Source organism: Aeromonas dhakensis (assembly GCF_002285935.1).
GTDB classification, from domain to species: Bacteria; Pseudomonadota; Gammaproteobacteria; order Enterobacterales; family Aeromonadaceae; genus Aeromonas; species Aeromonas dhakensis.
This window is the reverse complement of sequence record NZ_CP023141.1, coordinates 3111139-3341824: the sequence shown is the minus strand read 5'-3', so window position 1 is coordinate 3341824 and position 230686 is coordinate 3111139. Positions and strand designations below refer to the sequence as shown.

At 61.1% G+C, this 230686-nt stretch carries 193 protein-coding genes, 1 pseudogene and 1 other annotated feature (2 of these 195 running past the window's edge); of the genes and pseudogenes, 84 read left to right on the top strand and 110 right to left on the bottom strand.

All coding sequences use genetic code 11. The annotated features are described in order from the left end of the window. From nrdA to ubiG, 3 genes are all read right to left on the bottom strand, one after another. Nucleotides 1-318: the beginning of a class 1a ribonucleoside-diphosphate reductase subunit alpha gene (gene nrdA / locus CK627_RS15540; protein ID WP_026139081.1), read on the bottom strand. 1950 nt of this gene lie to the left of the window's left edge; the window shows 318 of its 2268 coding nt (coding positions 1-318); it begins with the start codon at nucleotides 316-318; the stop codon falls past the left edge of the window. 644 nt (nucleotides 319-962) lie between these two features. Beyond that, complete coding sequence (locus tag CK627_RS15535; RefSeq protein ID WP_017782904.1) at nucleotides 963-1649, bottom strand: HAD family hydrolase; 687 nt, start codon at nucleotides 1647-1649, stop codon at nucleotides 963-965. Then, nucleotides 1649-2365, bottom strand: coding sequence for a bifunctional 2-polyprenyl-6-hydroxyphenol methylase/3-demethylubiquinol 3-O-methyltransferase UbiG (ubiG, locus tag CK627_RS15530; protein WP_005300640.1), 717 nt, complete (start codon nucleotides 2363-2365; stop codon nucleotides 1649-1651). Before ubiG ends, CK627_RS15535 begins: the two co-directional genes overlap by 1 nt. 201 nt (nucleotides 2366-2566) lie before the next feature. On the opposite strand from ubiG, the gene gyrA reads away from it, so the two are divergent. Both gyrA and CK627_RS22870 read left to right on the top strand, forming a co-directional pair. After that, nucleotides 2567-5320: a DNA topoisomerase (ATP-hydrolyzing) subunit A gene (gene gyrA / locus CK627_RS15525; protein WP_095592804.1), complete on the top strand. Its 2754-nt coding sequence runs from the start codon at nucleotides 2567-2569 to the stop codon at nucleotides 5318-5320. A 198-nt stretch (nucleotides 5321-5518) separates the two neighbouring features. Further along, a complete protein-coding gene (locus tag CK627_RS22870) occupies nucleotides 5519-5686 on the top strand; it encodes a hypothetical protein (RefSeq protein WP_162852089.1) in 168 nt (55 codons plus the stop codon). Nucleotides 5687-5721: 35 nt separating this feature from the next. Here the strand turns inward: CK627_RS22870 and CK627_RS15520 are convergent, their stop codons facing one another. Continuing rightward, nucleotides 5722-6777, bottom strand: coding sequence for a PA0069 family radical SAM protein (locus CK627_RS15520; protein ID WP_095592803.1), 1056 nt, complete (start codon nucleotides 6775-6777; stop codon nucleotides 5722-5724). 174 nt (nucleotides 6778-6951) lie between these two features. Between CK627_RS15520 and CK627_RS15515 the strand changes: the two genes are divergently transcribed. The 14 genes and pseudogenes from CK627_RS15515 (at nucleotide 6952) to CK627_RS15450 (ending at nucleotide 23833) form a co-directional block, all read left to right on the top strand. Further along, nucleotides 6952-7539: a tetratricopeptide repeat protein gene (locus CK627_RS15515; protein WP_042049426.1), complete on the top strand. Its 588-nt coding sequence runs from the start codon at nucleotides 6952-6954 to the stop codon at nucleotides 7537-7539. A gap of 236 nt (nucleotides 7540-7775) precedes the next feature. Next, complete coding sequence (thrS, locus tag CK627_RS15510; RefSeq protein WP_005300655.1) at nucleotides 7776-9704, top strand: threonine--tRNA ligase; 1929 nt, start codon at nucleotides 7776-7778, stop codon at nucleotides 9702-9704. 3 nt (nucleotides 9705-9707) lie between these two features. Then, nucleotides 9708-10256 carry a translation initiation factor IF-3 gene (gene infC, locus CK627_RS15505; protein WP_026139078.1) on the top strand — a complete coding sequence of 183 codons (549 nt, stop codon included), beginning with the start codon at nucleotides 9708-9710 and terminating at the stop codon, nucleotides 10254-10256. An 86-nt stretch (nucleotides 10257-10342) separates the two neighbouring features. After that, a complete protein-coding gene (gene rpmI / locus CK627_RS15500) occupies nucleotides 10343-10540 on the top strand; it encodes a 50S ribosomal protein L35 (protein WP_005300673.1) in 198 nt (65 codons plus the stop codon). 15 nt (nucleotides 10541-10555) lie between these two features. After that, a complete protein-coding gene (gene rplT / locus CK627_RS15495; protein ID WP_005300683.1) occupies nucleotides 10556-10912 on the top strand; it encodes a 50S ribosomal protein L20 in 357 nt (118 codons plus the stop codon). Nucleotides 10913-11228: 316 nt separating this feature from the next. Then, entirely contained in the window at nucleotides 11229-12212 is a 984-nt protein-coding gene (gene pheS / locus CK627_RS15490) for a phenylalanine--tRNA ligase subunit alpha (RefSeq protein ID WP_005300689.1), read from the top strand. Nucleotides 12213-12224: 12 nt separating this feature from the next. Further along, nucleotides 12225-14612 carry a phenylalanine--tRNA ligase subunit beta gene (gene pheT / locus CK627_RS15485; RefSeq protein WP_095592802.1) on the top strand — a complete coding sequence of 796 codons (2388 nt, stop codon included), beginning with the start codon at nucleotides 12225-12227 and terminating at the stop codon, nucleotides 14610-14612. 3 nt (nucleotides 14613-14615) lie between these two features. Next, complete coding sequence (gene ihfA / locus CK627_RS15480; protein WP_005300715.1) at nucleotides 14616-14912, top strand: integration host factor subunit alpha; 297 nt, start codon at nucleotides 14616-14618, stop codon at nucleotides 14910-14912. A 54-nt stretch (nucleotides 14913-14966) separates the two neighbouring features. Next, nucleotides 14967-18911, top strand: coding sequence for an ATP-binding protein (locus CK627_RS15475; protein WP_167385429.1), 3945 nt, complete (start codon nucleotides 14967-14969; stop codon nucleotides 18909-18911). 1 nt (nucleotide 18912) lies between these two features. Further along, nucleotides 18913-20160 carry a response regulator gene (locus CK627_RS15470; protein ID WP_017764541.1) on the top strand — a complete coding sequence of 416 codons (1248 nt, stop codon included), beginning with the start codon at nucleotides 18913-18915 and terminating at the stop codon, nucleotides 20158-20160. 3 nt (nucleotides 20161-20163) lie between these two features. Beyond that, entirely contained in the window at nucleotides 20164-20763 is a 600-nt protein-coding gene (locus CK627_RS15465; RefSeq protein WP_095592801.1) for a GNAT family N-acetyltransferase, read from the top strand. A 66-nt stretch (nucleotides 20764-20829) separates the two neighbouring features. Beyond that, nucleotides 20830-21621: pseudogene (gene cobB / locus CK627_RS15460) on the top strand (Sir2 family NAD+-dependent deacetylase); the annotation flags it as partial. Between the two features lie 86 nt (nucleotides 21622-21707). Further along, nucleotides 21708-22184: a putative pterin-binding protein gene (locus CK627_RS15455; RefSeq protein WP_043820367.1), complete on the top strand. Its 477-nt coding sequence runs from the start codon at nucleotides 21708-21710 to the stop codon at nucleotides 22182-22184. Further along, nucleotides 22184-23833 (top strand): GGDEF domain-containing protein, encoded by a 1650-nt coding sequence (locus CK627_RS15450; protein WP_167385365.1) that lies wholly within the window; start codon nucleotides 22184-22186, stop codon nucleotides 23831-23833. Before CK627_RS15455 ends, CK627_RS15450 begins: the two co-directional genes overlap by 1 nt. An 87-nt stretch (nucleotides 23834-23920) precedes the next feature. On the opposite strand, the gene CK627_RS15445 is transcribed toward CK627_RS15450, so the two are convergent. The 7 genes from CK627_RS15445 to CK627_RS15415 form a co-directional block, all read right to left on the bottom strand. Next, complete coding sequence (locus tag CK627_RS15445) at nucleotides 23921-24925, bottom strand: substrate-binding domain-containing protein (protein WP_095592799.1); 1005 nt, start codon at nucleotides 24923-24925, stop codon at nucleotides 23921-23923. Further along, entirely contained in the window at nucleotides 24925-25857 is a 933-nt protein-coding gene (gene rbsK, locus CK627_RS15440) for a ribokinase (protein ID WP_095592798.1), read from the bottom strand. Before rbsK ends, CK627_RS15445 begins: the two co-directional genes overlap by 1 nt. Before the next feature lie 108 nt (nucleotides 25858-25965). Further along, complete coding sequence (gene rbsB, locus CK627_RS15435) at nucleotides 25966-26841, bottom strand: ribose ABC transporter substrate-binding protein RbsB (RefSeq protein ID WP_095592797.1); 876 nt, start codon at nucleotides 26839-26841, stop codon at nucleotides 25966-25968. 30 nt (nucleotides 26842-26871) lie between these two features. Further along, complete coding sequence (gene rbsC / locus CK627_RS15430; RefSeq protein WP_005336670.1) at nucleotides 26872-27840, bottom strand: ribose ABC transporter permease; 969 nt, start codon at nucleotides 27838-27840, stop codon at nucleotides 26872-26874. Further along, complete coding sequence (gene rbsA, locus CK627_RS15425; RefSeq protein ID WP_167385364.1) at nucleotides 27837-29369, bottom strand: ribose ABC transporter ATP-binding protein RbsA; 1533 nt, start codon at nucleotides 29367-29369, stop codon at nucleotides 27837-27839. Before rbsA ends, rbsC begins: the two co-directional genes overlap by 4 nt. Nucleotides 29370-29387: 18 nt before the next feature. Then, nucleotides 29388-29807 carry a D-ribose pyranase gene (gene rbsD, locus CK627_RS15420; RefSeq protein WP_065477537.1) on the bottom strand — a complete coding sequence of 140 codons (420 nt, stop codon included), beginning with the start codon at nucleotides 29805-29807 and terminating at the stop codon, nucleotides 29388-29390. Between the two features lie 206 nt (nucleotides 29808-30013). Further along, complete coding sequence (locus CK627_RS15415; RefSeq protein ID WP_095592796.1) at nucleotides 30014-30631, bottom strand: glutathione S-transferase family protein; 618 nt, start codon at nucleotides 30629-30631, stop codon at nucleotides 30014-30016. 268 nt (nucleotides 30632-30899) lie between these two features. On the opposite strand from CK627_RS15415, the gene CK627_RS15410 reads away from it, so the two are divergent. Continuing rightward, nucleotides 30900-31637 carry a DUF2189 domain-containing protein gene (locus CK627_RS15410; RefSeq protein WP_026141063.1) on the top strand — a complete coding sequence of 246 codons (738 nt, stop codon included), beginning with the start codon at nucleotides 30900-30902 and terminating at the stop codon, nucleotides 31635-31637. Between the two features lie 72 nt (nucleotides 31638-31709). Then, nucleotides 31710-32387, top strand: a complete 678-nt coding sequence (locus tag CK627_RS15405) for a DUF2987 domain-containing protein (protein ID WP_095592795.1) — start codon at nucleotides 31710-31712, stop codon at nucleotides 32385-32387. Nucleotides 32388-32470: 83 nt separating this feature from the next. On the opposite strand, the gene ttcA is transcribed toward CK627_RS15405, so the two are convergent. From ttcA to ccoN, 11 genes are all read right to left on the bottom strand, one after another. Continuing rightward, nucleotides 32471-33379 carry a tRNA 2-thiocytidine(32) synthetase TtcA gene (gene ttcA / locus CK627_RS15400; protein WP_005300763.1) on the bottom strand — a complete coding sequence of 303 codons (909 nt, stop codon included), beginning with the start codon at nucleotides 33377-33379 and terminating at the stop codon, nucleotides 32471-32473. A 67-nt stretch (nucleotides 33380-33446) separates the two neighbouring features. Beyond that, on the bottom strand, nucleotides 33447-34391 hold the full coding sequence (gene uspE, locus CK627_RS15395; protein ID WP_095592794.1) for a universal stress protein UspE: 945 nt from the start codon (nucleotides 34389-34391) through the stop codon (nucleotides 33447-33449). Nucleotides 34392-34525: 134 nt separating this feature from the next. Beyond that, complete coding sequence (gene fnr, locus CK627_RS15390; protein WP_005300768.1) at nucleotides 34526-35281, bottom strand: fumarate/nitrate reduction transcriptional regulator Fnr; 756 nt, start codon at nucleotides 35279-35281, stop codon at nucleotides 34526-34528. A 68-nt stretch (nucleotides 35282-35349) separates the two neighbouring features. Next, the gene (locus tag CK627_RS15385; RefSeq protein WP_095592793.1) at nucleotides 35350-36036 is read right to left on the bottom strand and encodes a sulfite exporter TauE/SafE family protein; all 687 of its coding nucleotides are present in this window, start codon (nucleotides 36034-36036) and stop codon (nucleotides 35350-35352) included. Beyond that, a complete protein-coding gene (gene ccoS / locus CK627_RS15380) occupies nucleotides 36020-36211 on the bottom strand; it encodes a cbb3-type cytochrome oxidase assembly protein CcoS (protein WP_095592792.1) in 192 nt (63 codons plus the stop codon). Before ccoS ends, CK627_RS15385 begins: the two co-directional genes overlap by 17 nt. A gap of 121 nt (nucleotides 36212-36332) precedes the next feature. Then, entirely contained in the window at nucleotides 36333-38732 is a 2400-nt protein-coding gene (locus CK627_RS15375; RefSeq protein WP_095592791.1) for a heavy metal translocating P-type ATPase, read from the bottom strand. A 92-nt stretch (nucleotides 38733-38824) separates the two neighbouring features. Beyond that, entirely contained in the window at nucleotides 38825-39313 is a 489-nt protein-coding gene (locus CK627_RS15370; RefSeq protein WP_011706148.1) for a FixH family protein, read from the bottom strand. Between the two features lie 118 nt (nucleotides 39314-39431). After that, nucleotides 39432-40421 carry a cytochrome-c oxidase, cbb3-type subunit III gene (gene ccoP / locus CK627_RS15365; RefSeq protein WP_005300777.1) on the bottom strand — a complete coding sequence of 330 codons (990 nt, stop codon included), beginning with the start codon at nucleotides 40419-40421 and terminating at the stop codon, nucleotides 39432-39434. Further along, nucleotides 40421-40600 carry a CcoQ/FixQ family Cbb3-type cytochrome c oxidase assembly chaperone gene (locus tag CK627_RS15360; protein ID WP_005300779.1) on the bottom strand — a complete coding sequence of 60 codons (180 nt, stop codon included), beginning with the start codon at nucleotides 40598-40600 and terminating at the stop codon, nucleotides 40421-40423. The genes ccoP and CK627_RS15360 overlap by 1 nt, the downstream gene beginning before the upstream one ends. Before the next feature lie 12 nt (nucleotides 40601-40612). Next, on the bottom strand, nucleotides 40613-41227 hold the full coding sequence (ccoO, locus tag CK627_RS15355; RefSeq protein WP_005300783.1) for a cytochrome-c oxidase, cbb3-type subunit II: 615 nt from the start codon (nucleotides 41225-41227) through the stop codon (nucleotides 40613-40615). 16 nt (nucleotides 41228-41243) lie between these two features. Beyond that, the gene (gene ccoN, locus CK627_RS15350) at nucleotides 41244-42668 is read right to left on the bottom strand and encodes a cytochrome-c oxidase, cbb3-type subunit I (RefSeq protein WP_005300785.1); all 1425 of its coding nucleotides are present in this window, start codon (nucleotides 42666-42668) and stop codon (nucleotides 41244-41246) included. Between the two features lie 283 nt (nucleotides 42669-42951). On the opposite strand from ccoN, the gene CK627_RS15345 reads away from it, so the two are divergent. The 14 genes from CK627_RS15345 (at nucleotide 42952) to rmf (ending at nucleotide 63651) form a co-directional block, all read left to right on the top strand. Beyond that, nucleotides 42952-43410 (top strand): hypothetical protein, encoded by a 459-nt coding sequence (locus CK627_RS15345; RefSeq protein WP_010634019.1) that lies wholly within the window; start codon nucleotides 42952-42954, stop codon nucleotides 43408-43410. A 109-nt stretch (nucleotides 43411-43519) separates the two neighbouring features. Continuing rightward, complete coding sequence (locus CK627_RS15340; RefSeq protein ID WP_005300791.1) at nucleotides 43520-43978, top strand: GAF domain-containing protein; 459 nt, start codon at nucleotides 43520-43522, stop codon at nucleotides 43976-43978. A gap of 101 nt (nucleotides 43979-44079) precedes the next feature. Continuing rightward, nucleotides 44080-44718 (top strand): RNA chaperone ProQ, encoded by a 639-nt coding sequence (gene proQ, locus CK627_RS15335; RefSeq protein WP_005300795.1) that lies wholly within the window; start codon nucleotides 44080-44082, stop codon nucleotides 44716-44718. 8 nt (nucleotides 44719-44726) lie between these two features. Continuing rightward, nucleotides 44727-46742, top strand: coding sequence for a carboxy terminal-processing peptidase (prc, locus tag CK627_RS15330; RefSeq protein ID WP_017780109.1), 2016 nt, complete (start codon nucleotides 44727-44729; stop codon nucleotides 46740-46742). Nucleotides 46743-46875: 133 nt separating this feature from the next. Further along, a complete protein-coding gene (gene pepN, locus CK627_RS15325; RefSeq protein WP_095592790.1) occupies nucleotides 46876-49500 on the top strand; it encodes an aminopeptidase N in 2625 nt (874 codons plus the stop codon). 70 nt (nucleotides 49501-49570) lie between these two features. Beyond that, nucleotides 49571-49792, top strand: coding sequence for a DUF2835 domain-containing protein (locus CK627_RS15320; protein WP_005300804.1), 222 nt, complete (start codon nucleotides 49571-49573; stop codon nucleotides 49790-49792). A gap of 278 nt (nucleotides 49793-50070) precedes the next feature. Continuing rightward, on the top strand, nucleotides 50071-54912 hold the full coding sequence (locus CK627_RS15315) for an NAD-glutamate dehydrogenase (protein ID WP_095592789.1): 4842 nt from the start codon (nucleotides 50071-50073) through the stop codon (nucleotides 54910-54912). A 47-nt stretch (nucleotides 54913-54959) separates the two neighbouring features. Further along, nucleotides 54960-55970 (top strand): quinone-dependent dihydroorotate dehydrogenase, encoded by a 1011-nt coding sequence (pyrD, locus tag CK627_RS15310; protein ID WP_017764522.1) that lies wholly within the window; start codon nucleotides 54960-54962, stop codon nucleotides 55968-55970. Between the two features lie 87 nt (nucleotides 55971-56057). Then, nucleotides 56058-56594, top strand: a complete 537-nt coding sequence (locus CK627_RS15305) for a cell division protein ZapC (protein WP_010634013.1) — start codon at nucleotides 56058-56060, stop codon at nucleotides 56592-56594. 676 nt (nucleotides 56595-57270) lie between these two features. Beyond that, the gene (rlmKL, locus tag CK627_RS15300; protein ID WP_005300816.1) at nucleotides 57271-59439 is read left to right on the top strand and encodes a bifunctional 23S rRNA (guanine(2069)-N(7))-methyltransferase RlmK/23S rRNA (guanine(2445)-N(2))-methyltransferase RlmL; all 2169 of its coding nucleotides are present in this window, start codon (nucleotides 57271-57273) and stop codon (nucleotides 59437-59439) included. Continuing rightward, nucleotides 59439-59669, top strand: coding sequence for a glutaredoxin family protein (locus CK627_RS15295; protein ID WP_017780103.1), 231 nt, complete (start codon nucleotides 59439-59441; stop codon nucleotides 59667-59669). The genes rlmKL and CK627_RS15295 overlap by 1 nt, the downstream gene beginning before the upstream one ends. A gap of 73 nt (nucleotides 59670-59742) precedes the next feature. Then, nucleotides 59743-61665 carry an ATP-binding cassette ATPase Uup gene (gene uup / locus CK627_RS15290; RefSeq protein ID WP_010634010.1) on the top strand — a complete coding sequence of 641 codons (1923 nt, stop codon included), beginning with the start codon at nucleotides 59743-59745 and terminating at the stop codon, nucleotides 61663-61665. A gap of 8 nt (nucleotides 61666-61673) precedes the next feature. Next, the gene (locus CK627_RS15285) at nucleotides 61674-63311 is read left to right on the top strand and encodes a DUF3466 family protein (RefSeq protein ID WP_017788056.1); all 1638 of its coding nucleotides are present in this window, start codon (nucleotides 61674-61676) and stop codon (nucleotides 63309-63311) included. A 160-nt stretch (nucleotides 63312-63471) separates the two neighbouring features. Then, a complete protein-coding gene (rmf, locus tag CK627_RS15280) occupies nucleotides 63472-63651 on the top strand; it encodes a ribosome modulation factor (RefSeq protein WP_005315693.1) in 180 nt (59 codons plus the stop codon). Between the two features lie 88 nt (nucleotides 63652-63739). On the opposite strand, the gene fabA is transcribed toward rmf, so the two are convergent. The 3 genes from fabA to CK627_RS15265 all read right to left on the bottom strand — a co-directional run bounded on the left by fabA (nucleotide 63740) and on the right by CK627_RS15265 (nucleotide 66800). Beyond that, nucleotides 63740-64300 (bottom strand): 3-hydroxyacyl-[acyl-carrier-protein] dehydratase FabA, encoded by a 561-nt coding sequence (fabA, locus tag CK627_RS15275; protein ID WP_005300828.1) that lies wholly within the window; start codon nucleotides 64298-64300, stop codon nucleotides 63740-63742. A 78-nt stretch (nucleotides 64301-64378) separates the two neighbouring features. Beyond that, a complete protein-coding gene (locus CK627_RS15270; protein ID WP_005300832.1) occupies nucleotides 64379-66358 on the bottom strand; it encodes a Lon protease family protein in 1980 nt (659 codons plus the stop codon). 49 nt (nucleotides 66359-66407) lie between these two features. Continuing rightward, on the bottom strand, nucleotides 66408-66800 hold the full coding sequence (locus tag CK627_RS15265) for a helix-turn-helix domain-containing protein (protein WP_095592788.1): 393 nt from the start codon (nucleotides 66798-66800) through the stop codon (nucleotides 66408-66410). 124 nt (nucleotides 66801-66924) lie between these two features. Between CK627_RS15265 and CK627_RS15260 the strand changes: the two genes are divergently transcribed. The 7 genes from CK627_RS15260 to CK627_RS15230 all read left to right on the top strand — a co-directional run bounded on the left by CK627_RS15260 (nucleotide 66925) and on the right by CK627_RS15230 (nucleotide 72519). Then, complete coding sequence (locus CK627_RS15260) at nucleotides 66925-67176, top strand: hypothetical protein (RefSeq protein WP_042889029.1); 252 nt, start codon at nucleotides 66925-66927, stop codon at nucleotides 67174-67176. Next, nucleotides 67163-68695: a replication initiation factor domain-containing protein gene (locus CK627_RS15255; protein ID WP_095592787.1), complete on the top strand. Its 1533-nt coding sequence runs from the start codon at nucleotides 67163-67165 to the stop codon at nucleotides 68693-68695. The genes CK627_RS15260 and CK627_RS15255 overlap by 14 nt, the downstream gene beginning before the upstream one ends. Before the next feature lie 26 nt (nucleotides 68696-68721). Next, complete coding sequence (locus CK627_RS15250; protein ID WP_010634003.1) at nucleotides 68722-69045, top strand: CTX-RstB family phage integration protein; 324 nt, start codon at nucleotides 68722-68724, stop codon at nucleotides 69043-69045. A gap of 300 nt (nucleotides 69046-69345) precedes the next feature. Next, entirely contained in the window at nucleotides 69346-69558 is a 213-nt protein-coding gene (locus tag CK627_RS15245) for a major coat protein (RefSeq protein ID WP_010634002.1), read from the top strand. Between the two features lie 39 nt (nucleotides 69559-69597). Next, on the top strand, nucleotides 69598-70995 hold the full coding sequence (locus CK627_RS15240) for a hypothetical protein (RefSeq protein WP_240183845.1): 1398 nt from the start codon (nucleotides 69598-69600) through the stop codon (nucleotides 70993-70995). A 3-nt stretch (nucleotides 70996-70998) separates the two neighbouring features. Beyond that, a complete protein-coding gene (locus CK627_RS15235; RefSeq protein WP_095592786.1) occupies nucleotides 70999-71313 on the top strand; it encodes a DUF2523 family protein in 315 nt (104 codons plus the stop codon). 3 nt (nucleotides 71314-71316) lie between these two features. After that, nucleotides 71317-72519: a zonular occludens toxin family protein gene (locus tag CK627_RS15230; protein ID WP_095592785.1), complete on the top strand. Its 1203-nt coding sequence runs from the start codon at nucleotides 71317-71319 to the stop codon at nucleotides 72517-72519. Between the two features lie 313 nt (nucleotides 72520-72832). Here the strand turns inward: CK627_RS15230 and CK627_RS15225 are convergent, their stop codons facing one another. Further along, a complete protein-coding gene (locus CK627_RS15225) occupies nucleotides 72833-73234 on the bottom strand; it encodes a hypothetical protein (protein WP_095592784.1) in 402 nt (133 codons plus the stop codon). 771 nt (nucleotides 73235-74005) lie between these two features. On the opposite strand from CK627_RS15225, the gene CK627_RS22665 reads away from it, so the two are divergent. Next, nucleotides 74006-74317: a hypothetical protein gene (locus CK627_RS22665; protein WP_157737192.1), complete on the top strand. Its 312-nt coding sequence runs from the start codon at nucleotides 74006-74008 to the stop codon at nucleotides 74315-74317. A 30-nt stretch (nucleotides 74318-74347) separates the two neighbouring features. Here the strand turns inward: CK627_RS22665 and CK627_RS23075 are convergent, their stop codons facing one another. Next, entirely contained in the window at nucleotides 74348-74542 is a 195-nt protein-coding gene (locus tag CK627_RS23075) for a DUF3653 domain-containing protein (protein ID WP_302476483.1), read from the bottom strand. 282 nt (nucleotides 74543-74824) lie between these two features. Between CK627_RS23075 and CK627_RS15210 the strand changes: the two genes are divergently transcribed. Then, a complete protein-coding gene (locus CK627_RS15210) occupies nucleotides 74825-75256 on the top strand; it encodes a hypothetical protein (protein WP_095592781.1) in 432 nt (143 codons plus the stop codon). Nucleotides 75257-75284: 28 nt separating this feature from the next. On the opposite strand, the gene CK627_RS15205 is transcribed toward CK627_RS15210, so the two are convergent. From CK627_RS15205 to CK627_RS22655, 9 genes are all read right to left on the bottom strand, one after another. Continuing rightward, the gene (locus CK627_RS15205) at nucleotides 75285-75647 is read right to left on the bottom strand and encodes a hypothetical protein (protein ID WP_095592780.1); all 363 of its coding nucleotides are present in this window, start codon (nucleotides 75645-75647) and stop codon (nucleotides 75285-75287) included. Between the two features lie 253 nt (nucleotides 75648-75900). Beyond that, nucleotides 75901-76905, bottom strand: a complete 1005-nt coding sequence (locus CK627_RS15200) for a zonular occludens toxin domain-containing protein (RefSeq protein ID WP_095592779.1) — start codon at nucleotides 76903-76905, stop codon at nucleotides 75901-75903. Between the two features lie 93 nt (nucleotides 76906-76998). Further along, the gene (locus tag CK627_RS15195; protein WP_095592778.1) at nucleotides 76999-77205 is read right to left on the bottom strand and encodes a DUF2523 family protein; all 207 of its coding nucleotides are present in this window, start codon (nucleotides 77203-77205) and stop codon (nucleotides 76999-77001) included. Nucleotide 77206: 1 nt separating this feature from the next. Beyond that, nucleotides 77207-78325, bottom strand: a complete 1119-nt coding sequence (locus CK627_RS15190; RefSeq protein WP_095592777.1) for a hypothetical protein — start codon at nucleotides 78323-78325, stop codon at nucleotides 77207-77209. A gap of 108 nt (nucleotides 78326-78433) precedes the next feature. Next, nucleotides 78434-78592: a hypothetical protein gene (locus CK627_RS22660; RefSeq protein WP_157737191.1), complete on the bottom strand. Its 159-nt coding sequence runs from the start codon at nucleotides 78590-78592 to the stop codon at nucleotides 78434-78436. A 132-nt stretch (nucleotides 78593-78724) separates the two neighbouring features. Further along, complete coding sequence (locus CK627_RS15185) at nucleotides 78725-79063, bottom strand: DNA-binding protein (protein ID WP_095592776.1); 339 nt, start codon at nucleotides 79061-79063, stop codon at nucleotides 78725-78727. Between the two features lie 15 nt (nucleotides 79064-79078). Next, nucleotides 79079-80722, bottom strand: a complete 1644-nt coding sequence (locus CK627_RS15180; protein ID WP_095592775.1) for a phage/plasmid replication protein, II/X family — start codon at nucleotides 80720-80722, stop codon at nucleotides 79079-79081. 507 nt (nucleotides 80723-81229) lie between these two features. Continuing rightward, on the bottom strand, nucleotides 81230-82021 hold the full coding sequence (locus CK627_RS15175) for a hypothetical protein (RefSeq protein WP_095592774.1): 792 nt from the start codon (nucleotides 82019-82021) through the stop codon (nucleotides 81230-81232). Between the two features lie 15 nt (nucleotides 82022-82036). After that, complete coding sequence (locus CK627_RS22655; RefSeq protein WP_157737190.1) at nucleotides 82037-82321, bottom strand: hypothetical protein; 285 nt, start codon at nucleotides 82319-82321, stop codon at nucleotides 82037-82039. Nucleotides 82322-82652: 331 nt separating this feature from the next. Here CK627_RS22655 and CK627_RS15170 point away from each other — a divergent pair, with 331 nt between their 5' ends. Beyond that, nucleotides 82653-82883 carry a helix-turn-helix domain-containing transcriptional regulator gene (locus CK627_RS15170; RefSeq protein WP_242441271.1) on the top strand — a complete coding sequence of 77 codons (231 nt, stop codon included), beginning with the start codon at nucleotides 82653-82655 and terminating at the stop codon, nucleotides 82881-82883. Nucleotides 82884-83846: 963 nt separating this feature from the next. Further along, a complete protein-coding gene (locus tag CK627_RS15160) occupies nucleotides 83847-84293 on the top strand; it encodes a hypothetical protein (protein WP_095592772.1) in 447 nt (148 codons plus the stop codon). 301 nt (nucleotides 84294-84594) lie between these two features. On the opposite strand, the gene CK627_RS15155 is transcribed toward CK627_RS15160, so the two are convergent. Further along, nucleotides 84595-85872 carry a tyrosine-type recombinase/integrase gene (locus CK627_RS15155; RefSeq protein ID WP_095592771.1) on the bottom strand — a complete coding sequence of 426 codons (1278 nt, stop codon included), beginning with the start codon at nucleotides 85870-85872 and terminating at the stop codon, nucleotides 84595-84597. A gap of 298 nt (nucleotides 85873-86170) precedes the next feature. After that, complete coding sequence (locus tag CK627_RS15150; RefSeq protein ID WP_005300837.1) at nucleotides 86171-86485, bottom strand: YebG family protein; 315 nt, start codon at nucleotides 86483-86485, stop codon at nucleotides 86171-86173. A gap of 169 nt (nucleotides 86486-86654) precedes the next feature. On the opposite strand from CK627_RS15150, the gene CK627_RS15145 reads away from it, so the two are divergent. Further along, nucleotides 86655-87551 carry an esterase/lipase family protein gene (locus tag CK627_RS15145; protein ID WP_095592770.1) on the top strand — a complete coding sequence of 299 codons (897 nt, stop codon included), beginning with the start codon at nucleotides 86655-86657 and terminating at the stop codon, nucleotides 87549-87551. Between the two features lie 49 nt (nucleotides 87552-87600). Here CK627_RS15145 and CK627_RS15140 read toward each other — a convergent pair whose 3' ends face one another. Further along, entirely contained in the window at nucleotides 87601-89571 is a 1971-nt protein-coding gene (locus tag CK627_RS15140) for an SDR family oxidoreductase (protein ID WP_017788059.1), read from the bottom strand. Nucleotides 89572-89819: 248 nt separating this feature from the next. On the opposite strand from CK627_RS15140, the gene CK627_RS15135 reads away from it, so the two are divergent. The 4 genes from CK627_RS15135 to CK627_RS15120 all read left to right on the top strand — a co-directional run bounded on the left by CK627_RS15135 (nucleotide 89820) and on the right by CK627_RS15120 (nucleotide 93164). Continuing rightward, the gene (locus CK627_RS15135; protein ID WP_017782867.1) at nucleotides 89820-90404 is read left to right on the top strand and encodes a phasin family protein; all 585 of its coding nucleotides are present in this window, start codon (nucleotides 89820-89822) and stop codon (nucleotides 90402-90404) included. A gap of 82 nt (nucleotides 90405-90486) precedes the next feature. Continuing rightward, nucleotides 90487-91671, top strand: coding sequence for a patatin-like phospholipase family protein (locus CK627_RS15130; protein WP_095592769.1), 1185 nt, complete (start codon nucleotides 90487-90489; stop codon nucleotides 91669-91671). A gap of 1 nt (nucleotide 91672) precedes the next feature. Continuing rightward, the gene (locus CK627_RS15125; protein WP_095592768.1) at nucleotides 91673-92323 is read left to right on the top strand and encodes a TetR/AcrR family transcriptional regulator; all 651 of its coding nucleotides are present in this window, start codon (nucleotides 91673-91675) and stop codon (nucleotides 92321-92323) included. A gap of 43 nt (nucleotides 92324-92366) precedes the next feature. Further along, nucleotides 92367-93164, top strand: coding sequence for a tetratricopeptide repeat protein (locus tag CK627_RS15120; protein WP_095592767.1), 798 nt, complete (start codon nucleotides 92367-92369; stop codon nucleotides 93162-93164). A gap of 66 nt (nucleotides 93165-93230) precedes the next feature. Here the strand turns inward: CK627_RS15120 and CK627_RS15115 are convergent, their stop codons facing one another. After that, entirely contained in the window at nucleotides 93231-94655 is a 1425-nt protein-coding gene (locus tag CK627_RS15115; protein WP_095592766.1) for a wax ester/triacylglycerol synthase family O-acyltransferase, read from the bottom strand. Between the two features lie 292 nt (nucleotides 94656-94947). Next, nucleotides 94948-95325 carry a polyhydroxyalkanoic acid system family protein gene (locus CK627_RS15110; RefSeq protein WP_017764503.1) on the bottom strand — a complete coding sequence of 126 codons (378 nt, stop codon included), beginning with the start codon at nucleotides 95323-95325 and terminating at the stop codon, nucleotides 94948-94950. Nucleotides 95326-95536: 211 nt separating this feature from the next. Between CK627_RS15110 and CK627_RS15105 the strand changes: the two genes are divergently transcribed. Then, nucleotides 95537-96280, top strand: coding sequence for a DUF8198 family protein (locus CK627_RS15105; protein WP_095592765.1), 744 nt, complete (start codon nucleotides 95537-95539; stop codon nucleotides 96278-96280). Between the two features lie 94 nt (nucleotides 96281-96374). On the opposite strand, the gene CK627_RS15100 is transcribed toward CK627_RS15105, so the two are convergent. From CK627_RS15100 to prpB, 3 genes are all read right to left on the bottom strand, one after another. Beyond that, nucleotides 96375-97820 carry a bifunctional 2-methylcitrate dehydratase/aconitate hydratase gene (locus CK627_RS15100; RefSeq protein WP_095592764.1) on the bottom strand — a complete coding sequence of 482 codons (1446 nt, stop codon included), beginning with the start codon at nucleotides 97818-97820 and terminating at the stop codon, nucleotides 96375-96377. Nucleotides 97821-97949: 129 nt separating this feature from the next. Then, complete coding sequence (gene prpC / locus CK627_RS15095; protein WP_095592763.1) at nucleotides 97950-99077, bottom strand: bifunctional 2-methylcitrate synthase/citrate synthase; 1128 nt, start codon at nucleotides 99075-99077, stop codon at nucleotides 97950-97952. 8 nt (nucleotides 99078-99085) lie between these two features. After that, a complete protein-coding gene (gene prpB, locus CK627_RS15090) occupies nucleotides 99086-99973 on the bottom strand; it encodes a methylisocitrate lyase (protein WP_095592762.1) in 888 nt (295 codons plus the stop codon). Between the two features lie 148 nt (nucleotides 99974-100121). On the opposite strand from prpB, the gene CK627_RS15085 reads away from it, so the two are divergent. From CK627_RS15085 to rsmF, 4 genes are all read left to right on the top strand, one after another. Then, entirely contained in the window at nucleotides 100122-100754 is a 633-nt protein-coding gene (locus CK627_RS15085; protein ID WP_095592761.1) for a paraquat-inducible protein A, read from the top strand. After that, the gene (locus CK627_RS15080; protein WP_010633988.1) at nucleotides 100732-101340 is read left to right on the top strand and encodes a paraquat-inducible protein A; all 609 of its coding nucleotides are present in this window, start codon (nucleotides 100732-100734) and stop codon (nucleotides 101338-101340) included. Before CK627_RS15085 ends, CK627_RS15080 begins: the two co-directional genes overlap by 23 nt. A 68-nt stretch (nucleotides 101341-101408) precedes the next feature. After that, nucleotides 101409-103961, top strand: a complete 2553-nt coding sequence (locus CK627_RS15075; RefSeq protein WP_095592760.1) for an MlaD family protein — start codon at nucleotides 101409-101411, stop codon at nucleotides 103959-103961. A 130-nt stretch (nucleotides 103962-104091) separates the two neighbouring features. After that, nucleotides 104092-105519, top strand: coding sequence for a 16S rRNA (cytosine(1407)-C(5))-methyltransferase RsmF (rsmF, locus tag CK627_RS15070; RefSeq protein ID WP_167385428.1), 1428 nt, complete (start codon nucleotides 104092-104094; stop codon nucleotides 105517-105519). Nucleotides 105520-105733: 214 nt separating this feature from the next. Here rsmF and CK627_RS15065 read toward each other — a convergent pair whose 3' ends face one another. The 18 genes from CK627_RS15065 to CK627_RS14980 all read right to left on the bottom strand — a co-directional run bounded on the left by CK627_RS15065 (nucleotide 105734) and on the right by CK627_RS14980 (nucleotide 121092). Beyond that, a complete protein-coding gene (locus CK627_RS15065) occupies nucleotides 105734-106015 on the bottom strand; it encodes a RepB family protein (protein WP_095592758.1) in 282 nt (93 codons plus the stop codon). Between the two features lie 181 nt (nucleotides 106016-106196). After that, nucleotides 106197-107225, bottom strand: a complete 1029-nt coding sequence (locus tag CK627_RS15060) for a site-specific integrase (protein WP_024941785.1) — start codon at nucleotides 107223-107225, stop codon at nucleotides 106197-106199. Between the two features lie 300 nt (nucleotides 107226-107525). After that, a complete protein-coding gene (locus CK627_RS15055) occupies nucleotides 107526-108305 on the bottom strand; it encodes a TatD family hydrolase (protein ID WP_095592757.1) in 780 nt (259 codons plus the stop codon). 17 nt (nucleotides 108306-108322) lie between these two features. Beyond that, nucleotides 108323-109270 (bottom strand): DNA polymerase III subunit delta', encoded by a 948-nt coding sequence (gene holB / locus CK627_RS15050; RefSeq protein WP_095592756.1) that lies wholly within the window; start codon nucleotides 109268-109270, stop codon nucleotides 108323-108325. Then, complete coding sequence (gene tmk, locus CK627_RS15045) at nucleotides 109255-109896, bottom strand: dTMP kinase (RefSeq protein WP_010633981.1); 642 nt, start codon at nucleotides 109894-109896, stop codon at nucleotides 109255-109257. The genes holB and tmk overlap by 16 nt, the downstream gene beginning before the upstream one ends. Then, the gene (mltG, locus tag CK627_RS15040) at nucleotides 109896-110897 is read right to left on the bottom strand and encodes an endolytic transglycosylase MltG (RefSeq protein WP_017764491.1); all 1002 of its coding nucleotides are present in this window, start codon (nucleotides 110895-110897) and stop codon (nucleotides 109896-109898) included. The genes tmk and mltG overlap by 1 nt, the downstream gene beginning before the upstream one ends. After that, the gene (pabC, locus tag CK627_RS15035) at nucleotides 110887-111741 is read right to left on the bottom strand and encodes an aminodeoxychorismate lyase (protein ID WP_017785362.1); all 855 of its coding nucleotides are present in this window, start codon (nucleotides 111739-111741) and stop codon (nucleotides 110887-110889) included. The genes mltG and pabC overlap by 11 nt, the downstream gene beginning before the upstream one ends. Nucleotides 111742-111760: 19 nt before the next feature. Continuing rightward, entirely contained in the window at nucleotides 111761-113002 is a 1242-nt protein-coding gene (gene fabF, locus CK627_RS15030; protein ID WP_010633978.1) for a beta-ketoacyl-ACP synthase II, read from the bottom strand. Nucleotides 113003-113084: 82 nt separating this feature from the next. Beyond that, the gene (gene acpP, locus CK627_RS15025; RefSeq protein WP_005300909.1) at nucleotides 113085-113321 is read right to left on the bottom strand and encodes an acyl carrier protein; all 237 of its coding nucleotides are present in this window, start codon (nucleotides 113319-113321) and stop codon (nucleotides 113085-113087) included. Nucleotides 113322-113478: 157 nt separating this feature from the next. Beyond that, nucleotides 113479-114213 (bottom strand): 3-oxoacyl-ACP reductase FabG, encoded by a 735-nt coding sequence (fabG, locus tag CK627_RS15020; protein ID WP_005300916.1) that lies wholly within the window; start codon nucleotides 114211-114213, stop codon nucleotides 113479-113481. Between the two features lie 13 nt (nucleotides 114214-114226). Then, entirely contained in the window at nucleotides 114227-115162 is a 936-nt protein-coding gene (gene fabD, locus CK627_RS15015) for an ACP S-malonyltransferase (protein ID WP_095592755.1), read from the bottom strand. Nucleotides 115163-115231: 69 nt separating this feature from the next. Next, the gene (locus CK627_RS15010; RefSeq protein WP_017782848.1) at nucleotides 115232-116191 is read right to left on the bottom strand and encodes a beta-ketoacyl-ACP synthase III; all 960 of its coding nucleotides are present in this window, start codon (nucleotides 116189-116191) and stop codon (nucleotides 115232-115234) included. A gap of 7 nt (nucleotides 116192-116198) precedes the next feature. Continuing rightward, nucleotides 116199-117218, bottom strand: coding sequence for a phosphate acyltransferase PlsX (gene plsX, locus CK627_RS15005; RefSeq protein ID WP_095592754.1), 1020 nt, complete (start codon nucleotides 117216-117218; stop codon nucleotides 116199-116201). Between the two features lie 9 nt (nucleotides 117219-117227). After that, on the bottom strand, nucleotides 117228-117395 hold the full coding sequence (rpmF, locus tag CK627_RS15000) for a 50S ribosomal protein L32 (RefSeq protein WP_005300935.1): 168 nt from the start codon (nucleotides 117393-117395) through the stop codon (nucleotides 117228-117230). 19 nt (nucleotides 117396-117414) lie between these two features. After that, complete coding sequence (gene yceD, locus CK627_RS14995; RefSeq protein ID WP_017785364.1) at nucleotides 117415-117936, bottom strand: 23S rRNA accumulation protein YceD; 522 nt, start codon at nucleotides 117934-117936, stop codon at nucleotides 117415-117417. 250 nt (nucleotides 117937-118186) lie between these two features. Continuing rightward, a complete protein-coding gene (locus CK627_RS14990) occupies nucleotides 118187-118849 on the bottom strand; it encodes an START domain-containing protein (protein WP_437339679.1) in 663 nt (220 codons plus the stop codon). A 72-nt stretch (nucleotides 118850-118921) separates the two neighbouring features. After that, on the bottom strand, nucleotides 118922-119896 hold the full coding sequence (gene yidZ / locus CK627_RS14985) for an HTH-type transcriptional regulator YidZ (RefSeq protein WP_095592753.1): 975 nt from the start codon (nucleotides 119894-119896) through the stop codon (nucleotides 118922-118924). A 2-nt stretch (nucleotides 119897-119898) separates the two neighbouring features. Next, nucleotides 119899-121092 (bottom strand): MdtL family multidrug efflux MFS transporter, encoded by a 1194-nt coding sequence (locus CK627_RS14980; protein ID WP_017764483.1) that lies wholly within the window; start codon nucleotides 121090-121092, stop codon nucleotides 119899-119901. A gap of 187 nt (nucleotides 121093-121279) precedes the next feature. On the opposite strand from CK627_RS14980, the gene CK627_RS14975 reads away from it, so the two are divergent. Beyond that, nucleotides 121280-121861, top strand: a complete 582-nt coding sequence (locus CK627_RS14975) for a Maf family protein (protein WP_095592752.1) — start codon at nucleotides 121280-121282, stop codon at nucleotides 121859-121861. Between the two features lie 72 nt (nucleotides 121862-121933). On the opposite strand, the gene CK627_RS14970 is transcribed toward CK627_RS14975, so the two are convergent. Both CK627_RS14970 and rluC read right to left on the bottom strand, forming a co-directional pair. Next, a complete protein-coding gene (locus CK627_RS14970) occupies nucleotides 121934-122581 on the bottom strand; it encodes an HAD family hydrolase (RefSeq protein WP_017788078.1) in 648 nt (215 codons plus the stop codon). Continuing rightward, nucleotides 122581-123525, bottom strand: a complete 945-nt coding sequence (gene rluC, locus CK627_RS14965) for a 23S rRNA pseudouridine(955/2504/2580) synthase RluC (protein WP_010633970.1) — start codon at nucleotides 123523-123525, stop codon at nucleotides 122581-122583. The genes CK627_RS14970 and rluC overlap by 1 nt, the downstream gene beginning before the upstream one ends. 411 nt (nucleotides 123526-123936) lie before the next feature. On the opposite strand from rluC, the gene rne reads away from it, so the two are divergent. Beyond that, on the top strand, nucleotides 123937-127062 hold the full coding sequence (rne, locus tag CK627_RS14960; RefSeq protein WP_095592751.1) for a ribonuclease E: 3126 nt from the start codon (nucleotides 123937-123939) through the stop codon (nucleotides 127060-127062). A gap of 696 nt (nucleotides 127063-127758) precedes the next feature. Here rne and CK627_RS14955 read toward each other — a convergent pair. The 4 genes from CK627_RS14955 to apbC form a co-directional block, all read right to left on the bottom strand. Then, on the bottom strand, nucleotides 127759-129228 hold the full coding sequence (locus tag CK627_RS14955) for an inorganic phosphate transporter (RefSeq protein ID WP_005300957.1): 1470 nt from the start codon (nucleotides 129226-129228) through the stop codon (nucleotides 127759-127761). 400 nt (nucleotides 129229-129628) lie between these two features. Next, the gene (dcd, locus tag CK627_RS14950) at nucleotides 129629-130210 is read right to left on the bottom strand and encodes a dCTP deaminase (protein WP_005300960.1); all 582 of its coding nucleotides are present in this window, start codon (nucleotides 130208-130210) and stop codon (nucleotides 129629-129631) included. A 63-nt stretch (nucleotides 130211-130273) separates the two neighbouring features. Continuing rightward, nucleotides 130274-130918: a uridine kinase gene (udk, locus tag CK627_RS14945; protein ID WP_095592750.1), complete on the bottom strand. Its 645-nt coding sequence runs from the start codon at nucleotides 130916-130918 to the stop codon at nucleotides 130274-130276. 110 nt (nucleotides 130919-131028) lie between these two features. Then, entirely contained in the window at nucleotides 131029-132111 is a 1083-nt protein-coding gene (gene apbC, locus CK627_RS14940) for an iron-sulfur cluster carrier protein ApbC (protein ID WP_095592749.1), read from the bottom strand. Nucleotides 132112-132297: 186 nt separating this feature from the next. Here apbC and metG point away from each other — a divergent pair, with 186 nt between their 5' ends. Then, nucleotides 132298-134331, top strand: a complete 2034-nt coding sequence (metG, locus tag CK627_RS14935) for a methionine--tRNA ligase (protein ID WP_095592748.1) — start codon at nucleotides 132298-132300, stop codon at nucleotides 134329-134331. Nucleotides 134332-134529: 198 nt separating this feature from the next. Next, nucleotides 134530-135165 (top strand): glutathione S-transferase family protein, encoded by a 636-nt coding sequence (locus tag CK627_RS14930; protein WP_010633965.1) that lies wholly within the window; start codon nucleotides 134530-134532, stop codon nucleotides 135163-135165. Between the two features lie 89 nt (nucleotides 135166-135254). Here CK627_RS14930 and CK627_RS14925 read toward each other — a convergent pair whose 3' ends face one another. Beyond that, nucleotides 135255-135527 carry an acylphosphatase gene (locus tag CK627_RS14925; protein WP_005300975.1) on the bottom strand — a complete coding sequence of 91 codons (273 nt, stop codon included), beginning with the start codon at nucleotides 135525-135527 and terminating at the stop codon, nucleotides 135255-135257. Between the two features lie 85 nt (nucleotides 135528-135612). Here CK627_RS14925 and CK627_RS14920 point away from each other — a divergent pair, with 85 nt between their 5' ends. Continuing rightward, the gene (locus tag CK627_RS14920) at nucleotides 135613-137043 is read left to right on the top strand and encodes a methyl-accepting chemotaxis protein (protein WP_065017134.1); all 1431 of its coding nucleotides are present in this window, start codon (nucleotides 135613-135615) and stop codon (nucleotides 137041-137043) included. A 114-nt stretch (nucleotides 137044-137157) separates the two neighbouring features. Then, nucleotides 137158-138351, top strand: coding sequence for a class I SAM-dependent methyltransferase (locus tag CK627_RS14915; protein ID WP_095592747.1), 1194 nt, complete (start codon nucleotides 137158-137160; stop codon nucleotides 138349-138351). 464 nt (nucleotides 138352-138815) lie between these two features. Here the strand turns inward: CK627_RS14915 and CK627_RS14910 are convergent, their stop codons facing one another. Next, nucleotides 138816-139460, bottom strand: a complete 645-nt coding sequence (locus CK627_RS14910) for a glutathione S-transferase family protein (RefSeq protein ID WP_095592746.1) — start codon at nucleotides 139458-139460, stop codon at nucleotides 138816-138818. Between the two features lie 254 nt (nucleotides 139461-139714). Between CK627_RS14910 and CK627_RS14905 the strand changes: the two genes are divergently transcribed. The 4 genes from CK627_RS14905 (at nucleotide 139715) to CK627_RS14890 (ending at nucleotide 144101) form a co-directional block, all read left to right on the top strand. After that, nucleotides 139715-140899, top strand: a complete 1185-nt coding sequence (locus CK627_RS14905) for an acyltransferase family protein (protein ID WP_095592745.1) — start codon at nucleotides 139715-139717, stop codon at nucleotides 140897-140899. A gap of 397 nt (nucleotides 140900-141296) precedes the next feature. After that, nucleotides 141297-142334, top strand: coding sequence for a selenide, water dikinase SelD (gene selD, locus CK627_RS14900; protein WP_005300989.1), 1038 nt, complete (start codon nucleotides 141297-141299; stop codon nucleotides 142332-142334). After that, on the top strand, nucleotides 142331-143431 hold the full coding sequence (gene mnmH, locus CK627_RS14895; RefSeq protein WP_017784306.1) for a tRNA 2-selenouridine(34) synthase MnmH: 1101 nt from the start codon (nucleotides 142331-142333) through the stop codon (nucleotides 143429-143431). The genes selD and mnmH overlap by 4 nt, the downstream gene beginning before the upstream one ends. 25 nt (nucleotides 143432-143456) lie before the next feature. Beyond that, nucleotides 143457-144101 (top strand): MBL fold metallo-hydrolase, encoded by a 645-nt coding sequence (locus CK627_RS14890; RefSeq protein ID WP_005300995.1) that lies wholly within the window; start codon nucleotides 143457-143459, stop codon nucleotides 144099-144101. Here the strand turns inward: CK627_RS14890 and CK627_RS14885 are convergent. The 7 genes from CK627_RS14885 to CK627_RS14855 all read right to left on the bottom strand — a co-directional run bounded on the left by CK627_RS14885 (nucleotide 144091) and on the right by CK627_RS14855 (nucleotide 155482). Further along, nucleotides 144091-145092, bottom strand: a complete 1002-nt coding sequence (locus CK627_RS14885) for a response regulator (RefSeq protein ID WP_010633956.1) — start codon at nucleotides 145090-145092, stop codon at nucleotides 144091-144093. The genes CK627_RS14890 and CK627_RS14885 overlap by 11 nt on opposite strands. After that, complete coding sequence (locus tag CK627_RS14880; protein ID WP_167385363.1) at nucleotides 145089-148259, bottom strand: hybrid sensor histidine kinase/response regulator; 3171 nt, start codon at nucleotides 148257-148259, stop codon at nucleotides 145089-145091. The genes CK627_RS14885 and CK627_RS14880 overlap by 4 nt, the downstream gene beginning before the upstream one ends. A gap of 205 nt (nucleotides 148260-148464) precedes the next feature. Further along, a complete protein-coding gene (rplY, locus tag CK627_RS14875; protein WP_005301003.1) occupies nucleotides 148465-148752 on the bottom strand; it encodes a 50S ribosomal protein L25 in 288 nt (95 codons plus the stop codon). Between the two features lie 106 nt (nucleotides 148753-148858). Beyond that, on the bottom strand, nucleotides 148859-149710 hold the full coding sequence (locus CK627_RS14870; protein WP_095592744.1) for a hypothetical protein: 852 nt from the start codon (nucleotides 149708-149710) through the stop codon (nucleotides 148859-148861). Between the two features lie 63 nt (nucleotides 149711-149773). Then, entirely contained in the window at nucleotides 149774-153688 is a 3915-nt protein-coding gene (gene hrpA, locus CK627_RS14865; RefSeq protein WP_095592743.1) for an ATP-dependent RNA helicase HrpA, read from the bottom strand. Nucleotides 153689-153904: 216 nt separating this feature from the next. Then, on the bottom strand, nucleotides 153905-154327 hold the full coding sequence (locus CK627_RS14860) for a CBS domain-containing protein (protein ID WP_005301012.1): 423 nt from the start codon (nucleotides 154325-154327) through the stop codon (nucleotides 153905-153907). Nucleotides 154328-154411: 84 nt separating this feature from the next. Then, nucleotides 154412-155482, bottom strand: coding sequence for a helix-turn-helix transcriptional regulator (locus CK627_RS14855; RefSeq protein WP_005301015.1), 1071 nt, complete (start codon nucleotides 155480-155482; stop codon nucleotides 154412-154414). A gap of 591 nt (nucleotides 155483-156073) precedes the next feature. Here CK627_RS14855 and CK627_RS14850 point away from each other — a divergent pair. The 3 genes from CK627_RS14850 (at nucleotide 156074) to katG (ending at nucleotide 162658) form a co-directional block, all read left to right on the top strand. Beyond that, nucleotides 156074-157396 (top strand): YjiH family protein, encoded by a 1323-nt coding sequence (locus CK627_RS14850; protein WP_095592742.1) that lies wholly within the window; start codon nucleotides 156074-156076, stop codon nucleotides 157394-157396. A 585-nt stretch (nucleotides 157397-157981) separates the two neighbouring features. Continuing rightward, the gene (locus tag CK627_RS14845) at nucleotides 157982-159670 is read left to right on the top strand and encodes an ArnT family glycosyltransferase (protein WP_095592741.1); all 1689 of its coding nucleotides are present in this window, start codon (nucleotides 157982-157984) and stop codon (nucleotides 159668-159670) included. An 801-nt stretch (nucleotides 159671-160471) separates the two neighbouring features. Further along, nucleotides 160472-162658 carry a catalase/peroxidase HPI gene (gene katG, locus CK627_RS14840; RefSeq protein ID WP_095592740.1) on the top strand — a complete coding sequence of 729 codons (2187 nt, stop codon included), beginning with the start codon at nucleotides 160472-160474 and terminating at the stop codon, nucleotides 162656-162658. A 481-nt stretch (nucleotides 162659-163139) separates the two neighbouring features. Here the strand turns inward: katG and CK627_RS14835 are convergent, their stop codons facing one another. The 4 genes from CK627_RS14835 to CK627_RS14820 form a co-directional block, all read right to left on the bottom strand. Continuing rightward, nucleotides 163140-163469 (bottom strand): YbaB/EbfC family nucleoid-associated protein, encoded by a 330-nt coding sequence (locus CK627_RS14835; RefSeq protein WP_005301028.1) that lies wholly within the window; start codon nucleotides 163467-163469, stop codon nucleotides 163140-163142. A gap of 113 nt (nucleotides 163470-163582) precedes the next feature. Continuing rightward, nucleotides 163583-166129 carry a DNA polymerase III subunit gamma/tau gene (dnaX, locus tag CK627_RS14830; protein ID WP_095592739.1) on the bottom strand — a complete coding sequence of 849 codons (2547 nt, stop codon included), beginning with the start codon at nucleotides 166127-166129 and terminating at the stop codon, nucleotides 163583-163585. A gap of 184 nt (nucleotides 166130-166313) precedes the next feature. Then, complete coding sequence (apt, locus tag CK627_RS14825) at nucleotides 166314-166859, bottom strand: adenine phosphoribosyltransferase (RefSeq protein WP_164464965.1); 546 nt, start codon at nucleotides 166857-166859, stop codon at nucleotides 166314-166316. Nucleotides 166860-166990: 131 nt separating this feature from the next. Next, complete coding sequence (locus tag CK627_RS14820; RefSeq protein WP_010633947.1) at nucleotides 166991-167368, bottom strand: YbaN family protein; 378 nt, start codon at nucleotides 167366-167368, stop codon at nucleotides 166991-166993. A 178-nt stretch (nucleotides 167369-167546) separates the two neighbouring features. Here CK627_RS14820 and dusC point away from each other — a divergent pair, with 178 nt between their 5' ends. The 3 genes from dusC (at nucleotide 167547) to CK627_RS14805 (ending at nucleotide 169819) form a co-directional block, all read left to right on the top strand. Beyond that, complete coding sequence (dusC, locus tag CK627_RS14815; protein ID WP_095592737.1) at nucleotides 167547-168491, top strand: tRNA dihydrouridine(16) synthase DusC; 945 nt, start codon at nucleotides 167547-167549, stop codon at nucleotides 168489-168491. Nucleotides 168492-168588: 97 nt separating this feature from the next. After that, on the top strand, nucleotides 168589-168957 hold the full coding sequence (locus CK627_RS14810; protein ID WP_005301043.1) for a TraR/DksA family transcriptional regulator: 369 nt from the start codon (nucleotides 168589-168591) through the stop codon (nucleotides 168955-168957). A gap of 94 nt (nucleotides 168958-169051) precedes the next feature. After that, the gene (locus CK627_RS14805) at nucleotides 169052-169819 is read left to right on the top strand and encodes a substrate-binding periplasmic protein (RefSeq protein ID WP_017778993.1); all 768 of its coding nucleotides are present in this window, start codon (nucleotides 169052-169054) and stop codon (nucleotides 169817-169819) included. Between the two features lie 39 nt (nucleotides 169820-169858). On the opposite strand, the gene rnd is transcribed toward CK627_RS14805, so the two are convergent. The 7 genes from rnd to CK627_RS14770 form a co-directional block, all read right to left on the bottom strand. Then, nucleotides 169859-170971, bottom strand: coding sequence for a ribonuclease D (rnd, locus tag CK627_RS14800; protein ID WP_174704184.1), 1113 nt, complete (start codon nucleotides 170969-170971; stop codon nucleotides 169859-169861). 96 nt (nucleotides 170972-171067) lie between these two features. Further along, a complete protein-coding gene (fadD, locus tag CK627_RS14795; protein WP_010633942.1) occupies nucleotides 171068-172744 on the bottom strand; it encodes a long-chain-fatty-acid--CoA ligase FadD in 1677 nt (558 codons plus the stop codon). 198 nt (nucleotides 172745-172942) lie between these two features. Next, on the bottom strand, nucleotides 172943-173800 hold the full coding sequence (locus CK627_RS14790) for an alpha/beta fold hydrolase (RefSeq protein ID WP_167385362.1): 858 nt from the start codon (nucleotides 173798-173800) through the stop codon (nucleotides 172943-172945). 9 nt (nucleotides 173801-173809) lie between these two features. Next, nucleotides 173810-174325 carry a Slp family lipoprotein gene (locus CK627_RS14785; RefSeq protein ID WP_010633940.1) on the bottom strand — a complete coding sequence of 172 codons (516 nt, stop codon included), beginning with the start codon at nucleotides 174323-174325 and terminating at the stop codon, nucleotides 173810-173812. 95 nt (nucleotides 174326-174420) lie between these two features. After that, complete coding sequence (gene tsaB / locus CK627_RS14780) at nucleotides 174421-175122, bottom strand: tRNA (adenosine(37)-N6)-threonylcarbamoyltransferase complex dimerization subunit type 1 TsaB (protein ID WP_017784293.1); 702 nt, start codon at nucleotides 175120-175122, stop codon at nucleotides 174421-174423. Between the two features lie 157 nt (nucleotides 175123-175279). Next, nucleotides 175280-177190 (bottom strand): DNA repair helicase YoaA, encoded by a 1911-nt coding sequence (gene yoaA / locus CK627_RS14775; protein WP_095592736.1) that lies wholly within the window; start codon nucleotides 177188-177190, stop codon nucleotides 175280-175282. A 71-nt stretch (nucleotides 177191-177261) separates the two neighbouring features. Then, the gene (locus CK627_RS14770; protein WP_005301068.1) at nucleotides 177262-177504 is read right to left on the bottom strand and encodes a hypothetical protein; all 243 of its coding nucleotides are present in this window, start codon (nucleotides 177502-177504) and stop codon (nucleotides 177262-177264) included. 183 nt (nucleotides 177505-177687) lie between these two features. Further along, nucleotides 177688-177816 (top strand) — a sequence feature (His leader region). A 24-nt stretch (nucleotides 177817-177840) separates the two neighbouring features. Here CK627_RS14770 and hisG point away from each other — a divergent pair. The 11 genes from hisG to hisIE all read left to right on the top strand — a co-directional run bounded on the left by hisG (nucleotide 177841) and on the right by hisIE (nucleotide 192764). Beyond that, nucleotides 177841-178737, top strand: a complete 897-nt coding sequence (gene hisG / locus CK627_RS14765; RefSeq protein WP_095592735.1) for an ATP phosphoribosyltransferase — start codon at nucleotides 177841-177843, stop codon at nucleotides 178735-178737. A 10-nt stretch (nucleotides 178738-178747) separates the two neighbouring features. Continuing rightward, nucleotides 178748-180073, top strand: coding sequence for a histidinol dehydrogenase (gene hisD / locus CK627_RS14760; protein ID WP_095592734.1), 1326 nt, complete (start codon nucleotides 178748-178750; stop codon nucleotides 180071-180073). Beyond that, the gene (gene hisC / locus CK627_RS14755; RefSeq protein ID WP_095592733.1) at nucleotides 180070-181140 is read left to right on the top strand and encodes a histidinol-phosphate transaminase; all 1071 of its coding nucleotides are present in this window, start codon (nucleotides 180070-180072) and stop codon (nucleotides 181138-181140) included. Before hisD ends, hisC begins: the two co-directional genes overlap by 4 nt. A gap of 15 nt (nucleotides 181141-181155) precedes the next feature. Continuing rightward, complete coding sequence (gene hisB / locus CK627_RS14750; protein ID WP_095592732.1) at nucleotides 181156-182286, top strand: bifunctional histidinol-phosphatase/imidazoleglycerol-phosphate dehydratase HisB; 1131 nt, start codon at nucleotides 181156-181158, stop codon at nucleotides 182284-182286. Next, a complete protein-coding gene (gene hisH / locus CK627_RS14745; RefSeq protein ID WP_095592731.1) occupies nucleotides 182286-182915 on the top strand; it encodes an imidazole glycerol phosphate synthase subunit HisH in 630 nt (209 codons plus the stop codon). Before hisB ends, hisH begins: the two co-directional genes overlap by 1 nt. Before the next feature lie 5 nt (nucleotides 182916-182920). Continuing rightward, nucleotides 182921-183670 (top strand): 1-(5-phosphoribosyl)-5-[(5-phosphoribosylamino)methylideneamino]imidazole-4-carboxamide isomerase, encoded by a 750-nt coding sequence (hisA, locus tag CK627_RS14740; protein ID WP_017778983.1) that lies wholly within the window; start codon nucleotides 182921-182923, stop codon nucleotides 183668-183670. A gap of 150 nt (nucleotides 183671-183820) precedes the next feature. Then, on the top strand, nucleotides 183821-184930 hold the full coding sequence (locus tag CK627_RS14735; RefSeq protein ID WP_019839794.1) for a response regulator: 1110 nt from the start codon (nucleotides 183821-183823) through the stop codon (nucleotides 184928-184930). Then, entirely contained in the window at nucleotides 184923-187076 is a 2154-nt protein-coding gene (locus tag CK627_RS14730; RefSeq protein WP_095592730.1) for a PAS domain-containing protein, read from the top strand. Before CK627_RS14735 ends, CK627_RS14730 begins: the two co-directional genes overlap by 8 nt. After that, the gene (locus tag CK627_RS14725) at nucleotides 187073-191182 is read left to right on the top strand and encodes a PAS domain S-box protein (RefSeq protein WP_095592729.1); all 4110 of its coding nucleotides are present in this window, start codon (nucleotides 187073-187075) and stop codon (nucleotides 191180-191182) included. The genes CK627_RS14730 and CK627_RS14725 overlap by 4 nt, the downstream gene beginning before the upstream one ends. Before the next feature lie 180 nt (nucleotides 191183-191362). Continuing rightward, nucleotides 191363-192136: an imidazole glycerol phosphate synthase subunit HisF gene (gene hisF / locus CK627_RS14720; protein WP_011706044.1), complete on the top strand. Its 774-nt coding sequence runs from the start codon at nucleotides 191363-191365 to the stop codon at nucleotides 192134-192136. Further along, complete coding sequence (gene hisIE, locus CK627_RS14715; RefSeq protein ID WP_095592728.1) at nucleotides 192129-192764, top strand: bifunctional phosphoribosyl-AMP cyclohydrolase/phosphoribosyl-ATP diphosphatase HisIE; 636 nt, start codon at nucleotides 192129-192131, stop codon at nucleotides 192762-192764. Before hisF ends, hisIE begins: the two co-directional genes overlap by 8 nt. 91 nt (nucleotides 192765-192855) lie before the next feature. On the opposite strand, the gene CK627_RS14710 is transcribed toward hisIE, so the two are convergent. The 3 genes from CK627_RS14710 to CK627_RS14700 form a co-directional block, all read right to left on the bottom strand. Further along, entirely contained in the window at nucleotides 192856-193176 is a 321-nt protein-coding gene (locus CK627_RS14710) for a hypothetical protein (RefSeq protein ID WP_024941744.1), read from the bottom strand. Nucleotides 193177-193242: 66 nt separating this feature from the next. Further along, on the bottom strand, nucleotides 193243-193941 hold the full coding sequence (locus tag CK627_RS14705; RefSeq protein ID WP_095592727.1) for a helix-turn-helix transcriptional regulator: 699 nt from the start codon (nucleotides 193939-193941) through the stop codon (nucleotides 193243-193245). Nucleotides 193942-194134: 193 nt separating this feature from the next. Beyond that, nucleotides 194135-195757 carry an acyl-CoA synthetase gene (locus tag CK627_RS14700; protein ID WP_095592726.1) on the bottom strand — a complete coding sequence of 541 codons (1623 nt, stop codon included), beginning with the start codon at nucleotides 195755-195757 and terminating at the stop codon, nucleotides 194135-194137. A 635-nt stretch (nucleotides 195758-196392) separates the two neighbouring features. Between CK627_RS14700 and CK627_RS14695 the strand changes: the two genes are divergently transcribed. Beyond that, a complete protein-coding gene (locus CK627_RS14695; RefSeq protein ID WP_095592725.1) occupies nucleotides 196393-197919 on the top strand; it encodes a YfcC family protein in 1527 nt (508 codons plus the stop codon). A gap of 60 nt (nucleotides 197920-197979) precedes the next feature. Here CK627_RS14695 and CK627_RS14690 read toward each other — a convergent pair whose 3' ends face one another. Beyond that, entirely contained in the window at nucleotides 197980-198168 is a 189-nt protein-coding gene (locus tag CK627_RS14690; protein WP_017764436.1) for a hypothetical protein, read from the bottom strand. A gap of 507 nt (nucleotides 198169-198675) precedes the next feature. On the opposite strand from CK627_RS14690, the gene CK627_RS14685 reads away from it, so the two are divergent. After that, nucleotides 198676-199221, top strand: a complete 546-nt coding sequence (locus CK627_RS14685) for a glycine zipper 2TM domain-containing protein (protein WP_016350791.1) — start codon at nucleotides 198676-198678, stop codon at nucleotides 199219-199221. A 127-nt stretch (nucleotides 199222-199348) separates the two neighbouring features. On the opposite strand, the gene CK627_RS14680 is transcribed toward CK627_RS14685, so the two are convergent. From CK627_RS14680 to mocA, 12 genes are all read right to left on the bottom strand, one after another. Beyond that, a complete protein-coding gene (locus CK627_RS14680) occupies nucleotides 199349-202567 on the bottom strand; it encodes an ExeM/NucH family extracellular endonuclease (RefSeq protein ID WP_095592724.1) in 3219 nt (1072 codons plus the stop codon). Nucleotides 202568-203096: 529 nt separating this feature from the next. Then, nucleotides 203097-203582 carry a xanthine dehydrogenase iron sulfur-binding subunit XdhC gene (xdhC, locus tag CK627_RS14675; RefSeq protein WP_095592723.1) on the bottom strand — a complete coding sequence of 162 codons (486 nt, stop codon included), beginning with the start codon at nucleotides 203580-203582 and terminating at the stop codon, nucleotides 203097-203099. After that, nucleotides 203579-204457: a xanthine dehydrogenase FAD-binding subunit XdhB gene (gene xdhB, locus CK627_RS14670; RefSeq protein WP_095592722.1), complete on the bottom strand. Its 879-nt coding sequence runs from the start codon at nucleotides 204455-204457 to the stop codon at nucleotides 203579-203581. The genes xdhC and xdhB overlap by 4 nt, the downstream gene beginning before the upstream one ends. Then, complete coding sequence (gene xdhA, locus CK627_RS14665; RefSeq protein WP_095592721.1) at nucleotides 204450-206768, bottom strand: xanthine dehydrogenase molybdenum-binding subunit XdhA; 2319 nt, start codon at nucleotides 206766-206768, stop codon at nucleotides 204450-204452. Before xdhA ends, xdhB begins: the two co-directional genes overlap by 8 nt. 329 nt (nucleotides 206769-207097) lie before the next feature. Then, a complete protein-coding gene (locus tag CK627_RS14660) occupies nucleotides 207098-208474 on the bottom strand; it encodes an NCS2 family permease (RefSeq protein WP_095592720.1) in 1377 nt (458 codons plus the stop codon). 286 nt (nucleotides 208475-208760) lie between these two features. Next, nucleotides 208761-210077, bottom strand: coding sequence for a guanine deaminase (gene guaD / locus CK627_RS14655; RefSeq protein ID WP_024941735.1), 1317 nt, complete (start codon nucleotides 210075-210077; stop codon nucleotides 208761-208763). 24 nt (nucleotides 210078-210101) lie between these two features. Beyond that, entirely contained in the window at nucleotides 210102-211619 is a 1518-nt protein-coding gene (locus CK627_RS14650) for a nucleobase:cation symporter-2 family protein (protein ID WP_095592719.1), read from the bottom strand. A gap of 95 nt (nucleotides 211620-211714) precedes the next feature. After that, nucleotides 211715-214612, bottom strand: a complete 2898-nt coding sequence (locus CK627_RS14645; protein ID WP_217349749.1) for a molybdopterin-dependent oxidoreductase Mo/Fe-S-binding subunit — start codon at nucleotides 214610-214612, stop codon at nucleotides 211715-211717. Continuing rightward, nucleotides 214609-215385, bottom strand: a complete 777-nt coding sequence (gene ygfM, locus CK627_RS14640) for a molybdopterin-dependent oxidoreductase FAD-binding subunit (RefSeq protein ID WP_095592718.1) — start codon at nucleotides 215383-215385, stop codon at nucleotides 214609-214611. The genes CK627_RS14645 and ygfM overlap by 4 nt, the downstream gene beginning before the upstream one ends. Nucleotides 215386-215465: 80 nt before the next feature. Next, complete coding sequence (ssnA, locus tag CK627_RS14635) at nucleotides 215466-216794, bottom strand: putative aminohydrolase SsnA (protein WP_095592717.1); 1329 nt, start codon at nucleotides 216792-216794, stop codon at nucleotides 215466-215468. A 30-nt stretch (nucleotides 216795-216824) separates the two neighbouring features. After that, nucleotides 216825-219935 (bottom strand): putative selenate reductase subunit YgfK, encoded by a 3111-nt coding sequence (ygfK, locus tag CK627_RS14630; protein ID WP_095592716.1) that lies wholly within the window; start codon nucleotides 219933-219935, stop codon nucleotides 216825-216827. A gap of 420 nt (nucleotides 219936-220355) precedes the next feature. Next, nucleotides 220356-220991, bottom strand: a complete 636-nt coding sequence (gene mocA, locus CK627_RS14625) for a molybdenum cofactor cytidylyltransferase (protein ID WP_302476471.1) — start codon at nucleotides 220989-220991, stop codon at nucleotides 220356-220358. Here mocA and yqeC point away from each other — a divergent pair. Together yqeC and yqeB are read left to right on the top strand one after the other, a co-directional pair. Further along, entirely contained in the window at nucleotides 220990-221838 is an 849-nt protein-coding gene (yqeC, locus tag CK627_RS14620; RefSeq protein WP_095592714.1) for a selenium cofactor biosynthesis protein YqeC, read from the top strand. The two genes, mocA and yqeC, sit on opposite strands and share 2 nt — an antisense overlap. Before the next feature lie 19 nt (nucleotides 221839-221857). Then, nucleotides 221858-223450, top strand: a complete 1593-nt coding sequence (gene yqeB / locus CK627_RS14615; RefSeq protein WP_095592713.1) for a selenium-dependent molybdenum cofactor biosynthesis protein YqeB — start codon at nucleotides 221858-221860, stop codon at nucleotides 223448-223450. A gap of 68 nt (nucleotides 223451-223518) precedes the next feature. On the opposite strand, the gene CK627_RS14610 is transcribed toward yqeB, so the two are convergent. The 6 genes from CK627_RS14610 to ygeW all read right to left on the bottom strand — a co-directional run. Beyond that, nucleotides 223519-224442: a DMT family transporter gene (locus tag CK627_RS14610; protein ID WP_094697297.1), complete on the bottom strand. Its 924-nt coding sequence runs from the start codon at nucleotides 224440-224442 to the stop codon at nucleotides 223519-223521. A gap of 181 nt (nucleotides 224443-224623) precedes the next feature. Continuing rightward, entirely contained in the window at nucleotides 224624-225556 is a 933-nt protein-coding gene (gene arcC / locus CK627_RS14605; RefSeq protein WP_095592712.1) for a carbamate kinase, read from the bottom strand. A 95-nt stretch (nucleotides 225557-225651) separates the two neighbouring features. Continuing rightward, entirely contained in the window at nucleotides 225652-227076 is a 1425-nt protein-coding gene (gene hydA / locus CK627_RS14600) for a dihydropyrimidinase (protein WP_095592711.1), read from the bottom strand. Between the two features lie 117 nt (nucleotides 227077-227193). After that, on the bottom strand, nucleotides 227194-228411 hold the full coding sequence (locus CK627_RS14595; protein ID WP_005301172.1) for a YgeY family selenium metabolism-linked hydrolase: 1218 nt from the start codon (nucleotides 228409-228411) through the stop codon (nucleotides 227194-227196). 117 nt (nucleotides 228412-228528) lie between these two features. After that, nucleotides 228529-229728, bottom strand: a complete 1200-nt coding sequence (gene dpaL, locus CK627_RS14590) for a diaminopropionate ammonia-lyase (protein WP_095592710.1) — start codon at nucleotides 229726-229728, stop codon at nucleotides 228529-228531. Nucleotides 229729-229855: 127 nt separating this feature from the next. Then, on the bottom strand, nucleotides 229856-230686 hold the 3' portion of the coding sequence (gene ygeW, locus CK627_RS14585; protein WP_010633902.1) for a knotted carbamoyltransferase YgeW. The gene runs 357 nt beyond the window's last position; only the last 831 of its 1188 coding nucleotides appear in the window; the start codon falls outside the window, past its right edge — the gene reads right to left on this strand; the stop codon is at nucleotides 229856-229858.

Genomic DNA, 230686 nt, shown 5'->3' with positions numbered 1-230686 from the left:
CTTGGCGACGTGCTGGTAGAGGTGGGGCGGCTCGAACTGGCCGTAGGCCTTCTTGCGCAGGTGGAAGATGGCCAGACGGGCTGCCATGTACTGGTAGTCCGGGCTTTGCTCGGAGATCAGGTCAGCAGCGGCCTTGATGACGGTTTCGTGGATATCGGCGGTACGGATGCCGTCATAGAACTGGATGTGGGACTTGAGTTCCACCTGGGAGACCGACACGTTGTCGAGACCCTCGGCAGCCCAGTCGAGCACGCGGTGAATTTTATCCAGATCGATGGGTTCTTTGTGGCCGTTACGCTTCGTCACAAACAAGTTCATTGGCTGATGACCTTTAGTTGATTCCCGAAAAACCATCGCACGGCGTTGGCCTCCGGCCCGGGAAGGGCGATGGAGGTGGGTACCTATTGTGCGATGAATCACAAGATATAGTGTTATTTTGAATTCGAGCTACAAGATAGTGAGGTCTGCCCGGCTTTGCAATCTGTGGATAAGGCAATTGCTGTGGATAAATTGTGGGTGTTGTCGATGGAGTTAGTGGACGCTCACAGCGAACGGGTTTTCATCCGTCCGATCCGGTAAATGCAAGTCTGATGATCGAACATGGAAAATTTAAATAACTTTTTTTGCTTGCGAAAACGGGGTGTTTTTACTAGCAAATTCAGCCTGATTATCCCTTGTGCAGCAAGGGTCAAAAGGTGTCCGATCCCGCTGCCGCACTGCTTGTCAAACCGGCAAAACGGAGGATCAATTGCCGATCCTCCGTTTTGCCGATCGAGTGACCAGATGGGCGTCATTTTCACCGCTCAGCTCAAGGGATGGTCGCAAAGCTGCGTTTGATATCCATCTCTTGTGTTATCCACCTGCTGCGTTATCCAAGAGAACCCAGGCGTGGAGCTCCCCCTGATCATCCACTTCTATATGTATCCACCGCAGCCTTGCCTGACTGCTCAGGCGGGCAAGGCTTAATCCAGCTCGTAGCGCAGCCAGTGATGCAGGGCCTGTACGGTATCAAAGTGAAGATCTGCGCCCCACTGGGCGGGATCCTCGTCGTCATTGAGGTAACCCCAGCCGGCGACGGCGGTACGCATGCCGGCGTTGCGGCCGGCCTCGATATCGCGCACATGATCCCCCACATAGAGGCAGTGGCTGGCCGCGACGCCAAGTTGCTCGCAGGCAAAGAACATGGGGGCGGGGTCGGGCTTGCGCACCGGCAGAGTGTCGGCGCTGACGGTGACGCCGCAACTGGCAAGCGCCGGCAGGGCCGCCAACAGCGGCTCGGTGAGAAAGCCCGGCTTGTTGGTGACGATGCCCCAGGGCAGCTTTTTCTCGTCGAGCCACTCGATAAGATCCACCATGCCTTCATAGGGGCGGGTGCCGACACAGAGGTTGGCCGCGTAGTAGTCGAGCAGGGCGGTGCGAAGGCGGGTGGCGCCCAGCTCCTCCAGCAGCTCGTCACCAAGACCGGCCCTGAGCAGCCCCAGGGCCCCGTGAGAGGTGGTCTGACGAATGATGTCGTCAGAGAGCGGCGCAAAGCCTTCGCTTATCAGCACATGGTTGACGGCAGCGCCGAGATCCGGCGCGGTATCGAGCAGGGTGCCGTCCAGATCGAACAGCACGCAGCCAAGGGGCGCAGCAGGGTGAGTCGTCATCAGCCTTGCTCCGGGCGCTCGAACGCCACCATGTAGTTGACGTCGACGTTGCGACCAAGCTTGAAGCTGTTGGAGAGCGGCGCGTAGTGGACGCCGCTCATGTCCCGTACCAGCAGGCCTGCCGCCTCACCCATGCGACACAGTTCGGCCGGGGTGATGAACTTCTTGTGATCGTGGGTGCCCTTGGGGACCATCTTCATCAGGTACTCGGCGCCGAGGATCATCATCAGATAGGCTTTCGGGTTGCGGTTGATGGTGGAGACGAACACCTTGCCGCCCGGGCGTACCAGGGTGGCGATGGCGCGCAGCACGGAGGCAGGATCCGGCACGTGCTCCAGCATCTCCATGCAGGTGACCACGTCGTACTGACCTGGGGCTTCGTCGGCGTGGGCCTCGGCGGTGATCTGGCGATACTCGAGCTCCACCCCCGCTTCCAGGGCATGCAGGCGGGCGACGCCCAGGGGCTCCTTGCCCATGTCGATGCCGGTGACCTGGGCGCCCCGACGAGCCATGCTCTCGGCGAGGATGCCGCCGCCGCAGCCGATGTCGAGAATGCGCTTGCCAAACAGGCCGCCACTCTTGTCGGTGATCCAGTCAAGGCGCACCGGGTTGATTTGATGCAGCGGCTTGAACTCTCCCTCCATGTCCCACCAGCGGGAGGCGATGGCTTCGAATTTGGCGATTTCTGTCAGATCGACATTGGCATCACTGTGCATTTTTTGATGATCCTGTGGCAAGGGCGCGCAGGCAGGGGAGTGCGCGCGCAATCTATTGTCCTGGCGGGCATTATAACGGACGGACTTTGTCACACCAGCCCGACTTGTTACCGGATTTGTGGCTTAAGATATTTGGCTCAGTGTGTTACCATGTCGCGCTGTTTAAGCCAAAGAACAACTAATTAGGGATTAAGGCTTTCTATGAGCGATCTGGCCAGAGAGATCACGCCGGTCAACATCGAAGAAGAGCTCAAGAGTTCCTATCTTGATTACGCCATGAGCGTGATCGTAGGACGAGCTCTGCCGGATGTGCGTGATGGCTTGAAACCGGTTCACCGCCGCGTTCTGTATGCAATGAACGAGCTGGGGAACGACTGGAACAAGCCCTATAAAAAATCGGCCCGTGTGGTCGGTGACGTAATCGGTAAATATCACCCGCACGGCGACAGTGCCGTGTATGACACCATCGTCCGCATGGCGCAGGATTTCTCCATGCGTTACATGCTGGTCGACGGTCAGGGCAACTTCGGTTCGGTCGATGGCGACAGCGCCGCGGCCATGCGTTATACCGAAGTGCGGATGGCCCGCATCTCCCACGAGCTGCTGGCCGATCTGGACAAAGAGACCGTGGACTGGGTGCCGAACTATGACGGCACCGAGATGATCCCGGCTGTCATGCCCACCAAGGTTCCCAACCTGCTGGTCAACGGCTCCTCCGGTATTGCGGTGGGCATGGCGACCAACATTCCGCCTCACAACCTCACCGAGATAGTCAACGGCTGTCTGGCGTTGATCGAGAACGGCGACCTCACCATCGACGAGCTGATGACCTACATCACCGGCCCGGATTTCCCCACCGGTGGCATCATCAACGGTCGTTCCGGCATCGTGCAGGCGTACCGTACCGGTCGTGGCTCCATCTACGTGCGCGCCAAGGCCGAGGTGGAAGTAGACGAGAAGACCAGTCGCGAGACCATCATCGTCCACGAGATCCCCTATCAGGTGAACAAGGCTCGCCTGATCGAGAAGATTGCCGAGCTGGTCAAAGAGAAGAAGATCGAGGGCATCAGTGCCCTGCGCGATGAGTCCGACAAGGACGGCATGCGCATCGTCATCGAGATCAAGCGCGGCGAGTCCGGCGAGATTGTGCTGAACAATCTCTACAAGCACACCCAGATGCAGACCACCTTCGGCATCAACATGGTGGCGCTGGACAACAACCAGCCCAAGGTGATGAACCTCAAAGAGATCCTGGATGCGTTCCTGCTGCACCGCCGCGAAGTGGTGACCCGCCGGACCGTGTTCGAACTGCGCAAGGCGCGGGATCGGGCCCACATCCTGGAAGGTCTGGCGGTAGCCCTGGCCAACATCGATCCGGTGATCGAGCTCATTCGCCACAGTGCGACCCCGGCCGATGCGAAAGCGGGCCTGGTTGCCAAAGGCTGGGAGCTCGGCAACGTGGCTGCCATGCTGGAGAAAGCCGGTGACGACGCGGCCCGCCCCGAGTGGCTGGAGCCCGAGTTCGGCATTCGCGAGGGTCACTACTACCTGACCGAGCAGCAGGCCCAGGCCATCCTTGACCTGCGTCTGCACAAGCTGACCGGCCTCGAGCACGAGAAGATCCTGGAAGAGTACCAATCTCTGCTGGATCTCATCGCCGAGCTGCTGTTCATCCTGGCAAGCCCGGTACGGTTGATGGAAGTGATCCGTGACGAACTGCTGGCCGTGCGCGAGCAGTATGGCGACGAGCGTCGTACCGAGATCAGCATGTCCAGCGCCGAGATCAACATCGAAGATCTGATCACCCCGGAAGACGTGGTCGTTACCCTGTCTCACCAGGGTTACGTGAAGTATCAGCCGCTCTCCGACTACGAGGCCCAGCGCCGCGGCGGTCGTGGCAAGTCGGCCACCCGGATCAAGGAAGAGGACTTTGTGGAGCGTCTGCTGGTGGCCAACACCCACGACACCATTCTGTGCTTCTCCACCCGTGGCAAGGTCTACTGGCTCAAGGTGTATCAACTGCCGGAGGCGTCCCGTGGCGCCCGCGGTCGTCCGATCATCAACCTGCTGCCGCTGGATGAGGGTGAGCGCATCACCGCCATTCTGCCGGTCAAGGAGTATGATGCCGAGAAGTACGTCTTCTTCGCCACTGCCAACGGTACCGTGAAGAAGACCAGCCTGTCCGACTTCAGCCGTCCGCTCTCCTCCGGTATCCGCGCCATCAACCTCAAAGAGGGTGATGAGCTGATCGGGGTGGACATCACCGATGGCAGCAACGAGATCATGCTGTTCTCCGATGCGGGCAAGGTTGTTCGCTTCGCGGAAGGCAGCGGTCGCGCCGATGCCGATGCCGATGCCACTGACGAAGTTGAAACCGACGACGATGCCGGCAACGACGATGATGGCAGCGACAACGGCGAAGGCTCCGAAAGCAAGGGCACCTTCAAGGGCGTACGCCCCATGGGTCGTACTGCTGCCGGTGTGCGCGGCATCAAGCTCGGCGCCGGTGACAAGGTGGTCTCCCTCATCGTGCCCCGTGGCGACGGTGCCATCCTCACCGCCACCGAGAATGGTTACGGCAAGCGTACCGCGCTGGACGAATACCCGACCAAGAGCCGTGGTACCCAGGGCGTTATCTCCATCAAGGTGGACGAGCGCAACGGCAAGGTGATCGATGCGATCCAGGTCGAGGATACCGACCAGATCATGCTGATCACCAACGGCGGCACCCTGGTACGTACTCGCGTTGCCGAGGTGAGCGTCATCGGCCGCAACACCGGCGGTGTGCGTCTGATCCGTACCGGTGAAGACGAAACCGTGGTCGGCCTGCAGCGTGTTGCTGAGAGCGACGAAGAGGAAACCGAGGCACTGGCCGTCGAGGGTGAGGTGTCTGAAGGCACCGATACCGCCGCAGACACCGGTGCTGTCGATGCAGGGGAGGCGGGCGACGAATAATCGTTCCCCCTTTTCCCGATACGAAAGAGCGACCTTCAGGTCGCTCTTTTTTTATGCCCGCCGTTAGCTGCCCCAGCCAGGCTGCTGCCAGAGCGGCAACCGAGATGTCATCGGGGCGTCATGCCTCTGTCATGGGGGCAGGGCATCTTGCCTGCGTCGGCGATCACAACGGCGGCCTCTGCCGCACAGGAGTATCTTATGACCAGCTGGGTAATGTGGGAGATCTGGTGGAGCCGGGTATGGGGCGAAGCCGGGAGGGACGAGGCGCAGCACGAACAGGAGCTGGAAGTGGCCCATGAACCGGCGAGGCTGCCGGTCGAGCTGATTGCCCGCGAGCGCGCTGCAGGAGTGCGCCACAGAAGCTGACTTGGTCATGCCCACTGGTGGCGTCATGACGGGAATTAAAACAGCCGCAGCTGCTCGCCCGGGCGGATGAAGGCATCCTGGCGCAGTTGAAAGTGGCGCTTGCCGAGCCCGAGCCGCTTGGCGATCAAGCGAAAGCGCTGGGCCAGCAGATCGGCAAACTGGCCTTCTCCCCGCATCCGGGTCCCGAAGGCGGGACTGTTGAGGGCGCCGTCCCGGCTGGCTCGCAGCTGGTTGAGGATCGCCTCCTTCTGGCCTGGGTAGTATTGTTCCAGCCAGTCACTGAACAGCGGTGCCAGCTCGTGGGGCAGTCGCAGCAGGATATAGTCGGCGCAGTGGGCGCCGGCCTCGGCGGCGCTCTTGATGATCTGCTCGAGCTCGGGTTCGTTGAGCCGCGGGATCATGGGGGCCGCCAGCACGCCGACCGGCACGCCGGCGCGGGCCAGTCTCTCCACCACCTTGAGCCGGCCGGCCCCCGTGCTTGCTCTTGGCTCCAGTTGTCGCCGCAGGGTTTCATTCAAGGTGGTGACCGACACCATCACCTGGCAGAGGCCCTCTTGGGCCAGCTCCGTCAGCAGATCGAGGTCGCGCAATATCATGGCGCTCTTGGTGATGATCCCCACCGGATGGCGATGGGCCAGCATCACTTCCAGCAACTGGCGGGTGAGGCGATAGTGGTGCTCGATGGGCTGATAAGGGTCGGTATTGGCCCCCAGCACTATGGTCTGCGGCTGATAGGCGGGTCTGGCAAACTCCCGGCGCAGCAGCTCGGCGGCGTTGAGCTTGGCGAACAGCCGGGTTTCGAAATCGAGGCCGGGGGAGAGCTCGAGATAGGCGTGGCTCGGTCTGGCATAACAGTAAATGCAACCGTGTTCGCACCCCTGATAGGGATTGATGGAGCGGCCGAAGGGAACGTCGGGGGAACTGTTGTAACTGATGATGCTGCGGGCGCTGATCTCCGTCACCTCGGTGCGGGGAGCGCTGGCGGCGAATGCCGCTTCCCACTCGGGTTGGGCCCAGCCGTCGTCGACCGCATCGACCCGCTGGCCGCTGAAACGGTGATCAACATTGTGGGAACTGCCTCGTCCTGCCATCGCATTGCACTAGCACTGTTTATATATACAGCTATCATGCTGCCCCCCATTGCCGAATGCAAGTTCTGCCGACCTATCCCGCCATAAAAAGCATGTCAAAAGGATCTCTTGCTTGATCGCGGCGCTACATTTCGTTTACATAGACGAAATGCGAACTGGATCACGGAAATCATCATGGCACCCATCACCTACCGCTGGCTCTTCATCGCTGTCATTGCGCTGGTTATCTGGCGCCTGATCCCGCTCTCTACCGAGCAGGAGCTGGCCTCGGCCAACCGCGCCTGGCGCACCGGTCACTTCGATGAGGCAACCCGGATCTGGTCGCCGCTGGCGGATCAGGGCCAGCCACGGGCGCAGGCGCTGATGGGCTGGAGCCATGAAATGGGGCAGGGGAGCGAGCAGGATATGGATCGCGCCATCAGCCTCTATCGTCAGGCGGCGCAGGCGGGGGACGCCTTCGGCCAATACCGGCTGGGGGAGCTCTATTTGCGGGGTGCCGGGGTGAAGCGGGATCTGCGCGAGGCATTTCACTGGATGGAGCTGGCGGCCAGGAACGGCGATGTGCCCGCCATGTTGAAGGTGGGGGTGCTGCATCTGATGGGGGTCAGCGGGCGGGTCGATTTGCCCCGTGCCAAGGAGTGGCTCTATCAGGCCGCCAGGCAGGGCAACCAGCTGGCGCTCAAGGTGCTGCAGGAGCTGGAACTGGCCCAGGAGGGGAGCTCCACGTTCGACTTCAACTGGCAGCCTCTGCTAGGAGAATAACCTCCAAGCGGTTCATCTGGTTGTAGAAAATCTCAGCAAACCCGATACAGCCCCGCCTACTTCTGGTAGCATGGTTCGGTTTTTGGTTTGTCTTGCGACGTTGAACGGGTTGTTTGCGTCACGGGGCGTCTTCGCAAAGTGCTGTGGAGAGCCAGAACATCACCCATTTTTGAATGAATCTTTCCATCCCGCATGTGCCCTTTGGTAGGGGGCACCACTGTATAAGGAAACACACAATGCCAATCATTACTCTGCCTGATGGCAGCCAACGTCAATTTGCCCACGCCGTTTCCGTCATGGATGTGGCCGCGGACATCGGTCCCGGTCTCGCCAAGGCGTGCATTGCCGGTCGGGTAAACGGTGAACTGGTGGATGCCTGCGAGCTGATCGAAGCCGATGCCTCCCTGGCCATCATCACCGCCAAAGACGAAGAAGGTCTGGACATTCTGCGCCACTCCTGTGCTCACCTGCTGGGTCATGCCATCAAGCAACTCTGGCCCCAGACCAAGATGGCCATCGGTCCCGTCATAGACAATGGTTTCTACTACGACATCGATCTCGACCGCACCCTGACCGATGAAGATCTGGCTGCCCTGGAAGAACGCATGCTTGCGCTGGCCGCCAAGGATTACGACGTCGTCAAGAAGAAGGTCTCCTGGCAGGAAGCACGCGATGTGTTCGAAGCCCGTGGCGAGACTTACAAGGTCGAGATCCTGGATCAGAACATTGCCCGTGATGACCAGCCAGGTCTTTATCATCACGAAGAGTACATCGACATGTGTCGCGGCCCGCACGTGCCCAACATGCGTCACTGCCACCACTTCAAGTTGCAGAAGATGTCCGGCGCCTACTGGCGCGGTGACTCCAACAACAAAATGCTGCAGCGCATCTACGGCACCGCCTGGGCCGACAAGAAGCAGCTCAAAGCCTATCTGCAGCGTCTGGAAGAGGCCGCCAAGCGCGACCACCGCAAGATCGGCAAGCAGCTCGACCTGTACCACATGCAGGAAGAAGCGCCTGGCATGGTGTTCTGGCACAACGATGGCTGGACCATCTTCCGCGAGCTGGAAACCTTCATCCGCGGCAAGCTCAAAGAGTACGACTATCAGGAAGTGAAGGGTCCCTTCATGATGGATCGCGTGCTGTGGGAGCGTTCAGGTCACTGGGAGAAGTACGCCCAGGCCATGTTCACCACCCAGTCCGAGAACCGCGAGTACGCCATCAAGCCGATGAACTGCCCGGGTCACGTGCAGATCTTCAACCAGGGTCTGAAATCCTACCGCGACCTGCCGCTGCGCATGGCCGAGTTCGGCTCCTGCCACCGCAACGAGCCGTCAGGCTCCCTGCACGGCCTGATGCGGGTACGGGGTTTCACTCAGGATGATGCCCACATCTTCTGTACCGAAGAGCAGATCATGGAAGAGGTGTCTGCGTGCATCCGCATGGTCTACGACGTCTACGGCACCTTCGGTTTCGAGAACATCGTGGTCAAGCTCTCCACTCGTCCGGAACAGCGTATCGGCTCCGACGAAGCCTGGGATCGCGCCGAGGCCGCACTGGCCGAAGCGCTGGTGCTGAACGGTCTGAAGTACGACCTGCAGCCGGGCGAGGGGGCCTTCTACGGTCCCAAGATCGAATTCACCCTGCATGACTGCCTTGACCGTGCCTGGCAATGTGGTACCGTGCAGCTCGATTTTGCCCTGCCGGGCCGTCTGGGTGCCACCTATGTGGGCGAAGACAACGAACGTCACGTCCCCGTGATGATCCACCGCGCCATTCTGGGCTCGCTGGAGCGTTTCATCGGGATCCTGACCGAAGAGTACGCCGGACTGTTCCCGACCTGGTTGGCACCTACCCAGGCCGTGGTCATGAATATTACCGACAATCAGGCCGATTATGCGGTGAAAGTAGCCAAAGCATTGAATGATGCGGGCCTTCGCGCAAAAGCGGACTTGAGAAATGAGAAGATTGGCTTTAAAATCCGCGAGCATACTTTGAAGCGGGTACCTTTTATGCTGGTCTGCGGCGATAAAGAAGTAGAAGCTGGCAAGATTGCAGTACGTACCCGTAAAGGGGCTGACCTGGGCTCTTATCCTGTTGAAGAGCTGATTGCTCTGTTGACCCAGGAAGTTCAGACCCGCGGACAAAAGAAAGTGGAGGAATAAGCTATAAAAGGCGGAAAAAAACTGGGCAAGCAACCGCAAGCCCGCGCTCACCGGATCAACGAAGAGATCCGTCTGAAAGAAGTTCGTCTGACTGGCCTGGATGGTGAAGCCATTGGCATCACCTCCATCCAGGATGCTCTGAACTTGGCCCTTGAGGCCGGAGTGGATCTGGTCGAGATCAGTCCGAACGCTGAGCCGCCCGTTTGCCGGATCATGGATTACGGCAAATTCCTCTACGAAAAGAGCAAAACCACCAAAGAACAGAAGAAAAAGCAGAAAGTCGTCCAGGTCAAGGAAATCAAATTCCGTCCTGGCACCGACGAAGGCGACTATCAGGTAAAACTACGCAACCTGGTTCGCTTTCTGGAAGACGGGGACAAGGCAAAGGTCACCCTGCGCTTCCGTGGTCGTGAAATGGCCCACCAGGATCTTGGTATCAAGGTTCTGGAGCGTGTCAAGAACGACCTGGAAGAGCTGGCCGTAGTCGAATCGTTCCCGAAAGTCGAAGGCCGTCAAGCTGTGATGGTCCTCGCACCCAAGAAGAAATCTTAAGGCCCACAAGAAATTGACTCATGGGGCCAGCCCCATGAGTCGGTTCGCCTTGCGATTTTGTTGTCACTCACAATGCGGAGTATGAAATGCCGAAGATGAAAACCAACCGGGGCGCCGCAAAGCGCTTCAAGAAGACTGGCTCAGGTCGCTTCAAGTGCAAGCACAACCACCTGCGTCACATCCTGACCAAGAAGAGCAGTAAGCGTAAGCGTCAGCTGGGACCGAAGTTCTTTGTTTCCGCTGCCGACCACAAACGTGTTGTCGCTTGTCTGCCGTACGCATAAGGGGGGATGTGAAAAATGCCAAGAGTTAAACGTGGTGTGACCGCTCGCGCTCGTCACAAGAAAGTAATGAAAGCCGCCAAGGGTTACTACGGCGCCCGTTCCCGTGTCTACCGCGTAGCGGTACAAGCGGTAACCAAAGCTGGTCAGTATGCCTACCGTGACCGTCGCCAGAAAAAGCGTCAGTTCCGTCAACTGTGGATTGCTCGTATCAACGCAGCAGCCCGTCAGAACGGTCTGTCCTACAGCCGTCTGATCAACGGTCTGAAGAAGGCTTCCATCGAGATCGATCGCAAGATCCTGTCCGATATCGCCGTTCACGACAAGCTGGCTTTCACCGCCCTGGTTGAAAAGGCCAAAGCAGCTCTGGTTTAATCCGGTTCTGTTATAAATGCTAAAAGGAGGCTCAGGCCTCCTTTTTTGTTGTCTGTCATTTGTCGCTTGCAGGCGGCGATGACTCTACCATCATGATAGCTATACATATGGCTTCATATGCCATCAAACTGAAATTGTATATCCAATCGCAAAGAAGAAGCAGGTCCGGCTCGAAGCCCTACTTGATAACAAAATGATTTCTAGGGAGAAAAGGGCACCTTAACTATGGTCAGTGAAGGGGCTTTTTTTGTATTATTCCCCTCTTGACCTTATTTAGCCTAAAGGCTCCTGTACCGGGAGTGGTGACGAGGAAGACATGCAACAGCTTGAAGAAGTAGTCGGCCAAGCCAGGGCCGAAATTGAGGGCGTAAGCGACATCGCCGCCCTTGACGAAATCCGGGTCAAATATCTGGGTAAAAAGGGCTTTTTTACCGAGCAGATGAAGGGCCTGGGCGCCCTGTCCGCTGAAGAGCGTCCCGCCGCGGGCGCCGTGATCAACCAGGCCAAACAGCAGGTTCAGGATGCCTTAAATGGGCGTCGTGAAGCCCTCGAAGTTGCCGTGCTGAACCAGAAGCTGGCCGCCGAGACCATCGACGTCAGCCTGCCTGGCCGTCGCATCGAGAATGGCGGTCTGCACCCGGTGACCCGCACCATCGAGCGCATCGAGCGCCTGTTTGGCGAGATGGGCTTCAAGGTTGCCCGTGGTCCCGAGATTGAAGATGGCTTCCACAACTTCGATGCGCTGAATATCCCGGCGCACCATCCGGCTCGTACCGATCACGATACCTTCTACTTCAATCCTGATCTGATGCTGCGCACCCACACCTCGGGCGTGCAGATCCGCACCATGGAGCATCAGCAGCCGCCGATCCGCATCATAGCGCCGGGCCGCGTCTATCGTAACGACTACGACATGACCCACACCCCGATGTTCCACCAGGTCGAAGGCCTGCTGGTTGACGAGCATGCCAGCTTCACCGAGCTCAAGGGCATCCTGCATGACTTCCTGCGCAACTACTTCGAGGAAGACTTGACCATTCGCTTCCGTCCTTCCTACTTCCCGTTCACCGAGCCGAGCGCCGAAGTGGACGTGATGGGCAAGAACGGCAAGTGGCTGGAAGTGCTGGGCTGCGGCATGGTGCACCCGAACGTGCTGCGTTCGGTCGGCATCGATCCGGAAAAATACTCCGGTTTTGCCTTCGGCATGGGCGTTGAGCGCCTGACCATGCTGCGTTACGGGGTCAACGACCTGCGTGCCTTCTTCGAAAACGACCTGCGCTTCCTCAAGCAGTTCAAGTAAGGGCGAGAGAACATGAAATTCAGTAAATCCTGGGTGATGGAGTGGGTCCGCACCGAGTTGAGTGACAACGCACTGGCCGAGCAGATCACCATGGCTGGTCTGGAAGTGGACGCCGTGGAAGCGGTGGCCGGCCAGTTCAACAACGTGGTGGTGGGTGAAGTGGTCGAGTGCGCCCAGCACCCGGACGCCGACAAGCTGCGGGTGACCAAGGTCAACGTGGGCGAAGAAGAGCTGCTGGACATCGTCTGCGGTGCACCGAACTGCCGTGCCGGCCTCAAAGTCTGCGTGGCCAAGGTCGGGGCGACCCTGCCGGGTGATTTCACCATCAAGAAAGCCAAGCTGCGCGGCCAGCCGTCCCACGGCATGCTCTGCTCCTTCAGCGAGCTGGGTATCGACGTCGAGGCCGATGGCATCATCGAGCTGCCGCTTGACGCCCCCATCGGCACCGATATCCGCGACTACCTGGCGCTCAACGACGTCAGCATCGACGTGGATCTGACCCCGAACCGCGCCGACTGCCTCGGCATCGCCGGTCTGGCCCGTGAAATCGGCGTGCTCAACAGCGTTGACGTGGTCGAGCCGACCTGGACCCCTGCTGCTGCCACCATCGACGCTACCTTCCCGATCCGGGTTGAAGCGCCGGCCGATTGCCCCCGTTATCTCGGTCGTGTCATCAAGGGGCTGAACCTGCACGCCCAGAGCCCGCTCTGGATGCAGGAGAAGCTGCGCCGTGGCGGTATCCGCTCCATCGACGCCATCGTCGACATCACCAACTACCTGCTGCTGGAATATGGCCAGCCGATGCACGCCTTCGACTTGGCGACGCTTGAAGGGGAACTGGTGGTGCGCCGCGCCAAGGCCGACGAGCCGATGACTCTGCTCGATGGCAACGAAGTGAAGCTCAAAGAGACCACTCTGGTGATTGCCGATGCCAAGGGCCCTGCCTGCATGGCCGGCATCTTCGGCGGCAATCGCACCGGTGTCTCCGAGACCACCACCGACATCCTGCTGGAGTGCGCCTTCTTCGCGCCGCTCTCCATCACCGGCCGTGCCCGTGCCTACGGTCTGCACACCGACTCCTCCCACCGCTTCGAGCGCGGCGTCGACCCTGAGCTGCAGGCCAAGGTGATGGATCGTGCCACCCGTCTGCTGCTGGATATCTGCGGCGGTGAAGCAGGTCCGGTCATCGAGGTCAAATCCGATGAGCATCTGCCCAAAGCGGCCCCCATCAAGCTGCGTCGTGCCAAGCTCGACAAGGTGATCGGCATCAGCGTGGCGGACGCGCAGGTGGTCGAGATCCTGACTCGCCTCGGCATGCAGGTGACCGTGGACGCCGACGGCTGGACCGCGCTGGCTCCCTCCTGGCGTTTCGATATCGCCATCGAGGAAGATCTCATCGAGGAAGTGGCCCGCATCTACGGCTACAACAACATCCCGAACCTCAAACCCGCCGCATCGCTCGCGATGGTAGAGCAGGCGGAAGGGCAGGTGACCCTGAAGCGGGTGCGCGACCTGCTGGTCGATCGCGGCTTCCAGGAAGCGATCACCTACAGCTTCGTCGATCCCAAGGCTCAGCAGACCCTGTTCCCGCAGAGCGATGCCATCGTGCTGCCGAACCCGATCTCGGTCGAGATGTCCGCCATGCGCGTCTCTCTGTTCCCGGGTCTGGTACAGGCGGTGGTCTACAACCAGAACCGTCAGCAGCCGCGCGTGCGCCTGTTCGAGCAGGGCCTGCGTTTCATCAAGGACGAGAATGCCGAGAACGGCATCCGTCAGGAGCCCATGCTGGCCGGCATCATCACCGGCAACCAGAGCGACGAGCACTGGGACATCAAGAGCCGCGCTGCCGACTTCTTTGATCTGAAAGGGGATCTGGAAGCTGTGCTGGACTTGACCGCCGAAGGCGCCACCTTCACCTTCGAGCGTGCCGAACACAGTGCGCTGCACCCGGGCCAGAGCGCGGCGATCCTGCGCAATGGTGCCGTGATCGGTCACATCGGCGTGATCCACCCGAGCCTCGAGAAGAAGCTGGGCCTCAAGAGCCGCGCCGTGATGTTCGAGCTGGAGCTGGACAAGCTGACCCCGGCCAAGGTGCCGGTTGCAGCCGAAGTTTCCCGCTTCCCGGCCAACCGTCGTGACATCGCCGTGGTGGTTGATGTTGCGGTTCTGGCCGGCGATGTGCTGGCAGTAATTAAAAAAGTTGGCGGAAATCAGGTAGTTGGAATAAACTTGTTTGACGTATACCAGGGTGCTGGTATGGCCGAGGACAAGAAGAGCCTGGCCATCAGTCTTGTTCTGCAAGACACCCAGCGCACTCTGGAGGAGAAAGAGATTGCCGAGACCGTAGACAATGTCGTGCGGGCCCTTGGTGAAGAGTTGAATGCATCCTTGAGGGATTGATCTATGGCGCTTACCAAAGCCGACATTGCAGAGCACCTGTTCACCCAGCTCGGGATGAGCAAGCGTGAAGCCAAAGATATGGTGGAAGCCTTCTTTGAAGAGATCAGACAAGCGCTTGAGCGTGGTGAACAAGTCAAGATTTCAGGCTTCGGTAACTTTGATCTTCGTGAGAAGAACCAGCGTCCAGGACGTAACCCGAAAACCGGCGAAGATATTCCCATCAGCGCCCGGCGGGTGGTCACCTTCCGCCCTGGTCAGAAACTCAAGGCCAGGGTCGAAAATGTTGAACCCAACGAGTGACAAAAAGCCAGGCAACCGCCTGGCTTTTACTTTTTCATGATAAAAACCAGTCTTTTGCTAGGTCTGCTGCTGGCCGCGCCACTGCAGGCGATGGATCTGCCTCTCTCCACGACCGCCAAGGCATTTGCCGATGCCACCAAGTCGCTGACCATCTGTTATCCGGCGCTCATCAGGCCGCCTTATCTCGATGAGTCGGGAGGGCTGCTGGTCGATCAGATGGAGCGGCTGGCCGAACAGCTCCCCTTTCCGCTCATCTACCAGAAGCTGCCCAACTGGTCTGCCGTGCGCAGCGGATTGTTGGAGGGGCGCTGCGATCTCATTCCCAACGTGGGCCCCTCCCTGGAGGCCCTGCCCGGGATGGCGCTCAGTCGTGCCATGCTGGAGGCCGAGTCCGCCATCCTCTATCGCGGCGAGCTGGGGCAGGCCAGGTTTCTGGTCTCGCCCATCTGGCAGGCGAACGAGGTGCTGCGGGCCCTCTATCCCCATGCAACCCAGCAGCCCCTGACCGAGGCGGACAACTGGTACGCGGCGCTGGCGGCGGGCAAGGGGACGGCCTACCTCGGCGACTACCTGCAGCTGCGTTACCTGATGCGCGAATACCCAGACACCGGGCTGCGGCTGAGGCGCCTGCGCAGCGACGAGCTGGTGGTGAGCTACCGGCTGATGATGCGGGACAAACCGGCGCTGCGCGAGCTGATCGACACCGCCATCCGCTACCTGCCGCCGGGCTCCCTCTATCAGGATCTCGACCGCTACCTGGCGCAGGGGGAGCAGGACATCAACCCGCTTCACTTCACCGACAAGGAGCAGGCCTGGCTGGTCGGCACCTCCAGCGCCATCAAGCTGGTGGTCAACCCGGATCTGATGCCCTACAGCGGCCTCGACGAGCAGGGCGATCTCAAGGGGTGGAGTGCGGACGTGCTGAAGCTGGTGAGCCAGCAGACCGGGCTCAACTTCCACGTGATCCCCACTACCAGCCGGGAAGAGGCGCTGGCCAAGCTGCAAAGCGGCGAGGCGGACATGATGGTCGGCCTGCTGGAGACGCCGGCGCTGACCGATGCCTTCGACTTCACCCGGATCATGGCGGTCAGCCGTTATGCCCTGGTGAGCCGCAAGACCCAGCCGTTCGAGACGCTGGCGGCGGTGAAGGGCAGGATAGTGGTGCCCGCCACCCTCTATGACGAAGAGATGCTGACCCGCCTGGAGGGTACTCATCACTGGCGCAAGAGCGACACCCTGGCAGCGGGGATCGCGGCGGTACAGAGCGGCGCGGCCGACGCCATGCTGGCCGAGCTCTATCAGCTGCAATACCCGCTTCGCAACAACCAGCTGGACGGGCTGGAGGTGCGGGAGCTGCCGCAGCGTTTCGGGTTGGGGTTTGCCATCAGTCGGCACAGCCCCAGGCTTGCCGGGGTGATGGAGCAGAGTCTGATGACCCTCACCGGCAAGCAGAATGACGATCTCAAACTGCGCTGGCACCGGCTGGTACTGACCCAGCAGGCCGGAGTCAGCTACGGGATCTGGCTGGGTTCGGTGTTGCTGGCGCTGCTGATCAGTGCCGGTGTCATCTGGCTGATCTGGCGCTCGCGCCAGCAGCTGGCCCGGGAGGTGAGTCAGCGCCAGGCGATGGAGCGGACCCTGGCTCTGGAGAGCCAGTTCCGGGAGTCCCTGTTCCAGGCGCTGCCGGTGCCCGTGTTCCTGCGGGACAATCAGGGCGAGATCATCAAGCGCAACAAGCAGGCCAAGCGGCTGGAGGCCCGCTACCTGGCGGAGCTGCACTTGCCGCAGGCCCAGCTGCAGGAGAGCGAGGGGGAGATGGCGCTGGGCGATCAGGTCTACTCCTACGCCCAGATCCCGCTCCAGCTCGGCAAGCAGTCGCCGGCGGGGGATCTCATCGCGCTCTCCAACATCAGTGCCCTGCGCGAGCGCACCCGCTTGTTGCGCCAGGCCGAGCGGCGCCTGCGGGCGTTGACCAACACGGTGCCCGGCGTGGTGATCCAGTTCCTGCTGCACGAGGAGGGGATCCGCCAGGTGGAGTTCATCAGCCGCGGCAGCTATGAGCTGCTGGGGCTGGCCAGCCAGCAGATCCGCCGCAACCCGGGCGAGGCGCTGGGACGGCTGGCGCCGCAGGACAAGGTCGAGATGCAGCAGCCCATGCGCGAGATGCTGCAGGCCGGCCAGCCCTTCTCCTATGCCCTGCGCTACCAGCATCCGCTCAAGGGTACCCGCTGGCTGCAGTTCTACGGCCGGGGACGCAGCCTGCCCGAGCAGGGGTGGCGGGTATACGGGGTGGTGCAGGATGTGACGGTGCGGGTCGAGCAGGAGCAGGCGCTGCAGGCCTCCCATGAACGGGCCGAGCAGGCCGTGCTGGCCAAGGGCCGCTTCCTCGCGGCGGTGAGCCACGAAATTCGCACCCCCATGAACGCCATCCTGGGGCTGCTGGAGTGGATCAGCCACACCCCCCTCAATGCCGAGCAGCACTCTGCGCTCTCCCATGTCAGGCAGGCAGGGGATGAGCTGCTGGGCCTGCTCAACGACGTGCTCGATTTCAGCCGCAACGAGAACCGGCAGCTGGCGCTCTCGCCCCAGCCCACCGATCTGGTGGACTTGTGCGAGCATGTGGCTGCCGTGCACTGGTCCAAGGCCCGCTCCAAGCGGCTGCAACTGCGGCTGGATCTGGATCACCGGCTGCCCGCCCAGGTGGAGCTGGATCCCCATCGGGTGCAGCAGGTACTGCACAACCTGCTGGCCAATGCCATCAAGTTCAGCAGCCGTGGCGAGGTGGTGCTGTGGGCCCGCCGGGACGGCACCCAGCTGCTCTGCGGGGTGGATGACGAGGGGCCCGGCATCAGTGCCGAGCTGCTGCCGCGCCTGTTCCTGCCCTTTGAACAGGGTGGGGAGGAGGGGCAGCCGCGGGCGCAGGGGACCGGGCTCGGGCTTGCCATCTGTCGCCAGCTGATGGAGCAGATGGGGGGCGAGATCCGAGTCGAGCCGCGCACGACCGGCGGCAGCCGCTTCACCTGTGCATTGCCGCTGGTGTTGCTGCAGGAGATGCCGCGCTGGCGCCCGCGGGTGAGCAGCGTCCATGTGGCGCTCGACGGGGCGGAGCGGGACTATCTGCTACCCTGGCTCGGCGAGCTCGATCTGCCGGACGATCCGGCCGGCCCGGTACTGAGCGCCCGCCAGGATGAACAGGGGCTGCGCTACTGGGACTGGCAGGGCGAACCCTGGGTGCCGGGCTCTGTAGTCAGCCTGCTGCAGCCGCGGCTGGTGCCCTCCGCCCAGGGCATGATCACGTTGCCGGGGCAGGGGATGCGAGTGCTGCTGGTTGAAGATCACGAGGTGAACCGGGTATTGATCAGCATGCAGTTGACCCAGCTGGGGGCTCAGGTGATCAGCGCGGCCAACGGCCAGTTGGCGCTCGACATGCTGCAGCACGAGACGGTCGATCTGGTGCTGACTGATCTGCAGATGCCGGTGATGGACGGGGCCGAGCTCTGCCGCCGACTGCGAGATACCCCGCGCTGGCAACATCTGCCCACCTACGTGATCACCGCCGATCTCAGCGAGCCGGCGGCGGCGCAGCTGGCCAGCTGCGGTTGTCGCGGTCATCTGGACAAGCCGCTGCTGCTCAAGGATCTCGCCAATCTGCTGCGCACTCTGGGGGACCCCGCACCCGAGCCGAACCCGGAGCAGAAGGCGGCAGCGCCTGCTTCTTGGTCAGAAGCCCAGATGCCGCTGCTCACCCCCGAGCTCATCTCCCTCTATCTGGAGGCGACCGGCCAGGATCTGGCCGACATTGAGCGCTGTGTCACACAAGCAGACGAGATGGCACTGGAAGCCGCTTTACACAAGATGAAGGGGGCCGCCAAAATGGTGGGCGCGACCCCGCTCGTCCAGGTGATTGAACAGTGGAAACGGGATCCACGGCAACCCCTGCTACCCCCGCTGCGGCAAGCTCTGGACGAGGTGTGCCGGCGACTACGTGAGAGGCTCTGACATGATCATCACAGATGAAGAGTTACTGGCCTTGCTGAACTCGGAAGAGACGGATGAGCGCCTGTTCCACCCCGTGACCATCTATGCCCTGGACGGGGTTGCCTATCGGGCGGCAAAAGCCGTCGAACTGCCGGAATTTGCCACCCTGCGCCGCACCCGGCCCGATGCCTGCTGGCAGTGGGAAGGTCTGTTTGCCGCCGGCGCCATCGCCCTGTTCGATCCCGACTCCCACGCTGGTGCCGACTACCTGCCGCAATTGACAGCGCAGGCGGAGGGGATCTATCGCCTCACCGATGACTGGCTGGCGGGGGTCAATGGCCGCTATCTGGCGTGGCAGGAGTGGCTGGCCCAGACCCAGGTGTTGCTGCTGGAGGATCACCCGTTTCAGGGGGCCCACATCCAGCAGGAGATCAGGGGACTGGGATTGCCCTGTCAGTGGGTGCAGGATGGCAATGCCTGCATCAAGGCGCTGGCCGGTGGCGAGATCAAGCTGCTGGTGAGCGATCTCAGCCTGGTGGATCAGGATGCCATCAGCCTGCTGATGAGCCAGCCCCAATACCAGCACAGCGGCCTGCCCATCGTGCTGCTCTCCGCCCACGACCAGACCCTGATCGACGGCGCCCGCCGCCTGCTGCACGATGCAGGGTTCAACGTGTTGGCGGCCCTGGCCAAGCCGCTGCTGGCCGACGATCTGCTGAGCCTGCTCAAGGGGCTTTATCTGGGGCCGCAGCGTCAGCGTCGCCTGAGCGGACTGCGCCGTACCATCCGCACCTGGCAGGGGGAGGAGAAGGGGCTGCTCGGGCTCTTGTCCGATCCTCCGTCACCCTTGCCCATCTGGCTGGCGGTGACCGGCTTGCCGCCGCGCTGGGAGCTGGTGCGCGAGTGGCTCGTCCAGCGGGGCAGGGAGCCAGGCGAGCTCACCCTGCTGATCCACCGGCGCGACCACCTGTTGAGCCAGGCGGAGCGTTTTGCCCTGGTGCTGCAGGCCAGTCTGGCGGGGGCACGGCTCGCCCTGCTGCTGGACAACGATCAGCACATTCCGTTCGACTTGCTGGAGCGGATGCCGCTGCAGCACCTGCTGTTGGGGCAGAGCCTGCTGCCGAGCCTGGAGGCCATGACCCCGGACTCCCTGCTGGGGCGCTTCATCAACCGAGCCAGAGAGCTTGGCATCGCCCTCTATCTGGACGATCCCTTCAACCTGCTCGACCACAACCTGTGGCGCGATCGCGGCATGGCGGGGCGCTGGTAGAGGGTGGCCCGCTACCTCTGCTGGCCGCCGGACGAAGCCCGGCTGCGGCGTTTCCTGGCCGGCTGGCTTCATCCCCGTACCCGCGCCGACCTGCCGTTGATGATGGAGGTCGGGGGCGTTCCCTGCCGTTTGCAGGAGCTGGCGGGGGCCGATCCCGCCCGCATCCGGGCGGCTTATGACGAACTCGGCGAGCAGAGCGTCTACCTGCGCTTCATGCGCGCCAAACAGAGGTTGAGCGACGAGCAGCTCGCCTTCTTCCTCGATTACCCCAGGGAACACCAGATCGGCCTGCTGCTGACCGACGGTCAGGGGCGGCCGCTGGCCCAGGCCCAGTCCATCCGGCGGCGGTTGCACCCGGATCGGGCCGAGTTCTCCTGCATCGTCGCCGATCACTTCCAGCACCGAGGGGCGGGGCGGCGCATCCTGCTGGCGCTGGCCTTGCTGGCGCGAGGCGAGGGGATCCGCGAATGGACGGCGGAGGTGCTGCCCCAGAATCGCCCCATGCTGGCGCTGCTGCGCGGGCTGGGCCTGCCGCTCACCCTGGTGACGGGGCGGGAGCTGGTGTTCGTGCGACTCGATCTGAGCGTGCTCGACACCCTGTAGCCGCATCATAAGACCAAGGGCGAATAGGCCGGTTTTTCACCCTGTGCTAAGGTCAGCCAGAGAGCTAGCCAGAGGGAGTCAGTCATGGTGCAGTCAGCGAAACACATCGTCATTCTTACCGGTGCCGGGATCTCGGCCGAGTCGGGCATCAAGACCTTTCGTGCCTGTGACGGTCTGTGGGAGGAGCACAGGGTGGAGGACGTGGCGACGCCGGAGGGCTATGCCCGCGATCCGGAGCTGGTGCAGGGCTTTTACAACTCTCGCCGTCATCAGCTGCAGCAACCCCACATTCACCCCAATCCGGCCCACTATGCGCTGGCCCGGCTCGAGCGCCTGCTGCCGGGCTGCGTCACCCTGGTGACCCAGAACATCGACAACCTGCACGAGAGCGCCGGCAGCAAGAACCTCATTCACATGCACGGTGAGCTGCTCAAGGCGCGCTGCCCAGGCTCGGGCCAGGTGATCGAGTGGCGCGGCGATCTCCATCAGGAGGAGCTGTGCACCTGCTGCCAGTTTCCCCAGCCGCTGCGCCCGCACGTGGTCTGGTTCGGCGAGATGCCGCTCGGGCTGGATCGCATCTACGGCGCGCTGGCCCAGTGCGATCTCTTCATCTCCATCGGCACCTCTGGCGCCGTCTATCCGGCGGCCGGTTTCGTGCACGAAGCGGGATTGAACGGAGCCCATACCATAGAGCTCAACCTGGAGCCGAGCGAAGTGGGCAGCCAGTTTGACGAGAAGCGCTACGGTCCGGCTTCCCTGCTGGTGCCGGCCTATGTGGATGAGCTGCTGCAACGCTGCGGAGTACATCAGCCGGCGCAGATCGAGGGGCACAACTGGATGGAGATGCGCGGCCCCTAGCTATTGTGCATCAGCGCAGTTGCAATGAACCGGTGAAATCGCCACACTGGCAGCCAAAAAATGGGACGCAGTTGGCGCAAATTACCATGACCGCAGTCAAGCAATGGATCGCTTTTTTTCTCCTGGTGCTGGCCAGTGCCAGTGCATCGGCCTCCATCCCCCTGATGACCCTGATACTGCCAGATGGCCAGCAGGTGAACCTCGATGAGGCGGCTCTCTCCGCCTTGCCACAGACCGAATTCACCACCACTACCCCCTGGACTCAGGGCGCCCACCACTATCGCGGGCCGACCCTGTCAGCCGTGCTGGCGGCGCAAGGGATCCCGGATGCTCGCAAGATCGCCGTCTCGGCCCTCAACGGCTATCAGCAGGTGGTGGATCTGGCCCTGTTCGACGGCGTGCCGCTGACCCTGGTGCGTCAGGAGGACGGCAAACCGCTGACCCGGCGCAACAAAGGGCCGCTCTGGCTGCTCATCCCGTTCACCACCTATCCCAAGCTGGACGTGCCTGCCATTCATAACTGCATGGTGTGGCAGGTGACCCGCATCGAGATCGTCGATTGATGGGGCTGTCCCGCCACAAACTGCTGTTGGTTGCGGTGTCGCTGCTGTTTCTGCTCTCGTCGGGCAGCAGCCTCTATCTGCAGCATCGGCAGGAGCAGCTGGTCGATACTTTCTACCGCAATGTTCACTGGAACATCAGCCAGGTGATGCTCGAATCCCAGCGTTTCCTCTACGAGCTGCAGCTCTATCGGGCTGGCAGAGTGACGATGGAGACCCTGAGCCTCGATTACGATCTGCTGTGGAACCGGCTCGACATCTTCCTCATCAGCAGTGAAACCGCCGAGATGCGCCAGCGGCACGGGCTCGGCAAGGTGCTGGCCACCCTGTTCGAGCAGATCAAGCAGCTCGAACCCCAGATGGAGGCCGGTGCGCTGCGCGAGGGGGCTGAGCTTGCCCGCTTGCAGGAGGCGATCGCCAGCCAGACCCGTCTCATCGAACAGATAGGGGATCAGATCCTCTCGGGCCAGGAGCGGGAGCATTCGGTCAGCCAAATCCGCAACAGCCTGTTCTGGCTGCAGATCTGGCAACTGATCCTGCTACTGACCGGTGGCGCTCTGGTCGCTGCCCTCATTCGCGCCAATCTGGCGAACCGCCGGCTTGCCTTGCTCGATCCCCTGACCCAGCTTGGCAACCGCCGTGCCCTGCAGGAGCAGCTCTCTCGCGATCTGCATGCTGGCGAGGTGAGCGCTTTGGTGGTGCTCGATCTCAAGCGCTTCAAGCAGGTCAATGATCTGCTGGGTTATCAGGTCGGTGATCGGTTGTTGCAGATGGTGGCCAACAAGCTGCAGCAGGCCCATGGCAGCCACGCTTACCGGCTCGGCGGAGATGAATTTGCCGTGGTGCTGACCAAGGCGAATGATGCGCTGGAAACCGCCATTCATGAGCTGGTGGATCTGCTCCATTTCGAGTTCGTGACCCGGGAGTGCAGCTTCGATCTGGCCTGTCGGCTCGGGGTCGCCAAGGCGCAGCAACAGGATTCCGCCCGGTTGCTGGATCAGGCCATCCTGGCCCTCAACCAGGCCAAGCGTAGCCAGGAGGGGGCGATCCGCTGGTTTGAGCCCGCCATGCTGCAGCAGTTGCAGTTGAGTCAGCAGCAGCTTCATCAGCTGCGAGAGTGGTTGGCGGGGCGCGAGCCAGCGCCGCTGCGAGTGGCATTGCAGGCGCTGACGGACGGACAGGGCAACGAGATGTGGCAATTGGCGCTTGAGTGGCGTGAGCAGGGAGTGCCTTGCCACATGCGCTGGCTGCAGGAGTGCGGTGTGCTTGGGCCCGTGTTGGCCCGTGTGCTGCAAGCGCACGAGGCGCAGTATGCCGATGGCCGGGCACTGCTGGTCCCGCTCGACAATCAGGCCCAGCTGACCCATCTACAGGCCTATTTGCCGGAGGCTTCCCGTACGCCGCTGGTGTTGCTGGTACCGACGCTGCAGCCGGATGGTGCCTTGCTGGCGGGATTGCGCCAGCAGGGTTGCACTCTGGCGCTCAGAGAGATTGGCAGCACCACCTCGGCGCAGCTGGCAGCCGGCTGGCCTGTCCGCTACTGGCTGCCGCAGGGTGATGAAGATGGTGGGTTATTGCAACCTCTGGCTAGACGATTGGGGCTGGTGCCACTGCAAGTGCTGGCAGCCAGGGAGACCCGGTCGCTGGCCTGAGGGCAAAAAGCGGTATTGCACTGGCAAGAGACAAAATGACACAAGGCGACCTCGGGGTCGCCTTGTTTCGTTTATTGCCCCTGAACGTCAGGTGCGAGGGGCGCAGGATTGCCTGATCACCAGGTCCGGGTCGACGGTGATCAGGTGATTCTCCACCGCTTCGCCGTTGATCCGCGCCAGCAGGCGGGTGACGGCGAGGCGTCCCAGCTCCTCTTTGGGCTGGTTGACGGTGGTGAGCGGCGGCGACATAAATTCAGCCAGCGCCACATTGTCATAGCCGACGATGGAGAGATCCCGCGGGATCACCAGACCCGCCTGATAAGCGGCACTGATGGCCCCCATCGCCATCATGTCGTTGCAGACAAAGAGGGCGGTGGGGCGCTCGGGCAATGCCAGCAGACGGGTCATCGCCTGATGGCCGCTGGCGCAGTCAAAATCCCCCTCCTGGATCCAGTCAGGATTGACAGTGAGCCCTGCCTCCTGCAGCGCCTGTTCAAAACCAGCTTGGCGCTGGTTGGCGGGGGCGCGGCTGTGAGGGCCTGTGATGCAGCCGATGGCGGTGTGGCCCAGCTCAATCAGATGGCGGGTCGCCAGGTAGCCGCCGCGATGGGAGTTGTCGGCGATGAGATCCACGTCGGCACTCTCCATCCCCCAGTCCATCACCACCACCGGCAGGCTCTTGAGCCAGTCGAGCTGGTTGAACACCTCCTGCTGCCCCTCGCTGCACATGATGAGCAGACCGTCGACCCGCTTGCGCAGCATCATCTTGAGGTAGGAGAGGGCCGTCTCGGCTTGCCCCTCGGTGTTGCCCAGCATCAGGTTGTAGCCCTGCTCGAAGCAGTAACGCTCCACCCCGCGCACCACCTCGGCAAAGAAGGGGTTGCTGGAGGTGGTGACCAGCATGCCGATACTGTTGGTCTCCTTCACCTTGAGGCTGCGGGCCACCAGACTCGGGGCATAGTTGAGCTCGCGCATGGCCGCAAAAACCCGCTCGCGGGTCTCCTCGGCGACGAAGCGGGTCTCGTTGATGACGTGGGAGACGGTGGTGGTCGACACCCCCGCCAGCGCCGCCACCTCCTTGATATTGGCCATCAGTGCCCCTGCGCAGTCTGCTCAAGCAGGAAGGTGTCGACCTCCTGCTTGCTCGGGATGGAACTCTGGGCACCGAATCGGGTGACGGAGAGCGCCGCAGCCCCGTGGGCAAAGCGAACCGCGCTGTGGAAATCGGCACCGGCCAGTTCTGCTGCCAGCAGGGCGCCGTTGAAGGTATCGCCCGCGGCTGTGGTATCCACCGCCTTGACTCGAAAGCCCGGGATCAGCTGTTGTTGCTGTGCGTTGCTGCAATAGACCCCCTGCGACCCCAGGGTGATCATCACGTCCGCAATCCCCATCTGATGGAAACGGGCTGCCGCCTCGCGGGCGCTCGCTTCGTCGATGACTTTGACGCCGGTCAACAGCTCGGCTTCGGTCTGGTTGGGGGTGATAAGGTCGACCAGCGCCAGCAGCTCGCTTGAGAGCGGACGGGCAGGGGCGGGGTTGAGCACCACCCGGGTGCTATGGGCGCGGGCCAGGCGGGCAGCTTCGTGGACGCTCTCCAGCGGCACTTCCAGCTGCAACAGCAGGGTGTGGGCATCGGCGATCATCGCTTCATGGTTTTTCACCACGGCAGGGGTGATGGCACCGTTCGCTTCGGCGGAGATACCTATGCTGTTCTCCCCCTCATCGCTCACATAGATGATGGCGATACCGGTCGGGAGCTTGGGATCGAGCTCGACGGCACTGACGTCGATGCCATCTTTGGCAAAACCGCTCTTCATCTGGTGGCCGATGGCGTCATCACCGATGCGGGCGATAAAGGAGACGGGGGCGCCAAGGCGGGCGGCAGCAACCGCCTGATTGGCCCCCTTGCCACCGGGCACCACCTGATAGCTGTGGCCGGTCAGGGTTTCACCCGGGCGAGGAAAGTGGGGAACGCGCAGCACATGGTCTGCATTGACACTGCCCAGAACGACGAGACGATTCATGTTGACTACTCCTGATGCATCTTGGCTTGACCACTTTGGCGGAGTGAGCTCAAGCCGGGAGGCACTGCAATTGAGGGAAAAAGGGGAGGCGAGCCTCCCCCTTGTGATTTATTTGCTGACCACTTGCAGCGGTACCGGAATGGATTTCTCTACCGGCTGACCTTTCAGCACCTTGTCGGCAGTCTCGACGCCGATGGCACCAATCAGAGCCGGTTGCTGGGCCACGGTGGCGGCCAGTTTACCCTTGGCAACGGCGGCTTTGCCATCGTCAGTGCCATCGAAGCCGACGATCATTACCTCTTTACCGGCAGCTTGTACTGCGCGGATGGCACCCAGCGCCATCTCGTCGTTCTGGGCGAACACAGCTTGAACGGTCGGGTGGGCCGCCAGCAGGTTTTCCATGACGTTCAGGCCCTTGGTGCGGTCAAAGTCGGCAGGCTGGGAAGCCAGTACCTGCAGCTTGTTGGCCGCCACGGCCAAGGCAAAACCTTCACCACGGTCGCGGGCGGCGGAGGTACCGGCAATCCCTTCTAGCTGGATCACCTTGGCACCTGTGCCCAGTTTTTCGGTGATGAAGTCACCGGCCAGCTTACCGCCCGCCACGTTGTCGGAGGCAATGTGGGCCTTGACCTCACCCTGCGCAGCGCCGCGGTCCAGGGTCAGTACCGGAATGCTGGCGCGGTTGGCCAGACGGATAGCGTTGCCGACTGCTTCGGAGTCGGTGGGGTTGATCAGGATGGCGCCGACCTTGCGCACGGTGAGATCTTCCATGTTGGAGAGCTCTTTGGCCGGGTCATTCTGGGAGTCCAGTACCACCAGCTGGTAGCCAAGCTCCTTGGCTTTGGCTTCGGCCCCCTCTTTCATGGTGACGAAGAAGGGGTTATTGAGGGTGGAAACCACCATGGCCAGGGTTTGATCGGCGGCCTGGGCGGTGCCCAGCACGGACATGATGGCGGCAGCGAGCAGGGTATTGAGCTTTTTCATCATTTCATTCCTTGTGTGTGGCTTGTCTTATCAACGATTGCTTTTGTTATCGATCATCACGGCAAGCAAGATCACGCTGGCCTTGGCGATCATCTGGTAATAGGAGGATACGTCGAGCAGGTTGAGGGCGTTGTTCAGGAAGCCGATGATCAGCGCACCGATCAGGGTACCCATGATGCGACCCTTGCCGCCCATCAGGCTGGTGCCACCCAGCACCACTGCGGCGATGGCATCCAGCTCGTAACCCATGCCCGCCGTCGGCTGGGCAGAGGAGAGACGAGAGGTAACGATAAGCCCTGCCAGCGCCGAGAGCGCGCCGCACAGACCATACACCGCCAGCTTCACCCGATCCACATTGATACCGGAGAGGCGGGTAGCAGATTCGTTGCCACCCAGCGCGTAGATGTAGCGACCGAGACGGGTGTGGTTGAGCATGAACCATGCGAGCAGGAAGACGATAGCCATCAGCCAGATGGGCACCGGCAGACCGAACAGGTAACCGGTACCAAGCCAGGCGAAGTGATCGGCGCCGTCACTGAAACCGGTGGAGATGGGACGACCCTCGGTATAGACCATGGTGATGCCGCGCAGAGCGGTCATGGTGACCAGGGTGGCGATAAATGCCTGCACCTTGCCCTTGGCAATGATGAGACCGCTGACGCCGCCCAGCAGGGCTCCGGCCCCCAGAGTGAGGGGCACCACCAGCCAGATCGGCAGCTCCATGGCGACCATGGTGGCGGCCAGCGCGCCGCACAGGGCCAGTACCGAGCCGACCGACAGATCGATACCGGCGGTGAGGATAACCAGCGTCATGCCGACCGCCATGATGGCGTTGACCGAGGTCTGGCGCAGGATGTTGAGCAGGTTGTCGGCGGTGAAGAAGTTGGGGCTGAGGAAGGAGACCACACCAATCAGGACCAGCAGCGCGACCAGGGATTTGTTCTCGATCCACCACGCCTTGCTCATGACGCCACGGCGGGAAAGGGTTTGGGTTGTCATTGGGATGCCTCTTGCTCTGCTTGCCACTGTTTACCGACTGCCGCCGCCATCAGCTTCTCCTGATTGGCGTCGCGGGTGTTGAACTCTGCGCTGATACGCCCTTCGTGCATCACCATGATGCGATCACTCATGCCGAGCACTTCCGGCATTTCGGAGGAGACCAGGATGATGCTCATCCCCTCCTTCTTGAACTGGTTGATGAGCTGATAGATCTCCTTCTTGGCGCCGACGTCGACGCCGCGGGTCGGCTCGTCCAGGATCAGCACCTTGGGCCTGGTCAGCAGCCCCTTGGCGATGGCCACCTTCTGCTGGTTGCCGCCGGAGAGCAGTTTTATCAGCTGATCCTGACTGGGGGTCTTGATGTTGAACAGACGCACATAGTCGCCCACCGCCTGGCGCTCGGCCTGACCGTCAATCTTGCCGTGGCTGATGAACTCGCCGAGGGCGCACAAGCTCATGTTTTCGCGCACCGACAGCTCCAGCACCAGGCCGTCGCCCTTGCGATCCTCGGAGATGTAGGCGATGCCGGCGGCCAGACCATCGGCCGGGCTCTTGGGGACCAGTGCGTGGCCATCCACGGTAATGTCACCGGTGCTGATGGGGCTGGCACCGTAGATGAGCTTCATCAGCTCGGTACGCCCGGACCCCATCAGGCCGCTGAAGCCGAGAATTTCACCCTGACGCAGGGAGAAGCTCACCCCGCGCACGCCGGGGCCGGCCAGATCCTTGACCTGCAGGCTGACCGGACCGAGCTCGCGCACCAGACGCGGGTACTGCTCTTCCAGCCGGCGACCCACCATCATCTCGATGATCCTGTCTTCGTCGAGCTCGCTCACCGCCTGCTCGCCGATCCACTTGCCGTCGCGCAGCACGGTGACCCGATCACAGATTTCGAAGATCTCCTTCAAGCGATGGGAGATGTAGACGATGCCGCAGCCCTGCTCACGCAGCTCGCGGATGACCACGAACAGCTGCTCGGTTTCGGTGTCGGTCAGCGCATCGGTAGGTTCGTCCATGATGATGACGCTGGCATCAAACGACAGCGCCTTGGCGATCTCCACCATCTGTTGTTCACCGATGGAGAGACTCCCGAGCCGGGTATCCGGGCCGTGTTTGACGCCAAGTCGTGCCAGCAGGGTGCTTGCCCGTTCGCGCAGCTGCTTGTGATCGATGCTGCCAAAGCGGGTGCGCGGTTCGCGGCCGAGGAAGATGTTGGCGGCAATGGAGAGCTCCGGCAGCAGGTTCAGCTCCTGGTGAATGATGCTGATCCCCTGATCCTGGGAGTCGCGGGGCCCCTTGAAGTGAACCGGCTGGCCGCGATAACTGATGGTGCCCGCATCGGCCTGATAGATGCCGGTCAGTACCTTCATCAGGGTGGATTTGCCGGCGCCGTTTTCGCCGAGCAGGGCCATCACCTGGCCTGGATAGACCTTGAGGCCCGCCTCATCGAGGGCGCGCACCCCGGGGAAGGTCTTGACGATCCCGGAAAGCGCCAGAATGGGCGAGGGGAGCATATTGGCGTTGCTCATAGCTGCTTCCTTGGGAATTTAAAACGCCACGCCGGCGCAGAGAATGAGGTTGGCGTAGGGGGTCACCTCGCCGCTGCGCACGATGGCCTTGCTCTGGTGGGAGCGAGCTTTGAACGCTTCGTGCAGGCAGTACTCGATGGTGATGGGCTTGCCCTGGGCGGCGGCGTGCGCCGCCAGCTGATCCACCAGCGCCTGATGGGCGGCGGGGCTGATCTGCTTGATCTCGCTTGCCATGATCACCTTCTCCACCACCAGGTCGGTGAGCAGGGCGGTCAGCACGGTTTCAAGGCTCGGCGTCCCCGCCATCAGCGCCAGATCGATACGCTCCGGGCCGGCCGGGATAGGCAGGCCCGCATCGCAGACGGTGATCTCGTCGGTGTGACCCATCCGTGCCACCAGGGCACTCAGGGGAGCATTGAGCAGTACGCCTCGTTTCATACAGCACCTCGGCAGGCTATGCCCGCGTATCTGATGTTAGCTAGGCAACCGGTTACGCAACCGGTTGCGTCATGGGGGTGAAAGATAGGCGCTCAGGCGGTTTTGATCCACCAAGAGATGGCAGAAATGTGAAAACGATCTCAATGGCGAGGGGAAAGCGGGGAAAAACAGGTGCCAGAAGAGCACTGGCACCCGCAACGAGCGGACTAGAGGGCGAGCCCATGCTGCACGCCGGGGCGTGTCAGCATGCGCCGATAGTGGTCCGCTACCTTGGGAAATTCGCTGATGGCCACTCCGTCGCCCTCGAGCCAGCTCGCCACCACGAACAGGTAAATGTCGGCCAGGCTGAAGCGCTCCCCCAGTACCCAGGGGCCGGCCAGATAGTGGCGCTCTATCTCGGCAAAGCCCTCGCGCATGTTGTGCGGCACCTTGGCCTGCATGGCGGCGATGGCCTGCGGGTCATCGGCCCAGCGGCTACCACGCCGGCCGTGGGCGTGGGCGACGTGCACGGTGGCGGCGAGAAAACCGTGCACCTCCTGCATCCTGGCCAGCAGGAAGGGGTCGTCCAGCGGCGCCAGCCCGGCATTGGGAAAACGCTGCGCCACATAGAGCAGCAAGGCCGGCGTCTCGGTGAGCACGCCGTGCTCGGTGACGAGAGCCGGCACTCGGCCCTTGGGGTTGATGGCCAGATAGGCGGGGGAGCGCTGCTCACCGGCCGCCAGATCCAGCCGTTTGACAACGTGAGGGGCTCCGGCTTCGGTGAGGGCGATACGCACGGCCATGGCGCAGGTGCCGGGCGCGAGATAGAGGGTCAAATCAGACATGAACATCTCCTTGTGAAGCGCGTGTCCCCTGTTGTCCCGGGTGGGTCGGGGCGCGCAAAAAAATCCGCACTGTCGTCTGGCATCCTACGCTCCCGGTTGCCGTCGGCCAAGGAGGGGATCCTGGCCTGGACTATGGGGGCTGATGAAATCAAAGGCTTTTTGAGCACAGCCGCGCGGGAAAAACGGCTACGCATACCGGGTCAAATCGCTATAATGTGCTCCCTGAATAGCAGTTTTTCGGATGTTGGATAGTCAATTGAGTAACAAAATGCGGATAGGTGGTTCCCTCGAACAGTCCCTGAGCCAGGGATATCGTCTCGACCTCAAAGGGGTATTGCAGGAGAGCTGGCAACAGACGCGGCGCACCGGGTTCGGCCTGCTGCTGGCCATCGTCGGGGTAACGGCCATCTGGATACTGTTGAGCAACACCCTGCTCGCCCCCTATGTCAATCAGGAAGGGGGGATGGACGTGGCCCTGGTGCTGAGCCTGCTCATCACCGTCATCATGTCGCCCATGACCTCTTCCCTCGACATGCTGGGGTTGCAGCAGTCGGTGGGGGTGCGTGCCCGGCCGAGCCAGGTGTTCGACTTCTTTCGCCACTTCCTGCGCCTTGGCAGCCTGAGCCTGCTCGGCAGCCTCATCACCAGCCTGTTCGGCCCGCTGTTCGAGCTGGTGGGCCTGCCGGTGATGCTGGCCTTCATTCCGTCGGCCCTGATCGGCATGGGGCTGGTGTTTACCGTGCCGCTGGTGCTGGAGCGCGGCCTGTCGCCGGCGCAGGCCATCCTGGTCTCCCTCAAGCTGTTTGCCCGTGGCTGGCCCAGCATAGTGCTGCTGCACGGGGTCATGATGGCGCTCTTCTTCCTGGCGTTGATCCCCATGGGGCTGGGGCTTATCTGGGTGGCGCCGCTCTATTTCAACTGCAAGGGGATCCTCTACCGGGATCTGTGCGGGGTGGCGGTCGAAGTGACCGAGGTGAGCCAGGGCCCCGATCATTTCAACGCCTGACGGGCATGCAGGGCGTCAGACAACAGCAACAGATAGCGGCGCGTGCAGATGCGTGATGCAAAAGGATGGCATATGAACAATCGATACGGGATGGCGGCCGCGCTGCTGATGGCGCCCATGTTGGCAGTGGCGCAGCCCTCCCTCGAGCTGCAGTACGGCACCTTCTACAGCCAGATGAAGACCTTCGCCAAAGGGGAGTTCGGCCACGCCAGGCTGGGTTTTTATCTGACCGATCAGCAAAATGGCCGGCGCTGCCAACTCACCTCGGCCCGGGTCTCGACTCTGGATCGGGACGTGGCGGCCGAGGTGACCATCGATAGCGAATTGCGGCTGCCCTATGACGACGATCTGAATCTCGACAAGGCAAGCGTGGTGGTGGGGCTCACCGAGCCTCATGCAGCCTGCGATCTGTCGGTGCAGGTGATGGCCGATGTGCCGCCGCCGGCAGACAGTCGGTGGGAGCTCAAGGTGAGCGAGCTGACGGGGCGCCAGCATGACATGCAGAGCCTGCTGGAGAAGCTGGCCGGCATGGTCGGCAAGTATTTCCTGCCCGAGATGACGGGGGTGAGGGTCAGTCTGGTGCAGCCAAGCGGCACCGCCTACCTCATCGATGGGGCTCGCCAGCTGCCGCTGCCCTGGCAGGAGGGACAACTGCTGCTGAGCAACGCCCAGTTGGCGGAGTTTGCCGAGGGCAAGCTGCAGCTGCAGGGAGAGATCCTGCGACTGACCCCCTGGCTGCACAAGGGCTGATGGGTCCCGGGCCGCTTGCTTGCCGGTATAAAAATAAAAAAGGAGCACCTGGCGCTCCTTTTTTCATTGGTGATGGTGAGGGCTTAGCGCACCTCAATCACGTCCAGCATGTCCATCTCATCGATGTCCAGCAGCGGTGCCTTGGGCAGTTCGGGCGGATCAAACGCCTTGTCGCCGCCGTCGATGATGCCGGAGTCGCGGTTGATGCTCTTGAAGTCAAACAGCTTGTGATCGAGCAGGTGGCTCGGGATCACGTCCTGAATGGCGGTGAACATGGTCTCGAGACGACCCGGGAAGCGGCGATCCCACTCCTGCATCATCTGCTTGATGGCCTGGCGCTGCAGGTTCTCCTGGGAGCCGCACAGGTTGCACGGGATGATGGGGAAGGCCTTGACCTCGGCATAGCGCACCAGGTCCTTCTCCTTGCAGTAGGCGAGCGGGCGGATCACCACGTTCTTGCCATCGTCGCTCACCAGCTTGGGCGGCATGGACTTGAGCTTGCCGCCGTAGAACATGTTGAGGAACAGGGTCTCGAGGATGTCGTCGCGGTGGTGACCCAGGGCAATCTTGGTGCAACCCAGCTCCTGGGCGGTGCGGTAGAGAATGCCGCGGCGCAGGCGGGAGCAGAGGGCGCAGGTGGTCTTGCCCTCCGGCACCTTCTCCTTGACGATGGCGTAGGTATCTTCTTCGACGATCTTGAAGTCGATGCCGAGGGTGCTCAGGTATTCGGGCAGCACGTGCTCGGGGAAGCCGGGCTGCTTCTGATCCAGGTTGACCGCCACCAGATCGAAGTGGATGGGGGCGCTGGCCTTCAGGCTCATCAGGATGTCGAGCATGGCGAAGCTGTCCTTGCCGCCGGACAGGCACACCATGACCTTGTCACCCTCTTCAATCATGTTGAAGTCGGCGATGGCCTGACCTACGTTGCGCCGCAGGCGCTTCTGCAGTTTGTTGAAACTGTATTTTTCTTTGGCGTTAAGCTCTTCTAGCATGACCTGAAACCCGGGACAAAAATAAGCGGCTTATTATAGCCATGTCCCGGGGGAGGGCAAGAAAGGCTTATGCTGGACGGCGGCTATCGACCGGGCAGCTGTAGTCGGCGGGCTTGAGGATCAGCATGTCGCAGGCGAGGCGATCCACCACGTGTTCGGCGGTGTTGCCGAGCAGGGCGGCGGAGAGCCCGGTGCGACCGACGCACCCCATGATCATCAGGGTGGCCTGCAGCTCGCCGGCGAGATCGGGCAGCACCTCTTCGGGCAGGCCTTCTGCCACCCGTGTCCAGAGATGGCCGATGCCGTATTTGTCGGCGTGGCTCAGCAGCAGACTCTCGTGGTGTTTGCGAATGGCGTCGTTGTAGGCGTTGGGGTCAAACTCCGGCAGCTCGATGGCCACGTTGACCGGGGTACCCGGGTAGGTGTTGACCAGATAGAGGTTGGAGCCGAGCAGCTCGGCGATGGCGATCCCCTCTTCGGTGATCCGCTCGTTGAGCAGTTTCTGATCCTGATCGTCGCTGGAGCAATTGATGGCGGCGATGATGTTGCCGCCCCGCTGCCAATGCCCCTCTTTCACCAGCAGCACGGGGCAGGGGCATTTGCGTAGCAGGTGCCAGTCGGTGGGGGTGAAGATGAAGGTTTGCAGGAAGGAGTGGTGGTGAGTCGCCTTGACCACCAGATCGTGGCGCTGCTCCAGCACTTCCTGAATGATGCATTCGAAGGGACGGTTGTGCCAGACCACCTTGATCTCGCAGTCCAGCCCACGGGCACGGTAGGGTTTGAGTATGTCGTCGAGCCATTCACGGCGCTGGGCAATCACCCCGTGGCGCATCTCTTCTCGCTCGTCCACCGACAGCATGGCGGTCATTTCATACGAGAAGTCGTAAATGGTGAGTAACAGGGTCAGCTGCCCCCCTTCATCCAGCTCGGCGACCTTGACCGCACGTTCGAGGGCGATTTGCCGCTCTTCTTCCGGGTTGATGACCACCAGGATTTTTCGGTACTTGACCATGTTCTCCTCCTCCTTGGCAAAAATACCAATGATGGCAGACCTTTAGCCATTACAGCTTAGCTCAGGAGGAGAAGGGGGGACGTGTGCCGGATCAAATTTCGGGGTAAACCGATCCGGCACCGGAGAGAGGAGGCTTAGCCGCAGGGGGGGCGGGTCGCACCGGCCATGACGCCGAGGGCGACGTGATCCAGCACGGTAATGTACTTGCCCTTGACGCTGATGAGGCCTGACTTCTGGAAACGGCCCAGCAGACGGCTGATGGTTTCGACGGTGAGGCCGAGGTAGTTGCCGATGTCGCCGCGGGTCATGGAGAGACGGAACTCCTTGGCGGAGAAACCGCGCTCGGAGAAGCGCACCGACAGGTTGTGCAGGAAGGCGGCAAGGCGCTCTTCGGCATTCTTCTTGGAGAGCAGCAGGATCATCTCCTGGTCGCCCATGATCTCGTTGCTCATCAGCCGCATGATCTGCTGGCGCAGCTTCGGCATCTTGCCGGAGAGATCGTCGAGCACGTCGAACGGGATCTCGCACACCATGGCGGTTTCCAGCGCCTGGGCGAAGGAGGGGTGCGCCTGCTTGTGGATGGCGTCAAAGCCTACCAGATCGCCAGCCAGGTGGAAGGCGGTGATCTGCTCGTCACCCTGCTCGGTGATGGTGTATGACTTGATGGTCCCGGAACGGATGGCGTAGAGCGATTTGAGCTCGTCGCCGGCCTTGAACAACTCTTCACCCTTCTGGATCGGCTTCTTGCGCTCGATAATGCTGTCCAGCTGATCGAGCTCGTTGTCGTTCAGAGTGAAGGGAATGCAGAGCTGGCTGATGCTGCAATCCTGGCAATGAATTGCACAGCCACCGCTCTGAATACGTCTGCCAGGTTTCTTTTCCGGGATCATAGGCTCATACGAATAATTGATTTATATCAAACAAGTTTACCATCAACTCATCCGTTTTGGATAGGGTTTCAAAAGGATGCAATCCCGATCCAGAGGGTATGCAGCCCGTATGCGATGAGCAGCAGGGCCCCGCCAAGGCGCAAACTGCGCAGGGTCAGCCAGTAGCGCAGCCGATCCGCCAGCCCCCCCAGCGCAAACAGGGTCGGCAGGGTGCCGAGGCCGAAAAAGAGCATGACCAGCGCGCCGCCAGCGGCCGATCCCGCCGCCGCGCTCCAGGTCAGCATGGAGTAGACCAGCCCGCAGGGGAGCCAGCCCCACACCATGCCAAACGGCAGTGCCTGCCAGGCCGAGGTGAAGGGGATGAACCTGCCCGCCAGCGGCTTGAGGCGGGGCCACAACCTGGCGCCAATGCGCTCGAGCAGCAACACCCCCTGCCACCAGCCGGCGAGATAGAGCCCGAGGGCAATCATCAGGAAGGCCGCCACCAGCCGCAGGCCGGCGATGGCGTGCTTGCCCGCGCCGAGCTCGCTGGTGGTGGCGAGCAAGCCCCCGACCAGGGCGCCGGCAATCACATAGCTCAGGATCCGGCCGAGGTTGTAGTTGAGCAGGTAACCGAGCCGGCCCCAGAAGTGCTGCTTCTCGGCAGGAATGGCCATGGAGAGGGCGGCGGAGACGCCGCCGCACATGCCGATGCAGTGGCCGGCGCCGGCCAGTCCCACCAGCAGGGCGCCCAGCAGATCAAGGGTGGCCGTCATCTTTGTGCTCGTGCTCGGTGTGTTTGGGGGCGGGTTGCTCTTCGTCGAACAGGATGTTGGAGCCCTGGCGGTCGAGATCTTCAAACTGCTCGGAGCGAATGGCCCAGAAGAAGACGGCGCCGGCGATGATGACGAAGAGGATGGCGATGGGGATGAGGACGAAGATGATGTTCATGCAGCAAACCTTGCAATAAGAGGGGTCATGGTACACCCGTTGGTGGCCGCAGACCCGTCGATTTGATGGTGAAGGGAGCAAGGCTCGCTCCCTTCACCCTGTCTGTCCCTGTGGTCACGGCTCAGCGGTTGAGCCGCATGGAGTTGGTGACCACGATGAGGGAGCTGAGCGACATGCCCGCCGCCGCCACATAGGGGGGCAGCCAGCCGCTCGCCGCCAGCGGCAGCACCAGCAGGTTGTAGCCGATGGACCAGGCGAAGTTCTCCTTGATGATCTTGCGGGTGCGCAGCGCCAGGGCGCGGGCATCCAGCAGGCGGGAGAGATCGTCGGCCAGCAAGATGGCGTCGGCGCTGTTCTTGGCCAGATCGGTGCCGCCGGCCATGGCGAAGGAGGCGTGGGCACCGGCCAGCACAGGGGCGTCGTTGATGCCATCTCCCACCATGATGCTGATGTCGCCGCGGGCTTCGTGCTCCTTGAGATAGGCCAGCTTGCCATCCGGGGTGACGCCTTTGACCAGCTCGTCGACCCCCAGTTCGCGGGCTACCTCGTCGGCCTGGGCCGAGCTGTCGCCGGTGAGAATGGTGGTCTTGAGGCCGGCCGCCTTGAAGGCCTGGATCAGCGCTTTCGCATCCGGGCGCAGGGTGTCGGTCAGCAGGAAACGGGCGAGCGCCCGATCCTCGTCGGCCAGATAGATGACCAGCCCGTCCGCTTGTGTTTCTTGGGCATCGCTGATGCCGAGCCAGCGGGCACTGCCGAGGCGATAGTGACGTCCCTCGATCACCCCCTCGATACCGTGTCCGATGACGGGGGTCACCTTGCTGGCCGCCAGCAGCACGGCGTCGTCTGCGGCGTTGCTGCGAAAGGCGCGGGCGATGGGGTGTTCGGAATAGGCCTCCAGGGCGCGGGCGATGGCAAGGCAGCGCGCCTCGTCGAGATTGCCCAGGGCCTCCGTGCTGGTCAGGCTGATGTTGCCCGTGGTCAGGGTGCCGGTCTTGTCCATCACGATGCGGTTGGCCCGGGTCAGCACGTCCAGCACGTGGCCGCGGCGCAGCAGGATGCCGGCACGGGTCAGGCGGGCGGTGGCCGAGGTGAGCGCGGTGGGAGTGGCCAGCGACAGGGCGCAGGGGCAGGTGGCGACCAGCACCGCCAGGGTGACCCAGAAGGCCTGCTCCGGCTGATGGAAGTGCCAGAAGGTCCATACGCCAGCGGCGATGAACAGCAGCACCAGAATGAAATGGCGGGAGAGCACGTCCGCCATCTGGGCGATGGCCGGTTTGTCGTCCAGCGCATGATCCTGCAGCCGCATGATCTGGGCCAGGCGCGACTCTTCGATACGATGACTGACCCGGATCTCCAATGGGGCGTCGGTGTTGATGGTGCCGGCGTAGACGGCATCTCCCGCCTGCTTGAGCAGCGGCAGCTGTTCGCCGGTCAGCATGGATTCGTTGAGACTGGCCTGCCCAAGCAGTATGATGCCGTCCGCCGGTAGGGTGGCCCCCGCCAGCACTCGCACCCGGTCGCCGACCTGCAGCGTCTTGGCCGCCACCTCGTGTTCGCCATCCTCATCGAGCCGGGTGGCCATGATGGGCACCAGCCGCGCCAGGTTGGAGCTCGACTCGGATGCCTTGCGTCTGGCCCGCAGCTCGAGGAAGCGCCCCAGCAGCAGGAAGAAGACGAACATGGTGATGGAGTCGTAATAGACCTCGCCGGTATTGAACACGGTGGCCCACATGGAGGCGACGAAGGCACCGATCAGCGCCAGCGACACCGACACGTCCATGGAGAGGTGCCCCTGCCTGAGGCTGCGCCAGGCGCCCACGTAGAAGGGCTGGGCCGAGTAGATCATGATGGGGGTGGAGAGCAGCAGACTTATCCACTTGAAGTAGACCATGAACTCCTCTTCGACACTGATGAAGAGGTCCATGTAGAGCGCCACCGCGCACATCATCACCTGCATGGAGCCGAGCCCCGCCAGTGCCAGCCGGAACATGTAGCTGCGCACCTCTTTGGCGTAGAGCGCTTCCTGCTGGTGAGTCTGGAAGGGGTAGGCGCGATAGCCAATTTTGGCAAAGCCCTTGAGTATGTCGCTCAACGAGAGCCGGTCAGGGTCCCACTTGATGCGGGCTCTGTGGGTGGTGGTGTTGACGTTGATGTAGTGCAGCCCGGCAAGGTTGCCCAGATGGCGTTCGATGAGCCAGGCACAGGCGGCGCAGGTCAGCCCTTCCACCGTCAGCTGGATCTCGCGCACCTTGTGGCTGCCGGTGGCGCTGTCGGTGACAAAGTCCTGCTGCACTTCGGCCAGATCGTAGTGGGTGAGGGCGGCGAGCTCCTCGGGCACCAGCTCGCCCTTGGTGCCGGGGGCGGTGCGGTGCTCGTAGTAGCTGGCCAGGCCGCATTCGAGAATGGTTTCCGCCACCGCCTGACAACCGGGGCAGCACATGGGTTGGACTATGCCTTTTATCTCGAGGGCATAGCGGCTGCCGGCGGGGACCGGCTCACCACAGTGAAAGCAGCCAGTCATGGCAGATTGTCGCAGACCACCGGATCTGCGGATGAAAAGCGGTGACCACCGATCAGGGCCGGCAGGTCAGGATGAAGCGGGCCAGTCATGACTCAGCGCCCTTTGGGATCGAGTTCGACGGGGGCCTTGGTGGGGAGCTGGACAGTCTCTTGCAGCCGCCATTCGTGGTTGAAGGCATCCACCCGCACGTGCCACTTGCCGGTGAGCGGCTTGTCGAGCAGCAGGCGATAGACGCCGTTGCCGTCGGCGGTCACCATGTGCTCGCTGTCCATGCCGGCGAGGGTGGGGTGAAACAGGGAGAGGTAGAGCGCCTGGCCGGCCGGGATATCCCCCGACAGCGGCTTGAGGGTCAGCTCGTTGCCGTTGACCTCCAGCGCGATGTGGATGTTGAGGGCTTCGGAGCGATCAAACTTGCTGAGATCCTGATTAATCTCTTTGCCTTGCTTGTAATAGTCTTCGGCCACCAGGTTGACGCCATCCTTGCTGGCGATGATCGCCGTGCTGATGCTGCCGATCACGGCGGCGGTCGGGAGGGCGATGATGAACCAGGGCCAGAATTGGCGATACCAGGGTTGGGACATAGTGCTACTACCGTGAAACCAGTGGTTAACGAAACAGAGGGATTTCAGTCAACACAAGATAACAAAAAGCCTCGAAGAGTCGAGGCTTTTTGCTGAGTAATCACGTGTTTATCACATGTTACTGCTTATTTTGCTGGTCGTTGTGGGACAAGCTGTAAACGTAGGAGGCGAGCAGGTGCACCTTGTCTTCACCCAGAATATCCTTCCAGGCCGGCATCACGCCGTGACGGCCGTGGGTGATGGTCTGCTCGACCACCTGACGGGAACCGCCGTAGAGCCAGGTGTTGTTGGTGAGATCCGGTGCCCCGAAGGCGATGCCGCCCTTGGCGTCCGGACCGTGACAGGCGGCGCAGATGGTGAAGCGCGCTTCACCCTTCTTGGCTTCCACCATGTCCACCTTGCGACCGGAGAGGCTCAGCACGTAGGAGGCCACTTCGCGGACCCCGTCCTTGCCGAGGATCTCGCCCCAGGCTGCCATCACGCCCTGACGACCGCCCATGATGGTGGTCTTGATCTGGTCGGGCGCGCCGCCCCATTGCCATTCGCTGTCGGTCAGGTTCGGGAAACCGCGACCGCCGCGGGCATCGGAGCCGTGGCACTGGGAGCAGTTCTGCAGGAACAGACGCTGACCCACCTTGCGGGCTTCCGGATCGGCGGCGATCTCCTCGATGGCACGATAGGTCTTGCCATCGGCCTGATAGGCCAGCTCACGGAACTTGGCGCCGTAGATCTCGTCGGCCTTGACGAGCTCGCGATCGTACTCCACCGCACGGCCTTCCGCCTTGGCGGAAGCCGCCGCAGCCTTGGATTCGGCCAGCGAGCGTACGTCCTGGTTGGAGCTCTGCCAGCCCAGCACGCCCTTGAAGTTGCCAAGGCCCGGGAAGGCAATCAGATAGACCAGACCGGTGACGATGAAGAAGAGGAACATGTAGGTCCACCACTTCGGCAGCGGGTTGTTGATCTCTTCGATACCGTCGAAAGCGTGTCCCATGGACTTGCCTTCTTCCACGCCCATCTTGTCGCGCAGGCACCATACCAGCAGCAAGAAGCAGCCGAGGATGGTCCCCAGACTGATGACGGTCACAAAAATGCTAAACAAAGTGCTCATTATTGTTTCGCTCCTGCGTTCTTGTTATCAGCACTGGGTTGCTCGTCGTCGGCAAATACCAGATTGGCAGCCTCGTCGAAGGAGGTCTTGCGGCGCTTGCTGTAGGCCCAGACGATGATGCCGATCATGATGGCCATCAACAGCAGGGTATACAGGCCGCGAAAAGTGCCGTAATCCATATCCTGACTCCTTTATTTCAGGGCATGACCCAGTGATTGCAGATAGGCTACCAGCGCATCCAGCTCGGTCTTGCCCTTCACGGCCTCACCGGCCCCCTGAATGTCGGCATCCGTGTAGGGTACGCCGAAGTGATCGCGGAACAGGGCCAGCTTCTTGCCGGTCAGCTCACCGGTCAACACGTTGGTGTCGAGCCAGGGGAAGGCGGGCATGTTGGACTCGGGCACCACGTCGCGCGGGTTGATCAGGTGGGCACGGTGCCAGTCGTCGGAATAACGACCGCCAACCCGGGCCAGATCCGGACCGGTACGTTTGGAGCCCCACAGGAAGGGGTGCTCCCAGACGCTCTCACCGGCGACCGAGTAGTGGCCGTAACGCTCGGTTTCGGCGCGGAACGGACGGATCATCTGGCTGTGGCAAACGGTGCAGCCTTCGCGGATGAAGATGTCGCGCCCTTCCATCTGCAGGGCGGTGTAGGGCTTGAGGCCCTCGACCGGCTCAGTGGTCTGCTTCTGGAAGAACAGCGGGGTGATTTCCACCAGGCCCCCCAGGCTGATGGCAAATATGATGCCGACCACCAGCATGGGAACGCTCTTTTCAAAGATCTCGTGACGGTTATTGTTGCTCATGCTTTGACCTCTTCAATCATGCTGGCTGTGCGACAGGTTCCAGGGAACCTTTGGGCGCAGTGATGGTGCGATAGGCGTTGTAGGCCATCAGCAACATGCCGGTGACAAAGAAGCAGCCACCCAGGAAGCGCACGAAGTAGAAGGGATAAGAGGCCTGCAGCGCTTCTACGAAGCTGTAGGTCAGGGTGCCGTCGTCGTTGACCGCACGCCACATCAGACCCTGCATCACACCGGAAATCCACATGGCGACGATGTAGAGCACGGTACCCACGGTCGCCAGCCAGAAGTGGACGTTGATGAGCTTGATGCTGTACATGCGGCCCTGGCCGAACAGGTTCGGGATCAGGTGATACACGGCACCGATGGATACCATGGCAACCCAGCCCAGCGCGCCGGAGTGGACGTGACCGATTGTCCAGTCGGTGTAGTGGGAGAGGGCGTTGACGGTCTTGATCGCCATCATGGGGCCTTCGAAGGTGGACATGCCGTAGAACGACAGGGACACGATCAGGAAGCGCAGGATGGGATCGTAACGCAGTTTGTGCCAGGCACCGGAAAGGGTCATGATGCCGTTGATCATGCCGCCCCAGGAGGGGACGAACAGGATCAGGGACATCACCATGCCGAGGGACTGTGCCCAGTCAGGCAGGGCGGTATAGTGCAGGTGGTGCGGACCGGCCCAGATGTAGAGGGAGATCAGCGCCCAGAAGTGAACGATGGAGAGACGGTAGGAGTAGACCGGACGACCCGCCTGTTTCGGTACGAAGTAGTACATCATGCCGAGGAAGCCGGCAGTCAGCAGGAAGCCTACCGCGTTGTGGCCATACCACCACTGCACCATGGCATCCATGGCGCCGGAGTACATGGAGTAGGACTTCATGCCCGAAAGCGGCACTTCCATGTTGTTGACGATGTGCAGCACGGCCACCGTGATGATGAAGGCACCGAAGAACCAGTTCGCCACATAGATGTGGGAGGTGGTGCGCTTGACCAGGGTGCCGAAGAAGACCACGGCATAGGCGACCCAGACGATGGTGATGGCGATATCAATCGGCCATTCCAGCTCTGCGTACTCCTTGGAGGTGGTGTATCCCAGCGGCAGCGAAATGGCGGCAGAAAGGATGATGGCCTGCCAGCCCCAGAACACGAAGGTCGCCAGCGGGCCACCAAACAGTCGGGTTTGACAGGTGCGTTGCACCACATAGAAGGAGGTCGCCATCAGGGCGCTACAGCCAAATGCGAAGATGACCGCGTTGGTGTGCAGAGGGCGAAGGCGACTGTAAGTCAGCCAGGGAGTATCAAAGTTGAGGGCAGGCCAGATCAACTGGGCTGCAATCAGTACGCCAACCGACATGCCGACAATTCCCCAGACAATCGTCATGACGGTGAACTGGCGAACAACGGTGTAGTTGTACTCAGGATGGTTAGTTGTATGGCTCATCGTTGTATTCCGCTTCCGATGCTGCTGTTGTTTGATTTTGTGTCCAGTGAGGTGGACCGACTTCATTGGCTACTGCCTTTTCTCTTGTTAACAACTGTTAATAAAAGGAAAAGCAAAAAGTAGCTAAATGAAAATTCAATGGGAATGATACTGAACTGACAGGTAAAATAACAGTATAAACAGTGATATATTTGGCTCCGTTGGGTCTCGCCTGTTCAATTATTTACCTTGCGCGAGATCACGAAAATGTCATTTTTCAGACATCTTACAAGGTTGTTTTTTCATGAAAGAGAGACTCACTTCACGCAAAATTATCCATTTGGCGATCGTGTTGACTATTTTGCTCGGTTTGGTTGCCTATCGAACCTGGTTCGATGGCGCGCAGACGGCGATGGCTAGCTCGGAAAAAGATCAGATTTGTGATCTGTCCCACAGCTCATGCCCCCTGCAGGCGGGGAATAAGCCGCTGACCGCCCGCATCGCCTCGCTGCCGGTCCAGGCCGAACGTGACTTCGTGATACAGCTTCAGGGCGGCGATCCGGCCGTCACGCCGGTGAAGGCGTGGCTGGAGGGGCGGGACATGTTCATGGGGACCATTCCGGTCACTTTTGAGGCCACAGCCCAGGGCTGGCAAGGGACGACCCTGGTGGGATCCTGCACCTCGCCGATGATGGTCTGGCTGCTCAATATCGAGTGGAGCAATGGCCAGCGCCAGCAACTGGCGCTCTCCGTCGCTCGCTGAGGGTCTCTTCCTGAGGTGCAAAAGGAGGGGGCAAGGTGAAAATTGATTTGAATTTTTCAGGCAGGGCGTTACCTTGCACTGATTGTCAGGGAGTGAAGTTCATTTAATCATGATTGAAAAACAAGCGTTTTATCGCACGCTCAACCAGCAGGCCCAGGCATTGCTGGAGGGAGAGCCGGATCTCATCGCCAACCTGGCCAACCTGTCCGCCCTGCTCAATCAGGAGCTGACCGACATCAACTGGGTCGGCTTTTACCTGTTGCAGGGGGAGACCCTGGTGCTCGGCCCGTTTCAGGGCAAGCCGGCCTGCGTACGCATTCCGGTCGGGCGCGGGGTATGCGGCACGGCGGTGGCCGAGGGCAAGACCCAGCTCATCGACGACGTGCACCAGTTTGAGGGGCATATCGCCTGCGACGGTGCCAGCAATGCCGAAATCGTGATCCCGCTGCGCCGGCGTGGCGAGATCATTGGCGTACTGGATATCGATAGTCCAATCTTTAACCGCTTTGACGAGCAGGACCGGATTGGCCTCGAAGAAACGGTGCAAATTTTGGAAAGCATGCTCTAAGTCATTGCTTGATGGTTCGCAAAAGGCCCCAAGCTCTCTATAATGGGGCCTTTGTTGTGCTCGGGCGTGCCCGCGCGTTTATATGAAAGCCAAGGTTATACATGGAAAACACTGAGAAGCTGAAGAACAGTAAAGAGATCGTTGCCTACCTGGTCGAGAAATTCCCGGCCTGCTTCATCGCTGAAGGAGAGGCCAAGCCGCTCAAGATTGGCATCTTCCAGGATTTGGCCGAGCGTCTTGCTGACGACGCCAGAGTCTCCAAGACCATGCTGCGCTCCGCTCTGCGTCAATACACCTCCAGCTGGCGTTACCTGCATGGCCTCAAGGCCGGCCAGGCCCGTGTCGATCTGGACGGTAACCCGGGCGAGCTGCTCACCGAAGAGCACATCGAGCACGCCAAGCAAGCCCTGAAGGAGAGCAAAGAGCGCGTCTTTGCCAGCCGTCGTACCAACAATAAAGAAGAGAAGGCCAAGCAGCCGCGTCGCCCAGCCCCGCGCAAGGCCGATGCCGCCGCCAAGTCCAGCAAGCCGAAAGCCGCTCCCAAGGCTGCTCCGGTTGCTGACGAGGCCCCGCTGGTCAAGGTGGATGCCGCTACCCTGAAAGTAGAGCAGGGCGTGCGCGTGGTGCTGGGCAAGTCGCCGGTACCGGCCACCATCAAGGAAGTGACCAAGGATGACGTTCAGGTTCAATTGCAGACCGGCATGATGCTGCGGGTCAAATTCGAGCACCTGGTTCTCTAAGGAGACAAATGTTGAAGCATGGCGTAATTCGTTTTTCCCTCGTTGCCTGTAGCCTGGCGCTTGCCGGGCTTGCACAGGCCATCGAGCCGGTGCTCAAGGAAAGTGATTTGCCTGTGTTGGCTCAGGAGAGCCAACATGCTACGGCTAGCAAGCGAATTGCCAATCTGTTTACCCGCTCGCATTACAAGCAGTTCAAGCTGGACGATGCCTTTTCCTCCGTGATCTTTGACAAGTATCTGGAGAATCTGGATTACAGCCGCAACCTGTTTCTGGCCTCTGACATCAGCCGTTTTGAAAAGTACCGTACCGGCTTTGACACCGACCTCGAAAGAGGGCGGCTGGCGCCGGCTTACGAGATGTTCAACCTGAGTCAGCAGCGGCGTTATGAGCGGTTCGAATACGCCCTCAAACTGCTCGATACTCCTTTCGATTTTACCCAGCCCGACAACTACGTGTTTGATCGGGAAGGGGCGGCCTGGCCGAAAGACGAGGCCGAACTCAACGAGTTGTGGCGCCAGCGGGTCAAGTTCGATGCCCTGAGCCTCAAGCTCAGCGGCAAGGAGTGGCCCGAGATCAAGGAGCTGCTCGGCAAGCGTTACAACAACGCCATCAAGCGGATGTCCCAGACCGAGAGCGAGGATGTATTCCAGCTCTTCATGAACTCCTTCGCTCGCGCCATCGAGCCGCACACCAGCTATCTGTCTCCGCGCAGCGCCGATCGTTTCAACACCGAGATGAACCTCTCGCTGGAGGGGATTGGTGCCGTGCTGCAGGCCGAAGATGACTTCACCGTCATTCGCTCCCTGGTGCCCGGCGGCCCGGCCGCCAAGTCCAACCACCTGAAACCGGACGACAAGATCGTCGGGGTAGGGCAGGACGACGGCAAGATTGTCGACGTGATCGGCTGGCGTCTCGATGACGTGGTCGAGCTCATCAAGGGGCCCAAGGGCAGCAAGGTGAAGCTGGAGATCCAGCGCGGCAAGGGCGCCAGCGCCAAGACCGAGCAGATCGAGCTGGTACGTGACAAGGTGCGTCTGGAAGACAGGGCCGCCAAGTCCAAGGTGATCACCGCCGAGGGCAAGAAGATCGGCGTGCTCGAGATCCCGAGCTTCTACGTCAACCTGCACGACGACGTGATCAAGGAGCTCTCCAGCCTCAACAAGCAGAAGATCGAGGGTCTGATCGTCGATCTGCGCGGCAACGGCGGCGGTGCGCTGACCGAGGCCTCTGCCCTGAGCGGCTTGTTCTTCGCGAGCGGCCCTGTGGTGCAGATCCGGGATCACATGGGCCGCATCACCGTCAACGGTGATGACGACGGCAACGTCTACTACGGCGGCCCCATGTCGGTGATGATCGACCGCTACAGCGCCTCGGCTTCCGAAATCTTCGCTGCCGCCATGCAGGATTACGGCCGCGCCCTGATCCTCGGCGAGAACTCGTTCGGCAAGGGCACGGTGCAGCAGCATCGCAGCCTCGCCAAGGTCTATGACTTCTACGAGCAGCCGCTGGGTCACGTGCAGTACACCATCGCCAAGTTCTACCGGATCAACGGTGGCAGCACCCAGAACAAGGGTGTCGCCCCGGACATCAGCTTCCCCACCGCGGTGGCACCGGAAGAGACGGGCGAGAGCCGCGAGTTCAACGCCTTGCCGTGGGACAAGATAGCGTCGGCCAAGTACGACAAGCTCGGCAACTTTGCCAGCTTGCTGCCCAAGCTGCAGGCGGCCCACGAGGCGCGGATCAACAAGGATCCGGAGTTTGCCTACGTGATGCAGGACATCGCCGAGTACAAGGAGGAGAAAGACAAGAAGTCGGTCTCCTTGAACGAGGCGGAGCGGCTGGCGGATCAGGCCAAGCAGGACGAGAAGGCGCTCAAGCGCGCCAACGAACGCCTGACTCGCCTGGGCAAGCCGACGGTGAAGAGCCTGGACGATCTGCCTGCCGATTTTGAGGCACCCGACGAGTATCTGGTCGAGGCTGCCAACATCACGGCGGATCTGGCCAAGCTCAGCAAACGCGGCTGAACAGGGACAGCCAATTAATCAACAAGGGCGACTTAGGTCGCCCTTTCCTTTGCCTGAATGCAAACTATTTGACCCTGCCAACCGGTTATGACAGCCTCTGACACGTCAATAACAAGCGTGGAAGCAAACAATAATGACCGATCACTCCCAGGCCATGACGGCCAAATATCGCCAGGATTACCAGGCGCCGCTCTACTGGTGCGACAGCATCGACCTCGATTTCCAGCTGCAGGAGCCGCAGACCCGGGTCACCGCCATCTCCCGCCTGCGCCGCAACGGCGACCACAAGGAGCCGCTGGTGCTGGATGGCGAAGGGCTGGTCCTGCACGCCATCAGCGTGGACGGGGTTGCCTTTACCCAGTACGAGCAGGGGGAGAGCAGCCTGACCCTGTTCAACCTGCCGGCCGAGTGCGTGCTGACCATAGTCACCGACATCAACCCGGCCGCCAACACCGCGCTGGAAGGGCTCTACAAGTCCGGCGATGCCTACTGTACCCAGTGCGAGGCGGAAGGGTTCCGACGCATCACCTATTACATGGACAGGCCCGACATCTTGGCCCGCTACAGCACCCGCATCACCGCCGACAAGGCCAAGTATCCTTTCCTGCTCTCCAACGGCAACAAGGTCGACAGCGGCGATCTGGGTGACGGTCGCCACTTCGTGCAGTGGCAGGATCCCTTCCCGAAACCGAGCTACCTGTTTGCGCTGGTGGCCGGGGACTTCGACGTGGAGCGCAGCCACTACACCACCAAGAGCGGCCGCAAGGTGGCCCTCGAGATCTTCGTCGACAAGGGCAACCTGGACAGAGCCGGTTTCGCCATGGAGAGCCTCATCAACTCCATGCGCTGGGACGAGCAGCGCTTCGGCCTCGAGTACGACCTCGACATCTACATGATCGTGGCGGTGGACTTCTTCAACATGGGCGCCATGGAGAACAAGGGGCTCAACATCTTCAACTCCAAGTTCGTGCTGGCCAACCCGGCCACCGCCACCGACAGCGACTACCACGGCATTGAGCGGGTGATCGGCCACGAATACTTCCACAACTGGACCGGCAACCGCGTCACCTGTCGTGACTGGTTCCAGCTCAGCCTGAAAGAGGGGTTGACGGTGTTCCGGGATCAGGAGTTCTCCTCCGATCTGGGTTCGCGCGGGGTCAATCGCATCAACAACGTGCGCACCGTGCGCGGCCCGCAGTTTGCCGAGGATGCCGGCCCCATGGCTCACCCGATCCGCCCGGATGTGGTGATCGAGATGAACAACTTCTACACCCTGACCGTTTACGAGAAGGGCTCGGAAGTGATCCGCATGCTGCACACCCTGCTGGGCGAGGAGGCCTTCCAGGCGGGCATGCGCCTCTATTTCGAGCGCTTTGACGGTCAGGCGGTCACCTGCGATGACTTCGTGCAGGCGATGGAAGATGCCTCCGGGGTGGATCTCGGTCGCTTCCGACGCTGGTACAGCCAGTCCGGTACCCCCGAGCTCACCGTGACCGACGAGTACGATGCCGACAGCGGCGTCTATCGCCTGCACGTGAGCCAACACACCCCGCCGACCCAGGATCAGCCGCAGAAACTGCCGCTGCATATCCCCCTCGACATCGAACTCTATGACGAGCAGGGGGCCATCATCCCGCTGCAGTACCAGGGCAAGGCCATCGGCAACGTGCTGGACGTGCTGGAAGCGGAGCAGACCTTCGTGTTCGACAAGGTATCGGTCAAGCCGGTGCCCTCCCTGCTGCGGGACTTCTCGGCGCCGGTCAAACTGCATTTTGACTACAGCGACGAGGCATTGGCTTTCCTGATGCCCCATGCCCGCAACGAGTTTGCCCGTTGGGATGCGGCGCAGATGCTGATCAACAAGGCGGTGATCGACGGTGTGGCCCGGACTCAGCGAGGGCAGGGGGTTGATGTCTCCCGGACCCTGCTGGCGGCCTTTGTCGCCATCCTTGACGACGAAGGGCTCGACCCCGCCCTCAAGGCGGAGATCCTGGCGCTGCCGGGCGAGGCGACCCTGGCCGAGCTGTTCGAGGTGGCCGACATCGATGCCATCCATCAGGTGCGCAACGAGATCCAGACCTCGCTGGCCCAGGCCTTCGGGGCCCGTCTGGTGGCCTGCTACGAGAGTTTGCGCCTGCCGGCTTATCAGGTGGTGCACGCCGACATGGCCAAGCGGGCGCTCAAGGGGGTCGTGCTGGGCTATCTGGCGGCCCTCGACGCCGGCAGCGCCGATCTGCTGGTACGCCAGCAATATGCCGCCGCCGACAACATGACCGACACCCTGGCGGCGCTGCAGGTGGCCAACAGTCATCTGCTGCCGTGCCGCGCCGAGCTCTTGGCCGACTTCGAGGGCAAGTGGGCCAAGGACGGACTGGTGCTGGACAACTGGCTGCGGCTGGTGGGTGCCAAGCCGGCGGAAGACGTGCTGGAAGAGGTGAAGCAGGCGATGGCGCACCCCACCTTCAGCATTCGCAACCCGAACCGGCTGCGGGCGCTGGTGGGCAGCTTTGCCATGAACAACCAGGTGCAGTTCCATGCGCGCGATGGTCGCGGTTACCGCTTCCTGACCGATCTGCTGATCGAGCTCAACGAGGTCAATCCGCAGGTGGCATCCCGCCTCATCACTCCGCTCATCCAGTTCAAGCGGCTCGATGAGGGGCGCAAGGCGCTGATCCGCACCGAGCTGACCCGTCTGGCCAACCTCGAGGGGCTGGCGCGGGATTTGTTCGAGAAGGTGAGCAAGGCGCTGCAGCAGTAAGCACGAGCGGGCGGGGGAGTCATCTCCCGCCCTTTACCGTGAGTCTTCAACCACGACCAGAGGAGTCATCGTGAAGCAGTTTACCTTTCGCCTCTCATTGAGCCATGACGAGGTCATGCTGATGTACCAGGGCCATGCCAAACGGCTGGTGGTGCGCAGCGAGCAGGGGCTGACCCTGGAACTGGGCATTGAGAAAATCCGGCCCTTCGTCGCCATCAGCGGGGTACATGGCTACTTTCGCCTCAAAACCCAGGACGATTATCGCTTTATCAGCCTCGAACGCATAAATTAACAAAACTTGAACATATTTCCGCGTAATTCACTGCTTTCAGTCACTATCTATCCGGTAAATCCGTAACCATCCAGTGGGATTTTCTGTTTTTTGCCAGAACGGCAAAATTTTTCACAGCTTAAGGCGTGATCTGTCCCTTGTTTTTAACAACTCATTATCACCTTTGCTCGCCTTCCTTGATCCAAGACATTACACTTCGCAGCAACTCTGTACCGGTGGGCATCCAGGGTGGATGTCTCTGTGTCGGTGGTTAATGTCGTCCGATAAGGAATATAGAAATGGCATTGAAAGACGCCCCTACCTCAGTTCTGCTCGAAAACGTTCTCAGCCTGATCCATCAGAAGTTGCCCAAGAAGAGTGCCTCCCTGGTCGAGTGCTTCGTCGCCAAGTTCTACGGCAACATGGCGAGCACCGATCTGCACGATCGCAATGACAGCGATCTCTATGGCGCCGCGCTCAGCCTGTGGAATGCGCTCAACCAGCGCACCAGCACAGAGCCCTATATCCGGGTCTACAATCCCGAGCTGACCCGCCACGGCTGGCAGTCTCCCCATACCATCGTCGAAATCATCCTGCAGGACTCTCCCTTCCTGGTGGATTCCATCCGCATGGCGCTCAAGCGCCGGGGCATCACGGCGCACATGATGCTGCACCAGCCGCTGCACCTCATTCGCGGCAGTGAAGGCAAGATCAGCGCCATTCTGGATCTGGACAACACGGCCGAACAGACCTCCGTCGAGACCGCCTTCCTCATCGAAATCGATCACCTCACCAGCGAGGAGCAGATGGAAGGGCTGACCGCCGAGCTCAACTCAGTGGCCGGTGAAGTGGCCCTGGCGGTCGGTGACTGGCAGCCCATGCTGGCACGCCTGAACGAGATCATCGACGAGCTGCCCAAACGCAAACACCCGGTCAGCAAGGCCGAGGTGGACTCCTGCGTCGCCTTCCTCAAATGGGTGGCCGCTCACAACTTCACCCTGATGGGCTATCGCCGCTACGACGTCAAGGCGGTGGAGGGGGATCACGAGATCCTGCCGCAACCGGATTCGAGCCTGGGTCTGATGAAGAACTCCATCAAGGATGAGGGGCAGCGCCTGGGCATCATGCCTGCCAGTGCCCGTCACGCCGCCCTGAGCTCCTCCCTACTGATCCTCACCAAGTCCAACAGCAAATCACGGGTGCATCGCCCGGCCTATGTGGACTACATCGGCATCAAGCGCTTCGACGAGCACGGCAAGGTGATCGGCGAAGATCGCTTCATCGGTCTGTATGCCTCCTCCATCTACAACACCAGCGCGACCCAGATCCCGCTCATCAGCCACCGCCTCGAGCGCATCATGGCCGCCTCCGGTCACGAGAAGGGTTCCCATGCCTACAAGGCGCTGCTGAACGTACTGGAAACCTACCCGCGCGATGAGCTGATCCAGGCTCGCGAAGAGGAGCTGCTGGCCACCGGTCTCGGGGTGCTGGAGATGCAGGAGCGCGACATGCTGCGCCTGTTCGTGCGCCGCGACGTCTACGGCCGCTTCTTCTCCTGCATGGTCTATGTCACCAAGGAGCGCTACAACACGGCGCTGCGGGTCAAGACCCAGCAGATCCTGCAGAAGTATTTCGGCAGCAGCGAAGAGGTGGAGTTCAACGTCTACTTCACCGAGGGCGTGCTGGCACGGACCCACTACATAGTGCGGGTCAACAACAACAACGTGGATGTGGATGTGAACGAAGTACAGAACAACCTGATTGAAGCGGCCCGCAGCTGGGATGACCGTCTGGACTCCGTGCTGCTCTCTCACTACGGTGAAGCCCGTGGCAACGAACTGCGCCGTCGTTTCAGCACCGCCTTCCCCCGTGCCTACAAGGAAGACGTGCTGCCGGGTTCCGCCGTGGCCGACATCATGGAGCTGGACAACCTGAACGAGGCCAATCCGCTCGGCATGCTGTTCTACCGCGCCCAGGAGGAGGAGAACGATCGCCGGGTCCGCCTCAAGCTGTTCCACCGCACCGAACCCATCCACCTCTCCGACGTCTTGCCCATGCTGGAAAACATGGGGCTGCGGGTCATCGGTGAGACCCCGTATCAGGTGCGCACCCCGGCGGGCGACATCTTCTGGATCCTCGACTTCTCCATGCTGCTGCATGGGGAGCAGCCGTTCGATCTGGAGCAGAGCCAACAGCGCTTCCAGCAGGCCTTCGCGGCCATCTGGAACAAGCAACTGGAAGATGACGGCTTCAACCGGCTGGTGCTGGGCGCCGGCCTCACCGGTCGTCAGGTATCCGTGCTGCGCGCCTATGCCAAATACATGCGTCAGACCGGCGTCTCCTTCAGCCAGTCCTATATCGAAGAGACCCTGACCCGCTACCCGGATATCGCCCAACTGCTGTTTACCCTGTTCGAACAGCGCCTGGATCCGGCCGGCAAGCAGGACGCCAAGGTACAGGCCAAGCTGCACGAGCAGCTCGCCGCCAAGCTCGATCAGGTTGCCAACCTGGACGACGATCGCATCATCCGCCGCTATGTGGAGATGATCGACGCTACCCTGCGCACCAACTACTACCAGCTGGACAAGGCGGGCAACATCAAGCCCTACGTCTCCTTCAAGCTGGCCCCCTCCAGCATCACCGACATGCCGTTGCCGCTGCCGAAGTTCGAGATCTTCGTCTACTCGCCGCGGGTGGAAGGGGTGCACCTGCGCTGGGGCAAGGTGGCCCGTGGCGGTCTGCGCTGGTCCGATCGCAAGGAGGACTTCCGTACCGAAGTGCTGGGTCTGGTAAAAGCCCAGCAGGTGAAGAACACCGTCATCGTGCCGGTGGGAGCCAAGGGCGGCTTCTACTGCAAACAGATGCCGGCGGGGGCGCCCCGTGCCGTCATCCAGGAGGAGGGCAAGGCCTGCTATCGCCTGTTCATCCGCGGCCTGCTGGACGTGACCGACAACATCATCGGTGGCGAGGTGATCCCGCCCAAATCCGTGGTGCGTCACGACGAGGATGATTACTACCTGGTAGTGGCCGCCGACAAGGGCACCGCCACCTTCTCCGACATCGCCAACGAGATAAGCCTGGAGTACGGCCACTGGCTGGGGGATGCGTTCGCCTCCGGCGGCTCGGTCGGCTATGACCACAAGAAGATGGGCATCACCGCCCGCGGTGCCTGGGAGTCGGTCAAGCGGCATTTTCGCGAAATCGGCGTCAACTGCCAGATCACCGACTTCACCTGCGTCGGGATCGGCGACATGGCGGGGGACGTGTTCGGCAACGGCATGCTGCTCTCCGAACACACCCAGCTGGTGGGCGCCTTCAACCACATGCACATCTTCGTCGATCCGACCCCCAATGCGGCCAAGAGCTTCGTCGAGCGCAAGCGCCTGTTCGAGCTGCCTGGTTCGAGCTGGGATGACTACAACCGCGAACTTATCTCGGCAGGGGGCGGCATCTTCCTGCGCTCGGCCAAGTCCATCAAGCTGAGCCCCGAGATCCAGACTCTGCTCGGCACCGACAAGGCCAGCATGGCCCCGAACGAGCTGATCAAGGCCCTGCTCTGCCTGAATGTGGACTTGCTCTGGAATGGCGGCATCGGCACCTATGTGAAGAGCGCCCGCGAGAGCGACGCCGAAGTCGGTGATCGCAGTAACGACGTGCTGCGGGTCAATGGTCGCTCCTTACGTGCCCGCATCGTGGGCGAGGGCGGCAACCTCGGCTTTACCCAGCTGGGCCGGGTGGAGTACGCCAGCCAGGGCGGACGCATCAACACCGACTTCACCGACAACGTGGGCGGGGTGGATTGCTCCGACAACGAGGTGAACATCAAGATCCTGCTGAACCAGCTGGTGGCGGCCGGTGACCTGACCCTCAAACAGCGCAACCAGATGCTCTATGAGATGACCGACGACGTGGCGCAAATCGTTATCACCAACGCCTATCGCCAGTCCCAGTCCATCTCGGTGACCAGTTTCCGCGGTGCCGAGCAGCTCAAAGAGCAGCAACGTTTCATCCAGGGGCTGGAGCGTGAAGGCAAGCTGGATCGGGCGCTGGAATTCCTGCCCTCCGACGAGGAGCTCTCCGAGCGGATGGCTGCCGGGCAGGGGCTGACCCGACCCGAGCTGGCGGTGCTGGTGGCCTACGGCAAGATGGTGCTCAAAGAGCAGCTCAATTGCCCCGAGGTAACCGACGAGCCCTTCCTCGCCAACATGCTGGTGACCAGCTTCCCGGCCCAGTTGCAGCAGCAGTTCGGCGCGGCCCTTGCCCAGCACCCGCTGCGCGGCGAGATCATCGCGACCCGGGTGGCCAACATGCTGGTCAACGACATGGGCCTCAACTTCGCCAGCCGGATGAAGGACGAGACCGGCGCCTCCCTGGCCGAGGTGGCTTGCTGCTTTGCCATGGCTCGTGAGGTATTCGGCCTCAACGCCCTGTGGCGCGACATCGAAGCCTGTGACAACCAGGTGGGGGCCGAGACCCAGCTCGAGCTGATGTTCTACAGCCGCCGCATCGTGCGCCGCGCCACCCGCTGGTTCCTGCGCGCCCGCAACCGCAGTTGGAGCATCAGCGAGAACATCGCCTTCTTCCGTCCGGCCTTCGAGACCCTGGCCGAGCACCTCTACGAGGTGATGGACGAGAGCGAAGTGGCCGAGCACCAGCAGGCGGTCGCCGCCCTGGTGGCCAAGCAGGTGCCACAAGCCATCGCCCGTCAGGTGGCCCACATGAGCAGTCTCTTCTCCAGCCTGGATCTGGCGCAGATTGCCGCGGAGCACAAGACCGACATCCTGCGCGTCGCCAACGTCTACTACCGTCTCGGTGCCAAGCTGGATCTGCACTGGTTCCTCGAACAGATCAACCATCAACCGGTGGGCAACCACTGGCAGGCGATGGCGCGGGCCTCGTTCCGCGAAGATCTGGACTGGCAACAGCGCAGCCTCACTTCCGTGGTACTGGAAGGGTGCAAAGATCAGGGAGAATGCGCTACCATACTGGCCGACTGGATTTCGGAGCATGAGCAACTCTTGTCCCGTTGGACCCACATGTTGGCCGACTTCAAGACCACCAGCACTCACGAGTTCGCCAAGTTCTCGGTGGCCTTGCGAGAGTTGAACCTGCTCCAGTTGAATTGCCGAACCTCGGCATAACCCCAAAAGCCCCGGCCAGTTGCCGGGGCTTTTTTTAAGGAGCAAACATGCTGTACCCTCTCGCCAGGCATTTCCTGTTCAAGCTCAATCCGGAACAGGCGCACGATCTCTCCATCAAATATTTGCCCCGCCTTCTCGGTACACCGCTCGATTGTTTCTTCCGCCACTCCCTGCCCAAACGCCCCGTCACCGTCATGGGGCTTTCTTTTGCCAATCCGGTGGGGCTGGCGGCCGGGCTCGACAAGGACGGTGAGTGTATCGATGCCTTCGGGGCCATGGGGTTCGGTTTTATCGAGGTCGGTACCGTCACCCCCAGACCCCAGAGCGGCAATGACAAACCCCGTCTGTTCCGGGTCATTCCGGCCGAGGGGATCATCAACCGGATGGGTTTCAACAACAAAGGGGTCGACCACCTGGTCTCTCAGGTCAAGCAGGCCAAATATCAGGGGGTGATCGGCATCAATATCGGCAAGAACAAGGACACCCCCATCGAGCAGGGCAAGGATGATTATCTGATCTGCATGGACAAGGTGTATGACCACGCCGGTTATATCGCCGTCAATATCTCTTCCCCCAATACCCCTGGGCTGCGTTCGCTGCAATATGGCGAGGCACTGGATGAACTGTTGGCCGCCCTCAAGGTTCGTCAGCAGGAGCTGGCCGCACAATATAAGAAATACGTGCCGCTGGCCGTTAAAATAGCCCCGGACTTGACCCCGGATGAAATTAATCAAGTCGCCGCATCCTTGATAAAAAATGGCATCGATGGCGTGATTGCCACCAATACTACCCTCGAGCGCGACATGATTTATGACATGCCTCATGCCGGTGAAGCGGGGGGACTCAGCGGTCGTCCTCTGCAGCACAAGAGTACCGAGGTGATCCGCCAGCTGGCCAAGGCGCTGGATGGTGCGCTGCCCATTATCGGGGTCGGCGGCATCGACAGCGCCATGGCGGCCCGCGAGAAGCTGGCAGCGGGTGCCAGTCTGGTCCAGATTTATAGCGGTTTTATTTATAAAGGCCCGGATCTGGTCAAAGAGATTGTGACCCATATATAAGAAATAAATCGGTGCCCTTTATTTAAAGTTGCTGAAATTCTCGACATGGAATAAAGTCGAGTAACGACTTCCAGTAAGGGCACCTCCATGTGTATCCAACCCAATGACAATTGGCAGTGGCATTATGATGCTCATGACGATCGTCTGATGCTGGATTTATCCGATCGCATGATATTTGCCACCGAATATAAAGGGCGGCAATTGGTGCCTAGCTCCTTCACCACCCAGCCGTTTTGTGTGGATGATGCCGCGCTCTATTATCAGCTGATGGACAGGGTGGCAGAACTGGAGTGGAGCGTGCCCCATCAGGTGCAGCTGGTCCTCAATGCCATCGCCGTCAGCCGCTTTTACAAACCCTTGATGCCACAAAGCTGGTTCTTTGGCGAAACCCATCCGGTTATCACTCCGGAAACCGGTGCACTGGTGTGCATGGGGACGCCTCATGGCAAGGGGGAGTTTCTGGTGATTGAAGCCGGCGATCAGGCCAGTGTCTGTTTGAACCTGACCGACGATCTGATATTGACCACCAGCAAGACACTGCCCCGGTTTGGCGTCATCAAGGTGATGAACAATCGCATGAGCCCAAGACCCGCTGCTCAGGCGCAATATCGCCAAGTCGGTTGATCGTTAACTTGGCGAGGTGCACTGGTTTTTTACCCTGTAATGGCTCGCTATCACGTATCTCCCTTGTTAATCCTGCCTCATCCTGACCAGCCCCATTATTCTCTTCGCGTTATCTGCTCATATGAAAAAATGCCCTCACGTCAATTCGAGGCGAGGGCGACAAACACACACTACAGGAGGAATAAGCTGTTGTATCAACAACACGGGACTATTCTAAAACCTGTAGTTTCTCTTGAAACCTGATAGATATGACAGGCGGGGCAATGTCGGCATAAACGGGGAGGGGATGTAAAAAAATAGCCCTCCCGTTTACGGACGATAACGGGAGGGCAAAGCACGGGGTTTACAGAAAGGACTTGCTCTGTCGTGAAGAATAATAACGATTTGAGTTTTGTTTGACTCCTGTCAAATGTGGCAATTTAGAAGAGGGCAAGGGGGAATATATATCCGGATAACGGATCAAGACTTGCTCGCAAAATAGCCGATACTGCTTTTTGTGCCATCACTCGCATTGGCGTTGCGTGTGCTGTCGTTACGGAGTCACTCGCTTGTCATCAATGTCACCATTACCGGCCTTCATCCCGTGCAGGCGCAACCACAGCCTCAGGGTCAACTGCGCGTTCTTTATGCAGACATGCCCAAGCTTTTGCTGCTCCGGATCGCCGCTTAAGGTATAATGCGGCACTATTTTTATGGCTTCCCCGTGAGCGTGATGAAAGAATTTTTTGCAACCTGCCCCAAGGGGCTGGAAAACCTGTTGGCCGTCGAGCTGACCAATCTGGGTGCAGAGCAGGTCCGCGAGACCGTGGCCGGCGTCCATTTCTGCGGCGAGCTGGCCATCGGTTACAAGGCCTGTCTGTGGAGCCGTTTTGCCTCCCGCATCGTGCTGGTGCTCTCCGAGTTCCAGATGAACGACGATCTGGACCTCTATCTGGGCGCCCATACCATTCCCTGGGAAGAGCACTTCTCCGGCACCGCCACCATAGCGGTGGATTTCACCGGTACCAATGCCTCCATTCGCAACACCCAGTACGGCGCGCTCAAGATCAAGGACGCCATCGTCGATCGCTTCACCAAGCGTGGTCATGTGCGCCCGGACGTGGACAAGAAATCCCCGGACATTCGCATCATGGCCCATCTGGGCAAGGGCAAGGCCAATATCACGCTGGACTTGTCAGGCCCCGCGCTGCACCAGCGCTTCTATCGTCAGGGCACCGGTGAGGCACCGCTCAAAGAGAACCTGGCCGCGGCCATGATCGCCCGTAGCGGCTGGGCCGGTGAGCCCATGATGGACCCCATGTGCGGTTCCGGTACCCTGCTGATTGAAGCGGCCTTTATCGCCGCCGACATGGCGCCGGCCCTGCGCCGCGAGCGCTTCGGTTTCGATCGCTGGCTGCAGCATGACAGCGAACTGTGGCAAAGCCTGATGATGGAGGCGCAAGTGCGCGCCAAACGCGGCATGCAGCGCTGCGAGGTGAAGCTGTTCGGTTGTGATGCCGACTCCCGCGTGCTGCTCAAAGCCCGTGACAACGCCAAAGCCGCCGGCGTGGCTCATCTCATCACCTTCAAACAGGCCGATGCGACCGCCCTGGAAAACCCGCTGCCCATGGCGGCGGAAGGGGAGACCCGTCAGGTCGGCATGCTCATTTCCAACCCGCCCTATGGCGAGCGTCTCGGTGAGTTCCCGGCGCTGCTGGAGGTGCACCAGGCCCTTGGCGATGCCCTGCGTCGCAGCTTCCAGGGCTGGAAGGTCTCGATCCTTTCTGCCTCCCCCGAGCTTTTGAGCTGTCTGCGCCTGCGCGCCGACAAGCAATATCGCCTGTTCAACGGGGCGCTCGAGTGTCAGCTGCGCAACTACCAGATCGCGCTGGACTCCGTGGCCTCCCAAAAAGAGGTGGCGCAGGACTTTGCCAACCGTCTGCGCAAGAATCTGAAGGCCCTCGAGAAGTGGGCGAAGAAAGAGAACCTAGACTGCTACCGTCTCTACGACGCCGATCTGCCGGAGTACAACGCCGCCATCGACCGCTATCAGGACTATCTGGTGGTGCAGGAGTACGCGGCGCCCAAGGACATTCCCGCCCAGAAGACCCGTCAGCGCCTGCTCGACATGGTACAGGCCGCCATCAAGGTGACCGGCATGGACGGCGAGAAGGTGATCCTGAAGGTGCGCGAGCGTCAGGAAGGCAAACAGCAGTACCAGAAGCTCTCCGAAGAGCAGCACCGGATGGAGGTGCAGGAGTACGGTGCCCGTCTGTGGGTCAACCTCTACGACTATCTCGACACCGGCCTGTTCCTCGACCACCGTCAGACCCGCCGCATGCTGGGCGAGATGGCCCGTGGCAAGCGCTTCCTGAATCTCTTTGCCTACACCGGCAGTGCCACCGTGCACGCGGGTCTGGGCGGTGCCAGCGAAACCACCACGGTGGACATGTCGCGCACCTACCTGAACTGGGCACAGGACAACATGCGCCTCAACTCGCTGGTGGGCCGCGAACACAAGTTCGTGCAGGCGGACTGCCTGAAGTGGCTCTCCGAGGCGGACGAACAGTACGACCTCATCTTCATCGATCCGCCCACCTTCTCCAACTCCAAGCGGATGGACGAGAGCTTCGACGTGCAGCGCGATCACCTGTTGCTGATGCAGCACCTCAAGCGTCTGCTGGCTGCGGGTGGCACCCTGGTCTTCTCCAACAACAAGCGCCACTTCAAGATGGATCTGGCCGGTCTCGAGGCCATCGGTCTCAAGGCCCAGAACATCACCGGCAAGACCCGGCCGAAGGATTTCGAGCGCAACCAGCATATCCACAACTGCTGGATCATCACCCATGCCGAGGCCCAGGGCTGATGCTGACCCTGTTTCACACCGACGGTTGCCACCTGTGCGAACAGGCCTGGGGGCTGGTGGAGCAGGCCGGCCTTGCCGGCAGGACCCGCCGCTGCGACATCCTGGATGACGCCGACTGGCTCGAGGCCTACCGGGTGCGCATTCCGGTCGTGCGCGACGAGGCCGGGCGTGAACTGGGTTGGCCCTTTACCCTGGCGGAGCTGCAAGCGTGGCTTGCCGCCCGGGAGTAGTGGGCGATTTGACGATGAAACGGGGGGAGACTCAGTCTGCCGCCCGTTTTTTCATTAGCAAGAAGGAACAAGAATGGCTCTTTTGACATTGCACGGCGCTTCCCTGTCGTTCAGTGATTTTCCGCTGCTCGACCAGGCCGAGCTCACCATCGAGCGGGGCGAGCGCCTCTGTCTGGTGGGGCGCAACGGGGCGGGCAAGTCCACCCTGATGAAGGTGATCGCCGGCGAACTGCCGCTGGACGACGGTCGTCTGGTGCTGCAGCAAGACTTGAAAGTGACCCGCCTCGAGCAGGATCCCCCCGCCTCGAGCGAGCTTACCGTGTTTGACTACGCCGCCGAAGGGCTGGCCGGGGTAGGGGAGCTGCTCAAGCAGTATCACCATATCTCCATGGAGCTGGCACACGATGCCTCCGATGCCAACATTCGCAAGATGAGCCAGTTGCAGGAGCAGCTCGACTACCAGAACGGCTGGCAGTTCGAGACTCGCATCAACCAGGTGCTGACCCTGCTCGGTCTGGATCCCGACGTGACCCTCGACAGCCTCTCCGGCGGTTGGCTGCGCAAGGTGGCACTGGCCCGCGCGCTGGCCTGCGATCCGGATCTGCTGTTGCTGGACGAGCCGACCAACCACCTGGACATCGATGCCATCAACTGGCTGGAAGAGTTTCTCAAGGATTTTCGCGGCGCCATCGTCTTCATCTCCCACGACCGGGAGTTCATCCACAAGCTGGCGACCCGGATCATCGATCTGGATCGCGGCGTGATCACCTCCTGGCCCGGCAACTACGACGAGTACCTGCAGGGCAAGGAGGAGTGGCTGCGGGTCGAGGAGCTGAAAAATGCCGAGTTCGATCGCAAGCTGGCCCAGGAAGAGGTGTGGGTGCGCCAGGGGATCAAGGCCCGCCGTACCCGCAACGAGGGACGAGTGCGAGCCCTCAAGGCGATGCGCATGGAGCGAACCCAGCGCCGTGAGCTGCAGGGCAAGGCCAAGCTGCAGCTGGACGAGGCGGGCCGCTCCGGCAAGCTGGTATTTGAAAGTGAAGGCTTGGGTCTCGACTTTGGCGATCGCACCCTGTTTCAGGGGCTGGATCTGCAGGTGTTGCGTGGCGACAAGATTGCGCTGGTCGGCCCCAACGGCTGTGGCAAGTCGACCCTGATCAAGCTGCTGCTTGGCCAGCTCGAGGCAACCCGCGGCTCGGTGCGTCAGGGCACCAACCTGGAAGTGGCCTATTTCGATCAGTACCGCGAACAGCTCGACCCCGAGAAGACGGTGGTGGACAACGTGGGCGAGGGCAAGCAGGAGGTGATGGTGCGCGGCCGCTCCCGCCACATCCTCGGCTACCTGCAGGACTTCCTGTTTGAGCCAAAACGGGCACGCACCCCGGTGAAAGCCTTGTCAGGGGGCGAAAAAAACCGTTTACTGTTGGCCAAATTGTTCTTGAAGCCCAGTAATTTACTGATCCTCGATGAACCAACCAACGACCTGGATGTCGAAACGCTGGAACTGCTGGAAGAGCTGTTGGCGGACTATCCCGGTACCCTGCTGCTGGTGAGCCACGATCGTCGTTTCATCGACAATACCGTGACCGGTTGCTGGTTGTTTGAAGGGGATGGGCGGATCAGTGATTATGTGGGGGGCTATGCCGACATGATGGCCACCCGTGCCCAGCAGCAGTCTCAGCTGGCCGCACAGCAGGCGGTGAAGCAGCCCCAGAGCAAGGCGCCAGAGCCTGTCGTGACGCAGGCGCCGGTCGCGGCAAAACAGAAGAAACTCTCTTACAAGTTGCAGCTGGAGCTGGATAATCTGCCAGCCCGGTTGGAACAGCTGGAGGCGGAGCTGGATGCCCTGCAGACGGAGATCAACCACCCCGGTTTCTTCTCCCTGCCTGCGGAACAAACCCAGACCAAACTGGATGCCCTGAATGCCGCAGAGGCGGCATTGGAACAAGCCTTCTCCCGCTGGGAGGAGTTGGAAGCGTTGAAACATCAGGACTAAGGAAGTAGATGAAAAAGCAATTATCCATGCTGGCCATTCTGGTCAGCGCCAGCCTGAATGCCCAGGCGGCACAAAGTCCCTTTTTCACCATTGTCGATGCGTCCGACAAGGGTTACGCCAGCGGTATCAGCGGCGACGGCAACGGGCTCATCGGGATCAACACCAAGAACAACATGGCCGAGCACTTCTCGACCGTGCGCTTCGCCGACTTCCTGGTCGATCGCTTCCGCTTCGAGCAGGGCTGCATGCTCTCCAACTCGGTCTGCAACTCCTTCTGGAACGACAACAGCAACTTCGCCTACCAGTGGCGTCGTGACTTCCTCGATGGTGTCGACCAGCGCAACAACGTAGGTTACGTGCAGCTGGGCGAGACCGACGGTCTGGTGACCGCGCTGGGTGACGTACCCGGCACCCGGGCGGGCTACAAGATGAGTGGCAAGGTGCGTACCGCCTTTGCCGTGGTCGAGGAGGGCAACCCCGTCGAGCTGAAGGATGGCGCCGGCACTCACAGCCTGAGCGTGCCGACCAGCATCAAGAAGCTGGACAACGGCCAGTATCTGGTGACCGGTACCGCCGCCACCGGCAAGAACATCGCCGTCAACTCCGAAACCTACAACTGGTGCTTTGCCGGCAACGACGGCCAGTACGGTGACTACCGCTACTGCCCGGGCCTCAACACCCAGGCGAGCTTCTGGCTGGTCAACAGTACCGGTACCTTCAACAAGCTGCTGCAGGCCAACGAGTATGCCCGGGGCCGCAACGAAGTGGTACAGACCGCTTCCGCGCTCGGCGTGGGCAAATTCAACGGCACGCTGTATGGGGTAGGGTACTCCTCCACCGGCGAGATCGGCACCAACTACCTGGATGGCCGCAACCTGGCCGCCTACTGGACACTGGATCTGGATGGCAGCAAGGTGGGCACCACCCAGATCATCCCGCTGGCAGAAGGCGAGCCCGGTAAAGATGACGCCAAGCTGCAACACAGCTGGGCCGTGGGGGTCAACGACAACGGTTATGTGGTCGGCAACCAGCTCTATCGCATCAACAAGGGCCAGAACCGCCCGGTCGAGATGTTCGTGTTCAACCTGAACACGCCGACCACCAACGCCGTGGTCTCCCTGCAGGACAAGCCGCTCAGCGGCTCCGGCTCGGAAGCGGCCGCCATCAACAACCACAACATGGTGGTTGGCTGGCGTGACTCCCGTCATCAGACCCAACCCGTGGTCAACGGCACCAACCGCATGCAGGAAGGCTTCCTGCTCAACGCGGCGACCGGCAACAACTGGTACCTGAACGATCTCATCTGCGGTCTGGATGATGCGGGTGCCAAACAGTGTGCCCAAAACGGTTACTACTACCACATCGCCTATGCCAGCGGCATCAGCGAGAATGGGACTGTGGCCGCGACCGCCTATCGCTACAACAGCGAAAGCGATCTGAACAACCGCACCAACGCTACCGTGGTCAGCGTCAAGCTGGCACCGGTCGTGACCGACTACAAGAACAACGATCCGGCCGGTTATGTGGTCGCCAACGCACCGGTCAACAACCAGACCGGTCAGGATGGCGGCAGCGGTGGTGGCAGCCTGTTCTGGTTGACTCTGCTGGCCCTGCCATTCGCCTGGCTGCGCCGTTTCCAGCGCTAAAAAGTTGTGTCACTAAAAATTAATGCGGTTCAGTGTCTTGTGTCACAATGAGCGGATAGCATGAAATTTTTTGTTTGACCCTGCCAACCCCCTGGGGTAAAGATGAAAGCGACCGATGAAAAATTGGTCGCTTTTTTTGTTCCACGGAAGAGGGTCGTAGATGATGAAGAGACAAAAACGGGACCGTCTGGAAAGAGCTCGTGCTCGTGGTTATCAGGCTGGCGTGGTCGGCAAACAGAAAGAAGCGTGTCCGTATCAATGCCTGGATGCACGTGGGCACTGGCTTGGTGGTTGGCGTGATGCCATGGAAGGGCGGGGCTCAGGCCTCTTCATGAAGTAGTCGGTACTTCATCACACATTGCAAAAAGGAAAGGGGCCATGGCGGCCCCTTTACGTTGTGCGGTCTGACCAGGTGGCCAGTCAGCTCATCAGAATGCGGTGGTGTCCTTGAACAGGCCCACTTTCAGGTCGGTGGCGCTGTAGATGGGGCGACCATCCACTTCCACCACGCCATCGGCAATTCCCATCACCAACTTGCGATTGATGACGCGCTTGAAGGTAATCTTGTAGGTTACTTTCTTGGCAGTCGGCAGGATCTGACCGGTGAATTTCACCTCGCCAACCCCCAGCGCACGACCCTTGCCTGGGCCACCTTTCCAGCCGAGGAAAAAACCAACCAGCTGCCACATGGCATCCAGACCGAGACAGCCAGGCATGACGGGATCACCCGGGAAGTGGCAATCGAAGAACCAGAGATCCGGCGTGATGTCGAGTTCTGCCAGGATCTCACCTTTACCGTGCTCACCACCATGGTCATTGATCTTGACGATGCGATCCATCATCAACATGTTGGGGGCGGGCAGCTGGCTGTTGCCCTCACCAAACAGCTCGCCACGGCTGCAGGCGAGCAGCTCTTCACGGGTAAACGAGTCTTTGCCTTGTTCACACAGGGAAAGGCGGGCATCAATGGTGGAATTGTCTACGGTCACGCTGGTTATCCTTAAAATGGGTCAAAGCCGGGCCAATTTAGCGTACAGATGTTCGCTAAACAACTCCGATCACTTCGTTTATACCCCGAACAGCCTGCCAAACAGGCGGCGCAGCACGCCCCCCTTGACGGCCTCGGTGCCGTTGAGCTCATCCAGGCGCTGCTGGATGCGGCCAAACAGGGTATCCGGCATGTCCGGCTCACCTGCAACACAACCAGTCAGCAGCTCGATGGCCTCTTCCACATGATCCACCGGGTGGATATGGAACTGGCCGGCCTCTACTGCCGCGATCACTTCATCAGAGAGGTTGAGCTGCTGGGCGTTGGTACCGGGCAGCAGGATCCCCTGTTTGCCGGTGAGGCCGTGGATCTTGCACACCCGGAAGAAGCCCTCGATCTTCTCGTTGACGCCGCCGACGGCCTGCACGTTGCCAAACTGGTCGACCGCGCCGGTAACCGCAAAGTGCTGGTAGATAGGCTGGCGGGCGAGGGCGGAGAGCAGGGCACACAGACCGGTCAGAGACGCGCTGTCACCATCGATCTCATGGTAGGACTGCTCGAACACCAGGTTGGCCGACAGCGGGGAGGGGTTTTCGGCACCAAATTTGTTGGAGAGATAACCGTGAATGATCATCATCGCCTTGGCGTGGATATGACCTGCCAGCTCCGCCTTGCGTTCGATGTCCGCCACGTCACCATCCCCCAGATGCACGGTGGCGGTGAGGCGCACTGGCTCGCCGAAATCATAGGGGTGCCCTGAGACCTGAATGACGGAGAGACCGTTGATCTGACCCACTTCCTCACCATCGGTCTGCAGCAGGATCTGACCGTCGATGACCCCCTGATCGGACTGCTCGACCAGGTAGTTGAGCCGATAATCTTGCTCTTCCAGTGCTCCGCGGATGTGCTCGTCGGTGACGACGTCCGCTTCCAGCTCACGTGCCAGGCTGTCGGCCATGCGCATGATGGCTGAGAGCTGCACCTCGGAGAGGGAGAGCCACTCCTGATGATCACAGAGCCGGCTGGCATGGCGGCAGAGGGCGGCGAGGGCGGCCGGCGTGAAGTCCAGCAGGTTCCAGCGCTCGCGCAGCCAGGCCAGATATTGCAGATAGTCAGGCAGCTCCTCTTCGATGTTCACCTCTGAGACCAAGTCCGCGCGCAGGAAGATGCGCTCCGACATGTCTCTGTCCAGCATCTGGAACTCGGCCACATCGAGCCGGTCACCGACCAGGATCAGCTTGAGCTTGATGGGGGTGGCTTCCGGCGTGAAGAAGGGGGTGAGGGTCTTGCCTTCCTGATAGGCGTTCCAGTCCAGCTCGCCTTTTTGCATCGCGTTTTTGAGCTTGAACCAGAGGTGGGGCTGATCCAGCAGCTCATCCAGCTGCAGGATCAGGTAGCCACCGTTGGCCTGACGCAGCAGGCCCGGTTCCAGCAGGTGCTGGTTGGCATAGACGGAGCCTTGCTCGGTCTGGTAGTTGATGGAGCCGAACAGGGTATCCCAGTTGAGATCGCGGCCATACACCACGGGGGCTTCCTGCTCCTCATGATGGATCAGCAGGTTGATGAGGACCGGGTGCTGAAATTCGAGCCCCTGTGCCACATGGGCGGCCAGATCGGAGAGGAAGTCATCGATCTTTGGATCATTGTTCTGCTTGCGCATGATGCGGGTGACCAGACGCTCGGCATCCAGATGGTGGCTCATCAGCTTGAGCAGTTCACCGACCATTTCACAAAACTCGATGCCGGTACCGGGTTGCAGGCGCAGCCAGATGGGTTTGAACGGATTGTTCAGGTTTTCGGTGTAGCAGAGATCGAACAGGTCGCCATCCTTGCCATTAGAGGCGGCGATCAGCGTCTGGCAGACATCTTCATAGTCGACCCCGGGGAAACCGTTGAGCAGCATGACCGGGCAGTCGCCATCAAAACTGGCGAGACGCTTGATGCCGGAGATGGCCCTGGGTTGCAGCGCGGCAAACGGAATGGGTTCGAGCTCGCTGAGGGCAGGAAACTGTTCAATCGCAAAAGCAGGTTTTAATTGTTCTGATGTTAATTCAGCCACTTAAGACATCCGGTCGGAGATAGGATCAATTGTTGCCATTATACACAGTTCAATAAGTGGTAACAGGAAACAAGATATTGCATTTAACATAATATGCATTATGCGCGGTTAGGTCATGCCCGTGGCTAGGGGCCAGAAACACCGCTGCCGCAAGGGCTACAGCCGTGCCGGCTCCTTTGGTGTACTTCGCCAGGATGTCGTACCAGGCCTTTTTCAGCTCGGGATCCGTCTCTCTGACAGCAGCCAGGCTTAACAGGACTTCCTGCACGTCCAGGCCGATTTCTTGGGCCAGTCTTTTTGCAGTGGCATCAGTAAGTTGCACCTTGCCAGTGGTCAAGCTGGAGATGTGCGACTTGGTAAAACCTAGCTCTGCGGCGACTTGCTGGTACTGGCTAAAGTTTTTGGCTCTCATGTAGGCCTGAATCAGTGCTTTAGAGTCCATTTGACTGTCTCCTGACTTTTTCGAGTGGGCATATAACACACCTATTGGGGCTAAAAGTCACCCGTTGTTAGTTAGATTTAGTTCTGATTCAATCCAGTCAGTTCATAATAAATCTGACCGACCTATGACCCACTGTAGCCCACAAAACCAGGATTTGCCGGCGCTCACCGAGCGCAAGGTCTACTGGCAAGCAGAGCCTACCGGCGATGTCTCCGCCTGTGTGGCCGGTCAGGTCGAGATGTTCCGCGACCTGCACGAGATGCGGATCTATCTGTCCATGACGTACCCCGACACCGCCTTTGAGCTGGTCGAGGTGACCGAGGATACATGGCAAGGCTTCTATGACCAGGGAGTGTTTTTCGATGACTGGTCATAGCGCCGTGATGCCGATAAATAGCGTTATCGGCAACAAAACCCTGATCGACTATCTGTCGTTTACCTGGGCGCCGACCGAACTGCGCCAGATGACCGAGCTGGCCAAGCAAGGCGCTTTGCTCAAGGCCATCCCGCGCTTCGAGACCCAGAGCAAGGCCATTCAGGCCGCCTTTGCCGCCCAGCCGGTCGAGGGCCTGCGCTACCTGTGGAAACGCCCTGTCGGGTTCGCTCCCCTCACCCGCTTCGACAAGGTGACTGAGCGCCTCTATGACAAAGCCGAGCGCCAGCAGTCTGCCGCCTCCCCTGCCCCTGCACGGGTCTTTGACAAGGCCACTGAGCGGTTGAGTCTCAAGGGGGTGGCCAAGGCCCCTGCCCCGGTGCTGACGCCTTCCATGACCGACATGATGGAACGTGCCCTGCACTCCGGCTACCAGTCCCGCGCCGACATGCGCCAGGAGCTAAAAGCCGTCTGCGCTGACCTGCTCAAGTTCTCCCAGTTCGAGGTGGTCGAGGGTGCCAAGTATTGGGAAGCCTATAACGACCTTATCGACTGCTACGGCGTCCAGTTCCTGGATGCCCTCTGCTGCAACGAGATCGAGCTGTGGCTGGAAGAACTCAATACCCGCATCGGTGTCCCTATCCCCGAGCCGCGCTTTACCATGCGCCCTCGCCGCTCCGGTCTGCACGGTTACGCCAACTCGGCTGACCTGCTGTGTGACGGGATGCCCTGCGGGCTGATTGGTTGGGGTGCGGCTAACCATGGCTGTATGGTGAGTTTTTCCGGCGTGGGTTGTGCGGCCCTCGATTTCCAGGCTTTGTACTCCGTTATCTCTCACGTGCCAGGTCTGCGCATCACTCGAGTGGATCTTGCCCTGGATGACTACAGCGGCAAACACATCACTTACCAGGGCGCGATAGCCGGCGCCGAAGCCGGCGAGTTTCACCCGCAGCGTGGCCGTGCGCCTTCCTGGATGAAAATTGAATCGGGCGAGTTCGTGATCACCGAGGTGGCCAAGGGCATCGCCAAGCGTTTCGGCATGGTGCCGAGCAAGGGTTGCTCTTTCTACGTGGGCAGCCGTATCAACGGCAAGTGTGCGCGGATATATGAGAAAGGCAAACAGATGCAATCGGCCGAGTTCCCAAACTGGGTACGCGCCGAAGGCGAATTACACAATAAGGATAGAGTCATCCCGCTGGATGTCCTGGTAAACCCTGACCCTTATTTTGCGGGGATGTATCCGCAATTTGCCAAATGGCTGGATGCGGTTTGCCAGGAAGAAATAACACCGGTACGAGTGACCACCTTTAAGAATAAATTCAAAACGTCCAGGGACAACGCCGTATTTAATATGTCCAGAATGGCCGGTCGCCTTGTCAATTGGTTAGCAAACATCGAGGGGCTATCCCCTGAGAAGATTGTTAACCAATTAACAGCGCACCTGGAAGAAACCGATATTCCAGCGCGGTTAAGAATGCCAGTTCCTCCTGACCTGGACGAGCTGCCATTATTTTCGACCTAACAATGGTTCTTCAAAGGATAAATAATATGTCTCTGCTGACTGGTATTTTGGTTACCCGCGTTACTCATGGCTATGGCGTCTCCCGTAAATCTGGCTCGCCGGTTCCCTATGACTTTGCCCAGGTGGAATACCTAGCAGTGGCTAATAACGTGAACAAGCCCGAGTGCAATATCACCTCCTGGGGCTATGAAGTGCGCCAATTAGCCCTGCGCAACGATGCCGCCACCATTAAAGAGCTGGCCGACTGCCCGAAATTGGTGGCAGTGGATCTTGTCCTGGAAGCGGATCCCCAGAATCCGACCCGCAACGTGGTTGTTGGCTTCCAACCCACCAAAAAGCAGCCGGTATAACCACCGCGCCGCGAGGAGGAGGAGCGAGAGCGCGCAGCGAGCGACGACGAGGGCGCGATAATGCTTTGTCTAGATATTACCTCTGAAGGATATGCCCGCTTAGCTGAGGGGGATTCGTGTAATTACGTGCTCTTGACTGTCCAGGAGCACGCCAAATTAACGGATATATCGAGCTGGTTTGAATTTGATGTATCCACTGTGTCGATGGCCTTTGGCTTCGGATTATTAATCTGGATCACTGGCCTCAAACTGGGCGCAATTGCCCGTGTCATCGTAAGTGCAAAAAGAGGATAAACGAGTATGAAAAACTATTTCCGTAATGGCTGTATCGCTGCTGTGTGCTCCCTGTCTACCGGTGCGGCCTTTGCCGAAGGTACAGCCGCTGCTGATGCCGCTGCCAAGGCCCTGGACGCCACCCAGTCGGACGTGACCGCAACCTCTCCCAAGGTCATGCTGGTTGTGGCCACCTGTGTGGGCGTGGGCATCCTGATCAGCCTGATGCGCAAAGCCTAAGCATGTCTTTGCTCATCGGAACGCTGTGGTTCCTGTTCTTTGTTGAAGGCTACAGGTCATCGTTTTCGATATGACACAAAGGCGGCTCCGGTCGCCTTTTTTATTGGGGGTACTGTGCGCATCGCTTGGCTTTTATTGCTGTTTCCGCTGGGGGCTTCGGCGGGTTGTCCTGTCGGGCTCCGCCTGTCTAACGTGCCGATTTCTACTGCGCTGCCGTTCTGCGTGAAATGGGAAAGCTCCTCCCTGGGAGGCTGCTTTGTCGGGTGTCCTGGTGTCTGTGTGCAATTCCCAGATGCCGGCACCATGGGGCCGATTCAGAGTACCGGCCAGGAGTGCTCGGTGGGTGGTGGATCCGATGGGGATGGCGGCTCGGATGGCGATGGTAACGGTAGCAATGGCAATAACGGCAATAATGGTGATGTAATTCCCAATCTGCCGCCCAACGGGATTCGTGTCGGTGGTGATAAGCAGGAAATGACCACGGACGCCTTGCGTCAGGTGAATAATACCTTGATAACGGGTTTTACTAGCTTGATGTCGAGCTCTGCGGGTGCGAGTCGATCAGCTCAAAATATTGATGGCAAAATGGTAGATGTTCTTCGTTATATGAAGGCCACTAATAATGGTCAGGTTGGCATGGAGAACAGTATCCGGGAGCAGACGGCGTTAGGTCATAAGTTCTATGACGAGTTCCTTGGATTAAAGAATGCCATGATTAATCCGCAAGACGGCTTTGGTCAAAGCACGGGTGAGTATCGTGTTTTGAAAGAGTTGCGGGATAATTTCTTTGGGCCTGATTTTGCTCAGAATTATGGTGGTAACACCATGTATGGGCTTATGCGGACAATGCAGTATGACATCGAGTCGATGAAAGGCCGAGTGCATGAATCCGCCAGCGACATGCACAACCTTTATTCCTACACCATGCAAGATATGCGAAATAATAGCATTGAAATGAACCGCAATATTAAGGCCATTGCTGAGGCCCTGCAAAATGGCGGTACAAATGGTGGTGATGGCACCGGCGGCACAGGTAATGGCAGCAATGGTAATGGCAATAATGGCCCAGGCATTGATTACTCACAAATGCCTGGCTCTGCAGAAAATCCGCTGCATGTAACAGGGTCTGAATATACATCCCAGCTCTGTAAAGGTGGTGCGCACTGTTTCTTTGACCTGGAAACCATTAATAAGCAGTTCCAGGAACATAAGGAACAACTCAAGAATACCCATAACGGTATTAAAGAAGATATGGTCGATATGTTCCGGTATAGCCTGAGCGGGTCGGCGGCGGTGCCCAAGTGTTTTGATATGTTCTCGATGTTTGGCCGCTCTTATTCCGTCTGTCCCGAGGTGGAGGGATATTGGGAAATGATAGCGGCCATCATGATGTTCATCTTCTATTTTCTGGCGCTGATGATTGTGGCTAAGAGGTGATATATGGAATGGATGAGTGATTTTTTCAATGGATTTTTCAACGATATATATCAACTGGCGGTGCAGTTTGCAGCCTGGATAACTGTTAAATTGGCTATTCAGTGGGTCGAGTTCAAAATATTCCTGCTCACCTTTTCCTGGGACGTTGCCAAGCAGATACTGATTAACCTGCAATTCAGCGACCTGATCTCTTCCTCCTTTAATAACCTGCCCTCTCAAATGAGGGGGATCTTGCTCTATTTGCACGTTGATAAAGGGTTGTCGATATTGACGCAAGCCTTTGTGACCCGTTTCTTGCTGAATATGTTGGGGTGGTAAGGCATGTCTATCAAGATCCACCACGGCGCCCCAGGCTCCTATAAATCGTCAGGAGCGATTCATACCGATGTGATACCGGCCATCAAGGCGGGCCGTCATATCGTTACCAACGTGCGCGGCTTTACCGCGGAGCGGTGCAAAGAGGTATTAGGAAAGGAAGTGCCTGACGAGTTCCAGGTCACCTATATCGAGACAGAATCCCAAGAAGGACGGGATCACCTCGCCCGCTTTTATCATTGGGCGCCCAAAGGGGTTTTCTTCCTGGTCGATGAAGTGCAAAGAATATTCCCGCCTTCCTGGCGCCAAAGCGATTTGGACCGGCTCGATTATCCTGGCGGGCCGGATGTGGCCAAAGCCGATGGCCGGCCAGAGACAATTGATGTGGCCTTTGATATGCACCGTCATCATAACTGGGACTTTGTATTTACGACCCCGAACATCAAAAAGGTGCACCAGGTAATCCGGGCAGCTGCCGAAACGGCCATTCGTCATACCAATATGGCGATATTGGGGATTGGTGGTCGATATAAGACGGTGCTTCACCTCTCTGATAACTCCGGTACGTCCATGAATGACGTACTGCAAGCCAAGCCATTTAATAAGGTGCCCAAGTATGTTTTCAAGCTTTATGACTCGACTACAACCGGTAAGGTCTCGGATACAATCGCGGGCAGCTCGATATTTCGAGACCCTAAAATTCTGTTTATTCTGGCGATTTGGGGACTCTGCGTATTCTTTGGCTTCATCAAGCCTGAATATATTGATGCTCCTGCTAAGGCCGATGAAACCGCTTCTGCCGCTGTTCCGGCTGCTGGGGCGGTGGGTGCTTCGCCCGTTGCTGATGTACGTTCTGGTGGCGCTCCTGCTGCGTCTGCTGCTGGCGTCCTTGCTGTAGGGCCGTTTGCCGGCCATCAGCTCATTATCAGCTGTCACGTCCTGATAAAGGATCACCTGGGCGAGTATCGGGTCGAGTATTGCTTCTCGCTGCGCAAGGGCGATGACGTGCAGCCGCTCGACAGGGACGATTGGCCGGATGAGCTCGCCAGGGTGGATCCCATGAGTGCATGCCATGCGGTAGTAAAGTACCAGGGGCAGCCTGTGGACGTGTACTGTGACCCCGAGGGGGACGCTCTGCGCCGGAAATACAATGCCACCCTCTTTGCGGGTGGCAGTAACAAGCCAGCAAATACTGATGACCGGTCATAACTCCCCTCTCCTGCCGGTGGCCGCCTTTCTCCAGGTCGGCCACTGAACCCCAGGGGCGTGAGCCCCTATAAGGCGACACACTGAGGCCCATTGTCGGGAAGGTGGTAGGCTCGCCGAAACTTCTTTGGAATGCTCCTGTGAGGCTGTGCCTCCCCCTTCCCTGCTAAACCGTCTTTACTGCCCCGCTAGAGTGCCCAGCCGAAGGCTATGGGGCACGTCCAGCGCCTTTCTATGCCTCCTGTCGAAGACAAGCTGCACTCACAGCACCAGTCGGTTTGCCCCCCGTGTAGTAATACGGGGGGAATTCACGTTGCTACTGCTTGGCCTGCTCTAACTGTTCAGTTAGCCAAGTCAAGGCATCCTGGGTGTTTTTGAAAGTCTGTACATGTTGGTGCTTTATATTGGGTACACGCTTGATCGCGATGTCGTGGAGTACTTGGGAGGTGATGACGTGGGCTTTTGCGACAAGCCTCTGATCGTTGAGCCAGCCGTTAAAGTCATTGGCGATGCTGAGGGCTTCGTCAGTCCCTCCCTTGTAGTCTCTGGTGTCGATGAGCAAGCAAAAGGGCTGTCCTTCAAGCCTTTCAATGAGGGCTTTGACGCTGTTCACCCAATGACCGCATCCTTCAGCATTGAAGGCGCCAATCAGTTTGCTTTTGATAACTTGTCCGGAAATGCTGGCGGTGTGCTGGCCATGAACCTGATTAGGCTCCATTTAAGCTCCACTGTCTTACGATGCAGGTGTGGTTGGATCTTGCATTTACTATTAGGCCGTTACAAGTATATCCAGACGACCAAAAAGGCCAAGAGTTCATACACCAGCGAGAGTCTTCTGAACCACTATGCTGTAGTCAATACTATTCTTAGGAACACAGGCTGATAGGAGGTAGCATGCCGTCATATATCTTGAACAAAAGGGCTCAACCTAACGGTGATCACGAAGTCCATATGACTACTTGTAGAAGTCTTCCTTGGCCAGAAAATCGACACTTCCTTGGTGAGTTTCCGTCTTGCTCTGGAGCAGTCGCTGCCGCAAAGAGAATTTATCTAAAAGCCAATGGTTGTGCTCACTGTTGCAGCGCATGCCACACAAGATAACTTTTCATAAGTGGGGGCCAATGGGCCCCTGTCATGCTTTCACTACCGAATCAATATGTAGCACGATGGTTCTTACCACGCCGGTGTCAGAACCGTCACGTTCCAGGTAACTACACGTAAGCTTGTCACCGTCAATAAATTCAATGTACATCAATGGGTTATGATGCTGACTCAGGCTAGCATGCTTGTAATGAACCCGATCACCATTATTTAAAGACATAAACGCTCCACCTGTGAGGGCCATATGAAATCTGACTGTTGATATTGTGGGAGTTTTGTCCATAAACCAAGCGTGATGGCTAAAAAATAATCGTCTTGGGTTGTTTTAGGCCTCGTCCGCCCCAACCTTACTAGTGGGCAAACGCTCGATAACCTAGTGGTGATTAAAATGGCTGATACAGTGGATGTAGTGCAGGACAATGGACCGTCTTTTGCCTCGTATTTCGGCCTTTATCATGGTCTCTTTAAATTGGACTATGACAGCGCACCTGCAGATCGTAAGCGTTTGATCGCTGTTGCTTGTGCTCTTGAGCTTATAAAGACTCAGGTTGCCAATTCAGCTTATACCCACCTTGGGTATCATATGGATCATCTGTCGTCTTATGCCGATGCAATTGGTGAAGCACTTGCGGGCAGTCTCGCTGAACCTACCTATACGGATAGACTGGAGGCGGCACTGGTGGTGGTCATGAAAGAGTGAATAAAATGGGGGGCTTATGCCCCCCTAGTGTTATCCAATCCCCAATTTTTTCCTCCAGTAGAACGCCTCTTTCTGCCTCTCTGACCGCTCCACCTGGATGATGGCCAAGGCTTCAATCCTTCGTCTATCGAACCTCACGCCGGTCGGTGAGATTAGGCAATCGTTCGCCATTCTCCAACCTTCCCAGGCTTTGAAAATCGTGGGCAGCTCCCGCCCTGATGCCATCCGCATAAGCCGTTTATAAACAGGAGGGATCTCTGTACCCTTATCCCAATATGTGACCTGTCTCACAGAAACGAAACATAGATTTGCCGTCTCCTCTTTCGATAAACCGCACTCAAACCAACGAAAAATGAAGTTTTTGGTCAACTCTCGTTCCATCCAAGTAAATACCTGATAAACCAGCAAAATTGCGTGGGTTGGCTTATCGGCAGGTTTCAGATGGGCATTTAACTAAACACGGCATTATGCGCGGTTGTGAATTTGAACGTTTTGGAGGTTTTCTCGATGAAACACAGCCGTCGCCCACAGGATCGACTCTCGCTGGATGCGTTAACCGCCGGTGTCGACCTGTTGGCACAACTGCGGCGCCATCGGTTTCGGCAGCTGGATATCACTGTGCCCGATGACCACCAGTTGTTGTGGTTCGACGTGTTCCCGTTGGCCGGTGCGTTGGTGCTGGTTCATCGGGACACCCCGTTGTGGGTCTGCCGCTGGCAGTTGGTCGACCGGGTGGCGGTCATCCACGACTGGCGGGCATTTTGGTACACCCATCAACAGGAGCTGGCCCATTTGCCGCTGGAGGCGATTTGCTGGCTGTCCGGTCGTTACCTGGTGAAATGGAGCACACACAGTGGCGCGCACTTCTGGCGACGCTGTTTACGTGAGGCCCGCGCCCGGGGTTTATCGGTGAGCGCAGGCGCCATCGGCCAGCCCTAAAAATTGCTCACCGGGTTGGATGGCTCTGTTAGGCATGATCGATTGGCGAGACCTCGCGGCGTGCCGCATGCAGGACGTCGGACATTTCCCCTGGGCTGATCCGCCGCACCACATCGGCCGGTCTGGCACTGCCCAGCCAGCCATTGGCCGACTGGAACCACACGGCCAGCGCCACAGGACCGCGCTGGGTTTGCAGGACGCTGACGATCTCGTCCAGTTCTGGTGATACCGGCAAGCCCAACTCGGCCAGGCTGAGGACGTAGCCTCTGGCCAGCAGCTCCTCACGGGTTGCGACCCTAAAAACATGCTCGGCTATGACTGGTTCACGTTCGGCCAGAAATTCCGGATCAACGGGATCCGTTGAATCGCTAAAATCGTCCCAATTTCCCATAGTCTGCTCCGTTAGAGATGTTGAAGGTCAAAATGGAGATGTTGAAGGTCAAACTTCACAGAGTCCTTACAAATTATGCCGATAAATAGGGTTATCGGCATCAGTGCAGAGCGGGAAATGGGCTGCCAGCTATTTATGGTCACAGTTACCATATTTTGGGCGTTTATGGGCCCGCCGCCTGCCCGCCGTGCGCGAGCGCCCGTCGGCCATCCGTCTGGCCCTAGGGGCGCCTTCGGCGCCCGGGGTGTTGGCATCAGCGCTTGGCGAGCTGAACCCCCTGCTCCAGCGCATCGACCCATAACGACCGGTCGGTGATTCGCCATAAATCTGGGCCAGAGGGCCCGCCCATTACGATGATATCGCCCCCCTCCTCTCTCCAGTGCTGCACATCGGCCCAGGTCAGCGAGACCTCACAGCGCCCGTCAGATCCCTCCTGACACAGCAGCAGATCAGTTTTTCCAGCGTATCGTTGCCAGCCGTGGTAGGCCAGCACCGGCAACGCGGGTGCAGCTGGTGCCGCTGGGGTCAGCGTTGGCACCGCGCCGGAGGCCTCTTGGTAGAGCGGCAGTTCGGTCCCCTGCCCCGTCTCCACCTGGGTGACGTCCGATGCGGGGCCCTTTTTGGCTGCCATCCCAGAGAACGAGACGACCATCATGGCCACGCCGCCGACTACCGCACCCAGAGGTAACAGGGTTTTTTTGATGATCGGCCACCATGGCTGGGGCTTGTGGGTGTTCTCTACTGTTGATTTATACAGTGAGAAAATCTGTTTATTGAATTTTCGCTTTTCTGGGATCGGCTTGAGCTTCGGTTGGCATGCCGCCTCGCAGTAGGACCATTCATACCAGACCGAATGCTCCTGTGCCCGAGGTCGGTAGGCATGTAGATGTCTGCCGACCAGCGCCCGGATATCTTGGTCTATCAGGCCAGGAGGCTGAGTCAACAGCAGAAAATCTATCCCCTTGTGACGGTGGGTATTGAGAGCCGCGACGCTCTCTGGCCGCTTGGAGCCACTGGGACGCGATGGCCAAAAATCCTGGCATTCGTCGACGACGATGAACGACCCCTCGGGCAGGTCCATCCATTTCAGCGGGTCGAACTCGGCCACGGCGCCTATTTCGGGGGCCAGGTCTGCGACATTGGAAAAAATCAGTCTGCTGCGGGTTTTAGCGTCATCACTGTTGCGCAGCTCGGCGAGGAGTTCGACGCACCTGAGTGTTTTACCCGAGCCAGGAGTGCCAGTAATGAGAGTGATCATCTCGTTATCTCCGACATTTTGGTCACTGTTACTTTATTTAGGCAGGAACCTAGTTGCGGCGGAGAGCGCGAGCGCCGCCGCCTGACCGGCAAATCAGGCGGAAATCGGAACATCGACGTGCATGAACCCCATCAACGCCAGCAGGTCGACGGGAATGCCGCCGAACAGGCCCTGGATCCGGGTCATGGCCAACGTGAGCAGTTCGGAGAATCCGATCATGCTGACGATCCCCACACCCAGCGCCAGCAGGGCGCGGGCGAGGATGCTGCCGATCACCGTACTGGTTAATGCAGCCCACATATCAGGCCCCTCCTGTACGCACGCGCAGCACGATGGACAAAAAAATCAGGATCGCCGTGAGGTCGGATGCTGGCACCACATAGGCGCCGATGAGCGGACAAAAATCACGCTCGTACTGGGAGAAATCGACCTTCCACTCCGGCCAGCGATCTATCGGGGTGATGGGGCCCGGCAGCGAGCAGCTGCGCGGCAGCCACCCCCATCTGTCGGGGGTGAACCACGCCCGGACATCAATGACCGATCTGTCGACATCGGTCATGTCCACATCCGGTGGCAGTTCGTTCTCACCATCCGGCTTGGTGGTGTCGGGATCCTGTTCGAGATCCTCTACACGCAGCGGTTCCCAGAGTTCGGCGGGGAGGACATCGTTGAGCGCGAGCGGCCCGATCACCTCGGGGGTCATCAGTCCTTGGGTCAGCTCGGCGGGGGTCAGCGGGGTGCTAACGGCAGGCATCTCGAGCTGTTTTTCAGGCTGAGGGCGGATGATCTCGCGCAGCCCACGTACAGAAACAGCGGGGTTGCTGGCCTCAACGTACCAAACGTCGCGCTGAGCGTCGCTGCCGACACCGTACTGGTTGAGCCAGGTCGGGTCAGGGTTCCACGGGTACGCGGGAGGCAGACGGAGAACGAGTCGAGTCGGGGCACTGCCCCACCAGTAGCAGGGGAGATACGCATAGCTATTGTGTTTTGCCCCGCCCGCATCGGCGATAGAAACGAGATTGGTCTCGCACTGCTGCCAGGCCGGCATCGCGCTGGGGCGGATGGCGACGCCATCCTGCACCTGCACCTCGGGCCAGATCTGGGTCAGGGACCCTCTCATCGCCTCAGCCAACAGCAGCGCGATCGATGCGGACGCGACCAGCCGCCCGCCGAGAATTCGCGTGGCCAGTGCACCGCCCTGGGCAGCGACAGGTCGGAGAGCGACGGCACTGCGGCGCACGTTCCCGAGGGAGTCGGTCCAGCGCACCAGGGCTGAGGCCCTGCCGTCGACGACGCGGTTGAGCGTCTCGATCGTCCCGGTGCGGCCATCGACAAACGGCACGGTCAGCGCAGCGCTGGCCGGAGCCGTCAGCGTCAGGCCGACCAGAACGGTGGCCAGCCTCAGGCGAAAATGATCCATAACGCCCCCATAAATGCAGCCAACACGATCAACCCCATGGAAAGTCCCTCTATTTATGGTCACTGTTACTTAAATAGAAAGGCCCCCGCAGGGGCCTTGTTTTGTGGCTCAGCGGCCGAGGGCCGATTTCACGACGTGCAACAATTTTACTGCGGCGGTGAGGCCAAGAATCACTGCCCCGACCCCCACGACGGCGCCGGTGCCGCCCTGCATTGCGGAGGTGGCGGCGGTGACCAGTTGCTGACCGATATCTGCTGTAGCTTCCATAAAAATTCCTCTATTTCAGTACCTTAGTGACGACCCGGACCACCCAGGCCGTTCCTCAGAGAGCGGCCGCGGAGGCCGCCAGTTCCATCCCCTGCTCAGGTGTGAGACTGAGCAAGACATTCAGCGGGCTCATCAGAGCCCCAGAATTTGCTGTTTGCTGTCCAGCATCAACGCGTATCCCGCGCCCCTTTTGCCGGTGTACGCCTGCACCCAGACCGGCAGGGACAAAATCTGGCCACGCAGCCCATCCAGCTGGCGCGGAAGGCCCGCATCAACCGAGGCCTGCGGCAGGCGGACCTCGACCAGCTCGCTGGTCTCCCCACCGTAGGCGTCAACGCTGGTGATCCGGATCCCGACAGTGTGGCGGATGAGCTGGCTGTCACCGTTGCGGAATGAGTCCTGCTTTACGCCTGCGATTTCACCGACCAGGTAGAGGCCGCTGGCCCCGATAGAATCTGCTGTTTGAGTCATCGTTTTGTCCTGTTTTTAGACCAGCCGCAGCTGGTGTTGCGTGCCCGCCCCGGTCAGGGACGGTAGATGGAATTTTTCGCGCTGCTCTGCCGTTGGCGAGGGTGCAAACGGCAGGCGCAGGCGCTCCTGGGCGGCCAGACCGGCGGCACTGTCCCAGTCGAGGTCGTCCGGGAACGACCCACCGCGCTGGAGGAATGTCGAGATCTCCTCGTCAGCGGGCATCTGGAACACCGGCGCCGGTACCGGAACGCGGGTGCGCACCGGCTGGATGCCATCGCCCACGGCCCGCAGGGTGGTCGGGTCGAATGGCTGCCAGTCCGCCGGAGTCGGTGTGAACCAGCTGGGTAGTTCGTCCAGGCGGGAGAGTTTCAGTACGCGAACCATCGGGATAACGGCCCCGGCATCGATACGGCTCTCGGCGGTGCCGTTCAGCTGCTGGAGCTGAGCGCGGGACACACCTAGCGCAACCAGGTCGCGGACGCGTTTGCAGAACGTCGATTTGGAAAAATCGGGGCTCGCTTTCAGGTCAGCCCAGCCGTACTGGAGCAGCAATTTATAAAACTGGAGGACTCCCCGGGCCTGCCGACTGGGGTAAACAGCGAAAAGTTTTGCCTCGATAGCGGTCGTGTCGTTAAGGTCCATGTCTTCCTCTCCCCCGGTCAGGGCGTCGAGCTCTGGGTGCCAGGTGTAGTCCCAGAAGGCGCCGATAAATGAGTGTTTTTTCAGAGATTTTTCGGTGTTGTGTTCGGCGTTGTAGGCCCGTTCCTGCGCAATCAGCGTTTGGAGGCGGCCATCCCAGGGGGCATCCTCGGGGGTGCAACCTAGGCGGGTAAGGTGGTCGATAACGCCCCGTTTCAGCCAGCGGGCCTCGAGACGGACCTGCCGGTCGGCCAGCGCGATAAGATCGGGGTTTTTCAGGCAGTCTAGGCGGCGTTTGGACATCACCGACGTAGGAGAGCGGCGCAGCTCGGCTTCGGCAGCTGCGACCTTTTTCATGTGCTCCGGCCCTTTGTGGTAGGCAATACCGCGATGCAGCTCGGAAGTTTCTCCGTAATAGACGGATGTTTTGTAGCCCACGGTGTCGGACGATTTGCGCTGGCCATAGGCCACACGACGGCAGCGGTCGATGATCTGCTGGGCCTGTGCGGGAGTCTCGGCATAGAGGCCGTCAGTACAGTCGACCCGTAGCACCAGTGCGCCCTCGAGGTGCAAATGCGGCCAGATGTCGGGCAGCGCCTGCTCGGCGGCGGAGAGGATGATCCAGGCAGCCTGCTCGACAGAACGGATATCGGAGATGGTATTTTGAATATGCGCGATAGTGCCCGGTGAGCACTGGATCTCAACGCCTGAGGACAGACCAATGGCGTGACGGGCCTGCACAGTGCGTACAGCCAGATAGGCCTCGCTGGAGGCGTAGGAATCCCAGTGGGAGGTGAGGTCGGTGTAACTCGCTTTTCCGGATTCGAAACGAACCTGACGAGCTTGCAGCGGGGTGCCGGTGAGTTCTGAGAACGCCGCGAAATCCAGCTGCCAGAGCCCATCATCGTGGTCGAGGATGCAATCGCGCACCCCGTCATAGGACGACGTGGCGCCGATCGCATAACGCTGGTCATACGCCAGCGGAATGAAAATTTTGAGGAAATCGACGAATACGGACACCTACAGCAGCTCCCAGCCTCACACGATAAAAAATCCCGGCTCACACCGGCTGGGTCAGGAGCCGGGCTGAACGGTGGCGCAGAAACGCGCGATTTTTTACCCCGAGGGGTGCTATAGGCCCAGGTGGGCAACATGTCCCGAGGAGGGAGCTACAACCTCGTAGTCGGCCAAGGCGAACTCGAGGAGGGCGGGATTAGACCAATCCCTGCACACATCCTACCAAACAGGATGCAAATGGAAAAGAGGGTTCAATCAAAAGTACAAAACACTGGATGAGGCCATCCAAAAACCTAAAAAGCAGAACAAATTACGGGTGTGGGTGCGGATTCTGCACAAGATTGGGACATTATAGGCGTCCCAATCAGAACATCCCCCGCAGAACCTACCGCCGACCCTACCGCCGACCCCCTACCCCACCCCTCGCCCCCTACGGGGTCGCGCTCTCTGCCGCTGGGCAGGCCGACCGGCGTGGGTGGTCGCACAGATGACCACCCGTGCGGACTGCATTTATTCAACAAACTTATATGTTCCGTTAGTCTCACGATAAACTGGTCTTTTCGTAACCTTTCCTGGGGAATTTATGAAGTCTTTAGTCTTCACAATATTGGTGATGTCACTTATATCTCCAATATTTAACTCTAACGCACCATTTTTATTTAACGCCTCATCTTTTGCGCCAAGAACAAAACGATATTCCTTCTGCCAAGAATAAGCTTTGTCCTTAATAAAAAGGCCTATTTTCCCGCTGTGTTTAGACATTCTTATATAATCAATAAGACCACACCCCCCATCCATATGTTTGTGTAAATATATGTGAGGGTTGTCATTGATGGCTTTTGTATACCTAGCGAAAAACTCTGCTGAATTATTTATTACAAGAGTATGAGACCCGAACTTCGTCATTCGTCTATCCATGTAATAAGTATCATCAACAATGTTCGAGTCTGCTATGCATGTCATACAGTACAGAAAAACATTTTTTGATGATGGAACACCTACAGATATCTTTGTGCCACGAGGGATATCAAAATCTCCAAAATCAGGAATATTCAGGCTCATTTCAATTCTATGGCCATTTTTTAAGGTGCCAGCATGAAATTGAGCATATATCGATTCAATCTCGTCACTTCTGACCTTCAAACCATCTTCACCTTTCAGGCTACTGAAGTAATCAAGGCTGTTCATGTAGAGAAGCCCTTTTTGCATCTGTAGCAGGCGTTCCAATGGTGCAACCTTCATCAAAGCCCAATATTGCTTTAACTGTGGACGGTCATTCTTGAATATATCCAAAAATTGCATGTGGCTACCTTAATATCAAATTAACTGCCTAAGGGTTGAATAGCGAAGCGAATCTAGTATCGAATCCAATTGCTCTTTTTTAATTGGAGCGTCATATCCACAAACGAGAGCTCTAACATGACATTCAAGTGCCTCAATGGCTACTCGGTCAAATGTTACAGTTACACAGTTTTGACGCAATCTAGCTCTATAGGCAGCTTGTTTTTGCGCTGGTGTTAATGCATTCCCTGTAGCGGGTCTACCACGACGGCGCGGCGTGGAGAGAGTATTTACCTCTTTGCTATCATTGCTGTCGTTCATGTATATCCCTATTTGGTAAATAGCACCCATATATTATCATGATTTATGGTAACAGTTACCAAAATTCGCGCGATCTAGGCCTCTTCTCTATTTTTTCTCACTGACGTGAGGGTTATAGAACAGTGACGCCTAGTGGTGGGTGGTGAACGCACAGAGAATACCGCGCATAACGACCATTATGTTACGGGCGCTCTGCACCCATCACGATGCCGCTGCGCGTCCCACGTGCTGTGTGCGACGCGGCCTTGCGATGCTGCGCATTATTTCGCAAGGCAGACCCTAAACATAATGCCCTGTACATTATGCGCAATGACGAATGCAGGAGGACGGAATGAAGAGAACTGAACAATGGAGCCGTTTTGATGCGGCTGACGGCTTGGCTACTGAGGCCGATATGGTTGCCTATCTGCAGGCCGCTCTTGAAGATGGTGATCCGGCGCTGCTGACTGCGGCGTTTGATGATATGGAGCGTGCTCGCGCCAACTGGAAGAACTGTTGGCTCAGTGTGACCCCAATGCCGCGTCACCAGGTGAAATGGATTGGGGTCCACTTTAAAGGCTAAGCACTCCATCTTATGGAGATGAATGGATTGGTTTTGATCCACAAGATCATCTCCTGAAGGCGATCTTGTCTCTCATCAGGCAGTTGCGCCATAAGCGCGTCTGGAGTTTGCTCAAGGTTTCCCGAACAGAGCCCTTGGCATTCATTTTCGAATCTTATGAGCAGTTTGCGGTCTGACTCTGCTCGCTGCTTAATACGTGGATTAACACTGCAACGATTTGAGTCGATTGCTGCGTAGGCATCCAGAATGGATTGTTTTAGGGTTTTCATATAAAGCCTCCAGTTTAAGATATATGAGAAGGCTTTCCATGCCACCGACCGACGCCGAATGACTTTGGCTTATGTCCTGCCATCCAGTACATACTTATACTAAAACCTTTGTCAATAGCGTTTACCTGTGACGCCGATAACCCCATTTATCGGCATCATCGTAAGAGATAACAAGGCGGTGTTTAGCCGGTTCTGCGGCACAACTCCTTCATCAATCCAGCACATGACGATGAGCCGTCACGAATGCCAGTCTCGGCCAGCTTAAGAAGATCCTCACCCAAGTCAGCAAGACCGGCCATCCGGTTCCCCTGCTGTTTGGCAATGTAGAGGTCGGCCAACTTGGCCAACTGATCCGCCAAAGCCCCCTCGCCCACAACATCTTCTCGCTCAACCAGAAAGTCAGGCGATGCCTTTTCCTGGTTGAAGTAGTCATCCCATACCCCCTCCCCTTAGTCGATATTCTGAAACCACAGATGTCCCATTTTGAGACAAGAGTCCACTATAAAGATAGTGAAGGCGATGAGTAGTCATCACCACCAGGGGGGCTTTTATAGCCCCCTTTTCTTTTTTAAAAGGCGGGAAATTTATTATTAATTGGCTGCCGATTTTTTAATAAAAAATCTAATTAAAACAAATATTTTGGGTGTTTACATCGTGTCATCCGTGTGTATTATGAGACCTGTGAGGAACCTGTATGCATGTACAGCTCACTTGTTTTAACTACTATAAGAGGCAATTAGTTATGAGTTCAAAATCAGATGACTCGATTGGAATGGCATTGGTGATATGCGGCGGGCTGGTGATCTTGGCGACATGGTGGGTTATGTCCACATTTGAAGTGCCATGGTCGGTAGCCTTGGAAGCGTTGTATAGAATGGTCATATGGGCGCTATTGGTGATCGGTGCGTTCTACCTTCAGGCACAAGATTACCCAGGGAGGATACAAGACAGCTGGCCCATTTTCCTGGGTACCTCAGTGATCGTCTTCTCCCCGATCTTAAAACACTGGGCAGGGGGACGATTTGGCGACCCGCTGTTTATTGAGCCAGCTTGGTACGGAAAGGATGGCTGGCAAATTCTGATGACCGTGGGGGTAATTGCGCTGGGGTATGCGTTGAAGTGGTGGTGGGACAATAAATGATGGGAAGGGCCGCAGCGGCCCTTTTTGCTATATGTTGATGGTCACTGCGCATAAATGCGGATTATGTTGCGGGCGCTCCGGCGTTGGGACGATGCCAGCAAGCTGTCCCACGTCCCTGCCTAGTCGCGTCCCCCTGCCCCTTCGGGATTATCGCAGGGGGAAAACCCTCAACATAATACCGCGGCCACATTATGCGCGGTTGTGAACATGGAGCAATTGAGTGTCCTGGATTGGTTCAACAACACAGGATTGGTTTGCCATGAACGAATCTTTTCCTTTCTGTTATCTCTCACTGTTGAACTTACTCATGTAGCCGATCCAGTGGTTTGTGATTGGCACTCTCGTGACGTTCGCTGTTGCCGGTGTGCAGGTATTTGGAGGTGGTGTCGATGCTGTCGTGGCCGGCATCGGCCTGCACATGGGACAAGGGTCGGCCATTGAGGTTGATGTCGTGAGTGATGCCGGTATGGCGAATGGAGTGCGGCGTCAGGTTGCGCATCTCTGCGGCATCCTGGGCAAAGCCATCCTGTTCCGCCAGCGTAGCGGCCGCCTGAATGACGGCCATCACCAGCTCGCGCAGCTGACGGATGCCGAGGTTGGCATTGAGCTCACCTTGTTCACGGCCGTGGGCTGCGGCCTTGTGGCGTACAAACAGTGGCGTCTGTTCATCGGGTACCGGCAGTGGCGAGAGACCGAGAAACGTCCGGTAGCGTTTGAGGGCCTCCAGCAAGGCATGGGAGACCGCCACGGTGCGGCGCTTGCCACCCTTGCTGCGGGGAATGTAATAACCCCAGACGCCGGTTTTCCCGTCGCGGCGAAACTGCCCCATGACGGGGGTAAAACCGGGTCTTGCCGCCACCTCGGAGATGCGCAGGTAGCAGGCATACATCAGGCTGATCAGAAAGCGGCTGCGCTCGTGCTGCTCCGGTGACTCGGTGGCCAGCCGATCGGCCGCCTGCATCACATAGGACCACTGCAGCTCGCTGAAGGCCTGGCCCTGATCATCCGGCTCCTGCTGTACGGTGCGCTTCACCCGTTGCAGCAGAAGTGCCGGGTTGCGGTCCATGTACTCTTCCTGGATCAAAAACTGGAAAAAGGCCGACAGAATGGCGAGCTTGGTCTTCATGGCTTGCTCACTGAGTCGGTACGGCAGTTCGCGGCCCAGCTCCCGTTTGCCAAGAAAGGGTCGCCACTGGGGATTGGGCAGGCGCTCTCCCCACTCCTTGTCGAGCACGAACTGCGCCACATTGCGATAGGCAATCAGGGCCGCTGGTGGTGACTGGCAATAATCGAGGTAGCGCATCATGATGCGCCGGGTCAGATCCTTTGGGCTGATGCGCATCTCGCCAAAGCACCAGTGCAAGAACGTGGTCAGCTCGCTGCGATAGGTCTTGTAGTTGTTCTCGTTGTTGCGTTGCTCCAGCAGCCAGTCGACGGCGAGCTCGTAGACGATCCCGGCATCGGGTACGTCGGTGAGGCTGAGGTTGGCCAGGTACTGATTGACCTGGGGGTTGCCCGCCTCCAGGTATGCCAAGCCATCGAACAGCGGCATGGCGGGTGGAAGTATGGTTGTGGTCATGGTCTTGCTTGAAATGGTTCTGGCTTGCGGCCTGCTCAAGGGTAATGCCGATAAATGGGGTTATCGGCATCATCGGTGGTGGGAACATGGTCAGGAAACATGGATGCAGTCACCACGTGGAATCACTGCGAACACATTCTTATCCCATTCAATGAATATGCACTTTTGTCAGAAAATTCTCGGGGTAAATAGCCTGAAAATTGACTTTTAATTCTATCTTTTTGAATAAGGAAGTGTTTGGTCGTGACGGCTCGCCCCTTTTCCCTGTCCTTCCTCACCCTGTTATCCAGACGCCTTGCTACGCAACCCGCTTGAGTGACTTGCCTTTGGGTTCGGTTGCTTCACTCTGGGTTTCCTGGCTCTCTGCCTTGTTGCTCCCCTGCCCCTTTCCACCACGCAATACGCTCTGCAGTGCATCCCGCTGTTCGGCCAGATAGAAGGCCAGGCTCTCCTGCTGTTCCGGCTCGAGTGCAATGGGAGCCGCGGCCAGCAGCGTCATCAACTCATCGGCAGTGTCCAGCAGCTTGTCATAGGCGTCAGCCTCTTTCTTGCTGGTAAAGGTCATCTTTTCCACTCCCCCACGAACCACAACATATTTGATCTCAACGGCCATAGTGGCGTCCTCCTTCTGATGGTGAACACAAGTATATGTATGGATATACAGTATTGTAAATAGCCACAGGCAGGTAGGTTTGAGCCGAGACTGACCGAGAGCGGGTTGGCCGTCACATTGATGAAAGGGTCATTTGACTTCCACGCCAAACTGGTCGGATGATTGGGTCATGACGATAACAAAGCAACTACTGATACTGCTGCTGGTTGAGGCGACGCTCCTTGGGAGCATCGCCCACCTTGCCATCGGCCTCTCTTGGGCGCCCTCCATCATGTTTGTGGTGGTAGCCCTGTTGGGGTTGCGCACCCTGGTGGTATTGCTGACCTGGGGCTTTTCCCGTTTCTATCCTGTGCCTGCCATCGGCTGGCGAGCATGGCTGCCCATGGTGGGGCGGGAGATAGTGGCCTACCTGCTGACCTTCACCTGGCTGCTGCCGTTCGAGCGCTGGTTAATGCCGCCCGACAAGTTGACCCCCTCTCCCCTGCCCCTGCTGCTGATCCACGGTTATGGCTGCAGTCGCGGTATCTGGCGGGTGCAGCGGGCACGGCTGGAGGCCGCCGGTCACACGGTGGCAACCGTCACCCTGACTCCTCCCTTTGGCCATCTCGACGACATGGTGCCGCTGTTGGCCAGGCGTATCGACGAGGTGTTGGTCGCCACCGGCGCATCGCAACTGGTACTGATCGGTCACAGCATGGGCGGACTGGTGTGCCGCGACTATCTGGCGGTGGCGGGTGGTGACAAGGTGGCGCAGCTTATCACCCTGGCCACCCCTCATCAGGGTAGCCAGCTCGCCACCCTGGGGCTGGGCGACAATGCCCGCGAGATGGAACCAGGCTCCGGCTGGTTGCAGCGCTTTGCCGCCGTGCCGCTCTGCGTACCCGGCGTCTCGGTGCGCACCAGTCACGACAACTTCGTGCTGCCCCAGTCCCGCCAGCGTCTCGATGGCATGGAGGACGTGGAGCTCGCCGCCCTCGGCCACCTCTCCTTGCTCTACTCCCGTCGCACCACGGCCCTGCTGCTGACCCTGCTCTCCCGCCCGCAGCCGCAAATGAAAAGGGCCTGATTGCTCAGGCCCTTTCCGTTTTTGCTACATCAGTTCGTTGTCATCACCACTAGAAGTGGATCCCCTTGATCAGGGTGGAGACTGCCATCTGATCCGCCGAGGCCTTGGACTCGTTGCCCTCCTTGGGGTCGGAGAAGGTGCGGAAGCTGGTGTTCATGATCACCTGGGCCACCCGCGGTGCCAGGGCATGGATCACCTGGCCGAACACCCCGAGCCGGGTGGCGAGGCGCACGTGCTTGTTGATGATGGTGTCGCACACCAGATCGGCGGCCTCTTCCGGCGTCATCATGGGCACCTGTTCATATACCTTGGTGGGCGCCACCATGGGAGTTTTCACCAGCGGCATGTTGATGATGGAGAAGTTGACCCCCTTGTCGGCAAACTCGGAGGCCGCGGTACGGACCCAGGCATCCAGCGCCGACTTGGAGGCGACGTAGGCGGAGAAGCGCGGCGCATTGGTCAGCACCCCGATGGAAGAGATGTTGATGATGTGCCCCTTCTTCTTCTCGATCATGGTGGGCAGCACCCCCATGATCACCTTGAGGGTGCCGAAGTAGTTGAGCTGCATGGTGCGCTCCAGATCGTGGAAACGGTCGAAGGAGTCCTCGATGGCGCGGCGGATGGAGCGACCGGCATTGTTGACCAGAATGTCCACGCCGCCATGCTCGGCCACGATCTGCCGGGTGATCGCCTCCCCCTGCGCCAGATCGGCAAGATCACCTTGATAGACCTGCAGGGTCAAGCCCAGTTCGGCAAACTCGGCCTGGGTTTCGGCAATCTTGTGCTCGTCCCGGGCGATGGTCAGCACCCTGGCCCCCGCCTCTGCCAGCTTCTTCGCGGTGGCCTTGCCGATGCCGGAGGTGGCACCAGTGATCAGCACCACCTTGCCCTCGACCCGGCCGCGCAGGGTGCGGTCGATGAACAGATCCGGGTCGAGATGACGCTCCCAGTAGTCCCACAGGCGCCAGGCATAGCTGTGCAGCGGCGGCACTTCGATGCCGGTCCCCTTCAGCACCCGCTGGGCCTCGCGGTTGTCAAAACGGGTCGGATAGTTGATGAGCCGGAAGATGTCCTTGGGCAGCCCCAGATCGGCAATCGCCGCATCGCGAATGCGCCGCACCGGGGTCAGCGCCATCAGCATGGTCATCAGATGGCGGGGAATGAAGCTGAAGAGGGCGGCATTGATGCGAATGGCCGGCTCGGGGGCATGGGCCGCCCGGGAGAAGGTGCTCAGCATGTCGCCGACCCGCATGGGGTGCGAATCGGTCAGGTGGAACGCCTTGTTGTCCTCCCCTTCCAGGTGGGCGATGTGATCGATGGCATCCACCACGAAGTTGACCGGCACCAGGTTGATGCGCCCCCCTTCGACCCCGATGGCGGGCATCCAGGGTGGCAGCATGCGGCGCAGCTTCTGGATGGTCTTGAAGAAGTAATAGGGGCCGTCCACCTTGTCCATCTCGCCGGTATTGGCGTCGCCGACCACGATGCCGGGTCGGTAGATGCGCCAAGGGATGGTGCTCTCCTTGCGCACTATCCCTTCGGCCTCGTGCTTGGTCTGGAAATAGGGCATGTCGAGGTGTTCGGCCTCATCGAACATGTCTTCCCGGAACAGGCCGTCAAACAGGCCGGCCACCGCGATGGAGCTGCAGTGATGGAAGCAGCGCACCTTGAGCCGCTCTGCCAGTTGCAGGGCCTGACGGGTGCCCTCGGCATTGACCTGCTGCTGAATGCCCGCCTTGGCGTTGAGATCATAGATGGCAGCGAGATGCAGAAAGTGATCGACCTTGCCGATGAGGGGTTCCAGTTCGCCGTTGCCGACGCCGAGCAAGGGGTGGGTCATGTCGCCCACCACGGCAATGGCGCGATCCTCACCAACGCCCCAGTAGGCCAGCAGGTCGGGTACCCGCTCGAGATGGGCTGCCCGCATCAGGAAATGCACCCGGCTATTTGGACGCTGCAGCAATTTTTTAATCAGCCGGCGGCCGATGAAGCCGCTGCCACCTGTGATGAAATAATCCATGGTATTTATATCCCTTACTGATTGGGCTGTTAGTTGCTGTTAGATATATCACGCTTTTACTGAAAATATTCATTCGAATATCATTCTTCGTGACCCAGTCCAAAATTACCAGGGTTGCCTGTTCCGTTATTAGGTAGAACCCTCTATTTTTTCTCCCTAGACTGAGGATGAAAGTTAAGTAATGCCACAACGAATATACCAAGGTTGTTGTCATTACCATCATCTATATCACGAGTAAGGAGACTGTCATGGCCAAAAAATTGAAAGCACTGGCAAGTTCGGTGACCGACAACCACCTCACTTCCACCATCAAAGAGTCCACCCAGCAGATCTGGCTGGCTGGCCTGGGTGCCTATGCCAAGGCGCAAGAGGAAGGCGGCAAGATCTTTGAAGCCCTGGTTCAGGAAGGGGAAGCCCTGCAAACCCGTACCCGTCAGAGCGCCGATGAGAAGATCGCGGCCATGACCGACAAGACCGCCGGTACTTGGGGCCGTCTGGAGCAGGTATTCGAGGATCGCGTGGCCCGTGCCGTCGCCAGCCTCGGCATCCCGACCCGCAAGGACATCGACAAGCTCTCCAAACGGATGGCCGAGCTGACCGAAGTGGTGCAGCAGCTGATCGATGCCCAGGACGACACTACCCCGGTTGACGAGGCCAAACCTGCTGCCGCAGCGGCCAAGAAGCCGGTTGTCGCCAAGAAGCCGCCGGTCAAGAAAGCCGCCGCCGCACCCGCTCCCGTCGCCAAGGTGAAGGAAGAGGTCAAGGAGCTGGCAACGGAAGTAGAGAACGTGGCCAAGGAGATCAAGGAGAAGGGTGAAACCGCACTCTTCTGATCCCGACCGGCTTGTTCTGACTGATGATCCACCGGCCCATGCCCTCTGCTGGGCCGGTTTTGCGTGATAAGGGAGGCAAATCATGAGCACGATTGCGGTTGCCCTCGCCGGGGGGGGACCTCTGGGGGGGATCTACGAGATCGGTGCCTGCGCCGCCCTGGCCGACAGCATCAAGGGAGTGCGTTTCGAGCAGGCTGACATCTATGTGGGGGTGAGTTCGGGGGCGGTGATCGCCTCGGCGCTGGCCAACGGCATCTCCCCCGACAAGCTGGTGCGGATCCTGCTGAGCGACGACAGTGGCGAGTTCTTCGACCCCTCTACCCTGCTGCGCCCCGCCTTCGGGGAGTATTTTGAACGGCTCACCTCGCTGCCGCCGCTGGCGCTGGCGTGTCTGGCCGACTACCTCTCCTCCCCCTGGAACAAGAGCCTGCTCGGCTCGCTGCAGGGGCTGTCCAAGGCGATCCCCACCGGCATGTTCGACAGCCGCGGGGTGGATCGGATCCTGACCCAGTTCTTCTCGCGCCCAGGTCGCAGCAACGATTTTCGCGAGCTGACCAGCCGGCTGTTCGTCATCGCCACCGAACTCGACACCGGTCGGGCGGTGGCCTTCGGCAGCCCAGGGCTCGACCAGGTGCCCATCTCCGCCGCGGTGCAGGCCTCCGCCGCCTTGCCCGGTCTGTTCCCGCCCTCCCTCATCGATGGTCGCTACTACGTGGACGGCGCGCTCATCAAGACGCTGCACGCCTCGGTGGCGCTGCAGGAGGGGGCCGATCTGGTGTTCTGCATCAACCCGCTGGTGCCCTTTGATGCGGGTCTGGCCAGCGAGCGTCCCGCCAAGCTGGTGGATAGCGGTCTGCCGGTGGTACTGGCCCAGACGTTTCGCGCCATCATCCACTCGCGCATGCACGTGGGGATGGATCGCTACAAGCACCAGTACCCAGAGGCGGATGCCCTGCTGTTCGAACCCTCCCCGGCCGATGGCGAGATGTTCTTCACCAATGTGTTCAGTTATCGGGACCGGCGCCATCTGTGCGAGCACGCCTTCCAGCATACCCGCCGGGATCTGTGGCAGCGGCGGGCCGAGCTTGGTCCCATCCTCGCCAGACACGGGCTGGAGCTGGATCTTGACGCGCTGGCCGATGAGCAGCGCTCCCTGCTGACCCCGGGCATCGGTGCGGTGGCGGCGCTGGATGCCTCACTGACCCAGTTGCAGCACTGGCTGACCCGTCGCTATGGCGACAAGGGCCGGCGTCAACCGAAGGAGTAGCATGGATCGCAAACCCAAGCGGCGTACCAGGGATCGCATCCTGGCCACCGCCCTAGCCCAGTTCAACCTGCTGGGCGAGCCGACCGTCACCACCACCGCCATCGCGGCCGAGCTGGAGATGAGCCCGGGCAACCTCTATTACCACTTTCACAACAAGGAGGAGATAGTCAACGCCCTGTTCGGCGAGTTCGAACAGGAGATGGCCCACCTGCTCGACACCATTACCCCGCCGTTGAACGAGGCGGAGGACATCTGGTTCTTCTTGCACCTGATGTTCGAACTCATCTGGAAGTACCGCTTTTTCTATTACGACATCAGCACCCTGATGAACGGCAACCACAAGGTGGAGCAGCGCTTTTCGGCCCTGCTGCGGCGCAAGGAACTCACCGCCGCCGCCATCTGTCACCACCTCTGGCGCAGCGGTCTGCTAGAAGGCGACGAAGCGCAGGTGACGGCGCTGGCCGCCAACATTGCACTGGTGGGGACCTTCTGGATCTCTTATCAGCGAGCGCTGCATCCGCGGGCCGATGCCGACATCGCCCTCGGCGTTTTTCAGGTGATGGAACTGGTGGCCCCCAGGCTGCGAGCCGATGCCCGCGCCGCGCTCGATGCCATCGCCAGCCATTATCGTCCCGCCACCGTGGCGGGTTGACCGAACCGTGTTTTTTGATTGTGTTTTTAACAGGGAGAATCATATGACCACTTCACAGCCCAACTTCGATTTCACCCCCTTCCCCTGGCCGGAGGCCACCTATGACTATGCCGGGGAGCGCCTTGAGCAGCACTGGGAGCGGCTGCACCAGGGGGATGCCGAGCCCTGGCCCGAAGATGAACAGGTACAGGAGGCCTGGCGCGCCTATCACGCCGGTGATTTCGCCCGGGCCGTCAGCCTGGGGCTGGCCGCCGGCGAGGATGGCCTCAACGTGGCGAACAAGGCGCTGGTGATCCACGCCAGCTACCTGCTGGATGACAAATATGCCAAGCGCGAAGCGTTCGAGCTGGCCGCCAGCAACGCCGAGAAGCTGCAAAAACGTCAGCCAGACAACGTCAACGCCTGGTACTTCCACGCCCTGGCGCTGGGTCGCTACAGCCAGGTGATCTCGGTCTCCAAGGCACTCTCCATCGGCATAGGTGACAAGATCAAGAGCAGCCTGGAGCAGGCGCTGGCGCTGGAGCCTGACCACGGGGAGGCCCATATCGCCTTCGGTGCCTGGCATGCGGAGATCATCGACAAGCTGGGCGCCATGATCGGCGGTATCACCTACGGCGCCAAGAAGGATGAGTCCGAGCGTCACTTCAAGGCGGCGCTGGCCATCATCCCCCACTCAGCCATCGCCCGCATGGAGTACGCCAACGCCATGGTGATGATGCACGGCAAGAGCAAGATGGCGGCGGCCGAGGCACTCTACGGCGAGGCTGCCGAGTGCGAGCCGCTGGATGCCATGGAGCGGCTCGATGTGGAAGCCGCCCGTGAGGAGCTGGAGGAGGAGTAATTCGCCAGACTCATAAAACAAGAGGCCAACCCCCGGGTTGGCCTCTTGCGTTTGAAGCGCGGCGGATCAGCCGTGCAGCAGCTGATCCAGCATGGCGGGGTCGCAGAGCAGATCCGGCTCCATCAGCACCAGCAGCAGCAACTGCTCAAACTCCACCGCGAAGCGCTCGACGATGAGATCCGGGTCCGGCACCCGCTTCTTGTCGGTGATCAGGCCCACCTGCACCTTGTTGTCATAGGAGAGGATGGAGACGCCGACCGCGATATCGCCGGCCTGGGGCACCCAGAACAGCGGCTGGCGCAACCTGGCGCCGGCCAGATAGAGGGTCTGCTGCGGGCCAGGCACGTTGGTGATGACGGCGCTGGCCTTGGCGGAGAGGATGTCGATGGCCTGTTGCTGCACCGCCTTGGGGGCCATGCCCATCACTTCCAGCAGGTTGAGCACCACCGCCGGCTGCAGGGAAGATTTGAGCGCCTGCATCCGATCCCGCACCGCATAGAGGCGTTGCAGCGGATGTTCGATGTTGAGGGGCAGATCCAGGGCCACCAGCCCGAAGCGGTTGCCAAGGGCCCCCTTGTCGTCCGGAGCGCGCATGTTGACCGGCACCAGTGCCCGGATGTCGACGTCGGCCTCGTCGCCCTTCTCCAGCAGATAGTGGCGAAAGGCCCCGGCGGTGGCGGCGATCAGCAGGTCGTTGACCGAGCAGCCGAGCACCCGCCCCACCGCCTTCACGTCCGGCAGCGGGATCTGTTCTGACCAGGCTACCCGCTTGGTGCAGCCGGTCTCTCCCCTGAGCCGGGTATCGGCATCATCGGAGAGGGTGGCGATGGTGTAGAGCTCGGCGGTCACGTCCCGGCTGGTCTTGAGGTAGTCCATCGCCTTGGTGGGGTGGGTCAGCACCTCGACGTATTTGGACCAGAGGGTGCCGGTCAGCTTGAGGCCGGCCCGCAGCAGGCGACTGCCCTGCTGATCGTGCTCTTCGTCGCCGTCGTCGTTGGCCACCGGCTCGGGCTGCGGTCTGGGAGCGGCAACCGGGCTCTCGTCCATCATGGTGAGCATGGCCCGCACCAGGGAGAAGCCGTCCCCCATGGCGTGATGAAAGCGCACCACCAGCGCCTGGCCGCCGAGGGAGGTGTCTACCAGGTGCATCTCCCAGAGCGGACGCTGATGGTTGAGGGGGGTGGAGGCAAAGTCGGCCACCAGCCGCTCCAGCTCGGCCTTGCCGGCCTTGCCCGGCAGGATCACCCGCTTGAGATGCAGGTCGAGATCGAAATCGGGGTCGGTACGCCAGTAGTACTCTCCCCCTTCCAGGCAGGCTTTCTGCGCGAAGCGCGGCTGTACCCGTACGGTGTGCAGCAGGCTCTCGCGCAATCTGGTTTCATCCAGCTGACCGTCGAACATCAGCACGCCGACGATCTGCATCAAGTTATTGGGCCTGTCCATCCGCAGCCAGGCGGTATCGACACAGGAGATGAGTTCACACACAGACATGTATTATCCCTATCGTTTCGCATTATTTGTGCCACATTCCGTTCTGGACGTCGGCGACCAGATAGGAAGCAACAAACAATGTTTTCTTATGTTGGTGAAACTGCACGGCGATTAATTCACGCCAGCCATCCATGACAAAAGCAGAGGCTCTTGTTGCCCCGTAAAATTTAAAAATAAGACTTGTGATATGCCGCCTGAATAATAATCTCCAGGTCGACTGTTTCGCCAAAAGAATATAAGGCGCGCTATTTCACCATTATTTATTGCGCTGGATCAGTCTTTATTGGATTGGTTATCGCCGCGCGGGACAAGGCAGGCGCTGATCGACATATTCGAGGATCTCCTGCTCCAGGACGCTGCGTACCGGTAACAGCATCAAGCCGAGGCGCACTTCCAGCGACAGGGTATCCTCGGTGAGGCAGAGGGAGCCATTGACCCCTGCGCCGCGAAACAGCAAGCGGGTCTCCTCCTCGTCTTCCCACTCGCAGTCGAGTTCGTACTCTTCGCTCATGTCCTGGGCGATGGCTTCGGCGGCGAGCCGAGCGCCGGCGAGGCCGAGCGGGTGTTGACGGCTGACCTGGATGGTCGATAGGTTGCTGCCGGCAAGGGGATCGTATAGAAACATGCTAACTCTCTGAGCGGTGACGACATTTACTGATATTAAACACATGAATCAAACAAGTGAAAGTGATTTGCAACATATTTGGGACTCACTTAACAAAGGCTGTCGAGTAAAAGCTCCATCGATTCCGCCTGGGTTGCCGCCGCGTTACACTGGGCTGGCGGCTCGTGACGAGTAACTCCCGCCCCTCGCCGGCCGCCCGTTTTATCCGTCACAGGCCATGGGATACACCAGAGAACACAGGTCAAGAGAGCAGCAGATGACCCAAGAGAAACAACCATCCGATGACCACCACATGGATGAAGAAAGCACCCTGGGGCGACTCTACCGTCAGCTCAACCAGGTGGCCGCCTTGCGCGAGCAGATGCGCACCCACCCGCAGGATCAGCAAGACAGGGACGCACTGCGCCAATGGCAGGCCGATCGGCTGGGGCGCACTCACCGCGATCTGCTGGAGAGCAAGCGCTACGGCCCGGCTGCGCAGTTTTTCCTGACCGACCTCTACGGGCCGGGGGATTGTGCCCGCCGCGATGCGGACGTGATGCGGGTGATGCCGACTGCCGAGCGACTGTTGCCGGAGTCCGGCCTCAAGGTGCTGGCGCAGGCCATTGAACTCGACGCCCTCTCCGAGGAGCTCGATTACCTGATGGTGGTGGCGCTGCGTCGTAGCGGCAGCATGGCGCGACTGAACGCCAGGGGTTATGCCCTCGCCTATCAGGAGGTGGGTGAAGAAGCGCGCCGCCGTCATCAGTTGCAACTGGTCAACGAGCTGGGGATGACCCTGGACCGGCTGGCCAGAAAACCGCTGCTCGGGGCAACCTTGAAGCTGATATCGGGGCCGGCCCATCTGGCGGGGTTGGGCGAGCTCTTCTCCTTTGTCGAGCGGGGTTACCGGGTCTGTCACCACATGGGGCGGGCCAGCGAGTTTCTCGAGGCCATCGCCAGCCGCGAGACGGCGATCATGCAGGCGTTGCTGACGGGTGATGACACAGTGCTGGATTGACCCTGGGAGTCATGCAGGCACACATGCAGTCAAACATGACAAAGCGGGCCGAGTGGCCCGCTTTCGTTTGTTGATGTGTGCCGATGGATAGCGGTCAGATCACCAGCAGATCCATGAAGGCGTGCACCGGAGTGGCGGCCAGTTGCTTGCCATCCTGGCAGAGGGCCAGGATCGCCTCGGCCCGTCTGGCCGGGAAGCGGGTGGCCAGGTTGTGGCGGAACTTCTCTACCAGCAGCGGGATCCCCTCCTCGCGGCGGCGACGATGGCCGACCGGGTACTCCACCTCCACCTTGGCGGTGTGGGTGCCGTCCTTGAAGAAGACCTGGATGGCGTTGGCAATGGATCGCTTGTCCGCTTCCAGATACTCGCGGCTGTAACGCTTGTCCTCCTGCACCACCATCTTGGCGCGCAGCCCATCGATGCGGGGATCGGCGGCCACGGCGTCCTCGTAATCCTCGGCGATGAGGCGCCCGAAGATGAGCGGCACCGCCACCATGTACTGCAGGCAGTGATCCCGGTCGGCCGGGTTGTTGAGGGCGCCCACCTTGCTGATGATGCGAATGGCCGACTCATGGGTGGTGAGCTCGATGCGGTCGATCTCGTCCAGCCGCCCCTTCACCTGCTCGTGCAGCTTCATGGCACACTCCACCGCCGTCTGGGCGTGGAACTCGGCAGGGTAAGAGATCTTGAACAGCACGTTCTCCATCACATAGCTGCCGTAGCTCTGATGCAGGGCGAACTGGTTGCCCTTGAACAGCACGTCGTAGAAGCCCCACTTGGGGGCCGTCAGAGCGCCGGGATAGCCCATCTCGCCGCTCATGGTGATAAGGGCGAGGCGCACTGCGCGGGAGGTGGCATCCCCCGCCGCCCAGCTCTTGCGCGAACCGGCATTGGGGGCATGACGGTAGGTACGCAGGCTCTGGCCATCGACCCAGGCCTGGGAGACCGCATCGATCACCTGATCGCGGGTCCCCCCCAGCATGTGGGTCACCACGGCGGTACTGGCAACCTTCACCAGCACCACGTGATCGAGACCGACCCGGTTGAAGGAGTTCTCCAGCGCCAGTACCCCCTGGATCTCGTGGGCCTTCACCATGGCCGTCAACACATCGCTCATGGTGAGCGGCGCCTTGCCTTCTGCCACCCGGGTACGGGAGAGCCAGTCGGCGGTGGCGAGGATCCCCCCCAGGTTGTCGGAGGGGTGACCCCACTCGGCGGCCAGCCAGGTGTCGTTGTAATCGAGCCAGCGGATGATGGCGCCGATATCCCAGGCGGCCTTGACCGGGTCGAGGCAAAGCTGGGTACCTGGTACCCGGGCACCATGGGGTACCAGGGTACCGGGCACGATGGGACCAAGGTGTTTGGTGCACTCGGGAAAACGCAGGGCCAAGAGGCCACAGCCCAGGGTATCCATCAGGCAGTAACGGGCGGTATCGAGGGCGGCCTGGCTGGTAATGGGGTGATTGCAGACGTAATCGGCAATATCGACCAGCACCTGATCGGGGTCTGGTCTGTGGTTGACGTCGACGTTGGCGGACATCGTGATTTCCTTATCGTTGTAGTGAATGAAACGGGGTGATGAAACGGCGCCCTGCCCGCCCGCCTGCGCACATCGACCCCGCTGTTGCCGGGGTCGGGTGACGCAATGGGGTGACAGGGCCGCCCATGGTTATCGCTGCTGCAGCGAGACGAAATGCCGGGGCGCCGGGCCGACGTAATCGGCGCTCGGGCGGATGATCCGGTTGTGTTCGCGCTGCTCCATCACGTGGGCGCACCAGCCGGTGACCCGCGAGCAGACGAAGATGGGAGTGAACAGCTTGGTCGGGATCCCCATGTAGTGATAGGCGCTGGCGTGGAAGAAGTCGGCGTTGGGGAAGAGCTCTTTCTCCTCCCACATCACTTTCTCCGCCTCGCAGGAGACGCGATAGAGCCGGTCATCGCCCACCGCCTTGGCCAGCTTGGCCGACCAGTTCTTGATGATGACGTTGCGCGGATCCGAGGTGCGATAGACGGCGTGGCCAAAGCCCATGATCTTCTCCTTGGCTGCCAGCTTGGCCTGCAGCTCGCGCCGCGCCTGGGCCTCATCCTGCCAGGGTTCGATCATCGCCATGGCCGCTTCGTTGGCGCCGCCGTGCAGCGGGCCGCGCAGGGTGCCGATGGCCGCGGTGACGCAGGAGAACATGTCGGAGAGCGTCGAGGCGCAGACCCGCGCCGCAAAGGTGGAGGCGTTGAACTCATGCTCGGCGTAGAGAATGAGGGAGACGTGCATCACCCGGCGCTCCAGCTCGCTCGGCGCCTTCTGGTGCAGCAGCGCCAGGAAGTGGCCGCCGATGCACTCCTCGTCGGTGTCGAGGGCGATGCGCACCCCGTCGTGGCTGAACTTGTACCAGTAAAGGAGAATGCCCGGGAAGGCGGCCAGCAGCCGATCCGCCACCTCATGCTCATGCTCGAAGCCGCCCTCCGGCTCCAGATCGCCGAGCATGGAGCAGCCGGTGCGCAGCACATCCATGGGATGGGCGTCGGCAGGAATGCGCTCGAGCACTTCCAGCAAGGCGGCAGGCAGGGTGCGCAGGCTGCGCAGGGTTCGCTTGTAATCCTCGAGCTGCTGCTCGTCCGGCAGCTCGCCCTTGAGCAGCAGGTAGGCGACCTCTTCGAACTGGGCGCCATCGGCCAGCTCCTGGATGTCATAGCCGCGATAGGTGAGCCCGGTGCCGCTCTTGCCCACGGTGCAGATGCTGGTCTCCCCCGCGCTTTGGCCACGCAGGCCGGCGCCACCCAACGGTTTTTGCTGTCCCATTTTTCCTCCTAGTCCCTGGATGTAAACAGACGGTCCAGCGTCTGCTCGTAGTGGTGATAACCGAGGAAGTCGTAGAGCGACTCCCGGGTCTGCATGGTGTCGACGACGGCCCGCTGATGGCCATCCTGGCGAATGTGTTGATAGACGTTGAGGGCCGCCTGGTTGGCTGCCCGGCTGGCACTCAAGGGATAGAGCACCATGTCGACGCCGTGGGCGGCGAGCGCCTCCTTGTCGAACAGCTCGGTTTTGCCGAACTCGGTCATGTTGGCAAGAATTGGCACCCCAGCCGCCTGCTTGAACAGGTCATACTGGCCGAGCTCGGTCACCGCCTCGGCAAAGATCATGTCTGCCCCGGCGGCCACATAGGCGGCGGCGCGCTCCAGCGCCGGGCCAATCCCCTCCACCGCCAGTGCGTCGGTACGGGCCATGATGACGAACTCGTCGTTCTCGCGGGCATCCACCGCCGCCTTGATGCGATCACACATCTCCTCCTGCGAGACCACCGCCTTGTTGGGTCGGTGGCCACAGCGCTTCTGGGCGACCTGATCTTCCATGTGCACGGCCGCTACCCCGGCTCGCTCGAAGGCGCGTACGGTGCGGGCGATGTTGAAGGCCCCACCCCAGCCGGTGTCGATGTCGACCAAAAGCGGCACACGGGTCGCCGCCGTGATGCGTTCGGCGTCGGTCAAGACGTCGTTCAGGCTGGTCATGCCAAGATCCGGCAGGCCATAGGAGGCGTTGGCCACGCCGGCGCCTGAGAGGTAAATGGCCTGAAAGCCGCTGCGCTCCGCCATCAGCGCCATGTAGGCATTGATGGTGCCGACGATCTGCAGGGGGCGTTCATTGGCGAGGGCAGTGCGAAAGCGCAGACCTGCCGAGGGGGTAAGGCTGGACATCATGACTCCTTTCACTTGTCTGGTTTGACTATCTAATATCACGTTTACGTTAACGTCAATCATACTTTCGTGGCAGACCCCTGCCAGGCAAGACAGGACGCGGCTTTTAGGGTAAATTTCACCAATTCCTTCAACAGGTTGAATCGTAATGTCGGATCCCAATCCCGTGATCGTCTGCCCGGCTTGCGACTTGCTGATCGAACGCAAGTTATTGCCGCTGAGGCGCCACGCCCACTGCCCCCGCTGTCATCAGCATCTGTACGGGCGCTACGCATTTCGCCCCTCCCAGCTGATGGCGCTGACCATCACCGGTTTCCTGTTGCTCCCGTCCGCCTTCTTCGAGCCGCTGATCTACCTGCGCCTGGCCGGTGTCAATTCGGACGCCAACCTGCTCAAGGGGATCCTGGTGCTGCTGCTCGAACACGAGATCTGGGTGGCGGGGCTGGTGTTCTGGTGTGCCGTACTGGCGCCGGTGGGCTTGCTGCTCGGGATCTTTGCGTTGGCCTCGGGCCTTGCCAAACGCTGGCACATACTGGCGCCGACCCTGAAGTCGGTGGAGGTGTTTCGCCACTGGGCCATGCTGGAGGTCTACATCGTCAGCCTGCTGGTCGCCCTGTTCAAGCTGGTCGACATCGCCGATGTGCGTCTCGGCGGCGGCCTGCTCAGCCTGGGGATCCTGATGCTGCTCAACCTGACGTTGCTGATCCTGTTTGACCCCGCCCCCTATTGGGAGCGGGTACCGCTGGAGGAGCCGGACCATGTCCCAGACCAGCGCCCGTGAACTGGGGCTCTGCCGCTGCCACACCTGCGGCCTGCTGGTGCGCTATCAGGCGGGTAGCGTCTGCCCCCGCTGCCACAGCCGGCTGCAAGTGCGCATTCCCCACTCCCTGGCCTGGTCCTGGGGCTTGCTGGCGCTGGCCAGCTTCATGCTGCTGCCCGCCAACCTGCTGCCCATCACCCACTTCTACAACAAGGGATTGTTGCAGTCCGACACCATCTTCAGCGGTATCATGATGCTCTATCGCAGCAAGATGTCGGGGATTGCCACCATAGTCCTCACCGCCAGCATCATAGTGCCGGTGGGCAAGATCCTGGGGCTGGGCTGGATTTGCTGGCAACTGCAGCGCAGCAAGCCGGTGCGGCGCAAACGCCAGCTCATCATGTATCGCATCATCGACTTCATCGGCCGCTGGTCCATGCTGGACTTGTTCGTCATCTCGCTGATGGTGGCCCTGGTGGATCGCGGGGTGCTGCTCAACGTGCGGGCCGGCCCCGGCGCCACCGCCTTTGCCGGTGTGGTGGTGCTGACCATGATGTCGGCCCGCATGCTGGACACGCGCCTGCTGTGGGACAAGGCGGCCCGTTAGGGCGCGGCAGTGTTAACCTGTTTTCTTCTATCTGAATGCTGTTTATCTCAGCCAATTAAGGAGTCGGTATGATCGGGGCTGAACCCGTCATTGAGAAGCGTCGCTGGTTGTCACCCGTCTGGTTGCTGCCCTTTATCGCCCTGTTGCTGGCGGGGGGCTTCATCTACCAGCAGTTTGTCAGCAGCGGCCAGCTTATTCGCATCAATTTCGCCCAGGGCAACGGCATCTTGCCGGGCAAGACCCAGGTGCGCTACCAGGGGGTCGCCATCGGGGTGGTGCAGGAGCTGGCGCTGGCCGAGGATGGCCGCAAGATAGCTGTGCTGGCCAAGATTGACAGCCGGGCCCGCCCGCTCATCCGCAAAGGCTCGGACTTCTGGCTGGTGAGCCCCAAGGCGTCGCTCACCGAGATCTCCGGTCTCGATACCTTGGTCTCCGGCAACTACATCAACCTGCAGCCCGGGCGGGACAACAACCCGCTGCAGGAGGAGTTCGACGCGCTGGACGGCCCTCCCCCCGGTTATCAGGCCCAGGGGCGGATGCTGCACCTGACCGCCGATTCACTCGGCTCGGTCGGCATCGGCGCCAAGCTCTATTTTCGCGGCATCGAGGTGGGCAGCGTCATCAACACCCGCCTTGGCGAAGAGAACCAGAACGTGATCCTGGATCTGGTGATCGAGCCGCGTTTTGAACACCTCATCAAGGCCGACACCCGCTTCTGGAACATCAGCGGTATCAAGGGCTCCTTCAGCCTGGCCGGGGTCAATGTGGAGGCCGGCAGCCTCACCTCCATCCTGAGCGGCGGCATCGCCTTCGACTCTCCCAAGGACTCCCCGGAGCCGGAGAAAGGCCAGGTCTTCACCCTCTACAAAGGGCTGGCCGAGGCGGCCCGCGGCGAGCGAATTGACATCCAGGCGGGGGATCTGCCCATCAAGGAGGGGATGCCCATCCTGTTTGAAGGCATCGAGATCGGCCGCATCGACCCCATTCGCCTCACCGACAAGGGCCGGGTGGTGAGCGCACTGATCAACCCGGAGCAGGCATTTCGGATCACCGGCAACAGTCGTCTGGTGTGGGAGAGCGTCTCCCTCGGCGCCGGCGGCATCAAGCATGCAGATCGCCTGCTGGCGGGCCCGGCCATTCGCCTCGACTATGTGGCGGGCGAGCGGGTCAAGGCCATGACCCTGAGCAGCAAGGAGCAACCGGGCGGCATCAAGCTGGTGCTGCAGGCCGATGATCTGGCCGGCCTCAACGAAGGGGCGCCGCTCTGGTACAAGGGCTTGCAGGTGGGCCAGATCAGCCAGCTCACCCTGGATGGCGGTGGCAACGCCAGCGTGGCTCTGGTCGTGCAGAGCCAGTATCAGCATCTGCTCAACCGGGCCCGTTTCTATCGGGCGGCGCCGCTGCAGATCGATGCCGACTTGAGCGGCATCAAGGTGGAAACCAGCCCGGCCAGCGCCTGGATTGGCGGTGGCATCAAGCTGGTGCAGGCCCTTTCTGGCGAGCGGGTCAACCGGCTCTATCCCAGCCAGGAGCTGGCCCTGCTCGGCACCCGCGATGCCAAACCCCGTCGCTGGATGTTGAAGGCTGAACAAGCCGATGGCATCGGTATCGGCTCCCCGGTGCTCTATCTGGGGCTCGAGGCCGGCAAGGTCAATGCGCTGCGCGCCGCCAAGGAGGGGGTGGAGATCGAACTCGAGATCGCCGGTGTCTATGCCCCCTTGCTCGAGCAGCAGCCGCAATTCTGGAAAAAACCGGCGCTGGATACCCGGGTGCGGGTGGATGGCGTGCAGGTCAAGGTAGGGAATCTCGCCACCCTGCTGCGCGGCGCCATCGAATTCGATCGGCTCGGTACAGGCCGCAGCAGTCATCAGCTGTTTGACAGCAAGGAGCAGGCCAAGGCCAAGGTACGGACCCTCTCCCTGGTGGCCGACAACAACCCGGGGCTCGGGGTCGGCAGCCCGATCCGCTACCGCGGGGTCGACATCGGCAAGATTGAACAGATTGAGCTGGAGCCGACCCTGGGCCAGGTGATCTTCAAGGCCGAGCTGGATGGCCAGTATGCCGCGCGCTTCCTGCAGTCTGGTGCCCGCTTTACCCTGGTGCAGGCCAAGCTGGGGCTGGGCGGCGTGGCCCACCTCGATACCCTGATCAAGGGCGCCTTTGTGGAGGCGCAGCCAGGCCAAGGGGCGGGCAAGGAGCGCTTCCCCCTCAGCCAGAGCGGCCCGGCCGGCCTGACGCTCACCCTCAAGAGCGCGTCGGTCAACGGTTTGAGCGTCGGCAGTCCATTGCTGTTTCGCAAGATGGTGGTGGGCAGCGTGACCAAGGTGGCGCTGGCCCGCGATGGCAGCGAGGTGCTGATCGACGTCAACGTGGAGCAGGAGTACGCCCATCTGGTGCGGGCCAACACCCGCTTCTGGAACGTCTCCGGGGTCAAGGCGGATATCGGCCTGACCGGTGGCACCATAGAGGTGGAGACGGTGCAGAGCCTGCTCGCCGGCGGCATCGCCTTCAACACTCCGGAGAAAGAGATGGGGCCGACCGTCAAGGCCGGCCACCGCTACCCGCTGCATGCCAAGGCCGAGAAAGAGTGGCAGGAGTGGAGCCCCCGCATCCAGCCCTGATCGCTCCCCTCACTCACGCTCACTCAAGCCCGGCACTGTGCCGGGCTTGTTTTTAGCCGCTGCGCTTTCAGAATATTCCTGCCCTTGTGATAAGATGTCGCCCCTCATTTTCGGTCAACGAGACGGCTCCGTGCACGACAACACCTATCTTCCCGATCACTTCTTGCGCCATATCGCAGCCATCATGCCGGCGCACCTCTCCATGGATGAGTTCGTGGCCAGTTGTCGACGACCGCTGCGGCGCAGCATCCGGGTCAATACCTTGAAGATATCGGTGGCGGCGTTTGTGGCGCGGATGCAACCGCTCGGTTGGCAGCTTGATCCCGTGCCCTGGTGCGACACCGGCTTCTGGCTCAGTCGCGAAGACGAGAGCGTGCCCCTTGGCAACACCGCCGAGCATTTAAGCGGCCTCTTCTACATTCAGGAGGCGAGTTCCATGCTGCCGGTCACCGCCCTGTTTGCCTGCGAGCAGACCCGGCGCGACGGCATGTTGCTGGACGCGGCGGCGGCCCCCGGCTCCAAGACCACCCAGATCGCAGCCTTGATGAACAACCAGGGCATGCTGGTTGCCAACGAATACTCCAGCAGCCGGCTCAAGGTGCTCAGTGCCAATCTGCAGCGCTGCGGCGTGACCAATGTAGGGATGACCCATTTCGATGCGAAAGTATTCGGCCAGTGGTTGCCGGAGACCTTCGATGCCATCCTGCTCGATGCCCCCTGTTCTGGCGAGGGCACGGTGCGCAAGGACGAAGACGCCTTGCGCAACTGGAGTCTCGAGAGCATCGACGAGATTGCCGCGGTGCAGCAAGGGTTGCTGGAGAGCGCCTTTCATGCGCTCAAACCGGGCGGCGTACTGGTCTACTCCACCTGCACCTTGAGCCTGCAGGAGAACCAGACCGTCTGTCAGTCACTGCAAGACAAGTTCGGCGATGCGTTCAGCTTTGACTCACTGGCCGATCTCTTCCCCGCTGCAGAGCAGGCCTGCACGCCGGAAGGATACCTGCACGTTTGGCCCCAAATCTTCGACAGTGAAGGCTTTTTCGTTGCCAGATTGCGCAAGCACCACTCAGTGCCCAACACCATGTTCAAACCGGGCAAACTCGGCAAATTCCCCTTCTTGCCGCTGCCGGCCAAGGAGTCCGGGCCCATGCTGCGCGAGATTGAAGCCACCTTCGGGGTCGTGCCACAGGGAAATCTGTTTGGCCGCAGCGAGGAGATCTGGCTCTTCCCCCAGCTGTTCGAACAGGTGCAGGGCAAGCTGCGCTTCGATCGTATCGGGCTGAAACTGGCGGAGACCTTCAAGAAAGGGTATCGGCTGACCCATGAGTGGGCGCTGGCCTATGGCGACGGCGCGAGCAAAGGATTCGTCGAGCTCGATATAGCGAATGCGCGGGAGTTCATGATGGGGCGGGACGTGTGGCCGGAGCAAGCCGCCGGCACTGGCGAGGTGATCGTCCGCTATCAGGGGCATACCCTGGGCATGGGGAAATGGGTGGGCAGCCGGGTCAAGAATGCCCTGCCCCGCGAGCTGGTGCGCGACAACAATCTGTTCGTCTAGCAAGTTGTGCCGGAGCAGGAAAACCCACACTCCGGTTGAACCTTTGCGCGGATCTTGAAAAGCCTTGAGCCTTGTCTAAGCTTAAAGGCAATCCGAACACCAGTTAGCGCACGGCTCTGCAAGGAGCCAATTCCCCTATGCCAGGTACAAGGAATTCGTACCTGGCTTTTTTTATGTCCCGGTTTCTCGATCTTTGCCTCAATTGCCGGCGCGTTTACTCGAGCATCTCCGCCGGTGCTTGTGCATCGATCTGCGCCCTGTCCTGTTTCTGTTTCTGCTCATGCTGCAGCTCTTGCTGATAGAGCAGATCGATGGCCTGTTCGATGAGGGATGCCTGGCTATCTTCGAGCAACTGCCCCAACATGGCCAACCGCTCGGCATGGCGATTGCTGATCCAGCATTGCAACCGGCTGTGAGTTTCCTGTTTGCGTTTCACGTGCTGGCGCTGCCGCTCGGCGTTGTCTTGCGCCCCGCTCACTTCTATTTCCTGGCTCATATCACCTTGCAACTTTGATTTTTACAGCCCGTTATCTCTCACCAAATCTTCAATATTCGCTGACCAACACCGAAGAGCCTGACTCTCCCCTTCTTGATGGGGTGAGGTCCAGTACGCTGCAAATATATCATTGGATCAACAAGATATCATTTAACATAAAAAAGAGAGTGACGCGGTTATATTACAGCAGACCATCCAGGGCGTGATCCGAGAACTTGTGAGCGTCGTCGAAATACTCCTGCAAGGTACGGATGTCCTTGTGGCGGGTGACCTCGATGATCTTGTTCATCGGTTTGCCGGCGGTCACCGCCGAGGTGATAAAGCCGCGGCGCAGACTGTGGCCGCTGACCTGGAGATCGTCGATGGCCTGACCGGTGCGCCGCTTGATCATCAGGTTGATGCCTTGCGGGCCGAGCGGCTCCTGCATGAGCTGGCCCCAGCGATTCATGCGGCGAAACAGGGCCCCCTCATGGATCCGGCTCTGTTTGAGCCAGCGCGCCAGTGCCGACACCGGGCAATATTGTTTGCCGGGCACCAGGGCGATCTCCGTTTCATGTAGCTGATGCTTGCTGGGCTTGAGCCGAAGGCGGATCCCCTGCCCCACAAAGTCGAGGTCATCCACCTCAATCCTTGCGGCCTCCGAGCGGCGCAAGGCACCGCTGAACATCAGCAACAACAGGGTGTAATCCCGCAGTCCCGCCAGATTGCTGGTGTCGATTTCGTCGAGCACGCATGCCAGCGGTTTCAGGGTCAGCGCCCCCGTTTTACGTTTGCGGTTGTCACCGAGCCGCACTATGCCCCGCATCATCTCCTTTATTTCCGCATGCTCGGTCGGCATGGGGTGGATCCCCTTCTGCTTGAAGGCATAACGGATGCCGGCGAGCCGTCTTACCAGGGTGGCTGGCTTGCGGGGATCGCCGTTGCGCAGCTCCCCCTTCCCCTCTTCCTTGTCCAGCCAGACCCAATCGGCCAGGATGCCGTCGGCCTGATCCGCCAGAAAGTTCATGATGTCATGATGGGTAGTCTGCAGCGGATCGAGCCCATGCAGCTGACACCAGAACACGAAGATACGGGTGTCGGCCTGGTAGGCATTGAGGGTGGAGTCGGCTTTGGCGCTGCGCAGGAAGCGTCTGGCCCGGCTGTTCAGCTGAGGATCGAAGACGCTCTGCAAGGGCTGCTGAACTGGGTTTGAAATGCGTGGGTAGTTCACTTAACTCTATGATTTAATGCGGAGTTTCGTTGGATCTTACAGGATCTTGCAGATCTATCAAGTATCGATAATGAATATTATCGATACTTGTGAGGAGTGCTTTTAACCTATTTCAGCCCCCTCATTTATTCCTCAAGCACACTGTTCTTCTTGCTTCGTTTTATCAGGGTTGAGCGCTTTGCCTCATCAGCATCCATCACACGAAGTGAGAGATAACGAACCACAATGATCGTTTTTGGATGGGCCATGGATAGTGCAGACTGTTATAGTAAAACGCCCCGCTATGCGGGGCGTTGTTTGTTATCGCTTTGCCAACTTGAACAATTCAAAGAAGTTTTGACTGGTCGCCTGCGCCAATTCGGCCAGCGGCATTTGCCGCAGATCCGCGATGAACTGGGCCACGTCGCGTACGAAGGCCGGCTCGTTCTCCCTGCCCCGGTGCGGAACCGGCGCCAGATAGGGAGAGTCGGTTTCAACCAGCAGTCGTTCCAGTGGCAACGCCTTGACTACAGATTGCAGCGCAGCCGCGTTCTTGAAAGTAGCGATGCCGGAGATGGAGATATAAAAGCCCATCGCCATGGCCGCCTCTGCCATTTCGAGTGACTCGGTGAAACAGTGCAGCACCCCGCCTACCTGATCTGCCCCCTCCTCATGCATGATCTGCAGGGTATCCTGCTGGGCATCGCGAGTGTGAATGATGAGGGGCTTGTTCAGGGCGCGGGCCACTCGGATATGCTCCCGGAAGGAAGCCTGCTGTACTTCCTTGTTCTCCGGCGAATAGAAGTAGTCGAGCCCGGTCTCGCCGATGGCTACCACCCTTTCATCCGCCGCCTGGGCCAACAACAAATCGGCATCGACGCCAGGCTCCTGGTTGAGGGGATGCACGCCGCAGGAGGCAAACACCTGAGGGTAAGGGGCTATCGCCTCCAGCATGGTCGGGAACTGTGCCTGGGTCACGCTCACACAGAGAAAATATCCCACGTCCTGCCTGGCCGCCTTGGCCAGCACATCGGCCATGTCGGTCTGCTTGCTGCCATAACTCAGACGATCGAGGTGGCAATGGGAATCAACGAGTAACATACAAAACCTTTTGGGATCTATAACCAGCGAGTGAGCCAGTTCATCAAATGAATGGTGGGGTTGGAGAGCTGCCCGGGCTGGCAGGCCGCCTTGAGCCCAACGAGCTGCTGCTCCGCCTCCAGCAGCTTTTCACTGGAGTGACGTTCCGCCAGTTGTTGACTGAGCGCGGCCAGATCCGGCATGGCCAGCTGGTGAGGGCCACAACCGGCCTGCGTCTTGAGCGCATCGCACAAGAACAGCTGCACCCAGTGCAGTCTGACCTGGGTATCGCTTGCCAGCAGGCTGCACACATGGTTGGTCCGGGTGGGTGTTTGCGAGAGTGCGAGAAAACTCTCAAGCAGATCACGGCGATCCGTGTCCTGCTGCTGCGTCAAGTAATCCAGCACTCGCAGCGGAGCCCCCTGGCAGATCCGCACCTGAGCCTGGGTGGCCTGATGACCCTGCTCGGCGAGCCAGGCCAGAGTCTCCCCTTCCGCCGGCAACTGGCAGACATGCTTGTGGCAACGGCTGAGAATGGTGGGCAGCAGGCGGGAAACCTGGGAGGCGATCAGCAGCAGCAAGCTGTCGCCAGCCGGCTCCTCCAGGGTTTTGAGCAGGGCGTTGGCGGCCGATTCGGTCATGCGCTCTGCATCCGGGATGATAACTACCTTGCCTCGGCCAAGCTGGGCCGAATTCTGCAGACGTGCACAGATCTCGCGGATGGCCTCGACCCCTATGGTCTTGCCCTCAGTGGTGAGGGTGCCCAGATCCGGGTGATGACCCTTTTCAAACAGCTGACAGGAGTGGCAATGACCGCAAGGCTCGCCCCGATCAGGCTGATGGCACAGGTGCAGGCGGGCCAGCTGCTGTGCAAGTTGCTCCTTGCCAAGACCGGGATCACCCAGCAGCAGCCAGGCGTGCCCCAGCCGGCCGGCGGCGGCAGTCTGACTCAAGGCATGCCAGTCCGGGATCAACCAGGGATACATGAGGGCTCGTCTTTCAGGTAGTGGGACAATGCAGCCTCGATGGCCGCCTTGACCTGCTCCGGCGCTTGGCCGGCGTCGATCACCTTGACTGACGCATCGGCGGCAGCCAGTTCCAGATAGCGCTGGCGGGTACGCTCGAAGAAGCTGAGCTGTTCAAGCTCGATCCGGTCCAGCTCACCGCGATGACGGGCCCGCTGCAGGCCGATGGCGGGATCGATGTCGAGATAGAGGGTCAGATCCGGCTTGAAGTCGCCGAGCACGGCCCGCTTGATGGCGCCGATGAGGTTGGCATCGATGCCACGACCACCGCCTTGGTAGGCCTGGGAGGAGAGATCGTGGCGATCGCCCACTACCCAGACGCCGTCAGCCAGCGCTGGCTTGATGCGTGTCTCGACCAGTTGCACCCGGGAGGCGTACATCAGCAGCAGTTCGGCTTCGATGGTGAGCCGCTCGTCGTGTACCTCTTTGACGATGGCCCGCATACGCTCCGCCAGCGGCGTGCCGCCCGGTTCGCGGGTACACTCGATCCGCGCCACGCCGTGGGCATGCAGATAGTCGGTCACGTAGCGCACCGCGGAGCTCTTCCCTGCGCCTTCCAGTCCTTCAATCACGATAAATTTAGACATTAGGGTTTCTTCAAAATGTATTCACGCACCGCCCGATTGTGTTCATCGAGGGTCTTGGAAAAATAGTGGGCCCCGCCCCCCTTGGCGACGAAATAGAGATAGTCGGTCGACAGGGGATTGAGCGCCGCCTCGATGGAGGCCTTGCCCGGCATGGCGATGGGGGTGGGTGGCAAGCCGTCGATCACATAGGTGTTGTAGGGGTTCACGTCGGTCAGGTCGCTGCGGCGGATATTGCCGTCATACCTGTCCTTCACCCCGTAGATGACGGTGGGATCAGTCTGCAGCTTCATGCCAAGGCGCAGACGATTGACAAACACCGAGGCGATCCGCGCCCGCTCTTCCGGCATCCCCGTCTCTTTTTCGATGATCGAGGCCATGATCAGCGCCTCGTAGGGAGTCTTGTAGGGTAGATTGGCCTGACGCTTCTCCCAGCTCTGCTGCAGGAAGGTTTCCATGTCCTGATGGGCACGGCGCAAAATGGAGAGATCGCTGGCATGAGTGGTATAGGCGTAGGTCTCCGGCAGGAACCACCCCTCCAGCTTGCCGTTTTCGATGCCAAGCTCCTGAGCCAGATCGGTCTCGGGCAACTCGACGGTCAGCCGTTCCAGATAAGGGGCGCTGGCCAGCTGCTTCAACCAATCCTCGAAACGGGAACCTTCGACGAAGGTCAGGCTGAAGTGAAACTCCTTGCCGGAAGCAAACAGGGAGAGGGTATCCTTGAGCGGTGCCCCTTCCTTGATCTCATAGGTTCCGGACTTGATGGCAACCAGCTCGGGATGACCGCGCAACCAGAGTCGCACCGCCCAGGGGCTGGTGTCCCCCTCCCCCAGTTCGGCGATCAGACGCGCCGCATGGGCTCCCTTCTCGACGGTAAAGAGACGGGTCGGTCCCTTGTTGGTGAGCGTCTCCACCTGTTGCCACTTGTAATGTACATAGCCCCCGGCAGCGGCGACAGTCAGCGCCGCGCCCGCGAGCAGGGTGTAAAGCCGATTAAACTTCAATGACCAAACGCTCCTGTAAACGGCGGATCAATTCCTGACTGGCATATTGGGTCTCCCCGATGCCGGTGACCGGCACTATGCCCATCAGGGTATTGGTCAGCCATACCTCTTCGGCCTGCCACAGTGACTCCAGCGGAGCCTCCACGACACGCAGTTCAATGCTCATCTGTTTTAGCATTGCCATCACATGGCGCCGCATGATGCCGTCTATGCCGCAGTGGGAGAGATCCGGCGTAAACACCGTTCTGCCACGGCGCCAAAACAGATTGGCACTGACCCCTTCTACCAGAAATCCCCGACTGTTCAAGACTATACCTTCGACCCCGGAACGGGCCGCAAGTTCGCTTTTCAGCAGCACCTGCTCCAGCCGGTTGAGGGTCTTGAGGCCTGCCAGCATGGGGGCATCCCCCAACCGCTGCCGGCATACCAAGAGTGGAATGCCATCTTGCTGCCATGTCGGGTAGTGAGCCGGGTAAGCGGCCAGCGACAGGATCCGGGTCGGTGCATGGCAGGCTGTGCCATCATAGCCCCGGCCACCGCTGCCGCGGGTCAGCATCACCTTGATCACCGCCAGCGCTTGATCGCGGGCCAATTGGGCCACTTCATCGCCAAGTTGTTGCCAGTCCAGCTCGGCAAGACCGAGTCTGGCGCTCGCTTGCTGCAACCTTGTCAGGTGTGCCGGCCACCAGACGGGTCGGCCATCCTTGACCAACAGGGTGGTGAAATGACCATCCCCATAGGCCAGACCACGATCCATGGCGGACACGCTGTCTGTCGGTATTCCATTGATCAGCAAAAGGATCCCTCCGATAAAAAAGGCCCGATACTGACGTATCGGGCCCATACTATCCGCCCAGGGCGAATTATACGCGTTTGAAGATCAGTGAGCCATTGGTGCCGCCAAAACCGAAGGAATTGGAGAGGGCATATTCGAAGTTGCCGGCCTTGGCAACATGAGGCACCAGATCCAGATCGCACTCATCATCCGGGTTGTCCAGGTTGATGGTGGGCGGCGCCATCTGATCGCGCAGCGCCAGTACCGTGATGATCGCCTCGATGGCGCCGGCGGCACCCAGCAGGTGACCGGTCATCGATTTGGTGGAACTGACCATCAGGGATTTGGCATGTTCGCCAAATACGGCCTTCATGCCGCGCAGCTCGGCGACGTCACCCAGCGGGGTGGAGGTGCCGTGGGCGTTGATGTATCCCACCTGCTCGGGGGCGATGCCGGCATCCTTGATGGCATTTTGCATGGCGCGTGCGCCACCGTTGCCATCGGCGGGAGGCGCCGTCATGTGGTAGGCATCACCACTCATGCCAAAACCGACCAGCTCGGCATAGATCTTGGCACCACGGGCCTTGGCGTGTTCGTACTCTTCCAGCACCAGCACCCCGGCGCCATCACCCAGCACGAAACCGTCGCGATCTTTATCCCACGGACGGCTGGCCTTGGTGGGCTCGTCGTTGCGGTTGGAGAGCGCCTTGGCGGCGGCAAAACCGCCCATCCCCATCGGGGTGGATGCTTTCTCGGCGCCGCCGGCGACCATCACGTCCGCATCGCCGTAGGCAATCATGCGACCGGCCATGCCGATGGCATGGGTGCCTGTGGTACAGGCGGTGGTGACGGCGATGTTGGGACCCTGCAGGCCTCTCATGATGGAGAGATGACCGGACACCATATTGATGATGGTGGACGGTACGAAGAAGGGGCTCAGCTTGCGGGGACCGCCGTTGACCAGGCTGCTGTGGTTCTGCTCAATCAGACCCAGACCACCGATGCCGGAACCGATCGCCACACCGACGCGCTCGGCATTCTCCTCGTTGATGACGAGACCGGCATCATCCAGCGCCTGCACGCCTGCGGCGATGCCGTACTGGATGAAGAGATCCATCTTGCGAGCTTCTTTGCGGTTGATACCGTACTGCTCGGGATCGAAATCCTTGACCTGGCCTGCGAAGCGGGTCGCAAACTCGCTGGCGTCAAAGTGTTCGATGGGAGAAATGCCGCTCTGCCCGTTGAGCAGGGCTTGCCAGCTGGATTCGGCAGTGTTGCCTACCGGGGAAAGCATCCCCAAGCCGGTCACCACGACTCTGCGTTTTGACACTGAGGTAGTCTCCGAGAGGTGTTTTGAAAAGGAGTAAACATAAAAGAAGCGGCCCTTGGGCCGCTTCTTTCAGAACAGGAACTTATTCCTGATTAGCGGTGATGTAGTCGATAGCCGCTTGAACAGTGGTGATCTTCTCGGCTTCTTCATCAGGAATTTCGGTATCGAATTCTTCTTCCAGCGCCATTACCAGTTCAACGGTATCCAAAGAGTCAGCGCCCAGGTCGTCGACGAAGGAGGCAGCGTTCTTAACGTCTTCTTCTTTAACACCCAGTTGTTCGATGATGATTTTCTTTACGCGTTCTTCGATGTTGCTCATGACCTGAATTTTCCTTTAAAAATACGCTATTGCGTCTGGTTGGGGTAGTTTATTCAATTGACGTGAGTTTGCAAGTAGCTTGCCGCTGGTCAAACCACGAAATTCGCCAAACTTCGGCGTACTATCGCAAATTTGAACAGATCTCACGACAAATTGATTACACCATGTACATCCCGCCATTAACATGCAGGGTTTCGCCAGTGATGTAGGCGGCATCATCCGATGCCAAGAATACCACAGCAGCGGCAATTTCTTTTGGATCGCCCAGACGAGCGGCAGGTACCTGGCTCATGATGCCGGCACGCTGCTCTTCATTGAGCGCCTTGGTCATATCGGTCTCGATGAAACCGGGGGCAACCGCGTTCACGGTAATGCCGCGGGAGGCCACTTCACGGGCCAGCGACTTGGTGAACCCCACCAGGCCCGCCTTGGCGGCCGCGTAGTTGACCTGACCGGCATTGCCCATGGTGCCGACCACAGAACCGATGCTGATGATGCGGCCATTGCGCTTCTTCATCATGGCGCGCAGCACCGGCTTGCTCAGACGGTACAGGGAGGTGAGGTTGGTGTCGATGATCTCGTTCCACTCATCATCCTTCATCCGCATCAGCAGGTTGTCACGGGTGATCCCGGCGTTGTTGATCAGGATGTCGATGTCGCCAAAACGCGCCTTGATGGCGGCGAAGACGGCTTCGATGGATTCCTGGCTGGTCACGTTCAGCGCCATGCCGCAACCCTGTTCACCCAGATAGGCGCTGATTGCCTCGGCGCCGCTCTCGCTGGTCGCCGTGCCGACTACCTTGGCGCCACGGGCCGCAAAAGTTTCAGCAATCGCACGGCCGATGCCACGACTGGCACCGGTCACCAACACAACCTTATCGGTAAAGCTCATTCATTGCTCCTGTTTACTTGATCTGGGCCAGCGCCTGCTCGAAAGAGGCGGCATCGTTGGCATGAATACCTTCCACGCGCTTGTCGATGCGCTTGGCGAGCCCGGTCAGTACCTTGCCCGGTCCCATTTCGACCTCGAGGGTGACCCCCTCGTTGGCCATCCGCTCGACAGTCTCGGTCCAACGAACCGGGCTGAACAACTGACGCACCAATGCCTGCTTGATGGCGGCCGGATCCTGCTCACAGGATACGTCGACATTATTGATGACGGCGATGGCAGGAACCTTGATCTCGATCCCGTCCAGCGCAGCTGCCAGCTTTTCTGCGGCAGGTTTCATCAGCGCGCAGTGGGAGGGCACGGAGACCGGCAGCGGCAGCGCACGCTTGGCACCGGACTCTTTCATCAGCACGTTGGCGCGCTCGACGGCCTCTTTGTGACCGGCGATGACCACCTGGCCCGGGGAGTTGAAGTTGACCGGGGAAACCACCTGCCCTTCAGCCGCTTTCTCGCAGTTGGCGGCGATGGCGTCGTTGTCCAGGCCGATGATGGCGGCCATGGCACCGGTGCCTTCCGGCACGGCTTCCTGCATGGCCAGACCACGCAGCTCAACCAGTTTGACCGCATCGGTAAAGGCCAGTGCGCCGCTGCAGACCAGGGCGGAATACTCACCCAGACTGTGGCCTGCCATCACGGCGGGGGTTGCCCCACCCTGCTGTTGCCACAGGCGCCACAGCGCGACAGAAGCGGTCAGCAGTGCAGGCTGGGTACGCCAGGTTTTGTTCAGCTCTTCGGCCGGACCTTCCATTACCAGGGCAAACAGGTCATAACCCAGCACCTGGCTCGCCTCGGCGAAGGTCTCCTTGATCACGGCATGTTGTTCGGCCAGCTCGGCCAGCATGCCGACGGTTTGGGAGCCCTGTCCCGGGAAGGCAATGGCAAATTGGGTCATCATTGATTCCTTTAAATAAGAGAAAAATGAGAACGGCAGGATGAAACGCTCGTCCCATCCCGCTGACGATCAGAGGCGAACCAGCGCCGAGCCCCAGGCAAAACCGCCGCCGAAGGCTTCCAGCAAGACCAGCTGGCCCGGTTTGATCCGGCCGTCGCGCACCCCTTCATCGAAGGCGATGGGCACGGAGGCGGCAGAGGTGTTGCCGTGTTTGTCGAGGGTCAGCACCACCTTGTCCAGCCCCATGCCAAGCTTCTTGGCGGTGGCGCTGATGATGCGGAAGTTGGCCTGATGGGGCACCAGCCAGTCCAGCTCGCTCGGCTCGATGCCGGCGGCGGCCAGGGTCTCGGTGACGATTTCGCTCAGACGGGTGACCGCGACTTTGAAGACATCATTGCCCTTCATGTACATGTAGGCTTCGAGCTCGGCCCCCGGCATGCCGCGACGGGGCTGCGGCAGCTTGAGCAGCTCGCCATAACGACCATCCGCATGCAGATGGGTGGAGAGGATGCCGGGGGTGTCGCTCGCACCGATCACCACGGCCCCTGCCCCATCCCCAAACAGGATGATGGTGCCACGATCCTCGGGATCGCACATGCGCGACAGCACATCGGCGCCGACGACCAGCACGTGGCGGGCGGCACCGGATTTGACGAACTGATCGGCAATGGAGAGCGCATACGTAAAGCCGGCGCAGGCGGCCGCCACGTCGAAGGCCGGGATCCCTTGCACCCCGAGCAGCCCCTGCAGTTCACAGGCGGCGGCCGGAAAGGCGTTTTCGGCGCTGGTGGTGGCCAGCACTATCATGTCGAGATCGGCGGCCGTCAGGCCCGCGGCCTCCAGTGCGCGCAGGGCTGCCTGGTGAGACAGGGTTGCAACGGTTTCATCGGCACCGGCAATGCGGCGTTCACGGATCCCGGTACGCTCCACAATCCACTCGTCACTGGTCTCTACCATCTGTTCGAGGTCGGCGTTGGTGCGTACCGAGTTCGGCAGATAGCTGCCAGTACCCAAAATTTTGCTATGCATAGAGTTCTTATAGATCCCTGTCGGAAAAGACAGATTCAAGGCGATCTGCGATTTGCAATGGAAGTTGATGCTTGGCCTCTTGCGCGGCCAGCAGGATCGCGTTACACAGGGCACGCCGTTCGGCCCGCCCATGGCTTTTTACCACAATGCCGCGCAATCCTAACAGACTTGCACCGTTATACTGGTCGGGGTTCAGGTAAGAAAAACGTCGTTTGAACATAAATCCGGCGATACGGCCAAGAAAACTGCGTTTCTTGCGGGGATATCCGGCCAGTTGGGCCATCATCCGCACCACCCCCTCCGCCGTCTTGAGGGCGACGTTGCCGACAAAACCGTCGCAGACGATCACGTCGCAATCGCCGCTAAAAATTCGATCCCCTTCAACAAAGCCAACGAAGTTGAGCGCCTGGCACTGGCGCAGCAGTTCGGCACTGTGGCGCACCAGATCGTTCCCCTTGATCTCCTCCTCCCCCACGTTGAGCAGGGCCACCCTGGGAGTGGCAACCCCCTCCACCTTTTCAGCCACCACTGACCCCATCACGGCAAACTGCAGCAGGGTGTCGGCATCGCAGCTGACGTTGGCGCCGAGATCCAGCATCACGGTGCGTTTGCCGGACAGGGTGGGCAGCGCCTTGATGAGTGCGGGTCGGTCGACGCCGGGCAGGGATTTGAGCACGCATTTGGCCATGGCCATCAGTGCACCTGTGTTGCCGGCGCTGACGCAGGCATCGGCCTCGCCGCTCTTGACCAGATTGAGTACGACTCGCATGGAGGAGTCTTTCAGGGTGCGCAGTGCCACGATCGGTTTGTCGCCCATCCCAACGACCTGGGAGGCATGTACAAAACGGACACGAGGGTGATTGAGCAAGCCATGTTGCTGCAGGAGGGGGATGGTCTGGTGCTGGTCACCGACCAAGATCAATTTCAGCTGGGGTAAAAGAGACAGTGCCTGCACGGCGGCAGGCACTGTTTCCGAGGGGCCAATATCTCCCCCCATGATGTCTAGCGCGACAGTTTGCGTAGACAAAGGCAATCCTTAAGCGATTACCTTTTTACCGCGGTAGAAACCATCGGCAGTCACGTGGTGACGACGATGGATTTCGCCACTGGTCTGATCAACAGTCAGGGCAGCGGTGGTCAGCGCATCGTGGGAACGACGCATGCCACGCTTGGCACGGGTTTTACGGTTCTGTTGTACGGCCATTGTAGGCTAACTCCTAAATTCACTTACGTTTAAGCTCTTCAAGAACTGCAAAGGGATTCGGCCGCTCATCAGCAGGTTCGATTTCACCCCAGGTCATCTCCATGTTACCGCGCGGGCAAGCATCCATAGAATGCATGGCCACCTGCGGCAACGAGAGGATGAGTTCATCCTCCAGGATTTGATGAAGATCCATCTCGCCGTTTTCGTCCAACTCAATGGGCTCATAAGCTTCCGGCAGTTCTTCCTCGTTTGTTCTTTCGAACAGCGGAGTGTAGATAAATTCAGCTTCACAGAGATGCTCGAATGTCTCTCCACAACGCTGGCAAACCAGGTCAACCTTGGCATGGGCAGTGCCTTTCATAACGGTCAACTTCTGGACATCTTTGCCAAAGTGCAGCGATACATCGATATCACTCCGCAAGCCTGCGGTTGATTCCTCCAGCCTGGGCATCTGCGACTTTTCCACTATCCCGACATAATCGAGCAGCTTCGAGGCACTACGGACTGGATCAACCTTTACGGGCAACTTCACCTTTTGCATAGGGCGCGAATATTATAGGTCCAACAACTGATAGTCAAAGGAAAAAGTCCTTACCGCCGATGATTTTAACCTCACAACCCCCGCACATGGCGGAACTTGCGCTCACCGGTGCCTGATTATGCCACAAACCTGCGGATCCAACACCGGATCCTGGCCGGATTTGCTGGTGCGTCAGGCCCCAGACAGTTGTCAGACCGTCCCGCCGTCACTTGCTTGTCCAATTCGCCCTGCCTTCCCCACCTTGCTGCAGTCAAGGGGTAGCGCCACAAACACCATGCTTTCCACCATGTCGCTGATGAAGACAGGCACAGATCTCCACCGGGGCGGCCTCCATCAGGCGGCGAATGGCGCGAAAACTCTGCAGCGCAGCGTCGGCAGCCATGGGATTGACGAGCCAGGCGGGCAGCGTGTCGCCCGGGTTGGTATAGGTTTCGAGGCGCACCAGCGTCGTGCCGTTTAGCTGAGGCAGCGCTTCCCAGCGTCCTTCACTGGTGCGGATCCGCACCCGGCCGGGATAAGGCGGCAGAGCATCGGGGGCCGCCCAGACGCTCAGCACCAGGCCGCAATCTGGCAGCCGTTGCAGGCGGGAGTGGGTAATAAGCTCCCTATCCTGTACGGGCCAGGGGGCAGCGAGGCGGGTATAGACAATATCCTCATCGGGGGCGGGCTTGGCCAACACCCTCACCTCCAGGCTTTGGGGCAGCCACTCCTGATGTCGACCGGTATCACGCAGCACCGCGAGCAACGCCGCAGGGTGCGCTGCCACATACATCTCCAGTCGCAAGGCCAGAAAGGCGCCGGGTGGATGAGGGCGGGTCCAGAGCTGTATGCCCTCCTCCCCTGCCTGCAGGTGCCAGCCTTGTCCCCAGACGGGCAGACAGAGCAGCCACAACAGCCATATCCCGACTCTCATTATCCATGACCCCGCCTTGCCCATTCCTATGCTTATAGCCGTTTTTTTGGTCCCGCGAGGTAGAGGTCAGGGTTAACCCGCGCCCGTTGCCGCGATATGCTGGTGGTAGAGCCGTTTGATCTCGTCGCGCAGCCACAGCACCTTGGTGTTGTGGTTGTTGCGCTTGTGCCAGAGCAGGATGAAGGCGATGTCGAGTTGCCGGTAGAGGGCTTCATCCAGCGGCAGCGGCAAGGAGATCAGATTGTCGTGGTGCTGGCGGGCATAGCTGGCGCAATAGGAGGGCACCACCGCGATCAGTTCGTGGTCTGACTGGGCTGCGATGTGCAGCGCCTGCTCGAAGCTGGAGACCCGGATCGGCACCTGCCGATTGAGCCCCTCATCATCCAGCAGGCTGTCGAGCGCCCAGGCATCGCTCGCCTCCCACACCACGCTGACATGGGGATAGGCGAGGAAGTTGTCGAGGTTCCAGGTGCGGGCCAGCAGCGGGTGATCCTTGCGCAAAAACACCATGGGCCTGTCTTCGAACAACACCTCGTGATCGATGTAATAGGGCAATCGGTTGACCCTGGCCAGCGAGCTGGGGTGGGTTTCCCTCGCACAGAAGCCGAGATCGGCATCGCCATTGATGATGTCGTTGAGGGAGTGATGGTCCCAGTTCATGATCCGGATGGTTGATTTGCGATAGGTTTCATAAATCACCATGGGCAGATCATTGAGAAAGCTGATGTAAAAGGGCGACTCCAGCACTAGCCTGAACGCGGCCCCCGCCGGAATGGCATTGCCGCAGAGAGAGGCGATGTTGCCCGATAGCTGGAACCACTCCTTGAGCTCTTCTTCCAAGGTGAGCGACAAATTGGTGGGCTCCAGCCCCCGCTGAGTGCGAAGGAACAGCGGGTCGTCGAACCAGTCGCGCAGCCGCGCCAGCGCCTTGCTGACGGTAGGCGCCGTGACATTGAGTTTCTTGGCAGCCTTGGTGACACTGCGCTCTTGCAGCAACAGCCGAAATACCACCAACAAATTGAGATCGAGGTCGATCAAAGGACGCATGCTCAGGGATTCTCCATGACCGGGGTACCATGGGTGGCGCTGTCGAAGGCCGGCCCCAGGGCGCGAAAGAGCAGATAGAGTAACACGGCGCCGAGCAGGGCACAGGCAAGCAGCGTGCTGGATGTAAAGCCAAGCCACCCCATCAGCCAGATATAACCGGCGCTCACGGTTATCTGGGCAAGACAGAGGGTGGCGCTGGCGAGCGCGATCTGGTGACGGCAACTGGCCAGTGCCTCGCCCATGGCGAGGCCGAAGCTCGCAGAAAAACCGATGCAGGTGAAGGCAAAGCCCGCCAGTAGCAGCCACAGGCCCCAGAAGCTTTCAAGATGAGAGGCCAGGATCAGCAGCAGCGCCAACCCCAACCCGCCGTGGGCCAGTGCAAGCAAGTTGTGCTTGTGGAGCCGACGCAGCAACAAGGGGGCGAAGAAAGAGGTGATCATGCTGATCATCGCCATGATCATCATGATGCGGGCATACTCTGCGGTTGCCAGCCCCCTCTGGGTCATCAGGATCATGGGCGAAGTGCTGACATAGGTCAGAATGCAGGTCATGCCGGCACTGCTCAGCACGCACATCCAGAGGAACTGCGGCACTCGCAAGAAGGCAAAGCGGGCTGCTGACGTGCTCGAGGGTGGCTCAGGGTGCGCCGGCAGGCTCTCTTTCAGCCCCAGCAGGTTGATCAGCAGCACCACGCCGCCGAGCAGCGCCATGGCCTGAAAGATGGCGGGCCATGGGAAGCCGGTCAGGATGAGATAGCCGAGCAGCGGCGCCAGCACGGGGATCACGCAGATGACCCCATTGATTGCCGACAGCACGGCCGCCAGCCGTGCCGGTGGCAACACGTCTCGCAGCACGGTAAAGGTCATGATGTAGAGCGCGCCAGCCCCTGCCCCCTGACCCACCCGCGCCAGCAGAAACTGCGCAGTGTCGTCGGCGCTGCCGGCCAGTAGCGACGCCAGCATAAACAAGCCGGCCCCACTCAGGATCACTGGCCTGCGGCCGTGGCGATCCGCCAGCAAGCCGGCCAGCGGGACGGTCGCGGCCATGCCAAACAGATAGAGGGAAAACGCGGTGTGCAGCTGAGCCTCGCTGGCCTGAAGGCTGGCACCTATGTTGGGCAACGCCACCAGATAGAGATCGATCCCTACCGGGTAGAGCGTGATCATCAAAAAACAGCAAAGCATGTAACGGCCCATGGTGACTCCTCAGTGAATGGGTAGCATCGACAGGGGCACTATAACGTCAGGCCGAATGAATAAGCCGATAGCGGTGTTTTCCAATCTCGACATATTGGAAAAGAGAGTGGCGGCGACATTTGCCCGCGCCGCACGATGGCGATACCATCGGCGCCTGCCCGTTTCTGAACCTGGATAACTGATTGCCATGTCGCGCCCCCTGATCCTCGCTTCCACCTCCCGTTACCGCAAAGCCTTGCTGGAAAAGCTGGGCCTCCCCTTTGAGTGCGCCGCGCCCGAAGTCGATGAATCTGTGCTGCCAGGTGAAGAGGCACAAGCGCTGGTGGCCCGCCTTGCCCATGCCAAGGCCAGCGCCATTGCCGGCCTTCATGATCAAGGGCTGCTCATCGGTTCTGATCAGGTGTGCGTCTGCGATGGCCGGATCCTAGGGAAACCGGGAACGGTCGAACAAGCGGTAGCCCAGCTGATGGCGGCCCAGGGGCGCAGCGTCACCTTTTATACCGGCCTGTGCGTACTGGATGCGGCCTCCGGCCGGGTCGAGCAGCTGGTTGAGCCTTTCACCGTCCATTTTCGCCAGCTGGATGAGGCTGCCATCCGCCGCTATGTGGAGGCCGAACGTCCCCTCGACTGCGCCGGCAGCTTCAAGTGTGAAGGCATGGGTATCGTGCTGTTCAAGGCTCTGGAAGGGCGCGATCCCAATGCGCTGATCGGCTTGCCGCTGATCGGACTGATCGAACTGCTGGAGCGCCACGGCCTCTCTCTGCCCTGATGAAGGCAGAATGTTGGCAATAAAAAACGGAAGCCTTGGCTTCCGTTTTTTATTGCATCCCGGTACTTGTCATCAACCCAGCAGCGCCCTCAGCTCCGCCATGGTATCGACCACCGCCAGCGGATGGTGGGCCTGCAGGCGCCCCCGGTCGTGCACGCCCCAGCTTACGCCGATGCGCGGCATGGCCAGCGCTTCGGCCATCGCCATGTCGTGGATGGAGTCACCTATCATCACCGCCTGTGACGGGATCAGCGCCAGCTCGGTCAGGATCTGGGTCAACATCAGGGGATCAGGCTTGGAATTGGCCTCATCCGCTCCGCGCGTGGCGGCAAAGAGTGGCCGCAATCCGGTTTCATCCAGTACCCTGTCCAATCCCCGCCGTGACTTGCCGGTCGCCACCGCCAGCGCAATGCCCTGCTCGTGCCAGCCGTGCAGCAGCTCCCTCGCCCCGGCAAACAGGGGGCTGGGAGTGGCATCGTGCAGGTAGTGGTGGCGATAGCGGGCGATCAGGGCATTGGCTCGCTCACCGCCCTGCTCCAGGGAAAACAGCCGGGGGATGCCGACCTCCAGACTGAGGCCGATGATCTGGTGAGTGTCGGTGGCAGTGGGCACCAGCTCGGCACAGTCACGGGCGGCGGCAGCCACGCAGGCCACTATCCGGCCCACCGAGTCCATCAGGGTACCGTCCCAGTCGAAAATGGCGAGCCGGATCTGTGGCATCAGCGCGCCAATCCGTTGAGGAAGGTCTCGAGCTCGGGCGACAGGGGCGCTTCGACCTGCATCTCGCGACCATCGGCGGGGTGGGTGAAGGTCAGCCGCCAGGCATGCAAGAAGAGCCGTTTCAGGCCTTGGCTGCGCATTTTCTCGTCAAATGCCGCTTCTCCATACTTGTCGTCACACGCGATGGGGTGGCCGGCATGCAGCGTATGCACCCGGATCTGGTGGGTACGACCGGTGATCGGGCTGCACTCGACCAGGGTTGCTTCGGCGAATTGACGGGCAATGCGAAACCGGGTTTCAGACGGCTTACCATCTGCACTGACCCGCACGACCCGCTCGCCGGATTGCAGATCATTCTTGCGCAGCGGCGCATTGACCACCTTGACGTGGGGTTGCCACTGGCCACGTACCAGCGCCAGGTACTGTTTGCGCATGGTCTTGACCCGCAGCTGCTCGTGCAGACTGCGCAGGGCACTGCGCTTCTTGGCGACCAGCAGTACTCCGGAGGTGTCGCGATCGAGACGATGCACCAGTTCGAGAAAACGGGCTTCCGGGCGCAGGGCGCGCAGCCCTTCGATGACCCCGAAGCTCAGCCCGCTGCCGCCGTGAACGGCCATGCCAGACGGCTTGTTGAGCACGATCATGGCGTCGTCTTCAAACAGGATCTGACTCTCCAGACGCTGGATGCTGCCGAGGTTGGCCGAGGGCAATTCGTTCTTTTCGGCGACCCGCACGGGGGGTACCCGTACCTCGTCACCGGCGCAGAGTTTGTACTCCGGTTTGATGCGCTTTTTGTTGACGCGCACTTCCCCCTTGCGAAGGATGCGATAGATCAGGCTCTTGGGGACGCCCTTTAGCTGAGTCTTGAGAAAATTGTCGATGCGCTGCCCGTCATGCTCAGCTTCGATGGTGAGCAGCTGCACTTGTTGTTGTATCTGTGTCATGGCGCGGATTTTAACACTGCCGACGGTCCTTGGCTGCATGCTTTGTTGAAAAATGGCGCCTTGCTATAAAAGTGATTTAAATGGGATAATAAACAAGGTTTTGTCATTGTGTTCAAGCCTTGTACTAAGTGGCCAAAAATTATGCCACCCAATCCCGAAACACCGTGTATACAAGAACATGACGGTTCCCGGGTGCGAGGTACAGCGCATGGAGAACGCAAACAGAACCGCCTATTTGTCTCCACACTGGTATCCTTTTCATGCCTTCTCGAGAAGGCTGAACCAGAGTGCCCTTAGTTTGCGCCTCATGCATACCCCAACCGGGAGGTTGCCCCAGTATGCTGAAGACCCGAGGCCGGCGCCGGCAGGATCCTGTGGAGGAAATCAAAATGACAAAATAACGAGAACTCAATGAAAAGAATGCTAATCAACGCGACTCAGGAAGAAGAGTTGCGCGTAGCGCTGGTTGACGGACAACAGCTCTACGATCTGGATATTGAAAGTCCGGGACACGAGCAGAAGAAAGCGAACATTTACAAGGGCAAAATCACCCGCGTAGAACCCAGTCTCGAAGCTGCTTTTGTCGACTATGGCGCCGAGCGCCACGGTTTCCTGCCGTTAAAGGAAATCGCCCGCAATTACTTCCCCTCCGGTTACTCCTATCAGGGTCGTCCCAACATCAAAGAAGTGGTCCGCGAAGGCCAGGAAGTCATCGTCCAGATCGACAAGGAAGAGCGTGGCACCAAGGGTGCAGCCCTCACCACCTTCATCAGTCTGGCCGGCAGCTACCTGGTGCTGATGCCGAACAACCCCCGTGCCGGCGGTATCTCCCGTCGCATCGAGGGCGATGAACGGACTGAACTGAAAGAAGCCCTGAGCGGCCTGACCGTGCCGGACGGCATGGGCCTCATCGTGCGTACCGCCGGTGTGGGCAAGTCCCCGGAAGAGCTGGAATGGGATCTGAACGTTTTGCTCAACCACTGGGACTCCATCCACAAGGCGTCACAGAGCCGCTCCGCGCCGGTGCTGATCCATCAGGAAAGCAACGTCATCGTGCGTGCCATCCGTGATTACCTGCGCCGCGATGTGGGCGAGATCCTGATCGACAACCCGGTCATTTTCGAACGCGCCAAGTCGCACATCGAGCTGGTACGTCCCGATTTCCTCAACCGCGTGAAGCTGTACAAGGGTGAAGTTGCCCTGTTCAACCACTTCCAGATTGAGAGCCAGATCGAGTCTGCCTTCCAGCGTGAAGTGCGCCTGCCCTCCGGCGGCAGCATCGTGATCGATCCGACCGAAGCGCTGACCTCCATCGATATCAACTCCTCCCGCGCCACCAAGGGCGGCGATATCGAAGAGACTGCGCTGCAGACCAACCTGGAAGCGGCCGACGAGATTGCTCGTCAATTGCGTCTGCGTGACCTGGGTGGTCTGATTGTCATCGACTTCATCGACATGACGCCGGTTCGCCATCAGCGCGAAGTGGAAAACCGTCTGCGTGAAGCCGTGCATCAGGACCGTGCCCGCATCCAGCTTGGCCGGATCTCCCGTTTCGGTCTGCTGGAGATGTCTCGTCAGCGTCTGCGTCCCTCCCTCAACGAGTCCAGCAGCCATATCTGCCCCCGTTGCCAGGGTCAGGGTGTGATCCGTGACAACGAGTCACTGGCCCTGTCCATCCTGCGTCTCATCGAAGAAGAGGCGATGAAGGACAACACTGAGCAGGTGCATGCTCAGGTGCCGGTCGATGTCGCCGCCTATCTGCTCAACGAGAAGCGCAGCTCCATCGCCAGCCTGGAACAACGCAATGATGTGCGTGTCTACATCATTCCGAACCAGCACCTGGAAACCCCGCACTACGAAGTGACCCGCATCCGTCAGAACGAGATCCCGGAAGCGGCCAGCTACGAGCTGAAAACCGAAATTGCCAAGCCGGTCTACCAGCCCAAACAGGCCCAGACCATCGAGCGCGAGCAGCCCCTGCTGCAAGGCTTCGTCCAGGCACCGCAACCGGCTGCGCCGGCGGCCCCCGCCCCTGTTGCAGCCCCGGTTGCCGAAGAGCCGGGCCTGTTCGGCAAGCTGTTCAAGAGCCTCTCCAACCTGTTCGGCGGCAATGCTGACAGCGCCGAGGTCACCGCGCCTGCCGAGAAACCGGCAACCCGCGAGGCTCGCAAAGAGGACGGTCACCGTCATCAGCGCGATGAATCCCGCAGCCGTGGTCAACGTGGTCGTCGTGACGACAACCGCAGCAGCCGCAACGGCGATGCCGGCGAGAAGCGCGAAGGCGTGGCCAGCCGCGAGAACGGCGAAGGCCGCAACCGTCGCCCGCGCAAAGAGCGTGAGCCACGTCAGGAACGTGAAGCCCGTGGTGACGTGCGCGAACAGCGCATGGAACGTGAACCTCGCGAGGCTCGTGAGCCGCGTCAGGAGCGCGAACCCCGTGCCCCGCGTCAGGCTCGTGAGCCCCGCGCTCCGCGTGAACCCCGTGCCGAGGTAGTGGTTGACACGCTGGACAGCGTAGAAGCCGTTGCCACCAACGTGGAACAGCGTCAGGAAAAAGAGCAGAAAGTGGCCGAGCGCCGCGAACGCCGCCAACTGCGCAAGCAGATCCGCGTCGATGCGCCTGCCGATGACGCCGCTGTTGCCCACGCTGCCGATGTAGCGCCGGTTGCCGCCGTCGATGCCGTTGACGCGACTGAACAACAGGATGAGCAGGCAGAAGGCCAGCGTCGTTCCCGCCGTACTCCGCGCAATCAGCGTATCGAAGGCCAACGCCGCAAGCGCATCAACGAAGAAGCTCGCAGCCAGCGTGACGATGAAGAGCAGACTGCCGACGCTGCACCGACTCTGACTGCTGCCGCGCAAGCCGATGCAGCCCAGGTCAAAGTGGAAGAACCGGCTGTGCCCGTGATCACCATCCCGAGCGCTGAAGCCGTTGCTGCTGCCCTGCAGGCCTCCTCTGCCCTGACCGAGCACGTGGTTGCCGAGGCCGTCGCCGAAGAAGCCCGCGAGCAGGCCGAAGCCGTTGTCGCCGCTGAACCGGTAGCAACCGTCGTCGAAACCGCCCCCGTGGTGGCCGAACCGGTCATTGCTGCTGTTGAAGCCGCGCCTGTTGCAGTGGAAACCGTGGCAGAGGCTGTCGTTGAGCCCGTACAGGCTGTTGAGACTCCGGTTGTCGAGACCAAACCGGTGGTGGAAGCGACCGTAGAAACCGCCCCGGCAGTTGCAGACGTCGTTGCCGCACCGACCGTTGAACCGGTTGCCGCTGTGGCCGAACCTGTTGTCGTTGCAGAGACTGCCAAGGTTGAACCCGCAACCACAGCCCCGGCTGCCAAGCAGGTCAAGCGCGGTGGCAGCCTGCTGGCTGGTGCCCGCAAGGCCTCTGCCCCGATGGCAACTCCGGCCGCCGCCCCTGCCCTGCCGGCACGCGAGCCGGTCGAGTATGCACCCTTGGTGCGCAGCGAAGTGGCCACTTCCGGCCGTCATGGTGGCAGTACTGCCGCCGTCAACGTTGCAACCAGCCCGGCCGGTCGTCCCTGATTGACCCGCTAGCCTGATAAAAGAGCCACACACTGTGTGGCTCTTTTTTTATCTCTCTATGTAGCTCGTATTGACCCAGGAGCAGCGCCTGCAACCCGGTCCATTACCGTCTGCTCATCTTCTTTATGCCACTCTGTGCAAACCTAACCCTGGCTTCTCGCACTGCTGATGGTTACCCGTCATGCTTCCCTACCCCACTATCCAGGCTTCACGCTTCTGATACATCCATATGATCTGAAACCCCGGTCGTTTTACGACAGCAGACATGGTCAGTTGAAACCGCGATTAACACGCCTTGCTCCCCCACTCCATCCGGCTTTCCAAGCAGTGACGCTGTGATAGCGGAGCAGAACATTGCTCATGGCGTTGCACACTGTCCATTTCTTCTATCGGATATTCACCAACGCACATCTGACTGCCTCGTTACATCATCTGAACTCTGCTGCTCGCGCCGATTGGCCTCCCCATGACTTGAGTGACTGGTCTAACGGGCCACATTTTTGTTGATGTCAAATCCCCTCGCTTTGTAGACGGGTTTCTTTGAAGGTCGTTTACATTGTTTTCAAATATTTAGTTTGATGGCATATAACGAGAGCATTGGCATCCTCGTCAACTACGAAGGTATGGCTGAGTGTTTGTTTTGAAGACATGAAAAAAGGGCCCTTGGGGCCCTTTTGACAATCAGATGGAACTGGTTCAACTGAACAGATGGTTGCTGATCAGGAACAGACCACCGGAGAGCAGCATGGTGAGCGGCAGGGTCAGCACCCAGGCCATCAGGATGGTCTTGATGGTCTGGCTCTGCAGGCCCGACTTGTTGGCCACCATGGTCCCCGCTACCGCAGAGGAGAGAATATGGGTGGTGGACACCGGCATGCCGGTCAGACTGGCGATACCGATGGAGGCAGCTGCCGTGATCTGGGCTGCAATCCCCTGGCTATAGGTCATGCCGGAGGATCCGATCTTCTCGCCTACTGTGTAGACGATACGACGCCAGCCCACCATGGTGCCGCAGCCAAGTGCCAGGGCGATGGAGACGATAACCCAGGTCGGCGCGTATTCGGCGGTCGCGGTCAGATCCTTGCGCCATTTGGCGAGATCGGTCAGCTCCTTGGCCGGCAGCGGCAGCTTGGAAACCTTGCGGGCGGTATCGTCGATGCACAGCAGCAGGCGACGTACTTCACGGCGATCGGTCAGGTCCATCTCTTCATAGGTACGCACCTGGGCAAGACGATTGTCCAGGGTGGCCATGGCCTGCAGTGCACCGGAGGCGGCGCAATGGGTCATCAGCTCTTCCTGGGCCTGGGCCGGCACCTTGAAGTCCACCACCTTGGAAACCAGCTCATGGTTGCGCTGATAGATCTCCATGATGCGCTGGTTGGCATCCTGGGTGCGATCCAGATCGTAGGAGCGGCTGTTCATGTCCAGCGCGAAGTAGGCCGGAGCCATGCAGATCAGCACCAGCATCACCAGACCGATACCCTTCTGGCCATCGTTGGAGCCGTGCACGAAGCTGACCCCCATGGCAGAAGCTACCAGCGTGAGGCGAGCCCAGAACGGCGGATGCTTCTTGCCATCCACCAGCAGGCGCTCTTCCGGTGTTTTGTGGATCTTGCTGCCCTGCCAGACACGTTTCATGGCAAACAGCAGTATGGCCGCAATGATGAAACCGACGGTGGGCGAGATGATGAGGGAGAGCATGATGTCGATGGCTTTGCCGACGTTGATGCCTTCCTGCAGCGGTTGATGGTTGATCCAGGCATAGGCGCCGCCTACCCCCAGGATGGAGCCGATCAACGTGTGCGAGCTGGATGCGGGGATCCCGAAGAACCAGGTGCCCAGGTTCCACACGATGGCGGAAAACAGCAGGGAGAACACCATGATAAGACCCTGGGTAGAGTCCATTCCGAGCAGCAGATCGATGGGCAGCAGGTGAACAATGGCATAGGCCACCCCCAACCCGCCCATCATGACCCCGGCAAAGTTGAACAGACCGGAGGCCACCACGGCCGTATGAGCCGGCATCGCCTTGGTATAGATGACCGTTGCTACCGCGTTGGCGGTATCGTGAAAGCCATTGATGAATTCATAGGCCAACACAAAAAAAACGGCCAATACCAAACCGATTGACCACCACAAACCCAAACCACTAAACATTTCAAACATAAAAAAACGAACCTGTTTATGAGTTGCGGCGGATTATGCCAGAAGGCTGATAACGCCATACCCGTTGTTGAAATATTTCAGTAAGAAAAAAAAAGAGCATTCAGCCAAAAAATAGCTTAGCGCCAGTCACCATGCGGCTTGTCTTGGATTAATTAAACAGACCTTGCCTGACAAAAACAGTCCCCAAACGGGAATAATTCATCATTTCTGGCCACTCCAATCCCCCTCCACAGGTGCGCGTTGCGTCAATCTTGGACCGATCCAAAAGGGAAAATTGCACAAGGAACCGACAACTTCCCTGCCGACGCTGGTTGCCACCACCATGGATAAGGGCGCCGTTGCGGGCGCCCTTCTTCAGCATATTGTCTCTTGTCGACGGCCAAGGATCACGCAGGCCAGATCAGTCCTGGTTGATGCGGCTGGCCACTGCGCCCTGCTGGCTCTTGTACTTGGCGTTTTCCCGCTTGTTGTAGGGACGCGCCGCCACACCGGAGAGCATCTCGAAGTTCAGCGCACCTATCTTCATCTTGGGGCGCAGCGCCAGCGGCAGCTTGCCGCCGTTATAGAACTCCAGCACGATGCGGCCGGACCAGCCCGGATCAATGCGGTGTGCGGTCACATGTACCATGAGGCCCAGGCGAGCCAGGGAGGAACGGCCATCGAGCCAGCCGACGATATCCGCCGGCAGGGTGACCGATTCATAAGTGACCGCCAGCGCCAGCTGACCCGGGTGCAGATAGAAGGCTTCCCCATCGGGAATGTGGATTTCGTCGCTCATCACCCGATCGATGGCATCGGCCATCTCGCTGCTCGGCCCGCTCAGATCAATATAGGGAGCGGTGTGATCGCGAAACACCCGAAACTCGTTGCCCAGCAGCACGTCGACGCTGACGCCACTGATCCGTTCAATACCGGGTCTTGGCTCAATGACGATCTTGCCTTCATCCAGATGACGTTCGATATCGGTATCACAAAGACGCATTGGGCGACTCTCCTGACAAATTGTTCATTTAAAAAAGCCGGGCATCACCCGGCTTGATATCTCTCAACCAATCAACATATGGCGGATCCGCGCCTTGAGCATGTCGATGGCGATGCGGTTCTTGCCGCCACGGGGTACGATCACGTCCGCGTACTGCTTGGAAGGCTCGATAAACTGCAGGAACATGGGACGCACCGTCTTCTGGTACTGCTTGAGCACGGAATCCATGGTCCGGCCGCGTTCCTGCACGTCGCGCACCAGGCGGCGCAGCAGGCAGACGTCGAGCGGGGTATCCATGAAGATGGAGGCATCCATCAGATCGCGCAAGCGGCTGTCGGTCAGCAGCAGGATCCCTTCCAGAATGATCACCCGGCGCGGGGCAAAGGGGGTCACATCGCTCATGCGGGTGTGTTCGGTATAGGAGTACTGGGGAATGTTGACGGCATCCCCCTGCACCAGCTGGCTCAAGTGTTGTACCAGCAGGTCGTGATCCAGTGCGTTGGGGTGGTCATAGTTGGTCTTGACCCGCTCTTCCATGGTCAGGTGGGTCTGATCGCGATAGTAGCAATCCTCGGTGATCACGCCAATTTGACCGGCTCCCAGCTCGGCCACCAGCTCTTCATAGATGGTTTGGGCTATAAGACTTTTGCCGGACGCGGATGCACCAGCAATACCGATGATCACACACGAATGTTGAGTATCAGACATTGAAAAATACCTAAAGAGAAGAGCAGTGGGAATTGTTTAAACCGATCCATTATATAAAAAAGGGTGAGCCCTGCCCACCCTCAAATCCACCCCAAACGGCCGACCGCCGATTATTCATCCAGCGCCATGGTATAGAGGGGGGTCGCAATCGGTTTTCCGCTGAAATAGAGTTCAGCCCCCACCCGACGGGCCAGTTTCAGATAGGCCTCTGCCAGCTCCCCCTTCGGTGCGCCGAACACGGTCGGGCAGCCATCGTCCATGTGTTTGCGGATGTCGATGTGCAGTGGCAGCTGACCCAGCAGCGCCACCTGATACTGCTCGGCCATCTTCTGGCCGCCGCCGGTACCGAACAGCGCCTCATGATGACCACAGGCGCTGCAGACGTGATAACTCATGTTCTCGACTATGCCGAGCACGGGCACATTGACCTTGTTGAACATGGCTACCCCCTTGCGGGCATCCGCCAGCGCCACATCCTGAGGGGTGGTGACGATCACCGCTGCCGTGGTCGGTACCTGCTGGGCCAGGGTGAGCTGGATGTCACCGGTGCCCGGCGGCATGTCCACCACCAGGTAGTCCACCTCGCCCCAGCGGGTCTCGTGGAGGATCTGGGCCAGCGCCTTGCTCGCCATGGGGCCGCGCCAGATGGTGGCATCCTGCTCGGAGACCAGATAGCCGATGCTGTTGCTCTTGAGGCCACAGGCCATCACCGGCTCCATCAGCTTGCCGTCATGGCTGACGGGACGCTCCTTGAGGGTTCCGGTCATGGTCGGAATGGAGGGACCGTAGATGTCCGCATCCAGAATGGCGACCCGCGCCCCCTCCTTTTGCAGTGCCAGCGCCAGGTTGACGGCGGTGGTGGACTTGCCCACCCCGCCCTTGCCGGAGGCAACCACAATGATGTTGCGAATGCCCTGCACCGCCGCCAGCCCCTGCGCCCGCGGCATGCTGGCCACCTCGATCTCGCCGACCCAGTCGATACGGGTCGCGCCGGTGACGCTGCGCAGCCGGGCATCGAAGTCCTGCTGGATCTGCTCGAACAGGGAGTGGCCAGCGAAGGGCAGCACCAGCTTGATGGTGAGCGCCGACCCCTGTTTGTCAATGCTGCGTACAAAGCCGGCAGCCACCAGATCCTTGCTCCACCCTGTCGGCTTAAATTCGGCCAGGATCTGTTTTACTGAATCAATCACCATTAACTCCTCATTATCTTGTCATTATCTTGAGGTGAACGGTTACCGCACACAAATCAGTGGCTTGCCTGCTTGCCGACCGGCGTGCGCCGGCGGGTAGGACGAGCCACAACCCTAGGCAGGCTACCCCCAATTCGGGTAACATGCACGGCACTCTATCATCCCAACAAGCACATCAAGAACGACTATATGGCAACTGATCCTCGTACAATGCTGGTAACCTGCGCCCTTCCCTATGCCAATGGCTCCATCCATCTTGGCCACATGCTGGAACACATCCAGGCCGATATCTGGGTTCGTTATCAGCGAATGCGCGGTCACCAGGTGCACTTTGTCTGTGCCGACGATGCCCATGGCACCCCGATCATGCTCAAGGCCCAACAGCTGGGGATCACCCCGGAAGAGATGATCGCGGCCGTCTCCCAGGAGCACCAGGCCGACTTCGCCGGGTTCAACATCAGTTTTGACAACTATCACTCCACCCACAGCGACGAGAACCGCGAGCTGGCCGGGCTTATCTACGGCCGTCTGCAGGCCGGCGGCAAGATCAAGAGCCGCACCATCTCCCAGCTGTTCGATCCGGAAAAATCCATGTTCCTGCCGGATCGTTTCGTCAAGGGGACCTGCCCCAAGTGCAAGTCCCCGGAGCAGTATGGCGACAACTGCGACAGCTGCGGCGCCACCTACAGCCCGACTGAGCTCATCGATCCGAAATCTGCCGTCTCCGGCGCCACTCCGGTGATGAAGGACTCCGAGCACTTCTTCTTCGACCTGCCGCAGTTTGAAACCTGGCTGGCCGACTGGGTGCGCGGCTCCGGTGCCATTCAGGAAGAGATGGCCAACAAGATGCAGGAGTGGTTTGAAAGCGGCCTGCAGCAGTGGGACATCACCCGTGACGCCCCCTATTTCGGATTCGAAATTCCCGGCGCCCCGGGCAAGTACTTCTACGTCTGGCTGGATGCCCCCATCGGTTACATGGCCTCCTTCAAGAACCTGTGCAACAAGCGCGGTGACATCGATTTCGACAGCTACTGGAAAGCGGACTCCGAGGCCGAGCTCTACCACTTCATCGGCAAGGACATCGCCTACTTCCACTGCCTGTTCTGGCCATCCATGCTGGAAGGCGCGGGCTTCCGCAAGCCGACCAAGGTCAATGTGCACGGCTACGTGACCGTCAACGGCGCCAAGATGTCCAAGTCCAAGGGCACCTTCATCAAGGCCTCCACCTATCTGAACCACCTGGATCCGGAGTGCCTGCGTTACTACTATGCCGCCAAGCTCAACAGCCGCATCGACGATCTGGACTTGAACCTCGAAGACTTCGTGCAGCGCGTCAACGCCGATGTGGTCAACAAGCTGGTCAACCTCGCTTCTCGCAACGCCGGCTTCATCGCCAAGCGCTTCGACGGCAAGCTGGCCGCCACCTGCGCCGAGCCTGAGCTCTACGCCGAGTTTGCCAATGCCCGCACAGTGATCGCCGAGGCCTACGAGAGCCGCGAGTTCAGCCGCGCCATCCGCGAGATCATGGCACTGGCCGACAAGGCCAACCGCTACGTGGACGACAAGGCCCCCTGGGTCATCGCCAAGCAGGAAGGGGCGGATGCCGAGCTGCAAGCAGTCTGCTCCGTCGGCATCAACCTGTTCCGTGTGCTGATGGCCTACCTCAAGCCCGTCATGCCGCTGCTGGCCGAGCGCGCCGAGGCCTTCCTGGCCGAGACCCTCAGCTGGGATGGTATCGCCGCCCCGCTGGTCGACCACACTGTCGCCCCGTTCAAGGCGCTCTTCTCCCGCATCGAGCCGGCCAAGATTGAAGCCATGATCGAGGCTTCCAAAGAGGATCTGGCCAAAGAGCAGGCACCGAAAGCCACCGGTCCGCTGGTTGATGACCCCATCAGCGAAACCATCGCCTACGACGATTTTGCCAAGATTGACCTGCGCGTGGCGCTGATCACGAAGGCCGAAGCGGTGCCGGAAGCGGACAAGCTGCTCAAGCTGCAACTGGACATCGGCGGCGAGACCCGTCAGGTGTTTGCCGGCATCAAGTCCGCCTACAACCCCGAAGATCTGGAAGGCAAGCTGACCGTGATGGTGGCCAACCTGGCCCCGCGCAAGATGCGCTTTGGCATGTCTGAAGGCATGGTGCTGGCCGCAGGCCCGGGTGGCAAGGATCTCTGGATCCTGGAGCCGCAAGAAGGTGCCCAGCCTGGCATGCGCGTCAAATAAGCGCTGCCACAGCCGTTAGTAACAAGGGAGGCCTGGGGCCTCCCTTTTATTTTCTCTCTTTCCTCCTCCCCCTCTCCCGCTGATTGCGCCGTTTTGTGCCTTGCCTCCCCCCTTGGGTGCTTGTTGCTCCCGATCAATTTGCCTAGACTGGCGATTCACTTCGGGCCCATGGCCCCATTCATCAGGCAAGGAGCAAGCATGATCACCTTATATGGCACCCCCGTCAGCCGAGCCCTGCGCGTATCCTGGTTACTGGAAGAGCTGGACGTGGCATGGCAGTTCCAGTTTCTCGACTTCGCCAAGGGCGAGAATCGCAGTGATTGGTTTTTGACCCTCAACCCGAGCGGCAAGATGCCGGTGCTCAAGGACGGGGAGTTCGTGTTGACCGAGTCCGCCGCCATCATGCAGTACCTGGCCGAGGTGTATGGCCCGAACTGGCTGCCGGCCAGAGGGACCCAGGCCTCGGCGCTGCACGCCCAGTGGGTCAGCTTCATCACCTGTGAACTGGAGCAACCACTGTGGACCATCGGCAAACACCGCTTCGCCCTGCCCGAGGCCCAGCGCCTGCCGGCCATCTTCCCCACCGCCAAATGGGAGTTTGACAAGGCGGCGGCCATCGCCGAATCCTGGGTGCCCGAGCAGGGTTACCTGCTGGGTGAGCAGGTAACCATCGCGGATCTGCTGCTGGCCCATACCCTGATGTGGGCCACCCGCTTCGAGCAGACCATTCCGCCCAAACTCGCGGCCTATCGGGATCGTCTGGCCAAGCGCCCCGCCCTGCAGGCGGTGCTCGCCAAGACCCAGGCCATCGCCGACGCTGCCCAGGCAGGCTGACCTGCGGACAAAAGAGCGTCAATGCAAACGGGAGCCCGCAAGGCTCCCGTTCTTTATGGCTGTTCGGCATCATTGGCGTGGCAAGGCGCTCAATTGGTATGAAAGCCGCTCCCCTTGGGCGGTGGTGCCACCTCATATTCCATCCGGGTCACCTCGGCGGTACGCGGGCCGCGCTCCAGCCAGCCCAGCATCATTTGCACGCTCTGCTCCGGCCCGCAGATGAGGATCTCCACCGAGCCATCTTCCAGGTTGTAGGCATGGCCTCGCAGCCCCAGTTGCAGCGCCCGCTCCCGGGTGAAGTAACGAAACCCCACCCCCTGCACCAGGCCCCACACTCGCACGACAAACGATTGCTCTCCCATTTCTCACACCTTCCCCTTAAGAAATTTCCCTCCAAGGCGATAATGAGCGCGACACTCTCATCCCCTTGCAGGACGCAATACCATTATGAAAGAAGTAAAGTTTCGGTGGGTTGACCGTTATCTCATTCACCTCACGATCAGCGAAAAATTTCTCATCACCTTCTGGTGCCCGCTGCTGTTCATCGCCTTTATCAGCTGGTACCTGCTGGCAGACGGCCATCAGCAGGAGATGCAACTGCGCCTGGATCAGCTCAAGCAGCGGGTCGAACTGAGCGCCCAGCTGGCCAGCCAGCACGCCGACCTGACCCTGCCCGCCGAGCTCACGCTGAGCCCGACCGGCAGCACAGGGTTGACCCAGCAAGGCGACATCTATCGATACGGCGCCAGCGCCGGTCAGGCCGGGGTCGTCACCGGGACCCTGGATGCCTCCCGCTACTCCCTGTGGGATGGCCAAGGAACCACCCTCACCATCATAGCCGTGCTGGCCGCCCTGCTGGCCCTGGTGACCCACTACCTGATGACCTTCGTGTCGGGGGCGCTCTACTCCACCAACAAGGCGCTGCAGACAGTGGCGGATGGCGATCTCACCTTCCGCCTCAACTTCTTCCCGGTGCGCGACGAGTTCTCCATCCTGGCCGGCAGCATCGACCGCTTCACCGACCGCCAGCACAAGATAGTACAGCTGGTGGAAGAGTCCGCCGAGGCGCTGACCATGGCCGCCGACGAGTTTCGCGATCATGCCAGCGAAGGCGAAACCATGGCCCGCTCCCAGCGCCAGCACATGGACTCCCTGGCCGCCGCCATGGAGCAGATGTCCGCCGCCATTCGCGAGGTTGCCCGCAATGCCAACGACACCCTGCAGCAGACCCGCCAATCTAGCGAAGAGGCGGCCAACGGCGCCTCCCGGGTATCGCGCACCATCACCGCCATTCGCACCCTGGCCGACGAGATTGGCAACGCCTCCGGCGCGGTGGAGCGGCTGACCCACAATGCCAATCGCATCAACGAAGTGGTCAACGTCATCAACGCCATCTCCCAGCAGACCAACCTGCTGGCCCTCAACGCTGCCATCGAGGCGGCCCGCGCCGGCGAGCAGGGTCGCGGCTTCGCGGTGGTGGCCGATGAGGTTCGCACCCTGGCCAGCCGCACCCAGCAGGCCACGGTGGAGATCCAGCAGATGATTGAAGAGCTGCAGGCCGGCACCGGGGCGCTGAACGACATCATGGAGAAGACGGTGGAGCGGGCGGCCAGCAGCCAGCAGCTCATCAGCGAGGTGGGGCTCGACATCGACAAGCTCAGCAACCACAGCGATGCGGTGCTGGAGATGAGCACCCAGATCGCCACCTCGAGCGAACAGCAGAGCTCGGTGGCCGAGGAGATCACCCGCAATCTGGATCAGGTGCGCCACGAAGCGGGCCAGGTGGAAGCGTCCGCCAGCGCCTCGGTGGCCGGCACCGCCGGCCTCAAGGCCACCGCCACCGAGCTGACCCAGGCATTGAAAGGGCTAAAGATCTGATTTTTTTTAACAACAAACTCCCAGAGCCTGGCGCTATCTGCCAAGGTTGTTTGAGTTTTGCCAGCGGGCCACATAGAATGTGGCCCCTTTTCTTTTGACCATCTGGCAACTCCCATGAGCGCTTCCATCTATCTCGTCAAAGGCCGCGAAAAATCCCTGCTGCGTCGCCACCCCTGGATCTTCTCCAAGGGGATCGAGCGGGTTCAGGGCAACCCCATTGACGGCGATACCGTCGAGATCTTCACCCATGACGGCAAATGGCTCGCCCGTGGCGCCTGGTCCGGCAGCTCCCAGATCCGCGCCCGGGTCTGGACCTTCGACAAGGATGAGACCGTCGATCTCGACTTCTTCATCCGTCGCCTGAAATACGCCCAGGAGTCCCGTGACGGGCTCATCAAGCGTCAGGGCCTCACCGGCTATCGCCTGTGCGCTGCCGAGTCCGACGGCCTGCCGGGCTTGACCATCGACCGCTACGCCGATTTTTTGGTGTGCCAGATCCTCTCCGCCGGCGCCGAGTTCCAGCGTGAGCTGATCACCCAGGCGCTGCGCACCCTCTACCCCGAGTGCAGCATCTATGAGCGCTCCGATGTGGCGGTGCGCAAGAAGGAAGGTCTGAAAGAGCGCACCGGCGTCATCCATGGTGAGACCCCGAACGAGCCGGTGGTGATCGAGGAAAACGGCGGCGTCAAGATCCTGGTGGACATTCGCAACGGCCACAAGACCGGCTTCTATCTGGATCAGCGTGACAACCGCCAGGCCGCCGCCAAGTACACCGAAGGCAAGCGGGTACTCAACTGCTTCTGCTACACCGGTGGTTTTGGCGTTTATGCCCTCAAGGGCGGCGCCAAGGAGGTGGTCAACGTGGATCTCTCCCAGAATGCGCTGGAGATCGCCCGCCAGAACGCCGAGCTGAACGGGCTGGATACCAGCAACACCCAGTTTGTCCGTCACGACGTGTTCAAGCTGCTGCGTGAATACCGCGAGAAGGGCGAGAAGTTTGACGTCATCGTGCTGGATCCGCCCAAGTTTGCCGAGAGCAAGGCCCAGCTGCTGGGTGCCTGCCGCGGCTACAAGGACATCAACATGCTGGCGTTCCAGCTGCTGGCGCCGGGTGGCGTGCTGCTGACCTACTCCTGCTCCGGCCTGATGGAGCAGAGCCTGTTCCAGAAGATCGTCGCCGACGCAGCGCTCGATGCCGGCCGCGACGCCCAGATCCTGGAGCTCTTGTCCCAGGCCTCCGATCACCCCATAGGTACCGCCTATCCGGAAGGCTTCTACCTCAAGGGACTGGTGGTGCGCGCCCGCTAAGCCGAGCAGACCAGCGCTGCCCCCCTTGTCCCCGGTTCCAGATCGGGGCAGTGGTTCGGCAAGCCATCAAAAAGCCCGCTATTGTAGCGGGCTTTTTATATGCGCCGCCGAAGAGATAACCTCCCCTCGACGTTGCCGCCAGCAGCGATGGGTACCCCTGTCTCTCCTCTTCAACTGACTACAGCCATCCTCACTCCGGGGCTGCCGCATCGCTAACCTAGTTCGCCCCAGTCGTAGCATCCATAGCCCGCCAACAGAGACATGCCCGGCATTTGTTTTATGCAAAAACATGAAATTTTACGCACCAACATTAAAAATCACTAGGGAAAACATCGACCATAAACGCATACTCACTCACCTAAATGAATATCACTGTTTTTCCCTGCGGTTGATCCCACCATGCCCTTACCCACCTAGCACATTGCCTGGAGCGGCAATACCCCGCCCGGCACACATCATCCCATTTAATCACGCGCCGGCGCGCCCAGCGGGAAGTAGTGTCGAAATGGCCTGGCCTCCTCCACTACCCGCACGATGGAAGGATGATTGAGCAGACGGGCGCGATAGGCACGCAGGCGGCCATATCCAGCGGGGATCTCGTGGGCCCAGTCGGCGTAGAAGAGCGAGGGGGCGGCGGCGCAATCGGCCAGCGTGAAGCCAGCGCCGGCAATCCAGTGGCGCCCTTCCAGCCGCTGATCGAGCCAGAGGTAGATCTGATCGAGCAGCTCGCGGGCCTCCACTACGCCATAGCGGTCACGATCAGCGGCCGGGCGCAGCATATCCAACACCACTTTTTGCATCGGCGTCATCACATAGTTGTCGAACACGCGATCCAGCATATGCACCTCCAGGCCCGCATCGCCAGGCGGGATCAGGCAGACGGGGCCTGGGTGGTGCGCCTGCAGATGGGCCACTATGGTGCTGCTCTCGAGGATACAGCGACCGTCATCGAGCAGCACCGGGAAGCGCTTGAGCGGCCAGAGGGTGGCAAGCTCGGCGTTGGCCGTCGGCTCTTCCAGATTCCGGTACTCGAACGGGGTGACATTCTCGTAGAGGGCGATCAGCACCTTCTGGCTGTAGGATGAGAAAGGATGGGCATAGAGTTTCATCGGGATGCTCCTGGCACGCGGATGGATGATTCACCTAGTCTAGATCCCTTCTCCACTTCCGATGCCGCGCTCATACCTTGCTGGTTTTTGGATGATAAATGCGCATTCATGACGAAAATCACACCCGTATGGCTCTCTTTTAGGTAGGGTGATCCCGCCTGTGGCCGCCAAGCCGGGGCAGCCGACTCATTGATGAGCGGCACCACAACAAAAATCGATGTCAGGCCAAGCTGAACATCATCAAGGATCCCGTCATGAATCAATCATTGCCGCTGTTGACGCCGCTGCGGGGCATCGCTGCCCTGATGGTGGTGCTGTTTCACGCCCGCTTGCTGCTCTTTCCCCAGTGGATGGAGTCGATCGCCGGCCACACCCAACTCATCGAGAACGGCTACCTCTGGGTCGATCTCTTCTTTATTTTGAGCGGGCTGGTGCTGGCCCACGTCTACGGGGAGGCCTTCGCCCGCACGCCCCGCACCATCGGTTATGGCCGCTTCCTCTGGCTGCGACTGACCCGGGTTTATCCCCTCTACCTGGTGACCCTGCTGCTGCTGGTGGGCTGGGAGCTCTACAAGGCCCGCCATGGGATTGCCTTCTACGCCGGCCCCCTGTTCAAGATGTGGGAGTGGGAAGGAATGCCTCCTTTCGGCTCACCCTTTACCCCGGCCGAGGCGCTGCCAAGCAGCCTGTTGCTGCTGCAGGTGGTGACCGATCACGGATTGACCTGGAACTTCGCCGCCTGGTCGCTGAGCGTGGAGTGGATTAGCTATCTGCTGTTTCCGCTGCTCATCCCGCTCGCCGTCACCCGCAGCCGCTGGAGCAACCTCGCCCCCTTGCTGGCCCTGACGGTGCTGGCCTTTATCGTGCACAGCCGGGGCACCCTGGATGTCACCAGCGGGGCACTGGCCATCGGGCGCGGGGTGAGTGAATTCGTGCTCGGCCTCTGGCTGCTGCCGAAGGTCAAGGCTGCCCGCCAGTGGCCCATGATGCAGCAAGATCTGCCGCTGCTGATCGCCTTTCTGCTCCCCTTCGCGCTGATGCAGTTCACCATGACGCCGCAGCTGACCCTGCTGCTGATCAGTGCCTACGTGTTGCTGATCTGGATTGCCGCCTGCCAGGGCGATCGCCAGAGCCCGCTGCTGCGCCTGCTGGATAACCGCGTCACCAACTGGCTGGGGGATCTCTCCTACTCCATCTACCTGCTGCACGCCCTGGTGCTGCTCACCGGCTGCGAGCTTGTCCACTATCTGGCGCCGGGGTTCACTGCGTGGTGGTATGCCCAGACCAACCCCCTGCTGGGGGTGCTGGCTACCCTGTTGATGCTGGCGGTGCTGATCGGTCTCTCGGCGCTGAGCTACACCCTGCTGGAGCGGCCGCTGCAACGGCGCCTGCGCCGGCTCGGCAAGGCTCGCCAGCCAGTGATGGAGCAAGCCGGCTAAGTCCCTCACCAAGATGGCCCCGAAAGCAGCACGGCTCACCTTCGGGGCTACCTTGGGGAGAGCCTTGCCAGCGTCATGGCAAGGGCGGCTCTCCTTCTCTAAACCCGCCAATTCCCTGCGCTTTGTGTGAATTCCAGTTCGAACCAGAGCGGCCATTTGTGGCATAATGACCCGTCCTGTGGCCCTTGGCGGGGCTGCGCCGGCGCGATGTCGCCCCTCCTCCCCCGTCCTGCCAGGCTGTCTTGCACGGCAAGCCTTGTATCGCTGCGCACACAGCCAGCCTGGGCCACCCAAGTTTCGCGCGCATGCGCACCCATTTGACGGCTCCGCAGAGCCGCTGCACTTATTTTGTTTGTACACATTTGTACACGCACGTTTGCACACACAAGGGGAAAGTATGTCTTCCATTCGTCTGACCCAATACAGCCACGGCGCTGGCTGCGGCTGCAAAATCTCTCCCAAGGTGCTCGACACCATTCTCAAGAGCCAGATCCCGGGCTTTGACGACCCGACCCTGGTGGTCGGCAACAGCAGCAAGGATGACGCGGCCGTAGTCGATATCGGCAACGGTCAGGGCATCGTCTCCACCACCGACTTCTTCATGCCCATCGTCGATGATCCCTTCACCTTCGGCCGCATCGCCGCCACCAACGCCATCAGCGACATCTACGCCATGGGCGGCAAACCCATCGTCGCCATCGCCATCCTCGGCTGGCCCATCAACACCCTGCCGGCCGAAGTGGCCCAACAGGTGATCGACGGCGGCCGCCAGGTGTGCCACGAAGCAGGAATTTCTCTGGCCGGCGGCCACAGCATCGATGCCCCCGAGCCCATCTTCGGCCTCGCGGTGACCGGTATCGTGCCGCTCAACGCCATCAAGCAGAACGACACTGCCAAGGTGGGTGACACCCTCTATCTGACCAAGCCCCTTGGCATCGGCATCCTCACCACCGCCCAGAAGAAGGGCAAGCTCAAACCCGAGCACGAGCAACTGGCCCCCAACGCCATGTGCACCCTCAACAAGATTGGCCAGCGCTTTGCCGAACTGCCCGGCGTACACGCCATGACCGACGTGACCGGCTTTGGTCTGGCCGGCCATCTGCTGGAGATGTGTGAAGGCTCTGGCGTCAGTGCCCGTCTGGACTTCAAGGCGCTGCCGCTGCTGGACGAGGTGGATTACTACCTGAGCGAGGGCTGCGTACCGGGCGGTACCCTGCGCAACTTCGACTCCTATGGCGCCAAGCTGGACGCCATGGACGATCGCACCCGCAACATCCTGTGCGATCCGCAGACCAGCGGCGGCCTGCTGGTAGCCGTCGGTAAAGAAAGCGAAGCCGAGCTCCACGCCATTGCCGCACAGGCAGGGCTGACCCTTTCCCCCATCGGCCAACTGCAGGCCCAAACCGGCAACCAGTTCATCGAGGTTGTCCAATGAGTGCTCTGCCACTGGCCACGGATTACGCCCGGATTTTTCTGGATGACGTTCCGCTCATCGACCTGCGCGCCCCCATCGAGTTCAAGGAGGGGGCCTTCCCCTGCTCGACCAATCTGCCGTTGATGACGGATGATGAGCGGGCCCAGGTCGGTACCTGCTTCAAGCAGCAGGGTCAGGCGGCCGCCATCGCGCTGGGTCATCAACTGGTCGGTGGCGCGGTGCGGGCCGAACGCCTCGAGGGCTGGCTGGCCCAGTTGCGCCGGCAGCCGGATGCCGTGCTCTACTGCTTTCGCGGCGGTCTGCGCTCGCAAACGGTACAGCAGTGGCTGCATGAGGCGGGAGTCACCCGCCCGCGGGTGGCCGGTGGCTACAAGGATCTGCGTCGCTTCCTCATCGACACGCTCGACGGGGCGGCAGCCGAGTGCCACTGGAGCGTGCTGACCGGCATGACCGGCTCCGGCAAGACCCACATGCTGGCCAAGGTGGCCCAGGCGCTGGATCTGGAGGGGCACGCCCACCACAGGGGGTCGTCCTTTGGCCAGCTGCCCGGCGGCCAGCCCAGCAACATCAACTTTGAAAACAACATGGCCATCGAGCTGCTCAAACGTAGGCAGCAGGGGGAGCAGCGTTTCGTGGTGGAAGACGAAAGCCGCCTCATCGGCCGCTGCTGCCTGCCCAATTCGCTGTTTGACACCATGAGCCAGGCCCCGCTGGTGGTGGTCGAGGTCCCGCAAGAGGAGCGCGCCGAGCAGATCCGCCAGGACTATGTACACGATCTCTGGCTGCGTTATGAGGAGCGTTTTGGCGCCGAAGAGGGCTGGCCGCTGTTTGCCGCCTACCTCACCGACGCCCTGGCCAGACTCAAGCGCCGGCTCGGCGATCAGGCCCATCGCGAGCTGGATCAGTTGATGCAAGTGGCCCTCGAAGAGCAAGGCCGCAGTGGCCACACCGAGCTGCACCTGGCCTGGATCACCCTGCTGTTGACCCGCTACTACGACCCCATGTATCTCTACCAGCTTGGCAACAAGCGCGAGCGCGTCATCTTCCAGGGTGACAAGCAGGCCTGCCTCGATTTCTTTGCCCAGCAGCGCGCCTGATCTTCACCGTACAAGAGGACCCCATATGTTGAAATTCGAGGTGATCCCGGTCACCCAGTTTGCCCAGAACTGCTCCCTCATCTGGTGCGACGAGACCCATCAGGCCGCCCTCATCGATCCGGGCGGAGAAGCGGACAAGCTGCTGGCCGCCATCGCCAAACGGGGGCTGACCCTCACCCACATTCTGCTGACCCACGGTCATCTGGATCACGTGGGCGCCGCCGCCGAGCTGCGCGACAGAACTGGCGTCACCATCACAGGCCCCCACAGGGAAGATGCCTTCTGGCTCGACATGCTGCCCCAGCAGAGCCAGATGTTCGGCTTTGCCCATACTCCGGCCTTTACACCGGATAGCTGGCTCGAACAGGGTGACAAGGTGCAGGTTGGCAAGTGCGAGTTGGAGGTTTATTTCTGCCCGGGTCACACCCCGGGCCATGTGGTGCTGCTCAGCCAGGCCGAGCAACTTGCCTGGGTGGGCGATGTGCTGTTTGCCGGCAGCATAGGTCGGACCGACTTCCCGCGCGGGGATCACGGGACGCTGATCAAGTCGATCACCGAGACCCTGCTGCCGCTGGGGGACGACATCGTCTTCATTCCGGGGCACGGCCCCAGCTCGACGTTCGGTCGCGAGAAGGCAAGCAATCCCTACCTGACGCAACCTATCTGGTGATCTCCCGCTCCTCGCGGGTGTCCCACTGGCTCTTGAGACGCAAGATCTCCGGCATGATCTCGAGAAAACGTGCGAGCAGCCGGGGATCGAAATGCTGGCCGGCACCGTCACGCAGCGTGGCCAGCACCTGCTCCAGCGGCCAGGGCTCCTTGTAAGGGCGACGCACGCTCAGGGCATCAAACACATCGGCGATGGCCACGATCCGCGACGCCTCGGGGATCCCTTCGCCAGTCTCCCCTGCGGGGTAACCCGAGCCATCCCACTTCTCATGGTGATGCAGGGCTATCTCCGCCGCCATCCGAAAGATGGGGGCGTCTGAGCGGCTCAAGATCTCGTAGCCGATGCGCGGGTGGGTGCGCATGATGACCCACTCCTCTTCGGTGAGAGGACCGGGCTTCTTGAGGATGTGATCGGGGATCCCAATCTTGCCCATGTCGTGCATGGGGGCCGCCAGCTCCAGCAGCTCCGACTGCTCCGGACTCCAGCCCGCCGCACTGGCCAGCGCGCGGGCGTAGGCGGCCATGCGCCAGATATGTACCCCGGTGTCGGTGTCGTTGTAGTGACCCGCCTCGCTCAGCATCACGATGGCGGTACGGTAGCTGTGCTCGAGCTGATCGAGGCGCACCAGAGAGAGGTGGTTGCGCACCCGGGCGCGCACCGTGCTCGGACAGACCGGCTTGTAGATGTAATCCACCCCACCCGCCTCGAACCCCTGGCTCTCGCTGTCTGCGTTGTCGCTCGCCGTGATAAACAGCACCGGGATCCCGGCGTGGGCCGGATCGGCCTTGAGTCGGCGGCACACCTCGTAGCCATCCATGTCTGGCATGCGCACGTCAAGCAGGATCAGGGCAGGTTCGTGGCGCGCCACGGCGGCCAGCCCCTCCTCGCCTCCCTTGGCGAAGAAGAGGCTGTACTCCTCCTTGAGGATTTGTCGCAGCAGCCCGAGGTTGCTCGGCTCGTCGTCGATGATCAGCACACGCGGTCGATTCATGATCCAGGTGCCTCCCGATTCTCCAGATAATCCTCCAGCTTGCAGGTGGCAAGCTGGATGTCGAACAGCTCCAGGGCCGCACTGATCTCGCTCACCAGCTCAGCGGGCAAGTAGCTCTTGGCCTGACCCAGCGCAGGCTCGATCAGCTCCAGATCCTCGCTCATGAGGGCCTGACGCAGAGCGTGCAGGCACACCTCCTGCGCCTCCCCCTGCGCCAGCGGGGAGCTGACAGCACCTGGCTCACGCCCGGCATAGATGTCGATAGCCTGCTGCGCCCGCTCCAGCGCCTCGAGCAAGGGGGCGATGAGCTGACTGGTGTCTCCCCCCTGTTCGATGGCCTCGTTCAATTCCGCACTGATGCGCGCCACATCGGTGAGCGACAGGCTGCCCGCCACCCCCTTGAGCTTGTGGGTCAGGCTCGCGGCCGCGTCCGTCTCGTGCTGGGCGATGTAACCCGGCAGCACGGTACCGACCGTCATGTAGTCATCGCGAAAACGCCGCAGGTATTTGAGATAAACCGACGCCTCGCCCCAGTTGCGCAGGCCGGTATCGATGTCGATGCCGGCCACCGGCTCCTGGGCTGGCGGCGCGTCGCTGACCGTGAGCGGCGCCACACTGTCGGGCAGGTAGCGCAGCAGGGTTGCGATTAGCTGCTCCACGTCGAGCGGCTTGGCGATAAAGTCGTTCATGCCAGAGGCCAGCGCTGCTTCGCGTTGATCCTTGAACACCCCGGCGGTGAGTGCCAGCACGGGGATATCCTCCCGTCCCGGCAGCTGGCGCAGACGACGGGTCGCCTCGTAGCCATCCATCACCGGCATCTGCACGTCCATGAGCACCAGATCGATGCGCTGCGCCGAGTCGGCAAGGCAGGCCAAAGCCCGCTCCCCGTCGATGGCGGTGATCACCACGGCCCCCTCCCGCTGCAGCAAGCGGGTTGCCACCTCCAGGTTGATGTCGCTGTCATCGACCAGCAGTATGTGCACGTCCGGCAGGCGCTGATGGCGCTGACCGCTTTCCAGCGGCTCCACATGTTCGCGCTTCTCGTGAATGAGGCGCGCCACCGCGTTGTAGAGACTGGAGCCGGTGACCGGCTTGTGCAGCACCAGATCCACCTGCTCCGAACCGGGGCGGCGCATCAACTCTTCCTGGGAATAAGCGGTCGCCATGATGATGATCGGCGAGCGATCCTGCTGTTCGAAGGCACGGCGAATGGCCACGCAGGTCTCGAGCCCGTCCATGCCCGGCATCATCCAGTCGAGCAGGATCACGTCGAAACGCTCCCCCTGGCGCAGCAGATGGTGCAAGGCCTGCTCGCCCGACTCCACCACCCGTGACTGCCAGCCGAGGGAGCCCACCGTCATCGACAGGGTATCGCGGGTCACCTGGTTGTCGTCGGCGATAAGCAGCGAAACGTGCTGCAGCCGCTCGTGGAAGACTTCGGGTCGCTCTACCTGAGCCAGCCGGACACGGAACCAGAATTCGCTCCCCTTGCCCAGTTCGCTGGTGACACCGATGTCGCCCCCCATCAGGCTCACCAAACGGCGGCTGATGGTCAGGCCAAGCCCGGTTCCGCCAAAACGGCGGCTGGTGGAGGAGTCGGCCTGGGAGAAGGCATTGAAGATGTTGGCCTGCTGCTCGGGCGGAATGCCGATCCCGGTGTCGCGCACCCGAAACAGCAAGGTAGCCGTGCCGTCTTGCTCGGCTTCCAGCTCGACCTTGACCTCCACCTCCCCGCGCTCGGTGAACTTGATGGCGTTGCCGGTCAGGTTGAGCAACACCTGTTCGAGGCGCAGGGCATCCCCAACCAGGTGAGTGGCCCGCTCGGGGGCACTGCTCACCACCAGCTCGAGGTGTTTTTCGCCCACGCAGGTGGACATGATGGCCGCCACGTGATCGAGTACCTCTTCCAGACTGAATGGCACCTGCTCGAGCTCTAGCCGGCCCGACTCAATCTTGGAGAAATCGAGGATGTCGTTGATGATCCCGAGCAGTGCCTGCCCGGCCTGGTGGATCTTGCGCACCAGGGCCCGCTGACCATCGTCGAGCCCTCCCTGCTCGAGCAGGTAGGTCAGCCCCATGATGGCGTTCATGGGGGTACGGATCTCGTGGCTCATGTTGGCGATGAAATCCCCTTTGACCCGCGCGAGCCTGGCCGCCTCCTGCTGCGCCAACTGCTCTCGATGCCGACTGTGCACCAGCGAGGCCACCCCGGCACCGAACAGCAACAGCAAGGTGGCGCAGCTGGCCGAGATAAGCCCCCAGATATGAGTGCGAATGGCCAGCAGCTCGCTGCGTGGCACCATGGAGGCGGCTTTCCAGATCAGCTGATCGTGATTGAGTGCCGGGTACAGGGTGGTCCAGCTCCACAGCCCGTCGGCCAGCTCAACCTGGCCGCTCGAGGCGCCCCAGAATGCCTGCCAGGCCCGGGGAGAAGATTGCTTCAAGGTGAGGTCAGGGCGCTCGAGCATGAACCCCCACTCTTGTGCCGGATCCGGGCTGCGCAGCCAATAACCGTCCTGGTTGAGCAGCATGGTGTGATCGGCGGCCTTGCCACTGCTGTTGGTGAACTCCTTGAGCATGCGAGCGGCCTGCACGTTGATAAGCAGCAAGCCCAGATCGCGGCCCCCCAGACGCATGCGCTTGGCGATGCGGATCATGGGATTGAAGGGGCGATCGATCACCCCGTGTTCGACGTTGAGATCGAGCGGCGAGACGTAAACCCGCTCCCAGGGCAGCGCCATGGCATCGCGAAAGTAGTAACGCTCCCCTTTGTTTTGCAGCTGGTCGTCGGCCACACGCTGCAGATGCTGACCCTGACGATCGATACGCACCCGCTCCATGCCGTCCGGCGCCAACCAGCGCACCTGGGCATAGTCAGGATTGCGGTTCATCAGAATGGTAAACTGGGCAGCCATGGTGTCACGCTCGCCGCGGCTCGCCGCCTCGAGCAGAATGGGCTCTTCAGACATGCTGCGCACATGGCGCAACGGCACCGCCAGCTCGTCATCGAGACGACTGCTGGCGAGCGCCAGAAAGGTGCTCTCATCACTGCGAACACGATAGAGCTCGCGCTCCACCAGTGCGTCCCCCAGCAGGTATCCCCCCACCAGGACCAGCACCAGAATGGGTGAGAACAGCAGGAAATATCCCCGTATGATTCCCTTCATGACGGTCAACACCACCCCGTGATTGGACTTGTTCGAATACTTTATATATGTCAGAGCACCACAATTGGTGTCCTGCTGTCAATCATGCCTACAAGTAAAGACTAACAGCACTAGTTGAGTATTTTATTTTTATAGGGAAAAAATGCCGTAAAAACAAAGAGGCCACCCGATTGGGTGGCCTCTTCACAGGAACGTTCGTGGTCGATTAGACGCGAACGAAGTCCAGGTGCAGCAGCTTGTAACGTACCGGGTGACGCTGGATAGCTTTCACTTTTACGTTAACTTCTTCGCCGTTGATAACCAGAGTCAGTACGGACTCATAGAATTCCGGCTTTTCTTGGGCCAGGATGAATTTCTTGTGGTCAACGGTGATGGACACGGCTTCTTTGCCTGCACCGTAAACGATGGCAGGAACTTGGTCAGCGTGACGCAGGCGGCGGCTCGCACCTTTCCCCAGGTCAGAACGGACTTCAGCTTGGAATACGAAAGACATAGTGTGTATCTCTTTTAGATGAATTTATGGTGCAGACTGCGACCGGTCGGCACCTCGCAAAACGAGCGCGAATACTATCACGGCCCCCGGGCAGTGACAAGAGACCTCAGCGTCCCTGTTCCAATCTGGCAAAACGCTGCAATCGCTGGGCCGGGCTCAGGGCATCGAAACGGGCCAGCGTCTGTGGCGCCGGGCAGTAGAGGGTATCTCCCGCCTTCACCTTGATGCCCTGACCCATCAGCGCCTGGTTGTCGTCGACGATGGCCAGCAAATAGCTGTAGGTATCCCCCGCCACCCCGGTCACGGTCCCGTTCTGGGCCAGCATGGCAGCGATGCGCCAGAGGGTCTCCCCTGCGGCGACCTGATGACAGACCCGCTTGCCGCCAGCCGCTGGTGCCGCCAGCGTCAGCGTGCTGCTGACAGGCACCATCATCCCCTGACCATCCCCCTGCGATGACACAAATTGCGCCAACCGGGTAGCAGGCGCCTGCCAGCTGGCCTGCTGCGACAAGGCAGCCAGCAGGGGTTCCCCTTGCTCACTTGCCTTGGGTTGGCCCGGTGATGGTGGCACGGCAAATTCCGCTATGAAGGGCACGGCCAGGGTCGCTACCCCTTGTGTCGGATGAGGTTGATAGGCCGCCGGGGTAATGGGTGCCAGCCCGTAGGCCGCTTCGTCGATGCGCCGCAATCTTGCCAGATAAGCTTTGGAGAGCTCGGCCTCCCCCTCGAACAGATCGAAGGGGGGCACCAGTCGTGCCGGAAACAGCACCTGCCAGCGTCCCTTCTTCTTCTTGAGCTCGAGGGTGGGAAATTGATTGCCCCGCCAGGCCACGAACATGGCGGGCGGGGTGCGATGCAGCGGGTAGTACTCCGGGTTCAACTGTACCCAGGTTTGCTCGGCAATGGGCTGATAGCCACTGATGTTGACCATCGCCATCCCTAACCAGAATCCAAGCATCCTTGCTCCTCCGTTAGCGTCCAGGCAGCCGGTAGCGCACCCGCGGCCTTTCTCCTCAGCAGATTAGCACTGGGCGATGGCGTTTAGCACCCGTTTATCGGAGACCGGATAGGGGGTACCCAGATTCTGGGCAAAGAACGACACCCGCAGCTCCTCGATCATCCAGCGGATGTTGGCCACCTCGGTGGGCACCAGCTGGGATTTGGGGATCTTGGCCAGCAGCGCCTTGTATTCCGACTCCACGCTGTGCACCTTGAGCATGTAGACCCTATCCCGGTTGGGATCGATGGCCAGCTTCTCCAGCCGCCGCTCGATGGCACGCAGGTAGCGCAAGAGATCCGGCAGCCGCTGCCAGCCGGTCTCGGTCACGAACCCCTTGTGAATGAGGTTGCCGAGCTGCTGCTGGATGTCGGACATGGCAAAGGCGGTGTCGAGCTGCATCTTGCCCTTGAGTCGCTTCTTGATCTCATGGGAGAGGGTCAGCACGGCTTCCACCTGCTTGGCCACTTCCACCACGGCGTCGTTGAGCTCGGCACGGACATACTCCTTGAGCGCCTCGAAACCGGCCTCGTCCCAGGCCATGCCGCCGTGCTGCTCGATGAGCTTGTCGCAGCCGCAGGCGATGCAGTCATCGATAAGCTCCGCCACCTTGCCAAAGGGGTTGAAATAGAGCCCCAGCTTGGCCTTGTTGGGCAGCTTCTCCTGCAGGTACTTGATGGGAGATGGCACGTTGAGCAGCACCAGCCGGCGCTGGCCCGCCCACATCAGCTGCTGTTGCACCACCGGGCTCTCCACCAGCTGGATGGCGACCGAATCCTTCTGATCCACTAGGGCCGGATAGGCCTTCACCTCAAACCCGCTGCGCTTTTGGCTGTACTCCTTCGGCAGCTCGCCAAAGCTCCAGAGGGTGAGGCCTGACTGCTCGATGTCGTCGTCCGCCACTTGTGACAAGGTCTCCTGCACCTTGCCGCGCAGGGACTCTTTCAATGCCTCCAGGTCTTTGCCTTCCGCCACCTTCTTGTGCTTGTCGTCCACTACCCGGAAGGTGAGTTTCAGGTGATCGGGTACCGCAGCCCAGTCCCAGGATTCGCGAGGCACGGTCACGCCGGTCATGCGGCGCAGCTGGCGCTCCATCTCATCCAGCAGCGGCCCCTGCTCGGGGTTGATGCTGGCGAGCAGCGCATCGGCATAGTTGGGGGCTGGTACGAAGTTCTTGCGCATCGGCTTTGGCATCGACTTGATGAGGGCCACCAAGAGCTCGTGACGAAGCCCCGGGATCAACCACTCGAACCCTTTCACCTCCACCTGATTCAGGAGCGGCAGCGGGATGTGCAGGGTCACGCCATCGGCGGCCTCCCCCGGTTCGAACTGGTAAGTCAATTTGAGCTTGAGGCGCCCCTGCTGCCAGAAGTTGGGGTAGTCGAGATCGCTGATGTGGGCCGCGTCCCCCTTCATCAGCATCTCTTTTTCGAAGTTGAGCAGCTCGGCGTCCTGCTTTTGCGCCTCTTTCCACCACTTGTCGAAGTGGCGGCTTGATATCACCTCCTCCGGCAAGCGAGCATCGTAGAAGCGGAACAAGTCCTCGTCATCCACCAGAATGTCGCGCCGACGGGATTTGTGCTCCAGCGCCTCCACCTCGGCCAGGAGCTTGCGGTTGTCACTGAAGAAGCGGTGGCGGGTCTCGAAATCCCCCTCCACCAGGGCGCGGCGGATAAACAGCTCGCGACACAGGGCCGGATCGATGCGGCTGAAGTTGATGGTGCGCTCGGCAACCAGGGTCAGGCCATAGAGAGTCACCTTCTCCTTGGCCATGACGGCGCCGTTTTTCTTCGACCAATGGGGGTCGCTGTGGTGCAGCTTGATGAGGTGGCCCGCCAGCGGCTCCACCCACTCGGGTTCAATCTTGGCGTTGATGCGGGCGTAGAGACGCGAGGTCTCCACCAATTCTGCGGCCATCACCCACTTGGGCGGCTTCTTGAACAGGCCCGAGGCCGGGAACAGATGGAAACGGCCGTTGCGGGCACCCAAAAACTCCGGCTTCTCCAGATCCTTGTTGCCGATATGGCTCAAGAGGCCGGTCAGCAGGGCGCAGTGCACCGTCTTGAAATCCGCCGGCTCCTGGTTGGCTTTAAAGCCCAGCTCTTTGACCGTCTGACGCAGCTGGAAGTGAATGTCCTGCCACTCGCGCACCCGCAGGTAGGAGAGAAACTCCTTCTGGCACATGCGGCGGAACGGGTTGCTGCCAAGGGCATCCTGCTGCTCTTTCAGGTAGTTCCACAGGTTCACAAAGGCGAGGAAGTCGGAATCCTTGTCTTCAAAGCGTCTGTGCTGCTCGTCGGCGGCCTGCTTCTTCTCCATGGGCCGCTCGCGGGGATCCTGAATGCTGAGGGCGGCGGTGATCACCATCACCTCGCTCAAACAGCCGGTTTGCGCGGCGCTGATCACCATCTTCGCCAGGCGGGGATCAAGGGGGATGCGCGAGAGCTGGCGACCGGTCTCGGTCAGCTGCAGCTTGGCTTCGCGATCGCCGGTGGCGGGCAGCTCGCGCACCGCCTCCAGCTCTTTCAAGAGGGTCAGGCCGTCCTTGATATGGCGCGATTCCGGCGGCTCCACGAAGGGGAACGCCTCCATGTTGCCAAGGCCGAGCGCCAGCATCTGCAGGATGACGGAAGCCAGGTTGGTGCGCAGGATCTCGGGGTCGGTAAAGGCCGGACGGCCGTTGAAATCTTCCTCGGAGTAGAGGCGGATACAGATACCGTCCGCCACCCGGCCGCAGCGCCCTTTACGCTGGTTGGCGCTGGCCTGGGAGACTGGCTCGATGGGCAGGCGCTGCACCTTGGTACGCCAGGAGTAGCGGCTGATACGGGCCGTGCCCGGATCGATGACGTAACGAATGCCCGGCACCGTCAGCGAGGTCTCCGCCACGTTGGTGGCCAGCACGATGCGCCGCCCGGCGTGGGGCTGGAACACCTTGTTCTGCTCGGCGTTGGAGAGGCGAGCGTAGAGCGGCAGTACCTCGGTGTCGCGCAAGTTGAGCTTGCGCAGGGCATCGGCGGTATCGCGGATCTCCCGCTCGCCGTTCATGAAGATGAGGATGTCCCCGAGCCCCTCGCGGGCCAGCTCTTCGACGGCATCGAAGATCCCCTGCAGCTCGTCGCGCTCCTCCAGCCCTTCGCTCTTGTCACTGCTTTTTTTATCAACAAACAGCGGGCGGTAGCGCACCTCCACCGGGTAGGTGCGGCCAGACACCTCGATCACCGGCGCCTTGTTGAAGTGGCGGGAGAAACGCTGCGGGTCTATGGTGGCCGAGGTGATGATGACCTTCAGATCGGGGCGCCTCGGCAGCAGCTGCTTTAAGTAACCCAGGATGAAGTCGATGTTGAGACTGCGCTCGTGGGCCTCATCGATGATGATGGTGTCGTACTGGGTGAGCATCCGGTCGTTCTGGATCTCCGCCAGCAGGATACCGTCGGTCATCAGCTTGATGTGGGTCTGCTCGCTCACCTGATCGGTAAAACGCACCTTGTAGCCTACGTAGTGACCGAGCTCGGACTCCATCTCTTCGGCAATACGGGCCGCCACGGTACGGGCCGCCAGACGGCGCGGCTGGGTGTGGCCTATAAAGCCTTTCACCCCGCGCCCCAGCGCCAGGCAGATCTTGGGGATCTGGGTGGTTTTGCCCGAGCCGGTTTCCCCGGCGATGATCACCACCTGATGTTCGTTGATCGCCTTGGCGATCTCCGCCTGCTTCTGGCTGACCGGCAGATTGTCCGGATAGGTGACCCTGGGCACACCGGCCAGACGGGATTGATAGCGCGCCTCGGCCACATCCAGATCGGCAGCGATGGTCTCGAGTACGGCGGCCTGCTTGGCTTCCGGCAGCTTCTTGGCCCCGTGCAGACGGCTGGAGAGACGGCGGGCGTCGAGGTTCATGCAGGCAGATAGACGGCGGCGCAGCGCCTCGATAGAGAGAGACAAGGTACGAATTCCTTAAAAGAGTGCCCATCAAGGGCCATATCGATAGCTGGGGGAGATCCTAAAGAGCGAGGCTGGACGGTGCAAGCCTTAAAGCGGCGCCGAGGAGGATGAAGCCTGTATCACAGCGGGCATCGGCATTCCCCATGCGGCAATAAAAGAGCAGGCATGGTGCCTGCTCTGTGCTGCCAACGTGCTGACGAGGTGAAAACAGCGTCCTCAGGCACGAGCCTTGTGTACGAAACAGGTCCCCAGCTGGGCGTGGATGGCCTGCATCACATCGTGGCGGCTGATGACCCCGAGCAGATGCCCCTCCTCCACGACCGGATAGATCTTGGGCTTTTGTCCCATCATCATCTCGGCCAGCTCGAGGATGCTGGTGTCGGGGCCGACGGCCAGCACCTCCTTGCGCATCACATCCCTGACCTGGGCTACCTGTTCACAGTGATAGGCCTCTTTCAACATGACGGCGATACAGTCCTGCTCGGAGACCCAACCCACCAGGTGGCCCCGTTCGTCCACCACGGGGCCGCCAAGCTGGCGACTGTTGAGAAACTTTTCCACTGCCGCCTGCACCATCATCTCCGCGCTGAAGGTGATGGGACGAGTCTGCATGTAATCCTTTGCCTTGAGTGATTCCATCGTGCGTTCCCCCAACCTGCCTCCCGGGCGGGAGGCGCGAGCCGGGCACTATGTCCGGCTCACTCCAAGCATAGCTCGCATGGATCAGGAGATGGATTGCAGCAACAGCAGCAGCTCGTTCTGGCTGTGGCAGTCGGTCTTCTTGAACACCCCTTTCAGGGTCGAGCGCACGGTTTCCACCTTGACGCCACGCAGCTCGGCGATGTCGTTGCTGCTGTAGCCCTTGCTCATCAGCACCAGCAGCTCTTTCTCGCCGATGGTGAGCGGATAGAGGCTGGCCAGCGCTTCGATGTCGGGGTTGAAGGAGTGTTCGGGATCCCGCAGCACCACCTCCACATAGCGCTCGAAGCGATTGAGACCGCTCATCAGGGTGCACTGGATCAGCAACGGCCGCAGATTGGGCTGACGAGGAATGGACATATAGGCGCTGGCACCGGGCAGCAGATAGGCGAAGCCATTCAATATCTCTTTGAACTGGCGCTGCTGCTCCTTATTTTGCAGCGAGAAAATACCATTGCCCGCTCGCAGTTCCACGTTCTCGTCGGCAATACGATTGAAGGCGACGTTGGAATAATGGATATGCCCTTTGTCATCGACGATGGCGCTGGGTTTATTATGGTTTTTTACCAGCTGTTGCAGCTGATAGTTCTGGGTTTCCAGGGCCAGCAGGTTCCAATAATGTTGGCTCCAGGCCGCCAGGCCAGAATAAACTTCGCCAAGGGAAGAAATTTCCTGCGCGCTGAAATCATCCTGCGTCGCCGCACGATAGGTAGACAGGCTGCTCAGCCCCCGCCCCTTCACCCGGCAGACACCGCCGGCCGCAAACTGGGCGCCGAAACTGGCCAGCAAACCCGCCGAATTGGAGAGGCTGTTGGCACTGACGATCCCCTGGCAGCCCTTGTCCAGATAGTGATTGAACCACACATCCTGGCGATGGTGCTGGACATAGAACTGCTGCTGGGCTTCGGTCAAACCACTGGAAAAGAGCTTGATGCCGTCGCTCTTGTCATCATCCCGCAACAAGAACAGCGACGAGCTGCCTGACACGTCGGAGCGGAACTGATCCACCACCAACTTAATGTCAGAATCATTAATACCGCACTCATATAACTGGCTTATATAGGGCGATACCCTTTCTTTTACTAATGCCTTCACACCCGAACTCCTAATTTCTTATTTTTATTGAAGTGGCATCTTACTCTGCAATGAGAAACGCGAAAAGTAGTCAAATGAACAAAGGTTTTATAACTGATCCATAAATAGTAATGATGAAACGACATAAGAGCGCTCGAAAGCGAAAATCTTAAATCCAAGTTAATGTTTTTTATGATTTTTGTCGCTGATGTTGTGCTTGTCTGTGGCAAGCCACAGGCACTGTCGATGCGACAATGGTGCAACAAAGTAGCCCTCTCGTGCCATTTGCTGCGACAAGTTGCCCAGGGGAGCCAATCAACGCGACTATGTCACTCCACAGACCTGGTTATTCTGGGCCTCTCCACGCCTAAGCGCCCGCCACCTCTCGCCCTCGGCCATGCAGGCCCCCTGCCCGACCGATCTCTGCGCCCCTGATCATTTATCAAATCCAACCGACTCCCTTTGCCGCCGACCTCATCGCTTACTCGCTGTCGTCGCCGCTCAAGGTGTTTCATTTTGGTTAATTTTGTGTTTAATTCACTCCTGAAACACTTAATGTATATACAAATAACAACCCAACACACGGACTGACACCCACCGCAAGGAGCAGGTATGGAATCGGACAACCTACTGTTAACCCCCATGAAGCCAGGCGCAGGCATCAAGCTGCTGCTGACCAGCCTGCTGGGCATCGCCATCTTCTTCATTCCGGTCGAGCTGGGGGGGCGCAGCACCATAGTGGTGGATCATCTGGCCGGCCTGGTGATGACCCAACGCCCCCTGGCGACCGGCCTCATCCTGCTGCTGATCGGGTATGGTGCCGTGATGCCTTTGCTCGATGGCCGCTGGCGTGCGCGCCCCATCGATAGGGTATTGAGCCTGTTCAAGCTGCTGGGCTTGGGAGTGGCCTTGATCTATGTCACCGGGATCGGGCCGGCCTGGTTGATGACCCCGGATCGACTGCCTTTTCTGTTCGACAAGCTGGCCATGTCGGTGGGCCTCATCGTGCCCATCGGCGCCATGGCCCTCACCTTTTTGCTTGGCTTCGGTCTGCTGGAGCTTATCGGCGTATTGATGCAGCCCGTGATGCGCCCCCTCTGGCGCACGCCAGGCCACTCCGCCATCGATGCCGTGGCCTCGTTCGTCGGCAGCTACTCGGTGGGTCTGCTCATTACCAACCGGGTTTTCCTGGCAGGCAAGTACACGGTGCGCGAAGCCGTCATCATCGCCACCGGCTTCTCCACCGTGTCGGCCGCCTTCATGATCATCGTGGCCAAGACCCTTGGCCTGATGGCGCAGTGGAATTTCTACTTCTGGTCCACCCTGGTCATCACCTTCATCATCACCGCCATCCTGGCGCGCGTGCCTCCCATCGCCACCATGGCTCATGAGGGCGACACCGACGAACCCTTGCCTGCCGGCCAACGCCGCTGGCAAGCGGCCATGGCCGCCGGGCTCGCCCAATCCAGCCAGGCCGAGCCCTTGCTGAGCCAACTGCGGGACAACCTCAGGGACGGTCTTCACATGGCTGCCGCCGTGGTGCCGACCATACTGTCGGTCGGTTTGCTGGGCCTGCTGCTGGCCCAGCACACCCCCCTGTTCGATCTGATTGGCTGGCTGCTCTGGCCGCTCACCTGGCTGCTCGATCTGGGAGAGCCGCTGGCTACCGCCAAGGCACTCTCGGCCGGTCTGGCGGAGATGTTCCTGCCGGCCATCCTGCTCAAGGATGCAGATTTGCTGGTGCGCTATGTCGCGGCCGTGGTCTCGGTCAGCTCGGTGCTCTTTTTCTCGGCCTCCATCCCCTGCATCCTGGCCACCCGGATCCCGGTGAGTGTGGGACAACTGGTGGTGATCTGGCTGCTGCGTACCCTGCTTGGCATTGTGCTGGCTGCGCTTTGCGGTCGCCTTGCCATTGCACTCGGCTGGCTGGCTTGAAGGATCAAAGAGGCTCATGCATCAGCACGTTGGCTGAAACCCTAAACAGGGAGGCTTGCCTCCCTGTTTATTTAATTTATCGACCCCCTCTCCAACACTGAAAATAATGCATGCCCTGCCCATTAACGATGGGCAAATTGATACCGTCTGAGCATCACCAATAATGAACAACAATGGGTAAGGCACATGATGGCCGCTTGAAAAATTTATAAACAATATAAATCCATTTAAAAAGCCGTATGGCAAACGTGACCAAGGCAAGCCTTGAATCAAGACTGTCATGTCGCCTGCGGGCTCACGGTGACAGCTACGTCAGCCCCGCCACAGGCCTCAATGCAGCCGTTTTTTAGGTTGATGAACCAACCCGACAGCAGAACAGCTGTACCCCATTTTTATTTTTACAGGCAATATTTGGTAACAACTTCCTCATTATCATTCCCCCATGGCTGTGATACTACAGTTGACTGCCGATCTCTTATTTTTGGTGACACAGATTAAATATGGATATTGTCATGACACATCATCGCCATGCATTTTTCGACAGGGTCGACAGGCAACCGCAATTCATGCGGTCAGGAGGGTCCCATGCTGCCCACTAGACCCGCAGTCGAGACTCATCTCGGAGCCTTGCTCCTCATGGTCTTCGTCATCGTGCTGATGGGTCAGTTTGGCCACCAGCTATGGACGCCAGACGAACCTCGCGAAGCCGCCATCGCCTGGGAGATGTTCAACAGCCGTGAGCTGGCCATCCCGACCCTGGCCGGCAGCAGCTTTATCGAAAAACCCCCGCTCTATTACATTCTTGCCATCCCCTTGCTGGCCCTGCTGCACGATACCCTGGGCATTACGGTGACGTTGCGCCTGGTGGGGGCCCTCTGGGCCCTGGGCACACTGCTGTTCACCGGCCTGCTGGCCAAGCGGGTATTGGGTTCCGGCACTGCGGCGCTCTGGTCGGTCATTGCACAGGGAACCATGGAGGGCTTCATCATGAACAGCCACTGGATCCGGGTAGACACCAGCCTCGCCTTTTTCGTCGCCTTCACCATGTGGGCTTTCGCCGAATGGTACCTGGGTGGTCGATCTCGGATGCTCTGGTTCGCAGGGCTCGGTCTCTCCCTCTGTTTTCTGGTCAAGGGGCCCATCGGCCCCATCACCCTCTTCTTTGGCTGGCTGGCACTGTTCATCCCGGCATTCAGGCGTCATCTTGCCGCTAACGAGGGAGGCCGTTTCGTGATGCAGCACCTCGGCATGAGCCTGCTGTTCGTCATGCCCATCGCAGGCTGGCTGCTGACCCTGTGGCAGCATCCCGAGGGAGACGCACTCTGGCAACAGTGGTTCTGGCAAAATCAGGTGGGCAGGTTGACAGGCAGCTCTGCCGAACTGGGCCACATCAAGTCCGGCGAATACTTCTTCTACCTTGTAGGAATCGCAGAATACACCCTGCCCTGGCTGCCCCTCGTGCTCTATTGGGGCTGGCAAACCATCAGGCAGAAACAGTGGAGCGTCTCCCGCCTGTTCCTGCTCATCTGGACAGTGGGCACCCTGCTGCTGCTCAGCGTGGCCTCCACCAAGCGGACCCTCTACCTCTTTCCGCTGATGCCGGTCTTTGCCCTGATGATCGGGCAACTGAGCCTCAGCTGGCCTCGCTGGCTGAATGGCTATGGCCGTGGCTGGACCCTGTTCATGTTCCTGTTCGCTCTGGCCCTGCTCATGGCCCCTTTCTACCTGCCGCTGTTGCCGGTGGAGATCCCCGACCAGACCCTTTCCGTCATCAGCACCCTCGGCTGGCGTCATGTGCTGGCGGCGGTATTGCTTATTTTCGCGGCCGAACAGTTGTGGCGCTGGCGTGAAATTGAGGGAGCCACCCTGCTGGCCAGTGCATCCGGCATCATGTTCTTGCTGGCATTTACCCTGGCCTACCCCGCCATTGATGCCGCCAAAGCGATGAAAGGCGATACAGAGCGTTTCTTGCTGAAGATCCCCATCGAGCAGCGTGCCCGGATTGCCGGCTGGAACTTTGGTGAAACCGAGCGGGGACTCTTTTCGGTGTACGGCGACTGGCAGATCAAAAACGTCGACACGGCGCGGCTTCATGACATCTTGACTTGCCGTGACCCCATCTTCACCAGCCTGCTCATCAATCAGGACGACAAGAACTTCCAGTTGGCCAGCTTGCTGGCCGGGCATACCTACCGGTTGCTGGCCACGGGGCACCCCAGAGTGGACAGAGATGCCCGCGCCATCTACTGGGTCAAGGGGCGCTGCGACCATTGATGAATTGCACGGCCATCGGGGAAAGGCCATTGAAATTGAAACTGGCTCATGTTGACGCTTTCCTGTTCCTCACCAAATGGCGGACGAGGAATCATGGCCAAGACCGGCTCAAGGTGGCCAGTCAATTTGCCAACGCCAGCTGAACAGCCTGCTCCTGCATCACCAGATCAGGCAGCATAAAGCAAAGAAGCCAGGACTGTCGCACTCCTGGCTTCTTTGCTTTTTACGCGCTTACCTGTGCTCAACGCCTGTCAACATGACGCGCCTGCACGATATTCCCTTGCCAATGTCCTTCAAATAAGAGTCACAGCCGAAAACCAGGCCATGATTGTTTACCCGAGCTATCAACATGACCGGCTTTTTAATGAAGAGCTCCCACCGCCATCAATTCGATTCAACCAAGTGCCCTCGGTTCACGCTACAGACATTGAGCATTCAATAGAGAGTCATGGTCCGATGGCCTGCGATAAGGCGCAGACTCTTCACGCCCCCGCTCATCCATGACCAGGCTGAGGCAAGGCGCCGGTTCGACGCTCAACTATCATCTATGTCTCCACGATTTAGTCATACTGACAGGCAGCCCGAGATGACGCACATGTCTGCACGCCGGCGCTCTTGTGTGCAAGGAGAGCCGGGGGGTTCAAGCAGAAACTGTCGCATGAAAGTTGATCTTCAATCGTCATTGCCGATGAATGTCAGAGTTTTAACCTTATGTTCAGTAACGCTATTTCAGAGTTAGATTGATCTTAGGAACGAAGAGCACTGTTTCACCGTCATAACGTTAATAAGAGGACATAGTGAATGGACAAACACACTCATGGGGCCGGTCAGTGCCCTTTTGCACACGGAGCCAATACTTCCGCCGGCCAGGAGCCTCAAGTTTGGTGGCCCAATGCCCTCAACCTCGACATCCTGCACCAACATGACCGCAAGACCAATCCGATGGATGAGTCTTTCAATTATGCTGATGCCTTCAGCAGCCTCGATTACGATGCCCTCAAGGCCGACCTCCATGCCCTGATGACCGACAGCCAGCCCTGGTGGCCGGCCGACTGGGGGCACTACGGCGGCCTGATGATCCGCATGGCCTGGCACTCCGCAGGCAGCTATCGCGCCACCGACGGCCGTGGCGGTGCCAACACCGGCAACCAGCGCTTCGCCCCCCTCAACAGCTGGCCAGACAACGGCAACCTCGACAAGGCGCGCCGCCTGCTGTGGCCCATCAAACAGAAATACGGCAACAAGATCTCCTGGGCCGACCTGATGATCCTGGCGGGCAACGTCGCTTATGAATCCATGGGGCTCAAGACCTTTGGTTTTGCCGGTGGCCGCGAGGACATCTGGCATCCGGAAAAAGATGTCTACTGGGGCTCCGAGAAGGAGTGGCTGGCGCCGAGCGGCAGCGAAGGGAGCCGTTACAGTGGTGAACGGGATCTGGAGAACCCGCTGGCCGCGGTGATGATGGGGCTTATTTACGTCAACCCGGAAGGGGTGGATGGCAACCCTGATCCCCTGAAAACCGCCCACGACATGCGCGTCACCTTTGCCCGCATGGGGATGAATGACGAAGAGACCGTCGCCCTCACCGCAGGTGGCCACACCGTCGGCAAGGCCCACGGCAACGGCAGCGCTGCCAAATTGGGGCCGGCCCCGGAGGGCGCCGAGCTGCACGAGCAGGGGCTTGGCTGGATCAACCACGAGAGCCGCGGTATCGGCCGCGACACGGTCACCAGCGGGATCGAGGGCGCCTGGACCAGCAACCCGACTCGCTGGGACAACGGCTACTTCAAGATGTTGCTGGGCCACGACTGGTGGCTCAAGAAGAGCCCGGCCGGTGCCTGGCAGTGGGAGCCCATTGCCATCAAGGAGGAAGATCGCCCGGTGGACGTGGAAGACCCCTCCCTGCGCTGCAGCCCCATCATGACGGACGCAGACATGGCACTGCGCTTTGACCCCGTCTACCGGGAGATCTCCGAGCGCTTCGCAGCGGATCAAGACCTCTTCTCCGACGCCTTTGCCCGCGCCTGGTTCAAGCTGACCCACCGCGACATGGGGCCGCGCAGCCGCTACCTGGGGCCGGAGGTACCGAGCGAAGTCATGGTGTGGCAGGATCCGGTGCCGGTGGTGAATTACCAGCTCTCCGAGCAGGAGGTGAGCGAGCTCAAGGGCAAACTGCTGGCCTGTGGCGTGGCGCCAGCCGATTTGATCGCCACCGCCTGGGACAGTGCCCGCACCTTCCGCGGCTCCGATTATCGCGGTGGGGCCAACGGTGCTCGTATCCGCCTTGCGCCGATGAAGGAGTGGGAAGGCAACGAGCCCGCTCGCCTCGAGAAGGTGCTCAACGCCCTGATCGCCCTGCAGGCCACCCTGAACAAGCCGGTCAGCATCGCCGACCTGATTGTGCTGGGCGGCAGCGCAGCGGTAGAGCAGGCGGCCAAGCTGGCCGGCGTTGATATCGTCGTTCCCTTTGCGCCGGGTCGCGGCGATGCCGGCGCCGAGCAGACCGATGCCGAGTCGTTCGCCTTCCTGGAGTCGGTGCACGACGGTTTTCGCAACTGGCAGAAGGGGCACTACCAGGTGCAGCCGGAAGAGATGCTGCTCGACCGTGCCCAGTTGCTGGGGCTCACCGCCCGCGAGATGACAGTGCTGGTCGGCGGTATGCGGGTGCTTGGCACCAACCACGGCGGCTCGGCCCACGGCGTCTTTACCGACCGGGTCGGGGTGCTCAGCAACGACTTCTTCGTCAACCTGACCGACATGGCTTATAGCTGGCAGCCGACTGGCCGCAACAGCTACCAGATCGTGGATCGTCAGAGCGGCGCAGTGAAGTGGACCGCCACCCGGGTTGACCTGGTGTTTGGCTCCAACTCGGTGCTGCGTGCCTACGCCGAGGTCTATGCCCAGCAAGATGGCAAGGAGAAGTTCGTACGCGACTTCGTCAAGGCCTGGGTCAAGGTGATGAACAACGACCGTTTCGACCTGAAATAACCCGCCAGGTCCGTATAAAGAACGCCAGCCGCGAGGCTGGCGTTCTTTTTTGTCGGCACGCGCCGCCAGTGGCGGTGCATCGGCCTCCCCTCACTAACGGGGGACTGGAGAGCGGAAAAAGAGTGAAGCAAGAGGGGGCGGAAGGAATGCAAGCAGAGAGCACAAAACCTGCACCGGTTCGATGTGGTGGGAGGCGTGACAGGGGTGGACCCCTACTCATAAAAACGCAGCTGACACGGGGAAAGTGTCAGCTGCGTCATGACTACTCGCGATGCATCCGGATGGTGAAGGCCCTTGAATCGCTGCACAAGCCACTGGCTGACAACGGGAGGGAATCACCTGTCCCATCCTGGCCCATGGGTCGGCAACGACGCTCCGGCGTTACCGGAGCGAGTTGACCGGGAAATCGGGGCAAGTGCCCCATCACGACCGACGGGCAGACCATCACGCGCAGCCTATTGCTGCGACTGGAAATGAGTCCTTAAAAGGGCATCTTGAAACCGGGGGGCAGTTGCATGCCGCCGGTCAGCTCGCCCATCTTGGCCTTGTTCTGCTCTTCGACGCGACGCACGGCATCGTTGACGGCCGCAGCCACCAGATCTTCCAGCATCTCTTTGTCATCTTCCATCAGGCTCGGGTCGATTTCGATGCGACGCACGCTGTGGCTACCGGCCATGGTGACCTTGACCATGCCAGCGCCGGCTTCACCGACTACTTCCATCTGGGCAAGCTGCTCTTGCATCTTCTGCATGCGCTCTTGCATCTGTTGGGCCTGTTTCATCAGGTTCCCCATTCCACCTTTACCAAACATATGTCGTCTCTCGTCTTGAAATCCGGCATCCAGCGCCGGGCCGTGGGTTTACCCGTCCTAAGTGGGGACGGCCAAACCGTTTTTCAACCGGGCACCAGGCCCGGATGGTGTGATCAGTTGCTCAGCGGCTCTATGCTGTCGTGGTGCAGCATGGCGCCAAACCGCTGTTGCAAGAATTGCACGTTGGGATCCTGCTCCAGATCCCGGGTGACCTGCTCCCGCACCCCGAGATAGAGGCGGTGCTCAATCTCGAGCGGGGTTTCCCGCTCTGGCACCACGCCCAGGGTGACGTCCACCTGTACCGCCAGCCCCAGTTCGGGGCCGATGATCTCGGCCAGATCGGCGCGCGCCCTGTCGCTCACCAGATGGCGCTGCTCGGGTTTGAGGGTCAGCAGCACCTTGTCACCCTGCTGCTCCATCACTGAATTGATGGCCAGCTGGCGCAGGCGGCCACCCACACCGGTGCGGGCAATCAGTTCGGCCCAATGGTCGCCGCAATTGGCCAGCAGCGAAGAGGGGATCAATCTGGCCGCCTCCTCACTCCCTTGCGGCTGGTTGTCGCTCTCCAGCTCGTTCCAGTCGATGGTTTCCATGACCGAGGCGGCAGGCTCGCTGATGGTCGCCTCAGGGGGCGTTGCAACGGCGACCGGCGCACTCGGCGCAGCGACCGTCTGCCGGCCGGCACTGCCATCCAGATCCCAGGGCGGCAGATCATCCGCCTGGGGACGAGCGGCGGGCGCTGGCTGCATCACCTGGGTGGTTCGCTCCGGCAAGGGGGCGCTGGCGAACGCATCGTTGAAACCCTGACTCAAATACTCTTCGTAGTCGCTGCCGCTCTCTTCATAGGCATCGAGCGGCGGCAATTCATCGTAACCTGACTGGGCCGCCTGGGCAGCTGCCTGCACCCGGGGGGCACTCGGGGAGTGGGGCGTCGAGGGCGGCATGGCCGCAGCCGGTGCCATCGGTGCCGGTTTGGCGGCCGCCATCGGCTTGACCGGCGTCGCCCGGGCTGGCGCCGCATTGCCGCTCGGCTCGCCGCGCAGGCGGCTTCGCAGCAGATTGCGCTTGCCCAGCAGACTTTGCATGCTGGCCACCGTTGAAGAGACACTCCCCTCCCCGCTGTCAGCCACTTCGTCAGCCACATTCGTTGGTACGGCGCCTTGTACGGAGGACGCGGGCTGGGCAGCGGCAGGCTGAGCCGTGGGCGCAATAGGTTCGGACGCGGCTTCATAACCCATCTGCTCGGCCTCACGCAGCAGCTCCGCCTGCTCGGCAAAGAGCGGATCCAGCGCGGCGCCGCCTTCCGGCTCCGCCATGTCAGCCAACTGTGAGTGAGGCTGGGCGGCCTGTCCGGCCTCCTGCGCCCCTTGGTGCTCGACCGATGCAGAAGAAGTAACCGGCGCAGGCGAAATCGCGGCGTCGGCTGACGGAGCCTGCGGCATCATGTCGGTGGCCGGGGGTGGCTCAACCCCCTCGGGCTTTCCCAAGGCGGGGGCTGGGCTCCTCGCACCTGCGGCGGGTAGGCCACCGAGTGCCGGAGGCAGCGCCGTCAAGCTGGCGGGGTGCAGCACCTCGCGCCGGGGCGAGAAGGCCAGCATCCGCAGGCAGGTCATCTCCAGTGCGGTGCGGCCATCGGGGGCCCAGGGCAGATCCTTGCGGCCCCCCAGCACGATCTGATAGCAGAGCTGCACCTCTTCCGGGCTCATGGCCTGGGCCAGCTGCAGCAGGGCATCGGCATCCGCCCCCTGCTCCTGCACGGTGGCCGGCAACAGCTGCGCCATGGCGATGCGATGGAGCAGCCCTTCCAGCTCGGCATGGAGCTGATCAAAGTCGGGGCCCAGGGTCGCTATCTCGGTGATCTTGGCCATGGTGGCGGGTGCATCCTGGCGCAGCACAGCTTCCAGCAGTTGATGCAGATGGCGGTGATCCAGGGTCCCCAGCATGGCCAGCACGCTGTCGGTGCGCACGCTGCCATTGCCGTGGGCCAGCGCCTGATCGGTCAGGCTCAGGGCATCGCGCATGCTGCCGTCCGCCGCCTTGGCCAGGGCCAGCAGGGCGCGCGGCTCGAAGGGTTGTCCCTCCTGATCCAGCACCCATTCGAGCTGCTTGGCGATCTGGGTCTGATCCAGACTCTTCAGATGAAACTGCAGGCAGCGCGAGAGGATGGTGATGGGCAGCTTTTGCGGATCCGTGGTGGCCAGCAGGAACTTCACATAGGGGGGCGGCTCTTCCAGGGTTTTCAGCAGCGCGTTGAAGCTGTGGCGCGACAACATGTGCACTTCGTCGATGAGATAGACCTTGAAACGGCCACGGGCCGGTCGGTACTGCACGTTGTCGAGCAGCTCGCGGGTATCTTCCACCTTGGTGCGTGACGCCGCGTCTATCTCCAGCAGATCGACGAAGTTGCCCTGATCGATCTCGCGGCAGGTGTCGCACACGCCGCACGGATGACTGCTGATCCCCTGCTCGCAGTTGAGGCTCTTGGCCAGGATGCGCGCAATGGTGGTCTTGCCGACCCCGCGAGTACCGCTCAGCAGATAGGCGTGATGCAGCCGTCCCTGATCCAGGGCGTTGGTCAAGGCGGTCAGCACATGATGCTGGCCTACCACTTGTTCAAACGTATGGGGGCGCCATTTACGCGCCAGAACCTGATAGCTCATAGATCTCGATGCAGGGATGACAAGGCATTGAGGCTGGATGCTAACACAAATGCGGGGCGGGCTGTATCGGCTATCGGCCGAGGCGGGAGGGATCGCTTGAATTTCAAACCGATGCCCGCTCGGGCACCGGTTTGGACGCAGGCAACGGGCTGACGAGGCCCGTCTGCGTGATCGGACTGGCGGCTTATTCGCCCGGCAGTTCGACCAGGGAAACCACCTTGACGCCGGCGGCGGTCAGGCGGGCATCACCACCCAGCGACGGCAGGGAGATGATGAAGGCGGCATCGGCCACTTCACCGCCGGCACGGCGGATCAGCTTGACGGTGGCATCGACGGTGCCGCCGGTGGCCAGCAGATCGTCCACCACCAGCACCTTGTCACCGGGCACGATGGCGTCGGTGTGCAGTTGCAGGGTGTCGGTGCCATATTCGAGGGCGTAGGACTCCTCGATGACGGCGCGGGGCAACTTGCCCGGCTTGCGAACCGGCACGAAGCCCAGACCCATGGCGAAGGCTACCGGCGCGCCGAAGATGAAGCCGCGCGCTTCGGTACCGACAATCTTGGTGATCCCTTGATCACGATAGTGATTGGCCAGCAGCTCGATGGTGGCCTTGAAGGCCTCGGCATTCTCGATCAGGCTGGTGATGTCGCGAAACAGGATGCCCGGCTTCGGATAGTCGGGAATGGTCTTGATGCTCGCTTCGATAAATTTCAGGGTTTCCGGATTCATGGTTTGACCGTTTGTTTTTCGACGCAGATGGTCGTTTCTCTCAGCTTCCCGCCAGCGGGAAATAAAAAGGCCCGTCACGCAAAAATGACGGGCCGACTCCATAGCATTATTGCCGCAATAGCTTAGGGACTTCACTTCTCCATTGCAACTGGCTCCAGCACCGGCAGCCGCATTAACCAGGTGAGCAGGATCACCATTATGGCAATGAGCAGCAGCCTGACCCACAGCAGGGGCACCACCGCCAGCGACACCGAGAAGGAGAGCAGAATAAAGAAAATAGCGCGCCGCCTGGCATGGCGGCGAATGCCGCGATACTGCTGCCAGTCAGCAATGGGAGGCCCGAACCAAGGATGGCTTAGCAGCCAGCGATGAAAGCGGGGGGACGAGCGGGCAAACAGCGCCGCCGCCAGCAGCATGAAGGGGGTGGTCGGCAGCAGGGGCAGGACTATCCCGACTATCCCGGTGGCGAAGGCAAGCCAGCCCAGGGCCATCAAACACCAGCGTTTCATGGGTACTCCTCTGAATGTATCTCTGCCTTTAGCCTAACAGAGTTGGCCTGGAAGCTGACAGCCTGGCCCAGGCGGTGGCCGTCGATTGGGTTCATCGAGTGGCCAAACGGCTGACAATCCCGGCCATTGCCACTACAATCTGCGCTCTTTTTTCTCTGTTTGCCCTGCGGAACCGGTTATGCGCGTTATTTTGGCCCCCATGCAGGGGGTGCTGGATCACTTGATGCGGGAGGTGCTCACCTCCGTCAACGACTACGACCTCTGCGTCAGCGAATTCATCCGGGTGGTCGATCAGCTGCTGCCGGCCAAGGTGTTCCATCGCCTCTGCCCCGAGCTCAAGCAGGACGGCAAGACCCGGGCCGGCACGCCGGTGCGGGTACAGCTGCTGGGCCAACACCCCGAATGGCTGGCCGAAAACGCGCTGCGCGCCATCGAGCTTGGCTCCCCCGGCGTCGATCTCAACTTTGGCTGCCCCGCCCCCACGGTCAACAAGAGCAAGGGAGGGGCCGTGCTGCTCAAGGAGCCCGAGACCGTCTATCGCATCGTCAAGGCAGTGCGCGAAGCGGTGCCGGCCCATCTGCCGGTGAGCGCCAAGATCCGCCTCGGCTACGATGACAAGGATCTCTATCTGGAGAACGCCCAGGCGGTTCATCAGGCCGGGGCCAACGAGCTGGCCGTGCACGCCCGCACCAAGCGCGAAGGCTACAAGGCGCCGGCTCACTGGGAGTATGTGGACGCCATTCGCCGCGCACTGCCCATCCCGGTCACCGCCAACGGCGAGATCTGGAACCATGCCGATGCCCTCACCTGTGCCCGGGTGTCCGGCTGCGATGCCCTGATGGTGGGCCGCGGCGCCATCTCGTTGCCCAACCTGGCCAACGTGATGAAGACCGGCTGTGCCCACATGAGCTGGGCCGAGGTGCTGCAGCTGATGGTGAGCTACACCGAGCAGGATTTGGCCAGCGAGAAGGCCGACTACTACCCGAGTCGCATCAAGCAGTGGTTCAGCTACCTCAAGCGGGAGTATCCCGAGGCAGATCTGTTGTTTCAGGAGATCCGGGTACTCAAGGAGACCCATCCCATTCGGGACGCCCTGCTGCAGGCCGCGAAAACTGTGATCTAACCGTTCTTTACTTGACGCATATCATCTTGATAATCCTGTCGCTTCCCTATACTGCCCACAATTTGTTATTCGTCCGTTGGGGGCTAGTGTGTGTGAAATGACGCAAGCTCAGTTGGCCGTGTGGCGTGATCGCCTGCTGACTGACTGGGCGCAAGTAAGAGAAGAGCTGATCGGTCAGCTCAAAGCCTGTCGGCGTGACGAGTGGGCGGAGCAGGTGGATCACTGCGAGCGGGATCAGCTGGTCGATCTCACCAGCCGCCTCGACTTGCCCAAGGTGGAGCAGAGCGTGGCCCGGCTCAAGCGGATCGATGCCGCCCTCTGCCAGATGGATCTGGGCCTCTATGGTCTCTGCTCCGACTGCGAGGAACCGCTGGCCATCGAACGGCTGGAGCAGGACCCGACCCTGCAACGCTGCCCGCGCTGCGAAGCCCGCTATCGCAAGGGATTCCACGCCCACGAGCTCTGAGGGATGCACCTTCGTGCATCCTTTCCCCCGGGCTGGTCAGCCCGACATTTCTATTCAATAATCAACAACAACCACGCTGAACAGGGATAGCTCCGTGTACAGAGTCTTGTTGTTATGGTGTTTGTGCACCGCCGCCTGGGCGCAGGAGTCACTGCAGGTGGGCTGGGCCAGCTGGCACCCGTTCAGCTTTCGTGACGAACAGCAGCAGCTGCAGGGGCTGGACATCGACCTGCTGCAAGCCATCTTCAGCCGGGCCGGCTTTAGCGCCAGCTACAGCGAGATGCCCTGGGCCCGCGTACTGCGCGAGCTGGAGTTCGGCACCATCCAGCTCACCATGTCCGCCAACCAGACCGCCGAGCGCGAGCGGTACGCCCGCTTCAGCCTGCCCTATCGCAACGAAGAGACAGTGTTGCTGGTGCGCCGTCAGGACAGGGCTCGCTGGCAAGGGATCACCCAGCTCTCGGACCTGCTGCCACGGCAGGATTTCACCATAGGGATGATGCGTGATTTTGATTACGGCACAGATTTTCGCACCTTCATGCAATCGCCCCAGATGCAGGATCGGCTGCTGGCCCGCCTGCGGATGGAGCCCTTGCTCAAGCTGCTGCTGGCCGGTCGCATTCAGGGAGTGGTCATCGATCCCATGGGGCTGCAGGAGATGAACCTGGCCGGTATCCCGCTCGATGACCTCACCCCCCTGCTCAATATCCAGCGCACACCGGTACATCTGATGCTGAGCCGGCGCACCACCACGCCAGCCCAGCTGCACCGGCTGGACGAGGCCATCCAGGCGCTGCTCACCAGCCCGGAATACACCCAGATCCTGGCCCGCTATCGTTATCAGTTGCCGCCCATCAGATGAAAAAACGGGCCCAGTGGGCCCGTTCTCTTGTGCACTATCTCATTGAGCCAACAGATGGCCAACCAGTTCATGGCGCCAGCCCTGCAGCAGCATGGGCTTGTCGGCCCGGGCCCGCTCTTCGTCGCTCATGCGCCAGCTCCAGGTGAAGTACTGGTGAATGATCTTCTTGCTCGCCACCAGTTCGGGCGGAATATTGCTGGCCTTGGCCTTCTCTTCCACCATCCCCTTGATGCGCTTGAGCTCGGCCTTGTACTGGGGGTAATCCACCAGCCGGCGGATGGGCTCGGGCCAGCCGGCGGGATCGCTCTGCTGGGCTGCGGCCACGATATCCAGCATCCGCTTGCCGTGGATCTTGATCTCGATGGGGGCCAGCCCCAGCTCGTTCAGATCGCGCAGGGAGGTGGGTTTGCGCTCCGCCACCTTGAACAGATGCAGCTCCTTGACCACGAAATTGAGGGCCAGATCCCGGCGCACCGCCTCCTGCTGACGCCAGGCGGCCAGCTCGCGCAGGATCGCCAGCTCGCGGCGCCCCAGCTGCCAGGCGTTGACGATGTCGAGATAGGCCTGGCGGGGATCGCTGCTCTGGGTCTTGCGGGCTGAGTGGTTTTGGCACTCCTGCTCGAACCAGGCGAACTTGCCGCTTTCACGCAGCGCCGCCATCACCTTGTCGTAGAGGGGCAGCAGATAGAAGACGTCGGCCGCCGCATACTCGAGCTGACGGGGGGTGAGCGGACGAGCCAGCCAGTCGGTACGGGCCTGATCCTTTTCCAGGGTCACGCCAAGAAACTCGTTGACCAGGGCGCCGAAGCCCACCGAGACCCCGTGGCCCAGAAAGGCTGCCGCCAGCTGGGTGTCGTGCATCTGGTTGGGCAGATGACCCGCCTGATGCTGGATAAGCTCCAGATCTTCGCCGGAGGCGTGCAAAATGGCGATCTGCCCTGCCCGACCGAGTCGCTGCCAGAGGGAGGAGAGATCCAGCGTCAAGGGATCCAGCAGCGCCAGCTGGTGGCCGTCATAGATCTGGAACAGGCCCAGCTGGGGGTAATAGGTACGGGTGCGGACGAATTCAGTATCGATGGCCAGGGGAACGTCGGCCAGGGAGGCGAGATACTGATCCAGTTCGGCTTGCTGTGAAATGAGTTGATAATGCATCTGTGCCTGCGCGTTGATCAGGGCCAAAAGAAAAAACCGTGGGCTGACCCACGGTTTTGCATAACGACGGCATGCTGCTTGGCAGCGCCACGCCGGTTACTGCTTGGCAATCTCCTCGTCGCGCAGCACGCGGCGCAGGATCTTGCCCACATTGGTCTTGGGAAGTTCGTCACGAAATTCTACCAGTTTCGGGACCTTATAGGCAGTCAGATGTTTGCGGCAGTGCGCAATAATCTCGTCTTCCAGCAGCTTTGGATCTTTCTTGACCACGAAGATCTTCACCAGCTCGCCGGAGACCTTGTGCGGCACGCCGACGGCGGCCACTTCCAGCACTTTCGGGTGGAGCGCCACCACGTCTTCGATCTCGTTCGGATAGACGTTGAAACCGGAGACCAGGATCATGTCTTTCTTGCGATCGACGATCTTGAAGAAGCCCTGCTCGTCGCACACCGCGATATCGCCGGTACAGAGCCAGCCATCCTGCATCACCTCGGCGGTGGCCTCGGGACGCTGCCAGTAACCGCTCATCACCTGCGGGCCGCGTACCTGCATCTCCCCCGGTTTGCCGAGTTCGTGGATCACCTGACCGTTGTCATCCACCAGCCGGATGTCGGTGGAGCAGACCGGCAGGCCGATAGAACCGTTGTAGTCCACCAGATCGTAGGGGCAGACGCTCACCAGGGGTGAACACTCGGTCAGGCCGTAACCTTCCAGCAGCGGAGTGTCGGTCAACGCCTTCCACTGCTCGGCCACCGCCCGCTGCACCGCCATGCCGCCGCCGATGGTGAGCTTGAGCTTGTCAAAGGGCATGCTCTGGAACTCGCCATTGTTGACCAGCGCGTTGAACAGGGTGTTGACCCCGGTGATGCAGGTGAAGGGGTACTTCTTGATCTCTTTGACAAAGCCCGGGATGTCGCGCGGGTTGCTGATCAGCAGGTTGTAGCCACCCAGACGCATGAACAGCAGGCAGTTAACTGTCAGCGCGAAGACGTGGTAGAGCGGCAGTGCGGTGACCACGAACTCCTTGCCCCGCTCCAGCACAGGGCCATAGACGCCGAGGCACTGCTCCACGTTGGCGATCATGTTGCGGTGGGTCAGCATGGCCCCCTTGGAGAGGCCGGTGGTGCCGCCGGTGTACTGCAGGAAGGCGAGATCGTCGTTGTTGATCTCGGGCTTGATGTACTGCAGATAACGACCCTTGGCCAGCGCCTGACGCATGGTGCTGGCGTGGGGCAGATTGTACTTGGGCACCAGCTTCTTGACGTATTTCACCACGAAATTGACCAGGGTCCCCTTGGCCAGCCCCAGGTTGTCCCCCATCCTGGTCAAGATCACGTGCTTGACCGGAGTGTCGTAGACCACTTTTTCCAGGGTGTGGGCAAAGTTGGAGACGATGACGATGGCCTTGGCGCCGGAGTCCTTGAGCTGGTGCTCCAGCTCGCGCGGGGTATAGAGCGGGTTGACGTTGACCACTATCATGCCGGCACGCAGGATGCCGAACACGGCGATGGGGTACTGCAGCAGGTTCGGCATCATCACGGCGACCCGGTCACCCTGGCTCAGCTTGAGCTCGTTTTGCAGGTAGGCGGCAAAGGCGCGGGACTGCTCCTCAAGACGACGATAGGTAATGGTCTGCCCCATGTTGACGAAGGCAGGCTGGTCGGCGAACTCGTTCACCGACTCTTCAAACATCTCGACCAGGGAGCTGTATTGGTCTGGATTGATCTCGGCGGGCACCCCTTCTGGATAACGCTTCAGCCAGACTTTTTCCACGAACTTCTCCTGCATAACTAGCACCTGTGCGCTCACTGTGTTGCCTCCGTCCCTGTTCACATCCATTTCAAGCAGTTGTTTTAAGCTCATACTCTAATGCCGCCCATATTTACATAGGGCAACATCAATTAACAGCGAATTAACAACAGAAAAATGTGAGGGGGAAGACAAACCTGGAATTATTGAAAGCCGTCGATTCTACCGAATTTGACAAAATTTTTCGATACAAACCGCGGTCTCTGCCGAATTTTCCATATGAAAATGGTGGTTTCCCGCCAAAACGACCCGTTCAATGCGTGTAAAGGCGGCATGACGCTCTCCCCACTGTACCTGCAGGCTGGCAAATCCCTCGCGGCCGGCGATAAACAGCACGGGACAGGCAATGGCACGGATCAGCGCCTGGGCCTGCCCCTCGCTCATGCGCATGGGGGAGAGATCCCTAAGACGAGGATCGCTGCGCCAGTGCCAGCGCCCTGCCCGGGCTTCCAGCTGCCGCTCGCAGATAAGGCGTGCCGCACTCGGGGTGATGTCCGCCACCTTGCAACGCGCCGCAACCGCCTCGTCGATGGAGGCAAAGCCCTGGGAGGCTCGCTCGCGGGTTCGGCTGCGGTTGAGGATGGCTCGGCGCAGCTGCTCCGGCACGGCGTCGTCCGGCTGACTGAGGGGTCCGAGCCCCTCCAGCAGAATGAGCCGCTCCACCTGCTCAGGGAAGACCCCGGCATAGGCGGAGGCAATCAGCGCCCCGAGGGAGTGACCCAGCAGCGCAAAGCGCGACCAGCCGGCCGCCTGGGTGATCTGATAGAGATCGTCCAGCCAGTCGACAAAGACATAGGGTGTGTTCTTGTGATCCGAGCGACCGTGCCCCGGCAGATCGACACAGACGAGGTGAAAATGAGTCAGATAGGGGGCCAGGGGCACAAAGCTTGCGCTGTTGTCGAGCCAGCCATGCAGGGCAAGCAGCAGCGGTTTGTCCCCCTGCGCCGGCAGGCTCTCGAGCAAGGCAACCCGGCGGCCGTCGGCCAGGGTCAGGAAGCGCTCTTGCAGCAAGGTGTTCATGCCTAGCTCCTAGCGGCGCAGCGGCCGTCTCGGCCAGTAGGGATCATAGAAGGGGTCGTAGAAGTAGGGATCCATGTAGCGAACCTCCACCTCCTTGACCGGCGGCCACAGCTTGCTGCCCGTCACCTTGAGCACCGAGAAGCGGTATTTGTGCTCGCCAATCTGGCTGTCCACCGGCTGGGCTATGGTGCCGAGCACCGTCAGGCTGCGCCCCTTGGCATAGAGGGTCGGGTCGACAAAACCCTGCATGATGGCCAGAAAACGGCCCGGGCTCTGTTCGGTCTGCTCCGGCACCCCGTTGGACTTGAGCGGCAGATAAACCACCTCGATGACGCTCTGATCCGCCTTGTTGTGTACCGACGAGATGACGCCGCTCCAGCGGGCCGGCTTGCCTTCCAGGCCGGCAAGCGCCGGCTGGTAGGCCACCAGCTGGTTGGCGGGCTCATAGGCCAGCTCTTGCGGGACCGAGCTGCAGGCACCGAGCAAGAGCCCTGCGGCCCCCATCACCATTGCACGCTTCAACATGTCACTCTCCTTGAGTCGGGCTGGGCCCGACCTCTCAACCGCCCGCATGGGGCCTGTGTCGACCGGCATGAGCGACAAGTCTGCCACTCCTGCCCTTATTCGCGACCCGGCAGCTTCTTCCAGGTCACCTTGTCACGCAAATATACCGGGGTCGCCTGCTCGACCGCCACCGCCTCGCCGGCCAGCCAGGCGCTGCGGGCCAGCGGCAGCATGTCCTCTGCCGCAGGGAAGCGTACCTGGCTCGCCACCAGCTCGTCGGCCAGCGCAGCGAGGGTCTCACCATAGGTCTCAAAACCGGTACCGACGCGGGTAAAGCTGCCCGGCAGCGTGCCGCGGGACGCCACCAGTGCGGCGGGGCCGCTCACCATCTCTTCGCCCACCAGCTGGATGCGGCCATCGATGAGCTCATATTGGCCGAAGTAGACCTCGTCCATGCGCGCGTCAATGGCGGTCAACACCCGCTCGGCGCCGTCCAGCCGATGAGCCCCCTGCGCCATGGCGGCCAGGGTGGAGATACCGATCAGCGGTACACCTGCGCCCAGCGCCAGCCCCTGTGCCACGCCGATGCCGATCCGTACCCCGGTAAAGGAGCCGGGACCGCGGCCGAAGGCGATGGCATCGAGCTCGTCCAAGGTTACCCCGGCCTCGTCCAACACAGCCTGAACCATGGGCAGGATTTTACGGGTGTGATCCCGCGGCGCCTCTTCCCAGCGGGAGAATACCTTCTCCCCCACCAGCAAGGCGGCGGAGCAGGCTTCGGTGGCGGTATCTACGGCCAGGATCTTCAACTCGTTCATGCTTTCCAATCTCTATAAAATCAGTCAATTACATAATCTGCAAGCAGGCTCTGCCAGCAGTTTTCATATTCTGGTGCGCGCATTGAGGGCCGCCTCGACCCCTATCGGTAGCGTGACCACCTCGCCAGTGCACGGGTGCGCAGCATCTTCGGTAGATTCAGCTCTTGCGATCGAAAAAACCGCCCAAGGTGGCCAGCTCCCGGGTCCGAGGAATCGCGGGTAGGCTCTTGATAAAGGTCGCGCCGTAGGGTTTGTTGACCATGCGGGGATCACAGATGACCAGTACGCCGTGATCACTGCGATCACGAATGAGCCGCCCCACCCCCTGCTTCAAGGCAATCACCGCCTTGGGCAGCTGGATATCGGCGAAGGGATCACCGCCCCTGAGCTTGCAATCATCCACCCGCGCCTTCAGCAGCGGATCGTCGGGGCTGGCAAACGGCAGCTTGTCGATGATAACACAGGAGAGCGCAGCGCCACGCACGTCGATCCCCTCCCAGAAGCTGCTGGTCGCCACCAGCACGGCGCGGCCATTCTCGACGAACTCCTTGAGCAGCCGCTGCTTGTTGTCCTCCCCCTGCAGCAACACGGTGCGACCGATCTCCCGGCGCAGCACCTCGGCCACCTGGCGCATCACCTGATGACTGGTACAGAGGAAGAAACAGCCCCCCGGCGTCTTGTTGATGAGCGGGATCATCAGGTTGGCCAGCTGCTCGCCCCGACCAAAGGCATTGGGCTCGGGCAGGAAGCGCGGCACACACAGGCGCGCCTGCTCGCCATAGTCGAACGGGCTGTCGAGAATAAGCTCGGCGCTGCCGGCCAGCCCCAACTCCGCCTTGAAGTGATCAAAGCGCATGTCCACCGTCAGCGTGGCCGAGGTAAACACCCAGGCCACCTCGGGGCGCAGCACCTCGGCGCCGAAGCGCTCGGCCACCGACAGCGGGGTCAGATTGAGGGTGAAATGGAGCCGCGAGCAATCATACCAGTAGGAGAAACCGGTCTGGTTGACCGCCAACACCTCGCCAAGGCGAGTACGCAGCTCGCTGATGCGCTCGAAACAGTGGTCAAGCTGCTCCCCTCGTCCCAGCGCCAGCTTCAGCACCTCGTAACACAGGCCGAGTGCATCGTTGAGGCGGGCCAGCGCCTGGCCCCAGAGCGGTTGGCGCAACATGTCGCGGGTGTTGCCACGACCGCCGTCCACCCCGAAGGCGAGCCGCAAGTCCTGGCTCGCGATGGCGAGCCTGTCCGCCGCCTTGCCAAGCTGACCCATGTCGTGGGCCTCGGCCCGATAGGCAAGCTGGATATCCTGCGCCAGATCCTGGATGGTGCGGCTGCCCACCGACTTGCCGAAGTAGTTGGTGGCGATCTCGGGCAGCTGGTGCGCTTCGTCAAACACATAGACCTGCGCTTCTGGCACCAGCTCGCCAAATCCGGTGTCTTTCACCGCCATGTCGGCGAAGAAGAGGTGATGGTTGATCACCACCACCTGGGCATCCATGGCGCGGCGGCGGGCCACCACCAGATGGCAGTCGTCGTAATAGGGGCAATCGCGGCCGAGGCAGTTTTCATTGGTGCTGGTGACGTGCGCTAAGATCTCGGCGTTCTCCTGCAGCCCTGGAATATCCCCCACGTCGCCGTTGTCGGTGGCGGTGGACCAGGACTTCACCTTGACCAGATCGTTGAGCACTTCGGGCTTTTGCAGGTGGGATTCGCTGAGCAGCCGATTCATCCGCTCGATGCAAAGATAGTTGCTGCGCCCCTTGAGCAGGGCCACCGGCGGGGTATAGGAGAGTGCGCCGGTGATGGTCGGCAGGTCTCGATAGAAGAGCTGCTCCTGCAGGTTCTTGGAGCCGGTGCTGATCACCACCCGCTTGCCGGACTCCAGCGCCGGCACCAGATAGGCGTAAGTTTTGCCGGTACCTGTGCCCGCCTCCACAAGCAAGCGACCATGTGACTTGATGGCGCTTGCCACCGCTTCGGCCATCTCCAGTTGCGGGGCGCGGGCGACAAAACCGTCGATATGGCTGGCCAGAGGGCCGTCTGGCTTGAACAGGGTCTGGATGGTCAAAGGGGCGTCCCGCTGCAACAAAAGGGGGCATTATGCCAAAAAGGTGGCAAAAGCGGGACTGACTTCTGCCCCTAGACGAAGAGATCGATCTGGTGATCGGGATCCGGCTTGTGATCGTCCTCTTCAGGCTTTTCCTGATCACGCTTGGCCGAGGGGTAAGGCTGCTGGCGCTGTTGGGAGTCACCGTTGTCGGTACTGGTCTTGCGCAGCTGATGCTTCTGGCTGATCTGGGTTACTTCCCGCTTGATGTCGTCACTGCTCGGCGCGGCCGGCGCCCTGGGCAGAATGGGGAATAACAGGTCCTGGCTGGGCATGATGTCGCCTCCTCTGGCTCACCTTGTCTAGTTATCGACCATAAAACCGTTTTCTCAACTTTAATCGACCAAATCACATTTTCCGGTTGCTTTTTCCGTCAAGGCAGGTAGTTTAAATCGGGCGTCAACTACGACATCTTATTTGTAAAGGATTGATTACATGCAGTTCACCAGCCTGAAGACTCACCACCACCATCATCCCGAATAGTCTTTCAGGAGGTTGACTGCTGGAAGACACTTAACTGGTGACTTCCAAAAGGACCGCAAGATTCATAAACCCTCGGAAGCACCCACTTCCGAGGGTTTTTTCGTTTTTGACTAGAAGGAAATCGAGCAATGGAAACACAACGTCTGCGCATCGCCATGCAAAAATCCGGTCGCCTGAGCCAGGACTCCCAGGCCCTGTTCAAGAGCTGCGGCCTCAAGATCAACCTGCGCGAGCAGCGCCTCATCGCCCATGTCGAGAACATGCCCATCGACATCCTGCGAGTACGCGATGACGACATCCCGGGGCTGGTGATGGAAGGGGTAGTCGACCTTGGCATCATCGGCGAAAACGTGCTGGAAGAGGTGCAGCTCATCCGTGCCTCCCAGGGCCAGTCCTTTGCGGTCAAGACCCTCAAACAGCTCGACTTCGGCGGCTGCCGCCTCTCCCTGGCGGTGCCGGACGACGTCAACTACACCGGGCCAGAGAGCCTAGCCGGCAAGCGCATCGCCACCTCCTACCCTGGGCTGCTCAAGCGCTTCTTCGACGAGAAAGGGCTCGGCTTCAAGAGCGTGATGCTGGGCGGGTCGGTGGAAGTGGCACCGCGCGCGGGCCTGGCCGATGCCATCTGCGATCTGGTCTCCACCGGCGCAACCCTGGAGGCCAACGGCCTCAAAGAGGTGGAGGTGATCTACCGCTCCAAGGCGGTACTGGTGCAGGCCCCCAACCCCTTGTCCGATGCCAAGCAGAAGATCATCGATACCCTGCTGCCCCGCATTCAGGGGATGCAGCAGGCGCGCGAGAGCAAGTACATCATGCTGCACGCCCACAAGGACAAGCTCGACGCCATCACCGATCTGCTGCCGGGCGCCGAACGTCCCACCATCATGCAGCTGGCGGGCGAGACCAATCAGGTGGCGCTGCACGTCGTCTCCAGCGAGACCCTGTTCTGGGAAACCATGGAACAGCTCAAGGCGCTGGGTGCCAGCTCCATTCTGGTGCTGCCCATCGAGAAGATGATGGAATAAGGATGGACACATGCAAACCCTGATCTGGAAGACCCTCTCCCCCGCCCAGCAGGCCGACGTGCTGACCCGGCCCGCCCTGAGTGACGAAGCCGACATCGGCGCCGTGGTACGGGAGATCATCGGCTCGGTACGCAGCCGGGGCGATGAGGCCCTGCGCGAGCTGAGCCAGCGTTTCGAACGTGCCCCGCGCCAGCAACTGCAGGTAAGCAATGCCGAAATCGAGGCCGCCTGCGAGCGCCTCGATGACGACATCAAGGGCGCCATCGAGGCGGCCATCGCCAACATTCGCACCTTCCACGCCGCGCAAGCGCAACCCGTGGTGCGGGTCGAGACCCAGCCCGGGGTGGTGTGCGAACTGCGCACCCAGCCCATCAGTCGGGTCGGCCTCTATGTGCCGGGCGGCAGTGCGCCGCTCCCCTCCACCGTGATGATGCTGGCCATTCCGGCACGCCTGGCCGGTTGCCGTGAAGTGGTGCTCTGCACCCCGTCCCCGGCCAGCGACGAGATCCTGTTTGCCGCCCGCGCCTGCGGGGTCGAAAAGGTGTTCGCCATCGGCGGCGCCCAGGCCATCGCCGCCATGGCCTACGGCACGCAGACGATCCCCAAGGTGGACAAGATCTTCGGCCCGGGCAACGCCTATGTGACCGAAGCCAAGGGCCAGGTGTCGCGCGACTGGCGCGGCGCCGCCATCGACATGCCGGCCGGCCCCTCCGAGGTGCTGGTCATTGCCGACGAGAGCGCCAACCCGGCCTTCGTGGCGGCGGATCTGCTCTCCCAGGCCGAGCACGGCCCCGACAGCCAGGTGGTGCTGGTGACCACCTCACCGCTGCTGGCCGACGCCATCAACGGCGAGATCAAGCGCCAGCTGGCCAAACTGACTCGGCGCGACATCGCTGCCAAGGCGCTGGGTTCAAGCCTGGTGATCCTCTGTGACGATCTGGCCGAGGCCTGCGCCATCTCCAACGCCTACGCGCCGGAGCACCTGATCGTGCAAACCCGCGCCCCGCGCGAGCTGCTGGACCGGCTGGAGAATGCCGGCTCCATCTTCCTAGGTGCATGGACACCGGAATCGGTCGGCGATTACGCCAGCGGCACCAACCACACTCTGCCCACCTACGGCTATGCCCGCACCTGCTCGAGCCTTGGCCTCGCCGATTATCAGCGCCGCTACACGGTGCAGGAGCTGAGCGAGCGCGGCATTCAGGGCCTTGGTCCCATAGTCGAGCGCATCGCCCAGGCCGAGGGGCTTGATGGTCACAAGAATGCCGTCACCCTCAGGTTGAACGCCCTGGCCGCCGCGCCCCAACAAACAGCACAGCAGAAGGATTTGTCATGAGCATTGCCAATTTGGCGCGCCGCGTGGTGCGGGCCCTCACCCCCTATCAATCCGCCCGCCGCATCGGCGGCAAGGGCCACGTCTGGCTCAACGCCAACGAGGCCCCGCTGGCCTATCCCTTCACCATCGAGGGGAGTCGTCTCAACCGCTACCCCGAGTGCCAACCGGCCGAGGTGGTGAACGGGTATGCCGCCTACGCCGGGGTCAATCCCGATCAGGTACTGGTGAGCCGCGGCGCCGACGAGGCCATCGAGCTCTTGATCCGTACCTTCTGCGAGGCGGGACAGGATCAGATCCTCATCTGCCCCCCCACCTACGGCATGTACGCCATCAGCGCCGAGACCTGTGGTGTCGGTATCGTCGAGCAACCGCTCACCACCAGCCGCCAGCCGGACTGGCCCGCCATCGCCGATCGCCTCGGCGACGTGAAGCTGGTGTTCCTCTGCTCCCCCAACAACCCCACCGGGGATCTGGTAGGTCGCGACGGGCTCATCGCCCTGCTGGAGAAGGCGCAGGATCGCGCCATCGTGGTGGTGGACGAGGCCTATATCGAGTTCTGCCCCGAGGCTTCCGTGGTGGACCTGCTGGCTCGCTTCCCCAATCTGGTGGTGACCCGCACCCTCTCCAAGGCCTTTGCCCTGGCGGGGATCCGCTGCGGCTTTACGCTGGCAAACCCGGAGGTGATCGCCATGCTGGCCAAGGTGATCGCCCCTTATCCCATTCCCGAGCCCATCGCCCAGATAGCCGCCCAGGCCCTCTCCCCCATGGGGCTCGAGCTGATGCGCGAGCGCGTGGTGGAGCTCAACAAGCAAAAGGCCGCCTTCAAGGCTGAGCTGGCAAGATTTGCCTGCGTGAAGGAAGTGTTCGAGGACAAGGGCAACTTCGTGCTGGTGCGCTTTGTGGATGGCGCCAGCGTGTTTGCCGCCATGAAGGCCGCCGGCATCATCTTGCGGGACTTCTCCAGCAAGCCGGGCCTGGACAACAGCATTCGCGTCACCATCGGCTATCAGGGCGAGATGGACGCCGTGCTGGCCGTGCTGCGTGACCTGCCCTCTCCCACTTTGTAAGACAAGGATGTAGCGATGAAGACCCCGTTTTTGTTTATCGACCGCGACGGCACCCTGATTGAAGAGCCGGTGACCGACAAGCAGGTGGACAGCCTCGCCAAGCTGCGCTTCGAACCCATGGTGATCCCGGTACTGCGCGAGCTACAGGCCGCCGGTTACGTGCTGGTGATGGTGACCAACCAGGATGGGCTGGGCACCGCCAGCCTGCCGCTGGAGAACTTCCAGCCGCCCCACGATCTGATGATGCACCTGTTCGAATCGCAAGGAGTTAGCTGGGAGCAGGTGCTGATCTGCCCTCACTTCCCCACCGACGGCTGCAGCTGCCGCAAGCCCCACCTCGGCCTGGTGAAGGAGTATCTCGCCTCGGGTCGCATCGACTTTGCCAACTCCTTCGTGATTGGTGACAGACAGACCGATCTGCAGCTTGCCGAGAACATGGGCATCAGCGGTATTCGCTACCACCCGCAAGATCACGGCTGGCTCGCCATTCGTGATCAGCTGCTCTCCAAAGGACGAGTTGCCGAGGTGGAGCGCTATACCAAGGAGACCCGCATCCAGGTGGCTGTGGATTTAGACAAGAGCGGCGGCAACCAGATTGAAACCGGCATCGGCTTCTTTGATCACATGCTGGATCAGATAGCGACCCACGCCGGTTTCAGGCTCAAGCTCAAGGTCAGCGGCGATCTGCACATCGACGATCACCACACGGTGGAAGATGTAGGCCTCGCGCTCGGTCAGGCCCTGCGCCAGGCTCTTGGCAACAAGCGCGGCATCGGTCGTTTCGGCTTCGTGCTGGCGATGGACGAGGTGCAGGCGGTGATCGATGGCCGCCCGCGTGCGGATGAAGAGACCCCGCTCACCGAGCAGGAGGTAGCCACCGCGCTGGATTTGAGCGGTCGCCCCTACTTCGTGTTCGACTGCCCGAGCGGTTTTGGCCGCGACAACGTGGGTGAGATGGCCACCGAGATGGTGCCCCACTTCTTTCGCTCCCTCTCGGACGCCATGGCCATCACATTGCAGATGAAGGTGGGCAGCGGCAACACCCACCACCAGGTGGAGGCGCTGTTCAAGGGCTTTGGCCGTGCCCTGCGCCAGGCCATTCGGGTGGAAGGGAGCGAGCTCCCCTCCAGCAAGGGGGTGCTGTGATGGAAGTGAACAAGCAGAAGCTGGTCATCATCGATACGGGGTGTGCCAACCTCGCCTCGGTCAGGATGGCGTTCGAGCGCCTCGGCGTGCAACCGCGGGTCTCCCGCGAGGCGGCCGACATCGAAGCGGCCGACAAGCTGATCCTGCCCGGGGTCGGCACCGCCGTGGCCGCCATGAAGAACCTCAACGAGCGCAATCTGGTGCCACTCATTCGCGCCGCCAAACAGCCGCTGCTGGGTTTTTGTCTCGGCATGCAGATGCTGGCGGAAGCCTCCGAAGAGATCATGAGTGAGGGCGAAGACAAGGGCGGGCTTATCGACTGCCTCGGCATAGTCCCGGGCAAGATCCGGCTGATGGAGGTGGGCAACCTGCGCCTGCCTCACATGGGCTGGAATCAGGTGGAGCACGACGAGCGCCACCCGCTGCTCAAGGGCATTCCGAGCGGCAGCTACTTCTACTTCGTCCACTCCTACGCCCTGGAGGTGACCGACGCCACCATCGCCACCTGCGACTACGGCCAGCCGTTTACCGCCATCGTCGGTCGTGACAACTGCTTTGGCGCCCAATTCCACCCGGAGCGCTCCGGCGCTGCCGGTGCCCGCCTACTGCAAAACTTTCTGGAGCTTTAACAAGGATGATTATCCCAGCCATTGATCTGATTAACGGCCAAGTCGTGAGGCTCTATCAGGGCGACTACGGCCAGAAGACCGCCTACAGCGACAGCCCGCAGGCCCGCTTCGATGAATATGTCTCCCAGGGGGCGGTGCAGCTGCACCTGGTGGATCTGGACGGTGCCAAGGATGCCAAGGCGCGCCAGCTCCCCCTCATCGCCCAGCTGCTGTCGGCCACCGAGGCGCCGGTGCAGGTGGGGGGCGGCGTGCGCAGCGAGCAGGATGTGGCGGATCTGCTGGCCGCCGGCGCCAGTCGGGTAGTGATCGGCTCCACCGCCGTCAAATCGCCGGATCTGGTGGCCAGCTGGATGGAGAAATACGGCCCCGAGCGCATCGTGCTGGCGCTGGACGTCAATATCGACGCCCAGGGCAACCGTCACATCGCGGTAGCCGGCTGGCAGGAGAACAGCGGGGTAACCATAGAGGCGTTGATCGAGCGCTTCCTGCCCGCCGGGCTCAAGCACGTGCTCTGCACCGACATCAGCCGTGACGGCACCCTGGCCGGTACCAACGTCGAGCTCTACCGGGATCTCTGCGCCCGCTACCCGAGCGTCGGTTTCCAGGCCTCCGGCGGCATTGGCGGCATCGAGGATATCGAGGCGCTCAAGGGCTCCGGGGTCAAGGGGATCATCCTCGGTCGCGCCCTGCTGGAGGGCAAGTTCTCGGTGGGGGACGCCATCGCCTGCTGGGGCAGTCACGGCAGCGCCGGCTGATCCCGCCACAGCAGACAACCTCCTGACGTTGACTGGTGAAGGCCCGCCTGTGGGCCCTCTCCAGCAAGGGGTAAATCGGGGTAAGTCCTTATTGCTTGGTAACAATTGACTCTATACTCGAACTCACTGAGACAACGTCACGGAGGATCTATGTTTACATCTCACTCCGCCACCATCCTGATTGTCGACGATTCCCCCGAGAATCTGATGGTGCTGACCGACCTGCTCTCCTCCACCTATCGGGTGCTCGCGGCCCAGAGTGGAGAGAAGTGCCTGCGCATCGCCACCGGCAAGATCACACCGGACCTCATTCTGCTGGATGTGATGATGCCTGGCATGGACGGCTACGAGGTGCTCAAGCAGTTGCGTCTCAACGGGCAAACCAGCCGCATCCCGGTCGTGTTGCTCACCGCCCTCGCCGATCCCCAGAGCGAAGAGTACGGCCTGTCGCTGGGAGCCGCCGACTACATCACCAAACCCATCAAACCCGCCATCGTCCAGGCCAGGGTACGCACCCAGCTGGAGGCCAAGCAGGCCCGCGACGGTCTGCAGCACCAGAATGCCGCGCTGGAGGCCGAAGTGGCACGGCGCATGGCGGAAAATGATCTGACCCAGCAGGTCTCCATCCGCGCCCTCGCCCATCTGGCGGAGATCCGCGATCCCGAAACCGGCAATCACATCCTGCGCACCCAGGGCTATGTCAGGCAGCTGGCCAGCGCGCTGTCGACCCATCCCCGCTTTGCCGAGACCCTGACCCCCCGCTACATCGACCTGCTGAGCCGCTCGGCCCCGCTGCACGACATCGGCAAGGTGGGCATACCTGATCAGATCCTGCTAAAACCGGGCAAGCTGACGCCAGAGGAGTGGCAGATCATGCGCACCCACGCCAAGCTCGGCAGCGATGCCATCGAGGAGGCAGAACGGGACATCGATCAGCCGCTGGTGTTTCTCACCCTGGCCAAGGAGATCGCCCACTGGCACCACGAGAAGTGGGACGGCAGCGGCTATCCGGACGGTCTGAAGGGAGACGCCATTCCACTCTCGGCCCGCTTGATGGCGCTGGCGGACGTGTTCGACGCCCTCATCAACGTGCGGGTCTACAAGGCGGCCATGCCCTATGACGAGGCGCGCGCCCTGATCCTCTCCGGCAGCGGCCAGCATTTCGACCCGGACGTGGTGACCGCCTTTGACAGCCACTTCGACGAGTTCATCGCCATCGCCGAGCGATACAAGGACGACAACGAGGTCCCTCATGGCTGAGCGGCCGCCCTTGACCCGGGCCCATGTGCTCAATGTGGTGCTCACCTATGCCGCCGTGGCGAGCCTGTGGATCCTGCTCTCCGACAAGGCGGTGGAGTGGCTGTTCAGCACCCCGGCGCAATTTGCACTGGCCAGTACCATCAAGGGGTGGCTGTTCATTGTCATCACCGCCACCCTGCTCTACACCATGCTGCGCCGGCGCATCGATCAGCCCACCGTCAGCAGCACGCCATCGAGGCGCCAACTGCTTCCCTTCGTGCTGTTCAATGGCCTCATCATCGCCCTGACCGCCATGGCCATCGCCCAGAACATCAATCTGACCCAGGACAAGGAGGCGACCCGGCTCGAGACCATCGCCGACCTCAAAGGCAAGCGCATCACCGAGTGGCTCAACTCCCGCGAATTCGACGCCCACATACTGCTCGAAAACCCGCTCTATGGCGCCCTCTATCGCGAAGCCCAGACCAGCCATGCCGGCCAGGCCGACCTGATGGCCAGGCTCGATGAGTTTCTCTCCATCCGCCGTTTCAGCGCCGCCACCGTGCTGGCGCCGAGTGGCGAGGTGCTGTGGCAGACGCAGGGGGCCAGCGGTCTCAACCGCGCGCTGCGCAATGCCCTGGCCAGTGTCAGCGCCGGGCGCATCACCCGGGTGGGCCCCTACCTGGACGAGCAAGGGCATGCCCGGCTCGATTTCGTCGCTCCCCTGCCGGTGACCGACGGCAAGCCCCCCCTGATCGTGCTGCAGATCAGCAGCAGCGAGCCCCTCAACAGCATTCTCAAGACCTGGCCGGTGCCGAACAGCAGCGGCGAGGCCCTGCTGTTTCGCCGCAACGGCGAGCAGATCCAGTTCATCAATGACGTCCGCTATCGTCCGGACTCGGCCCTCACCCTGCAGTTGCCGGCCAGCAGCAAGAAGCTGCTGGCGGCCCAGTACCTGCGCCATGATCACGACGCCCAGGACAAAGCGATCTTCTTTGGCCGGGACTATCGCAACGTGCCGGTGTTTGGCACCGCCCGTCCGGTGCTGGGCACCGACTGGTACCTGCTGGCCAAGATAGACGAGGCAGAGCTCAACCGCGCGGTATTGAAAGAGAGCATCTGGATCGGGCTCATCGGCCTGCTTGCCCTCTTCATTACCAATGCGGGCATAGTGCTGCTGCGCCAGCACACCCGGCTGCAGATGGCCGAGCAGGTTCGCCAGTCCCAGGCCGGCCGGCTGCAGGCGCTGCAACTGCTCTCCGCCATCGCCGACAGCTCGGAAGACGCCATCTTCGCCAAGGATCTGGAGGGCAAGTACATCCTGTTCAACCGGGCAGCCAGCCAGTTCGTCGGCAAGTCGGCCAGCGAGATGCTGGGCCAGGATGACACGGCCATCTTTCCTCCCGATCAGGCGCGCATGCTGATGGAGATTGGCCGCCAGGTGATTGCCAGCAACCGGGTGCAGACCCAGGAGGAGTATCTGACCCTGCCAGGCGGCGAGCGGGTGTTTCTCGCCACCAAGGGGCCGCTGCAGGGCAGCGATGGCGAGGTGATCGGTATTTTTGGCATCTCCCGCGACATCACCGACTTCAAGCGGGCAGAGGCGGGCCTGCGCGAGCGTGAAGGGCTGTTCCGCGCCCTGGTGGAGCAATCCCTGGCCGGCATCTACATCATCCAGCAGGGTCAACTCTGCTACATCAACCCAGGTTTTGCCCGCCTGTTCGGCTACGGCTCGACCGCGGCGCTGCTGAAGATTGGCTCCCTGCCAGCCCTGGCCAGTGCCAAGGACAGCGCCAGAGTGGCCGAACAGCTGCAGCGCTGCGAGCAGGAAGACAGCGAGATCCACACCCGCTTCACCGCCCTGCATCACGATCACCAGAACATCGAGATGGAGCTGTACGGCCGGCGCGTCGACTACCGTGGCCAGCCCGCCGTGCTCGGCCTCTTGCTGGACATCACGGAGCGGGAGCAGGTCGAACAGGCCCTGACCCGTCAGGCGAGCGAACTGCGCCAGCAAAACAACGAGCTGGAGCGGTTCAACAAGGTGATGGTGGACAGGGAGCTCGCCATGCTGGCCCTCAAGCACAAGATCAATGAGTTGTCGCTCCAGCTCGGAGAGCAGCCCCCCTACCCGCAGGCCCCCACTCCGCCGGAAGAGTCCCTATGATGAACTGGTCTTCGCTGTGGCATCTTCGCCCCACCAAACAGCGCTGGGGCGTCTGCCTGCTGGCACTGCTGCTGCCCGTCCTGATGCTGCAGATCCGGGTCCAGCTGCCCATCGCCTTTGGCGAGCGCCCCCTGCTGGTGCTGTTCATGCTGCCCATCATCGTCTGTGCCCTGCTGGGGGGGCTGTTGCCCGGTCTGCTCTGCACCCTGATGAGCGGCCTGCTCACGGCCTACTTCGTGTTGCTCCCGGTCCACGAGCTGCGCATCGGCTCCGGCCAGGATCTGGTGCAGTGGGGCATTCTGGAGGTCAACGGCATCCTCATCAGCCTGCTGAGCGCCGCGGTGCACCACTCCCGCAGCCGGGAGACCCAGCGTTGGCAAGAGCTGGCCAGCATCCAGTCCCGTCTGCAACAGAGTGAAACCCGCTTCCAAGCCACCTTCGAACAGGCGGCGGTCGGCATTGCCCTGGTCGCCCCCGACGGCAAGTGGCTGCGGGTCAACCAGCGGCTGTGCGACATGGTGGGCTATCAGGCCGACGAGCTGATGGGAATGACCTTTCAGCAGATCACCCACCCGGACGATCTCTTCATCGACCAGACCTATGTGACCCAGATGCTGGCCGGCGAACGCCAGCAGTACACTCTGGAGAAGCGTTACCTGCGCAAGGGGGGCGAGATCCTCTGGATCACCCTGACGGTGGCGCTGGTCAAAAACCTCAAGGGGGAGCCCGACTACTTCATCTCGGTGATCGAGGACAACCAGCAGCGCAAGGAGGCGGAGGAGGCCCTGCGCCGCAACGAGGGGATCCTGCGTGAATCCCAGCACCTGGCCAAGATCGGCAACTGGCGCTGGCACATCGCCGATGACAGCCACTTCTGGTCGCCGGAGATCTACCGCATCTATGGCCGCGATCCCTCCCTGCCCCCTGCCATCTATCCCGAAGTGAAGAAGTATTTCACCCAGGAGGGGTGGCGAACCATCGCCCAGTCGGTCGAGCGCTGCCTGCAGGATGGTCAACCCTACGAGTGCGATGCCGAGGTGTATCACGAACATGGCGACCCCGCCTGGATCATCGCCCGGGGGGCGGCGCTTCGAGACAGCGAGGGGACCATAGTCGAGCTTTACGGCACGGTACAGGACATCACGGAGCGCAAGCTGGCCGAGCAGCAGTTGCTGCACAACCAGCAGATAGCGCTCGATACCCAGCGCCGTGCCCGACTGGCGGCGCTCAATCTGATGGATGACGCCATCAGCGCCCGCATCCGCGCCGAGACCACCAGCAGCGCCCTGCGCGAGAGTGAACAGCGGTTGCTGCTGGCCCAGGAGGGGGCGCACATCGGGATCTGGGAGTGGAACATCCAGAGCGGTCGCCTCTACTTCTCCCCCGAGTGCGCCCGCCTCTATGGCCGCAGCGCCGAGCAACTCAGCGAGATCCACACCTGGCAACGCTGCCTGCACCCGGACGACAAGCCACGGATCGACAAGCTGCTGGCAGACCTCCCCGCCGGCGGCAAGCCGGTGGAGCTCGAGTTCCGGATCCTGCTGCCCAACGGCGAGGTGCGCTGGCTCAGCAGCAAGGGCAGCGTCTATCGGGATGCCCAGCAGCGCCCGCTGCGCCTGCTCGGCATCCATCTGGACATCACAGAGCGCAAACTGGCCGAGCAGCAGCTGCGCCAGCTGTCGCTCGCGCTGGAGCAGAGCCCGGACGGCGTCTTCATCACCGATACCCAGGCCCGCATCGAGTATGTCAACGTCGCCTTCCTGACCACCAGCGGCTACCAGCAGAGCGAAGTGATCGGCCAGACCCCGACCCTGCTGCGCTCCGGCCTCACCCCCAGGGCCACCTATATTGCCCTGTGGGACGCCATCAAGCACGGCCAGCGCTGGCACGGCGAGTTCATCAACAAGCGCAAGGACGGCTCCCACTATCATGTGCTGGCCACCGTCTCCCCCATCCGCCAGGAGAACGGGGTCGTGACCCACTACGTGACGGTACAGGCCGACATTACCGAGAAGAAGCAGCTCGGCGAGGAGCTGGATCAATACCGCTATCACCTGGAGGAGATGGTTGACGAGCGCACCCTGCAACTGGCCCAGGCCCATCAGCGGGCGGAGAGCGCCAACCGCGCCAAGAGTGCGTTTCTGGCCAACATGAGCCACGAGATCCGCACCCCCATGAACGCCATTCTGGGGCTCACCTATCTGCTCAAGCGCGACACGCCGGATCACACCCAGCAGGAGCGGCTGGAAAAGATCGACAACGCCGCCCAACACCTGCTCACCATCATCAACGACATTCTGGATCTCTCCAAAATCGATGCCGGCAAGATGGCGCTGGAGCAGAGCGACTTCTCCCTCACCGCCATGCTGGACAACGTCAGCGCCCTGATGAGCGAGCAGGCCCGCGCCAAGGGGCTCACCATCATAGTCGACATCGGCGACACCCCGGCCTGGGTGCACGGCGACATCACCCGTCTGCGCCAGGCGCTGCTCAACTACACGGCCAACGCCATCAAGTTCACCGAACAGGGCTCGGTCACCCTGCGGGTACGACCGGAGCTCATAGTCGACATCGGCGACACCCCGGCCTGGGTGCACGGCGACATCACCCGTCTGCGCCAGGCGCTGCTCAACTACACGGCCAACGCCATCAAGTTCACCGAACAGGGCTCGGTCACCCTGCGGGTACGACCGGAGCGCCAGCTTGGCAGCGACTATCTGCTGCGCTTCGAGGTGGAGGACACCGGCATCGGCATCAGCCCGGAACAGACCGAGAAGCTGTTCCAGGCCTTCGAGCAGGCGGACGTCTCCACCACCCGCAAATATGGCGGCACCGGGCTGGGGCTCGCCATCACCAGCCGGCTTGCCACACTGATGGGCGGGGATGTGGGGGTCAGCAGCACCCTCGGCAAGGGCAGCTGCTTCTGGTTTACCGCCCGCCTCTCGGCAGGCCAGGGCGAGCCGCAACAGCCCGCCCGGCTGGAGCAGACGGTGCAGCAGGCCCTCTTTTTCGCCAACCATGCCAGGGTGCTGCTGGTGGAGGACAACGCCATCAACCGCGAGGTGGTGCTGGAGCTGCTCGGCAACAGCGGCCTGGTCATAGAGACGGCGGTGAACGGCCAGGAGGCGCTGGCGCGCGTCAGTCAGCACCCCTTCGATCTCATCCTGATGGACATACAGATGCCGCTGATGGATGGCTACAGCGCCACCCGCGCCATCCGGGCGCTGCCGGGCTGGGACAAGGTGCCCATTCTGGCGCTCACCGCCAGCGCCTTCGAAGAGGACAGAAGGGCCTGCGAGTCCGCCGGCATGAACGACTTCATCGCCAAACCGGTCACCCCGACCCGCCTGTTTGCAGCGCTGCAACAGTGGCTGCCCAACAGCTCAGCCGCCAAACCTGGTTATCAGCGCCGGGCCAACGATCTGCTGATCGGCCCCCTCGCCCGCCTGCAAGGGGTGCCCGGGCTCGACCTGCAACAGGGGCTGGCGGTGTTGCAGGGCAACCAGAACAAGTACGTGACCCTGCTGCGCCACTTCGCCAGTGAACACAGTCTGGACATGCAGCAGCTGGCCGCTCAGCTGCAAACCGGTGACAAGCCCGCCGCCACCCGGCTGGTTCACACCTTGCGCGGGGTGGCCAGCACCCTGGGGCTGGTCGAGCTGGCCGCGCTCTGTCAGCAGCTGGAGCAGGCCCTTGCCAAAGGGAACCTGGCCCCGGCCGAGCTGATGATGCCCATCGAGCGCCACCTCTCTGAGCTGCTCAACCTGCTGGGAGAGGAGGAGCGCCTGGTCCCCGCCACCTCGGCCCCCCTTGGCGGCCAGTGGCAACAACCGCTGCTGCGTCAGATGGAAGAGCTGCTGCTGCAAAGCGACACCGCCGTGCTGCCGCTGTTCGAGCAGTATGCCGCCCCCCTGATGCTCACGCTGGGCACTCAGGGCGAGACGCTGGCCCGTCAGCTCAAGGTGTTCGACTTTGATGGGGCCCTGCTCACTCTGCGGGCACTGCTGGCAACGGATGATGCTCATGGGGAACCCCTGGCACGCCAGCCCGATGGCAGCAAGGGATCCCAGGGGGCCAACAGGGCGGATAAAGGGTTGAATCACTGAATAAAGTCGTGCATATAGTGGTGTTCCCCCGCGTGAAAACACCGTCCGGATCCGGTCTTTTCTCCCGTACAGGAACCCGCTGTTAAAGCATGCCATTGACATTTTTTCACTCGCCGCCGGGCCCCAAGGCCCGTTGGCAACAACGTTAGTTTTAACAGTGCTTTACATGGAGCAACGAGCATGTTGTCAAAGCGTATTATCCCCTGCCTCGACGTCAAAGATGGCGTTGTGGTCAAGGGAGTGCAGTTTCGTAATCACGAGGTGATGGGTGGCATCGTCGAGCTGGCCCGCCGCTACGCCAGCGAGGGGGCCGACGAGCTGGTGTTTTACGACATCACCGCCTCGAGCGATGAGCGGGTGGTGGACAAGAGCTGGGTGAGCCGGGTGGCCGAGGTCATCGATATCCCCTTCTGCGTCGCCGGTGGCATCAAGAGTGTCGAGGATGCCCGCCAGATCCTGGAATTCGGGGCCGACAAGGTTTCCATCAACTCGCCGGCGCTGGCCGATCCCACCCTCATCACCCGACTGGCCGAGCGCTTCGGCGTGCAGTGCGTGGTGGTGGGCATCGACTCCTATTTTGATGCGCAGAGCGGCCACTATCAGGTCAAGCAGTTTACCGGCGACGAGAGCCGCACCCGCACCACCGCCTGGCATACCCTCGACTGGGTCGAGGAGGCGCAAAAGCGTGGCGCCGGTGAAATCGTGCTGAACGTGATGAACCAGGACGGCATGCGCCAGGGCTATGATCTCGAGCAGCTCAAGCTGGTGCGCGCCGTCTGCAAAGTGCCGCTCATCGCCTCCGGCGGCGCCGGTGCCATGGAGCACTTTCGCGATGCCTTCACTCTCGCCGACGTGGACGGGGCGCTGGCCGCCTCCGTGTTCCACAAAGGCCTTATCCCCATTCCCGAACTGAAACGCTGGCTGAAAACCGAAGGAGTCGCCATCCGTGAATAATCAAGCAGTAAACAACGACGCATCGCTGGCTGAGCGCCTGGACTGGGCGAAATGTGACGGCATGATCCCCGCCATCGTCCAGCATGCCGCCAGCGGCGAAGTGCTGATGCAGGGTTTTATGACCCGGGAAGCCCTGGCAAAAACCCTGGCGACCGGCCAGGTCACCTTCTTCAGCCGCAGCAAGCAGCGCCTCTGGACCAAGGGGGAGAGCTCGGGCCATGTGCTCCAACTGGTCGCCATCACCACCGACTGCGATCAGGACTCCCTGCTGATCGCCGCCAACCCCGTCGGCCCCACCTGCCATCTGGGCAATCCCTCCTGCTTCGACGGCCACCCCGTGCCGCCCCTTGGCTTCCTGGCCGAGCTCGAGCAGATCCTGGCGGCACGCAAAGGCGCGGATCCGGCCACCAGCTACACCGCCAGCCTCTATGGCAAGGGCACCAAGCGCATCGCCCAGAAGGTGGGTGAAGAGGGTGTGGAGGTGGCGCTGGCCGCCATGGCCAAGGATCGGGAGGAACTTATCAACGAATCCGCCGATCTGCTCTACCACCTGACCGTCTTGCTGCAAAACGAGGGACTGGGTTTGAAGGATGTGGTGCAGCGGCTTTATGAGCGCCACACCAAGTGATGACCAACCGGTGAAGCACAAACGGGCCCTGATGGGCCCGTTTCCTTTAATGGTCAGCACCGGCACGAGAGCCGGCAGGCCGCACACTCTTTCAGCCGATACGGGTCCAGAAGCTCATGTTCACCGAATCAGGATCCAGCAGAGTCAGGTACTCCCCTGCCACGGCATTGTGCAACCACTGCTGGCAATAGGCTTCGACCAGTGACTGGCTGGGGGCCATCACCAGATCGGCATAGACACCGTCGGCGCCGCGCAGCAGACAGTGCACAATGAGCTCGGACTGCTGGACAAGAAATTCGGACTCGACCCTGTGTGCCAGGGCGAGCAAATCCGCCTCCGTCACCCCCTCCTTGAGCCTGAAAGTGGCAAACTCGACGCCCCCTGCCCCTTGCATGTCGCCCTTGATGATCATCTTGTTCTCTCCGTTGTATATGGTCTGGAGAAAACAGCATAACGAAGGGCTACTGACAGCCTTGTGTCAGTCCTGAATTGCCGTTTCGGCACCACTGCGCGCATGAGTGAACTCGTCCGACTGCCGCAGGGCGAGGTAATCGGCCAGGGTCACGCCAAGAGGTGCCCCTTCCCCCTGACGGCACTGTGCCAGGGTATCGATGCGATCCACCCTGAAATCCCGGTAGGCCTGACGCAGCGCACACCAGGCGCCGAGCGTCCAGTATCCGCCCCAGTAAAAGAGCCCGAGGGGATAGATGTGGCGGCCCGTCTTGCAGGCTTTGGCATCCTGATAACCTATTTCCAGCCAGCGGCCGGCGGTGATGGCCTCGTGCAACTGATCCCAGCGGGCGTATACCGGATGCGCCGTGCGATAGTCCGGTACCCGCACCACGGGGTCGCAGTCCACCTGAGTGCCCTGTGCAGGCAAAGCGGCCTCTATCTTGGCGAGCAGGGCCCGGGCCGGATCGGCCATCCCCTTGCCGGTCAGCACCGCCACCAGGTTCACCCCGGTGATGAGGGCCTCCAGCTCGGCTGCGCTCAACTGCAAGGGGGCCATCTCGAACCCCTCGCTCAGCCGATAGCCCAGCCCGGCTTCACCATAAACGGGAATGCCAGCCAGAGAGAGGTCGTCCATATAGCGGTAGATGGTGCGCTCCGAGACACACAGGCGCGTTGCCAGCTCACGGGCGGTCAGAGGCTGGTGAGCCCGCAGCAGGTTGGTCAATTGAAACAGTCGATCCGATTTTCTCACGGGCATCCTCAGGCCGGCAGGAGATGACCGGCATGGTAAGCCGGGATGGGCCCGAAAGGCACGTATTGTTGGCTGGCAACCGCTACCATCGAAACCTTGCTTCCTGCATCTCACAAAGCAAAACGGGCCCGCAGGCCCGTTGATTGACTTGGCGCTCTCGTCAGAGTCACCCCAGCTGCTGGCGCAGCATAAATTTCTGCACCTTGCCGGTGGAGGTTTTCGGCAGTGGGGTAAAGATGATGCGCTTGGGGGCCTTGAAATGAGCCATCTGTTCGCGGCAAAACTCGATGAGTTCGGCCTGGCTGAGTTCGCGCCCCTCCTTGAGCTTGACGAAGGCGCAGGGCACCTCCCCCCACTTCTCGTCCGGCATGGCGATCACCGCCACCTCGTCCACATCGGGATGGCGATAGAGCACATCTTCCACCTCCAGGCTGGAGATGTTCTCCCCGCCCGAGATGATGATGTCCTTGGATCTGTCCTTGATCTCCACGTAACCGTCCGGGTGCCACACCGCCAGATCGCCGCTGCGAAACCACCCCTCCGCCATCGCCTCGGCGCTGGCGACCGGGTTCTTGAGATAGCCCTTCATCACCACATTGCCGCGCAGCACGATTTCGCCCATGGTCTTGCCATCCTGAGGGACAGCCTCGCCGCTGACCGGGTTGATGACCCGCATCTCCCCCTGCAGCGGTGAGGCTACCCCCTGGCGCGCCTTGAGACGCGACAACGTGGTGGCATCTTGCCCCTGCCAGCTTCTTTGCGGCTCGCACAGCACGCAGGGACCATAGGTTTCAGTGAGGCCGTAGACGTGGGTCACGGCGATCCCCATCGCCTCCATGCCGGCGATCACGGTTGCGGGGGGCGCCGCCCCTGCCGTCATCGCCTTGATGGGGTGATCGAGCCCGCGTTTGAGGGCCGGATCGGCGTTGTTGAGCATGTTGAGTACGATGGGGGCGGCGCAAAAATGGGTCACCTTGTGCTCGTGCAGCGCCTCATAGATGGCTGCCGCCTGCACATGGCGCAGGCAGACGCTGACCCCGGCCGTCGCCGCCAGGGTCCAGGGGAAGCACCAACCGTTGCAGTGAAACATCGGCAAGGTCCAGAGATAGACGCTGTGCTTGGGCAGCTCCCAGGAGAGCACGTTGTTGACTGCATTGAGGTGGGCGCCGCGATGGTGATAGACCACCCCCTTTGGGTTGCCGGTAGTGCCGGAGGTGTAGTTAAGCGAAATCGCCTGCCACTCATCTTGCGGCAGCCAGCCGGGCTCATCCCCATTCCCCTCGGCAAGAAACCCCTCATAGGTGAGCTCGCTGACCAGCTCCCCCTCCCGATAGAGGGGATCGTCGATGGCGATGAGCAACGGCGCGAGTTCAATCAATGCCAGCGCCTTGCGCACCACGGCGCCAAACTCCCGGTCCACCAGCACCACCTTGCTCTGGGCATGCTGGAAGATAAAGGCCATCGACTCGGCATCGAGCCGGGTGTTGATGGTGTTGAGCACGGCGCCGCTCATGGGCACCCCGAAATGGGCCTCGAACATGGCCGGGGTATTGGGGGCGACGATGGAGACGGTATCCCCCTCGCCGATGCCGCGCAGGCGAAGGGCCGAGGCCAGCTGGCGGCAGCGTCGCTCGGTCTGGGCCCAGCTCTGGCACAGGGGGCCGTGGATCAGCGCCGGATAGTCGGGGTAGACCCGGGCGGCCCGTCCCAGAAAGCTGATGGGGGTCAGCGCCTCATAATTGGCGGGATTTTTTTCCAGATCGCGCTGATAGATGTTCTGCTCTGTCATCGGGTTCCTTCCTCGCAGGTAGCAAAAGCGGTGCGCTCCCGGGAGCGCCGGCAACCATCCTCTGGCGTCCTGCCAGAGGTTGCTCGTATCGGGGATCACAGCCTAGCGCGAGGTAATGGCCACAGGTATTAGCAAAACGTCTTAGAGGCGCTGCGCCGGCGCCGCCAATCTGACCGAGCTGCATGTCGGTGCCTGTTTTTTCAGCGACAAATATCGACGGCCAATATCCTCAGCATAAAACCCGGCAAATAATGAATATGCTGATGTTGGCATGCAAGCTGGCCATATCTGGTTGCAGGCTTGCCGATATCGATATATTTAGAAACACCACCTCCTGGATATTTATGGCATAAGCAAGCGCATCGGTTTATTGCCAATAAATTAATGACAGATTCCTCATGAAATATATTTTGTGACGGCTTCCATAAAGCAGGCCCGCAGCGCTGTTCATGCTTCCCCTCGACGGGTTATGGTTTCTTGGTGAAACAATCTACCGAATGTTCAATATCAGGCCAGATTTCTCGCCATACGATGCGCTACAGCCAGTGAGTTTGCGCACTCCCGCTGCATGACGAAGGAACCCTATCGACCCGATATTCCGCCGAGCCCGAACCTGCTTTATCGAGGAGCATTTTATGTGTGCCGAGCCGAATACCCAGACCCGCAGACAATTTCCCAGCGCGTTTACCATCTTGTTTTTGATCATGTTGTTGGCCATCGCCCTCACCTGGATAATTCCGGCGGGCGCCTATGCCAAGCTCTCTTATAATGCCGCCAGCCATATGCTGACCATCAACACGCCGCAAGGGGAAACCCGGCGAGTGCCCGCCACTCAGGATGAGCTGACCAGGCTCGACATCAATATCGGGGTGGAGCAGTTCGTCAACGGCACCATCCGCAAGCCCATCGCCATCCCCGGTACCTATGAGCGGCTGACCCAGGCGCCGAAGGGGCTCTCCGACGTGGCAGTGAGCATGGTCAAGGGCACCATAGAGGGGGCCGACATCATCGTCTTCATCCTGGTGCTGGGGGGCCTTATCGGCGTCATCAACAAGACCGGCGCCTTCAATGCCGGACTGGTGGCGCTGTCGCGCAAGACCCGGGGCAACGAGTTCCTTTTCGTGGCGCTGGTCTGCTTCGTCATGGCGCTGGGGGGCACCACCTGCGGGCTGGAGGAGGAGGCGGTCGCCTTCTATCCCATCCTGGTACCCATCTTTCTGGCGCTCGGCTATGACGCCATCGTCTGCGTGGGGGCCATCTTCCTCGCCGCCTCCATGGGCACCACCTTCTCCACCATCAACCCCTTCTCGGTGGTGATCGCCTCCAACGCCGCCGGCATCCCCTTTACCGAGGGGTTGAGCTTTCGCGCTGTCGGCTGTCTGGTGGGCACCCTGGTGGTGATCGGTTACCTCTACTGGTACTGCAAGAAGATCAAGGCCAACCCTGCCTTCTCCTACACCTATGAAGACAGAGAGAGCTTTCGGGCCCGCTTCCTGAAAGAGGGCTCCCTCGATGAAGCGGTCCCCTTCACCCTGCGCCGCAAGATCATCCTGACCCTGTTCATCCTCGCCTTCCCCCTGATGGTGTGGGGTGTCTCCATGGCTGGCTGGTGGTTCCCGCAGATGGCGGCCTCCTTCCTGGCCGTCGCCATCGTCATCATCCTTATCTCCGGCCTCAAGGAGAAAGAGGCGGTCGAGGCCTTCACTCAGGGGGCGTCCGAGCTGGTGGCGGTGTCCCTCATCATCGGGCTGGCGCGGGGGGTCAACTTGGTGCTGGATCAGGGGATGATCTCGGACACCATCCTGGCTTACGCCTCCAGTCTGGTGGCCGGCATGCACGGCGCCGTGTTTGCGGTAGCCCAGATGCTGGTGTTCACCCTGCTGGGGCTGGTGGTGCCCTCCTCCTCGGGGCTGGCGGTGCTCGCCATGCCCATCATGGCGCCGCTGGCGGATACCGTGATGATCCCGCGCTATATCGTGGTGTCGGCCTACAACTGGGGGCAATACGCCATGCTGTTTCTGGCCCCCACCGGGCTGGTGCTGGTCACCCTGCAGATGCTCGGCATCCAGTTCAACCAGTGGGTCAGGTTCGTGCTGCCCATGGTGGGCTTCGTGCTGGGCTTCGGCGCCCTGATGCTGGTGGCGCAGGTGATGCTGATCTAGGGTAGATGGCCCCCGCCCCGGCGGGGGTCATGTCTTACCCAGGGCGCAGATCTGGGGGAACTAGTGGCGCACCCTGTGCTGCTGGCGAAAACAGAAGAGCTTGAGGCTGATGTCGGCAAGGTCGGCGGGCAGCTCCTGCGCCGTCTCACAGAGGGGTTGATAGAGGGAGTCCAGCAGCCGCTGGGCTTGTTCCCGGGTGATGATGCCGGCCTGCACGGCCGGTTGTATCCATCTTGGCAGCATCGACATATGAACCCCCTTGCTGACCGGATGACCGCAGCCGAATCTGGCCTGACTGCGGGTGGCGACCTGCCGGCTCACATTGCTGCGGGCCGCCAGAGACGCGCGATTTATCCTCTCTGCCAACAGAGCAAGCATAATGCTTGCCGTGATCTGTTATCGGCCGCCAGCCATCCTGGCAACAGTGATTTATCAAGCGGTTGGCACACCCTGACTGGCCCTTGTTGGCGGCAAGGCCCCCCTTGTTTGCCACTGCGCCAGCCGGCTGGTGGCAGGAGCTTGGCGCAAAATGGGAAAATAGGCCCAGCTGAATCGCAAAATGCCACTCGCAGATCGCTTTTTCTCCCTTCACTGCACCTTTGTCGCCAAAGCCCGACACCTTTTTGGCGAGGCACTTTTCGGTGCAGTCAGGGGTTGTCGTGCCCGCACGGGCTTTGCCTTGTGCCTCCTTGCCCTTGTGCCAAGATGACCGCAAGCAAGAGACGCATCCCGTGATGCATTTGAGGAGAAGAGAAAATGAACAAATCCATGTTGGCAGGAGTCGGGATCGGTGTGGCCTCTGCGCTGGCCTTGTCAGCCGCCGCCAGCGGATCCCTGTTTTCATCACAGCCTCAGTTCGCCGAAGTGCTGGCCAGCAAAGCGGTGACAGAGACCATCAAGACCCCCCGTCAGGAGTGTCGCAACGTCACCGTGACCCACCGCAAACCGGTGCAGGACGAGCACAAGATCCTGGGTACCGTGGTCGGCGCGGCGCTGGGCGGCGTGCTCGGCAACCAGTTCGGTGGCGGCAACGGCAAGAAGGTGGCGACCGCCGCCGGCGCCGTGGCGGGTGGTTATGCCGGCAACCAGGTGCAGGGCAACATGCAGGCCGGTGATACCTACACCACCACTGAGCAGCGCTGCAAGACGGTGCAGGAGAGCAGCACCCGCACCCTGGGCTATGACGTCACCTACCGCCTCGCCGGTCAGGAAGGGGTGATCCGCATGAACAAGGCCCCCGGCGCCACCATCCCGGTCAAGGATGGCAAGCTGGTGATCGACGGTCCCCAGAGCGGCAGCTGATCCCGTCAGCTGGTCCAGCTCAGAGGCCCATCCTGGTGATGGGCCTCGCTGTTTTTGGCACTCTTGGCCGACAACAAAAACAACAGAAAGGGGCCCGCAGGCCCCTTTTCATATTGAGAAGTCATCTTCAGTGGCGACCGAAGGGCCACCAGGACTTGTCGTTGTCCAGAATGTCGACCCGGGTCTCCTGCAGGTTGCCCGGCTGGCCACCCTGCAGCGCCGCCAGGCTCACCTTGAACTGCTCGGTGGGCTCGACAAACCAGTCATCGATGATCAGCACCTTGACCGACTTGCTGCCCCCCTCGCCCGCGGCCCAGCTCACCGATTGACCGAACCAGGGCAGGAAATCCAGCCCCCAGCGCGCCGTGATCCCGTCAAGGGCCACCCGGGCCCGGGCCGGCTTGCTCAAATCGCCGCTGCGCACCAGCGGAATCTCGGCAAACCACTGCCCCTCGTTCACCGTCAGGCTGGCGCGCGCCAGCGAGATGGTGGACGGCGCCAGCTTGTCCTTGATGGTCACCAGGGTCTGGTGCTGCTCGCCCAGGGTCGCGCCGCTCGCATCAAACAGCTCCAGAGTAAAGGTCTCGTCCCCCTCGTGCAGGGTGTCGCTCTTCACCGGGATGCTGATGGTTTGGCTGTCGCTCTGGCCAGCGGCCCAGTGCAGGGTGCCGGTGAGCGGCGCCACGTCGCTTGCGTCCGCGCTACCGTAGGCAATGCGATAGCTGACGCTGGCCTCCCCATAGCTGCCGTCGCGGCGCGCCACGCTCAGGGTCAGGGTGTTGCCCTCCTCCACACTGGCAGCGGCGCTCTCGAGGCTCAATACCCCGGCTGGCGGCAGCGGGTACTGGATGGCCACCAGCACGGGATCGTGATCCGAGGCGCTGAAGGGCCCTTCGGATTTCGCCAGCTGGCCGCTGTACTTGCTGCCGTACTCGAAGAAGTTGCTCTCGGCGGAGTTGATGTGCCAATCCTCGATGCCGATCACCTTGGCCGCGAGGCTCGGGTTTGCCAGGGCGTGATCCAGGTTGCCGAGCTCCCCTTCATAGCTGTAGGAGTAGGTGTCGGTGCCGTGGAAGCGGGTGTTGAGGTTGACAAGGCCATACCCCTTGCCAAGGGCGCTGCCGCTCTCCTCGAAGGGCTGGCCCGCCAAGGTGGTGAAGGAGGCGCTCATGATCTGGCGCGATTGGGCGGCCGGATCATAGTCGGTCAGCACCCGGATGGGATCCTCCATGCCGTAGGCGTTCATGTCGCCGATAAGCAGCAGATCCCCGGCCAAATCCTTGAGGCTCTCCCCCAGCACCTTGGCGGCGGAGACCCGCAGCGCATTGCAGTGGCCCTGGCCATCGAGGGGATCGGCGGTGGCGTAGTCGGGGTAATCCTCGAAGCAGGCGGAGCCCTTGGACTTGAGGTGGTTGACCACCAGGGTCAGCGGCGCATCCCCCTTGGGCGAGCTGAAGCGCTGCACCAGCGACTCGCGCATCCCCTGGTTGATGGTGACCGGCTTGCCGCTGGCATCCACCGCCTCGGCCTGCTGCACCGGCAGCGCGATGAGGCTGGCGGCCCCCTCCGGGGTCACCTTGGCGGGCCGGTAGATAAGCCCCACCGTGATGGCATCGGTGCCAATGGGCTTGCCATCCGGCGAGGCAATCCAGCGGTAGTGATCCGCCTCGTCCGGCAGGGCCGCGTTCAAGGCCGCCACCAGGTTGGCGATGGCGGAGTTGTCGCCGTAGCCGTTGTTCTCTATCTCCATCAGCCCCACCACGTCGGCGTTGAGACGGGTGATGGCGCTGACAATCTTGGTACGTTGCAGTTCGAACTCCGCCACCGTCAAGGCGCCCCGGTTGCTGCCGGTGGGGTTGGCATCGCCCCCCACCACAGTGGTGAAGAAGTTGAGCACGTTGAAGCTGGCGACCCGCAGATCCCCCGCCTCGGCGAGCTCAGGGGTTTCCACCCGATCCCAGCCGCTGTGATCAATCTGGCTTGCGTCGATGTGGTTGCTGGCCACCAGCCGGAACAGGTTGTAGGAGTAGCCAAGCGCCCCCTCCAGCCCGTTGAGCTTGTCGCCGATGCGCAGGTAACCGTCCTCGGCGTTGAAACCGGGGAACCAGGGCAGCACGCCATCCGGCGCCTTGGCATCGGTCTCCACCACCAGCTGGTTCTGCTGGTTGCGCAGGGCCCAGTTGCTCGCCTCCAGGCTCATGGCGGCAAACTTCTGGGTCGACTTGATGAGCGGCGCGCCATAAGAGAGCACCAGGTTGTTGCGCTTACCGTCGTAATCGAAGCTGAAGTTGCGGGTCACTACCAGGCTGGAGCCAGGCACCAGCCGCACCTGCATCCCCTCGTGACGCTCCAGCAGCTGACTCAGGCTCTCACCCGCCACCGGCACCAGATCCACCGCAGCCGGCACGGCCCCAGCGGGCCGGGTCACCACCAGCTCGTCGGCGTTAAGCTGGGTCTGGTTGAAATACTCTTTCACCTTGCCAGAGACGCACACCTCGGCCCCCGGCACGATGGCAGCGTTGGCCTTGGTGCTGTAGACGAAGAGGCCGTCGGAGGTGGCCGGATCGCCGTCCCCCTGCTCATCCTGAATGAAGAAGCCCTTGTAGAGGCCGCTGACCACCTGAGTCACCACGCCGCGGGTGGCATAGGCCTGCTCCGATTCAAACTTGCCGGCCGGCACCAGCGGGCTGCTGTTGCCCGGGCCCTGGATGGCGGGCACCGGCACCAGGCTGTCCACCGGGCAGACGAAGGCGGGCGGCTGGGTGCCATCGCAGGGACCATCGCCGCTGCAACCCAGGCCACTGGCGTCATCTTTCGGGGCGGCCACGTATTCGAGCGCCGGATCGAAGGGGGCGGTTGCATCAGTGCGGCCGATGGTGACGGTAGCCTTGCGGCGCAGGGTCATGTCCAGGGTCGAGACGTTGCCGGAGACCCAGGCCGTGCCCGGATCCACCCCCACCTGGCCGAAACTGTCGATTATCTCGCTACCGCGATAGAGCACCAGGGCATCGTCACCGTTGAACACCAGGTTGCCGCTGGTACGGTTCGCCTTGGCCAGGATCTCGCTGCTGGCGGAGGGGTTGGCCAGCACCAGGGTGGCCCCCGGGGCCAGGGTGCCTTGCAGCGTCAGGCTGTTGGTGGGGGATTCGCTGATGGGTTTGCCGTTGGCGTAGAGCGCCAACCGGTATTGGGAGAGATCGACGGCGTCGCTGCCGAGGTTGCTCAGCTCCACCGCCTTGTTGTTGCCCGAGCCTTCCAGGTATTCGCTGATGAGCAGTTGTGCCTGTGCCTGTCCCGCCAGCGCCAGCCCGACGGCCAGCGCTACCAGAGAGTGTCTTCCTGACATGCCAGTTTCCTTTTCTTTTTGACGTTATGTTTTGCGCCCCGCCAGGCGGGCCGCAGCACCTTGTTACGATTCTGATTGCGCATCATGGCGGCCTCGGCCAACCACGGCGCCTACTCTGCCCGTTTCGGCGCAGGGCCGCCGCGAGCTGGCTAACAATTACAGAAAAATGTTGCGGTCACGTGACGAAAAAGGGGCTTTTTTTCCGCCCCCTTGCCGTTATTTTCCGTTATTTCCCGCCCACCGGTATTTGCTGCCGCCAATAGGCAAAAGAGGCGCACAAGATGGCGACACAAGTTGACATAGTGCGTAAAAACAGTCGCTTGCCATTTCCAGGCCGCTGCGCGGACCAGGCTGTTCATTATTTGTGCTGACAGCCCGGCAGTGCAGTATGCCTGTTCCCCAGTGCCCGCCCGAAATAACGGGATGCGTGTTTGACCGGCGGGGTGAAAATAACCCTCGTGGCCTATTTCAGCCGCTGTCACCTCGCTGCCGAACGACGGTTTGCGAGGCTAATCGAGGGGTGAACCCATCACCCCTTGCAGCACTTCTTCACCGCCCGCACCACGTTCTGGTAGCCGGTACAACGGCAGAGATTGCCCGACAGCCCGCGGCGGATCTCCGCATCGGTCAGCGGACGGCGCTCGGTCTTGTCGAGCAGGGCGGCGCTCGCCATCACGAGACCAGGGGTACAAAAACCGCACTGCACCGCCCCCTCCTCGATAAAGGCCTGTTGTACGTCGGAGAGTTCGTTCCCCTTGCGCTCTCCCTCCACGGTACGAATGGATTTGCCATCAGCCCACACCGCCAGATAGAGGCAGCTGTCGATAGCCGTGCCATTCACCCGCACGGTACAGGCGCCGCACTCACCGACACTGCACCCCTCTTTCACGCTGATCAGCCCCTGCCCGCGCAGGAAGTGAAGCAGCGACATGGTAGGCGACACCGCATAGGAGTAGGGTTTTCCGTTGATCTCGCACTGGATCTCCACCGCGGGACAGCTTTGCGGTTGCATCATAGGATCTTGCCTCCGGCACGTTCGACTGCGCAAGCGACCACCCGCTGCGCCAGGGTTTTGATAAGGTGCAGGCGAAACTCCTTCTCTGCCCGCCAGGAGGATCGCGGCGCCACATCGGCTACCACAGCCTCGGCAATCGCTGCCAGTGTGGCGCGAGTCAGGGGTTGGCCCTCGGCCGCGGCTTCCGCGTGAGGCGTGCGCACCGGTGTCGGTGCCGCCACCCCATAGGCCAGCCGCAGACTCTTGAAGTGACCATCCTCAATCTGGCAGTAGGCGGCGCAGCCGATGGTGGCGATGTCCATGGCATCGCGCATGGCGTATTTGAAGTAGTGGGAGCCCACATGGGGATGAGTATCCGGGGCGAAATGAAACGCCACCAGGATCTCCGCCGGTTGCAGCGCCACCTTGCCCGGGCCGGTGTGAAATCCGGCGATGGGAATGCGGCGTGTGCCATTGGGTCCGGCGATCTCCAGCTCAGCTTCCAGCGCAACAGTCGGCGCCGCCGAATCGGCACTGGTGGCTCCGTTGCAGATATTGCCGCCATAGGTGGCGACGTTACGGATCTGCGGACCGGCTATGGTGGCGGCCGCTTCGGCCAGCATCGGCAGGCGGCGCTGCACCAGCTCGTTTTCGATGAGCTCGGTAAAGGTGGTACCGGAGCCGATACGGATCGACCCATCAGGCAGCTCGCTCACCCCTTTGAGCTCGGGCAAGTCGTGAATATCGACGATATGGCGATAGGCGGCGTTGAGGTGATGGAGCTGGATCATCACATCGGTGCCACCGGCCAGAAGGCGCGCCTCGGGGTCAGCCTGACGCAGAGCGACCGCCTCGGCCACGCTGCAGGCCTTGTAATAACGGGCAATATCAAACATGGCGTTGCTCCTCCCCTGATCCCTCGCCAATCAGACCCGCCGCGACAAACGCCCGAAACAGGGTCTTGGGGGTGATGGGCAGCTCGTTGATGGCCACACCGGTCGCCATGCGAATGGCGTTACGGATCGCCGGGCCCGGCGAGATGATGGGTGGCTCCCCCAGGGATTTGTGGCCATAGACCGACTGGGGCTCGTAGGTCTGCACGAAGTCGCACTCAAGTTCGGGCAAATCCAGCATGGTGGGGAACTTGTAGTCGAGCAGGTTGGGGTTGCGCACCACGCCGCTCTTGGCGTCGATGATCATCTCCTCGAACAGGGACCAGCCGATCCCCATCCCCATGCCGCCGTGCACCTGCCCCTCTGCCAGCTGCGGGTTGAGGATCTTGCCCGCATCGTGCAGGTTGAGAATACGGTTGATGGTCACCTTGCAGAGATCGATGTCGACACTGAGATCGACGAAGGTGCAGCCAAAGCTCGGCGGGTTGGTGGTGGTCTTGTGGGAGACCTCGGAGGTGATCTGGCCACCGATGGTGAGGTGGTAGTAGGCGTTGACCGATACCTCGGCGACGCTGATGAGCACCTTGTCCGGCGCACCGGCCAGCACCACGTAACCGTCGATCAGAGCGAGCGATCCCATATCCTGATGGCAGAGCTGGGCCGCCAGCGAGAGGATGCGCGCCCGCAGCTGCAGCGCCGCCTGATGGATGGCGGGGGCCGCCACATAGCTCTGGCGCGAGGCGAACGAACCCGGATCGTAGGCGGTGATGTCGGTATCCTGGGTCGAAATGACCCGGATCTGCTCAAACGGAATGCCCAAGGTCTGGGCCGCCATCTGGGCAAACACGGTATCCGACCCCTGCCCTATCTCGGTGGCGCCGATCTGCAGATTGACGGTGCCATCCTGATTGAGCAGCATGCGGGCGCCGGCAATTTCGACCCCCACCGGATAGGTGTTGGATCCATAACTGAAACAGGCCACCCCGATGCCGCGCCGTACCCGGCTCGCCGGATCCTGCGCCAGACACTCGGCCTTGAGCCGTTCCCACTCGAACTGCTCGCCGCCACGGCGCAGGCACTCAGGGAGCCCCGCGCTGTAGATGGTCTTCTGGTTGACCTGATTGACGTCCCCTTCGCGGGCCACGTTGGCGATGCGCACTTCGAGCGGATCCAGACCCAGCTCGGCGCAGGCGTCTTCCAGCATGCATTCGAGGGCAAACACCACCTGGGGCGCGCCGTAACCGCGCATGGCACCGGCGGTGGGCAGGTTACTGTAGAAGGTTTTGGCATCATAGCCAAAGGCGCTGCGCGGATAGAGGTAGCTTATTTTGTTGGCGCCGGCGCTGGCGATGGAGTGGCCGTGGGAGGCATAGCCGCCGGTGTTGGAGAGCACGTCGAGCTGATACCCCTTGAGCACGCCATCCCGGCTGATGCCGAGGGTGCCGTCGATGGCAAAACCGTGGCGGGTACGAGAAGCAAAGAAACACTCCTCCCGGCTCAAGGTCACCTTGACCGGCACGCCACCGAGCTTGTAGCTCAAAAATGCCGCCATCGGCTCTTCCAGCACATCCTGCTTGTTGCCAAAACCGCCGCCCATGTAGGGCTTGATCACCCGCACGCTGGACCAGGGCAGGCCGAGGGACTTGGCCACCCGGCTGCGCACAATCTGGGGGATCTGGGTGCTGGTGACGACGATGATGTGGTCCGGCTGATCCATGTAGGCGTAGCAGGTCACCGTCTCCAGATGACAGTGCTGCACCACCGGCGTCTGGTAGTGTCCCTTGAACTGCAAGTCGGCGGCGGCGATGGCCTGCTCCGGCTCACCCGCCCGGATCTGGCTCTGGCGCAGCAGGTTGCCGGTCGGGTGGATGGGACAGGCCCCCTCGGCCAGGGCACTGGCCGCATCCGTCATCACCGGCAGCGGCTCGTAGGTCACCTTGACCAGGGCGGCGGCCTTCTCGGCAACCAGCGGATCGCGGGCCACGACTATGGCGACGCCATCGCCGAAGTGACGCACATGATCGGTGAGCAGGCGGCGGTCTTTCACATCCCGCTTGGCCTCATCGAGGGACCAGGCGTGACCGGCGGTGCGAAAGCAGGTGGTAGGCACATCCTCGTGGGTGAACACGGCTTCGACCCCGTGCAGGGCCAGCGCCTCGCTGGCGTCGATGGAGAGCACCTTGCCGTGGGCGATGTTGCTTCGCACGTACTTGGCGTGGCGCATGCCGAGCATGATGTTGTCGTCGGTGTAGCGGGCGCTGCCGGTCACCTTGGCCTCGGCATCCACCCGCTTGAGCGGTAATCCTATGGACATATGCAAGTCCTTTGTCAGGCAGAAAAATCAGAACCGGTATAAAAAACAGCAAGATATGCGCCCGTTTCCGGCAAGGCGGGCCAACCGGAGGGCAAAGGCGGTAAGCAAAGGGAAGAAGTGTGAAGAAGATCCCATCCGGCGCCCATCAGGCGCTCCGTCATGGCCGTGACCGGCCCCGGGGCAGCAGCCCATGGAGGACTCGGCAGCGCGATTGCCGGGCGGCGTTATCAATCTGGTAAGCCCCGTTATCAAAATGGTATGAGTTAGGTTTGAAGGGCGGGGCCGGCCAAGAGAGGCTGGCCCCGCGATAGAGAAGGACGCGATGCGGACTAGATGGCCCAGCCGCCGGCGTAGAAGAGCACCAGCGCCAGGGCGATGATGACGGTGCCGACGTTGAGCTTGCGCCACTCCTTCGAACAGATGCGGCCGATCACCAGGGCGCTGAAGCCCAGCATGATGCCGGTGACGATGTTGCAGGTGAGCACGATGAAGACGGCGCACAGCAGGCCGGACATGGCCCCGACAAAGTCATCGAAGTCGAGTCTGGCGACGTTGCTCAGCATCAGCAGCCCCACGTACATCAGCGCCGGTGCGGTGGCATAGGCCGGCACCAGGTAGGAGAGCGGCGAGAGGAACAGCATCAGCAGGAACAAGACCCCCACCACGGTGGCGGTGAGGCCGGTCTTGCCGCCAGCAGCCGTGCCCGCCGCCGATTCGATGTAGACGGCGGCCGGCGCGGCCCCCACCAGACCGGAGAAGATGCTGCTGATGGAGTCGGCGCTGAGCGCCTTGCCGCTGTTGATGATGTGGCCGTCCTTGTCCAGCAGGTTGGCCTGCCCCGCCACGGCGCGAATGGTGCCGGTGGCATCAAACACCGCCGTCATCACCAGCGCCAGCACGCTTGGCAGCACCAGCGGCGAAAGCGCCCCCACAACGTCCAGGCTGAAGATGAGGGAGTTGCCCTGCTCGTCGGCGAGGCTCGGCATGGCGAACAGCCCCTGGTACTTGACCGCCGGATCGAAGATGAGGCCGAAAATGGAGATGGCGATGATCACCAAGAGGATCCCGCCCGGAACTTTAAGCTTCTCCAGCCCGACGATGACCGCCAGCCCGATGAGAGACATGATGACCGGCATGGAGGTAAAGGCCCCCAGCGCCACCGGCAGCCCCTCCAGCGGGTTCTTGATCACCAGCCCCACCCCGTTGGCGGCGATCAGCAGCAGGAAGAGCCCGATGCCGATACCGGTGCCGTGGGCGATCCCCATCGGCAGGTTGTCGAGGATCCAGCTGCGCACCCCGGTCACCGAGATGGCGGTAAACAGCACCCCCATCAGAAAGACGGCGCCGAGCGCCACCGGGATGGAGATCTGCTGCCCCAGCACCAGGCTGAAGGCGGTAAAGGCGGTGAGCGAGATGGCGCAGCCGATGGCCATCGGCAGCTTGGCCCAGAGCCCCATCAGCAGCGAACCAAAACCCGCTACCAGACAGGTGGCCACGAACACGGCGCCGGGGGGAAAGCCCGCCTTGCCGAGCATGCTGGGCACCACGATCACCGAATAGACCATGGCGAGGAAGGTGGTGAGCCCCGCCAGCACCTCCTGGCGCACGTTGCTGCCTCGCTCGCTGATCATGAAGTAGCGATCGAGTGCGCCGCCGGCGGGCTGTCGTCCCGCCGCCGCCCCCTTGTCCGCAACTGCCCCGTCCATCTCGTTTATCCTGTTTGTCTGGCTCATGGCCGACTCCTTCCTGCATCCCTGAATGTGTCGTGTCGAAATGGCGGTCGGTGCCGTGGATCTCTGCTGCCACGGTCGCCGGCATCATGGGGTTGGCAGACAAGGCAAACGTTTGACTTGCCGTCTAAAAAAAACCGGGCCATTTCACCTGCTGTGGCGGGGCAAGCGCCTCGCCTGTCGTGCGGCGCAGGCACCACGCTGGCCCCTGCTGCCGTGTTCCCGGGGCGAGCATGCCCGCCCCTCTGCTTTGAAAACCGGATCAGCCCCGCTCGTGCACCAGCTGACCATCCACATAGGTGCGGTAGATGGATCTGTCATCCCCCAGGGTCAGCAGCACGAACAGCTTGTCGCGCAAGGTGGTGGAGTTGTCGTAGCGCAGCTGCTGCAGCGGGGTGGCGACCGGGTCGAGCACCACGAAGTCCGCCTCCTTGCCCACCGCGAAGCTGCCGATCTGCTCGTCCAGCCCGAGCGCATGGGCGCCGCCCAGGGTCGCCAGGTAGAAAGCCTGATAGGCCGAGAGGCGCTCGCCCTGCAGTTGCATAACCTTGTAGGCCTCGTTGAGGGTCTGCAGCATGTTGAAGGTGGTGCCGGCGCCGATGTCGGTGCCCATCCCCACCTTCACCTGCTTGTGCCACGCCTTGTGCAGCTTGAAGAGACCGCTACCCAGATACAGATTGGAGGTGGGACAAAACGCGATGGTGGAGCCGGTCTCCTTCAGGCAATCCCACTCCTGCTCTTCCAGATGGACGCAGTGGGCAAACACGCAGTTGTGACCGGTCAGCCCATGCTGGTGATAGACGTCGAGATAGCCCTGATGCGCCGGGAAGAGGGATTTCACCCAGGCTATCTCGTCCTTGTTTTCGCACAGGTGGGTGTGCAGATAGGTGGTCGGGTACTCTTCGCGCAGCCGTCTCGCCATCGCCAGCTGCGCCGGGGTCGAGGTGGGGGCAAAGCGCGGCGTGATGGCGTAGAGCAAGCGGCCGTTGCCGTGCCAGCGCTCGATGAGCGCCTTGCTCTGCGCATAGCTGCTCTCGGCGGTATCGAGCAGATAATCTGGCGCGTTGCGATCCATCATCACCTTGCCCGCGATCATCCGCATGTTGATGCGACTGGCCGCCTCGAATAGGGCATCCACCGACTCGGGGTGGACGGTGCCAAACACCAGCGCCGTGGTGGTGCCGTTTCGCAGCAGCTGCTTGATGAAGAAGGTGGACATCTCGCGGGCATACTCGAGATCGTTGTAGCGCCGCTCGGCCGGGAAGGTATGGCGGTTGAGCCACTCCAGCAGCTGCTCGCCATAGGCCCCCACCATCTCGCTTTGCGGGTAGTGGATGTGGGTGTCGACAAAGCCGGGCACTATCATCTTGCCGCGATAATCCCGCACCCGCACCTGGGCCGGAATGCGATCACGGCCCTCCTCCCACTGGCCGAACCAGTCGATGCAGCCGTTGCGGATGATCAGCAGGCCATCCTCGATGAGGCGGGCATTGGGCTCTATCTCCTCGGGCTGGCTCACCACCCGGGTGATGTCGAAGAAGCTGCCACGCACCGCCTTGACGGAGTTGTCGTTTTTCATCTCTCAATTCCCTCTTGTTGTTCGTTAGCCGCGATCCACTTGCGGGGCGCGCACCTGGGCCTCGTCCGTCGCCAGCCCCTGTTGGCGGGCGGTGACCGACGAGGCGGGCCGGGTGGCAAAACGGGTGTCGGGCTTGTCGCTCAGCTGGATCAGCTCCACCGCCTCGGCGGCATTGGCGGCCGCCTGGCGTCTGCGGCTCTGGGGCAGTACCAGGTTCATGATGATGGCGGTGATGCCGCCGGCGCAGATGGGGTTCTCCACCAGCATGTAGATCCCCGCCGGCAGCACCTTGAAGACGTTCGGGTCGTAGGAGACCCCGAGCCCCAGTCCGAGCGAGGTGGCGACGATCAGGGTCTCGCGCCGATCGAAGCCGTGACTGATGATGATGCGCCCGCCGGCGATGGCGATCATGGAGAACATGATGACCATGGCGCCCCCCATTACAGGGGACGGGATGGTGGTGAAGAAGCGCCCCACCACCGGGAAGAGGCCGAGCAGCACCAGGATGACGGCGATGAACTTGCCCACGTGGCGCGAGGCCACCCCGGTCATCTGGATGACGCCGTTGTTCTGGGCAAAGGTGGTGAGCGGCAGGGAGCCGAGCGCCGAGGCGATCACCGACACCAGGCCGTCCGCCAGCACGCCGCCGGAGAGCCGTTTTTGAAACTCGGGGCCCTGGATCTGCCGGTGGGAGACCATGGCGGTGGCGGTGATGTCCCCCACCGCCTCCAGCACGCTCAACAGATAGATGGTGCCGGCCAGCACGAAGGCGTGCAGATCGAAGGAAAAACCGTACTTGAACGGGATGGGCACAGTGATGAGCGGCAGGTTCTCAAGGGCGGAGAAATCCACCATGCCGAGCATCAGGGCCACCGCATAGCCCACCAGCAGGCCGATGGCGATGCCGCTCATGCGAAGCAGCGGGCTCTTGCTGCAGTTGAAGGCGACGATGACGCAGAGCACCAGCAGCCCCAGGCCGATGTTCTCGTATTTGCCGAAGGTGCCGCTGCTCATGGCGGAGAAGCCGCCGCCAAAGTCGATGATCCCCACCTTGATGAGGCTCAGGCCAATCATCAGCACCACCACCCCGCTCACGGTCGGGGTGATCACCCGCTTGAGGTAGGGCAGCACGAAGGAGGAGCCCATCACCAGGAAGGCGCCGACGAAGGAGACCCCGAGCAGGGTCGAAACGATCAGCTCCTCGTGCAGGCCATCTTTTTTCATGGCGCTGCCCAGCGCGATCATCACTGTCACGAAGGAGAAGTTGACCGACTGGATGGAGAGCAGCCCCGAGCCGATGGGGCCGTAACGGTTCACCTGCAGCCAGGTGCCGATGCCGGAGGCGATCATCGCCATGGAGACCAGGTAAGCGGTGGTCTCGGTGGAGAGGCCAAGGGCCCCGCCCACGATCAGGGCCGGCGTCACCATGGGCACGAAGATGGCCAGCAGGTGGGTCACGGCCCCCATCAGGGTTTGGTAAAAGGGTGGTTTGTCTTCGAGCGCGTAAATCAGGTCCGAGTGCTTGCGTGTTGTTTTAGACATCTTGATTGTCCCATCACACAGAATATGGGCGGAGTACTCATTCCGCTGTCAGGTGCTGGGGGCGAGCCAGCGCCCGCCCCTCACCTTTTCTTTTGTTATGCCGACGCTTGTTGCTCCAGCTTGCCCAGTTCGCGCAGGATCTGCTCCGGCGTGAAGTGCCACTTGCGCAGCCAGACACCGCAGGCGTCGTGGATGGCGGTGGCGATGGCGGGCGCCGCGCCGTTGACCCCGATCTCCGAGATGGACTTGGCGCCGTAAGGGCCGACCTTGTCGTCACTCGGTACTAGGAAGGCCCGAAAATCGCGCGGAATGTCGCCGATCTTGGGCGCGCCATAGCTCTTCAGATCCCGGGTCAGCGGAATGCCCTTGCCGTCGTAGCAGATCTCCTCGGTCAGGGAGTGGCCGATGGCCCGCATGGTCGCCCCGTAGATCTGGCCGAGCGCCAGCTCCGGGTTGATGGGGGTGCCGCAGTCGAGCAGGGCGTAGAACTTGTCGAGCCGGATCTCGCCGGTTCTGACGTTGACCGCCACCTCGGCGAAGTTGGCGCCGTACGGGAAGGCCAGCTCCGACGTGATGTAGCTGGCGGTGCCCACCAGGATACCGAAGCCGGTACCTGTCTCCGCCTTGTGGGCCAGCTTGGCGAGGCTCACCTCCCCCAGCTTGCCGCGTACCAGGCCCGGAAACGCCAGCTCAACATCGGCTACCGGCTCGCCCAGCATGGCGGCGCCGTGGAACAGGATCTTCTCCTTGAGGTTCTCGGCCGCCTTCTTGGCCGCGTTGCCGGAGAAACAGGTGCCTGACGAGGCGTAGGCCCCCTTGTCGAACAGGGCGTGGTCGGTGTCACCTGAGATGACGTGCACATCCCCGAGCGGGCAGTGCAGCACCTCGGCGGTCAGCTTGGCCACCACGGTATCGAGGCCGGTGCCGATATCGGCACCGCCGGAGTGGACGATAAAGGTGCCGTCCGATTCCAACTTGACCATGCAGTTGGCCTGATCGATGTCCGGGATCCCCGATTTTTGCATGATGATGGCGACGCCACGGCCGATGCGCCAATCCCCGTCGGCGGGTTTGGGACTATCCCAGGCAATAAGTTCGCGGCCCTGCTTGAGGATGAGCTCAAGGGCACAGCTGGCCGCGTGGGGCACCGAGGTAGGCATCTTGCCCTCGCCGATGGCCCCCAGCACCTTGAGAATGTCCCCTTCGTGTACCCGGTTGTGCTCCACCATCTCGAGCTGATCGATGCCCAGTTTCTCGGCAAGTTCGGCAATCGCCATGGTCAGCGCGAAGTTGCCCTTGGGCGCGCCATAACCCTGATAGGCGCCGGTCGGGCAGATGTTGCTGTAGTAGGTATTGACGGTAAAGCGCACGTTCTCGCACGGATAGAGCGGCAGGGAAAGCGCCGGGCCGTTGCTCGGCACCGTCAATGAGTGGTTGCCGTAAGGGCCGGTGTTGGCGCGAAAATCCATGTCGATGGCGGTGATGGTGCCATCTTTTTTGGCCCCCACTTTCACCTTCACCTTGGCCACGTGGCGGGAGGTGTTGCTGATGAACTCCTCTTCACGGGTGTAGCGGAAGGTGACCGGACGGCCGGTCACCTTGGTCGCCCAGGCGCACACCTCTTCCAGCAGGATATCCTGCTTGGAGCCAAAGCCGCCCCCTACCCGCTCTTTGATCACGTGCACCTGATGCTGCTTCATGCCGACGATGCGCGCCACCTGACGGCGCACGTGCCACGGCACCTGGGTGGAGGCGTGAATGACCAGCCGATCCCCATCCATGTAGGTGAAGCAGATGTGCGGCTCGGTCGGGCACTGCTGGGCCTGGGTCGATTCGTAGGTGCGCTCGACAATCTCGTCCGCCTCGGCAAAGCCCTTGGCCACATCGCCAATCTGGCCATGGACACTGGCGGCCAGGTTCTCGTGGGGGCGGGAACCAATGGGGAAGTTGATGATCATGTGCTCGTCGCCGCGACGCACCGAGCAGGCGTTCTGCTGCTCGAGATCCGCTGGCGCACCGGCCATATAGACGATAGGCTCATCGTGCACCAGCGGCGCATTGGGGGCCATCGCCTCGCCTATGTTCATGACCGCCGGCAGCACCTGATACTCGACCTCGATGAGTTTGAGCGCCGCCAATGCGATGGCTTCGCTCTCGGCCACCACGGCGGCCACCCGATCCCCGACGTGACGCAGCTTGCGGCCAAACATGCGGCGATCGAGCGGTGACGGCTCGGGGGCGCTCTGGCCACCCGGGGTGTAGTAGACATCCGGGCAGTTGAGGTGAGTGATGACGTGCACCACCCCCGGCATGGCTTCGGCGCGGCTCACATCGAGCCTAGTGATCACCGCATGGGGATGGGGGCTTCGCAGCATCTTGATGACCAGCGCATCCTCGCTGACCCTGTCCTCCACGTAGCAGGGCTTGGCCTGCACCATCTTGGCAGCGTCCACTTTCGGGCAGCTCTTGCCGATATGGCGCAGGTCGTCACGAAACTCGGGGGCAATCTGGCACAGGTAATCGGGATCCTTGAGGCGCGAGCTGGCAAGCTCGATGGCCTGATAGAACTGCTGGTAGCCGCCATCCCGGTGAAACAGGCCCGAGAGGGCGTCGTCGATTTGATCACGGCTGGGCTCGGGGTGGCGATCAAGCAGGTCGGTGACGATGAGCGCCGCAGCCGGATCGTTGTAGCCGGACTGCACCACACCCACGTCTACCATGGCCTGCTGCACCAGACTGAGCTGGTTCCAGCTGCCGAGCGACTCTGCGGTGCGCACCTGCGCCCCCTCCAGTTGGGCGGCGATCAGCAGGGAGGCGTTGATCACCTTGCCGTTGAAGAGAATGGCGTCGGAGCCGGCGAAGCCGAAGCCGTCGTCGCTGTTGCGCACCGAGTGCATCCGGCACTGGTTGAACAGCACCCGCTGGGCATTCTCGCCAGCCGGGGTGATGACGGTGCGCAGGGCACCGTTCAGGGTGAAATTGAGTTCCATCATGCCTGTACCTCCTGCTGCTGGCACTCCACCAGCAGATCCGCCACTACCACGCCGCTGATATAGCGCTTGTAGGCCACACTGCCACCGAGATCCGCGCGCGGCGCAATCAGCGCGCTCACGGCCGCTTCGAGCGCCGCATCCCGCAGCTCATGACGCTCCACATCCCGCAAACGCATCGGTTGCGGCGTGACACCCGCCAGGGCGACCCGCATCTCGCCAAGGGCGTCGAGGGCCACGGCGGCAGTCATCACCGCCAGACCATCGGCGTTGCGGCTGATGCGACGAGTCGCGCAGCGCAGCTCGGGCTCCGGCAGCACCACCCCCAGCACCAGCTCCTTGCGCTGGCCGGCCAGGTAGGCATCGATGGGTTGCAGCTGGTTGTTCTCCAGCACCACCACGGCTTCGAGTACCAGCAGTACCGGCAGCAGGGGGGAGTCCTGCTGCTGGCAGGCAAGCTCGCCGCCAATGGTGGCCTGATTGCGCAGATGGCGGGAGTAGACAAACCCCAGCGCCTCGCACAGGGCGGCCGGGGTACGGGGGTCGTCTTTGAGGGCTTGCAGGGTGACGGTGGCGCCGATGTGGAGCTGACCGTGCTGCTGCTCAATCTGGCCAAGCCCGAGCTTGTCCAGCGAGATGGCGACCTTCTTGTCGGTGCGGGTCGGGGCGGCGTTGAGCTTGCTGCCGCCCCCCATGTAGACGGCGTCGTTGCCAAAGCGGGCCTTGAGTTCCAAAGCCTGACCCAGTTGCTCGGGTCGGAAGAATTGCTCAATCATGTGTCGTCCTTACTCTTGCTGCCCGCCACCGGGCAAATCCACAGGGCGGGCAATCCAGTCCAAACGTGCGGAGGGCGGCCTCAGGCCAGCGCGTCCATTCGTTGCCACAAGCGGCTTGCCACCTTGCTGGCCTGCTCATAAAGGGGCTCGACGTCAAAGGCGAACTCGCGATCCTGATAAACCATGCGTCCCTCGACCATCACGCTGTTGACCGAGGATGAGCCCATGCCGAAGGCGAGATGGCCGCCGAGGTTGCGCGGGGCCAGCGGGGTCGGTGCGGCGTAGTCGCAAATGGTGAGGTCGGCCTTGTAACCCGGCTCCAGACGGCCAAATTTTGCGCCGAAGTTGCGCTCAAGCAAGGTGTTGCCGTTCCAGAGGAAGCGGGCAAAGCTGTCGGGCCACAGGGCCCCGCCGGCATCCTTGTGCTTGAAGTAGGCGAACTTGAGCTCTTCGAGCATGTCGGAGCCGATACCGTCGGTGCCGAGCGCCAGGTTGCGGTATTCCGGCAGGTGCAGGTTGTAGCCCACGTGGTTGTTCATGTTGGAGCGGGCGTTATGCACCAGGAAGGCATCACGGCTGTTGAGCAGTTCGATGTCGGCCGGGCTCAGGTAGATACCGTGGGCGATCAGGGTCTTGCTGTCGACAAGGCCAAACTCGTCCAGCCGGGCGATGGGCTCCTTGCCATGGTGGTGGTGGCCGTGGGCCATGTCGTAGCGGTCTTCCGCCACATGGATATGCAGCCCGCGGCCGGTGACCTGCAGCGCTTCGCGCAGCATGGCCAGCCCCTCGTCAGGTACGGTGAAGGGGGCGTGGGCACCGATATGAGCCTCCACCAGATAGGGTTCGCTCCCCTTGGCCTTGGCCGCATCGATCTGTTGGGCGAACAATATGTTCTCCTCCACCCCGACCTGCAGCTCGGCGAGGCCGCCGTTGCGATCCGTGGTCTCGAAGCAGGTCATGCCGCGCAGACCCGCCTCCACAAACCCTTTGCGCAGCACGTTCAGGGAGCCCTTGATGAAGTTGGGTGAGGCGTGGTGGTCGATCACCGCGCTGCAGCCGCTCTTGATCGCTTCCAGCGAGCAGATGAGACCGCTGTAATAGAGGGACTCCTCATCGAGCGCCCGATCGAGCCGCCACCAGAGGTTTTTCAGGGTGGAGATAAAGTCCGGGCAGGGGGCGATGTTGGCCATGATCCCCCGCGACAGGCCGGAGTAGAAGTGGTTGTGGGCACAGACGATGCCCGGCATCACCAGCTTGCCCCCCATCTCCCGATAGGTGGCCTGCGGGTAGAGGGCCCGCAGATTGGGCCCCACCGCTTTGATCAGCGATCCTTCGATGGCGATATCCACCCCTTCCAGCACCCGGGTCGGCTCCAGCTGGACAGCGGTGACGTTCTTCAGAATAAACATGGTTGGCTCCTTCGCTTATTCGTTGTTCGCTCAGGCCTCGACGGCCCCCAGCAGGTAGTGGTGATGAGCATGGACATGGCTGATGATCCGGCACATGTCGCCAAGGGCTGCTGGCGCATCCAAAATCTGGCTCTGGGCGTCTATGGTCAGGCGATAGGTCTCACCATCCTGACGCACCCGCAGTTCGCCACCGTCAGCCAGATAAAAACCGGGGTTGTGGCTGTTGTCGAAGTCCTCGGGCAGGCTGAAGATGGTGACCTTGTCCTGATAGGGCTTGCCCTGCCAGGGGCAGAACTGGGCGCAGTTGCCACATTCGTTGCAGTAGGCATCCAGGTGCAGGGTCTGGAACTCGTCTTTGAAGCCCGGCACCGCGATGGCGACGTTGGCCCGGTTGGGGCAGACATCCACGCACTTGCTGCAGAGGTAATTGCACTCGAGGCAACGGTGCGCCTCTTGCGCCACGAAGGCATCGCGCTCGCCCTTGTCCACCATAGTGACGGCGATGTTTCCCTTGCGGCGGTAGATCTCGTCCTTGCCCGACGGCTGGGTGGTCACGTCACGCTGCTGGCTGGCGATATGCTCGCGGGCCAGCACCCGATCCGCGGCGCGGCGGGCACCGCCGATGGCACCGACGATGGAGGACGGGCCGCTTTGCACGTCGCCGATGAGGAAGACGTTGCGACGGCTGGTTTCGCCAGTCTGGCCATCCACCTCGGGCCAGCCATCGCTGCCAAGGGGAATGCCCATGGCTTTCAATACCTCGCAGTCAGGCTGCTCGCCGATGGCGGTGATCAGGGCATCCATCTGCATCACTTCAGTCTGCTCGGTGGGCACCGGGCGGCGGCGACCCTGCTCGTCAGGTTCCCCCAGCGCCATCATCCGCACGACAAGCTTGCCATCTTTCTCAAAACGCTCCGGATTGGTGAGGAAGCAAAAACGCACTCCATCCTCCACCGCTTCCAGATACTCCTCGCGATAGGCGGGCATCTCTTTCTCGCTGCGACGGTAGATCACGGTGACATCGCTGACACCGGGCACCTTGAGGGCGGCGCGCGCGCAATCCATGGCTGTGTTGCCGGCACCAACCACAGCCACATGGCGGCCCAGCGGCAGCGGCTTGCCCTGATTGAAGCTGCGCAGGAAGTTAAAAGACTTGTAAATCCGCTCGTGTCCCCCTTCGAGGCGCATGCCGCCATTCTTGTCGGCGCCGATGCCGACGAAGACATAGGTAAAGCCCTGCTCCTGCAGCTTGTCGACGGTGAGCGCCGGATCGCAGCCAAACTCGAACTTGACCCCGTGGGCGGCGACAAAGTCGATGTCATGCTGGATCAGCTCCGCCGGAATGCGAAACTCGGGGATGATGTGCTTGACCACGCCACCAGCATCCGCTTCGCGCTCGAACAGGGTGACCGGGTGACCGGCGCGGGCCAGGAAGTAACCGGCGGAGAGACCGGCCGGGCCGGCGCCAATCACCGCAACCGGGTGCTTGTCACCGCTGCCTGCCGGTTTGTGCCAGCGGGCCTTGTAACCTTCCCAGCCCAACTCGAGGGCTACCTTTTTCAGCTCGCGGATATTGAGCGGGCTGTCGTAGTCCAGACGGGTGCAGTTGTACTGGCACTGGTGATCACAGATATGGCCGGTGATGGCAGGCAAGGCGTTGCGCTGATAAATCAGCTCAAGAGCTGCCACATACTCCCCCTCGCCCATCAGACGAATGTACTCGGGGATATCCTGATGCACGGCGCAGGCGGTGACGCAGGGCGCCACGTAGCAGTCGGTCAGCGGCAGGCCGCCACCCACCTCAATGCGATCGTCGGACTTCCACTCCTTCTGGGTGTAATCCATGGTGAGCGCCTTGGCGGCCAGGGCCTCCAGCTTGGCGACATCCACCTGAGCCATGGCCCAACTGTCGGAGGCGTCGATCTCGTTGAGGCACTCCAGCTGGCGCAGGTAGCCACCCGGTTTGAGCAGGTCGGTGGCCATGGTGATGGGACGAATGCCAGTCTCGAAGATATCGCTGATGTTGAACTTGCTGGCACCGCCCGAATAGGAGATGGGCAGTTTGCCATCGAAGGCACGAGACAGCACGGCGGCCACGTTGATGGAGAGCGGGAACAGCGCCCTGCCGGACATGTACATCTCATCGCCGGGCAGTGCCCCTTTGCGGTTGATGGTGCCGAGGGTATTGGTCAGCTTGACCCCGAAGGTGAGCCCCTTCTCGGCCCCCAGCGCCATCAATCGGGTCAGCATCGCCTTGGCCTGATCCAGCTTGAGATCGTGATCGAACGATGCTTCGCTCAGACCTATGTAATCAAAACCACAGGTATCGAGGATCTCGCGCACCCGCGGGTAGCCAAGCAGGGTCGGGTTGAGTTTGACGAAGGTGTTGAGCCCCTTCTCCTCCAGCATGTAGCGGCAGATGGCCTCGATTTCGTTGGGTGGACAGCCATGCATGGTGGAGAGGGTCACACCGTGGACCAGGGTGGCCGGGATGCAGTCCGCCAGCTGTTGCAGGCGATCGCGCCGCGCCCCCAGTCCCAGCTCGGCGATAAACTGCTCGTCGGCCACCAGCTCGCGCAGCACCTGCTGGTACTCGGCAAATTTCGGACTTTGGCTTGCATCCATCAGACTGTGGATGAACTGCTGCATCGGTGGCTGTTTGATGCCGTCGAGGTTGTAACCCACGCTCATGTTGAAGATGAAGGACTTGGCCTCCCCGTCGAGGCGCGGGTCGAACACCTCCTCCAGCAGGTAGAGGGCAAACCACGCCTTCAGGTACTCGTCAAAGGCCTTGGGCAGGGTGAACTCGGTGGACCACTCGGTGTTGAAGCACTCGTCTTCGGCATCGATGCAGGGCTTTTCCAGTTCGAGACGGTCCAGGATCTGCACCGTCTTGAGCTCGATAAAGCGCCCGCCGGTCAGCCAGGAGGTGACGATGTTCTGGGCCAGCTGGGTATGGGGGCCGGCTGCCGGGCCGATGGGGGTCTCGCAGGTTTCACCGAACACCTTGATCTTGCGCTCGTCCTGCTTGCGATAGAATTGCGCGGCGGGAATGCCGAAGATGGATTGACTCGCTTTATATTCCGAGAAGATACGGACCAGAAGGTTCTTGAAGGGAACGGGTCGCATAATATCGCCCATGTTGATCTCCTTGCAGCGGCACTGCTCATTGACAGGGTGAATAAATGGGGCCCATCCACAACCACGCATAAAAAGCCCCTTGAAACTGACAAGAGCAACAATCAGGCCAGCGCCGGATCTTTTTATTTTTCAGCCATAAAAACGTGAGGCACCTCCAATTAATAAAACATCGAAAGCCGATACCAGTTTCGACAATGAGAGTGGCTATCAACACCGAATTTAAATAATGAAAACGCCGCCCTCATGGCTAAAAATGATCTCACTTTGGCGCGGCGCGCTATCAGTTTGATAAAGAGCGAGGCCACCGCCATTACCAGGCCGGCCAGGATGATAACGGTCGCTGTCGGCCCCTGATAACGGGTTAGACAAGGGGATAAATATGCAAACCAAGGCCGGGCAAGCCTCTGCCAGCCGACCCGTTCAGCGTTCGAATGCTTCGTCTGCCAGCAGCGCCTGATAACGCTCCGGGGTGTCCACATCCTGCAGGATGGCGGCGCTCTGCACCTCGATAAAACGATGGCGGTGCGCCAGTAGCCAGCGGCGCACCGAACCCTGTGCCGGCACCGCCGCCAGCGCCCTGGCAAGGGCTCTGGGCAACAGCACGGGGTGGCCCGCCTCCCCCTGATAGGAGGGAAAGAGGGTCTCGTCCCCCCGCGCCTGCCAGAGCGAGCGGTACACCTCGGGGGGGATGCAGGGCAGATCGCCGTGGCTTATGAAGAGGTGTTCGCTGCTACAAGCGGCGAGCCCCGCGCGGATGGAGCTGCCGAGCCCATGTGCATAATCATGGTTGTGCACCAGCCGGATACGGGGGTGACTGGCGTAGCGGCTGATCAGCTCATCGGCGCGATGCCCCACCACCAGAATGACCCGGTCACACAGCACCAGGGCATTTTTGAGACTCTCATCAAGAATCGTGCTCTGGCGATACGGTAGCATCAATTTCCACGCGCCCATTCGTGATGAGAGGCCGGCCGCCGTAATTAGGCAGTCGCACCGCTCGCGCGAATGCCAGTGCTTCTCACTGACCGCGCCTCTATTTTTATCGGTCGTCGCCATGGCTATTTCATCACCCATTCTGCTCACCTCGCCAAATATCGAGAGTGTATTAAACCCGCTCACCGAAAATATTGATGGGCGTACCACTTTAATTAGTCTTTGCGGCGCCGGGGGGAAAACCAGCACCCTCTTCTGGCTCGCCGACTATTTCCATCAACAGGGCAAGAAGGTGCTGCTCACCACCAGCACCCGGATGTTTCTGCCCGCCCCCTCCTCTCGGCGCACCCTGCTGATAGAGGCCGACCCGATTCGTCAGCTGACCCGCTGCCAGGCGCTGCCCGATGAACCGATGCAGCTGGTGCTGTTCAGCCACCTCGATCGGGCCAGCGGCAAGGCGGTGGGGCCGAGCCCCCAGCAGATCGATCTGCTCAAGGGGCAGCAACGCTTCGACATCATCCTGGTGGAGGCGGACGGCGCCCATCACAAGTTATTGAAAGCGCCCGCTTTGCACGAACCTTGCATTCCTCAGCACAGTGATTGGGTGATCGCCATGGTGGGCGGCGCCATGGTGGGTGCCAGCGCCGACCCGGCGCAGATCCACCGCTGGGCCGAGTTCCAGGCCCTGTGTGGGATTACGGCCGGTGAACGGCTCGACTGGGCCCTGTTTGACCGGCTCATCGCCCACCCCGAGGGGGCGTTCAAGGGCACCCCGCCCGGGGCGCGCCGAGTCTGGTTTATCAATGGCGATTATCAAAATGAGCAGCAGTGGCTGTCCGCCCTGATAAACCTGCTGCAACGCCACCCCGAGCTCCACGCCATCTGGCAGGGGGCCGTGCGTGAACCCGGCGCCATTCACCATGTTTGCTGTCGGCCTGCCCCCGAAGCCGCGCAGTCGCTGACCCGTTAAGGATGATACGAGGTACCTTATGAATCTGTTTGCACACGCTGCCCGACTGGAGCAGGAGAACACCCCCTTTGCCATGGCCCAGATCATCGAGAGCCGGGGCTCCACCCCGCGCCATCAGGCCCAGATGCTGGTGATGGCCGATGGCCGGATCCTCGGCACCATAGGCGGCGGCATGATAGAGCGGCTGGTGATCGAAGAAGCGATGGCCGCCATTGCCGAGCGCAAACCGCGCATCTTCCACGGTCGGATGGCCCGCAACGGCGAACATGCGGTGGGCTCGGATTGCGGCGGCGCCATGTCGGTCTATATCGACGTCTACGGCCTGCGCCCACGTCTGGTATTGATCGGCGCCGGCCACGTCAACCGGGCACTGGCCCATGCCGCGGCGCCGCTCGGCTTTGATATCCATGTGGGGGATTGCTTCGAGGGGAGCCTCAGCCCAGATCGCTTCCCGGCCGGTACCCATCTCAAACAGGCCGACACCATCAGCGCGGTGATCGAGGCGCTGGCCATTGAGCCCGCCAACTTCGTCATCATCGCCACCAACCACCAGGACAAGGAGGCGCTGGAGCGGCTCATCAGCCGTCCCCTCGCCTATCTGGGGCTGCTCGCCAGCAAGCGCAAGGTGCAGACCTTCACCCAGGCCCTGCGCCAGCAAGGGGTGAGCCAAGAGCAACTGCAGCGGCTGCACGCCCCCATCGGCTACAACATAGGTGCCGAAACCCCCGAGGAGATCGCCATCAGCATCCTCGCCGAGCTGCTGCAGGTGAAAAACGGTAAAGCGGGTGGTCTGATGCAGGATGACGTGCGCCTCAAGCGGGATCAGCTGGTGGTGATGCGTGGCTCCGGCGATATCGCCACCGGGGTGGCGCTGCGCCTCTACCATGCCGGTTTCAAGGTGGTGATGCTGGATCTCGACAAACCCACAGTGATCCGCCGCACCGTCGCCTTCGCCCAGGGGATGTTCGACGGTGAAACCCGCGTCGAAGGAGTGCGAGCCAAGCGGGTGGAGAGCGTCGAGCAGGCGTTCGAGCAGCTGGATCTGGGCGTCATACCGCTGCTGGTTGACCCCGACTGCACGACCCTTGCCGAACTCAAGCCCCGCTATCTGGTGGATGCCATCCTCGCCAAGCAGAATCTCGGCACCCACAGGGAGATGGCCCCCATCACGGTGGCCCTTGGCCCGGGTTTTGAGGCGGGTCGCGACTGCGATGCGGTCATTGAGACCAACCGCGGCCACCATCTGGGCCGGGTCATCTATCAGGGCCCTGCCCAGCCCAATACCGGCATTCCCGGGGTGATCGAGGGGCACTCCGCCCGCCGGGTGGTGCGCGCCCCCGTCGCCGGGGTGATGAAGAGCCTGATCAAGCTCGGCGATCTGGTGCAGGAGGGAGATGTGATCGCCCACGTGGGGGACGCCCCCATTATCGCGCCGCTCTCCGGCATGGTGCGGGGGCTGCTCAGCGATGGCATCGAGGTGACCATCGGCTTCAAGATCGGTGATATCGACCCCAGGGGCGAGCGGGCCGATCCCACTACCGTCTCTGACAAGGCGCGGGCGATCGGCGGCGCCGTGCTGGAGGCCATGATGCATCTGGCTCAGCGCAGATAAGGCTGTGTGCCAACACAAAGGGCCCGCCATGATGGCGGGCCCTTTTTATTTCGTTGCCGACAATAGACTTAGCCGTGCTTGATGCGGGTCTCCCCCGCCACCGACACCAGGGACCGTTTGCCCTTGCGGCTGATGACGATCAAGGCCAGCACGATAAGGCCGATGCCGCTCCCCTCCACCGGCCCCGGGTTTTCACCGAGCAGCCACCAGGAGAGCAGCACGCCGCTCACCGGCACCGCCAATGTGCTGAGCCCGGCGATCCCCGCCGGCAGCTTTTTCAGCACGAACAACCAGAGGCTCCAGGCCAGCGCCGTGGCGAAGATGGCGCTGTAGGCGAGCGCACCAAACACGTAGGGCTGCCAGTCGATGGGGCGCTCCGGCACCAGCGCCGCCACCAGCGCCATCACCAGGGTGGCGTAGATCATCTGCCAGGTGGTGAGGGACATCAGATCCACCCCGGGGTGGCGGGCATACATCCGCTTGGCGATGATGGCGCTGATCCCCCAGCAGATGCCGGAGGCAATGCCCAGCAGCGCGCTCTTCATGGAATCCAGGTGCAGCTGCCAGGGCTCGATCACCAACAGCAGGCCGCAGGCGGCCACCCCGACCGCCAGATAGTGCAGCTTGCGCATCCGCTCCCCCAGAAAGAGTGCCGCGAAGATCACCACCCAGAACGGCATGGTGTAACTCAGAATGGCCACCTTGCCTGCCCCGCCGCTGATGAGCGCCCACTGGGCCAACCCCACCATGCCGCAGGTCTGGAACAGGGCGATGGCGAGGGTATAGCGAAACGGGGTGGGTTTGAGATAACGGCGGCCGCGCAGGCACTGTACCAGCAGCAACACCAGGGATCCGCACAGGCAGCGCAGGGCGGTGAACTCGAACGCCCCCGCGTAGAGCATCACCTGCTTCATCACGATCCAGCTGTAACTCCAGATGGCGGTGAGCAGGACCAATCCCCCCAGCGCCGCCATATTCAACTTGCTATTCATTGTGCTGCCTTGTGCTGCTGCGGTCGGTACGTCCGCCATTCGGGGCGCCATCTTACTCCTCTGCCGTCCCCCTGCCCACCGCGGATAAGAGCTGGCCGGCCCATGCTTTCCCTCTGCCAATCCCTGACTCCGGCCAACAGAAAGGGGGCCGACGGCCCCCAGGTTACAACCTTGCTCGCCCCTACTGGCTTATCAGGGTGCCGGTCTTGCCGGCAATGCCGTCGGCGGCCTTCTCCAGCAGGGTGATCAGGGATTTGCGTCCCGGCATGGAAGTGGCGAACGAGAGCGCCGCCTCCACCTTGGGCAGCATGGAGCCCTTGGCAAACTGCCCCTGGGTGATAAAGCTGTTGGCATCGGCCACGCTCAGGGTGTCGAGCCACTGCACCTCGGGCTTGCCGAAGTTGATGGCCACCTTCTCCACCGCGGTAAGGATGATCAGCATGTCGGCGTCGATCAGTTCCGCCAGCCTGGCACTGGCCCAATCCTTGTCGATCACCGCACTGGCACCGCGCAGGTGATTGCCCTCCCGCAGCACCGGAATGCCGCCGCCACCGACGGTGATCACCACCTGGCCAGCGGCCAGCATGGCAGAGACGGTCTCCTTCTCGATGATGTCGACGGGTTTGGGGGATGCCACCACCCGGCGATAGCCACGGCCGGCATCCTCTTTGAGCCGCTCGCCCTTGGCCATCAACGCCTCGGCCTCCTCCTTGCTGAAGAAGCCACCGATGGGTTTGCTGGGGTCGAGAAAGGCAGGATCGTTTTTATCCACCTCCACCTGGGTCACCAGGGTGGCCACCGGTTTGTGGATGCCGCGCACCAGCAGGGCCTCGCGCAGGGCGTTTTGCAGGTCATAGCCGATATAACCCTGGCTCAGAGCCACGCAGACCGACATGGGCAGATGAGGCGCCTTGGGATCGTGGCGGGCCGCCACCTCGAACGCCTGCTGGATCATCCCCACCTGCGGGCCGTTGCCATGGGTTACCACCACCTCGTGCCCCTGGGCGATCAGGTCGGCAATGGTTCCCGCCGTGCTCTGCACCGCCTTCATCTGCTCGGGCAGGTTGTTGCCCAGCGCATTGCCACCAAGGGCCAGTACGATTCGCTGTTTCATCTTGTTATCTCCAGTGAGGGGACAAGCCGGCGCGATACCGGCCCACCTTTCGTTGTTCGCATAAGTTTGCGGGTTAGCCTGTTTCGAACGGATTGTCAGCCTGCCACTGTGGGACAAGGCCAGTGCAGCTCCGGTGCCAAGGCCGGGTCAAAGGGCGCTCTGGCCAGAAAGCGGCCGTGACCGCGTTGCCCCAGAAACTCGCCATCGCGGGCGACTATCTCGCCGCGACTCAGGGTCAGCCTGATCTGGCCGGGGCAGCGCATCCCCTCGTAGGGGCTGTAGTCACCGCTGTCGTGTAGCGCGGCGTGACGGATCAGTGTCTCGCCACGGGGATCCATCAGCACCAGATCGGCGTCAGACCCAAGTTGCAGGTTGCCCTTGCGCGGCCAGAGGCCAAACAGGCGCGCCGGGTTGGCGCTGGTGAGGGCCACGAAGCGCGACGGCGAGATGCGCCCGCCGAGCACTCCGTGGGCAAACAGCAGCAGCATCCGGTTTTCGACCCCAGGCAAGCCGTTGGGGCAGCGGCTGAAATCGCCGCCCGAGAGGGTCATGCGCTGGACGTGGGAGAAGTTGCAGTGATCGGTCGCCACCGTGTCGATGTCGCCAGCTGCGATGCCGACCCACAGCTTGTCCTGCTCGCTGCGCCCACGCAGCGGCGGACTCAGCAGATAGTCGACCCCGTTCTCCTGGTAATAACACTGCTCATCGAGCAGCAGATATTGCGGGCAGGTCTCCACCCAGACCGGCTGGCCCTGCCGGCGCGCCAGTTTCAGATACTCCAACCCCAAGCCGTTGGAGAGGTGAACGATATAGAGCGGCGCATTGCCAGCGAGCCCCGCCAGATTGATCATCCGGGCGATCGCCTCCGCCTCACACTCCAGCGGGCGGCTTTGCGGGTGATACCAGGGTTCATGGTGACCGGCGGCCAGCAGGGCCGCCCGGCGCGCCGCAATGGCGGCGTCATTCTCGGGGTGAACGGTGGCAAGCGCCCCCACCTCTTTGAGGCGGGCCAGGGCGCGCAGCACGTCGTGATCCCCCAGCTTGTACTGGTAGGTAAGATAGAGCTTGAAGCTGCTGATCCCCTCCTCCTGCACCATGGCGGCCATCTCGTGGAGGATGGCGTCATCCACATGCTGGACAACGCCATGAAAGCTGTAGTCGATCACCGCCTGCTCGGCGGCGTAATCGTGATAGCGGGCCAGCTGGTGATGCAAGTTGCAGCCCGCCGGGCCAAATCCCATGTGATCGACGATGGTGGTAGTGCCACCGCAGGCGGCGGCACGGGTACCGCTGAAAAAATCATCGCAACTGCGGGCAATCCCCACATCGATGTTGAAGTGGGTGTGGACGTCGATGCCGCCCGGCATCACGTAGCAGCCGCTGGCATCGATCAGCTCGGTCTCGCCATCGGGCTCGATAGCGGCGGCGCGCTCAAGGATCACCCCGTTCTCGATCAGCAGATCCTGACGATATTCACCCTGCGCATCGACCAGCACACCGTGTTTGATCAGCCGTTTCATCCTCACCACCTCGCACATCAGCTCGCGTCAAACAGCAAGGCCCCGCCTGCGAAAGACGGGGCACTGGCCACACATGCAACAGCCGGGCGGTGATGGCAGTCACTGCCCGGCAGACCCTTACTTGTCCAGCTCGGCCAGATAGAGCATGGGGATCACGGCGTACATGGCGGCGCACTTGACCAGATGCTCCTTCCAGGTCTTCTCGTTCGGCGCGTGGGCTTCCGGCTCTTTGCCCGGGCCAAAGCCGATGACCGGGATGCCGTGACGACCCATGATGGAGACCCCGTTGGTCGAGAAGGTCCACTTGTCCACCACCGGCGCCTTGTTGAACAGTTGGGTGTACGCCTTGGAGAGGGTCTTGACGGTGATGTGATCCTCTTCCACCTTCCAGGTCGGGAAGTAGCACTCGGTCGGGTAGACCAGGCCGGTGTAGGCCGGACGGTCGTACTGGTACATGGAGACCTCGGCACCGGCGGCTTGCACCGCAGGCAGGGCGCGGATCTCGTCGAGCGCCCCTTGCCAGGTCTCACCCCAGGTGAGGCGGCGGTCGATGGAGACGGCACAGCTGTCCGCCACGGCGCAGCGGCTTGGCGAAGTAAAGAAGATCTCGGAGACGGTCAGGGTGCCCTTGCCGAGGAAGTCGTCGTTGCCGAGGTTGTGACTCAGTTCCTGCAATTCGCCGAGGATCGGGCCCATCTTGAAGATGGCGTTGTCACCGCGCTCCGGTGCGGAGCCGTGGCAGCTGACCCCCTGCACCTCCACGCGGATCTCCATGCGGCCACGCTGGCCACGGTAGATCTGGCAGTCGGTGGGTTCGGTACTGACCACGAACTCGGGGCGGATCTTGCTCTGCTCGATGATGTACTGCCAGCAGAGGCCGTCGCAGTCCTCCTCCTGCACTGTGCCGGTCACCAGCAGGGTGTACTCGTCTTCCAGCCCCAGATCCTTGATGATCTTGCCGGCATAGACCATGGAGGCCATACCCCCTTCCTGATCGGAGGCGCCGCGACCACCGATGATCTCGTGATCCTCCATCCCCTCATAGGGGTCGAAGGTCCAGTTGGCCATGTTGCCGACGCCCACGGTATCGATGTGGGCATCCATGGCGATCAGGTGCGGGCCGTGGCCGATATAGCCCAGCACGTTGCCCATGGGGTCGATCTCCACCTTGTCAAAGCCAACCTTCTCCATCTCCTGCTTGATGCGCAGCACCACCCGCTCTTCATCGCAGCTCTCGCTCGGGATGGCGATCATGTCGCGTAGGAACTGAGTCATCTCGGCCTTGTACTGGTAGGCCTTCTCCAACACCATTTCAAACGGAATTTGCTTGCTCATTGTGTCTCTCCATAACCAACCTGGGGGTACAGGAGTACGCCTCCCGCCCACTACTCGTCATGGCACCCGCCGGGCACCATCATTTTCAATTCGTGCCTCTTTCATTTGCAGGCGGGATTACCCGCAGGCAGGGTGCTTGCCTTCCCACACCACTTCCCGGTAATGGGCCACGTCGGTGTCCCCTTCGGTGTTGATCACCAGCACCACCGACTGCTCATCGAGCCCCAGCCGGGCCATCAGCGCCGCGCGATCCGGGTGGTGACGCACTGCCGCCAGCACGCCGGTACCGAGCGAGCCGGACTCGCCGGAGATGATGCGAGGGTCATTGCCAAGGGGATTGCCCAGCACCCGCATACCCAGCGCCGATACCTTGTCGTGACAGGAGATGAACTGGGTGGTGCAGCCACGCAGCACCGGCCAGCCGAGGGGATTGGGTTCGCCGCAGGCGAGACCGGCCATGATGGTGCGCATGTCGCCCCCCACGTTGACCATCTCCCCCGCCACGCCGGAGCGGTAGATGCAGTCGGCCTGATCCGGCTCGATAACTATGCTGTGCAGGTTCTTCGCCCCGAAGCAGTCCACCAGATAGCCGAGCACGCCGCCCGCCAGCGCCCCGACCCCGGCCTGCAGCAGCACGTGAGTGGGCTGTTGGATGCCCATGGCCTGCATCTGCTCGACCGCTTCGTCGGCCAGGGTGGCGTAGCCCTGCATGATCCAGGTCGGGATCTTGGTGTACCCCTCCCAGGCGGTGTCCTGCACTATGTACCAGCCGCGCTCCTCGGCCATCTTCATGGTGAGGCGCACGGTGTCGTCGTAGTTCATGTCGGTGACGATGCACTCGGCCCCCAGCGCCAGGATGTGGTCCACCCGCTCCTGGGCCGAGCCCTTGGGCATGTAGACCACCGCATGCTGGCCCACCTGCTTGGCGGCCCAGGCGACGCCACGACCGTGATTGCCGTCTGTGGTGGTGGCGAAGGTCATCGGCTCCTTGATGGTGCGCTTGATGAGATCGAAGGTGAAATCCTCCACCGCCACCCCATATTTTTCACAGAGCAGGTTGGCGATGGCGTAAACGCCACCCAGCATCTTGAAGGCGTTGAGGCCAAAGCGTTTGGACTCATCCTTCACCAGGATGTTCTTCACCCCGATATAGGCGGCGAGCGCTGTCAGATCGCACAGGGGGGTGGGCTCATAACCGGCCAGTTTTTTATGAAAGGCGCGGGCCTTTTGCGCCTCGGCACGGGAAAACAGGGGCAGCGACTCACCGGTAAAGAAACGGTTATCGGCAATCTCCATCTTCAGGGAAAATTGGGACATGAATACCTCGCAAAGAGTCATCTCGCCGGGGATCATCGAGTGAAAAGCGCCCCGGGGAGAGAACCCGTGACAATAATTGCGTGATGACGACGGCCGGGCGGGACTTATTTCCCGCCCGGCCAGGCCATTATTTGACGCGTTTTTGCGCCTCTTTTATCAAGCCTTCGAGGGCGGCGCCCGGTGCCGAGAATTTACGGGCGACAATCATGGCGGCGATAATATAGGGCTTCCAGCTCGCCTCTTTATAAGTGGCGATCCGGTATTTCTCGAATACCCCTTCACTCACTTCCCCTTCCTTGCAGGAGACGCCGGAAATATCCGCCGGCAGGCAGTGCATATAGAGCGCCTCGCCCCCCTTGGTGAGGGCCATCATCTCTTCGGTGCAGTGCCAATCTTTGTGCTTGGCGTTTTGCGCCAGGCAATGCTGCTCCAGCTCTTTCAGGCCTGCGTGATCGTTGGCCCGCAGCAGCTCGGTGCGCTGTTCCATCACCTTGTAGGGAGCCCAGGACTTGGGATAGACGATGTCGGCATCCTTGAACGCCTCTGCCATGGAGGTGACCTGGCGGAAACTGCCGCCGGAGGCCTTGGCATTCTCCTTGGCCACTTCGATCACGTCCGGGATCAGGTCATACCCTTCCGGGTGGGCCAGGGTCACGTCCATGCCAAAGCGGGTCATCAGGCCGATGATGCCCTGCGGCACGGAGAGCGGCTTGCCGTAGCTCGGGGAGTAGGCCCAGGTCATGGCGATCTTCTTGCCCTTGAGGTTCTCGAGGCTGCCGAAGTGCTCCTGCAACCAGGCGAGATCAGCCATGGACTGGGTCGGGTGATCAATGTCGCACTGCAGATTGACCAGCGCCGGACGCTGGGGCAGCACCCCCTTCTCGAAACCTTCGTCCAGTGCGGCGCCCACTTCGCGCATGTAGGCGTTGCCGGCCCCCAGATACATGTCGTCGCGAAT

Coding starts and splice junctions, on each gene's coding strand:
- CK627_RS15535 (WP_017782904.1), bottom strand. CDS start 1,649: ATGACGACTCACCCTGCTGCGCCCCTTGGCTGCGTGCTGTTCGATCTG.
- ubiG (WP_005300640.1), bottom strand. CDS start 2,365: ATGCACAGTGATGCCAATGTCGATCTGACAGAAATCGCCAAATTCGAA.
- gyrA (WP_095592804.1), top strand. CDS start 2,567: ATGAGCGATCTGGCCAGAGAGATCACGCCGGTCAACATCGAAGAAGAG.
- CK627_RS22870 (WP_162852089.1), top strand. CDS start 5,519: ATGACCAGCTGGGTAATGTGGGAGATCTGGTGGAGCCGGGTATGGGGC.
- CK627_RS15520 (WP_095592803.1), bottom strand. CDS start 6,777: ATGGCAGGACGAGGCAGTTCCCACAATGTTGATCACCGTTTCAGCGGC.
- CK627_RS15515 (WP_042049426.1), top strand. CDS start 6,952: ATGGCACCCATCACCTACCGCTGGCTCTTCATCGCTGTCATTGCGCTG.
- thrS (WP_005300655.1), top strand. CDS start 7,776: ATGCCAATCATTACTCTGCCTGATGGCAGCCAACGTCAATTTGCCCAC.
- rpmI (WP_005300673.1), top strand. CDS start 10,343: ATGCCGAAGATGAAAACCAACCGGGGCGCCGCAAAGCGCTTCAAGAAG.
- rplT (WP_005300683.1), top strand. CDS start 10,556: ATGCCAAGAGTTAAACGTGGTGTGACCGCTCGCGCTCGTCACAAGAAA.
- pheS (WP_005300689.1), top strand. CDS start 11,229: ATGCAACAGCTTGAAGAAGTAGTCGGCCAAGCCAGGGCCGAAATTGAG.
- pheT (WP_095592802.1), top strand. CDS start 12,225: ATGAAATTCAGTAAATCCTGGGTGATGGAGTGGGTCCGCACCGAGTTG.
- ihfA (WP_005300715.1), top strand. CDS start 14,616: ATGGCGCTTACCAAAGCCGACATTGCAGAGCACCTGTTCACCCAGCTC.
- CK627_RS15470 (WP_017764541.1), top strand. CDS start 18,913: ATGATCATCACAGATGAAGAGTTACTGGCCTTGCTGAACTCGGAAGAG.
- CK627_RS15455 (WP_043820367.1), top strand. CDS start 21,708: ATGACCGCAGTCAAGCAATGGATCGCTTTTTTTCTCCTGGTGCTGGCC.
- CK627_RS15450 (WP_167385365.1), top strand. CDS start 22,184: ATGGGGCTGTCCCGCCACAAACTGCTGTTGGTTGCGGTGTCGCTGCTG.
- CK627_RS15445 (WP_095592799.1), bottom strand. CDS start 24,925: ATGGCCAATATCAAGGAGGTGGCGGCGCTGGCGGGGGTGTCGACCACC.
- rbsK (WP_095592798.1), bottom strand. CDS start 25,857: ATGAATCGTCTCGTCGTTCTGGGCAGTGTCAATGCAGACCATGTGCTG.
- rbsB (WP_095592797.1), bottom strand. CDS start 26,841: ATGAAAAAGCTCAATACCCTGCTCGCTGCCGCCATCATGTCCGTGCTG.
- rbsC (WP_005336670.1), bottom strand. CDS start 27,840: ATGACAACCCAAACCCTTTCCCGCCGTGGCGTCATGAGCAAGGCGTGG.
- rbsA (WP_167385364.1), bottom strand. CDS start 29,369: ATGAGCAACGCCAATATGCTCCCCTCGCCCATTCTGGCGCTTTCCGGG.
- rbsD (WP_065477537.1), bottom strand. CDS start 29,807: ATGAAACGAGGCGTACTGCTCAATGCTCCCCTGAGTGCCCTGGTGGCA.
- CK627_RS15415 (WP_095592796.1), bottom strand. CDS start 30,631: ATGTCTGATTTGACCCTCTATCTCGCGCCCGGCACCTGCGCCATGGCC.
- CK627_RS15410 (WP_026141063.1), top strand. CDS start 30,900: ATGCGGATAGGTGGTTCCCTCGAACAGTCCCTGAGCCAGGGATATCGT.
- CK627_RS15405 (WP_095592795.1), top strand. CDS start 31,710: ATGAACAATCGATACGGGATGGCGGCCGCGCTGCTGATGGCGCCCATG.
- ttcA (WP_005300763.1), bottom strand. CDS start 33,379: ATGCTAGAAGAGCTTAACGCCAAAGAAAAATACAGTTTCAACAAACTG.
- uspE (WP_095592794.1), bottom strand. CDS start 34,391: ATGGTCAAGTACCGAAAAATCCTGGTGGTCATCAACCCGGAAGAAGAG.
- fnr (WP_005300768.1), bottom strand. CDS start 35,281: ATGATCCCGGAAAAGAAACCTGGCAGACGTATTCAGAGCGGTGGCTGT.
- CK627_RS15385 (WP_095592793.1), bottom strand. CDS start 36,036: ATGACGGCCACCCTTGATCTGCTGGGCGCCCTGCTGGTGGGACTGGCC.
- ccoS (WP_095592792.1), bottom strand. CDS start 36,211: ATGAACATCATCTTCGTCCTCATCCCCATCGCCATCCTCTTCGTCATC.
- CK627_RS15375 (WP_095592791.1), bottom strand. CDS start 38,732: ATGACTGGCTGCTTTCACTGTGGTGAGCCGGTCCCCGCCGGCAGCCGC.
- CK627_RS15370 (WP_011706148.1), bottom strand. CDS start 39,313: ATGTCCCAACCCTGGTATCGCCAATTCTGGCCCTGGTTCATCATCGCC.
- ccoP (WP_005300777.1), bottom strand. CDS start 40,421: ATGAGCACTTTGTTTAGCATTTTTGTGACCGTCATCAGTCTGGGGACC.
- CK627_RS15360 (WP_005300779.1), bottom strand. CDS start 40,600: ATGGATTACGGCACTTTTCGCGGCCTGTATACCCTGCTGTTGATGGCC.
- ccoO (WP_005300783.1), bottom strand. CDS start 41,227: ATGAGCAACAATAACCGTCACGAGATCTTTGAAAAGAGCGTTCCCATG.
- ccoN (WP_005300785.1), bottom strand. CDS start 42,668: ATGAGCCATACAACTAACCATCCTGAGTACAACTACACCGTTGTTCGC.
- CK627_RS15345 (WP_010634019.1), top strand. CDS start 42,952: ATGAAAGAGAGACTCACTTCACGCAAAATTATCCATTTGGCGATCGTG.
- CK627_RS15340 (WP_005300791.1), top strand. CDS start 43,520: ATGATTGAAAAACAAGCGTTTTATCGCACGCTCAACCAGCAGGCCCAG.
- proQ (WP_005300795.1), top strand. CDS start 44,080: ATGGAAAACACTGAGAAGCTGAAGAACAGTAAAGAGATCGTTGCCTAC.
- prc (WP_017780109.1), top strand. CDS start 44,727: ATGTTGAAGCATGGCGTAATTCGTTTTTCCCTCGTTGCCTGTAGCCTG.
- pepN (WP_095592790.1), top strand. CDS start 46,876: ATGACCGATCACTCCCAGGCCATGACGGCCAAATATCGCCAGGATTAC.
- CK627_RS15315 (WP_095592789.1), top strand. CDS start 50,071: ATGGCATTGAAAGACGCCCCTACCTCAGTTCTGCTCGAAAACGTTCTC.
- pyrD (WP_017764522.1), top strand. CDS start 54,960: ATGCTGTACCCTCTCGCCAGGCATTTCCTGTTCAAGCTCAATCCGGAA.
- CK627_RS15305 (WP_010634013.1), top strand. CDS start 56,058: ATGTGTATCCAACCCAATGACAATTGGCAGTGGCATTATGATGCTCAT.
- rlmKL (WP_005300816.1), top strand. CDS start 57,271: ATGCGGCACTATTTTTATGGCTTCCCCGTGAGCGTGATGAAAGAATTT.
- CK627_RS15295 (WP_017780103.1), top strand. CDS start 59,439: ATGCTGACCCTGTTTCACACCGACGGTTGCCACCTGTGCGAACAGGCC.
- uup (WP_010634010.1), top strand. CDS start 59,743: ATGGCTCTTTTGACATTGCACGGCGCTTCCCTGTCGTTCAGTGATTTT.
- CK627_RS15285 (WP_017788056.1), top strand. CDS start 61,674: ATGAAAAAGCAATTATCCATGCTGGCCATTCTGGTCAGCGCCAGCCTG.
- rmf (WP_005315693.1), top strand. CDS start 63,472: ATGATGAAGAGACAAAAACGGGACCGTCTGGAAAGAGCTCGTGCTCGT.
- CK627_RS15265 (WP_095592788.1), bottom strand. CDS start 66,800: ATGGACTCTAAAGCACTGATTCAGGCCTACATGAGAGCCAAAAACTTT.
- CK627_RS15260 (WP_042889029.1), top strand. CDS start 66,925: ATGACCCACTGTAGCCCACAAAACCAGGATTTGCCGGCGCTCACCGAG.
- CK627_RS15255 (WP_095592787.1), top strand. CDS start 67,163: ATGACTGGTCATAGCGCCGTGATGCCGATAAATAGCGTTATCGGCAAC.
- CK627_RS15250 (WP_010634003.1), top strand. CDS start 68,722: ATGTCTCTGCTGACTGGTATTTTGGTTACCCGCGTTACTCATGGCTAT.
- CK627_RS15245 (WP_010634002.1), top strand. CDS start 69,346: ATGAAAAACTATTTCCGTAATGGCTGTATCGCTGCTGTGTGCTCCCTG.
- CK627_RS15235 (WP_095592786.1), top strand. CDS start 70,999: ATGGAATGGATGAGTGATTTTTTCAATGGATTTTTCAACGATATATAT.
- CK627_RS15230 (WP_095592785.1), top strand. CDS start 71,317: ATGTCTATCAAGATCCACCACGGCGCCCCAGGCTCCTATAAATCGTCA.
- CK627_RS15225 (WP_095592784.1), bottom strand. CDS start 73,234: ATGGAGCCTAATCAGGTTCATGGCCAGCACACCGCCAGCATTTCCGGA.
- CK627_RS22665 (WP_157737192.1), top strand. CDS start 74,006: ATGGCTGATACAGTGGATGTAGTGCAGGACAATGGACCGTCTTTTGCC.
- CK627_RS23075 (WP_302476483.1), bottom strand. CDS start 74,542: ATGGCATCAGGGCGGGAGCTGCCCACGATTTTCAAAGCCTGGGAAGGT.
- CK627_RS15210 (WP_095592781.1), top strand. CDS start 74,825: ATGAAACACAGCCGTCGCCCACAGGATCGACTCTCGCTGGATGCGTTA.
- CK627_RS15205 (WP_095592780.1), bottom strand. CDS start 75,647: ATGGGAAATTGGGACGATTTTAGCGATTCAACGGATCCCGTTGATCCG.
- CK627_RS15200 (WP_095592779.1), bottom strand. CDS start 76,905: ATGATCACTCTCATTACTGGCACTCCTGGCTCGGGTAAAACACTCAGG.
- CK627_RS15195 (WP_095592778.1), bottom strand. CDS start 77,205: ATGTGGGCTGCATTAACCAGTACGGTGATCGGCAGCATCCTCGCCCGC.
- CK627_RS15190 (WP_095592777.1), bottom strand. CDS start 78,325: ATGGATCATTTTCGCCTGAGGCTGGCCACCGTTCTGGTCGGCCTGACG.
- CK627_RS22660 (WP_157737191.1), bottom strand. CDS start 78,592: ATGGAAGCTACAGCAGATATCGGTCAGCAACTGGTCACCGCCGCCACC.
- CK627_RS15185 (WP_095592776.1), bottom strand. CDS start 79,063: ATGACTCAAACAGCAGATTCTATCGGGGCCAGCGGCCTCTACCTGGTC.
- CK627_RS15175 (WP_095592774.1), bottom strand. CDS start 82,021: ATGCAATTTTTGGATATATTCAAGAATGACCGTCCACAGTTAAAGCAA.
- CK627_RS22655 (WP_157737190.1), bottom strand. CDS start 82,321: ATGAACGACAGCAATGATAGCAAAGAGGTAAATACTCTCTCCACGCCG.
- CK627_RS15170 (WP_242441271.1), top strand. CDS start 82,653: ATGAAGAGAACTGAACAATGGAGCCGTTTTGATGCGGCTGACGGCTTG.
- CK627_RS15160 (WP_095592772.1), top strand. CDS start 83,847: ATGCATGTACAGCTCACTTGTTTTAACTACTATAAGAGGCAATTAGTT.
- CK627_RS15155 (WP_095592771.1), bottom strand. CDS start 85,872: ATGACCACAACCATACTTCCACCCGCCATGCCGCTGTTCGATGGCTTG.
- CK627_RS15150 (WP_005300837.1), bottom strand. CDS start 86,485: ATGGCCGTTGAGATCAAATATGTTGTGGTTCGTGGGGGAGTGGAAAAG.
- CK627_RS15145 (WP_095592770.1), top strand. CDS start 86,655: ATGACGATAACAAAGCAACTACTGATACTGCTGCTGGTTGAGGCGACG.
- CK627_RS15140 (WP_017788059.1), bottom strand. CDS start 89,571: ATGGATTATTTCATCACAGGTGGCAGCGGCTTCATCGGCCGCCGGCTG.
- CK627_RS15135 (WP_017782867.1), top strand. CDS start 89,820: ATGGCCAAAAAATTGAAAGCACTGGCAAGTTCGGTGACCGACAACCAC.
- CK627_RS15130 (WP_095592769.1), top strand. CDS start 90,487: ATGAGCACGATTGCGGTTGCCCTCGCCGGGGGGGGACCTCTGGGGGGG.
- CK627_RS15125 (WP_095592768.1), top strand. CDS start 91,673: ATGGATCGCAAACCCAAGCGGCGTACCAGGGATCGCATCCTGGCCACC.
- CK627_RS15120 (WP_095592767.1), top strand. CDS start 92,367: ATGACCACTTCACAGCCCAACTTCGATTTCACCCCCTTCCCCTGGCCG.
- CK627_RS15115 (WP_095592766.1), bottom strand. CDS start 94,655: ATGTCTGTGTGTGAACTCATCTCCTGTGTCGATACCGCCTGGCTGCGG.
- CK627_RS15110 (WP_017764503.1), bottom strand. CDS start 95,325: ATGTGTTTAATATCAGTAAATGTCGTCACCGCTCAGAGAGTTAGCATG.
- CK627_RS15105 (WP_095592765.1), top strand. CDS start 95,537: ATGACCCAAGAGAAACAACCATCCGATGACCACCACATGGATGAAGAA.
- CK627_RS15100 (WP_095592764.1), bottom strand. CDS start 97,820: ATGTCCGCCAACGTCGACGTCAACCACAGACCAGACCCCGATCAGGTG.
- prpC (WP_095592763.1), bottom strand. CDS start 99,077: ATGGGACAGCAAAAACCGTTGGGTGGCGCCGGCCTGCGTGGCCAAAGC.
- prpB (WP_095592762.1), bottom strand. CDS start 99,973: ATGTCCAGCCTTACCCCCTCGGCAGGTCTGCGCTTTCGCACTGCCCTC.
- CK627_RS15085 (WP_095592761.1), top strand. CDS start 100,122: ATGTCGGATCCCAATCCCGTGATCGTCTGCCCGGCTTGCGACTTGCTG.
- CK627_RS15080 (WP_010633988.1), top strand. CDS start 100,732: ATGTCCCAGACCAGCGCCCGTGAACTGGGGCTCTGCCGCTGCCACACC.
- CK627_RS15075 (WP_095592760.1), top strand. CDS start 101,409: ATGATCGGGGCTGAACCCGTCATTGAGAAGCGTCGCTGGTTGTCACCC.
- CK627_RS15065 (WP_095592758.1), bottom strand. CDS start 106,015: ATGAGCCAGGAAATAGAAGTGAGCGGGGCGCAAGACAACGCCGAGCGG.
- CK627_RS15055 (WP_095592757.1), bottom strand. CDS start 108,305: ATGTTACTCGTTGATTCCCATTGCCACCTCGATCGTCTGAGTTATGGC.
- holB (WP_095592756.1), bottom strand. CDS start 109,270: ATGTATCCCTGGTTGATCCCGGACTGGCATGCCTTGAGTCAGACTGCC.
- tmk (WP_010633981.1), bottom strand. CDS start 109,896: ATGTCTAAATTTATCGTGATTGAAGGACTGGAAGGCGCAGGGAAGAGC.
- pabC (WP_017785362.1), bottom strand. CDS start 111,741: ATGGGCCCGATACGTCAGTATCGGGCCTTTTTTATCGGAGGGATCCTT.
- acpP (WP_005300909.1), bottom strand. CDS start 113,321: ATGAGCAACATCGAAGAACGCGTAAAGAAAATCATCATCGAACAACTG.
- fabG (WP_005300916.1), bottom strand. CDS start 114,213: ATGAGCTTTACCGATAAGGTTGTGTTGGTGACCGGTGCCAGTCGTGGC.
- fabD (WP_095592755.1), bottom strand. CDS start 115,162: ATGACCCAATTTGCCATTGCCTTCCCGGGACAGGGCTCCCAAACCGTC.
- CK627_RS15010 (WP_017782848.1), bottom strand. CDS start 116,191: ATGCATAGCAAAATTTTGGGTACTGGCAGCTATCTGCCGAACTCGGTA.
- rpmF (WP_005300935.1), bottom strand. CDS start 117,395: ATGGCCGTACAACAGAACCGTAAAACCCGTGCCAAGCGTGGCATGCGT.
- yceD (WP_017785364.1), bottom strand. CDS start 117,936: ATGCAAAAGGTGAAGTTGCCCGTAAAGGTTGATCCAGTCCGTAGTGCC.
- CK627_RS14990 (WP_437339679.1), bottom strand. CDS start 118,849: ATGAGAGTCGGGATATGGCTGTTGTGGCTGCTCTGTCTGCCCGTCTGG.
- yidZ (WP_095592753.1), bottom strand. CDS start 119,896: ATGCGTCCTTTGATCGACCTCGATCTCAATTTGTTGGTGGTATTTCGG.
- CK627_RS14980 (WP_017764483.1), bottom strand. CDS start 121,092: ATGGGCCGTTACATGCTTTGCTGTTTTTTGATGATCACGCTCTACCCG.
- CK627_RS14975 (WP_095592752.1), top strand. CDS start 121,280: ATGTCGCGCCCCCTGATCCTCGCTTCCACCTCCCGTTACCGCAAAGCC.
- CK627_RS14970 (WP_017788078.1), bottom strand. CDS start 122,581: ATGCCACAGATCCGGCTCGCCATTTTCGACTGGGACGGTACCCTGATG.
- rluC (WP_010633970.1), bottom strand. CDS start 123,525: ATGACACAGATACAACAACAAGTGCAGCTGCTCACCATCGAAGCTGAG.
- rne (WP_095592751.1), top strand. CDS start 123,937: ATGAAAAGAATGCTAATCAACGCGACTCAGGAAGAAGAGTTGCGCGTA.
- CK627_RS14955 (WP_005300957.1), bottom strand. CDS start 129,228: ATGTTTGAAATGTTTAGTGGTTTGGGTTTGTGGTGGTCAATCGGTTTG.
- dcd (WP_005300960.1), bottom strand. CDS start 130,210: ATGCGTCTTTGTGATACCGATATCGAACGTCATCTGGATGAAGGCAAG.
- udk (WP_095592750.1), bottom strand. CDS start 130,918: ATGTCTGATACTCAACATTCGTGTGTGATCATCGGTATTGCTGGTGCA.
- apbC (WP_095592749.1), bottom strand. CDS start 132,111: ATGGTGATTGATTCAGTAAAACAGATCCTGGCCGAATTTAAGCCGACA.
- metG (WP_095592748.1), top strand. CDS start 132,298: ATGGCAACTGATCCTCGTACAATGCTGGTAACCTGCGCCCTTCCCTAT.
- CK627_RS14930 (WP_010633965.1), top strand. CDS start 134,530: ATGATCACCTTATATGGCACCCCCGTCAGCCGAGCCCTGCGCGTATCC.
- CK627_RS14925 (WP_005300975.1), bottom strand. CDS start 135,527: ATGGGAGAGCAATCGTTTGTCGTGCGAGTGTGGGGCCTGGTGCAGGGG.
- CK627_RS14920 (WP_065017134.1), top strand. CDS start 135,613: ATGAAAGAAGTAAAGTTTCGGTGGGTTGACCGTTATCTCATTCACCTC.
- CK627_RS14915 (WP_095592747.1), top strand. CDS start 137,158: ATGAGCGCTTCCATCTATCTCGTCAAAGGCCGCGAAAAATCCCTGCTG.
- CK627_RS14910 (WP_095592746.1), bottom strand. CDS start 139,460: ATGAAACTCTATGCCCATCCTTTCTCATCCTACAGCCAGAAGGTGCTG.
- CK627_RS14905 (WP_095592745.1), top strand. CDS start 139,715: ATGAATCAATCATTGCCGCTGTTGACGCCGCTGCGGGGCATCGCTGCC.
- selD (WP_005300989.1), top strand. CDS start 141,297: ATGTCTTCCATTCGTCTGACCCAATACAGCCACGGCGCTGGCTGCGGC.
- mnmH (WP_017784306.1), top strand. CDS start 142,331: ATGAGTGCTCTGCCACTGGCCACGGATTACGCCCGGATTTTTCTGGAT.
- CK627_RS14890 (WP_005300995.1), top strand. CDS start 143,457: ATGTTGAAATTCGAGGTGATCCCGGTCACCCAGTTTGCCCAGAACTGC.
- CK627_RS14885 (WP_010633956.1), bottom strand. CDS start 145,092: ATGAATCGACCGCGTGTGCTGATCATCGACGACGAGCCGAGCAACCTC.
- CK627_RS14880 (WP_167385363.1), bottom strand. CDS start 148,259: ATGAAGGGAATCATACGGGGATATTTCCTGCTGTTCTCACCCATTCTG.
- rplY (WP_005301003.1), bottom strand. CDS start 148,752: ATGTCTTTCGTATTCCAAGCTGAAGTCCGTTCTGACCTGGGGAAAGGT.
- CK627_RS14870 (WP_095592744.1), bottom strand. CDS start 149,710: ATGCTTGGATTCTGGTTAGGGATGGCGATGGTCAACATCAGTGGCTAT.
- CK627_RS14860 (WP_005301012.1), bottom strand. CDS start 154,327: ATGGAATCACTCAAGGCAAAGGATTACATGCAGACTCGTCCCATCACC.
- CK627_RS14850 (WP_095592742.1), top strand. CDS start 156,074: ATGGAATCGGACAACCTACTGTTAACCCCCATGAAGCCAGGCGCAGGC.
- CK627_RS14845 (WP_095592741.1), top strand. CDS start 157,982: ATGCTGCCCACTAGACCCGCAGTCGAGACTCATCTCGGAGCCTTGCTC.
- katG (WP_095592740.1), top strand. CDS start 160,472: ATGGACAAACACACTCATGGGGCCGGTCAGTGCCCTTTTGCACACGGA.
- CK627_RS14835 (WP_005301028.1), bottom strand. CDS start 163,469: ATGTTTGGTAAAGGTGGAATGGGGAACCTGATGAAACAGGCCCAACAG.
- dnaX (WP_095592739.1), bottom strand. CDS start 166,129: ATGAGCTATCAGGTTCTGGCGCGTAAATGGCGCCCCCATACGTTTGAA.
- apt (WP_164464965.1), bottom strand. CDS start 166,859: ATGAATCCGGAAACCCTGAAATTTATCGAAGCGAGCATCAAGACCATT.
- CK627_RS14820 (WP_010633947.1), bottom strand. CDS start 167,368: ATGAAACGCTGGTGTTTGATGGCCCTGGGCTGGCTTGCCTTCGCCACC.
- dusC (WP_095592737.1), top strand. CDS start 167,547: ATGCGCGTTATTTTGGCCCCCATGCAGGGGGTGCTGGATCACTTGATG.
- CK627_RS14810 (WP_005301043.1), top strand. CDS start 168,589: ATGACGCAAGCTCAGTTGGCCGTGTGGCGTGATCGCCTGCTGACTGAC.
- rnd (WP_174704184.1), bottom strand. CDS start 170,971: ATGCATTATCAACTCATTTCACAGCAAGCCGAACTGGATCAGTATCTC.
- CK627_RS14790 (WP_167385362.1), bottom strand. CDS start 173,800: ATGAACACCTTGCTGCAAGAGCGCTTCCTGACCCTGGCCGACGGCCGC.
- CK627_RS14785 (WP_010633940.1), bottom strand. CDS start 174,325: ATGTTGAAGCGTGCAATGGTGATGGGGGCCGCAGGGCTCTTGCTCGGT.
- tsaB (WP_017784293.1), bottom strand. CDS start 175,122: ATGAACGAGTTGAAGATCCTGGCCGTAGATACCGCCACCGAAGCCTGC.
- CK627_RS14770 (WP_005301068.1), bottom strand. CDS start 177,504: ATGCCCAGCCAGGACCTGTTATTCCCCATTCTGCCCAGGGCGCCGGCC.
- hisG (WP_095592735.1), top strand. CDS start 177,841: ATGGAAACACAACGTCTGCGCATCGCCATGCAAAAATCCGGTCGCCTG.
- hisD (WP_095592734.1), top strand. CDS start 178,748: ATGCAAACCCTGATCTGGAAGACCCTCTCCCCCGCCCAGCAGGCCGAC.
- hisC (WP_095592733.1), top strand. CDS start 180,070: ATGAGCATTGCCAATTTGGCGCGCCGCGTGGTGCGGGCCCTCACCCCC.
- hisB (WP_095592732.1), top strand. CDS start 181,156: ATGAAGACCCCGTTTTTGTTTATCGACCGCGACGGCACCCTGATTGAA.
- hisH (WP_095592731.1), top strand. CDS start 182,286: ATGGAAGTGAACAAGCAGAAGCTGGTCATCATCGATACGGGGTGTGCC.
- hisA (WP_017778983.1), top strand. CDS start 182,921: ATGATTATCCCAGCCATTGATCTGATTAACGGCCAAGTCGTGAGGCTC.
- CK627_RS14735 (WP_019839794.1), top strand. CDS start 183,821: ATGTTTACATCTCACTCCGCCACCATCCTGATTGTCGACGATTCCCCC.
- CK627_RS14730 (WP_095592730.1), top strand. CDS start 184,923: ATGGCTGAGCGGCCGCCCTTGACCCGGGCCCATGTGCTCAATGTGGTG.
- CK627_RS14725 (WP_095592729.1), top strand. CDS start 187,073: ATGATGAACTGGTCTTCGCTGTGGCATCTTCGCCCCACCAAACAGCGC.
- hisF (WP_011706044.1), top strand. CDS start 191,363: ATGTTGTCAAAGCGTATTATCCCCTGCCTCGACGTCAAAGATGGCGTT.
- CK627_RS14710 (WP_024941744.1), bottom strand. CDS start 193,176: ATGATCATCAAGGGCGACATGCAAGGGGCAGGGGGCGTCGAGTTTGCC.
- CK627_RS14700 (WP_095592726.1), bottom strand. CDS start 195,757: ATGACAGAGCAGAACATCTATCAGCGCGATCTGGAAAAAAATCCCGCC.
- CK627_RS14695 (WP_095592725.1), top strand. CDS start 196,393: ATGTGTGCCGAGCCGAATACCCAGACCCGCAGACAATTTCCCAGCGCG.
- CK627_RS14690 (WP_017764436.1), bottom strand. CDS start 198,168: ATGTCGATGCTGCCAAGATGGATACAACCGGCCGTGCAGGCCGGCATC.
- CK627_RS14685 (WP_016350791.1), top strand. CDS start 198,676: ATGAACAAATCCATGTTGGCAGGAGTCGGGATCGGTGTGGCCTCTGCG.
- CK627_RS14680 (WP_095592724.1), bottom strand. CDS start 202,567: ATGTCAGGAAGACACTCTCTGGTAGCGCTGGCCGTCGGGCTGGCGCTG.
- xdhC (WP_095592723.1), bottom strand. CDS start 203,582: ATGATGCAACCGCAAAGCTGTCCCGCGGTGGAGATCCAGTGCGAGATC.
- xdhB (WP_095592722.1), bottom strand. CDS start 204,457: ATGTTTGATATTGCCCGTTATTACAAGGCCTGCAGCGTGGCCGAGGCG.
- xdhA (WP_095592721.1), bottom strand. CDS start 206,768: ATGTCCATAGGATTACCGCTCAAGCGGGTGGATGCCGAGGCCAAGGTG.
- CK627_RS14660 (WP_095592720.1), bottom strand. CDS start 208,474: ATGGACGGGGCAGTTGCGGACAAGGGGGCGGCGGCGGGACGACAGCCC.
- guaD (WP_024941735.1), bottom strand. CDS start 210,077: ATGAAAAACGACAACTCCGTCAAGGCGGTGCGTGGCAGCTTCTTCGAC.
- CK627_RS14650 (WP_095592719.1), bottom strand. CDS start 211,619: ATGTCTAAAACAACACGCAAGCACTCGGACCTGATTTACGCGCTCGAA.
- CK627_RS14645 (WP_217349749.1), bottom strand. CDS start 214,612: ATGATGGAACTCAATTTCACCCTGAACGGTGCCCTGCGCACCGTCATC.
- ygfM (WP_095592718.1), bottom strand. CDS start 215,385: ATGATTGAGCAATTCTTCCGACCCGAGCAACTGGGTCAGGCTTTGGAA.
- ssnA (WP_095592717.1), bottom strand. CDS start 216,794: ATGTTTATTCTGAAGAACGTCACCGCTGTCCAGCTGGAGCCGACCCGG.
- ygfK (WP_095592716.1), bottom strand. CDS start 219,935: ATGGGCGATATTATGCGACCCGTTCCCTTCAAGAACCTTCTGGTCCGT.
- yqeC (WP_095592714.1), top strand. CDS start 220,990: ATGGCTATTTCATCACCCATTCTGCTCACCTCGCCAAATATCGAGAGT.
- mocA (WP_302476471.1), bottom strand. CDS start 220,991: ATGGCGACGACCGATAAAAATAGAGGCGCGGTCAGTGAGAAGCACTGG.
- yqeB (WP_095592713.1), top strand. CDS start 221,858: ATGAATCTGTTTGCACACGCTGCCCGACTGGAGCAGGAGAACACCCCC.
- CK627_RS14610 (WP_094697297.1), bottom strand. CDS start 224,442: ATGAATAGCAAGTTGAATATGGCGGCGCTGGGGGGATTGGTCCTGCTC.
- arcC (WP_095592712.1), bottom strand. CDS start 225,556: ATGAAACAGCGAATCGTACTGGCCCTTGGTGGCAATGCGCTGGGCAAC.
- hydA (WP_095592711.1), bottom strand. CDS start 227,076: ATGAAACGGCTGATCAAACACGGTGTGCTGGTCGATGCGCAGGGTGAA.
- CK627_RS14595 (WP_005301172.1), bottom strand. CDS start 228,411: ATGAGCAAGCAAATTCCGTTTGAAATGGTGTTGGAGAAGGCCTACCAG.
- dpaL (WP_095592710.1), bottom strand. CDS start 229,728: ATGTCCCAATTTTCCCTGAAGATGGAGATTGCCGATAACCGTTTCTTT.